This window comes from Pelodictyon clathratiforme (assembly GCF_982375515.1).
Window position 1 is genome coordinate 1,349,416 of sequence record NZ_OZ455102.1, and the last position, 230,686, is coordinate 1,580,101.

Here is a 230,686-nt window from a genome sequence, read left to right on the forward strand (position 1 = left end):
CCGCTTGAAGAGCGGTTCGGCCTCGGTGTATCGTCCCTGAACCTTATACAACTCAGCGATATTGTTCAGGCTGGTTGCCAGATCAGGATGGTTGCTGTCGAGGATTTTTTCACGGATGGCGAGCGCACGCCTGAAAAGTGGTTCAGCTTCGGCATAGAGCCCTTGAGCATAGTACAAGCCGGCAATATTGTTCAGGTTCAGTGCCAGATCGGCAGAATTCACTTCGCTGTTTTTCTCTGCATTCTCCAGATCTTTCTCTGCGATGATTTTGATACGCTTGACCCGGTAAAGTTCATCAACATCCCTGTTGACTGCTGCCCGAAGAGTCTCTCTGCCCTGAATCCCCGCACAGGCGAGAGCAACAAAGAGAAAAAGTATTCTATAAACGGATCTCATCGGACACCTGCTGGCTGCGGACGTAAAAAAAAATATTCACCGAGCTACTCTTCTTGTCTTATATAACCCTGTAATACAAAGTACAGATGTAATACATAAAATGCAAACAGGCAGAGATAATAGCTCTTCAGAGAAAACATTTCGGTTCACTTGCGTATCTTTTATCCGCAGGGGAAAAACAAAAATCTTTATGGTGCATGACCTTTTATCGCTCATCAACAATGCCTTCTGTTCTTGAAAATGTCTCTCTTGGGAAGAGGGGTTATTACGGAATTGGGGGTAAGGCCCGTTTTTTTGCCCAGCCTGGCAGTCCGGCGGAACTTGCAGATCTGCTGCACTGGTGCCTTGATCAACAACTTTCTCTTGCCCTTATGGGGAGTGGGAGCAACATCCTTTTTTCTGATAATGAGTTCCCCGGTATGGTGATCTCTCTGGGCGGGATGCAGCGACTTTTCTGGCTTTCGGATGATGAGTTGTTCTGCGAGGCCGGTGTGGAGAACAGCCGGATTGCTGAAGAGCTGTTACTGTCTGGCAGGGATGGGGGAGAGTGGCTGTATCGGCTTCCCGGCCAGATTGGGGCTACAGTGAGGATGAATGCCCGCTGTTTCGGGGGAGAGGTCTCTGCAATTACGGCCGCTATCCAGACGATCTCTCTTGAGGGTTGTCTGCGCTGGCAGTTGCCTGATGAGGTCTTTTATGGATACAAGCAGACCTCTTTGATGGAGAAGCCGGAAATTGTGGTTGCCGTCCTCTTGCGTTTTCCTCAAATCAGACCAGTGGAGGAGATCAGCCGCTTGATGCAGGGATATGAGGAGGAGCGTTCTGCAAAGCACCATTTCGATTTTCCAAGTTGCGGTTCGACCTTTAAAAACAATTATGCTCTTGGTCGTTCAAGCGGTACTATCTTCGATGAGCTTGGTTTCAAGGGTCAGTCGGAGGGTGGCGCGATGGTGAGCAAGCACCATGCCAATTTTATCTATAACAGGGGAGGGGCAACTGCCGGTGACGTCCTGAGGCTTGCCGGACGCATGAAAGATGCGGCCTTGGAGCAGGTTGGGGCCAAACTCGATCTTGAGGTTGAGTGCATCGGGTTGTTTGATGCGGATCTGCTTGGATCGTGTGGTGTCCGGTTTGTGCCTGATCGTCGTGATTCTTCAAAGGGGTGGGCTGGTCTTTTATGGAATCCGCAGGAAGAGGAGTTGGTTTCCCTTCCGGATCCACTTTTTCCCCGCACGCTTATGCATGGGCCTCTTGTTGGTTATTCCGGTCTCGACAGGGAGTTTCCGGCCTCAGTGTTTGTCTCTGTTGAGCAACTGCTTTCGCTTCAGGATGCCGCCGCCGATCCTGCAGCGCCTTTTCTTCGCTGGACAACTCTTGGCAAGTATGAAGCTCTTTTTGTAGTAAAACCGCCATCTGTCATTCCGGCTGGAAGTTTTACCGACGGACTGTGGCACTACAGTGTTTCCGAACTTTTTATCGCTTCCGGGGATCCTGCTGGAGGCTATCTTGAGTTTGAAATGACTCCTGACGCCCACTGGGTTGCGCTTCGTTTCGAGGCGCCAAGAAAAAGGGAGAGAGGCTGTGAAGTGCTTTCACCGGAGCCATGGGAAAAACAGGTGCGCATGGTGCAGGGTGAGGGGCAGTTTGGGATGGAGTTGTCGTGGGAATTGATTGAGCCTTTTGTTACAGGGGAGCTTCTTCTGCTGCAATGTTGTGCATCTTCAGGAAAAGGGGAGTATGCCCTATTTCCCTGGTGGCAGCATCCCTCATTACCGGCTGATTTTCACCAGCCGGCTCATTTTTTCAGGATTCGTCTTGTTTGAATTCCCTGAACAGAGGAGTTACAAATCGGCTGCTGGCATTCGGGAAACTTCCGCTGCCGTAAAGACCGGTCCCTCCTTGCAGACATAGACCGAGCCTACATTGCATCGTCCGCATTTGCCAACTCCGCATTTCATGCGATTTTCAAGTGTTGTATAGACGTTTGCTTCATCAAAGCCAAGCTTTTTGAGCGAGATCAGGGTGAACTTGATCATGATTGGGGGCCCGCAAATGACGGCTATACAGTTTTCGGGAGAGGGGGCAGCCTCCTCAAGCACGGTAGGCACGAAGCCGACCCGGTGCTTCCAGTCGGGTGATTCTCCACCTGGATCGACGGTAAGGACAAGATCGACATCAGCGCGATTTTCCCACTCTTCCAGTTCATGTTTGTAGACCAGATCGGCGACGGTACGGGCTCCATAGACAATGGTGACATGCCCGAATTTTTCACGTTGGTCGAGGCATGACCAGATGACACTTCGCGTCGGTGGCAGGGCTATACCTCCCGAAATGAAGAGGAGGTTTTTGCCATAGAACTCCTCAATGGGAAAGCGGTTTCCGTAGGGTCCCCGGAAGGTTATGAGGTCACCGATATCAGCATTTGCCAAAACAGATGTTACCCTGCCGGACTGGCGGAAGGTACATTCAATATAGTCGTTGCGGGTTTCAGGGCTTGCGACGCAGAAGGTGCTTTCTCCCTCGCCGTAAATACCGTAGAGTCCGAACATGCCGGTACGGAACGTTTTTTTGAACTGCTCAAGGTCGTCCGGGTTCTGAAATTCAAGCCTCAGGGTTTTCACTCCGGGAGCTTCGTCGTGGCGGGCGACGATTTTCATGATAGCCGGTTTGTAGATGTTCGCTGGTGTGCTTTGGATGGTTTCTGTCACGGCTGTAATTTTGAAATCTCTTGTAAAGTCTCTGTAATTCCCATGTCAACCGGGCACTGGCGTGAACAGCGGCCACATCCGCTGCAACTGTTGACGTTGAATTTGCCGGGAAAATAGTTGAATTTGTGCATGATGCGCTGGCGCCAGCGTGCCGACTGCGTTGAGCGAGGGTTATGGCCAGAGGTGTGCATGGTAAAGAGGGAGAAGGAGCAACTATCCCAGTTTTTTCTTCTGATACCGCTGTAGGTATCCCCCTCGTCCTGAATGTCGAAGCAGTGGCAGGTGGGACAGAGATAGGTACAGGAGGCGCAGCCAATACAGCGCATCGAGATCTCTTTCCAGAATTTGCTGTCGAAGTTTTCAGGGTTTTGCAGCCAGGTAACGCAGGCGTCGAGATTAAATTTTTCGGGCACGACGACGGTCGGAAGCGCTGGTTCTGAGCCCTCCTGGAGATAGTCGGATATTATTGCGAATGCTTCACGACCTCGATCGGTCAGCTCCTCAACCAGCCATCCCCTGTTCCTTTCAAGAGGACGCAGAAGGATGTCGGAGCCTTTTGTGCTGTCTGGCGCCAGTTTGAGCGAGGTGCACATGCAGAAGTCGTCAGCGGTTGTGCATGCAATGGTGACGATAACCGATTCATTGCGTCGCTGAAACCAGTATTCATCCTTGTAGTCCCATCCAAACAGGGGATCGTCAATAGCCAGACCGGAAGCGTCGCAGGCCCTTGCACCGAAGATGATTCTTTTTCCCTGCGGGGGAGTGAAGTCAACCGTGTCGATCTCATTTTTTTTGATGGTGTAACGCACCATTGGTTCCGTCTGCGGAAAAAAAAGTTCCTTGAGTGAGCGGTCGGGCAGCACCATGCCGAAATCGAGCTCTGCGCCGTTTTCAACTGCGGCATATGTTGAAAGAGACTCTCCCCGCACAGGGCCAATGACCTCAAGACCCGCCGAGCGCCATTTTGTGACACAATGGTCAAGTTTATCGCTGAAAAGGATTCTTGTCATACGTGTTGGTTACTTAGAGAATGAATGTCTCGGTGTCGTCCTTTTTGAAACTTGCAAGTACCGGCTCCTGGGTCTGGCTTAACCCTGCAAAATGATCGAATTCCTCCATCACCTCTTTGGCCATTCTTTGGTTGATGAGGCGGAGCGGGATGTTGACGGGGCAGGCGCGGTCGCAGTTGCCGCATTGAACGCATCGTCCGGCAAGGTGAAATGCCCGGACAATATTCCATTCGAAATTGCCGAGGGTATGCGATGAGGTATTGATCCACTGAGGCTGATTGTTGTCAACAATGCATCGGCGGCAGTAGCACATGGGACAAGCCTGGCGGCAGGCATAGCATTTGATGCAGCGTGAAAACTCCTCCTGCCAGAAGTCGAATCGTTCCCGTGTATCCATTTTCCCGATACGCTCAAGAAGAGGCTCTTCAGGTATTTGCCTGGGGTGTTCCTTGCTGTCGCCTATCAGATCGGAGAAGTCGCTGGCATGGCGGCCCTGTAACGGGCTGACCGCTCTGTCGATGGAGTCGAATCCGAGGATAACGACCTGGTCGGCATTGAGTTGTGATTCTGCGGCGAGGATATTGATGGAGCGAATTCCTTCGGGTCGCAGAAAAATGCCGACCTTTTTTTCATCGCTCAGCAGCCCTTCGGCAACAAGATATCCCGAGAGATTTGTGACGCAGAGACTGTCGAGCACAAGCTGATCAGCCTCTTCAGAGGTGCGGATAAAGAGTGGTCGGCGCCGGTCGGAGGTTGAGCCTGGTTTGTAGCCAATAACCATTTTTACCGTTCCGCTGGCAAGAAGCTCTTTGACTGCGGTTCTGTATTTTTCCTGTGTAATCATTACCTGTTGATTTTAAAGTGTCGCCGGTGATTCACTCTCTTTGATCAATTGGTGATATTGATCAAAAGGGCCAAGAGTACGAATATCTTCCGTGACGCTGTTGATGAGATCGGCAAACTTTCCCCCTTCAGCAGCGCTTATCCATGAATATTTTACCCGTTCCGGCGATATGCCTGCGAAGTCAAGGAGGGCGCGAAAAACAATCCAGCGGCGACGTGCGTGGTAGTTGCCGTGAGTAAAATGGCAGTCACCCGGATGGCAGCCGCTGACAAGTACACCGTCCGCCCCCTTCTGCAGTGCTTTCAGAATAAACATAGGGCTGATTCTTCCTGTACAGGGAAGACGGACAATGCGGACATTGGGTGCGTATTTCAGCCGACTGGTTCCCGCCAGATCAGCTCCGGCATAGGTGCAGTAGGTACAGACAAAAGCAACAATCTTCGGTTCAAATGGTTCACTCATCAGCTTACTCCTGTAGCAGGGTTCTTTTCGTTCACGGTAAAAAACGGGCTTTTCAGAGGCCCATCACTTCAGCAAAGATCTGTTTTTCAGTAAATCCTGCCAGATCGATACTGTTCGAGCGGCAAAAGGTTACACAGGTGCCACAGCCTTGACAGAGGCCGGGATTGATATATGCGACCTGTTTAATAAGTCGACCGGAACGGTCGCGAATATCTTTTTTCTCGATGGCATTGTAGGGACAGGCGAGAACGCAGCCCCAGCATCCGGCGCAGGTTGCCTCGTTGTTCATGGCAATAACCGGTTCGCGCTCAAGCGTCTCCTTGCTGAAGAGGGCGAGTACCTTGCTTGCCGTTGCCGATGCCTGGGCAACCGAGTCGGGAATATCTTTTGGCGACTGGCATGCTCCGGCAAGGAATACGCCAGCCGTGGATGATTCAACAGGGCGGAGCTTGAGATGGGCTTCGTTGTAAAAACCGTATTCGTCATAAGCGATACCGATGATTTTTGCAAACTCTTTGGCATCGGACTGTGGTACCATAGCGGTGGCAAGAACAACCATATCAGCAACGACGGTAACGGGCTTGCCGAGAAGGGTATCGACACCCCGTACCATCAGTTTGCCGTTTTCCTGCCATACTTTGCTCACTCTGCCCCGGATATAGGATGCTTCATCATCTTCAATAGCACGCCGGGTAAATTCATCATAGCCTTTTCCTGCCGCACGGATATCCATATAAAAAATATGGGTTTTTCCCTCATGCGCCTTATGGGCGTAGAGCATGGCATGTTTTGCGGTGTACATGCAGCAGATCTTGGAGCAATAGCGTACCCCTTTTGATGGATCGCGTGACCCTGCACATTGGATAAAAACAACATTTTGCGGCTCCGATCCGTCAGAAGGACGAAGAATTTTTCCGGCAGTAGGGCCGCTTGCTGAAGCGAGGCGTTCAAATTGCAGGCCGGTGATGACGTCCGGAAATTTTCCGTAGCCATACTCGCCGTATACAGCCGTGTTCTGGATCTGGAACCCTGTTGCGACAACAATAGCTCCTATTTCGAGATCTATGAATTCATCCTGCATCTCAAAATCAATCGCATTGATTTGACAGGTTTTCTGGCATACCTTGCATTTACCGTTTTTAAAGAAGATGCAACTTGCCTTGTCAATAACCGGTATGTTCGGAACGGATTGGGCGAAGGGGGTATAAATTGCTGTACGTTTGCCAAGAGCGCAGTCAAATTCACTTGAGATTTTTTTGACCGGGCATTTGGTCATGCACTCACCACAGCCTGTACATTTGTGTATGTCAACATAGCGCGATTTCATGCGGATCCTGACCTTGAAATTGCCGATGTAGCCATCAACACTCTCGACTTCCGCATAGGTAAGAAGTCGAATATTTGGATGTTGGGCGGTCTCAACCATCCGGGGGGTCATAATGCACTGCGAGCAGTCGAGTGTCGGGAAGGTTTCCGACAACTGGGCCATGTGACCGCCAAGTGAGGGTTCACGCTCGACAAGCACAACTTCCTGGCCGGCATTGGCAATATCAAGCGCAGCCTGGAGTCCCGCGATACCTCCTCCGATGACCAGAGCCCTGCGGGTTACCGGTACCTCAATAGGCTGGAGTTTGTTGTTGCGCTTTACCTTTTCGACCATTGAACGGGTGATGTCCATGGCTTTTTCAGTTGCCATATTCACGTCGGTATGCACCCATGAACATTGTTCCCGAATGTTGGCGATTTCACAGAGATAGGGGTTCAGACCCGCTTCAGCACATGCCTTGCGGAAGGTGGCTTCATGCATTCTCGGTGAACAGGCAGCAATGACTATCCCGGTAAGGTTATTATCGCGAATCGCTTTTTTGACGCTTTCCTGGCCAGGATCCGAGCAGAAATATTTGTATTCGACAGAGACCGCAACACCAGGGTGTTCCCCCATGGCGGCAGCCAGCCTGGTACAATCAACCTTGGCTGCGACATTTTCGCCGCAGTGACAAATGAATACTCCAATTTTTGCCATTAATTCAATCTTTTAGTATGAAGCCGCCAGGCTGAACGGTGTGTATGGAATTCTACCGAAACCGTCTCCCCCTTGATATTTGTTCAACGTCCTGATCGTAGCCTAACGTTTCGATACAAGGTCGAGTGCAGGAACAAAATGCTCTCCTACAGCAACTTCCGAAGGGTCGGCGCCGCAGGCGATGGCGACAAGCTCTGAAATATAGTAAACCGGCATCTCCTTGACATCTCCGAATCGTTTTCTCATGCTTCCCTGGCGCATATCAAGGTTAGCCTGGCAGAGGGGACAGGCGACGACAAAGGCTTCTGCGCCATTGTCTGCAGCATTTTTTGCAATGGTGTGCGTGAGTTCTTCGATAAGCGGTTGCTGTGCAAGTGTGAGGCCCGCTCCACAGCACTCAATTTTGAATGCCCAGTTGACGGGTGTTGCTCCAAGTGCGGTCATGATTGCCTCCATCTTGAGCGGGTTTTCCGGATCATCAAAACCCATATCCTCCATTGGACGAATCAGCAGGCAGCCATAATAGCAGGCAAGATTAAGACCGGTAAGAGGCTTTTTGACCCTTTTTTTGATCTCTTCCGGATCCATGGCTTCAAGAAGCTGGGTAACACCGATAAATTCAGCTTTGCAGGTGAGCTCTATGCCGGTAATTGTCTGAACATCCTCCCGTAGCTCAGGAGAATCCATAAGAGTTTTCCGGGTGGTAACCTGACGGTTCTGACAGGCGGCACAGGGCGCCAGGACCAGTTCCAGTCCTTGTGCGTCGGCCAGAGCCTGGTTTCTGGCGGGCAGAAGAACAGCAAGCTTGTGGTTGGTGGCGTGTGCCGATGTTGCGCCGCAGCAGTTCCAGTCCTCAATTTCCTGTAGTTTAAGATCAAGCAGGGAACACATTTTTCTGACCGAAATATCAAATTCCCGAGCTGTGCCGCTAAGCGAGCATCCAGGATAATATCCGATGGTCATGCCAGGCTTGATGGAAAATGGCGCTCTCGGGATGAACTCTTTTTTTATCGGACGTCGTTTCGGAACCCTCAGATGCGACTCTTTTACTGAAGCTTCAAAAATTCTGGCGATCTGCTCTTTTCCCTTTACCGACCCTTTTCCTGTCAGGGTGTGTAAAGGTTTTATCTTCCCGTTCATGATCATCTTGACGCCTGACTGGGCATCCTGAAGAAAGCTTCTGGTGCGGAGCTTGTAACTGTTGACGAGTGAGAGTTCCTCCAGACGTCCGTGTTTGCGTACGTTATTGAGGAAGGAGGTGTGAAAGGCGTTGACCAGCTTTTTTGCCCGGTTTTCTGAAACAATATCCTTCTCAAGTGCAAGAGCCCTGAGTGAGTCCATGGTTGCCGCAATATCCATGTTCTGCGGACAGCGGGCCGTACAGGTCATACAGCCGACACAGAACCAGAGCGCATCGCTTTTCATGGCATCTTCTATATAGTTCGCCTGAACCAGACGCATGATTCTTGCCGGAGGATTGTCCATGAAGGCTCCGGCAGGACAGCCAGCAGTACATTTTCCGCACTGATAGCAGCAGTTATAATCATTTCCTGTGGACTCTTCAAGCTGGTGCTTAAGGCTGTCCATTACTGTCATCTTGATTTTTGACACGAGGTATAGGTTGCTTTACGTGGAGCGGGAAGTGAACTGAAACAACGGGGTATGTTAAGGAAAATTACATTAATGTCAAATAATTCAACGAGCCAAATTATTTTCGGCACGACAAACAGTATAATACCTGCAAAAGAGCTCAGGAGAGAGCCGATTACAAGGAACATCACCCAGCATTAAAGCATTCAATGTGCGGTCTGTAATTCACCAATTTCGTGCAGCAGGGAGCGGGAAAAGATCAGGAAGGCTATGGATATGATACTCTTTTTGCTTATGATGCGATGGCTTTTCATTTTTGTATCATGAATCATTTTTTCATTACAAGACCATGTTTGATGAAATAGAGTTTGACAAGATCAAGCGTCTTCCCAAGTATGTTTTTGCTGCAGTCAATGAGCTGAAAATGGCTGAACGCCGCGCAGGAGAGGATGTTATTGATTTCTCAATGGGTAATCCTGATGGCCCGACCCCCCAGCATATTGTCGATAAACTGATTGAAAGCATCAATAAACCCAGAACGCACGGTTATTCTGTTTCAAAGGGGATCTACAAGCTTCGTGGTGCAGTTGGAACCTGGTACCAGCGCAAATATAATGTCGATCTGGATCTGGATCGAGAGGTTGTTGCAACGATGGGTTCAAAAGAGGGCTATGTCCACCTTGTGCAGGCCATCACCAACCCCGGCGATCTTGCAATGGTTCCTGATCCTTGTTATCCCATCCACTCACAGGCATTCATTCTTGCCGGTGGCAATGTTCACCGCCTGAAACTTGAACTGAACGACGACTTTACCCTTGATGAAGAGGGCTTTTTCCACAATATTGAAAAAGCATTACGGGAATCTTCACCAAAACCCAAGTACCTCGTTGTCAATTTCCCTAACAATCCTACCACGGCAACCGTGGAGCTTCCCTTTTATGAGAAGCTGGTTGATATTGCCCGTCAGGAGCGTTTTTACATCATCAGTGATATTGCCTATGCCGAGCTTACCTATGACGGCTATGTGACTCCATCCATCCTGCAGGTTCCCGGCGCAAAGGATGTTGCGGTCGAAAGCTACACCCTCTCAAAAACCTACAACATGGCAGGGTGGCGTGTGGGCTTTATGGTCGGCAACGCCAAATTGATCGGCGCACTTGAAAAAATCAAGAGCTGGCTCGATTATGGCACCTTTACGCCTATTCAGGTTGCCTCCACTATCGCCCTTACCGAGGATCAGAGCTGCGTTGAGGAAATCTGCGAGGTCTATCGCAAACGGCGCGATGTCATGGTTAAAAGTTTTATCAATGCCGGATGGCCGGTTGTATCCCCCAGGGCAAGCATGTTTGTCTGGGCCCGGATTCCAGAACCATTCCGCTCCATGGGAAGCCTTGAGTTCAGCAAAAAGCTGCTGAGCGAAGCCAAGGTTGCCGTAAGCCCCGGCATAGGCTTTGGCGCCTATGGTGACGACTATGTGCGTATTGCCATGATCGAGAACGAAGAGCGCATCCGCCAGGCCGCCCGTAATATCCGCAAATTTTTGCGGGAATAATTGTTGTGGGGTATGTGTTACGCCGTTTCAGGGTGCACGCCGCAGGGGTACATATCGGTAAGGGCACGGCATGCCGTGCCCTTACGACAAATGTGATACCTCGAAAATTTCCTGTATTGCCTGCTGGATGGTGTCAACAACCATGCCGGAGGAGACCAGGCTTGCGACGTCGCTGGCGAGGTCTCCGGCCCTGCCGTGAAACCATGCGGCTGATGCTGCTGCATCTGAAAGGGATGCTCCTTTGGCTGAAAGCGCGGCAATCATGCCGGAGAGGACATCGCCTGAACCGGCAGTTGCAAGCGCTTCGGTACCGCTGGTGTTGAGAAGAACGGGCCCTTCAGCTTCTGCAATAATTGTGGGATTTCCTTTCAGAAGAACGCTCACTCCGTGGAGAGTGGCAAAGTTTCTGGCGCATTCAATCGGGTCGGATGCTATTTCTTCAATTGGTAATGTCGAGAGGCGGCTGAACTCTCCGTAATGCGGTGTGAGCAGCACCTCGCGGCATTTGCCCAACGCCTCTGCTATTCCGATAACCGGGAGGGCGTAGAGGGCATCAGCGTCAAGGATCACTTTTTTTGAGGTGACGATGGAAGACGCGAGCAGTTCTCTGACCAGCTCAATGGCTTCCTGATCGCGTCCGAGGCCGCATCCGATCAGGATTGTATCGGCCCAGTGTGCTTTTTCGGTAATGGTGGCAATATCTCTTCCAATAATAACTGCTTCCGGTATGGCGGTGTGCATTGCACCGGCCAAAGAGATCGGGAGGGAGAGACAAACATACCCTGCACCGCTTTTCAGTGCGGCTTTCGCGGAGAGGATGGCCGCCCCAAGCATCGAGCTTTGTGCGGTTTGTGATCCGGCAATGATCAGTACCTTGCCGTTCGTATGCTTTGCGCTCGACGCTTCTCTCAGGATAAACTGTTTAGCCGCAAACTCCTGGTCGACAAGAAGGTAGGAGGAGGGCTCAACGAGAAAGCGGGGGATGGAGATTTCCGCTATCTGCAGCTCTCCGCAGCACTCCGGCCCTTCGTTCAGATAGAATCCTCTTTTCGGGTATGCCATTGTGACGGTGATATCCGCCATGACTACCGGTGTGGCAGAGAGGCCTGTGGTTGCATCGAGTCCTGATGGAACATCAATGGCAAGGGTAAGGGCTCCTGTTTGGTCGCGGATGGTGTTGATCAGCTCAATGCCTTCAGAGAGGGGAGACGCAAGCGCCATTCCCGGTTTGTTCAGTCGCAGGCCGGTGCCTGTAATGGCATCGATGATGATATTGTAATGCGTTTCGGCAACGAAGGGCAGCGCCTCGTCATGGCTTTCGAAAATGCGCAAGGGGGCATCATGTTCACCGTAGGCTTGCAGTGTGGTGAGCCCTTGACGATTGACCCCTTGCAGCAGCGATTCGGGGTAGAGGAAAAGAAGATCGACCGAGGCTTCCAGATTGAGGAGATGGCGGGCCAGCACAAAGCCGTCACCTCCATTGTTGCCTTTGCCGCAGACCAGAAGAAAAGAGCATCCTGAAAAAGAGTCTCTTTTGAGGCTCTCTTTGATCACGCGAAGGCATTCACGACCGGCAAGCTCCATAAGGCGGGTTTCGCCGATATGGAGCAGTTCAATGGCAGCCTTGTCGGCCTTTTGCATTTCCTGTACAGTTACAACAGGCTGCATGACAGTTCCTTGTTTTTCCCGAGTGGGAGGGGTTAGAGTTCGTCAAGGTGGAGTGAGTTCTCAAGTGCGTGATAGTATGCGTCCGAAAGTTCCACAGTTGTGAAATGCAGGAGTTGCACTCCGTTTACAGCGATGTTGGCATCACGCTCCAAAACTTTTCCAATGACCCTGATCGGTACATGGTGCGCCAGAGCCTCTTCAATCACCTCTTTTGCCTTGTCGGGAGAGATGCTCAGCACGACCCGTCCTTGTGCTTCTGAAAAGAGCTGCTGCTGGATTTCGAAAGGCGTGCTGTTTGTCATTTCCAGATCGACGCTGAATCCCATTGGTACTTCGGTGTTCATGATCGCTTTTTCAGCAAGTGCAACAAAGAGACCTCCATCGGAAATGTCGTGAGCGGAATGGAGAAGCTTTTTTGATGCCAGTGCTACAAGCAGATCCTGGAGGTTTTTTTCATGTACCAGATCGATGGATGGAGCATCCTGGCCGGGTGTGCCGTATTGCATGATGAGGTATTCCGAAGCGTCCAGCGTGAGCTCAGGCTCTCCGAGAAGCAGGATGGCATCGCCGGGATTGGTGAAGGTTGATCCTACGAGATTGTCGATATCGTCGAGCAGACCGATCATGCCAATGGTTGGTGTGGGGTAGATTGCGGTGCGCAGGCCACCAATGAATGTTTCGTTATAGAAACTGACATTTCCGCCGGTTACCGGGGTGTTGAAGGCTCTGCAAGCTTCACCCATTCCCTGAACTGCTGTTTTGAACTGAAAATAGACCTCTGGCTTGTAAGGATTGCCGAAATTGAGGCAGTTGGTTATGGCCAGCGGTTTTGCACCCGAACAGGCGATATTTCTGGCACATTCAGCAACCGCAATTTTACCGCCTGCCAAAGGATTGAGATAGACATAACGGGCATTGCAGTCTGTTTTCATGGCAAGCCCTTTGCGTGATCCCTTGATGCGGATAACGGCGGCATCGGTATGGCCTACCGGAGTTACCGTATTCGTTTGCACCATGGAGTCATACTGGCGATAGACCCATTGTTTGCTTGCGATATTGGGGCGTGAAAGCAGTTCAAGGGCGATTGTCGGAAAATCAAGGTTTTTGTCCTCTTCAAGTTGCGCTATCGGGGTTTCGGGCTTTTTTTCGATGGCCTCGCGGATATAAACGGGTGCACCGCCTCCAAGTACCAGCGATTCAGCCGGAATTTCGGCGACAATTGAGCCGTGCTGCGAGACTCGCAAGAGATTGTCGCTCGTAACACGTCCGATGACGACGGCAAGCACATCCCATTTGCGGTATACCTCAATGATCTTCTCCTCAAATCCTTTTTCGGCAACAATAAGCATTCGTTCCTGTGACTCGGAGAGCATGATTTCATAAGCGCTCATCCCCGCTTCGCGAATAGGGACAAGATCAAGATCGATCTCTATGCCACCGGATCCGGTTTTTTCGATTCCTCTTGCACTCATTTCTGAGGTTGAGCTGGTTATTCCGGCAGCGCCCATATCCTGCAGACCGACAACATAACCGGTTGCGATAGCTTCAAGGGTCGCTTCAAGCAGAAGCTTTTCAGCAAAAGGGTCGCCAACCTGAACGCTTGGGCGTTTATCTTCCGATGCTTCGCTGAGATCTTCCGATGCGAAGGTTGCGCCGTGAATACCGTCTCTTCCGGTTGAGGAACCGACAATCAGGACGGGGTTGTCTTTACCGAGGGCCGTTGCACTGACGGTTTTATGGTGCTCAACAATGCCGACAGACATGGCATTGACCAGAGGATTACCGGTATAGCCCTCTTCAAAATAAATTTCACCCCCTACGGTCGGTACGCCGAATGAGTTGCCGTAATCGCCGATACCGCGAACCACACCATCAACCAGATAGCGGACATGGGGGTCTTTGGGTGATCCGAATCTGAGGGAGTTGAGCGATGCCACCGGACGTGCACCCATGGTGAAAATATCGCGGTGAATCCCGCCAACGCCGGTAGCCGCTCCCTGGTAAGGCTCGACTGCGGAGGGGTGGTTGTGTGATTCAATTTTAAACGCTACAGCAAGGTTGTCGCCGATATCGACCAGACCCGCGTTCTCTTCTCCTGCACCGGTCAGCAGCGCTCCGCCTTCGCGGGGAAGGGTTTTGAGCACCGCTATGGAATTTTTGTAACTACAGTGCTCCGACCACATGACGGAAAAAATGCCAAGCTCGGTAAAAGAGGGGACTCTTCCGAGAATGGCGCATATTTTATCGTACTCTTCACGGTTCAGGCCGTGTTCTGCGGCAAGGGCAAGGGTGACTTCAACTTCAGTATGTTTCACAGGGATACCGGTAAACGTTTCGGGAATTCAGGGTTGCTGTCCGTGACAGTTTTTATATTTTTTTCCGCTTCCGCAAGGGCAGAGGTCATTGCGGCCAGGTTTTTTTTCGGCTATGGCGGGCTGCTGCGGACTCTCTTCCTGGTTTGTTTCAGGTTCATCAGAAGATGCGGTGTAAACACTTTCTGCCGCTTTATGCTGTGCGATGAGTTTTTCCTGTCTGACAGCCGCTTTTCGCTGGCGCTCTTCCATTTCACGCGCCTCATCAGGGTTAACAGGAAAGAGCTTGAAGGCAAGAGAGAGGGTTTCGAGCTCGATGTCGTGCAAGAGATCAATAAAAAGACGGAATGCCTCCTGCTTGTATTCGAGCAGGGGATCTTTCTGGCCATAAGCGCGTAAATTGATTCCCTCACGCAAGGAGTCGATTTCGCGGAGGTGCTCTCGCCAGCGGAGGTCTATGACACTGAGAACGGCATATTTTTCAATTTGCTGCATGATCTCTTCGGGCATTGCAGCCTCTTTTCTGCGATAGAACGCAAGGGCGGTCTGGTAGAGCTTTTCGGCGGTAGCCTCAATCCCTTCGCGCTCAAAGGTATTGCGTTCAGGCTTGAATTCAATGGAGAGTTCGCGCATCAACTGTTCCTCAATAGCATCAACATCAAGCATCTTGTGGTGCTTTTTAATGACCAGCTCGCTGTAATCCCTGAGCAGGTCAAGGATATCACTGGTCAGGCGATCCTTGATAAGGCCGTTGCGGCGGCGTGAATAGATAACCTCACGCTGCTGGTTAAGGACATCATCATATTCAAGCAGACGTTTGCGGATCGAAAAGTTTTGCTCTTCAACCTTTTTCTGTGCACGCTCGATTGATTTGGTGATCATGGAGTGCTCAATGACATCTCCCTCTTCATGACCCAGACGATCCATAACGGAGATAACCCGATCGGAGCCGAACAGGCGCATCAGCTCATCTTCGAGAGAGACAAAGAAAACCGACTCACCCGGATCACCCTGTCGTCCGGCACGTCCACGGAGCTGGCGGTCGATACGACGGGACTCGTGACGTTCGGAACCAAGAATGAAGAGTCCGCCCAATTCGCGGACGCCACTACCGAGTTTGATATCGGTTCCACGTCCAGCCATGTTGGTAGCAATGGTTACTGCATTTTTCTGGCCCGCTTCGGCAACAATTTCCGCTTCACGATCATTTTGCCGTGCGTTGAGTACATTGTGAACGATTTTTCTTGCGCGAAGCATGCGTGAAAGGGTTTCCGAAACCTCAACACTGGTTGTACCGACAAGTACTGGCTGCCCCTTTTTCTGCAGCTCTTCAACCTTCAGAACAACGGCATTATATTTTTCGCGGCGGGTTTTATAGACCAAATCGTCCATGTCCTTGCGAACAATGGAGGCATTGGTCGGAATAACGACGACATCGAGCTTGTAGATTTCATAAAACTCTGAAGCTTCGGTTTCCGCTGTGCCGGTCATACCGGCGAGCTTTTTGTAGAGTCGGAAAAAATTCTGGATGGTGATGGTTGCCATGGTCTGCGTTTCACCCTCGATCTTGACATTCTCTTTTGCCTCGATCGCCTGGTGCAGTCCATCGCTGTATCGACGACCGGGAAGGATTCGTCCGGTAAACTCGTCGACAATCATAACCTGTCCGTTTTGGACTACATATTCATCGTCGCGCTCGAAGAGTGAGTAGGCTTTCAGGAGTTGACTGATGTTATGCAGCCGTTCTGAACGGTCAGCAAAAAGGCGGTATACCTCATCTTTTTTCTGAATTTTATCGGCTACCGGGATCAATGCGTCACTTTCAATGATGGCGACTTCTGAGCCGACATCGGGCAACATAAAAATATCGCTGTCCTGGTGGCTGAGCTTGCTGAGGAAGTCGCGACCCTTGTCGGTCAGATCAATGGTGTTCGCTTTTTCATCAACGGCGAAATAGAGTTCGTCATCGACCTCCTGCATCCGGCTTGAATTGTCTTTAAGGTATTCGTTTTCAGTACCCTGTACCAGTTTTGCCATACCCTGCTGTGAGAGCATTTTAATGTAGCGGGTGTTTTTTGGCTGTCCACGTTTGACGCGAAGGAGTGCAAGACCTGCTTCAGGATCGCCCGGTTTGGTTTTAATGAGTTTTTCAGCTTCACCGAGATATTTGGCGACGAGTTGCTGCTGTGCACGAACCAACTGCTCGATCCATGGTTTGATCTCCTGGAATTTGCTGTTGTCGGCATTGGGGACGGGGCCTGAAATGATCAGTGGCGTTCTGGCTTCATCAATCAGTACACTATCAACCTCATCAACGATGGCGTAGTAGAAGTTCCGCTGCACCATCTCTTCAGGGGTGCTGGCCATATTGTCGCGCAGATAGTCGAAGCCGAATTCATTGTTTGTACCATAGGTTATATCACAAGCGTACTGTTCCCTTCGCTCTTCGGGCCTCATCGTGTTGAGAATAACGCCTACCGAGAGGTTATGAAAGGCAAAGACCGGGCTCATCCACTCCTTGTCCCTCTGTGCAAGGTAATCATTGACCGTGACGACATGTACGCCTCTTCCTGTCAGGGCATTAAGAAAAACAGGGAGTGTTGACACAAGGGTTTTTCCTTCACCAGTTGCCATTTCGGAGATTTTTCCCGAATGGAGCACAATTCCTCCAATGAGCTGAACATCGTAGGGTACCATGTCCCAGATCATCTCTCTTCCCATGACCAGGTAGGTGTGTCCTTTAAGGCGCACACAGCTCTCTTTGACAAGGGCGAAGGTTTCAGGAAGAAGCTCTTCAAGTATGGCTGCGGTAGCCTGTTCGTACTCTTCAGCAAGGGTATCAAGGCGTGTGTTGATTGTTTCAGCCTCTTCAAGGTTGATATCCGGGTTATCGAGCTTCCGGGAGAGCGATGTTTTCTCCTGCTCAAGTGGCTCAAGAGTTTTTCGTACCCTCTGTTTCAGCGTTACCCCTCTCTCTCTCAACTGATCGTTACTCAGCGACGCCATGGTCATCTGCAGTTCGTTGATGCTGCTGACGAGAGGGCGGATTTTTTTGATATCCTTTTCGTGTTTGGAGCCGAAGATCTTTTCAAAAATTTTCAACATGTACAGGCCTTTGTGCTCTCTAAAGTTTCAGATAGTTTGTTGTGCGGAGAGGCCGGAGTATTTCTGATCCGTTTTCTCCGCTATGTCCAATTGATGCTCAAGGTATTGAATTAGACAGTGAGAAAAAAGCGGGATGCTTTGAAAAATAACTGGGAAGGGAGCTACCTGACCTTCCGGCTCCAGCGTCATTGTAGGAAGGAGTTCTGTTCTTATTCATTTTTCGTTGCAAGTTCAGCAAAAAACTCCTGGAGATGGTGGGTACCGAAAGCAGGAGCCACATGGTCAAATTTGAGTGCTTCAACAGCAAAAGAGAGGAGGTCGGCCAGGTTCCGGTTGAAAATCCCGGTCACCATAAGTCCTCCTTCGGCAAGCCACATAGGGAGTGGAGTTATCCATACCGGTTTTCCGCAAACATGGAATGCCATCTCCATCACTTCCCGAAAGGTATAGATATCGGGTCCGCCAACGGCAATTTCCCGGCATATGCCTTCTGCTCCATCAGCACACACCTTTGCAAGGTCGGCTCCATGAACCGGGTTAATTTTTTTTTCACCTTCACCAACCATGAACATATGGCCGCTTTGAGCCATTGAGAAAAATCGTCCCATGTCTGAAAAGTAACCGTTTGGGCGTATGACTGTCCAGGGAATTCCGGAGGCTTTGAGATCGGTAACAAAGAGTTCGTGAGCCTTGATTGAAGGAACATCAGCCATTTTGTCCTGGTTGAAGACCGAAACGTAGATGAATCTCGACACCTTTTCCTGGATAGCCTGCTCAAGGATGCGTCCGTTGCCGAGGTGATCGACATCAAAGCTGGTCAATTTCGGGTCGGGAGCTGTCAGGCCAAGTGAGGAAAAAACAAGATCGATCCCTTCGCAGATACCCTTGATGCTGTCAGGATTCGTTACATCACCAACGACAATTTCATCGGCGATATCGTAGACTGCTGGTTCGCCATGGGGGCCAGCAGTTTTGATTTTATCCGGGTTTCTTACCAGAATGCGGATATAATAACCCCTCTCTTTGAATTCCTTTATGGCGAATCTGCCAAGGTAGCCGGAAGCCCCGGCTATCAACACGTGCTTTTTTGTACTCATGGTATCAGTTCCTTTTTTTTGAGGTGCTTGCTGGCTGGATCAGTAAAATCAAGCATTTTTACGGTTAAAACGTTCGAAGTCCTTTTATTTCCTTACGCCAGCAGTGAAAAAGAAGATGACCAGCGTAGCCTGCAAAATCAGGCTTTAAAATGGTACGGGCCTCGGCATCAAGGGCAAGATAACGGGCCGGAGTCAAGGATTGAAGGGCTGTTGTGCTGTTGAACCATTGTCCGAGGTATTGTTTGACATGGGTATCAATCGGAAATGCGTCGAAACGGCCGAGCCCGAAGAGCGCAATGCAATCGGCTATTTTGTAACCGACACCTTCGTTTTGGCATAGAGTCCTGCGCAGTTCCGAAAGGGGGAGCAGTGGGTCAGAGAGGGCGTCAAGGTCAATTTTTCCGTCGGCAACTCCTTTGGCGATCCTCACGATGTTGCGCGCTCTGGGATGATTATTGTTTGTGCAAGTGCTGAGTGCAATGGGATTGGCGGCTGCAAGTCGTTCGGGAGAGGGGAAGTGGTGCAGGGTGATTTCCTTTCCGGAATATGAAATTGTCCTCTTTTCGCCATAGTTCTGCAGAAGCATGGAAACCTGTTTTCTGATCAGGGGCATGCCGATGCCCTGGGCACACATAAACGAGATCATGGTTTCAAACGGATCCTGCCTCATGATTCTAACCGGAAAATAGTCGGTCAGGAGCTGCCAGAGTGTTGGATACAGGTGAGAGAAATTATCAGGAAAAATCTGTTCGGTATCGATATCAAATGTAAAGTAATGGGAGATAAAATCCACTAACGGGACGCCATTAATCACCTTATCTTCAGCATAAACTTCAAGCTCATTATCAGCTATCTGCTTGATAATCAAAGGCTTGGATTTGATTATTGCAGCATAGAAATCCGGTTCATCTTTATTGATATTCCATAAAAATGATTGTCCGCTAAAGAGAGTTTGGCGGATATCGAACGGCGCCCTTGTTTTTATTATAGTGTAATAATTCAAGTAGTATTAGCTTGATTTTTATTGTGAATAATTATGGCATATTATTCTAAAATATACATTTGTATAAATTAGTCAACTGTTTTTAATGAAATAATTTAAGTTATTTGGAATAAAATTTTTTTAGTATTTTTCCGGGCCTGTTTTTTGTGATTAAATGGAGGTATAGTTTGTTGGTATTCGTTTATTAAAATCAAGAATTATTGATTTTATATGGGTATATATTTTTTTTCAGAGCTCCTGTTATTTTCTGTACAGATGTTGTGTGCAGAGGCGCTATCAGGCTGATATTCTTTTCATATACTGTTGTTTATATTTACTGTATGGTCAATTTTATTTATGAAAGGTGCTGGTATTGCTACTGAAAAAAAGATTTTTCTGGAGATTTTATTTGCCGTCATTGTTTGCTCTATAATTGCTATGGAACGGTGGTTTTATTGATGATATTATTCGTTTAAAATATCTTGTATTTACTTATATTTATTTATTTTATCAGTTTTTTGGGGATGGTATAAGCGAGAAAAATGAGGAGAGGTTAGTGTGTGGAGCTGCATCAGACCGGATAAGTTCAAACGTGAGATTATGAGCTTCCGGGGTAAAAAGAGAGATGACAGCAACTTCGGCGACATCACTTCGGTCAATAACTCCTGTAACGATATTGTCGCCGGTATCAAAGAGCAAGTCATGCATCAGTACGGGGCCGTCAAGCAGTCCGCCTGGCCTGAGGATGGTGTATGCATATCCCGGTTCTGAGTAGAGTTTGCGCACCTCATTTTCGCTCTCCAGCTTCATGGTGAGTACATGGCCATATTTGTTCAGGGGGTGATCAGGTTTGGTTACTCCGAGAGAGCTTATGAGCACAAAGCGCTTGATGCCCTGCTCTTTGGCAAGTGTCGCCAGCCTGATGACTCCGTCACGGTCGATGGCTGATGGAGGCGGGGCTTCTGGATCGGTTACCTTGCCGCCGATGGCGCAGATCACGGCATCAGCATGACGCAATGCAGCCTTGATCTCTTCAGGATGCTCAAGAGAACCGATAGTGAGTTTGTCGATGATTTCAGGACCGAAAAGCTCAAGCGCTTTTTTACCCGATCGGACAAAGAGATGGTAGTCGAGGTTATGACTCTGCAGGCGTTTGACTATCCACTCGCCCGTTCTGCCGGTAGCACCGACAACGAGGATGGTTCCGTTAAATTGTATCATGAGTGTTTTCAGTTTTGAGTTATGGTTTTCTGGCACCTCAAAAATTGCTCTTCTCATGTATTGAGGTGCCAGGGAGGGGTAGGATATGCTGGTTTTGCAGGATGCCGGATTGACAAATGTGTTCAGTTGAACAGTGAAAACTTGACGTTACAGACCATGGTCAAGTCAACCAGTGCGTGCAGAAAGATGACACTTCTGATATCGCGATACCAGAAAAAACTCAGGGCCCAGCTTCCGGCAATGAGCATCTGTACCGGCATGAAAAAAGGTTTATAGATGCTTGTCTGGACGACATGTTCCGGCAGAATATTGATCCAGAAGAGACCGTGGATGAGGCCGCTGTAGATTATGAAAAACAGGAAGCCCGTGATAAAAAGTGCCCAGGGGTTTTGCGTAAAGCGGCCTGCAAGAGCGGTACCGAGACGAAAAACAGCATAAAACATGAAGGTTTCGGCAATGCCGTTGCCGATACTGAATACCAGAACGGTAGGCCAATCGAGTGCACGTCCCCCATCGGTTGTGGAGTGGGAATAGACCCAGGCATTGATTGCAACCACGATGACAGAGGCAACCAGCAGCGAGACTCTTCTTGTGTCAAATTCTCGGTTGAATGTCAGAATATCTTTTTTGAAAAAGATGATGCCAACAAGAAATGCAAAGGCCCAGTAGGCATAAATCATCATTGGTACCGATAGTTCCATGATTCAGGTGAGGGTTAAATGGGTGAACAAACTGTTTCTGTTTTCTTGGTCAATGCTTCCGCATGATAGGAGCTTCGGACGAAAGGGCCGGATTGGACGTGCCGGAAGCCGGCTCCTTCGGCAAAGCTCCGGTACTGCTCAAACTCTTCCGGCGTGATGTAGCGTTCGACCGGCAGATGCAGGGCTGAGGGCTGTAAATACTGGCCGATCGTTACCATGTCGCACCCATGAAGGAGGAGGTCACCAAGCGAGATCGCCACCTCCTCTGCAGTTTCACCCATACCCACCATCATTCCTGATTTTGTGGTAAGACCGTGCATCTCTTTTGCCCGTTGCAACAGACGAAGTGATGTTGCGTAGTTTGCCTGCGGGCGAACCTTCGTATAAAGGGAGGGTACGGTTTCAATATTGTGGTTCAGAATTTCGGGAAGCTCCGCCATGACGAGATCCATAGCGCGTTCATTACCTTCGAAATCAGGAATAAGGCATTCGATGGTCACAAACGGGTTCAGGGTACGGATGGCACGAATCGTTGCCACCCAGTATTCTGCACCTCCGTCAGGCAAATCGTCACGGGTGACACTGGTCAGGACGGTGTGCTTCAGTTGCATGGAGTGAACAGCAAGGGCAATTTTTTCAGGTTCACGGGGATCAGGTGCCGGCGGGTTTGAAGCCTTGCCAACGGCACAGAATCTGCAGTTTCGTGTGCAGACTGTTCCGAGAAGGAGGAAGGTTGCTGTACCGCGTGACCAGCACTCCTGCAAGTTGGGGCACATTGCCGAACGACAGACGGTATGCAGACTGTGACGGTCAAGCAGTCGTTTTGTTGAAGCAAAAGATGCTCCGGAGGATAACCTTATTTTCAACCATTCCGGTTTTTTTCCAGGTACATGTTCCATGAGCACTGTACTGCGTGTAGGTTAATGATTCCAGGGGGCTTAATATAGCTAATCGGGGAGTTCTTTTTGGGACGAATTATCTTTTATGCAAGCAGGAGTACTCTCTTCAGTTGTGCTGGAGGAGGCAAAAAATAAGTCCACCAATTACTGCCAGATGATGGACTTGCAGAGAACCCGGGCAGCAAAAAATTCTGGTATTATGCGCCGATATCCATTTTTAAAGCTTTTCCTGGTTTAAACTTGACAACCTTTTTTGCAGCAATGGTAATTGCCTCGCCGGTCATGGGATTGCGCCCTTCCCGTTCAGCGCGGTCGACAATCGTGAATGTGCCGAATCCGGCAAGGGGAACATCAACACCATTTTTCAAAGAGTCTGAAACAATAGTGACAAAGGCTTTGAGGGCGCGATCGGCGTCAATTTTGCTCAGTTGAGCCTGATCGGCAATTTTTTCTACTAAGGCATTTTTTGACATATGGCGGCTGTTTTGATTGTTGAAGAGAGTGTTCTGATATCCATGGATTTTGCGGCACAACTATTTCTGCAAAAGGCGCAAAGCAGAAAATCCGTCAAGGAAGAGGATGAGCAGGTACGCACAGAAAAGAGCGTTGTTCTCTTGTTTATGGCAATTATCAGTTTACGCTATCCGATCCTGACCGGTCACTTGCTAATAAAACACAATATTTTCATGTTTTCCAAGCTGATACGATAAATATACCCTAAGCCTCTTTTGTGCCCTGCAACGCAAACAGGGGGTCGGGATAACAAAATCCGCTTTTTCAGACGATTTTTTACTACGTTCCAAAGATGATGTAACTCATTCGCAGTTGGCCATGGATGGGCGACCATTATCCCTTGTGATCTGATTAACCAACTGGCAGGATACCGTGAAAAAACAGGAGCTTCGAGGAAAATGGCCGTTGGTGATTCCGTCGAAGTATTTTGCCGGATTGTTTCTCTTTCTGGTGGCGCTTTTTTTTGGTACGACCCTTTTTGAATATCAATATCGGAAATCGGAAATTGAGCATATCATGCGTGAAGAGGCTACCTTGCTTATTCACGCATTGAACGAAGGTGCTGAAAATGCTATTACAGGCTACAATGAGAATAGCTCGCTGCTTACCGGGAGCCTTATGAGCCAGTTGAGGCTTCTTGATCGTATTGATAAAAAAACAGCTCTGACCTCTGCAGATTTGACTGAAATTGCCGGATCGGGAGGAATCTATCGCATCAATATTTTTGATCGTAACGGAAAGAGGATTGCTTTCAATACTCCGCCCGATCATGATCCGCTGGCCCAGCAGTGTGATCCGAAACTGGAGTTACAACCGATTTTTTCACGGCAGACAGACTCTCTTGTTGTCGGCATCAGAGAGAGTTCTTCCAAAAGAGGGGCACGGCTGGTTGTTGCTGTTGCCCGGAGCCGGGGTGGTGCGATTACCGGAAATATTGATGCGTCAAGGTTAATCAATCTTCGTCGTCAACTTGGGGTTGGACGACTTATTCAGCGCATTGGGGCTGATACAACGGGTATTGATTATATCATCTGGCAGGATACGACGGCCATTCTGGCTGCTACACCAAATGTTACCGGAGCAGAGCCTCTTCTCTCGGATACGGTTCTGGCAAAGGCTCTTTTACAGAAAAAGCCAACAACCCGATTTACAATATTTGACGGGCGCAAGGTTTTTGAAGTCGTTAAACCATTTTTTTATCAGGATATCAATGTTGGGTTACTTCGCATTGGTCTCAAAACTGATCATTTTACCATTGCCCTGACAAAGCTGCGCACCCGCTTTATCATGCTTGCCTTTCTCTTCTGTTTCGCTGCTCTCGTTATGCTGAATCTGGTGATGACCCGCAGGAGTGAGCTTCGTATGGCACAAGCTTATCAGCGTGCGCAGACTTTTTCGTCAACCATACTGGAGAGTATGGCAGATGCTGTTGTAGCGGTCAATGCAGATTGTTCTATCACTCTTGTGAATGGGGCTTCGGAAAGGCTTTTTGCTCTCTCCTCCCTCAATGCCCTCAACACACCGGTGGCGCAAATACTGCCAGAATGCGCGGAGTTTTTCTCAATCATCATGGCTGAAAAAAGAGTATCGCTCCACAGGGAACTTGAGTGTATCGTTGGAGGCAAAACCCTCTTTCTTGCTGGTAATTTCACGCTTATTACAGGCGTTGACCGCTCTGTTGAAGGAGCCCTTGGCGTTTTTCGGGATCTGAGCGAACAGCGATCGATGCAGCGAATCATCAATCGTCAGGAAAAGCTCAGTGCAATGGGTGAGCTTGCATCCGGAGTTGCCCATGAAATCCGAAACCCTCTTAATGCCATAGGGATTCTTGCGCAGCGGCTTGCTATAGAGTTTTCACCGACGGCGGATGAAGAGGAATACCGCCAGCTTGTTCGTGCCGTGGTCTCCGAGGTGTATCGCGTCAATGCCATTATCCAGCGATTTTTGAAATTTGCCCGTCCCTCAAAACTCATTATGATCAAGAGTGATCTGGATGAGTTTATGCTCTCCTATCGTCATCTTCTTCAGGGGGAAGCTGATGCAAAAGGGATCAGATTCTCCCTGAACACCGATAGTGGAGCAATGGTAAACATTGATCATGAACAGATGCGGCAGGCGCTGCTCAATCTTGTACAAAATGCGGTTGAAGCCACAGAGGAAGGGGGAGAGATTACGGTTTCTCTTTTCTGCCGTGAAAACCAGGCGCTTATTGAGATTGTCGATACTGGCAGAGGAATTCCGGAAAAAGAGAGAGCCCGGATCTTCAACCTCTATTTCACGACAAAGGATGAAGGGACGGGTATGGGGCTGAGTATTGCAAATCAGATTATTCAGTCACATGGCGGTATTATTGAAATTGAGAGTGAAGAGCATCAGGGGAGCTGCTTCAGGATCAAACTGCCTCTGGCGGAATAGTTCGTCATGATAACAACATAAACCAGGTTGGAGCATGAGTCATACCATTCTTGTTGTCGAAGATGAAAAGGTACAACTGGAGAGCATTGCCGGTTATTTATCCAAACAAGGCTATCATGTGCTTACCTCATCACGGCCGGTTGAGGCATTGGTCATAGCAAGGGAGCATGCTGTCGATATTGTGCTGACTGACTTCAAAATGCCCGCAATGAGCGGTGTGGAACTTCTCGATGCACTCAAAAAACTGAATCCCGGTATTGAAGTGATTATCATGACCGCATATGGCAGTATTGAGTCGGCAACAGAGGCTATGAAGCTCGGAGCGGTGGACTATATTACCAAACCCATTGATCTTTGCCAGCTTCAGCTTATGATCCGTAACACACTGGAACGGAAGTTACTTGTCAGTGAAAACCGTCAGCTTCGCCAGCAACTTTCAGAGCGCTTCAGTTTCGAGGGGATTGTTTCACAATCAACAGCAATGAGCCAGGTACTCAATATTGCCGGGCGGGTAGCTTCCAGCAACGCACCTGTTCTTATTACCGGTGAGACCGGAACAGGCAAGGAGCTTATCGCCAAAGCGGTTCATTTTGCAGGTTCCCACCATGAAAAACCTTTTGTTGCTGTCAACTGTGCAGCGCTGCCTGAAAATTTGCTTGAAAGTGAACTTTTCGGCCATGAGAAGGGTGCGTTTACGGGAGCTGATCGTCAGCGCAAAGGGCGTTTTGAAATGGCTGAAGGAGGAACCCTCTTTATTGATGAAGTTGGCGAAATACCACTGGCCTTGCAGGTCAAACTGCTCAGGGTTTTACAGGAAAAATCATTTGAACGTGTCGGAAGTTCTCATTCTCTTCAGACAAATGCGCGCATTGTTGCAGCAACCAACCGGGATTTGGAGGCGATGGTGCGAGAAGGGAAATTCCGGGAAGATCTTTTCTATCGCCTGAACGTTGTTGCTATCAGAATTCCTCCACTCAGGGAACGCAGGGCTGATATTCCTCCACTTATCGATGCATTTATCTCGCGCTTTGCTTCCGAAAACAAGAAACGGATTACCGGTATTTCAAGGGAGGCAATGGATACGCTTATGAAATATCCCTACCCGGGCAATGTTCGTGAACTTGAAAATATTGTGCAGCAGTCCATTGTGCTTTGTCGCGCGGAGATAATTACCCGTGACGACCTGCCGTTACGGGTTCATGAAGCCTTTTCCGAAAAAGCATCACCCCTCGAAATGGAGGGAACGTTCATCGAAAAGGTGGAAGCTTTTGAGAAATCATTGATTCTTGCAGCACTGAAAGAGGCTGGTAATGTGCAGACACGCGCATCCGAACGGCTGGGAATAGGCGAAAGACATCTGCGATACAAGCTGAAAAAATATGGAATGAAATAATCTTTCGGCGAGCGGTTTTTTTGCCTACAGTGACGACGATATGGTCGATTTTACGACGAACAAGTCGATACTTCGGAGAATACTGAGGCAAAAAACGCAGGGTACATAATTTTAAAATCTATGATTATCAATAGATAAGACTATTGACCCGTTTCTGGCACGCAATTTGATGTTATGGATAGTGATGGCGGAATGAACAGGGAAGAGTGTTCCGCTTTCAGAACGATAACATTATCCATTTAAACAGGAGTTCTCATGAAAAAAATTATTGGTATGCTTGCGGTTGCCGGAATGGTATTTTTCTTTTCACAGAGCAGTCAGGTTTTTGCGAAGGGTCCACAGAATCAGGGAATGAGTATGATCGGTGGGGGTGGTATGAGCAATTTTGTTGATCTTAATGGTGATGGCGTTAACGACAGGGCACTTGATGCCGATGGCGATGGAGTTATCAACCGTCTGGATGCTGATTATGTCCGTCCTCAGGATGGTACAGGCAGTGGTCGTGGAGCCGTTTCAGGGACAGGAACAGGTACACCAATCCTTGATGGCACAGGCCCTCATGGCGCAGGAAGAGCAGTTCGTTGATTGAGTTTGTAACCATTATTTCAGGTAAGGGAGCTTCCCTGTGAAAGCTCCTCCGCCTGGAATACTTTTCAAGAGAAGATTATGTTTGTTGCCAAAACAGTAACTATTGTTGTTGTTGTCCTCTCTTTGGGCTGTTTTGTTCGAGAGGCATTTGCCGAAGAGCAGGCAACAGTCAACATGAAGCAGCAAGGGCTGCAAAAAAATGAATCACCAAAAAAGCTGCAATTTCTTGATGAAGATGGTGATGGCTTAAATGATCTGATTCGGGACAGTGATGGTGATGGTATTCCCGACGGGAGGATGTGTGACGGGAGTGGAAATAGCTTGGGCCGGGGAGGTTTTAACCGGCAGGGTGGTGGCTGGATGATAATGAATGGTGCGGGAAATGGTGGGTTCGGGAGAGGTTCTGGTAACGGAGTCCGTCAGGGACGGGGAAGAAGATAAACTTGAAGAGAGATAAATCGCTAAAATTTAATGATGATAACGTTATGAAACGATTGGTATTGGTTATGGGTATGGCATTATTTATAAACCCGGCTGCTGATGCGGCAACGAAAACGTTGGATGGTCAGGCAATTTTTGACAGGAACTGCAGTGTTTGTCATACGGTAAGCCCTCCACCAAAATCAGCTCCTCCGATAGCTCCTCTTGCTTCTCGATATCGTATAAAATTTAAAACGAAAGAGGAGGGAGTCAATCATATGGTCGCATTTCTGAAATCACCAAATACGCAAAATGCCGTTGAGTCACAAGCCATTAGAAGATTTGGGCTGATGCCGCCATCTCCACTTTCAGAACCGGAATTGAGAGTTGTAGCCGGATGGGTTTGGGATCAGTATAATCCGGCGACAGGAGCTTGTGGAGGTTTAAGAAACAAAGGACGAATGAACCAATATTGAGCACACAATGTTCGTTCAATATAGTTAAAGGTGAGGGTTGACGTTCAGTAACAGGTTATCTTCGGGTATGAAATGAAAAAGAAATTCAGTTGGCGGGTGTTTATCAGTTTTGGTCTTTTTATTGCGTTTTTTTTCCTGCTGATTTCAGGTGTATTCCTCTATATTGCCCCTCCCGGCAGGGTTGCAAACTGGACGGACTGGCGGTTGATGGGTCTCACAAGAACAGACTGGAAAAATCAGCATCTTATTTTTGGATTTGCTTTTGGCGTGCTTTCCCTGTTTCATCTTTTTGTTATTAACTGGAAGGGTTTTTTTTCCTACATCAAGTCAAAAACAACCCAGGGAATTAAAAGTCCGGCAGAACTGGTTTCCATACTTCTCCTTTCGCTCTTTTTCGGAATAGGCACCTTTTACGGGACTCAGCCTTTTACAGCGATCATAGAGTTTGGTAATCGTATATCGGGCTCATGGGAGCGTAAAGAAGGGCAAGCGCCGGTACCTCATGCTGAGCTTATGAGCCTGACACAGCTTTCGCAACAACCAGGCCTTGGTGGTGATCCTGAAGCATTGAAAATAAAGCTCGAAAAATCAGGATTAAAAGTGGTATCGGTTAATGAGTCTCTTGCTGAGATCGCCGAAAAAAATGGTATGGCGGCAGAAAAAGTTTACAGCATTCTTGCTCCAGCAGAAAGAAAAGGATCACAATTTAGTGGAAAGGGTTTTGGACAAAAAACCCTGCAGCAGATAGCCGACGAAGCAGATGTATCAGCGACTTCACTGCAGCTTGCACTCCGCCAGAAAGGGGTTGAAGCGAAAACGGATACATCGCTCAAAACAATTGCCGAAGAGAATGGTATTGAGATGAGAGAGTTGCGGCGATTGCTTGAAACGATGACCAAGAGATAAAAAAAGAGTGAAGCGTAACACCAGTCTCTCTGCAAGGTTATGGTAAGCCGGAATCCTGTTTCGCGTTTCCGCGTTTTTTTCCGGCTTGCCATTTCTCTTACAGCAGGGTTTGAAGTCTCAGGAGGGGTGATGGGCTCATGTTGGTTTAATGGCAGCCATGACCCTGACAGGCTTGTTGTGGGGTTACTTTAGCTAACAGCCCATTGCTGAAACGCGTTAAAGCCTCTTGAAGAGTCTTCGATAGTTCTGCCATGTAGACATCGATACCCATCATCTGCAGTCTTGCGATAGCTCCAGCCCCGATTCCGTTGCACAGTACCACGTCAATGCCATGTTGTGAGAAGAAATCGGCAGGAGTACATTGTCCGTGATCATGATGCATCGAAGCGTTTGGAATAATTTCAATTGAATTTTTTTCCATATCTGCAACGGCAAAAAAAGGCGCACTACCAAAATGTTCACTCAATTTTGAGTTCAGATCAGCCTGTTCAATTAAAGGGATAATTACTTTCATTGTTTTATTTATTGGATTTATTGTACTGCATAGCGGGATTGAGCTGCTTTATAAGCATATGCTTATAATATAGCATATGAAAGTCATCAACCAAGCATAGCGTACCTGTTTTTGTGACAGGGTATCAGCGCTCTTCTGCAGGTTATTGGGTAATTTGTTTCAAAACCAGTCAATAGTAACGCACCAAGAAGTCATGAGATTATCTGAGCTTCCGATCTGACCAGACGGATAGCCGACAGGGTAACGATTCTGATGAATAAATGAGAGATGCTGGCGTTTTAAATTTTTTTTATAGCTTAAAAGATAGTAATTGATTACTTTCTTTTAAGGGAAAAGCAGAAGCAGAAACAGAATATGAAAAGAGCGATAAAAAATCTTTCGGCTGAGAAAAGGCGGTTGGTTACGGTTGAGGCGGTTATTCAACTTGCTGCTGAAAAAAACCCGGAACATATTACGACGTTGCAGATTGCAGAAAGGATGAATTTGACGCAAGGCGCCTTGTTCCGCCATTTTCCAACCAAGAATGCGTTATGGCAGTCGGTGATGGAGTGGCTTGCCAGTCAGTTGCTTGGAAGGATTGACAGGGTTATTGAAAATATTGAATCGGCCATAGAGGCTCTTGAACTTATGTTCATGACCCATCTTGATTTTGTTGTACAGCATCCGGGTGTGCCAAGAATGATCTTTGCTGAACTGCAGCGACCGGATAAATCGTCGGCAAAAAAAATTGTAGAAACCATGCTGGCGAGTTATAGTGGGCGCCTTGAAAAACTCTTTAAAAAAGGAATTGCTCAGGGAAAAATTCACCCTGGCCTTGATGTGTCATCAGCATCCGTACTGTTTATAGGGATAGTTCAGGGCTTGGTGATGCAGTCACTTATAGCGGGAGACACATCAAAGATGCTCAGCAACGCCAAACCTGTGTTTGCTCTTTTCCTGCAGGCAATAAAAAAGAGAGAACAATGAAAATAAAGACAATCAATAAAAAAATGGTGGGATTGCTTGCCGTTCTGGCACCTCTTCTCCTGCTTTTTGTCTATGTGGCATTGCGCTCGGGTCCTCTTGCTCCCGTGCCGGTAACGGTTATCACTGTTGAAACAAAACAGATTCGCCCCGTGTTGTTTGGTATTGGTACTCTTGAGGCAAGATATGCGTATCGGATCGGCTCTGTAGCTGCGGGCAGGATCAAGCTCATTAATGTTGAAGTGGGAGATGTTGTTCGCGCCGGTCAGGTCATAGGGGAGATAGATCCGGTTGATCTCGATGAGCGTTTGAGCGCTCAACTCTCCCTTATCAAACGGGCAGAGGCCCAGATAAAATCTGCCGAGGCACAGCTTCGCGATGCCGATACAAGGAAAGAGTTTGCCAGTGGACAGGAAAAACGTTACGGTTTGCTCCTTTCTGCTCGTGCTGTGAGTGCAGAGTCGGCTGAAGCGAAGCATCAGGAGGCAGAGATTGCCCGAGCATCTGTTTCAGGCGCTGAGGCTGGTGTCCATGCGGCACGTCAAGAGCTCGCTTCACTCAAGGCAGAATATCAGGGATTGGTGAAGCAACGTCATAATTTGCTGCTCATAGCGCCGGTTGATGGTCTGGTAACAGCCCGTGATGCAGAGCCGGGGAATACGGTGTTATCCGGTCAGACCATCATCGAGATGATTAATCCGCGAAGCCTCTGGATTGATGTGCGTTTCGATCAATTGCAGAGCGCAGGCCTGAAAGCGGCTCTTCCTGCACGGATAACACTTCGTTCTCAACCGGGTCATATTTTTTCCGGTTTTGTCGAGAGGGTTGAGCCCCTCGCTGACCGGATAACAGAGGAGCTTCTCGCAAAAGTTCTCTTTACTGTTTTACCCGATCCACTGCCACCGGTTGGCGAACTCTGTGAGGTTACGGTTTTGCTTCCTCCTTTGCCAGAACTTCCCGTTGTCCCCAACGCAAGTGTACATCGAGTTGATGGCCGTCTTGGTGTATGGGTTGTTGAGGGTTCCAGGCTTCATTTTGCCGAGGTTCGCACCGGCATGGCTGACCGTGATGGTAATCTGCAGATTCTTGGAGGATTAAAAGCTGGAGCAAGAGTGGTGGTGTACAGTAAAAGCGTTTTGCATGCTGGAAGCCGCATTTCGATTCTTGATCGAAAGAGAAAGGATGGTACCCTGTGATATCTCTTGCCGGACGCGATATTCTGCATGGATGGGGCCGTTTTCTTTTGACTGGTGTTGGCCTTGGTCTGCTGATTGGAGTGACACTGAGTATGGCTGGTATCTATCGGGGAATGGTTGATGATGCCAACGTCCTGATTGAGAGCAGTGGAGCTGATCTCTGGGTTGTGCAGCAAGGGACGCTTGGGCCTTATGCCGAACCATCAAGTATTTATGAGGATACCTACCGGAGTATTCTCGGAATGCAGGGGGTCGCCAGGGCGTCAAATGTGACCTACCTCACCATGCAGGTGCGCCATGCTGACAGTGATGTCCGGGCAATGGTGGTCGGTATTGTTCCAGGCGGAGCGGGCGAACCAGGCCAGCCCGGCTTTCTCGTCGCCGGTCATCACCTTACCGGAAGCCGCTATGAGGCGGTTGCGGATGTTAAGGCTGGATTTTCCCTTGGTGATACCATTACTATTCGCCGTAACCGCTATCGGGTTGTTGGGCTTACCCGACGTATGGTTTCATCGGGCGGTGACCCGATGGTTTTTATTCCATTAAAAGAGGCGCAGCAGGCACAGTTTCTCAAGGATAATGATGCACTTCTTCAGCAGCGACGACGTACGGAAGCCAATCCTCTCTTTAACCGTCCCGCAGTACCGGGGCTGCTTGAGGCTGTTATTGCCTCTCAGACAACCAATAGTTACGTCAACGCTGTTCTGGTACAGTTGAAACCTGAATATGATCCTGAAATCACGGCTAAAAATATTCAGCGATGGAAACGGTTGCAGGTCTATACCCGGTCACAGATGAGGACTATTCTTGTTGATAAACTTATTGCGACATCAGCCAAACAGATCGGGATGTTTCTGGTCATTCTCTCCATAGTAAGCGCTGCTATTGTAGCATTTATTATCTACACCATGACGATGGCCAAGATCAGGGAGATTGCGGTTCTGAAGTTGATCGGGACAAGAAACAGGGTGATTGCAAGCATGATCCTTCAGCAGGCATTGGGGCTCGGAGCAATTGGCTTTGTCGTTGGCAAAATAGCCGCAACACTCTGGTCTCCTTTTTTTCCAAGATATGTTCTTCTTGAACCAGGTGATGCCATAAGAGGCTTTATCGCTGTCATGGTGATCTCTGTTCTGGCAAGTATACTGGCCATTACAGCAGCTCTCAGGGTTGATCCTGCTGAAGCTATAGGAGGTTGAGATGCATACAAGAGGTATTATCATTGAGGGACTGAAAAAACAGTATGGAAGCGGTGACACCCTGGTGGATGCCTTGAAGGGGGTTGAGATGCAGGTTGCTCTCGGAGAGGTTGTCGGGCTTGTTGGTCCTTCAGGATCGGGGAAAAGTACCTTGCTGAAATGTCTTGGGGCTGTAATCGAGCCTTCGGCTGGACGGATGAAGCTTGGGGAGACGATTATCTATGATGGAAAGTGGAAAATCAAGGATTTGCGTGCGTTGCGGCGGGATAAGATAGGGTTTGTGTTTCAGGCGCCATATCTCATTCCCTTTCTTGACGTGATCGATAATGTGGCACTGCTGCCGATGCTTGCCGGTGAGGGTAACAGCATTGCCCGCAAAAGAGCCGTCGAGCTGCTTGAGGCACTTGATGTCGGACATCGGGCGAAAGCCATGCCGTCACAGCTTTCCGGCGGTGAACAGCAGCGAGTGGCTATTGCCAGAGCGCTTGTCAACCACCCTCCGGTAATTCTTGCTGATGAACCAACGGCTCCTCTCGACAGTCAGAGGGCGCTTGCCGTGATCGGTATTCTCAATGATATGGCTCGTCAGTATGAGACCGCCATTATCATTGTCACCCACGACGAAAAAATCATCCCCACCTTCAAGCGGATCTATCATATTCGTGATGGCCGTACCCATGAAGAGGCAGGGGAGGGAAAATCACCCCGGGAACTGATTAAAACTGATAAGGCATGAGCAGAGCAAAGAGGCTCTCAGATTCATTAAAGAGGAATAGGGGGGGACTTCCTTTTGTCAGGTCGAAACTGAGTGTGAAGGGTTTTGATTGCCGAAGAGGAGGGTACTTTACATGGGAGAGCTGCGCCAACTCTTTGTGACGATGATCAGGCGGTAGATGAGCGCGGAGAAGAGTATTCTTGTTGCTGGATTCTTTTTTTAGGCAGAGTTATATAGATTGACATTATTTTGCAATAAGAGTCAGCCCTTTCAGTGAACAAATTGGAAGATGAGATTCTCAAACAGAGAGGCCCCATGAGCTTTACACATTTGGACAAGAGCGGTGACATTGCTATGGTTGATGTTTCCGGAAAACCGGGTACGCTCAGAGTTGCGAGGGCATCCGGCTTTATCCTGATGCAGCCGGAAACAATTGAGCGTCTCTCTCTTGACGGCTTTCCGAAAGGGAATGTTCTGACCACGGCCAAGCTTGCCGGTATTTTGGCTGCAAAAAATACAGCCCACCTTATTCCTCTTTGCCATCAGCTCAATCTCTCATGGGCTGATATTGTTTTTGATGTCCGGAAAGAGCGTATTGTCATTGTCGCGACGGTGAAAACCAGGGAGGCGACCGGTGTGGAGATGGAGGCTTTGACTGCAGTATCAGTAGCCGCGCTGACGATCTATGACATGTGCAAGGCTGTTGACAAGAGTATGGAGATTGGTTCGATAAAACTTGAAACGAAAACAGGCGGGAAGTCTTCCGTAACTGAGGGTTACCGACCGAAAACATCCATTATTGTTGTGTCGGACTCCGTCTCTTCCGGACGAGCAGTCGACCGTTCGGGTCAACTGTTGCGTGAAGGGTTTGAGGCTACCGGTTGCCCGATTGGCGAGGTGAAGGTTATCGCCGACAATCAGGAGGAAATTATTGCGGTTATTGATGAGTGGACGGCAGGATGTGTTGAGCTTATCGTCACAACAGGAGGAACGGGCCTCGGGCCTCGTGATGTAACCGTTGATGCGCTGCTTCCTAAATTTTCACGGAGATTGCCGGGAATTGAGCAGGCTCTTTTCAACTGGGGACAGGGAAAAACCAGGACGGCAATGCTTTCGAGGCTTGTCGCCGGTATGGTGGGCTCGACGATGGTGATTTGTTTACCCGGAAGCACAGGTGCGGCAGGTGATGCGATCGAGGTGCTTTTGCCCGCACTGTTTCATGCTTTTACCATGATGAAAGGTGAGGGACATTCATGATGATAACCGTTCAGGAGGCTCACAGCCTTATCAGTCAAACAGTTGTGCCATTGGGCATAGAGGAGCTTCCGCTTGGTCAGCTTCTGGGAAGAGTGCTTGCGCTGGAGATGACGGCGCCCTTTTCGCTTCCTCGTTTTACCAACGCAGCAATGGATGGTTTTGCTCTCAAATGGAGTGATATTTCCACTGCTTCGAGGCAGCTTCCTACTCCGCTCCATGTTACACAAAAGATACCGGCTGGTACTTTGTCAACCGAGCCGATTGCTTTCGGTTGCTGTGCGGAGATCATGACGGGTGCACCACTCCCGGAAGGAGCTGACACAGTGGTGGCGTTTGAAGAGAGTAGCGGCTTTGGTACTGAATTTGTTGATATTTACAAGGCGCCGAAAGAGAGGGCTAATGTGCGTTACCGTGGTGAAGAGGTCGCTATGGGTGAAATCGTTCTTCGTAAAGGGACATTTCTGTCGCCCTCTGAAATCGCCGTTCTTGCCTCATTTGGTATTGCATCGGCAGCAGTTTTCAAAAAGCCGAGGATTTCAATCGTTACGGTTGGTGATGAAGTCCGCTTCCCGGGTGAAGAGCTTTGTGGTGCTGAGATCTATAACTGCAACCGCTTTTTACTTGAAGCAGCTTGCCGCTCAGTCGGAATCGAGCCTGCCGTGGCTCACCACGCTCCTGATGAGAGGGTAGTGTTACGGGAGCTGCTCGCTCGTGCTCTCGGCGAATGTGACCTGCTTCTTACTGCTGGCGGTATCTCACAAGGAGAATATGACTTTGTCCAGCAGGAACTTTCGGCACTTGGTGTTATAAAAAAGTTCTGGAATGTTGCTCAAAAACCGGGTAAGCCACTCTATTTTGGTTCTTCATCCGAAGGGAAAGCAGTTTTTTCCCTCCCTGGTAACCCTGTTTCTGCGCTGGTTTGTTTTGTGGAGTATTGCATCCCGGCGATCTGCGCCCTGGCAGGAAAATCGGCACCTGAAAAATTTCGGGCAACTCTTGAGGAACCTTTTCCTTCAGATAAGAAGCGCCACCGTTTTCTTCTCGGACGTGTGCGGGCTGAAGAGGGGAGGCTTTGGTGCAGAATATCTCCGAAAGTTGAATCCCATATGATAACATCGGTTGTGGGCTCGAATTGCCTGATTGAAGCAGAACCCTCTTTTGAGAAGCTTGCCGGTGGCACTGAGGTGCTTTGTGCGATGCTTCCCTGGTCAGATCTTTAGCGCCATGCTGTTTCATCCGTTTGAAATAGCCTTTTGTGGATATTCCGGTTCCGGAAAGACGACGTTGATTGCTGCCATTGTTCGCCAGCTTTCAGCAAGGTTCTCCATTGCCTACTATAAGCATGGTTGCCACAGGTTCGACATCGACCGCGAAGGCAAAGATTCCCATGTGGTCGCTCTGGCCGGGGCATCCACCGTCATGATCTCTGATCCTGAAAAACGGGCATTGATTACCGGGCACAGCCCTGGTACTCCGCTGCTTGAGCGTCATGCTTTTTCAGACCACGATTTACTCATTGTCGAAGGGCTCAAGGAGCTTTCACTGCCGAAACTGGTTCTGGTTGACCGGGAACGCAAGATACTTGATCTTGTCGGAAAGGGAAGCCTCACCCATGTAGTCGCCCTTGTCGTGCCGGATGATCCGGCTACCTATGCTTCATTCAGCATCCCTGTTTTGTCTCGGGACGATATCGGCGCCCTTGCGGCCTTTCTTGAAACACTCTTGTTTGATCGATCCCGGAAAGAAAGTCCGCTGTATGGTCTCGTCCTGGCTGGAGGACGCAGTGTACGCATGGGGAGTGACAAGGCGCTTCTTGCATACCATCCCGATAATCAGCTTGTTCACACTGCCGCGCTTTTGCGACAACAATGCTGTGAGGTTTTCGTCTCCTGCCGCGAGGAACAAGCGGATACATACCGCCATTTTGGTATGCCCCTTATCACCGACTCCTACCTCAGCATTGGACCTATGGGGGGGCTGCTCTCTGCACAACGGTATTCTCCCGACGCTGCATGGGTTGTTGCCGCATGTGATCTGCCTCGCCTTGATGAGGCTACTCTTCAGCAACTCACTTTACAACGCAATCCCCTGCGTTTCGCTACGGCCTTCAGAAACCCGCAGTCAGGTTGCCTTGAGCCGCTCTGTGCCTGCTATGAACCAAAATCCCGCATGAAACTGATTCTTCGGCATCTTGAGGGAGACAACTCCCTCTCAGCCTTTCTTAAAGAGTCCCGTATCGAAGAGCTGGTTCCCCACGATGGCGGGGTACTGTGGAATATCAATGATTCCGAAAGCAGGAAAAGATTATGCCGTTCTTGAAAAATCGTACAAATTTCCGGCTTACGGCACTCTCCAAGCGTTGTTTAGATAGTTTCCGCTTATGGGCGATAGAGCTGTTATTATTTTATTGACTCATCTCGTTTCAACATTTTCGTCCACTCTTCCATCGCAGCGTTTGCCACAGGGTTTGGGGCTTCAAGAAATGTGATAATAAACGTGTTTTCGAGTTCAACAATACCGATTGAGCGAGGCCTTACTGCCATTACTCCCGGATTCTTGATTTCCTTGCCAAAGCAGAAAATAATATTTTTGGCATCTCTGATTTCATCGGCAATAAAACCGTCGGGTAGCGTGGTTGTATATGCATAATGGTCAAAGATTCCAATGAATTTCACAATCGGGTTACTTTCGATTATTGTCTTGAAATGCATCAAAATTTCATCAACACTCTTGCAGTTTGTTTCATTTTTATCAAGTTCAAGGGTGTAGACCGGGTATTTCTCCTGTAACAGTGTCTGCCGCATAATGTTCTCCTCCTTTTTTTAGTTGAAATGTTAGTTGAAATGAAAATTTGGTTTCATGGCAACCTGACCCTGAGCCGTGACTTTCGTCAGCACTCCATTGCAGAAACCCGTTAAAGCTCTTTCAAGATTTTGTGATTCTGCCCTGTAGAGATCAATAGCTGTCATCTGTGGTCTTGCTAAAACTCCTGCACCCGGTACATTACATTATGCCGATACCGGGTTGCAAGAAGAGATTGGCAGGAGTGCATTGTCCGTGATCGTGATGCATTGATATTTTTGGGATAATTCCAAACCCATTTCCCTCCTTATCTGCAACACCAAAAAGGATGCACTCCCGAAATGATCACTGATTTTATTCCCATGGAATGAGTCTTTTCTCATGAGATATTTCTACCTTTCTGGTAACCCTGACCTTCTGGTTAAAAGGTGAAGAGCTTGATACCCTCAGCCCTCATTTTTTGGGCAATAACCGGAGGCTTTGCGATACTGACGCCGTTGATTAATTGAGATTCGCTCATATTGACATTGGGCAGAAACAGCGGACATACTTCAACCGCGACACCGCGTGCAATCAATGCTGCAAGGAGCATCTGTGGCGATTTGTTTATCGGCTTGAACATGGTCTGCTTGCTGTATTTTAAAGCAAGTTTTCCCGCTTGACCGCACAGCAGAATTTGTACCGATTTACCCTGTTCGATTGTCTGCGTCGAAAGGACAAGGGCCATCATCTGGGTCATCGGCTCTTCATCGGTGAGGATGACAAAGAGTCCTTTTGTGTTGTCAACGCTTGATGCAGGCTGAGCTGCAGCCGCTATTGTTGGCTCTGCTGCCATTGTCTGTATCGGGAAGAGCAGGGCAAGCACAAAAGCGAGGGTTGCGGTTTTTTTGCTGAAAAGTGACATTATCAAATCTCCTGTGAATGGTTTAAGATATTGGATGCTGTTTTTTTTATAAAAGAGAGCACTCTCCCTATTATAAGCATATGCTTATAATAAGCCTAACCGATTTTGTAAAATAATTGAATACCAGAAGTCCTCTTTCCGCTTTTTTGCCTGTTGATAGTGTGTCCTGAAAAATCAGTATTTCGTTAACCCCATTTCAAGGAATCAGATTGCTACATCAGAGAGGAATTGTCATAAAACCGGATAAAATTTGAAAAACCACTGGTAACGGTTGTTTTTCGCAAAATGTACCACTCTGTTGCTCATGGTGGCAGCAAAGATGATGTAAAATTATGGCTTTAAAGGATGGCGTCACCAGCAAAAGAAATGGATGAAATCAGTTAACCGATTTTAATAAAATTATTTAAAAAGGTGTAACGCGAAATAATTTTGATGTAGGAACATTATCGATGCATCGTTACATTACAGTTCACGTCTGTTATACAAGAGAAATAATCCAGGAAAATAGCTGCTGTTTGGTTCCTTTTTTATAGAAAATGCGGTAAGAAAATCGCTCTGAAGGGGAATATTTATGCATAAAAATATTACGCGCCGTCAGTTCCTCAAAGTTGCCGGTCTCTTGGGAGGTATCTCTCTTTTGCGACCGTTGTGGAGCCTGGGGCATAGCTCGCTTGATAACAAATCAGCTTCTGCCGGTGGAATGGTTCTTTGGGTTCCAAGTATTTGCAATTTCTGTTCCTCGTTTTGTAACATCAACGTGGAGACGAAGATAGAAAGTGGTGTCAGGCGCGTTGTCAAGATTGAAGGAAACCCGGAGAGTCCCCTTAATCGTGGCAAAATCTGCGCACGGGGACAGGCTGGATTATACCAGACTTATGATCCTGATCGTCTCAAGCAGCCGCTTATCCGGGTCAAGGGCAGCAAACGCGGAGAGTGGAGTTTCAGGGCAGCTACATGGGATGAGGCATATAACTACATCGCAGGGAAACTCATGAAGGTTCATCCATGGGAAATAACCCTGGTGGGAGGATGGACTGCCTGCGTCTCGTATATGCACTTTAGTTTACCCTTTATCAGGACACTCCAGATTCCGAATATCATTGCCTCTCCTCTTCAGCATTGTGTTACCGCTGGTCATTTTGGCACCGATCTTGTGACTGGCAACTTTAACGTTCATGATGAAATTCTTGCTGACTTTGAAAATGCACGCTATATCCTTTTCAGTCTGAACAATGCTTCCGTTGCAGCGATCTCGACAGCAAGAGCCGTCAGGTTTGGACAAGCCAGAAAAAATGGTGCAAAAGTGGTCTGCCTCGACCCTCGGGTGAGTGAATTGGCCTCCAAATCAGATGAATGGATACCGGTAAAGCCAGGTACTGATCATGCCTTTTTCCTTGCAATGCTGCATACGCTGCTTCGTGAAAAACTTTATGACGACTCCTTTGTTTCCCGGCATACCAATGCGCCTTTTCTCGCCTACAAAGATGAAAAAGGGCTTGTCTGCCTGGCCACTGACAAGGGGAGTAACGGTAAACCATCATCATACTGTGTCTTTGACCAGCTCGGGCAGCATATCGTTGCCGTTCCTGCCTATACAAACACCAATGAATGGTCGAAAGGCAAGAGTCCTATTCTGCCCTTGCTGCATGCCCCCACAGGATTGGTCTGGAATGGGCATGAAGTAAAAACGGTTTTCGACTTTTTTATTGAGGAGTCTGAACCATTCACTCCTGAATGGGCTTCCAGCATTACCGATATTGATGCAGCAACCATTCGACGTATCGCCATTGAATTCGGACAGGCCAGGCCGGCATTGGTTGATCCGGGATGGATGGGCGCCCGTTATCACCATCTCATAGGTCAGCGCCGCCTTCAGGCCATTCTTCAAACGCTGGTTGGTGGAATCGATAAGCCGGGTGGATGGCTGATGAGCGGCGAATATCACCATAAAGCTGAAAAATTCCGGCAAAATGTACAGAATGGCAAAGGGAATGAAAATGTGCCACCGGTCGAATTGCCTGGCATGGGGTTTGCCTTTGCGTTGCTTGATATTTTTGGAAATCCGGATGCATGGGAACATGGAAAGCCGGCATTTTCTTTTGCGTGGGCAATGGATCAGCAAAAACAGGGAAAACCTTCGGTGTTCATTCCTGCCATGGCCGATGTGGGTCTGCTTGAAGCGGTCAGAGGCGAGTTTAACTATAAAGGGGAGCCTTACCGTGTCAAGGCATTTCTGATGAATGCGGCAAATCCGATACGTCATTATTTCCCGGCCAAGCGATGGGAGGAGATTCTTTCCCACGAAAATGTTGAACTTGTCGTTGCTATTGATGTTCTTCCGTCTGACACGACGCTCTATGCCGATGTTATTTTGCCCAATCACACCTATCTTGAGCGTAATGAGCCACTACTCTATCCCCTTGGACCAAGTACGGATCTTGGATATACCACCCGTCTGCGAGCCATTGATCCGCTTTACAATACGCGTGATACCTCCGATATGCTTTGTGAAATAGCGGAACGTATGGGTAAGCTTGAACCGTTTCTTGATGGAGTTGCCGAGTATGCCGGACTTGACAGTGAGATGCTGAGAATGGAGATCCATGCCGCAAAAAAAGCTGGAACTCCACTTAATGAAGCGTTTCTCAAGAGCGCATATGTTTCCATGGGGAAGTTTGCTGGTCATGTGAGGGGAAAAGAGATGACGGGCAGTGAGGTCGAGGCCATTATTCGCAAGAAAGGGATGCTGATGCTCAGGGATGCTGCAACTGTCCTGAAGGAATCTAACATGCCCGGAAAAATACCCGTTCCGACAATTTCCGGGAGACTTGAGCTGTACAGTCCGGTTCTTGCCTCGTTTGCTGATACTGCGGGTGTGCAGCCTATCTTTAATCCTGTACTTGGTTATGTGCCCAGAGTTGTCAGCGACAGGTTGGAGAAGCCATCTCTTGATGCCAATGAATTTTATTTTACCTATGGAAAGGTGCCGGTTGTTTCCCATGCTTCCACCAACAGTAATAATCCAATTCTTGCTTCGGTAACACGTCCTAAATCGGGTGCATTCATGGGGTTGTGGATGAACAGCCTCCGGGCAGGGGAGCTTGGGCTGAAAAACGGCCAGACCGTTGAGGTGACCAATCTTCGTTATGGACCCAAGGTAAAAGCCATACTCTTTACGACCGCAATGATTCGTCCAGATACGGTTTTTCTCCCCTCCTCATTCGGCAGTCGCAGTAAAAAGCTCTCGGTTGCTGGCGGAAAAGGAACCCCGCTGAATGAACTTATGCCTTACAGTATTGAGCCGATTGCGGCTTCATTCATGTCACAGGAATTTACGGTAAGCGTTCTGCCGATTTAACAGTTAAATGGAGGAATGAGAGCACATGGCCCGTTATGGAATGGTAATAGATATGCGTACCTGTGTTGGATGCCAGGCTTGTATGGTTGCCTGTGCAACGGAAAACCAGACTCCGTTCTGGAGCGATAAATTTCGTACGCATGTTGAAGATAAAGAAAAAGGGGTGTATCCGGATGTTCAAAGAATCTTGCTTCCGCGCTTGTGCATGCATTGTGAAAACACCCCATGCTTGTCGGCGTGTCCTACCGGTGCAACCTCTATAACAAAGGATGGTATTGTTCTTGTCAATTATGACCGCTGCATTGGTTGCTATGCCTGCTGTATAGCCTGTCCTTATGACGCCCGCTATGCCTATGAGAGTGAAGATGTCGATACAGAAAAGGAGCTTTACGGAGATCTTTCGACTCACGGTGTTCCGCATGTCGATAAATGCACCTTTTGTGAGCACAGAATTGAACAACACCGGGAACCGGCATGTGTCACTACCTGTCCGACACATACCCGAATCTTCGGTGATCTTGACGAGCGGTCGAGTGCTGTGCACAAACTCGCCGCAAGCGGAAAGGCGACAGCGCTGAATCAGGGACTTGGAACATCTCCAAAAGTATTTTATATCCCATCATAGAAAGGAGAATACTTATCATGACATTTGTTCATCAGGAAGTGTGGGGCTGGCAGATTGCGACCTACCTTTTTTTGGGAGGACTGGGGGGGGCTACTTTTGCAATAGGTGCGATTCTTCATCTTTTTGAGGGATGCGACCGGAAAATGCTCTCTATTGCAGTATTGTCCTCAATCGGGTTTTTAGTTCTCGGTACCGTTTTTCTCCTTGCAGATATGCTTCAGCCACTGAAAGCTGCCTATGCTTTGACTAATCCGAAATCCTGGATCTTCTGGGGAGTTGTTTTCATAAACTTTTATTTTCTGGCGGCCATCGTTTATGTCATACCGCTACTTGAAGAGTGGCCAAAACTCCTTCCGATTATCAAAAAAATTCCTGCTGGTTTTCTGGGATTGCTTGAACGGTTTAATCGTCTGGCAGCACTGGGTGGATCTGCGGCAGGTTTTCTTATCACCATCTATACGGGACTGCTGATTTCCGCCGCACCCGCTATCTCTTTCTGGAATACCCCGGCACTTCCTCTTTTGTTCGTTTTTTCCGGATTTTCAACCGGCGCAGCCTATCTGCTGCTGTTGTCAACGATTTCAAAACAAGAGGCATCCTGGAAGGTAACAGAAAAACTGGAGCAGCTTGATGCTATCCTGATTGTGAGTGAATTGATTGTTCTTGGCGCCTATTTCAATTTTGCGCTTTTTTTGCCAACAGGAGCCAGAGAATCAGCAGAATATCTTTTTCATAGCCCTCTCTTCATCGTTGGTTTTTTTATTGCCGGACTTGTTGTTCCTCTTGTTGTAGAGACGTATGGTATTTTTTTTGCCAGCCATTCAAATAAATCAAAATCACTGCTTATGCTTGCAAGTACACTTGTACTTGTTGGCGGTTATCTGTTGCGTCTTTATGTCCTGAACGCAGGGCTTTATCAATATCCTTGGTAAACGCCTCTTTTTTTGTATCAAACTCATCATGGGTATACTGAGTGTATGCCGTTTCTTTATTTTACGTTATCTATGTCTATCCCCATCCAGCACGCATTTGTTTTCAGGTTTCTCAGCCTTGCTTTCGCCTATCCCAACGAGGCATTCCTTTCTGAATTGAAGAGTATTGCAGATAAAATCAATGACAAAACCGGTTCATTCATTCGGTTGATTGCATCTTTTGAAAAAGAAAAGCAGGAAATGTTGCAGGCAGAGTACACTCGTCTCTTTATTAATGGTTATCCTCACACACCATGCCCACCCTATGAGTCTGTCTACCGGGAAAAAAGAATGCTCGGACAGGCAAGTATTGATGTACAGGCGCTCTATCGTGAATGGGAGATGAGTGTCGAAACAGGTTTAATTGATCATATTGCCACAGAATTTGAATTTCTCTCTTTTCTGGCTTCAGCTTCAACAGTGAAAACTATCGCAACAGCCGCAAAGGATTCATCAGATCATTTTATCAAGGAACATCTTTGTCGCTGGGTACCACAGTTTGTTGGTGATCTCAAATCAGCTACATCTCTTGACGCCTATCGGCTACTGGGAATCCTTGTTGAAAGTTCACTCAAGGCTTGCCGATAAAGGATTTCTCCGTCATTAAATTTTTTTATTTGTAAAGATTATTAGGGAATGCCGGTTTATGAGCGATTTTAAAAACAGATCACAGCTTTACCAACTGAAGAAGAGAGTCTTGAAAGGATTGGCTGAATCGCCTCAGAATCATGACAACGAGGCAATGGGTACAGGAAAAGGAGTCGGAGGTCAAGGATGTAGACCAATGAGTTCACTTGCGCATGGTATGCGTTTCTGTTTGGTATCATCGTTTACGATATGAGCTGCCTCGTAGATACGTTTCATCGCCATGTGGACTATGTGAGGATAGCGGTTACCTCCCGGTGTAATCTGAGATGTTCTTACTGCATGCGCGAAGAGCATGAAGGGAGAGCCGACACAGTATCACTTCTTGACAAAAATGAGATCAACACGATTATTGCTGTGCTTGCTGAACTTGGTTTTTCAAAAGTGCGCTTTACGGGTGGAGAGCCTTTACTGCGAGAGGGTATTGCAGGGCTGGTTCGTGAGGCAAAACAACATCCCTCTATCAAAACCGTAGGCCTCACAACGAACGGCGTTCTGCTTGACCGTTTTCTTCCTTCTCTGATAGATGCCGGGCTTGATACCATCAATTTCAGTATCGACACGCTTGATCGAGGACGATATTACGCCATAACTCGGCGAGACGTCTATAGACAGGTGCGGAATAATCTTGATAACCTTCTTAAAACAGCTCTCATAGCGGTGAAGCTCAACGTCGTGATGATGCGGGATATCAACAGTGATGAAATTTGTCGTTTTGTCGATTTCACCAAAGATTATGATGTGACTGTTCGATTTATAGAGTTACAACCGTTTGATGATAATCAAATTTGGCGAACAGGCAGATTTTTCGGGGCCGATAAAATCCGGGAGTTACTGCAACATCACTATCCCGGGCTTCAAGCCATCAGAGGCTCTGCAACACAGTATTTCAGTTATTCCCTGCCAGGGCATAAGGGTTCGATTGCCATTATTCCGGCATTTACAAGAAACTTCTGTAATGAGTGCAACAAGATTCGCATTACCTCGGACGGGAAGATCATCAGTTGCCTTTATGAAAATGAGGGGCTAAACTTGCTCCCACTGCTTCGTAGCAATGCCGGACATCAGGCTCTCGGTGATTTGTTCAGGAAAGCGGTGTCTCAAAAACCGGAAGATGGCAAACATGCAGCCGGAGGTTTACAAAGAACCAGCATGTCGGAGATTGGAGGGTAAAAGATTTTTTGAAATGCGTTATTCAGCCTTTTTCAGTATACCCATATCCGGTTTTATCGCACCGCCCCTCATAACCCGACAGAAAATTCCCTCCTTTGGCATGATGCACTCACCTGTTGCACTTTGTATGGCACACTTCGAATCATGACATTCCTTGCCGATCTGGGTGATTTCAAGTACAACGTCATCACCGACCAGCAGAGAATCGCCAATAATGAGGCATGAAAGGTCAATACCTCGCGTTACAATATTTTCTGCGAACATCCCGTGAGTAAGTTCCGGCATTTTTTTACGCATCCGGTCAATACTCTCACCTGCAAGAATTGAGACCTGACGATGCCAATTACCTGCGTGAGCATCGCCCTCTATACCCCAGTCCGGCCTCAACGAGATCTGACTGACGACTGTTTTTACGGTACCCTTTGCTTTACTGATACAGACTGATTCTATAAAGCCCACACCTTGAGTGTCAAGAGAAACCTTTTTTGTTCCGTTCATTGTAACAAATTATAAATAATTAACTTAAGCACTACCTCGATATCGCCTTTTTCCCGGATTTATTGAAGCGAGCTAAACAAAAAACCAGTGACACCACACTTCAATCACCGTTACCATCGAAAAAAAAAGTAAAAGAAGGGAATGCGTTATACCGGGTAATCTACAACATCACAGACTTATAAAAAGAGTTATTTGTTCTCGCTTTAAGCCAGCATATTGCACCTGACAAGTTTTGACTATTTTATGTTTAAAATCATTACGCAGCTTGCTTAATTATAACCATATGCTTATAATTGAGAACAGACATTTATATTCAATCTTACTATAAGCGTACTTGCTCCCATGAAAAGTGAAATGATCATCACGATAGGGGACGGAAGGAAAGTTGATGCTGAGTTCAATGGATTTACCATTCATACTGACCAGTCGGTACATGCCGGAGGTGAAGGTTCCGCACCTGAGCCATTCACACTTTTTCTTGCCTCAATCGGAACCTGTGCAGGAATCTATGTCTCTTCATTTTGTAAAAGCCGTGGAATTCCTGTAGATGGTATCCGTCTTGTACAATCACATTTTACAGGTGAATCAGGTCGTGGTATAGGAAAGATTGAGATCACCATCGAACTGCCTCCGGACTTTCCTGAGAAGTACAAGGATGCTGTTATCAATGCAGCCAATCTCTGTGCAGTGAAAAAACATATTCTGAATCCACCGGAATTTGTTGTAAAGACAGTTACAAAATAATCAGCCTGAAATTTGCAGGGAGTTACTGGTGAAGAAAGTATTTTTGTGTGTGGAATGATCGGAATTGATAGTCGGAAATAGTGCATGCAAAGCAGGAACATAAGGGAAAGATGAAGGAATACGAGAATCTTGTAACTCTTTTTTGCAGTACAGATACGGGTTACAATGCAGGGTTTGTCTTTAAAAAAAGCATCAGGGAGGTTTTTCTCTCTTTTTCTGTTATTGGTGGTTGGTTCCGGAAAAGCGGTGATAGTGACCGTAAAATTTCCGGGTGGTTCTTATGAAAACCAATCGGGTCGGGCGTCCGACTCATTGCCGAAGCATTCAGGATATGCCCCGGATAACCTGTTTTAAACCGGAAGGGGTTCCTCCTGAAGAACTGCAAAGTATTGTATTGACGCTTGATGAGCTGGAGGCTATACGATTGGCTGATAAAGAGGGGTTATACCAGGCTGATGCGGCAATAAGGATGCAGGTATCTCGTCCAACTTTTGGCCGTATTCTTGAGGCGGCCCATAAAAAAGTTGCAGAGGCAATTGTTGACGGCAAAAAACTCTGTATTCAGGGTGGTACGTTTCGCTCCCTTTGCGACTCGACCCTTACTGACCGTCCAAATATTTGTGAATGTCCCGAATGCGGTCTCAAGCTTCCGCATCAGAAGGGAGAGCCTTGCAGGGAAACAGTTTGTCCTCATTGCCAAGCCCCCCTGAAGCGCATGGGAGGGTGTCTTCCCGAATTTCTCCCTCAGGTATGAGGGTTTTGACTTAAAGTACCCTGTATCTTTAACTATTTTACCGTTTACCATGCCTGATTCCTGGAACAGTCCTGATAAATTTAATCGCGAAGCATCGCAGTGGGATGAGAACCCTCGAAGAAGTGAGCTTGCTTCGGTTGTGGCCAAGGCTATCATTGCAACGACCAAACCGACGAAAACCATGCGAGCCCTTGAATTTGGATGCGGAACAGGTTTAGTCACTCTTGAAATTGCACCGCTTGTAAGTGTGATTTCAGCGATTGATACTTCACAGGAAATGCTTGCTGTGCTTCAGGAAAAAATCCGGAGATTCGGAATCACGAATATAGAAACAAGGCAGATTGATCTTATGGCATCTCTGCAGAACGGTAAACAGGAAGAGTGCTTCGATCTGATCTACAGCAGCATGACCCTTCACCATATCAGTGATACGGCAGAATTTCTCAATCGCATCTCAAGCATACTCGTTCCTGGTGGTATGATTGCTATAGCAGATCTTGACAAGGAGGATGGCCTGTTTCATGACGATCCGCTGGAAAAAGTTCATCATGGGTTTGAGCGCGAGGAACTTGCCGCTATGCTTCATACGGCAGGGTTTCAGAGAACGATGTTTGAAACAGCACATCTCCTTGAAAAGGAGAACAGGGAGAGGAAAAGAGCTGTGTATCCGATTTTTTTGGTTACTGCTCTAAAAGCGAAATCCTGAGATTGGCTTGTGTCTGATATTGATAACAAAAGAGATAATAGGTTCACAATGATTACGAAACAGAGGAACACGATGCAAAAGAAAAGAGTTTTTGTAAGCGCCGGGGTATTGCTTGGGATGCTTTTTTTTGCCAGTTGCACCAGTAAACCACAAAAGAGTACCGATATTGACGGAAACAGCTACACGGTTATGAAGATGGGGTCAATGCACTGGACAGGAGAAAATCTTGATGTCGCACACTATCGTAATGGCGATATCATACCGGAAATAAAGGATCCCGCTGTGTGGACAAAACTGACAACAGGAGCCTGGTGTTATAACGGGAATGATGCAGAAAATGGCAAAATTTATGGAAAGCTCTATAACTGGTATGCGGTCAATGATCCGAGAGGTCTTGCCCCTGCGGGATGGCATGTAGCCACTGATGCCGAGTGGTCAGAGTTGGGAACTCTGCTTGGTGGAACAGAAAAGGCCGGTGGAGCAATGAAGGCAACCTCACACTGGAAAGAGCAGAGTGCCGGGTCGAACAAGAGCAGCGGATTTAACGCTCTTCCGGCCGGAGCACGCAGGGACACCGATGGAGAGTTTATGGCGCCAGGAGGGTACAGTCGCTTCTGGTCATCAACGGAGTTAACAGCAAAAACAGTCAGGGTTAGCGCTATTGGCTATTTTGACGCGGTTTTTCGGCAAGGCAAGGCTGGTAAAAATAATGCATTTTCGGTTCGCTGTGTAAAAGATAAGGATTGAGAGCTTTTCCTGTCAGTGAGTGTTTCTGCCGTGCGTCGTTACAAGTAAATTTTTTTTTCTGTATCGTAGAACCCGATAATATGTTGTGTACATGTTTGAGGGGTTTGCTGTACTTTTTTATAACTTTCCCAATAATAAAAATATTTTTGACATGAATATTGATCGTTTTGTTTTTGCCGTCGCAGGCTTCTTTGTGTTTTCGAGTGTCCTCCTCTCTATCTATCACGATCAGAACTGGCTCTGGTTTACAGGTTTTGTGGGTGTAAACCTTTTTCAGGCGGCTTTTACAGGGTTCTGTCCACTTGCTAAAATCCTGAAGGCTGTTGGCGTTGAACCCGGACATGCTTTTAAATAGTATTACTTTTTTTTTTGTGAATCCGCATATACATAAACGCAGGAAAATCGCCCATAACGTTTTGCATGTATGGATAAAACGAGCATTTATTTCGAACGATTGAAAAAATTGACACTCTATGGCGAAAGTTGTTGTTTTGGGAGCGGGGGTTTCAGGTCATACCGCTGCTTCGTTTCTCAAAAAGAAACTTGGCAAACATCATGAGGTGGTTGTTGTTACCCCGAATGCATATTATCAGTGGATTCCTTCAAACATCTGGGTTGGTGTTGGTCGGATGACGATTGATGATGTTCGTTTTGAGCTGAAAAAAGTGTACAACCGTTGGGGAATTATCCTCAAGCAGGCCAAAGCGATTGAAATCCATCCGGAAGGTGATGGTCAGAGCGCAAGAGGGTATGTGACGATTGAATATACTGACGGCGTGCGAAACGGAGAGAGGGAGATGGTAGACTACGATTATCTGGTCAACGCTACCGGGCCCAAGCTGAATTTTGACGCTACAGAAGGTCTCGGCCCGGACAAGAACAGTTTTTCGGTCTGTACCTATGGCCATGCAGCTCATGCCTGGGAGCACCTGCAGGATAACATCAAAAAGATGCAGGCAGGCCAGAAGCAGCGGATTCTGATCGGAACAGGTCATGCCATGGCGACCTGCCAGGGTGCGGCCTTCGAATACATCCTGAATGTAGCCTATGAAATCTCAAAGCTTGGTTTGAGTGACAAGGCACAGATTACCTGGATTTCAAATGAGTACGAACTGGGCGATTTCGGTATGGCGGGAGCGTTTATCAACCGGGGAGGCTACTACACGCCGACGAAGGTCTTCACTGAATCGCTTATGGCCGAGTATGGTATCAACTGGATCAGGCGAGCCGGGGTTCATCAGGTTGATCCTGGCAAAGTATATTACGAGACGCTCGAAGGAGAAGAGAAGAGCCAGGAATTTGATTTTGCCATGCTTATCCCCTCATTTTCAGGCGTGGGACTAACCTCTTATGACAAGTCAGGAGCAGATATTACCGAGAAGATGTTTGCGCCGAACAAGTTCATGAAGGTCGATGCCGATTATACTGCAAAACCTTTTGAAGATTGGGAGGCTGATGATTGGCCCTCAATTTACCAGAACCCTCTGTTTAAGAATATCTATGCTCCGGGCATTGCTTTTGCACCACCGCATCCCATCTCAAAACCGATGTCGAGTCCGAGCGGTCGTCAGATTTTCCCGACAGCTCCTCGTACTGGAATGCCTGCAGGTGTCATGGGCAAAATTGTGGCGCTGAATATTGCCGAGAAAATCCAGGGAGCCGAGGAGCATCAACACAAGGCATCGATGAGCAGAATGGGTGCAGCATGTGTCGTGTCGGCAGGATTTGGATCACTTGATGGTCTTGGTGCCTCAATGACTCTCTTCCCGGTTGTTCCGGACTGGGAGAAGTATCCTGATTGGGGTCGTGACATGAACTACTCACTCGGTGAGGCTGGTCTGGCAGGGCATTGGCTGAAAGTCATCCTGCACTATCTCTTCTTCCACAAAGCCAAGGGCTATCCCTTCTGGTGGCTGATTCCGGAATAAGCCCCCTCTTTCAGAATAACATTCAACAATCAAAAACCTATGAGCAAGAATAAAGTCAAGGCATACTACGATGAGGCTTATCCACCGGTACCTTCGAAAGGGACGCTCTACTGGCGGAAGAATCTGCTGTGGCAACTTTTTCGATTCGTCGTTTTAAATGTTAAAATCATGCGGATCGTTGTCGGCGGGCACTCCTGATGTTCTAATAGTAAACTGCCGCATAGAAAAGATTTTTTTTGATCTCGCTGATCACAAACTGGTAACTTTGTCTGTTTTTCCACCAGAGCACTCTGTCCCACCATGAAGGGGTTGTCGATACAAGAATAAATGTTTTTGACGAGCCTTTAAATGCCCGGTTCCACGTTTGATGAAGCCGGAGCATGTGTGGGGGATCGCTGACGATAATAGCGCTTTTCCATCCCTTCTTTTCCATAGTGTTCGACGTGTTCTCCGCCTCTTCCCATGTGGTTTTTGATTTGGTATCTATTTTGATTGCCTTTTTGGGGACGCCAAGTGCTATCATCCGGCGTTCACGCCAATTCGGGTGGCTGGGACGATAAAATCGCTCATCAATTCCTGTCAGAATAACATGGCTTGCATATCCTGCGTTGTAGAGTTCTGCGCCTTTGCGTACCCTTAGTCCGTTATCGCCTCCCAGCACAATAATGACATCGCATTTTTCAGGGTCTGCGGCATGTTGTGAAACCAGTATACCGAGGCAGGATAACAAGAGAGCGGCAGCGGTGGTTAGTGAAAGAAAAAAAATCAGGGTGATTTTAACAAAAAGTCTCATAGCAACAATTGAGGGTTTTGATACGACAATACAACCAGTTCGGTTGAGAATTGCCTGGTTACGGGGATTATAACCAATTTTTTAAAGCTTGCCGCAGGTTTGCCAATAAGGAATATCATGCAGTTAACCTGTTCGGCTTGTACCACATTTCGTATTCGTGAGTCAGTTGAGGTTCAATCCTTTCCAGGGATCTCAATATGCGTTTTTGCCGATCAATACCAGATAAGAAAAAAGAAAGAATAGTGTATTTTTATTTTATTATTTAGCTTGTCGTTACACGAATTTGTGTGCCAAGTATCCTGATATATTTGGCGTGTACTCGGGGTAAAAAAAGACGATACGGCTTGATGCTTCTGCCAAAAGCTTAAAAAGAAACTCCAATGACAGTGGACGGTGACAAAAAAAAAACAGACACATGCTCTTTCGAAGAGGAGCGGATTGGAGTTCGTGAACGAGCTTTTACTAAAGCCATGGTTGAGAGTCTCCCTGGATCATTTTCTATTAATGATGCTCATGGACGACTTGTCTGGTGGAACGCCTATCATCGTGATGAAATTGTTGGAAAAGATGAAAGCGAAATGTCTGAGACCAATGCAATGGAGGTCTTTCATCCCGATGACCGGGCCTTTGCATTGGAGAAAATGCTGAATGTGCTGAATTTCGGTATTGAAGAGACCTCTGAAGGAAGAGTCATGTTGCGTGGAGGACCGAAATTTCAATGGAGAATGATCACGGGCAAGAGAATTATCATTGAAGATCATCCGTTCGTTGTGGCTGTTGGTATTGATATTACTGAACGCAAGCGGTTTGAAGCCATTATGGCATTGCGACTGCGTCTTCTTGAAATGGCGGAGCATTCTACTGCCGAGGAGTTGCTGAGAGCGACACTCGATGAAGCTGAACGCCTTACGGAGAGCGTAATCGGTTTTTTCAATGTTATTACTGAGGATCAGAAAACATTTTCAATACGGGTATCATCATTATTCCGTCAAATCAAGACGCAACTACCGGAAGGGGAAGAAAACGCTATCGCCCTGGATGAAGAGGAGATATTGACCGATGCGATACGGGAACGTCGCAGCGTTATTGATAATAATTACACCGGATCGCTCAACTGCTTTTCTGCGCAAGAGCCCCATGCCAGTTTCAAACGAATACTTATTATTCCCCTGATGCGAGGGGCAACGGTTACTGCACTTCTTTGTGTTGGAGGCAAGTCTTACGATTATGATGACGATGATGCAAGAACGGTGGGTGTACTGGCCAATCTTGCATGGGATATTGTCTCTCGTAAACGTGCCGAGTTATCAGAAAAGAAAATACAAGAGGTGCTTTTGCAGGCTCAAAAGATGGAATTGCTTGGTCAGCTTGCCGGAGGTATCGCCCACGATTTCAATAACATGCTGGGGATAATTCTCGGTAATGCAGAAACGGCTATGAAGAGAGAGGTCATTGAAGAGCCTCTTCTGGGTAATATGAAAGCTATTCTTAAAGCTTCCGAACACTCAGCAGATCTTTGCAATCAACTTCTTGCATTCTCCCGGAAGCAGGCCGTGATGCCTATCGTTCTTGATCTGAACAGCATGGTTGAAAGGATGCTTACGGTACTCAGGCGACTGATGGGCGAAAATATCTCCCTGCTCTGGATACCTGAACGTCGCAGTACCCCGGTCAAGATTGATCCTGCACAAATGGAGCTTATTCTTGGCAACCTGTGTGTCAATTCTCGTGACGCTATCCATGATATAGGTGCAATTACGATCAAAACATGCAGGATTCATGTTGATAAATCCGAATCCACTGCCGCTCATCCCTGTTGTAAGGAGTCTGGTGATTATGTGATGCTCAGTGTGATCGATAACGGCTGTGGTATCAATAAAAAGGATCTTCCACATATTTTCGAACCCTTCTTCACGACAAAGGAGAGAAGAAAAGGTGCAGGAATGGGTCTTTCAACAATCTATGGTATTGTCAAACAGAACCATGCCGCTATCGAATGCCAGAGCGAACAGGGCAGGGGAACCACCTTCAACATTTATCTGCCACAGCATATCGGTTATGCAGATCAGGAGGAGAGTGAGCAATCGATTGTATCGGCTGGTGGAAGAAAAGAGATGATACTGCTTGTAGAGGACGAGCCTGATATCCTTAATATCTATAAGCTGATGCTCGAAAATAATGGCTATACCGTACTTGATGCTGCGGCTCCGAGTGATGCTCTGCGGATTGCCAGTGAGTACAAAGGGCAAATTCACCTCTTGATAACCGACGTCGTCCTGCCTGAAATGAACGGTTGTGACCTCTCAAAAAAGTTGGAATCACTTTTCCCGAAGCTGAAAACCCTTTTTATGTCTGGTTACACCACAGACTCCATTAACAAACAAGTGGGGGGAGAGTTGGGAGTGAATTTCATTCAGAAGCCATTTTCTATTGATGCGCTCATCAGCGCAATCAATAAAATTTTTACACTTCCTGGATGAGTGAAACAGATGCTGCAAGGGATAGCATGGTTGCACCATCCTCCAACGGGAGAAGGCGAGGTATGAAAAAGAAGAAGATGGTGGGCTCCCTCGGCGTTGTCATTACGGGGGGGAGTAGAGGGCTGGGATATGCTCTTGCTTTGGAATTTCTTGCAGCAGGTGATCGCGTGGTCATTTGTGGCAGGAACCCCGGGCGCCTCGATGAAGCAATACAGACTCTTCAGCAGGCAGTGCCATCTGGTGAAGTATATGGTATTGTGTGTGATGCAGGAAATCCATCGGGTGGAAGGGAACTTGCGGCTTTTGCTGCCGAACGACTCGGAAGAGTTGACCGATGGATCAACAATGCCGGAACCGCCGGGCTGTTCAAGCGCCCTTTATGGGAACTTCATGCGGAGGATATCCTGGAAACCTGTACGACCAACCTTTCAGGCTCTGTCATGCTGTGTGCTGAAGCCGTTAGAGTGATGGATCGCCAGCCCCTCTCCCCTGAACCGGTGTATCATATTTTTAATATGGGTTTTTCATCGATCGGGGCAAAATTTTCGCGTTCAGCGCTGTCACACAAGGCGTCAAAAAGAGGGGTGGCAGAACTGACGCATTTTCTCTACAGAGAGTTGAAAGCTGCAGGAAAAACGAGTATCGGTGTTCATGAGGTGAGTCCCGGTCTCGTGCTGACGGACTTGCTGTTTCAAGATGCCACGGAAGAGGCAATGAGGTTTTTCTCTGTTATCGCAGAACGAGCTGAAAAGGTTGCTTCCGTTTTGGTGCCGAAAATACGGGAGATAACCAGACGCACAAGTCGTATAAGGTACCAGCCACTTGTTATGATGTTTTTCAGGTTGCTCATTGGAATGAAAGTGGTTATCGGCAAACCAAAAGAGGTTGGTCGAGCCAAAGGGCACTCCTGATTGATCAGAAGAAAGGAAATGCCCAATAGGGGGATCAATACTGCGGCTTGTTAATGTCGCAGAGTTGTTTCATTATCAGGTTACAGCTTTTAATTAAAGCGAGTTTTTCATAAATTGGCAACGTCAAAAAAAGCTGTCGGTATAATCTCTTTCCGAAAAATCGATGAAGCATTCGCTCTCTTTGTTGTTGTTCTTTTTATTCATTCTTTCCGGCTGTTCTGGTCAAAACAAAGAAAAAAAAGTCAGTGAACACTCTTCGGCTGGCAAATTACAGGCAGGTCTGGTTTTTGATGTCGGTGGCAGGGGTGATAAGTCATTCAATGATTCTGCCTATAACGGCCTTGAAATCGCCAAGGCAAAATATGGGATAAACTTCCTTTATATAGAACCACAAGGCGAGGGTGCGGATCGTGAGGCGGCATTACGTCAGATGGCAGTGGATCCGGATATTGGGCTCATTATCGGAGTCGGCATGCTTTTCAGTGAAGATATTACGGCTATTGCATCAGAATTTCCCGATAAAAAATTTGTCTGCATCGACTATATTCATCAGCAGAAAACCAGTATACCTGCAAATCTCGAGGGAATCGTTTTTGAAGAGAAAAAAGGCTCTTTTCTCGCAGGCGCCCTTGCCGGACTGGTTACCAAAACAAACACGGTTGGATTCATCGGCGGGATGGAATCAAGCGTCATCAAAAAATTTGAACAAGGCTTCATTGCCGGTGCCCGCTCCGTCAACCCCGGTATCAGAGTTCTTTCAGGTTATATCGGCATGACCGGAAGCGCCTTTGCCGATCCCGCCAAGGGCAGGGAACTCGCACTTGGACAGTATGGAAGGGGAGTGGATATTATTTATCAGGCAGCCGGAGCCAGTGGACTGGGTGTTATTGAAGCTGCAAGGGAGAGCAAAGCTCTTGTTATCTGCACAGACCGGGATCAGGAAGCTGAAGCTCCGGGATTTGTGTTGAGCAGTATGACCAAAGCCGTCGACAGGGCACTTCTGAAAACGGTGGAGAGCGTATTGAATGGAAGTTTCAAGGGTGGCGGTGTTTCTGTATTCGGTCTGGCAGATCGTTATACCGATTATGTGTACAACGAAAAAAATGCACCATTGATTGGTATTAAAAATCACCAACAACTGGAGGATATCAGAAAAAAAATAGTGTCAGGGGAAATTGTTGTCGATGAGACCGCCGTTGTACAATAATGGTTACAGTACCGTTCAGTAACCACTGGTGGTCTTTTTTTAGTGAGCGGAAAAATGGTGGATTGTTAATTGATTGAAGAACAATACTGGTGAATAAAAAAATCCTTGTAACCGGAGCAACTGGTTTTATTGGTTCGTGTCTTGTTAAAAAGCTGGCTTTAACTGATGATGAAGTTTCAATTCTTGTCCGAAAAAATTCGGATTTAACCTCTCTCTCCGATGTCCTGCACAAGGTCAAGCTGGTTTATGGTGATATTACCAACAGGAGCTCACTTGATGCTGCAATGAAAGGCATTGATCTTGTCTATCACTCTGCGGGTCTTACCTATATGGGGGATAAAAAAAATGCCCTGCTTTATAAAATCAATGTTGAAGGTACCCGCAATATGCTGCAGGCATCAGCCGCAGCCAAAGTGACAAGATTTGTTCATGTCAGTTCTATCACAGCGGTTGGAATTGCTTTCGACAAAAAACCTGTCGATGAATCCGTCATATGGAATTTCCACCAGATCGGTCTGGAATATGCAAGGACGAAACATCTTTCAGAAGTCGAGGTGGCTCAAGCGGTGAAAAATGGGCTTGACTGTGTCATTGTCAATCCGGCATTTGTGTTTGGAGCAGGCGATATTAATTTTAATGCAGGACGGATCATCAAAGATATTTACAATAAGAAACTGCCGTTTTATCCCTTGGGCGGAATCTGTGTAGTCGATGTTGAGATTGTTTCAGATGCGATTATATCCGCCATGCAAAAAGGAAAAACGGGTGAACGGTATATCCTTGGTGGTGAAAATGTCTCTTACAAGCAGCTTGCAGATACCATTTCAAAAATTACCGGAGCTCCGAGAGTCAATTTTCCTCTCCCTTTCTGGATGGCAAAAATACTGAAACAGGCGCTGGACCTCTATAAAAACAAGAATCGGATATCCAAGCTCTTCAACATGTCCATGTTCGGGGTAGCATCTCATTTCCTCTATTTCGATTCAGCAAAGGCTATGCGTGAGCTGAATATGCGGTACGAACCCCATGAACACAGCATTAGAAATGCCTACGAATGGTATCGTGATCGTAATATGCTTGGTTGAGTTGATTCTCTGATTGGTTTTCGACCTGACTACAGATCAGAGTTACGGTTTCCTGCAAAAGAGCATCATTCTTGGCGAATCATTCTCTCTGAAAGGTTCGCCTTGATAGTTGCCTGCGATATTAACCACCGAAAAGCCTGCATCAAGCAGCATCGGAAGAATCTCTTCCCTGTCGTAAAGCCTGACCGATTCAGAAAACGTCACGTTTTTTTCCAGAGGAGCAGTAATCGTGATGGTTTTGGTAACCCTGTTGCTCTCAAGCGTGCGCTCTTCAAGAAGGGTCAGATTGCCTACGGTTCTGCTGGAGCGAGGTACCAGATTTCGGGCGAGCGGTATGGGGTTAAGAAGATCCAGAACATACCATCCCCCGGATTTAAGTGCTTCATAGACCTTGCAGAGGACTAACTGGTCATCCTGCTTCAGGTCGAAATAGCCAAAACTGGTAAAAAGCTGAACCACAAGATCAAAAATGCCTGATGCTGAAATTTCTCTCATATCGCCGCAGGTAAGGTTAAGCTGCAGCCCTTTTCTCAGCGCTTCCTTTCTGGCCTCTTCAAGCAGAAACGGTGAAAGGTCATTCCCCGTGACTGAATAGCCGAGTCGGGCAAGCTCAAGAGCGTGGCGGCCAGCTCCACAGGCTATATCAAGTACCGAAAGTGATGCTGGCTCTTTGAGTTCAAGGCCAGCCAGAGAGAGAATAGTCTGAATGCAGGATGCGGCTTCATCACTGTCCCTGTGGCTGTAAACATCAAGATAGAGCGGATGGTTAAACCACTCTTTGAACCAGGGTGATGAGGAGTTCGTTACTGAACTCTCTGTATATTCAGACATGCCGGAGGGGAAAAAAGGTGAGATTCAGGGCACCCCGTGGGTGCGGTGCCCTGATAAAAAGGTCCGGTACGATTACTTTGAGTAATCAGCGATTGCTTTTGCAAGAATCACCTGGTCATTTTCTCCGTTGGGGATCCTGACATTCTTTTCAATAAATTTCCATGCATTGGTCTTTTCTGATTTGACAGAAAAAATAACTTTGGCACACTTGAAATCACTGGTACCGGTTTTTTTGCCTTTATCAGCAAACGATTGTTTCTTTGCCATGACTCGTAAGGTAGTACTTTTTGGTTAAGAGGCAGTTCTGTTTTTTTCTGCACAAAATCAACATGAAGGTAATAAAATTTTGTCGATAATCAAATTCCCCTGCATGAATTCTTCTCAGAGTTCGTTCCATCCAAGAAGCGCACCCTTGTGGACGATTCCTCGAGATTTTCCCTTGAGGGGGCGATCGATAAAAGGAGTGTTTGAGGATTTGGACTTCAGCGAGCTTGCCGTTAAACTCCAGCGGGCATCGGGATCAATGATTGTAAAATTCGCCTTTTCTCCAGGTGCAAACAGAATTGGTTTAAGCCTCATTATTTTTCTTGGATTAACCGACAGCAGTTCAATTGCACGGGAGAGCGAGATGATATTTTTATCAACCAGTTCTGTTATGGTCAGGCCCAGTGAGCTTTCGAGACCGGTAATGCCGAACGCAACCTGATCGGATGGACACTCTTTTTCGTGTGAAGCATGGGGTGCATGGTCTGTAGCTATGGCATCAATAGTTCCATCGGCAAGGGCTTCGAGCAACGCTTCACGATTCTCCCTTGAAGAGAGGGGAGGCTTCATGATATAATTGCCTTTCAGTTCAGCATGAAACAGATCTTCATCGCAGAGTGTGAAATGGTGTGGAGTTACTTCGCATGTAACCTGCAATCCATCCAGCTTTGCCTTTCTGACAAGATCAAGGGATGCTTTTGTGCTGATATGGGCCACATGGTATCGTGCCCTTCTCAGCGGATCGTGCAGTTTATGCTGTTCAAGATAGTGCATCAGAAGAAGGTCTCGGCTGAGCATAATGGCCTCGGATATATCGGGAATTCCCTTCAGCCCGAGTTGTGTCGAAAAGAGCCCTTCATTCATGACCGCCCCAACCGTAAGGGATCGATCCTCACAGTGCTGAATGATGAGAAGGTCAAAATTTGATGCGTACTCAAATGCAAGCCGCATGATCTGGCTGTTCTGTATGGCCGAACCATCATCCGATACGGCCGTGACTCCATAGGAGCTGAACTTGCCGAACGGTGCAAGATGTTCACCTTTGCTCTCAACAGTCATTGCTCCGATCACCTCGATGTCAATGGGAAGCGTTGCTGCGTGGTGGCGGATATAGGCGACGCCCGTCGGATTGTCAATAACCGGTTTTGTGTTCGGCATAAGGGCTACTCCGGTAAATCCTCCCGTAACCGCAGCTTTTGAGCCGCTCTCAAGAGTCTCTTTATATTCTTGACCTGGCTCCCTGAAATGACAGTGCATATCGAAAAGTCCGGGAGCCAGAATCAAGCCTTGCAAATCAATAACGCGATCCTCCGGTGATGCAGCCAGAGATTCATTACCATACAGAACAGCTTCGATGATTCCATCATCCCCCACTTTGACCGTTCCGGTGAGATCGAGATGTTCAAGAGGATTGATAATGCGGGCTTGCTGAAAAATAATGCTCATGGTTCTGGAATAATTATTAGTGTTCCCGTAAAAATAAGATCACCTCTGCCTGTTCAGTGAAGATAAGACAAATAAATAATATGCAAGCTCTTGCCTGAAAGGAGTGCACAGAGTTATGCTCTCTATTTATGCTGAAACGACTCCTCGACCGGAAGTGCATTGTTTCGAAGAGAAAGAACGCTATTTTATTATTTTAGGTTTCGTAATCTGCAAGATCTGTTCAATATTGCGATTGGACGCAAGGAATCAGGAATATCAACATGTAACATGGATACACAACGTGGGGCGCTATGAATCCGGATAGAGCTCTTGCTGATGAGAAAGCAGCATTGAGGGTGGAGATGATTGCCAGAAGGCGATTGCTTCCGGAAAAATCCCGGAATGCAAAGAGCATGGCAATTACTGATTATGTTGTCTCCATGCAGGAGGTTGTCAACGCCCGTCATATTCATCTCTACCTCTCCATTCCGGTTCTGGCTGAAGTGTGTACGACGGTAATTGTTGACCGGCTTGCTGCAATGGAGAAAGAGCTTTCTGTTCCTGTTGTCCGAAATGGAGAGCTTGTTTCGGCCCTTTTTCGGAAAGGTGATACGCTCTTGCCAACTCAATTTGGAGCTGAACCCCGGGGTGTTTCTCTTGTGGATGAATCAGATCTTGATGTTGTGCTGATGCCCCTTGTTGCTTTTGATAAAAGGGGATATCGTATCGGTTATGGAAAAGGGTTTTATGACCGTTTTTTGCAACGGCTTTTACAACAGAACATTTCTCCTTGCCGTATAGGACTATCCTTCATGCTGCAGCAAGTTGACGTTGTTCCTGCAAACTCCTGGGATGAGCCTCTTGATGGAGTTGTGCATGAAGAAGGAATTATTCGATTCAACTCATAATTTATGACACTATTTATGCAAACTGGAAATAAAGAAAATGTCAAGGTGCAAGCTGCTCCGGATTTTTCGGACACCTCCCTGTATGTCAACAGGGAGTTGAGCTGGATCTATTTTAACCAGCGAGTACTTCATGAGGCGCTTGATCCTGAAGCTCACCCACTTCTTGATCGGGTAAAATTCATCTCGATTTTTAGTTCAAATCTTGACGAATATTTCATGATTCGAGTTGCCGGTATTGAGGATCAGTATGAGGCGGGTATTCAGGATCGAACGATCGATGGCCATACTCCCTTTGAACAGCTCGAAAAAATCCGGATGATGGTTCTGCAGCAGTTGAGTGAGAGAAACAAGTGTTTTTATCACGATCTGGTGCCAGCATTGCAACAGCAGGGTATCCTCTTCCTTAGGGTTTCCGAACTCTCCGTACTCCAGCAGAAAGCTTTGAGTCACTATTTTCGCAAGGAGATCTATCCGGTACTCACTCCGCTGGCTTTTGATACCGGTCATCCCTTTCCATTCATGTCGAACCTCTCCCTGAACCTTGCTGTTGAACTGGAGGACGAAGAAAGCAGCACATTGAAGTTTGCTCGTGTAAAGGTGCCGAGCATTCTTCCCCGACTGTTGCAGCTTAATGCAATCAAGGGTTTTAATGATGACGGGATCATACGTTTTATCTGGCTGGAGGATCTCGTTGAACACAATCTTGCTCAGTTATTTCCAAAAATGAAGATTATTCAATCGCATCTTTTCAGATTGATTCGCGATGCTGATATCGAAATTGAGGAAGATGAGGCGGGTGATTTGCTTGAAACCATCGAACAGGGAATCCGCTCACAACGCTACGGGAAAGTCGTACGACTCGACATTACTCCTGCCATGCCTCTTTCGGTCAGAAAACTTCTCATGAAAAACCTGGAAGTCACCGAGCGAAACGTTTATGAAATAGATGGGGCTCTTGGATTAGGGTGCCTTCTGGATCTTCTGAAGATCGATAGACCAGAGCTGAAAGATGAACCTTTTGTGCCCGGTAACCGTATTGCAGAGCAGTTTAATAACGATATTTTCAGCGCCATAAAAGCAAAAGATCAGTTACTCTATCATCCCTACGACTCCTTTCAGCCTGTTGTGGATTTTATCAGTCAGGCGGCAATTGATCCCGATGTACTCTCAATAAAGCAGACACTTTACAGGGTCGGAAGTAATTCGCCTATTGTCCAGGCGTTGATGAAAGCTGCTGAAGAGGGCAAGCAAGTTGCCGTACTCGTTGAACTCAAGGCAAGATTTGATGAAGAGAACAACATCGTCTGGGCCCGGGCGCTGGAAGATGTCGGGGCGCATGTTGCCTACGGTTTGCCGGGATTGAAAACCCATGCAAAGCTTACCCTGATTGTTCGTCGTGAACAGCAGAAGCTGAAAAGGTACCTGCATCTTGGTACAGGTAATTACAACCCCGCAACCGGAAAGATCTATACTGATTACAGCCTGTTTACGGCGAATGAGCAACTTGCAAACGATGTTGCGGAACTCTTCAACGCTTTGACCGGATATTCAAAACATACCGAATATCGAAAACTGCTCGTCTCGCCGATCAATACCAGAAAACGGATAATCGAGATGATTGACAGGGAGATCGAGTGGAACAGGAAGGAGAGTAAAGGGAGAATCATCATGAAGATGAATGCTCTCGTGGATGCCAAAACCATTCGAGCGCTCTACCGGGCCTCCTGCGAAGGGGTCAAGATTGATCTCATCATCCGTGGAATCTGTTGCCTGAAGCCCGGAATTCCGGGAGTCAGCGAGAATATCAGGGTTATCAGTGTTATCGGACGTTTTCTTGAACATAGCAGAGCCTACTTCTTCCAAAATGGCGGGAAAGGAGAATTATATCTTGGAAGCGCTGATATCATGCCAAGAAACCTTGATGATCGGGTTGAAACGCTTTTTCCGGTATTCGACAAGGCGTTCATTCAGGTTGTCAAATCTGATCTTGACCTGATTCTGAGTGATAATGTGAAAGCGTGGCAGATGAACGCCGAAGGCATTTACTCAAAGATCAGCAACGATGCGCCGGAAGTCGACAGTCAGGCACTGTTTTTATCGAGGGCTACACTGAAAAAAAAGGCACTATAAATTCAAAATAAATGTGTTATGAAAATTGCAGTTGGAAGCGATCATGCCGGATTTACATTCAAAAAAACTGTTACCGATTGGCTTGAACGCCATGATTATGAATTCGACGACATGGGGCCATATAATGAGGAATCAGTCGATTATCCCGATTATGCCCGCAAAGTTGCCGAGGCTGTAGCAGCTCAGCAGTGCGATTCGGGGATACTGTTGTGCGGAACTGGTATTGGTGTTTCAATTTCAGCCAATAAAATCAAGGGCATCCGGGCGGCTCTTGCCTGTAACCCGGAATTCGCGACACTTGCCCGACAGCATAATAATGCCAATATTATCTGTTTTTCCGCGCGTTTTACCGATAAAGCTACGATTGAACAAAGTCTTCACAACTGGTTTACCACCGATTTTGAAGGGGGAAGGCATCAGCGAAGAGTGAATAAAATCGAACCATGCTGTTAACAGAATACATTGAAAGTAATCTTGACAGATCCTTCCCATTCTTTGCGGATGATACCTTGGTCGTGGAGGTTCTCGCCTTCATGCAAAAAAGAGGTCTTGAGTTTGCACCGGTACTGCATGATGGAAAAATCGTGGCAATGGCGAGCATTATGGACCTTTTACCCTCAGAGCAGTCAACAATGACAAACGGAGTGCTTCTGAGGGAGCTCAAGCTTGAAAGAGTTGGGAGTATCGGACTTCATGAGCATGTGTTCGATATCTTTTCACGGATTGGTACCTTTTCATCTCCTCTGATCGCGGTATCAGAAGAGGAGGGAAGGTACATCGGTGTGATTGAAAAAACGCTCCTTCTTGAGCGTATTGCCGCTATTTTTCATTTGGGCGAAGAGGCGGTAACCCTTGAGCTGAATGTTCCATCCTTTGAACTGAAACTCTCCGAGGTTATTGCCGCATTTGAAAAAAATGATGCGACTGTGCTGAGTTTTGGTATGTACTCCGCAACTCCGGAAGGTGAGGGAATGGTTATCGCCTTCAGGCTTCAGACACATGATCTCTTTCGGCTTGTTAAAAATCTGGAAAAATATGGCTATTCCATTCGCTACACATCAACATTTTTCAGGGAAAAAGATGATGAGATGAGAGAAAAAGCTCTTGAATTTATTCATTTTATGGACATGTAGCTTTTTCAGGCAAGCAGGAAGTGCGTGAGCCATACTGTAGAATGGTTTTCGCTGAAGTGTAAAAGAATGGTGGTGGTTGTCTGTTATGGAGTGGTACTCACAAGTTTTATAAATCGCAGGTTATGTATGAAAAATGAACACTCTGCCGGACTTTCCGGACGGATTCAGAAGCGTGCAGCAGAGATTTTTGCGGAAGTTGTTGCCTTACGGAGGGATATTCACCTCCACCCTGAACTCTCTTATGAAGAGGTAAGGACAACAGCCCTCATTGCAGATTATCTGCTTGGCCAGGGTATTACACCGGAGTCGCCCCTCCTTGAAACCGGTGTTGTTGCCATGATTTCTGGAGAGCACAAATCAAACAAAGGTAAAGTTGTTGCCTTAAGGGCTGATATTGATGCACTTCCCCTTAACGAAGAGAACCAGCACGGCTTTTGTTCCCTTGAATCCGGAAAAATGCATGCATGTGGTCATGACATGCATACCGCAATGCTTCTCGGGGCAGCAAAAATTCTATCGGAGATGAAAGATGAGCTTGAAGGAGATGTGCTCCTTGTTTTTCAGCCAGCCGAAGAAAAAGCCCCGGGTGGTGCAAAACCATTGCTTGATGCCGGTCTTTTCAAGCGCTTCCACCCATCGGTCATTATTGGTCAGCACTGCTTTCCCAATGTTGAAACCGGAAAGGTTGCCCTCTGCAAAGGGAGTTTTATGGCTGCTGCTGACGAATTGTATTTTACCGTTACAGGGCAGGGAGGTCATGCTTCTGCGCCACACAAATCTGCCGACCCTGTTCTGGCTGCAGCTCATATCATTACTGCGGTTCAGCATCTTGTCAGCAGGGTTGTTCCTCCCCATGAACCAGCCGTTGTTTCGATAGCATCCATTCATGGTGGCAATGCGCCCAATGTCATTCCGAGACAGGTAACGATGTCAGGCACCATGAGAACCATGAATGAGGATGTACGATCTCTGCTCCAGGATAAGCTTCGCCAGACAGTCGAGCATGTTGCCCGGGGACTCGGTGTTGAGGGTGAAGTGGAAATCAGGAAGGGCTATCCGGTACTTTTTAACGACCTCGCTGTTACGGAAAAAGCGGAAACTATCTGTGGCGAGTATCTGGGTACGGAAAATGTGCTTGCGAGTGAGCCGCTTATGACCGCAGAGGATTTTGCATACTATCTGCAGGAGTGTCCGGGGAGTTTCTGGCAGATAGGGACAGGAACCCTTCAATACGAAAAGGGAAACACCCTGCACTCGCCAACCTTCAATCCTGAAGAACGAGCTCTTGAAATTGGCAGTGGATTGCTTGCCTATGCAGCAGTACGTCTCCTTCAATCAATATAAGGGACCTCTTTTTCCACCGCACAAATTTTGATTTCTCAAAAAAAAAGGCGCCCATGAGCGCCTTTTTTACTGAACTGAAACAAATTACGCTTTGCCGTCAGAGCCGAGAACGTTGATGATCTTGTGAACATAAAGTTTCTTGAGAGCATCACGAGCCGGGCCCAGATATTTTCTCGGATCGAACTCTTCAGGTTTTTCATCAAGCACTTTACGGATGGCGGCCGTCATGGCAAGACGTCCATCAGAGTCAATATTGATTTTGCAGACCGCTGATTTGGCAGCAAGGCGAAGCTGATCTTCACTGATGCCGATAGCATCCTTCAGTTTTCCGCCGTGCTCGTTGATGGTTTTAACCAAGTCCTGTGGCACAGAAGAGGAACCATGAAGGACGATAGGAAATCCGGGAATACGGTGTTCAATTTCGGTCAGGATATCGAGGCGGATTTTCGGATCTTCGCCCGGTTTGAACTTGAAGGCGCCATGTGAAGTTCCAATGGAGATAGCAAGACTGTCAACACCGGTTTTTGAAACGAAATCCTCAACCTCTTCCGGCTGGGTATAGGTGTGATGTGCGGCGGAAACCTCATCTTCAATACCTGCAAGCACGCCAAGTTCACCCTCTACGGTAACGTCGAACTGGTGAGCATAGGCAACAACTTTTTTGGTCAGTTCAATGTTATCCTCATAAGAGAGATGCGAACCATCAATCATCACTGAGGAAAAGCCGGAATCGATGCAGTCTTTGCAGAGTTCAAAGCTGTCGCCGTGATCAAGATGAAGGACAATCGGAATCGGGCTGCCAAGTTCGGCTGCGTAGGCAACAGCTCCCTGGGCAAGATAACGAAGCAGGGTTTCGTTGGCATAGCTTCTTGCACCCTTCGAAACCTGCAGGATGACGGGAGATTTGGTTTCAGCACAGGCGAGGATAATTGCCTGCATCTGCTCAAGATTATTGAAGTTATATGCAGGGATTGCGTAGCCGCCTGTTACTGCTTTACTGAAAAGTTCCCGACTGTTGCAGAGCCCGAGTTCTTTGTAACTGATTTTGTTCTTTTCCATTGAAAGCTTTTCTTTTATTTACTATAATGTGCGGAAATTTTCTTCAGAATATCTGCCTTTGAAGGCATTGCCAAATGCTCCCTAATATATGTATATTCGCTTTCTTATTCAAGTGTAGTTTTGACTGCTGCCCTTAACCCTTTGAAATCATCACGCACAAAATGCTTAGAAAAAAACTGCTTCTCATGATTGTGATATTGGGAAGTAATGTGCCGGTATTTGCAATAAATGCAAAAAATTCCGTTCCTGCTGTGCCGGTTGTAACCCTCAAGCCTACAGCGGCACAGGAGGAAGCTGGCAAATATATCAGTCAATATCTTCTGCAGAACCACTATAGAAAGGTATCAGTCAATGACTCTCTTTCCCGGCAGATACTCAATCGCTATATCGAAAATCTTGACGGAAGCAAAAGTTATTTTGTTGCAAGTGAGGTAGAAAGCCTCCATCATGTTTATGGAAACCGTATTGATGATGAATTTCTTTCCGGCAAGGCAAATGCGGGATTTGGGGTCTATAACTTTTTTCTTAAACGTGCTAAAGAAAAAATGCGGTATATGAGGGCTGTTGCGGATACCGTGCATTTTAATTTTTCAATTCCGGAAACCCTTGACCTTGATCGCAAGGCTGATCCATGGCCTGCCGACCGACGTCAGCTCTCCGAACTATGGAAAAAAGAGCTGAAATATCAATGGTTCAATCTTAAATATTCCGGAGAAAACAACAAAACCATCAGGCAGACACTTTCAAAGAGTTTCACAAACCGATTGAACCTTCTTAACCGTCAAAAGCCGGAAGATGCCTTTCAGGCTTATACCTATGCCTTGACCACATCGTTCGATCCCCATACCAGTTATTTCTCTCCGGATGAGTACGAAAACTTTCAGATCGACATGAGTCGATCCCTTGAGGGAATTGGAGCCAAACTGCAGACAGAGAGCGAGTATACCGTTGTTAATGAGATTATTGCGGGAGGCCCGGCTTTTAAGAGCAATCTCCTGAAAAAAGGGGATAAAATTATTGGTGTCGGGCAAGGGCGGAGTGGGAATATTACTGATGTTTCCGGTTGGAGAATTAATGATGTCGTAAGGCTTATCCGCGGGAAAAAAGGTACCATCGTACGTCTTAAAGTTTTCCCGGCAAATCAGGGTGGACGTGGGCCAGCAAAAATTGTACTCCTCCAGCGAGACAAGGTCGATTTGCTGGAACAGGCGGCAAAGAAAAGTATTATCCAACTCAATGGAGAGAAAATAGGGGTTATTACCATACCCTCATTTTACCTTGATTTTGAAGGTCAGCAACAGAATGCCGGTAATTACAACAGCACAAGTCGTGATGTAACCCGTATTTTGAATGAACTCAAGAATGAAGGTGTCGAGGGTCTTGTGATAGATCTTCGTGACAACGGCGGCGGTTCGCTTGAAGAGTCCGTGAATGTTACGGGACTTTTCATTCCAAATGGCCCTGTTGTGCAGATAAGTAACTCAACCGGCGGCAAAATGGTGCTCAGGGATGAAGACCGCAGAGTTCTTTACAGCGGCCCGCTTGCTGTGTTGGTCAATCGTTACAGCGCATCAGCTTCCGAAATTTTTGCTGCAGCCATACAGGATTATGGGCGTGGAGTTGTTATTGGAGAGAGAACGTTTGGGAAAGGAACGGTTCAAAGCATCATAAAACTGACGAGGCCCTTCTCATTTTTTGGAAAGCAGCCTGATCTTGGTCAAATCAAGCTCACTGTTGCCAAATTTTACAGGATATCCGGGGGCAGCACTCAGCATAAAGGGGTTTTGCCCGATATTATTATGCCCTCCATGATTGACACCGCTCTTGTAGGAGAGGATACCTACAGCAGCAGTTTGCCCTGGAGTACTCTTTCACGATCGTTTTATCGTCCTACAGCAGATGTCAGCCCGGAAGAGATCACTCTGCTTCGTCATAAGCAGCAGGAACGATCATCAAAGAACCGTTTTTATCAGGCCTATCTGCATGACTTGAGTATCCTGAACCAGATTCGCAAAAAAAAGGCGGTCTCACTTCAGGATTCTGCCTTTAAATCGGAAACAGAGCGCATCAAGCTGATTGAAGGATTGTGGAGTGCCGATACTGATTCGACCAACGGCAAGAACAGGGATGTGTTGCTCAACCAGTCGGCAGCAGTTGTTTCCGATATAATAGATCTGAAAGCAGCGCAAAGAGAGACGGTTACGCGGACGTTACCATCACTGAACTGACATTTCCTGAACCTTCAAAACTGCCGGAATTGGCACGGGGAATCGGCAAAGGGATGTGAGAATTTAAAAAAGCACAGGCTGATTTTGAAAATGAATTCAATAAGGTCGTTGATACCGCACCATCAAGGAATGAAGATGATGTTTCGGTTGATAATGAAACATGAAAAATCAAGTAAATTGTATGAGAAAAAAAATTTTGTTTCTTAAAAAATATTTAAATAATCCACAGAGTATTGGCTCCGTCATACCCTCTTCTGAATTTTTGGCAAAAGCCATGTTTAAATCAATCAAAGAGTTGGATGATACGGCTGTTATTGAGATCGGCGCTGGAACCGGAGCAATCACAAAACATATATCAAGCCTGAACCCGTTACTGGTTGAAATCGATCAGGAATTTTGTGCCGTACTACGGAAAAATTTCCCCCATCTGAAGACGGTCAATTCATGTGCGCTGGAGGAGTTAAAAAAAGTTGACGAGCGGTTTGGTCTGGTTCTTTCAATTCCCTTGATCAACAATCCGTTCAAGTCATCATTTATCCCCATTGTTAATACACTCTACAGCAAAGGCCTCCTCAAATGGTGTGTCATGTACACGTATGGCCTCAATAATCCTCTTGATGAAGTTGATTTTCGGAGTAAAGCAAGAAAGCGGTTTGTTTTAAAAAATATTCCACCAGCCTCTGTCTGGGTTTATTCATAAGCTTATCATACCTAACGACAATGCTTGGAAAAAGTCTGTTTTGCTTTGTGGTTGCATTGGGAATTTCCTTGCAGCTTCGGGCTGCAAATCCTCAGGAGCGGGCTTCAGCCCAGACGGTTACTCTTCTCAAACCTACTGCTGAAGAGAAAGAGGCTGTCCGGGTTATCGGTCAATACCTTATGCAGAAACACTATAGAAAGGTACCTGTCAACGATTCCCTTTCTCAGCAGATCTTCAGCCGTTTTATTGACAATCTTGACGGCAGCAAAAGCTACTTTCTGGCAAGTGATATAGAGCGGCTCAGGAAGAGTTATGGCAATACGATTGATGACGAATTTCTTGCTGGCAGTGCACATGCAGGCTTTGACATCTATAACCTGTTTCTTCAGCGTTCAAAAGAGAAAATGCGTTATATGAAGGCATTAGCCGATAAGGTGCATCTCAATTTATCCGTACCGGAAACCCTTGATCTTGACCGCAAGAGTGATCCCTGGCCTCTTGACCGGAGCCAGCTTATCGCTCTGTGGAACAAAGAGCTGAAATACCAGTGGCTCAATTTGAAATATTCAGGAGAGAGCAACAAAAGCATTCGTGGAGAGCTGGCAAAAAACTATACAAGCAGACTGAACATTCTGAACCGCCTGAAGCCGGAAGATGCTTTTCAAGCCTATACCTACGCTCTGACAACGTCATTTGATCCCCATACAAGCTATTTTTCACCAGACGAGTATCAGAATTTTCAGATCGACCTGAGCCGTTCACTTGAGGGAATCGGCGCCAAACTGCAGACAGAAGGGGAGTATACGATTGTTCATGAACTCATTCCGGGGGGGCCGGCATTCAAAAGCAATACCCTGAAAAAAGGGGATAAAATTATCGGCGTCGGTCAGGGGAGAGCCCTTGCAATCGTTGATGTCTTCGGCTGGCGAATCAATGATGTGGTAAAGTTGATTCGGGGGAAAAAGGGCACCATCGTTCGCCTGAAAATTCTTCCGGCCAGCCAGGGTGGGCGTGGGCCGGAAAAAATAGTCGAACTCCTGCGCGACAAAATCAACTTGCAGGAACAGGCAGCAAAGAAAAGCATTATCATACAGAAATCGAAGAAAATCGGAGTCATTACCATCCCCTCCTTTTATCTCGATTTCGAAGGACAGCAACAGAACGCCAGCGATTACAACAGCACCAGTCGCGATGTCAGCCGTATTCTGAACGAACTGAATGCTGAGCATGTGGACGGCATCGTTATTGATCTTCGTGATAATGGCGGTGGCTCGCTTGAAGAGTCTGTGAGTGTTACCGGACTCTTTATTCCAGGCGGACCGGTCGTTCAGATAAGCGACGCTGCAGGTGGAAAAGTGGTACTCAAGGACGAAGACAGTCGGGTACAATATAGTGGGCCACTTGCCGTTCTCGTCAACCGTTACAGCGCCTCTGCATCCGAAATTTTCGCTGCGGCCATTCAGGATTACGGCCGCGGTGTGATCATTGGAGAGAGAACGTTCGGGAAAGGTACCGTTCAAAGCCTGATCAGACTTTCACGGCCAAACTCTTTTATTGGGAAGAAAACTGAACTTGGAGAGATAAAACTTACCATGGCAAAGTTTTACCGGATCTCTGGAGGCAGTACCCAGCACAAGGGTGTCGAGCCTGATATTGCCATGCCCTCCATGATCGATATGGCAAAAATCGGCGAAGATACCTATACCAGCAGTTTGCCATGGAGCACCATCTCGCCATCACTCTACAAACCCACCGCAGAGGTCAGTCCTGAAAAGATCAATCTGCTCCGACAAAATTTTCTGCAGCGCTCATCGAAGAATCCTCTCTATCAGAGTTATCTGCACGATATCGCTACCCTTGACCAGATTCGCAAAAAAAAGGAGATATCGCTTCAGGACTCCGCCATCAAATCAGAAACAGAGACCATTAAACGGATTGAGAAGCAGTGGGTCAAGGAGCAGGATCCTGCAAAAGATCTCGACAAGGATGCCGTGCTCAACCAGTCAGCAGCAGTTGTTGGCGATCTGGCGGCAGAACTTGAGGCAGGGAACCTGAAAGCAGGAACCCTGCCATCACCGCATTAAAGCTCTTTTCTGGCTTTCTCAATCTGGAGCGCTACGGAGTCAAATGAGCAGCTCCCATGTGTTCTTTTGGAGTTTACACTTACATCCGCTTTGAGGGAGTCGTAAATATCCGGATCAATAACCTCACAAAACTCCCGGAACTTCTCTACCGGGATATTTGGCAGGGTCACATTCGAAGCGATGCTCCAGGTAACGATTTTGCCGGTAATACGGTGCGCATCGCGGAAAGGAATCTGACGGCGCACAAGATATTCCGCTATCTCGGTGGCAAGGCTGAGATCCTCTGCCGTCAGTTTTGCCAATCGCTCCTCTTTCAGCTTGGTATGCTCAAGCAGTTTTGTAAAGATGGCGACACTCCCGATCGTCGTCTCTGCGCTGTCAAACAACGGCTGCTTGTCTTCCTGCATGTCGCGGTTATAGGAGAGAGGCAGCCCCTTCATGATGGTCAGCATAGCCATAAGATTACCATACACCCTTCCTGTTTTACCCCTTACCAGCTCGGCAATATCAGCATTCTTCTTCTGCGGCATGATGGATGAGCCGGTCGCAAAGGCATCGCTGATCTCAAGATAGCCAAACTCGTAAGAGCTCCAGAGAATCAGATCCTCGGCAAACCGGGAGAGGTGCATCATGATCATCGAACAGTCGGAGATGAACTCGATGACAATATCACGATCACTGACCGCATCAATACTGTTGGAAAAAAGATCGTCAAAACCAAGCAGAACAGCCGTTCTTTCAGCATTGAGCGGCAGCGTACTGCCAGCAAAGGCTGCTGCGCCAAGAGGAGAGATATTGACCCTTTTCATGAGATCAATAAGGCGCTGACGGTCGCGCAAAAACATGTTGAACCATGCAAGGTAGTAATGGCCGGCGGAAATAGGCTGGGCACGCTGCAGATGGGTATACCCAAAGATGATCGTCTCTCGATGGCTCTCCGCCTTCTCCACAAGAACCTTCAAAAGACCTCCCAGAGCCTCCTGCAGTTCAGTAATCTGACGGCGCATATAGAGACGGGTATCGGTTGCAACCTGGTCATTACGGCTTCTGCCGGAGTGCAGTTTACCGGCAACAGCTCCGACCTTTTCCTTCAGCCTGTTTTCGATCACCGTATGAATATCCTCATCCTCCCAGTGGGGGAGAAGCGTGCCATCGGTAAGTTCCACCTCAATCTCCCTGAGTCCGGCAATAATTTGGGTTGCATCCTCAGCGCTGACAATATGCTCTTCGGCCAGCATGGTCACATGAGCAATAGAGCCCTGAATATCCTCACGATAGAGCTTTTTATCAACATGAACCGACGAAGAGAACAACAGCGCGTCGCGGTCAAAGGGTAGTGAAAATCGGCTTTGCCAGAGTAACTCTTTCTTGCTGCTCATAAGAATATCAGTTGTTGTGGGAATAACGGTGCCCGGGCAAAATAATAAAAATATGAGGGCGTACAACGAAGCAAAGACAGAGCGGAGGAATTTTGGTAGCCTTGACAAGAAGGGTTTGCAAAACTCAACATCGTTTTATGCATATTCAAGAAAACTGACTCGGAACAAGCATGAAACTATCACGAATCCATTCCGGCCCGCGGCTCGACTTTTACACGGCGGATTTTACCACCATCCTTGAACTGCCCCTTGCAGACACAGGAATTTCCGCAGGATTTCCATCTCCTGCCGAAGACTTTGGTGAACTCGTTCTTGACCTCAATAAAGCGCTCATCAAACACCCGGCAGCAACCTTTTATGCAAGAGCGAAGGGAGTATCCATGATGGATGCCGGTATCAGGGACGGTGACCTTTTGATCATCGATAAATCCATTGATCCCAAGGAGGGCTCCATTGCAGTCTGTTTTCTCAATGGTGAGTTTACCGTCAAGCGAATCTCCCTGCAGGATGACGGGCTCTATCTGATGCCAGCCAACAGCGAATTCAAACCTATCCGGATCAGTGAAGAGAACGAGTTCCAGATATGGGGTATCGTTACGTACGTCATTCACAAGCCAGAATGAAAAAGGGGGGAACGGATGTTTGCACTGGTCGATTGCAACAACTTCTACGTCTCATGCGAGAGAGTCTTTAATCCCGCCCTGCGAGGCCGCCCTGTAGTAGTGCTCTCCAACAATGACGGCTGCTTCATTGCCCGCTCCGAAGAGGCGAAAGCCATTGGTCTTGCTATGGGCGCCCCGGCATTCAAAAACAGGGAGCTGCTGAAAAGGCATAAGGTTGTCGTTTACTCTGCAAACTTCCCCTTGTATGGAGACATGTCATCAAGGGTCATGACAACCCTTGCCGATCTTGCTCCTGATCTTGAGATCTATTCGATCGATGAAGCCTTTCTTGACATGAGCGGCTTCCAGCGATACGATCTCGACCACTATGCCCGTTTCATCCGCAAAACCGTCACGCAGCATACCGGTATTCCGGTTTGTATCGGCATTGCTCCCACAAAAACCCTTGCCAAGGTTGCCAATCGTCTTGCCAAAAAGAATCCCTGCTATGCGGGGGTCTGTCTGCTCAACACCGACAAGGAACAGCGCGCAGCGCTCGCCATAACCCAGGTTGAAGATATCTGGGGGATAGGTCGCCAGTGGAGTAAATTTCTCCATACCCAAAACATCCACACCGCTCTTGACCTTGCCGAGGCATCGCTAGGCTTGATTCGCAAACATCTGCATATCACCGGAGCCCGTGTTCAGGCAGAGCTGAACGGAAAATCATGCCTCTCACTCGAAATGGTGAGGCCAGCAAAACAGAGCATATGCACCTCACGTTCATTTGGCCGCAGTGTCACCACTTTTGATGAACTGCATCAGGCAGTCTCAACCTTTACCGGAAAATGCGCCATCAAACTGCGCAAAGAGGGATCAGCAGCATCCCTTCTGACACTCTTTATCTGCACAAGCCCATTCAATGCTCCTGAAAAAAAATACTGGGGCACCAGAACCGTCACCATGCCTCACCACACCCAGGACTCCATCGTCCTGATTCGAACGGCAGGAGCGCTTCTTGAATCACTCTTTCGGGCAGGCTACGAATACAAAAAAGCAGGAGTTATTGTCAGCAGACTGATACCGGCAGCATCTTCCACGGCAACACTTCCACTCTTTCCGCAGGAGTTCCCGGTTCCGGACGACCGCCAAAAAAAGCTCATGACAGTAATGGACAGCATCAACCAGCGCTATGGCAGCGGTTCTATCCAAATCGCTGCCGAAAACTCCGCAGGATGGAAACCCCACCAGAAACTGCTCTCTCCGCGCTACACGACCGCCTGGAAAGAACTTATCGAGGTGAGAACCTTGCAGTAAATGAACTGTTTTCATTATATGCAGCTCAACCCATCCAAAGAAGCGACTGTTGTGATTCAGTTCTTCCAGCCTGTCAATCTCAGCAGAAACAAGGTGCTTGCGGTCGTTCACTTGTTATTCCTGTTCCGCCCGAATAACAGACTTGTTTTTGAGCCAGTTCGAAAAACGGGGTTCATCCATTTCACCTGCCGCCAAAGCCAATACAGCGTTAATGGCTTCGGCTTCTGACAACATCAGTTCCCATCCGTTAATATTCAGAAACACATAGGCAGCCAGAAACCCTGTGCGTTTGTTGCCGTCTATAAAAGGATGGTTACGAATAATGCCATAGGCATAAGCGGCGGCCAAATCAAAGAGAGACGGCTCACCATAATTTGCCTGGTTTTGCGGACGTGCAAGAGCCGAAGACAAAAGACCGACATCACGAATGCCGGGGCTTCCACCGTGCTCTGCAATTTGTTCGTCATGTATGGCAATGACAACCCCATCCAAAAGCCAGCGCCAAGTCATTTGGCAAGTTCGTGGAGAGCATTCCTGTATTCTGTCATGCCGCGACGTGCTGCCTCCATTTGCGCTGCAAATTCGGGGTCGTAGGGCGTTACAGTGTACCCCGTTGGCGTTTCCGTCAAAAACACGAAGTCCCCTTGCTTTACCTTAAGTCGATCAGCCGCTGCCTTTGGCAGGATAACGCCTGTTGAATTACCAATCTTTGTTACCGTAGCACGCATAATATCTCCCATTTTGTTATACCATATGTTATAACAAAATGGGGACATAGTCAAGGGAGTTTTTCGGTCTTTTCTGACCTCAATGAAAATTACGGGTTACGGGATTTTCTTCCGCTCGTCCACTAAAATATCCCAAGAGCCCTTAACATCTAATTATAAAAGGGAATAGGTGAAGGTTGAGAAGGCATTACCGAAATCTATTTCTTCTGCATTTGAAGCGCTTTTTCGGAGATGACCTGTTCGACGTTTGAGGAGATGGAGAGGCTGCGCATCAGGTCGAGCAGATTTTGTTCGACGTTGAGGTTCAGTTCGATGGCTCGTCCCCCCTGAAAGTCGGGGTTGGTTCCCTTGAGCTGGATGGTGATGGTCGATTTGCCATCAGGAGCCATATTGATCGAGGAGATCAACTGTACGTAGAGAAAGTTGGAGAGCGCCTCGTAGGTGGTACGCAGTCCCTGATTTGCGGCGGCACGCTCTTCAGGGGTGGTGGCGTAGATGATTTGTCCAGCCTGTTCGGCGTTCATCCCTCCGTTTGTGATTGCAAAGAGGTCGCCACTCATTTTTATCGGGATACTTCCTTTTACGTTTCCTGTTGCATAGATCTTTTTAGTCCCTTGCAGGTCAAGCAGTTTCTGGAGCGGAATGTTGTTGACCTGCAGCATGGTTTCACCACTCTTTTTTGCCATATCATAATCGAGATGCTCGATAGCGATGGTGCCTCCAAAAAATCCCGCACTGAAATCTGAAAGGGAGGCCATATCGGGGTTCAGTCGATTGTGCTGGAGCATGAGCGTTCCCTTTGGTGAAAGGAGCAGCAGCTCGCCGCTATCAGTTTTCCGCAGCACCTGTTTCAGGGAAAAGCCGACAGTGGTGCTTCCGTTGAACGAACGGTTGAGGAGCAGCTCTGGTTCACTGAAGGTATAGTCGGCATCCGGTTTCTGTGTGCCGAAAATGCGCTCTTTCGCACTCTTCTGTGTTGCAGGAGGAGCGAAGGTAATCCTGCCGCCGCCAAGGGAGTGAAGAGCGGCGTTATGGATGGAAAATCCATTTTTTGCGAGAGTGAGCGGGATGCTTCCGCTGACCGTACCCTTGAGGGAGCCTCTGAAATCACCGTGCAGACGAACGCGCTCAAGCGCATTGATCTTGTTGAGTTTCAGGGTAAGCAGGGTAGTGTTGGCTGAGGGGTCAAAACTGACCGGGGTCGAGGTGATGGTTCCGCCGAAGAGTGTTGCCGACAGGTTGCTCAGCGCAAGTCCTGAAAGCTTTTCGTTCCGGCTGTTGAGTATGATCTTCGCATTGAGATTTTTCAGCATCTCTCCGTTCCCCATATCGAAGGAGAGCAACGGCCTCTTCTCTTTGGTGTAGAAGAGGATGCTTGTCCCCTTTCCGGCAAGAATGACAGCATTACGCACGATCACTGTGGAGTCCTGAAATTCAATGGGAAGAGAACCGCCTACCCGGCCTGTAGCAAGGGGAGTTTTGCTGCCGCCGCCATCGAAACCTGGCAACTCTGCGAGCGGGATTTCCGCCATAGTGAGAGTAAATCGGGAACTCTTCTCTTTCAGGTCGTAGGCGATTCGTTCTGTTGAGGCCCTCCATCGCAAGAGCTCCAACGAGCAATTGGTGAGTGTGAGGGTGCAGGGTTTCAAGGGATCGCGTTTCGAGCCAAAGAGCGCCCTGAAGTTTCCCACAGGGGTCGGGTTTCCATCGCTGAACAGTTTTGCCACATGCAGGGTATCGAGAGGCTGCTGCCACCCCTCTGCAGCGCTGAGCCGTACCCTGAAGTTCACCCCCTCAAGCCGAAGCTTTTCACGGGTAACCGTAGCCTGCTCTATCGGATAGGTCGCCGAGAGCGGTTTGAAGGAGATGTTAAAACCGTTCAGTCGGGAAACCGCAATATGCACGGTTATCTTTGGTTTACGGTCGCCAAAACCAAACTCATTCGTCTCCGGTTTCAGATTGAGCGAGTCAGCTTCAAGGGTGATGGCCGCATTAACCGCTTTCGGCAGGAGAGCCTGCGAACCGGAAGAGTCCCGGTTTTCAAAATGCCAGGAGAGCGAGCCATCAGTGAGTAACAGCGTGTAGGCAGCAGCATCACTGCAACCATCGGGAGGAGTGGCAAAAAGCACCTTCATCGAGCGAAAACCAACCCCCGAAAAACCTGGCAGACCCACACCGGAAACTGCAACCCGAAACGGTTTCCCCGCCAGGGCACGATCTGCGAGCGATTGCGCGTACCAGGGAAAACAGAACCACGCTGCTGCCAGCAGAAGCGCCAGCAGCAACAGCATGGCAAAGAGGATGCGCAACAACCATTTCACAGAAACGCTTTTTTGCGGGCCTACTGTGCTTTCTTTGTCCATTTCCCCTCAACCTGCACCCATGTTCCTGCCGGAAGACGGCTATAGATTTTCTGGAACATCATCCCTCCCACAACATCAAGCGTCAGGTTGTTCTTCGCAGCAACCTTGGCATACTCTGCACGACGGGAATTATTGATGGTTTCAATCAGTGTCCTGGCATCAGAGGCAGCTCCGGGAGGAATGGCAAGCAGGCCGTTGTCAACCTCTCCGGCAAGTCCGCTTGAACGGGCTGTGTCAAGGTCAAGCGCAAAGGCGGTCAGAGCCATACCCATGACAAGCATCATGATAAGCGCTACTTTTGACGTTATGGATTGCATCGTTCTCATTGTTTCGTTCCTCCTGGTTAAAATAAGCCTTTTTTGCTGTCGAGCAGGGAGTCGAGCTCACGATCGACCTTGATTCGGATTTCATGATCAATCTTGATGTTCATATTGATGACAATGGGTTTGTCGGGAGCTTCGATCTTCACGGTCGGGCTGCAACCTGTCACGAATGCACCGGCGGCGAGAGAGAGAAGCGCCAGCATACAAACTACTGGTTTGTTCATTGCGATGTTCCTTCTGTTACAAGGTTTGTTGCTTTTGATTGAACAGTAATATCGGCATTCATGCATCGCCCTGCAAGAGATGAATTGGCAGGGCTGGGTGATTTCATATCTTCATCGACCCAGTCGGGAACAAGAGTGAAGCCTGGAAAGTTCAACCACTCTCATTTCCCGGAGTTCTTTTTATTTTTGAAAACTGTATTATCAGGTTGATATTGCGATATGAATGGGGAATATGGACGATCATGATTAAACAGAACATCATGCCCGACTGGAGCTTCAAAAAAATCCGCGAAAGAATCGCCGACCGAAACCGGGCGCCGAGAAGTTGCTGGTATCCTGTTGCGCATCAGCAATCGCACCACCCGGATGCACTCAAGGAACTCCACGCGAGTTACGCAAAAACGATCAACAAAACCATGTTTGCGCTGCTTGGTGTTGGGCTCTACTGTTTGCTCAAGGTTTTTGGCGAATCCGACAAATCCCTTATCGTCGCAAACACAACCATTCAAACCCCGGTGGTTGGCACCGCCATCTCTTTTCAAAGTTTTCTTGTCGTAGCCCCATTTCTCCTTGTTATCCTGACAGTCTATCTTCATATCGTTTACGGACATTGGTTACAGCTTGAAAGAGAGCGCCAGCATCTTAACGAGACGCGAAAGAATTCTGCTGACCTCACTATCGAGAGTATTCCCGCTCTGTTCAGCTTCAAAGAGCGCCTGCCGCGCCTCTTCACCAATCTCGTTTTTTACTGGTTTGTGCCGTTGACCTTGTGGTTTATGGCCCGCAAGGCTTTTGCCCTCAGGGAGTTCATCGTTCCCTTTTCTATTGGTGCATCCATTGTCACCCTCTCCCTGCTTTTTTTGCAAATCAATCGTTGCCCCGATTCAAAAGCTGAAACAAAATTCACTTCAAAACGGTGGTTCTGGAATCTTCCCCGATGGGTAGCTTTTGGAGCGCTTGCAGCGTTCACGCTCAATCTTCCCTCTCTTTCCGAATCATTCCGCCGGCCACTCGATCTTCAGCGGGAAGATCTTCACGGCGCATGGTTGCAAGGTCTCGATATGACTGTAGCTGATATGAATAACGCTAACCTTCAGGGGGCGAACCTTGGCGGAGCAAATCTTCAGAGCGCAGATCTTCAACATGCCAATCTTCAGGGAGCTAATCTCAAGGGGGCACAGTTACAAAAAGCACACCTTAACGGCTCCAATTTTCAGGGTTCTAATCTTGGTGGAGCAAATTTTGATGGTGCAGACCTGTTTTATGCCAATTTTAGGGAGGCAAAAGAGATGGAACTGTATCGAATCAAAAAGGCGGTAAATTCTAATCGGGCCTTTTACAGTAGTGAGTTACTTTCGATTCTCAAATTCTCTCCAACTCACAATGATGACCTTGCAATCATTGGCAATTACTATGGCGGGGGTAAAATTGCCTATATTTTTCAGCCAGATGACAAGGGTTATGTTAATGGTGAACGGCACGGCCTGATTGCCGCTGAAACCGATTTGCCGGGAGAGGACAAATACACATGGGATGCAGCTAATAAAGCTTGTGACGAGTTGGTCAAAAATGACTATGATGATTGGTATTTGCCGAGCAAGGAAGAGTTGAACCAGCTATATCTTAACAGAAGTGCTGTTGGTGGTTTTACTTCCGGCGTCTACTGGAGTTCTACGGAGGGCAATGCGGTCAACGCATGGCACCAAAGTTTCGACGGTGGGATTCAGAACTACAGCTACTACTATAAGGACGATGAGTGGCGGGTGCGGCCTGTCCGGGCTTTTTAACCATGTGCGACGTGAAGTCGAGTAAACGAATTGTTCTTTGCAGAACCAACTGTTTCGTCAGTTTGCCCCACCGACATATGCAGGGAGAGCAGTTGACCCGAGTGAAGCTTTCCAATCAAGCAGGACACATTCTTCATGGTTAAGAAGAGGAAATACGGTTTGATTTTATTAAGTGATATGCTTATCTTTGGCGTTAGTAACTTAACGCGAGAGCATGATTGTTTCGTTTGGCTCCAAAGAGACAGAAAAAATTTGGCAAGGGGAGCGAGTCAGGTGTTTGCCAGTTGAAATCCAAGTGATAGCAAGAAGGAAGTTGAGAATGATTAACAATTCATTGAATATAATGGATTTAAGGGTTCCTCCAGCAAATCGTCTTGAAAAGCTTTTGGGTAAAAACAAAGATTTTTACAGCATCCGGATTAACGATCAATGGAGAATCGTTTTTAAATGGACTGATGGAAATGCCTCCGAAGCAAAAATTATCGACTATCACTGAAATGAACGAACTGAGAAATATTCATCCGGGAGAGGTCTTGATGGAAGAGTTTTTAATTCCATTGGAGATTTCGGCATACAGACTTTCCAAAGATATCGGGATACCTCAAACCCGGATATCCGAAATAGTGAAAGGAAAGAGGCGTGTTACAGCCGATACAGCATTGCGTCTATCTCAATATTTTGGGAATTCTGCCAAGTTCTGGTTAGGTCTTCAGGATGACTATGACATCGAGGAGGGAATGCAGATCAAAAGAGCAGACATCAACTCAATCTTGCGCTACAAAAGCAACGTAGCATAATAATAAGTCATCAAAGGTAGTACAAGCCCGACGCCCGTGCAGGCCGGGAAACAATGGCTTGCACGGGTGACTGAAAGGGCGGCTCTTATTTGGCGGTGTGTACTTCGCTGTAGGTTTTCAGCCCAAGTCCATAGAGGTGGATAAAGCCTGCTGCAGCCTTGTGGTTGAAGGTGTCGGATTCGGTGTAGGTGGCAAGCTCCTCGTTGTAGAGCGAGTAAGGTGAGTTGCGACCCAGCAGGGAGACTCCACCCTTGTAGAGCTTCAGGCGGACAAGACCGGTCACCGGATTCTGTGTTTCATCCACAAAGGCATCGAGCGCTTTTCTCATCGGCGAGAACCAGAGTCCGTTATAGATGATGTTTGCGTAGTCCTGGCTGATGTTCTTTTTGTACTGGAAGACCGATTTTTCGAGTGTAAGGCGTTCGAGTTCGCGATGTGCGAAGTGCAGGATGGTTGCTGCCGGGGCTTCGTAGATTTCACGTGACTTGATGCCGACAACACGGTTTTCGATCATGTCGAGGCGTCCGACGCCATTGGCTGCGCCGATCTCGTTGAGGCGGATAATGAGGTCAAGGCCGCTCATCTTTTTGCCGTCAAGGGAGACGGGAATACCTTTTTCAAATTCGATTTCAACAACTGCCGGAGTGTTTGGCGCATTTTCCGGTGATGTGGTGATCTGGTAGGCATCTTCGGGAGGGGCAACCATCGGATCTTCAAGCACGCCGCATTCGATGCTGATTCCCCAGATGTTCTCGTCAATGGAGTAGGGGTTTTTCTTGGTAGCAGAGACCTGGATGTTGTGCTCAAGGGCGTAGGCAATTTCCGATTCCCTTGAGGTGAACTCCCATTCACGCAGGGGAGCAAGTACCTTGAGGTGGGGGGCAAGTGAGGCAAAGGTCACTTCAAAGCGTACCTGGTCGTTTCCTTTTCCTGTGCAGCCGTGGGCGAGCATGGTGCATCCTTCGGCGAGGGCGGTATCGACAATCGCTTTTGCAAGCAGGGGGCGTCCAAGTGCGGTAGCAAGCGGGTAGACATCTTCATAGAGGGCTCCGGCCTTGAGCGCACGCCAGATGTACTCTTCAACAAACTCCTTGCGCAGGTCAAGAAACTGGAATTTTGAGGCTCCTGTGGCGATTGCTTTTGATTCAAGGTTTTCGATCTCTTTCTGCTGGCCGAGATTGCCGGTGACGGCAACGATTTCAGCATCATATTTGTCTTTCAGCCATTTGATCATGATGGAGGTATCGAGTCCACCGGAATAGGCTATTGCAATTTTTTCCTTGCTCATGGGATGTTGTGAATTATCAGTTTTTGGAAAGATTTTTATGAATATATGATTTCAATGCCGAAATGTTCAGCACTGAGGAGGGAATAACAAGAACGGTGTCATCTCCGGCAATGGTGCCAAGGATGAGCGGGCTTTTGAGTTGGTCAAGCCAGGAGCCGACGCCATGTGCCCTGCCCGGCAGGGTCATGATAATGATGCTGGTTTCATTGGCGTTGACGGATAGTACTTCGACACCAACAAGACCCTTGATAATCTTGTCTGGATCGTCATCAGGCAGAAGCATTTTGAAGTTTCCGTTCGTTCGTGAACGGATGATGCCGAGTTCGGCGCAGTCTCGTGAAAGGGTGGCCTGGGCAACTCTCATTCCTGAATCATGGAGCAGTTGCAAAAGATCATGCTGATTTCCCACACTGTTTTGATGAAGAATTTCCCTGATCTTCAATTGTCGTGCATATTTGTTCATTGTCGGTTCACTCTTCAGCTCCTGATTTTTTTTGCTGCATTTAAAAGGCGGTGGGTAAGGTGGAATTTTCTGTACTCTTCGTGATTCAGCAATTTGACCAGTAGGGCTTTCTGCACATGCAGGCGATTCTCGGCTTCATCGAGGATGATGGAGCGAGGCCCGTCCATTACCTCCGCGCTTATCTCCTGTCCACGGTGTGCAGGCATGCAGTGCATCACGACTGCTCCCGGTTTTGCTTCTGCAAGCAGGGCGCTGTTGATCTGAAAGGGGGAGAATATTCTGAGGCGCTCTTCTATTTCGGTCTCCCGGCCCATGCTGGTCCAGACATCGGTATAGAGCACATCGGCGTTTGCGGCAGCCTCTTTTGGATCATGCAGTACCTCAATGCGGCTGATACCCTTTTGGCGGGCAGCTTCAAGGAGGCCCTGGTCTGGAGTGTACCCTTCCGGGCAGGCCAGTACAAAGTGAAAGGGGAGGAGTCCGGCCAGCTCTATCCAGGAATTGGCTACATTATTGCCGTCGCCGACAAAAACAACCTTTATTCCCTCATGCCAGAGCGACTTTTCGTAGAGAGTAAAGGCATCGGCAAGTATCTGGCAGGGGTGCGACAGATCGGTCAGTGCATTGATAACCGGGATGGTGGCGTGCTCCGCAACTCCTTCGATGATGGCGTGCTCGTGCAGGCGGGCAACAATGGCATCATTGTAGCGGGAGAGCAGTTGTGCTACATCCTGTACCGATTCACGTGTTCCAAGACCGATTGCCTGGCCATCAAGGTTGATGGCATATCCTCCGAGTTCATGGATACCCAGCTCAAAGGAGACCCTTGTTCTGAGTGAGGGCTTGCTGAAGATCATGGCAACGGTTTTATCGCGCAGCGGAAGAAAACCGGATACAGCAGAGCTTTCCATCCTCTTTTTTTTCATGAAGAGGGAGTAGTCGAACAACTCGATAATTTTACCGCCATCAAGCTGTGAAAAACCGAGAAAATCACGTTTTGCAGGGACTTTCCTTATTTGAACATCTTCCATTTCATTACCTGTTTTGTGATTGATCACTGTCCTGCTCTGCAATAAACTGGGTTCCTACTCCTTCGTGAGTGAATATTTCAAGCAGGAGCGAATGTGTTGCCTTCCCATCAATCAGATGAATTTTTCCGACTCCACTGTCGAGTGTTTTGAATGCTGAAAGAACCTTCGGGATCATGCCTCCGGAAATGATTCCCTGTTCGATAAAGTCAGCCGCCTCCGTCTTGCAGATGGTTTTCAGGATTCTCTCGCCTACATGAATCCCTTCGACATCACTGACGTAGATGAGCTTTTCAGCTTTCAGGGCAATGGCGATACTGCTTGCGGCATCATCAGCATTGATGTTGTAAACATTCCCCTTGTCGTCGAATCCTATGGGAGCGATAACAGGAATCAGTCCTGCCCGACAGAGCAGGTCGATATAGGCGGTGTTGATCTGCTCCACCTCTCCGACCAGGCCAAGGGTTTCGGCGTTCGGGTGGGGAAGAGCTTTGATGGTATCGGCATCAAGGCCGGTAACCCCCACAGCCTTGCCGCCATGTTCGCTGATCAATTGCACAATATCCTGGTTGACCTTACCGGCAAGAGTCATCTGGATAACCGAGATCATCTCCTTGTCCGTAACTCTTCGTCCATGCAGAAATCGTGACGTGATTCCAAGTTTTTCGGCCGTTTTTGTGATGGCGTCACCTCCGCCATGCACCAAAACAATCCTGATGCCGACTTTACGCAGAAGGGTGACATTCTGGGCAAAACTGTTTTTGAGACAGGCGTCCTTCATGGCTGCGCCGCCATACTTGATTACAAAGGTCTTGCCTTCAAATTTGCGGATATAGGGTAGCGCTTCAATAAGTACAGGCCCTATGGCAGCATGGGGGGCCTTTCTTACCTGATTCAGTTCATTGCACGGTAACTTGTCCATTGCGGAAAAATTGCTCCTGATGATGGTTTAAGGGATCTGTCAGCTTCTGTAGCTGCCATTGATATCGACATACTCTTTGCTCAAGTCGCAGCTCCACACGGTTGCTTGTCCAGGGCCGCTGCCAAGACGAAGCGTGATGGTATAGGACTCTTTTGCCATGATTTCCGATGCCGCTGTTTCAGAGTAATTGGCAATAAACCCTGGTTTAAGAAGAGAGAGATTGTCAAAATGAAGTTCAAGCTCTTCCTGATGAAAGAATGCTCCGGAGCGACCCGCAGCAGCAACAATTCTTCCCCAGTTGGGATCTTCACCATGAATAGCCGTTTTAACAAGACTTGACTGAGCTATGGTTCTGGCTGCAAGCTCTGCATCCCGGTCATCAACGGCACCTTCAACCGTAATGGTAACCAGTTTTGTGGCTCCCTCTCCGTCGATGACAATGAGCTTGGCAAGAAAGGTCATCAGCGCTTCGAGCGCTTCGCAAAAAAGAGAGAAATCCTTGCTTTCAGCCATGATTACAGGGCCGGTACCGCTGGCAAGAATGGAGACCATATCGTTCGTGCTGGTATCGCCGTCAACGGTAATGGCGTTGAAACTCTTGCGGTTTGCACCTTTCAGCGCTTTCTGAAGCAGGGCTGGAGCGATAGAGGCATCCGTTGCCAGAATGGCGAGCATGGTTGCCATGTTCGGGCAAATCATGCCGGAGCCCTTGGCTATGCCACTCAAGCGAACGGTGCCGCCTGAAAGCTGAAGCTCCAGGGTGAAAAATTTCGGAAAGGTATCGGTGGTCATGATGGCCTGGGCTGCATCGATACCCGATTCACGCTGCAGTGCGGAGGGAAGGATAGAAATTGCGCCAAGAACCCTCTCCATCGGCAGAAGCTGGCCAATAACACCGGTAGAGGCAACCAGTACCTCTTCAGGCCGGATGAGCAGTTCCCGTGCAACGGCTTGCGCCATGGCCCGCGAGTCATCCATTCCTTTTTCTCCGGTTGCTGCATTGGCGTTGCCACTATTACAGACAATGGCCCGAATTGAGGAAGGGGAGCACTGCAGATGCTTGCGTGAAAGTGTTACCGGAGCTGCACAGCAGAGGTTCGTCGTGAAGAGTGCAGCAGCGCTTGCGGGTGCATCCGCGACCAGCAGCATCAGATCTTTTCGCTCATACCGTATGGCGGCAGAAACTGCGCCCGCTGAAAAACCGGCAGGCCAGAATCCATGTGTCCCGTCCGATTCCGCCGACATGGGGGTAACCGATACCGGCCAGGGAGTTACGGCCGAAAGCTTGCGAATAACGTTAAGCCCTTTAGAGAGTTTCTCCAATGCAGTATGAGGATGTTAAATGTTTGAAAATCAAAAGGATAACCCGGTTTTTTCATTCATGCCAAGCATAAGGTTCATATTCTGGATGGCCTGTCCGGCAGCGCCCTTCAGAAGATTATCAATTGCGGTCACGATGATCAGTGTACCGTTTGCTGTTGCATGAGCAATATGGATATCACAAAAATTTGTATGGGCAACATGTCGGACTTCGGTCATGGTGTCACGAACCCTGACAAAGGGGGCCTCTTTGTAAAACTCTTTATAAAGCGCCTTGATCTGTTCGGCCTCTGCAGGATTTTCAAGGTTAACGGTAAGGATGCTGTAAATACCCCGCACCAGAGAGCCGATCATCGGTGTAAAGGTAAAATCAAACGATGGAGTGGTGACAGAGGTGCCAAGAGTCTGCATGATTTCAGGGATATGCTGATGCAAACCGACCTTGTATGCCCGGATATTTTCACTCATCTCCGAAAACGATAACTCGGTCTTGCTGCTTCGACCAGCTCCGGAAATACCCGATGTTGAGGTGCAATTGATTCCGCGAACGTTGATTGAGCTGTCATTGCCAAGAAGAAGCGGCGCAACACCAAGAATGATACTCGTGGCAAAACAACCGGGATTACTGATCGCCTTTGCCTTGATGATCTCTTCACGGAACAACTCCGACATCCCGTAAGTCATCACGGCCTCGGGAGACTTTTGCTGTTTATAGAACTGCTCGTGCTCAACCGTGCTTTTCAACCTGAAGTCGCCGGAAAGGTCGATCACGGTTTTTCCGGCCTTTACAAGGGGTGGCACCAGTTGCAGGGCCTCACCATGAGGCAGCGCAAGAAAGTAAACATCACTTTCACACTCTCCACCATAGGGCTTGTACACTTTGTCACTGGAGAGAAGAGGATAGAGCTCTGAAACAGCTTTGCCTGCCTGGGAAAAAGCATAAAGCTCCTGAAGCTCAACCCCCGGATGACGGAGCAGAAGCCTCGTCAGTTCAGCTCCAGAATAGCCTGAAGCTCCGATAATTGATACTGAATACATTGTCTGATACTCCGCTACAGGTGTCGCCATCCCGCTGATGTGCTTATAATAAGCGTTTTCAATAAAAAAAGATATGTTCCGGAATCAGTTGACCCGGAAGGCCGAAATATTAACCTTTTTTACGTGATTTTCAAGAATGCTGAATGTTTTTTTTCAGGATAGTAACATGGCGACTGTTTTTTATGGCAACATCTTTTTTCTCATTATCTTAGCCGTTAAGCTCCGAGAGCGTGCAGTCAGCATGATAAACAGAAAACAGGGATTGCCATGAAGAACATAGCCGTACAGAACCCCTTTTTCAGGATCATGGGTGGCCTGCTCTTTCTTGTTGCTGCGTTTTTATTGCTAAACTGTACCCAAAGCCCGGACAACGAAACCGCACGAAGCGGAAAGATGACTGTTGCGGTCGATCGGCAGCTTGAAGAGATTGCCGGAAGCCAGGCAGAGATGTTTAAGCGCTATTATCCCGACGCCAACATAACCCTGCTGCCTGACGCATCCGGAAAAAGTCTGAAGCATCTTCTTGATGGCACGGTGCGGGCAGCATTGATCAGTGGGGAACCTGAAGCTGCGGAAGATTCTCTTTTCAACAAACTGAAACGTCCGATTCGCCGCGAACCGGTCGCCCGTGATGCCATTGTCTGCATTGTCAACAGCCGTAATCCGGCTCTCATCTTCTCGATCAAAGAGCTTGGCACTCTTTTTTCAGAACAGGAGAAGAGAGTGGCGACCCCTCTGGTCAGAGCCGATGATTTTCGGCTTCTCTCTCTTCTGGCGGCAAAAACGGGGAAAAAGAGGTCTGAACTGCACCCCTGGTCGTGCAGCAGTGATGCTGAGCTGATCGAAAGGGTATCGGTCGACAGCCGTGCCGTCGGGCTGCTTTTTGGCTCTTCGCTCGACAAAGCACTCAAAGAGGGAAAGAGTGGCAGGAACATCAGGATACTCCCTCTTGCAAAAGAGAGTTCGGGCACTCCAGCCACTCTGCCAACTCAGCAAAATATCTTTGAAGGAGCCTATCCCCTTGTTACTGTAGTTTACTATGTATATTATTCCGGCGACGCACTTGCTGCCGGGTTTGGCTCATGGCTTGGCAGTGCAGGGCAGAAGGCATTCGAAAGAAGTTCTCTTGCCCCATACAGGCTTGTTGAAAGGACCATTATTTTGAAATAACTGTTATGATTGCCTGGCAGACCATTAAAAAAATTTCTCCGCTACAGGCAATTGTCTTTACCGGAACAATCAGTATTTGTATTGTTATAGCTGGTACTGCAGGTTTTTTTGTCACACAGCACACTCTGCTTGAAAAGGTGGAAAAAAAACAGGCATGTTATCTTGATCTGGTTGATTTCAGGGGTAAACTCATTGAGTTTGGACTTTTGCGCAATCAGGCAGAGCGGCTGAATGGCACAACAGAAGAGCAGGCAACCCAGGAAAGTGAGCATTTTGAAGTACTGCTTTTGATGTATGAAAAACTGCTCTCGGAGATGCATGATGCCGGTTTACAGCCTGTTGCCTCGATGTTGCTCACCAGAGAGAGTTGGCCGAAACTGCTTGCCGCATCAAACCTTGAACTGTTAAGGCTTGACCTTGAAAAAAGTATTGAAAAAGCCAAAATTGAATCACAGGATGCCTCAGTCAAACTTGTTGTCATCAACGAGTTTTTTCTGCTCTTTATTCTTGCTGTATTGCTCACAGTGAGTATCACAGCAGGATGGATGCTCCACAACAATTATCGCCAGACGCTGATCCCCCTTTCCCAGCTTGCAGGGCAATTAAAACTGCTCAATAGAAATATACCGGAGAGTATTCGGGATACCGCTGAAGAGATGAAAAAGGAGCTGACTGATGCGGAGTACTCCAGCGACATCACCCAGGTCACCCGCTCGATCATGAGCTTTTGCGGTGATATTGATGCGAAAAATAAAAAGCTTGATGAACTGCATATTCGGGATGAAAAAACCAATCTTTATAACTATCGCCATTTCAAAGAGCATCTGATTGTAGAGGTCGAACGCTCCAAACGCCAGAATGAAAAGGTCTCCCTTGCCATGATTGATATTGATTACTTCAAGCGATACAATGATGCCAATGGCCATCTTGCTGGTGACAGGGCACTGAAGGCGCTCGCCGATATTATCAGCACACAGTGCAGGGCATATGATGTTCCTTCAAGATTCGGTGGCGAAGAGTTTGCGATCCTGTTTCCCAAAACAGATACCGAGACAGCAAGTGAAATAGCCGAACGTCTTCGCAAGATTATCAGCCGGGAATCATTTCGGCAGCAACAACAGCAGCCTGCCGGAGAGCTGACGGTCAGTATCGGTGTTGCAACGTTTCCGGCTGATGCTGCTGACTGGCATAACCTGATCAACAATGCCGACAGGGCTCTCTACAAGGCAAAGTCAAACGGCAGAAACAAAGTGGTAACCTTTCTTTCCATGAATAGTCAAAAATCAGGAAAGCGGGATGAGGCCTGAGTTCTACATTGCGCGGCGCTTTGCATTCAAACAGCGATCGGCAACGAAACCGACCTTCATTGTCATGGTTGCCGTTATCGGCATCGCTGTGGGGACGGCAGCGCTTATTCTGACACTCTCAATTGTGAATGGATTCGCCAGCAGTGTGCAAAACAAGTTAATCAGTTTCAGTTCTCACCTGCAGATCCGCCATCCCGAAGAGCAACTTTTTCAGGAGCGCCGCACCGATCTTGCAAAAATTACAGGCCATCCAAACATTGCAAGCGCGTCACCCTTTCTGGAAAAAAGTTTTGTGCTCCGGAATCGCACAACAGGAGGCACTGAAAGCTGGCGAAGCAAACCGGTTGTTGTTAAAGGAGTGAGTGAAGAGCAAAAGAGCGTTTTTCTGAAAAAATTTCTTCGGGCGGGAACCCTCGACAGGCGAAATAATGGCGAAGGTATCGGACTCTACGCAGGCCAGACACTGGCTGAAAATCTTGATCTCCGGGTCGGAAAAAAAGTGATGCTTGTCGGACTGGGAAGCAATGCCTCAGGAGCAAAGCTTATTGCAGGCAACAAGAACATTGTGGATATGCTCTCTTCTCTCGACCTTGAAGTCGGCGTGATACGAGGCATCTACGACACTGGGCTTCAGGAGGGGTTTGATGATTTTGTCGTGATTGCCGATCTCAAGGAGCTTCAGGAGCGCTTTAATCCGTTGATGATCAGTGGCTATGATGCCAGTGTGCACAACCTCAATCAACTGCCGGAAACAGTGAAAGAGCTGCTCAATCTCCTTGGGTTTCCCTTCTACGGCTATACGGTGTTTGAGCGCTATGCCAATCTCTTTGAATGGCTGAAACTGCAGAAAAACATTACCCCCTTGCTGATTATCACGATCACCATTGTAGCGGTTTTCAACATCATCTCTACGCTTCTGGTGTTGATTATTGAAAAGACCCGCGAAATCGGTATGCTCAGCGCACTCGGGCTTGAACCCGGAAAAATAAGCGCCGTTTTTATGGCGCAGGCTTTTCTCGTCTCGCTTTCGGGAGTGATCACTGGCAACATTCTGGCCCTCTCGCTCACACTCTTCGAGCTGCGGTTTCATCTCATTACCCTTCCCGAAAAAAGCTACTTCATCAAATATGTTCCACTGCTGATTGAGCCGGTCGACTATGCCGTCGTCTCTGTTGCAGTGATGGCCCTTACCCTGCTTTTTGCCTTTATTCCGGCACGGATTGCTGCCTCACTGAAACCCGGTACCGCACTGGGGACTTAAACAAAATGTTATTTCCGCTGGTATGAAAACAGGTTTATGGATTGCACAACGCTTCAGTTTTGCCCGAAAACGGTTTCGGGTCATCAATATCATCTCAGCAATCAGTCTTGCAGGAATCGTTATTGGCGTAAGCACCCTCCTTGTGGTCATGAGTGTGCTGAACGGATTTCAGAAACTTGCACGCGACCTTTTCATCACCATCGACAGCCCAGCCCAACTGGTTCCCTTTGAGGGCAGAACCATGAAGATCTCCGAAAATCTCCTGCAATCGATACGATCCATTGAAGGCGTCGGATCGGCAGAGCCTTTTGCCGAAGGAGAGGCCATTCTTGCTACCAGAGAGAAAAGCGAACTGGTCGTTGTAAAAGGAATCAGCGATGCGGCTCAGCGCCGGTTGATGCGTCAGACCCACACATTGCGCCCCTTTTTTACCCCTGAAACCATAGCTGTCGGGGAGCTTTTAGCTTTCAGAACAAACCTTTATCCCTTCAGAGAGGTCAAAATTTTCAGTCCGGAACTGATCTCTCTTGGCCTTGAATCGCTCTCGGAGCCCTATCTTATACCGATGCTCGGTATTCCTGAAACCAGCGTCACATCGCTTTTTTCCCTTCAGAAATTGTTTGATGACCGCTATGTTCTCACCTCCGGCCTTTTCGCCCGGAAAATTCTGCTCATGGGCAGCGAAGAGTACTCAGGCATTGACATCAGGGGGAAAGAGGGCGTTTCAGGTGATGCCTTCAGCGAAAACCTCAGGAAGTGGCTGGCACAAAGTCCCCTGAAAACAAGCCTTCGGGTGCGCACCCTCGATGAAAAATACAGTAACATCTTCGCCGTCATGCAACTTGAAAAATGGGTGAGTTTCAGCGTTCTGATGCTCATTATTCTTGTCGCTGCCCTCAGCCTTACTGGAGCCCTCGCCATGACCGCCATCGACAAACAGCGTGAACTCTTCTATCTTCGCTGTCTCGGCATGGAAAAACCGCAGTTCATGGCCATCTTCATCATCCAGGGAGGAATGACCGGAATTGCAGGCACTGCCGCCGGAACCGTCATTGCATGGAGCCTCTGCAAACTCCAGGAGCTTTACGGCTTTGTGCAGCTTCCCTCAAAAAGCGCCTTTATCATCCAGGCCTACCCGGTCAACATGCAAACCGGCGATTTTATTGCCGTCAGCATCATGGCCATCCTGCTCTGTTTTCTGGTAAGCCTCTATCCTGCCCGAAAAGCAGCCCTGATTGCCAGAAGCCGCTCGCTCGATCTCAAGACAAACTGATCGTTACGGCAAGCGTAACCTCATGAAAACGGATTGAAATCGGCTTTTGATGCAAAACAGACCGGACAGCTCCACTGGCAGGAAACCTCTGCAAACGGGGTTCCTTCCTTGATCAGGCTTTCAGGATCACCTTCAGCGGGATCATAGAGATAACCGCACTCACGGCACATCCATGTTTCAGATTCACTCTTTTTCATGGATGTTTCATCGTCAAGTTGCATTCTGAAAACAACCATCTCCGAGCGTGAAAACCCTTTTGAAAGATAGAGTTGCTGTGCGACATCGTTGTCCCGATCCGTGAGGAGCGTTATACGCCCAAAGCCCTCCCTGCGGGCAAAATCCACAGCATGGTCGATCAGTTGCTTCCCGACTCCCTTGCCCCGATACGCAGGCGCCACAACCATATCCTCAAGCAGGGCAACTTTTTGGCCAAGAAAGGTGCTGACCGTAAAAAGGAGCATCACCATCCCCTGAATCTCGCCATCAATTTCAGAAACAAATATCCGTCCAAGCTCCGGATTGCGGGTAATCATGGCGAGCGCTCGCGACTGCGCCTCGGCGTCAGCCGTAAACTCATGTTCCTGGCTGAAAAGAATTCCAAGAAGCTCTGCGCATCTGGCTATATCGCTCTCTGTTGCCGTTCTTATTGAAGGTATCATGGTCAGTTCCTGCGGGTTGATACTACGTCTTAACCCAACTTCAGAATGGCGAAGATGGCTCCTGTCAGGAAGAAAAGGAAATCAGGGGGTGAAGGCAGTAATATGGCTTTAAAACTGTAAAAACAGCAATTTAACATTTCGTTCTGATTTCGCTCTGTCCGGGCGGCCTTTTTTGCCGTTTCCGCTTGCACCTACCACTGTATTCCCCTATACTTGTGGTTTCTTTTTTTACCCCTAACCGTACCTATCCATGGACGCATTCTGGCTTTCTCTTGTCATGATTTTTCTGGCTGAACTTGGCGATAAAACCCAGCTTGTTGCCCTGACGCTGGCAACCTGTTACAATACCAGTGTTGTATTATGGGGTATTTTCTGGGCAACTCTTGCCATTCACGTTTTTTCAGCCGGGATCGGCTGGTTCATCGGCGACAAGTTGCCAACGGAATGGATCAAGTTTGTTGCAGGTATTGCCTTCATTGCTTTCGGGTTCTGGACGCTTCGGGGTGATAGCCTTGATGAGGACGAGAAAAGCTGCAAAACCGGTATTAACCCCTTTTGGCTTGTATTCTCAACCTTCTTCATGGCGGAACTTGGCGACAAGACCATGCTCTCAACCATTACCCTTGCTTCAACCAATCCATTTTTTCCTGTCTGGATTGGTTCAACCATCGGCATGGTGCTTTCCGACGGGCTGGCAATTATTGCAGGAAAAATGCTCGGCGCCCGGCTGCCTGAGAACATCATCAAAATCGGTGCGGCGGTCATCTTTTTCCTCTTTGGGATTTTTAGTATGTACGAAGGCGGTTCGGGATTTGCTCTTGCCATATGGGGAGTTGCAGGAGCGTTTATTGCACTCACGGGCTATATCTTTCTTCGAAAACCTGCAAATACGGCATCATAAGGAGCAACACAATACCGGGCAGCTCAACAAACCAGCCCGGTATTGTCAATCTTGACTCTTGTGCTGCGGCCACTCTCCGTGTCGGGGAGGTGATGATTCTAACTCCTTGCTGACTTCGCTGAAGAGCTGTTGAAGAGAAACACCGCAACGCCGGCAACCATCATGACGAAACAAAGTACCTGCCCCATCGAAAAATTCAGAAATACAAAGCCGAGTTGAGAGTCCGGTTCACGAACGTATTCAATAAAAAAGCGGACAAATCCATAACCGAAAAGATAGGTGGCTGAAAGAAATCCGGGAAAAGGAGATTTTTTGCGCAGCAGCCAGAGGAGAATAAAAAGAACGATTCCTTCAAAAAAAGCTTCATAGAGCTGCGAAGGGTGGCGAAGTTCATAGGTAGGAGCAAGAGGGAAGTACATGCCGAGTGCGGAATCTGTCACCCTTCCGTAGAGTTCTCCGTTGATGAAATTGCCGAGACGGCCGAAGGTATACCCAAGAGGTATGGCTGGAATAAAGAGGTCAAAAGTTTCAAAAAAAGCTTTTTTCCGGGAAAGGGTAAAGGCCAGCAGGGCAAGAATAACTCCTATAACGCCGCCATGATAGGACATGCCGGTGATGCCAGCAAATCGACAACCTCCTCCAGGAACAGAGATCCAGGGAATAAGAGTACCAAGAGGATCGGCAAGAAAAGAACTCATGCCGTAAAAGAGAATATAGCCCAAGCGACCACCGAGTACAACGCCGATCATGGCCCAGGTCAGGGCGTCACCGACATAGGAACGCTCAAAAGGAAGCTTCTCATTCTGGATGCGATAGCGGCTCAACAGATAGACAACACCAAACGCGATGATGTACATCATACCATACCAGCGGATAGCGAACGCTCCGACAGAAAAGAGTACAGGATTCATCTGTGACGGTAACTGCTGCCACCAAAGCAAAAAATCATTCATAACGGTACTTTTTTTTTGAAACTGTTGTATCAATAATAAATTTAGTTAACTTAAAATCTTGCACTATTCTGTGCAGTGTTTCTACCCATTAACATAAAAACCGATAGTATGGCTAAGATACTTGAAGGGCCAGCCATGAAACTATTCAACAAATGGGGCATTCCTGTGCCAAATTATGTTGTGATCATGGATCCCGACCGCCTTGCCCAACTTGGGGAAGCTAATAAATGGTTGAGAGAATCAAAACTCGTTGTTAAAGCTCACGAAGCTATCGGCGGGCGGTTTAAGCTCGGGCTGGTCAAGCTTGGACTGAATCTTGACGAGGCTTATGCTGCAGCAAAAGAGATGATTGGACGTCAGATAGGCACATCAGTCGTTCGTCAGGTTATTGTTGCAGAGATGCTTGATCACGATGAGGAGTATTATTTATCTATTGCCGGTAACCGCGACGGGAGTGAACTTCTTCTTTCCAACAAGGGTGGAGTTGATATCGAAGACAACTGGGATACGGTAAAGAGGCTTGTCATTTCTCTTGATGAAACCCCGACGATTGAACACATTACCGAAGCAGCTCTTGAAGCTGGCTTCACCGGTGAAGTCGCCGAACGTGTTGCTAAAATTGCATCACGCCTTATTCTCTGTTTCGACAATGAAGATGCTCAATCAATTGAGATCAATCCACTTGTCATACGCAAGAGCGACATGCGATTTGCAGCTCTTGATGCCGTTATGAATGTTGATTGGGATGCACGTTTCCGTCATGCTGACTGGGATTTCAAACCAGTTTCCGAAATCGGAAGATCCTATACAGAGGCCGAACAGCAGATCATGGATATCGATGCCCGCATTAAGGGATCAGTCAAGTTGGTTGAAGTACCGGGTGGAAACATTGCTCTCCTTACAGCAGGCGGCGGCGCTTCGGTTTTTTATTCCGATGCCGTGGTAGCAAGAGGCGGCTCAATTGCCAATTATGCAGAGTATTCCGGTGATCCTCCGGATTGGGCAGTAGAGGCTTTGACAGAAACGATCTGCAGGCTTCCTAATATCAAGCATATCATCGTCGGTGGTGCAATAGCCAACTTCACGGATGTCAAGGCAACGTTCAACGGGATTATCAATGGATTCCGTGAGAGCAAATCAAAAGGATACCTTGAAAACGTGCAGATTTGGGTAAGACGCGGTGGACCGAATGAGAATCAGGGACTTGCCGCAATGAAAAAGCTGCAGGAAGAGGGATTTGACATTCACGTTTATGATCGCAGCATGCCTATGACCGATATTGTCGATCTTGCCCTTAACTCATAAGGTCAGGCGATATCGCAGGAACCCCAAAGAGAAACTTCTAACATATAAACCGTAAGAATCGTGAGTATTTTAGCAAATAAGGATACACGAGCGGTCATCATTGGCGGTATTGCTGGATTGAATGCTGCAAGGCGGATGGCTCAGTTCGACTTTCTGATCAATCGACCGCTGACGGTGCAGGCGTTTGTTTACCCGCCAGAGGAAGGGCAACAGAAAGAGATTTACCGTGGCGGCGAACTGAACAACGTTACTGTTTATTCGTCACTCGAAAAAGCCCTCGAGGAAAACCCTCAGATCAATACAGCGCTTATCTATATCGGTGCATCCCGGGCATACCAGTCAGCAAAAGAGGCCCTTGATGCAAAAGGGATCAAGCTTGTGACCATGATCACCGAAGGTGTGCCGGAAAAGGATGCCAAACGACTGCGCAAACATGCAATCGACAGCGGCAAAATCTTCAACGGGCCATCCTCTATCGGTATCATGTCGGCAGGGGAGTGTCGCCTTGGTGTTATTGGCGGAGAGTTCAAAAACCTGAAACTCTGTAATCTCTATCGTCCAGGCTCATTTGGTGTCATTACCAAATCGGGTGGCCTTTCGAACGAAGCCATGTGGTTATGTGCCCAGAATGGCAACGGAATCACCTCAGCCGTAGCTATCGGTGGAGACTCCTATCCTGGAACGGACTTCGTGACCTATCTCAATATGTTTGAAAACGATCCTGATACCAAGGCAGTCGTTATCATCGGAGAAGTGGGTGGGACGCTTGAGGAAGAGGCTGCGGAATGGCTTGGCAAGGAAATACGCCGAATCAAACTGATCGCTTCAATTGGTGGTACCTGTCAGGATGTGCTGCCACAAGGCATGAAATTTGGCCATGCTGGCGCAAAAGAAGGAAAAAAAGGTCTTGGATCGGCACGCTCCAAGATAAATGCCCTTCGTGAAGCAGGCGCAGTTGTTCCTGATACCTTTGGTGGACTCAGCAAGGCTATCAAACAGGTCTATCTGGAACTGAAGGCGAGTGGCGTTATCAAGCCTGAGCCGGAACTCGACGAAAAATTGTTGCCACAACTTCCTCCAAGTGTTCAGGAAGTCATGAAGCAAGGCGATATTATTGTCGAGCCACTCATCCGTACCACCATTTCTGACGATCGTGGTGAAGAGCCCCGTTATGTTGGCTATGCGGCATCGGAACTCTGTGAAAAAGGCTACGGTATTGAGGACGTTATCGGACTTCTGTGGAACAAGAAGCTTCCATCAAAAGAAGAGTCTGAGATCATCAAACGCATTATCATGATTTCAGCCGATCACGGCCCGGCAGTTTCTGGCGCATTCGGCTCCATTATCGCGGCATGTGCAGGCATCGACTTGCCTCAGGCTGTTTCAGCAGGCATGACCATGATTGGGCCAAGATTTGGAGGCGCAGTCACCAATGCCGGAAAATATTTCAAGTATGGCGTCAAGGAGTATCCTAACGACATTCCTGGATTTTTGAACTGGATGAAGCAGAATGTCGGTCCGGTACCAGGTATCGGTCACAGGGTGAAGAGCGTCAAAAATCCGGATAAACGGGTGAAATATCTGGTTGACTATGTTACAAACCAGACGACGCTTCACACTCCTTGTCTTGACTATGCACTTGAAGTCGAAAAGATCACCACAGCCAAAAAGGATAACCTTATCCTGAACGTGGATGGTACGATCGGTTGTATTCTTGTTGATCTTGATTTCCCGGAATACTCACTCAACGGCTTCTTTGTTCTGGCTCGGACAATCGGCATGATTGGTCACTGGATCGATCAGAACAATCAGAATTCGCGCCTTATCAGGCTCTACGATTATCTGATTAATTATGCTGTAAAAGAAGAACGAGAAGTTCCCGAAAAGAAGTAAACAGCTTAACACCCTTTGCCATAAGTGAAAGGTGTCTGTTACAAAAAAAAGGCAGGAACCACAATTCCTGCCTTTTTTTTGTCTTTTCTGCAAGGAGGGGAGGAGCGCCCTTGTCAGTATAAACGATTGTAACAGTTTTATTTAAAAGTTGTTAACGTGATTTCTCGTATAAAAATACAAGAGCCTCATTCGGTGCTTATTTCAACAAATATGCTGTCTATGCATTTTATGTTTGAAAACGATCAGTAATTACGTTAAACTTCGTATAGAATTCAGTCAATGGTTGGCTGATCGCTATTCAAGTAATTTGTGCTTTGGTTACTTGCCGGTATCTCTCCCTATCAATGCACATGTACACAGAGATTAAAAAATGAATATTTACATCGGTAATTTGGCTTATACTGTTTCTGAAGATGATCTTCGTGATGCTTTCTCCGAATTCGGAGAGGTTGCAAATGCGAGCATCATCAATGACAAATTTTCAGGTCGCTCAAAGGGATTTGGATTTGTTGAGATGCCTAAGGACAGTGAAGCACGTGAGGCTATCGAATCAATGAATGGAAAGGATTTGAACGGTCGCACGGTAACGGTAAACGAAGCGAAACCTCGCGAAGAGAGACCTCGTGAAGAAAGATCGCCAAGAAGGGACCGCTACTAAGCTTTTCCGGCTATTTTTACCAAAACCCTGACAGGACGCAAGTTTTGTCAGGGTTTCTTGTTATGCCCAACACAGGGAGGCCCTTACCAAAAAATATTTCCATTCTCGGTTATGTCTTGGGGTAACTATCGCTATATTGTTCGCGTTCTCTGCAACACCTTGTTTTATTGACACCAAAACCAAAAACGAAAATTATGGCCCATAAAATTATTGATACCTGCATTCTTTGCGGAGCCTGCGAGCCTGAATGCCCAGTAAACGCTATTTCTGTTGGAGACGATATGTATATCATCGATGAAGCGCTCTGTGTTGATTGTGTTGGTCATCATGATGCTCCGGCATGTGTTGCTATATGTCCAACTGATAGCATTATCAAAGCCTGAATTAGCCCAAAAACAAGCCTGAGGCCGGTTGATATAACTACGAAGTATTGAGCCGGAACAGAATAGCATGTAAATAGACGGAAACAGTCCAGGTTACTTCGTTGCGTGTTGGATATTTTAGCCTCAGGAATGGATCGGAATCTAAACAACAGCATCTTTGCAGGTGCTGTTGTTATTTGTTAAAGTTTTATATAATATTGTTTTATATCATTTACTTTACATAACTAATATTATACAACAGTAAAAAATAGCGAAAAACAGGGGAGCGCAGAAGGAGAGGGGAGATATCAAGAGCTTCAAAGTTTTCAGGCGGTGTCAAGTACTGCGCGGATGGTTTTGAAAGGTAAAATAACTGCCCACATAATCCCAATCCAAGAACAAACCGATCCACTTCCAAACAACCAGGCCTGAATACTTGCACCTCGTAACGCACCAACCCTTATTTGTCTGAAAAAGAGTGTTTTTATCGTATCAATTGGCAGGGGAGGCAAATTGAGCTAAAATTCTTGATCCTGCAGCCATAACTCAAAAATACATGATACAGCATGATATGATGAATTCCGTTTGAGTTAAGTTTTTCTGACAACCCCAGATCATTGACTCCGGATTACACAACAAGTGCGTCCCGGATTCAATTTGCATCATGATAACAGCGCGTTAACCAAGGCTAAGCCAGAACCAAACATGGCACAAGAGAAACCTGAAGCATGAGATACAAAAAATGAGTCAACAGAGGACCATCTTTTGTTACCCGGATTTGTTGTATAATATTAGTTATGTAAAGTAAATGGTATAAAGTTTTTTTTATGAGCTGAACTTTTGTATTCTGCAGAGGCTTTTCTCACAAGAAAGACTCCCGTACATCAGGCATTGCTCAGGTGTTTCCATCTTGCTTCTGGTAGTTTATTGCGCAATTGGTGAACGCTATCAGATCGTCAAGATGCTGTTCAATCACGGCAATCACAATACCGAGATTCAAGCTTTGGTATTGATGAACCAATGTATTGCGGAATCCAACCATACCTTGAAGGTTTTTAGCAAGCAACCGATCAATAACGCCTCTTTCGGCAAGAATTGCAAAGCTCTCCCGGCTTTCCTTTGGTAACCCGAATTTATGGATTTTGATAAGGTGATTTGCAAGATCAATGGCTTGTTCACATGCACGCTGCAGATTTAAGGCGATGGCATCCTGACGCATGAAGTCCTCCTCAAAAGGCTTTTCGGACGGCAAGGCGTAATACAGCTTGATCTGCCTTATACAGCGCTCAATGCTCTCTTTTTTGTTGAGAATGATGTCGTCAATCATCATGCAATAATCGTTCCGGTTTTTTTAATCTCGGCAAGAATGTCAGCCCGCTCTTCATTGAGTTTCTGGTAATAAGAGATGGTAAGCATTTCAAACTCATCAACAGCAAAGCGGTCGCTCAAGAAAAGTAGGCGGCCTGTCATGACGATTTCTTTTTGAAAGACCGTTGATAATGACCTCAGATTCAGGAGATCCACCTCCCGGCAAAAAAGCATTTCGAGATCAGCCTTGCAGGCACTCAACGCAAGATTAGTATTTGTAACCGTACTCCCGTGAGGAAACATCAGTGCGAGATCAACATCACTATCCACTCTCTCGTCGGTTGTTGCATAGCTTCCGAAAAGATAAATCGCAACAGTTGTTGGAAAATGCTTCAGGATCGTTGGCGCAATAGATTCAATCATCACTTTTTCCGGTCATTTTATCATATCTCTGATACCCCTGCATTATGATTATATTGTAGTTCAAGATACTCAACCAGCTACATTTGCACAATCTTTTACCATACGGATTTTGCACGCCTATCCCCAAAAAAGTACCATGGCAACAACACTCCGTTTCAAACCAGATAAAGGGCACATCATCCTCCCGATTGGAGAGCTGATGGCCCTTATCGATACCGGCTCGCCAGCAAGCATCTCCTCCCGCCCTTTCAGCTTTGGAGGAGAGCGTCACACTACCCCGGATCAATTCATGGGTTTTACAACCAGGCAACTCAGCGATCTGGCAGGTATTGCCATCGACATCCTCATCGGCTGCGACATCCTGTCACTCCATAAACTCAGAATCCGCTGGCAGGAACAATGTATCGACATCGGAGACGACACTCCAGACGGCGAGACCATCGATGAGATGGAAACAATGAGTGGATGCCCGATTTTCCCCCTGCGGATCGCCAACAACCACACAAAAGCCCTCTTCGATACCGGAGCGCACCTCTCCTACATCTCCCCTGCTCTCGTTTCCGGCATGGCGCAAACAGGCCAAAAAGCGGACTTCCACCCCTTTAACGGCCACTTCACCTCCCCGACCTACACAATGGAAACCGCTCTCGGGGGCAAGGCCTTTACCATGGAGTACGGCACACTCTCCGGCGAGCTGGGAGCAGCCGTCGATATGACCCTGAACATGACCAACACCACAGCCGTTATCGGCACCGAACTCCTCCAGCACTTCGACTGCACTCTCGATTGGAAGGAGAGCAGGATATCATGGAGCTTGAACGAACTCCCCTTCCACTTGAATTTGTAACGACAAGAGAACAGGACGTGACGGTATTGAGACCGTTCCGCATACGATAGAACGGTATCCTGGTATTATAAATTGATGCGTAAAATACCTGAATTATTTTGTGTTAATGGTGTTGGTTGATATTATTAGAGTGTATCGTATTGATTATTATGCATCGCTGCGCGTACTCTCTCTGTTCAATGAACGTTAATGGCACAATACACAACCTATGGATACCCCAAACGATCAATATGACAGCCCGTGGAAAAGGGCCGTCGTTTCGACCGATACGACCGGCCAGTTGCCAGTTTGGCCGTGCTGGCGGATACACACAAGCAGTGGAAACCCACCTCTTACAGCTTGACGGTGCTGGGATGTAGTCATACCTTCAATTTTCTGGTGGCAAAGCTGACCGATTACGAAGAGCGACTTGATGAGCTGCTGGAATCAGATAACGTTTTTGGCTGGATTACGGCGGCTCATATCCTGACCCAAAAAACCAAAAAGCAGGATCAGGAACGCTACGCAGCAAAACTACATTTGGTGCGCATACTCTATCAGCGTCACTGGGAGAAACAACGTATCATTGATTTATTATATATTGCAGACTGGCTGATGCAACTGCCTGATTGGCTGAACAGCCTGATCTGGCAAGAACTTGAAACAATTGAGGAGAAAGAAAACATGGAATACGTTACAAGCATAGAACGAATTGGTATGGTCAGGGGGCAATACACCTTACTGAAAAGTCAGCTTGAGTGCCGCTTTGGACTGTTGCCTGAATGGGCTTCAGAGCAGTTAAAAAGTGCCAAAAGAAAGGATCTGGAAGCTTGGGGTAAAGCGGTTCTCACAGCCCCGACTCTGGAAGCTGTTTTCAAAAAATCGGATGTGCCGTAACAAGAACGGAGATTCACGACAGGTTCTGGCGGGAGGCTAAAACCGAGCTCCGAAAACGATTCGAATGAAAATCAGGCAGCTCCCTCCGCACTGAATGATTTGAATTTTTGGATATCACCGAATGTTCACCGCCCAGGCCACACCGCAACCAAAAGCGCCCGCAGCCGACAACACAACAACAAGCACAACAGAACAGCCCCGTATCGTTCGATAATAAACCCGATTGTAAAGTGCTTTCTTTGGATTGGTTATCCAGCCATAACAGCGAGGAGCCTTGAAGCCCAGAGATTGGCGGGCATACCGCTTCCACGAGGTGCGGGCAGCAATGCGCTTTTTAAGCGAAGGTATTCTAACGCCAACTTTCATGGCAACCGGGATATCTTATTATAGGCTTTGATAAAAGCATTTGATTTTCCGAGCCATCAATATTCGGCGAACCCCCAAAAATTCATCGTAATCTTTTAACGTCATCTCATAGATCGTACCGGGAATGCAGTTAGCCTCAAGGTTTGCTTCGAAATCCGGAAGAGTATCAATACCGCCAAAGGCGAGCTTCCCGCTTTGACATTGCTCACGGATTTGACCGATATAATCTGCCGGAGAGCGCTTCCCTACCTTGATGTTAATCTCCTGCTGAACATAGACATAGTTCTCCACCTGATTGTACTGGCTCTGGCTGAAACCATTCTCTTTCAAATACTGCCAGGGAAAAATATGATGGATATCCCCCCCGGTGTTCAATCATCTCCTTCACACTGATGTCTCGCGACAGGAACCCTTTGATTTGCTTCTGGAATGTCAGCTTTGTATCAGCCTGTTATTTGAGTAAATTTCGAAGTGATATTATTTGGATGTAATCAAGACAATACTTCCAGTAACTTCTTTAAAAGTAAACTTTTGGATAATGCCTGAACTCTCACGATTTTTCGGGATTTTGATAAGAATGTATGCTGAACTGGATGTTCCCCATCATACGCCTCATTTTCACGCCTATTATCAGGATTCACAGGCCGTTTTTTCTATTGACCCGGTTACCATGATGGAAGGCGAATTACCCGAAAGGCAGCGACGACTTGTGATGGCCTGGGCTGAAATTCATCAGTTTGAACTTTTGACCGATTGGGATTTGTTACAGGATGGCAAGGCCCCGGTAAAAATAGAACCGCTCCGTTAATTCAAGACGATAACTCACTATGAAACATCAATTTATAAGGGTCTTAGCTGTCGATATTCTTGACGGCTTTTCATTGCGTGTACATTTCGATAACGGTACGGTAAGGAAAATCAATCTGGAACCCATTTTGTATGGTGAACTCTATGAACCGCTGCGCAATCATGATTTTTTCAGGCAAGTCACCGTTGACGAGGAAGTTGGAACTATAGTATGGCCAAATGGAGCAGACTTTGACCCTGACTTGCTCTACGCATGGGACGAACACATCGACGCCTTTGCCGCCCAGATGCACAAAGTCGAACAGTCACAGGATCGGTAACGGTTTCAGGGGCCTACCATTTTCACCGCCCAGGCTACACCGCAACCCAAAGCGCCCGCAACTGACAACAAAACAACAAGCACAACAGAACTGAACTTGCAACAGAAAAATGGACACATTAAGAAGCCATAACTATGGGCAGCATCAATGAGTAAAGCATTTGCAATTGATTTTGCATGGCTTGAGCGCTTCACTCCTGATGAAGCAGAGCGCTTTACCTTTGCTGATATTAAAATAACCGTTGGTGGAGTGCTCATTACGGAACTTGCCCTTTTACGTCTGGTTGGTGATCGGCTCTATTCACCAGATACAGACAAGTTTCTGCCAGTTACCACCGTTAACACTGCCCGGCAGAAGTTTCAGCGAGCTTTCGCCCAAGAGTTTCTCTGTCCATCCAATGCCTTGAAAGATTTCATTGGTGAAGACTTCGGAGAAGAGAAGCTGGATGAAGCGGCACACTACTTCAACGTTTCAACAAGAGTGATAGAGACGACGTTGGTGAACAAAGGCTTTATAGATCGAGGAAGTCTGTTCGATTAAGTCCAGCTTGATGCAAAATAAAAGCTGAAATCAAAGCAAAAACAGGCTGGCTGAGATGGTTTGTTGTCCGAATGCGACGGATGTCCTCCGGGAGAAAAACCTTTTTTTCCGGCAAACAAAGCGATTCTACTGTACGCATCGTTACTTCATCCATTGCTCCGACCTCAACAAGGTCTTTGGCCATGTCATGGAACAGCTTTTTGGTATAGTGCTCGTAAGCTTTCTTCGCAGTAATCATATCGTTATCGTATACGGAAAGCTTTTTATCATCCTTGATTGTAGGGCGGAATGCCTGGGAAGTTATCTGACCTTGCTTGATAAAGCTTGGATGAATCTGGCGAAGCATCAATGTAGCGTCATTCATACCTCAGCCTCCGATAGTGTCTTGAGTTCCTGATTCAGCAACACACAATCATCGGGCTTGTTAAAATCAAGAGACTTTATGATTTCGTCATCATTACTCATGTTCAAGGCATGAAACTCACCCTGACGGATATCGATATTTACAGCAAGAGATATTTCATAACCATTCAGGGCCCATTCAATTTGAACTCCACCTTCGGGTGTCGGATAAATGCATGGTACAGGCAACTCATCCGAGTAATATGTTTCAAAATAGCCGACAAGCCAGTCCAGCCCCTCTTTATCCGGAGCAACACCTTCACCATCAAGCCAGCCATTCTCCAAAGAGCGCAGTTCATCCAACTGAACCAACACATCGTTAGCATCCAGCAAGCTGATGTGCTCGACAGAATCGATGCTTTGAAGCCGATTATTGCGATTAAACCTTCCTATCCCCTGCAGCATCACGATACCGCCATTACCATAACGCATGAAGGCTTCCTTAACGATGTCACAATGTTGCGGTGAAATTGGCGCACTCACTGTAGGTCCACTGATAATGTGCAAATCAAACGTCATTTTCGCCTGATCAGCAGCAGGTATTGATCCTCTCAGGGTAATTTCCTCAGTAAGCTCCAACACATTTGAGGAAGCAAGCAATAATTTTCTGCGAGTAGTTTTGTTCAGTCGAGCCGGTTGAGCTGTATCCGCAGGATTCAACTCAAGTGACTCGCCATCTCTGAGACTCCGGCCTATTCGATCAAAATAACAAAGAAGATTTTCAGGCAAATACTCCTTGATATCCCGATTTCGTTCGGCAGCATTAACTGCGTTAACTATCGAATTTTTAGCCAGGTGAAAGTAATGGGCATTATCAGAAGGAAAAAGATCCAGACTTGTTCCCGCAAGTGTGAAGAACAAGGCTATTTTTGGGATGGCACTTCCCTCTTCAATACCTGTCAGCTTGAGAGAAACACCGTTGGTAAAACCACGAGGAATGCGTTTCCTGTCGGGGTGTTCTTGCATGTACCCCCATTTGGCGGTTTCAACAAGCATTTCTTCCAGAACAGCCAAATCCCTGAGAACATCGAGAGGAATGGCATGTCCCGAAAATCGTTCACCAACGAGCCGGGGGCTAAGGAATTCAATGTTGTTCAACGTGCTGCTCATGGCGCTTAATGGTTTGTCAGTGGTCAATATAAAACAACATGAACAAAATAAAGCCATAAAGGCGCATATCCGCGTCTCTCCATTCGAACCATGGTCAAAGGAATATGTCTTTCTGGACCAAGAGCTGCGAGCCGTAGTTCAGGATGCCGAATTGGGTAAGCGCTTTGTTGACAAGCTCGTCAGGGTCAATGTGTTGAATGGTGACGAGAAGTGGATATACATTCACGTTGAAGTACAGGGTACCAAACAGGCAGAGTTTGCAAAACGCATTTTTGTCTATAACTACAGGATTTTCGACCGATATGACCGGCCAGTTGCCAGTTTTGGCCGTGCTGGCGGATACACACAAGAACTGGAAACCTACCTTTTATGGCTTTACCGTGCTGGGCTGCAAACTCTCTCTTGAGTTCCCGCTTGCCAAGCTGACCGATTACGAAGAGCGACTTGATGAGCTGCTGGAATCAGATAACGTTTTTGGATGGATTACCGCAGCTCATATCCTGACCCAAAAAACCCGAAAGCAGCATCAGGAACGCTATGCGGCAAAAATACGCTTAGTACGAATACTCTATCAGCGTCACTGGGAGAAACAACGTATCATTGATTTATTATATATTTCAGATTGGCTGATGCAACTGCCGGATTGGCTGAACAGCCAAGTCTGGCAAGAACTTGAAACAATCGAGGAGAAAGCGAAAATGGAATACGTTACAAGCATAGAACGACTTGGCATGGTCAAGGGCCAATACACCTTACTGAAAAGGCTACTCGAAAGCCGCTTTGGCCTGTTACCCGAGTGGGCTTCAGAGAAGTTGAAAAACGCCAAATCAAAAGAGCTGGAAGCTTGGAGTGATGCTATTTTCACTGCCCCGACTCTGGAAGCTGTTTTCAATAAATCGGATGTATCATAAAACGAGCTGAGATTCACGCCAGGCTCTGGCGTTCGCTGCTCTCTGCCCTGAATGTTTCAAATGCTGGTTGACTGCAGAACCCGAAACATGTTACTCCTGACAAAACTCTGATGCATAAATAATTACCAAAATCTTTCTATGTTATAGTCATCAAAAATCTTGTCAATAGAGACCAGAGTATAGTTTTCAACGATTGATTGACATGCTATCATTCTGTCAAAAGGGTCTTTGTGAATAAAAGGAAGTTCTTTCAAGCAGACTAAATGTTCTTTTTTTACGTTCAAGATGCTCATGTTCAGTTTTTCCGACTCATCAAACAGTAATTCGAAAGGAATGTCCAAAGCAATTTTTGATAAACTCAGTTTGATCGATATTTCCCAAAAACTGGCGATACTAATAAAAACATCATTGTTTGAATTCACAATGGCTTCTCTGGCTTTTTCGGATAAGTTGATATCATTACTGAAAAACCAAAGTAATGCATGTGTATCCACTATTATCTTCATTCCATATATTCCCTGAAGTCTTCAAGAGGCTCATCAAAATCATCTTTGATATGTATTTTCCCTTTCAAAGTACCAACCTCTCTTGATGACCTTTCTTTTACCGTCGTTTCATTGATGATGATAATTTCAAACGAATCTTCAATACAAGGAATATCCTCTTCAAGAATAATACTTCTCGGTGACAGCAATCGCCCTTTTGTAATGATTGCATGTTGCATTTAATCTCCTCTATGCCTAATTTTTTTGATATATTTCTTATACCGGATCCTCTCATTTCTTGAACTTTATTCGTTCTCTCGCACTCTCGTCACTTTTCCAAAATACACTCTGTCAGGGCTATTCCGCATAACCGACCCATGACCCCAGAAAACAGAAAAACTTAAAACTGCGAGGATATCAGCAGAGCTTTTCTGTATAGGGAATACCAGCACGGCAATACGTCAAAAATAATGTATGAATATTTTTGGGAAAAATGAAAGACTGTAGTGCCCAAGATTGCCTTGAAGCCCCCCAAAGTACAGGGTACAAAGCAAGCTGAGTTTGCCAAACGCATGTTTGTCTATAACTACAGGATTTTCGACCGATATGACCGGCCAGTTGCCAGTTTGGCCGTGCTGGCAGATACACACAAGCAGTGGAAACCCACCTCTTACAGCTTGACAATGCTGGGGTGTAGTCATACCTTCAATTTTCTGATGGCCAAGCTGACCGATTACGAAGAGCGACTTGATGAGCTGCTGGAATCAGATAACGTTTTTGGATGGATTACGGCAGCTCATATCCTGACCCAAAAAACCAAAAAACAGGATCAGGAACGCTATGCGGCAAAAATACGCTTAGTACGAATACTCTATCAGCGTCACTGGGAGAAACAACGTATCATTGATTTATTATATATTTCAGATTGGCTGATGCAACTGCCGGATTGGTTGAACAGCCAGGTCTGGCAAGAACTTGAAACAATTGAGGAGAAAGAGAAGATGGAATACATCACAAGCATAGAACGACTTGGCATGGTCAAAGGCCAATACACCTTACTGAAAAGGCTACTCGAAAGCCGCTTTGGCCTGTTACCCGAGTGGGCTTCAGAGAAGTTGAAAAACGCCAAATCAAAAGAGCTGGAAGCTTGGGCTGATGCGATTCTCACAGCACCGACTCTGGAAGATGTTTTCAAAAAATCGGATGTGTCATAAATAGAGCTGAAATTCACGACAGGCTCTGGCGGTCGCTGCTCTTTGCCCTGCATAGTACCACCGCCGCGAAGATTGTTCGCTTTTGCTGGCTTCAGGGTTCTTCTCCTGATAATGTCGTACAAAATTATAAAAGAGCTGTTATCTTTTCAAAAGCAAGATAGCGGTCAACGAAGAGATCAATCCACCCCGCAGTTGAATATTTTTTGAGACAGGAACAGACATCTTCAAGTGTCCATTCAGAAAATGAGCTGTCATTTGAAAGGCAATTGCGATAATCGGTTACCGCACCTTTCACATGGTGGTTATCTTTTGGATATAACATCACAAAAAGACCGTCCTCATAGTGATCTGTGTCACATATAGCCCCTGCAAGCAAATGATCTCGCCATATTTGTTCAAGCGGCGATAACTTGAGCGCATCTCTGGTGCCTGCAGAAAAGCAATTCATCTCATCCGCAACTTGATCGTAACGAACATTTTCCTGCTTCTGTTCACCATCTTTCCCTGCCGGGCCAATGAGATTCTCATGGTATTTTACCTCAATCCCTATGAATCCACAGGCACCTGTTGATGTTTCACAGTCGATAAAGACATCAAACGCCGATCGATCTCCAAGGTATCGGGAGTCTCTGCGACCTGGTGAAAACTCAAACTCGATAGCGTTCACTTGGCGGAAACGGCCTGACGTTAATTCTTTAACAAGATCGATAGCCAAGGGGATATCTCTTTTCAGCTCAGCAAAAAGATTAAAACAAAGTGGCTGGCTTGAAAGCAGATTGTCGAAAATACGTGGTTTACCAAAGAGTTTTCCTTTACTGACTTTCGGATTGCAGACTTCCTCTCGCACAACCTGTCGAACCCCGTCAGTAATAAAATTTGAAAGTGAGTCCTCAGCCCAAGGCATTGGTAACCGAGAGCCTCGAAGGTGCGCCTTGCCTTTCTTATCAGCGTACTCATGGCATGAAAAACCTTGCTCTTCTCGCCAGATTGACTGAAGAATACGAGCGGTTCGCTGAAAGTCGGATTTATCAACCGACTCTTTGGCATGGAGATCCTCTGCAAGCTTTGTTAAATTCATCACAATCCTTGATAATATTTTTTGATCTTCTGGGCCATCAACGATCTACGAACTCCTAAAAAAACCTCGTAATCCTCTAACGTCATCTCATAGATAGTGGATGAACGAAAAACTGTTATGATATTATAAAATAATAGTTTATATTGTTATTTCATGGTCAAAGATATTTGACGGACCCTGAGCTAAAGCGTAATAATACCCCATTAGAAGCATTTTTGATAGAGAAAAGGTGTTGCAGGGTGCCCTCAAAGAGAAACAGACTCCAAACTTCGTTTTTTGAAATCCACTATGCGTAGCGTCATCAACCACCAAATGATGTTCGGTCGTACCGATATTTCTGCCATTGTTTTCGATCCGAAATCACGAGATGATATCCCAAAAATCTTGAGGGGCCTTCAGGGCATCTACACCGACGAGGAGTTGCGCAAGCGTGTTTTTGCCATCCTCGAAGAGGTTCGTCCTGAACGGAAAAAAGGAGAAGGAAAAGCTGACCCAAACACAGGGCGTCCCGGTATGGAGCAATGGGCAATTTTGGTACTGGGTGTCGTTCGACTGGGAATCAACGCTGATTACGATCGGCTTCATGAATTGGTCAATCACCACGATACGCTTCGCCAGATGCTTGGTCACAACGATTGGACTGATAAAACATCTTATGAACTCCAGACCATCAAAGATAATGTCCGACTGTTTACCCCCGAATTGCTTGATCGAATCAACCAGGAAATTGTCCGTGCAGGTCATACGTTAGTAAAAAAAAAGAGGAAGAAAATTTCCCTTTAATGGCCCGAGGTGATTCGTTTGTGGTGGAAACCAACGTTCACTTTCCTGCTGATACAAGCCAGTTGTTCGATGCCATTCGCAAAGCCATTGAGGTCTGTGCGAAATGGTCTTTTGATGAAGGATTAAGTCAATGGCGCCAATACGATCATAACATCCGGCATATCAAAAGAATGCGTCGTATTGTGCAACAGCTCAAGCACTCGACATCAAAAAAGCCGGAAAAGAAAGCTCTCAAAGATCAACAAATAAAGCAAGCACTCCTCGATTACCTTGCGGCAGTCGATTATCAGTTACAACGGGCAGTGCGTACCGGCGCAGAACTGGGTGGCTTAAATCCGTTGCGGCTCAGCCAGCTTAACGGCTATATTGCTCATGCTGAGGTACAAATGGGGCAAATTCGTCGTCGGATAAATGACGAGGTTATTCCGCATGCGGAGAAAGTCTTTTCAATTTTTCAGCCACACACCGAGTGGATCAGTAAAGGCAAGGCGGGAGTGCCGGTTGAGTTGGGATTACGGGTCTGTATTATCGAAGATCAGTATCGTTTTATCCTGCATCATCAGGTCATGGAAAAAGTTGTCGATAGCGACATCGCAGTGTCCATTATCGAAGAGACCAAGCAACGTTTTCCAAACTTGCGATCGATCAGCTACGACAAAGGCTTTCATAGCCCGGATAACCAACGCGACCTGAAAGCGCTTCTTGAAAAAGTTGTTATGCCGAAAAAAGGCAAGCTCTCAAAAATCGACAAAGCTCATGAATCCGAGCCGGAATTCAGGAGACTGCGACGGCAGCATTCGGCAGTTGAATCAGCAATCAACGCACTTGAGGTTCACGGCTTGGATATATGCCCTGATGATGGCATCAAAGGATTCAATCGCTATGTTGCCCTTGCAGTGCTGGCTCGCAACATTCATCGTTATGGAGCACTCTTGTACAAGCAGGATGCGAAGCGACATCGAGGGCCCTACAAAAAAGCTGCCTGAGTTCTCTCCCCAAAAAAAGAGTTTTTTACCAATTCGCAGGGAGAGATCCGTTCGTTATGACGCTTCCTGGAGCAAAATTCGGTAGTTTACCCATGGCGTGTCACGATCAGCACAAAAACGCCTTTTGTTGATCATTAAAAATGGTTTTTAATCCGGCGGGAGGTTGTCAAATTTTCAAAAAACAGGGGTTTTCTTTCTGGCACTAGATAGTACCGGGGATGCAGTTCGCCTCAAGGTTTGCTTCAAAATCTGTAAGAGTATCAATCCCACCAAAGGCGAGCTTCCCGCTTTGACATTGCTCACGGATTTGACCGATATAGTCTGCCGGAGAGCGCTTCCCTACCTTGATGTTAATCTCCTGCTGAACATAGACATAGTTCGCTACCTGATTATACTGGCTCTGGCTGAAACCATGCTCTTTCAAATACTGCCGTGGAAAAATATGATGGATATCCCCCCGGTGTTCAATCATCTCCTTGACACTTATGTCTCGCGACAGGAACCCTTTATCATTGAATTTTGCCTGAAGCCCGCCCCCCTTTGTCCACTTGAGTCTGGAACGACTATAGAACAGGTGGTGACGGTATCCAGACCGTTCTGCATAACTCCGAACTGCATCCTGACAATAAACATTGGAACGTAAAATATATGAATTATTTTGTATCAAGGGAGATTGTTGATATTATTGCAGTGTTTTATATTAATTATTACGCATCGCTGCGTATACACTCTCTGCGCAATGAATGTTACTGGAACACAACCTATGGATACGCCAAACGACCAGTATGACAGCCCGTGGAAAAGGGCCGTTGAGAACTACCTTCAAGAGTTTATGGAATTCTACTTCCCACTGGTTCATGCTGAAATAGATTGGGCAAAGGAGCATGTTTTTCTGGATCAGGAGCTGCGGGCCATAGTTCAGGATGCCAAGTTGGGGAAGCGTTTTGTTGACAAGCTGGTCAGGGTGAATGTGTTGAATGGTGACGAGAAGTGGATATATATTCACATTGAAGTACAGGGTAAAAAGCAAGCTGAGTTTGCCGAACGGATGTTTGTTTACAATTATCGTATTTTTGACCGATACAGGCGACCTGTTGCCAGCCTGGCAGTACTGGCGGATACACACAAACAGTGGAAACCCACCTCTTACAGCTTGACAGTGCTGGGGTGTAGTCATACCTTCAATTTTCTGATGGCCAAGCTGACCGATTACGAAGAGCGACTTGATGAGCTGCTGGAATCAGATAATGTTTTTGGATGGATTACGGCAGCTCATATCCTGACCAAAAAAACCAAAAAGCAGGATCAGGAACGCTACGCAGCAAAAATCCGTTTATTGCGAATCCTCTATCAGCATCAATGGGATAAACAACGTATCATTGAATAAAGAATCCCCGCCGCAAGCAGCGGGGTATTGAAGATTTCCTCTTTTAGAACAGTGACAACTGATAATCACTGTAGCGTTTCTGATACGTACCGCCCTGCCCTTTGACATACTTGCCTATCATGTCTTCATTTCCATGCTTTCCAACCGTTCCGGCATAATACCCATCCGTCCACATCTCACCACCCCACAACAGTTTTTTTACTTTGGGACATCGCCTGAACACTTCTCGAGCAGAAATACTCTTTATCATCGTCACGATTTTCGTGACACTATACGTTGGCACTGATTGCACCAAAAAATGCACATGATCTTTATCTGTACCAATTTCCAGGAACTTGATCTGATAACGATTTTCTATGTCCAAGCACACGTCTTTTAGGACTTCATCCACCTCATTATCAAAAATCACGCGTCTATACTTTGCTGGTAGCACTATGTGATACATCAGAACGGTGACATTGTGGCTCTTGTGAATATATTCGCTCATGCCAACTAATATACATCATATCACGCCGCAAGCGGCGGGGAATATGACCCGTAGAGATTTATTTTATATTTTAGACTGGTTGATGCAACTGCCCGAATGGTTGAACAGCCGAGTCTGGCAAGAACTTGAAACCATTGAGGAGAATGAAAACATGGAATACATTACAAGTGTAGAACGAATTGGCATGATCAGGGGGCAATACACCTTACTGAAAAGTCAGCTTGAGTGCCGCTTTGGCCTGTTACCCGAATGGGCTTCAGAGCGGTTACAGTGCGCCAAAGCAAAGGAGCTGGAAGCTTGGGGTAAAGCTTTTGTCACAGCTCCGACTCTGGAAGCTGTTTTCAATAAATCGGATGTATCATAAAACGAGCTGAGATTCACGCCAGGCTCTGGCGTTCGCTGCTCTTTGCCCTTCATAGGACAACCGCCGGGAAGATTATTCGCTTTCGCTGGCTTCGAAGTTCTGCTCCTGATAATTTTGTACAAACTGAAGCGTTGAAAATCCAGGCCTGATGATTTCAGCACTATCATGAAGCGCCTTGTCTTTCAGGATTGCTGGATTCAGCACCTCAAAGCGCTCTTCGATAGAATGAAACTCTGTTTTAATGTTGGATAGAGTGAGAAACCATAGCTTTATTTTTCTTTCCTGATCGTTCCCCCTTGACTTTTTGCCTGTAATGAACGATATTAAGGCAGCTCATCTACCATGTGTGGAAGGAGTAACGAGGCCGTCCTTCGGGGCGGCTTCAGCATTTTCAGCTCTTTTTCCGCTGATATTCTTCATATTCCTTCTGTAATTTCCTTTGCTTAAATTCTTTCCTCGCGTCCGCGCTGATTTCGCCAAACCTTTATGGCCGTATCAGTTTCATAATCAGAAAAAAGTACCAACGATGGCAACCAGACTGGAAAGTCACTCATCCCTGTACCTCCGTCGCATGCCAGCGGAAAATATTCATCTTTTCTTCACGCAACAGGGTCGTTCGTGTCAGGTCGTAGCCTGAACGATGTTTCATTCGTTCAATGAGCGCAATTTTCCCCTCATTGCCATGAAGGTTTCTGTTCAGGTAGCCGACGGCACCAATAAGCAGATCGGCCAACTGTAATTGCTCGAGCTCATGAGAGTGTACAAGTTGCAACCGCTCAATTACCTGCCGTGAGAAGTCATATCGGTCGTTACACAACACTTCATGCAGTTGAGCTACTTTTTGTGCACCACGCGTATCCTTGATATCGAGATAGATGCGATAGCGGGCTTCAGGTTTAAAAATGACTTTCAGCATATCAAAGTACATCTTGTAATACCAATCATCATGATCCTGGCCAAGAAAAGCATCATGGCGGATAAGCGACTTGTCAGGGACTATCAAGGCCCGAAAATGCAAGTCGTCATCATCGAAAAAATAATCGACAAGATCCAGATAAAATCGAGTCTTGGCAGGCGATACTTTAGTCCATTTCACTTCAAAAAGCGATGAACAACCATGTTTCTGCTTGATCTCACGCAAGCGCACAGCGATCTCCCGACTCTTATCCAGCGGACACCAGACTGCTCCAAGCACCATTGCCTTCTGTCGATCATTCTCCAGATGACAGGATTCATCACAGTAGATATTGTAAATCTCGCTCATGGTATTGCCCTGTATAAATAAAATCGAATTAATTTTAAGTTCATACTCTATCTTTTCTCTTTTCTCAATTTCAATCGCTGGCTACTCATGCTTTCAATAAGCCCAGCAGCTTTCATCACAGATTCCATGCTGATGGTGGGTATGTCTGCATGATCTTTAACAAACTGTGACAGGTATTCCGGTGATGGTGATTAAATACCCTGACGCTGGCAAAGCATGAATGAAACTGATTCTGCTTCAAACTCTTCTGTTGCATGATTGAGACGCTGTCGATCCGGCCATAGTTTAATATCCGGAGTTCCAAGATGACCGCAATAGAGGTGGGCAAGTTCATGCGCTATCGTGGCATACTGAGCTTCAGGTCTTTGACTGTTCATGTTGGCGAGCATCTCATATTTTACTGTGACAGGCGCAAATAGCGGTTTTCCGTTATTTTGATAGCCAGATAAAACATTCAAACGATCGTTTTATAAGACAGCGAAAATCAATCAATTTGGAATCACACAAACGAAACTGCAAAACATTCTGAAGCGGATCTAAAGCAACAACCGGTGAATGTGAACAGAATTGCGTAGGATTGATCACGATTTCTCTGATATCATGATCAGTGAGTCGGGTAAATGCAAAGCAATCCGTTAAACAAAGCAGTTCTGATGCAACACAATTCAAACATTGATGCGCCGACCAAATATTATCTTTTATTCACTTTGAGATCGCAAGACCAACGCTTTCGAAGCCAATCAATATGTCTACGTCCCGAAACATAGTCAGACCAAACTACGTAGAACCTCCAGCATAGCGATGCTAGCCACCAAGTAGCAAAAATAAATGCGAGTCGTAATACATCATTTGCGATATCCTGAAGTTTGTCTGTGTGCCATGGAATTAGCGAACCAATAAGACAGCATACACTAAGTAGCACAATAACAAATTTTCGCGAACGTTTCTGATTCACAAAACCGAACCCGAGTTGCAAAATAGCCACCCCTATCAGAAAGGAGTACCAATAATTAATATGGTTATTGAAATAATTGTTATACTCACCCCCGGAGTATAGCAATGGGAAAAGAACTGTCGCTATAATCGTAAAGAAAGCTAAAAAAACTTCAACAATGCGAAACGGCCGACGAGATGCAACAAGCGTCGAGCCAACTACAACTTCAAGAAAGATCTGCAGCCCGACAAACATACCTAAACTAAAAGTTCCAACACGGGATAAGGGTGTTCGCCCGAATCCCGCCTCATACCAAAAAATAATTTGCCAACCGGTCGTGATAGAGAATAGCACAGGCAAGAGAAATACCCAAGGGTGCCAAGACAAACTAAGCTCCGAACTTTTCAGATGTGATATCCCATCTGACATGGTTGATTTATCGTCTATAAATGGATCTACTTTGCTGAGCGCCTTAATACGCCCTGTCCACACATCGAAAAGATGAGTATTTTTCCAATAGGCCAAGTGAGCACCTCCCGGCCATGAATTAGTATTGAATGTTATTTCTTGTGGAGCACTGGATAAGAAAAGACCAGGAGCCTTGTCATTAACTAAATCGCGAGCAATGTTAAGTGTAGATGCAATTGGATCGCCATTGTCTACGAAATTAATCCAGTGAATTCGTGGCCTATGTTCGTCTGCCACCACTGGGCGTTGCTCCAGTGTACCTGAGTACTCTTCCCAAACTGATTTCCAAATTGGAAGAAATAAATCAATTGGAGATCCCATAGTGCAAAAACTTCCTAATTTTAGAAGCCAGGGTGGTTTTTCAGATCCAATTTTGTCAGCCTTAACTATGCCAAGCAGAGCAATCACGGAACCAAGACTGTGAGAAGATAGATGAATTTGATCTACATTTACCGAGGCTGCTTTTAAAGAAAGTGATTCCATTGCTGTATTAAAACGATGCATTATTTTTTCTCGTAAGTCAGAAAACTCCGAAAAGACGAGCAATGACCCAATGAAGTACCGAATAAATTCAATTAGCTCGTCCGTCTCAATACGATAACTACCAAGAATTAAACGCATTAATTGAAGACTCAGTATCGTGTCATCGACAATTCCTGTAGTGTAAAGAAGCTGGGTTTTTGATAGGCCCTTTCCATTGTATTTTGTTAAATCAATGTATGATATCTGCATAGGGATGCTTCTCGCCCATTCTGTCAGTGGAGGTACTACTGACGCAGCGTGCGTCTCAGCGATATCTGCCCAATGGATCTCAGAGAAAGCGTAGCCAGGAAGATAATCAAAGCGAGCCCATCCTACACTATCAGGACCAAATTCACTATTAGAAATGCCATGTGGATATAATTGACTTGCGATATCTCCAAGCGGAACCACAATATCATGTCCGTTAACCCTCGCAAACTGAGTAATCACACGCTGGACACTTGCAAGTGGCTGATGTTTTCCTATCCCATGCACCACTACTATTCCTTGAACTGGCGTCTCTGTAGTCATGAATCTATCCTCTATTTCCATCTTATTCATTGTGTGCTGCGAGATGCGTAGAATTTGTGAGAGACAATATTTTAATAAATATGAATAAAAGATAATATAATTAAACTTCGAACTGTTATTCTATGACACTTACATCGATGCTTTTACACATATCTCTAAATTTTTTATTATGACCGATTAATATTGGAAATAAATTATATTTTCCATAGATTACAAAATACCAATCACCATTAACAAAATGATCTATGCATTTCTTAAGGATATTTTGATGAGTTTCCTGCTCACAAGCAATCCAAATACTTAGGGGGTAATTTGCAGCAATATCATTCCAAGTCAAACCTTCATCGAATAGAAAGTGATATTTACCTACGTTGAATGAACAGTCAATATTTTCATCATAAAGAAAGACAATCGTTGGCATATGAGTACGGTAGTAACATCTCTTAAATAGCATATCCTGATAGCTACGCACATAAAAACCTCTACATTTTCTGACTTTTTCGTTTATAAAATCTGGAGTAGCCTGTGGATATCCCATAGGATCAATAAAATCATTAATTGCGATGTCACCCGTTAATTGAAGCCCAGATGCAGTAGTAAGAAAAAGCGATATTTTTCCCGTACTCAAATCGGGAAATACTTCTTTTTCTAATTCTTTTATCAACCTATCGCCGTTTGTATCATAAATTTCAAGAGGCGGGCGATCATAATAAGGGGGTCTACTATATATGTTAGCTATAGGGCCATACATCCCTTCTTGGATATGGTCCGGTGGACCTTCGGGAACTGGATAACACATTACTCCCGAACAGAGCCAAAGATATAGATAGGCGTGTTTGTTGTTCGTTAATATATCGATTGGTTTTGAACCTTGTAAATTGTTACCGCGTCTCTGGAGTATTCTTGCAAGATTTTGCGCTAAACATGTAATAGTACTTCCAGACTCGAAAAATATTCGTGAAAACTTTTCGATACCATATCCCTGAAGATCAACAAAAGCGGTTGCAAGAGCTTTTTTTTTCGAATCTAAAGATAAACGGGTAGAGATGTAGCTAAACTTGTTAAGTACTCTTACCACTTCTCGAGTCGTTAGACTTGCGGAAGAAAATAGCAAAATCGACTCAGCGAGGTCACGCTCTTCTCTTGTTTTATAGATGCCGTACTCATTTGCAATACCCTCTTTGCGGCCAAGGGCCTCATTGATGGTCAATGCTTTCAGGTACATCTCCTCAGCGCGGTCAAGCTCTCCTCTTGTCTGAAAGAGGTTACCGAGGTTACCATAGTCACTTGCCATACCCTCTTTGCGGTCAAGGGCCTCATTGATGGTCAATGCTTTCAAGTACATCTCCTCAGCGCGGTCAAGCTCTCCTCTTGTCTGAAAAAGGATTCCGAGGTTGCCGTAGTCACTTGCCATACCCTCTTTGCTGTCAAGGGCCTTATTGATGGCCAATGCTTTCAGGTATATCTCCTCAGCGCAGTCAAGCTCTCCTTTTGTCTTGTAAAGGTTTCCGAGGTTACCGTAGTCACTTGCCATACCTTCTTTGTGGTCAAGGGACTCATTGATGGTCAATGCTTTCAGGTACATCTCCTCAGCGCGGTCAAGCTCTCCTCTTGTCTGAAAGAGGTTGCCGAGGTTACCATAGTCACTTGCCATACCCTCTTTGCGGTCAAGGGCCTCATTGATGGTCAATGCTTTCAGGTACATCTCCTCAGCGCGGTCAAGCTCTCCTCTTGTCTGAAAAAGGATTCCGAGGTTGCCGTATGCACTTGCTGTTTCGGTGTTTGTTTGTTCAGGACCGCTAATATTTAACCACTTGTTCAAAACCTGAAAGGCCGAAACAAAATCACCCGTACGATAGAAAAATTCATATCCGAGAGATAAAATTCTGATATCTTCTGTTTCTGTTATAAGTTCAGAGAATTTTTGCCGCGCATATTCAATCTTTCCCTCTTTTGATAATTCAGCGGCATCTTTCGCTGTTTGTAACTGAATCAGTTCCAATCTTAGGTGCGTTTTTTCCGCATCTTCATGGGCCAGCTCTGCTTCCAGCGCCTTTTGTTCTGCATAGGTTTTCGCCTTATTCACCTCTTCGACGACTGCCAACGGAAGAAGGACTATATCTCGTTGCTGGTCGGCTTTAGGTAGTTCTCCTTTAGCGTAGGCTCGAAGGTGGCGATCCACTTCGAGGATAAAACCCGCCTCATCGTCGAAATAGTGGTAAAGTATTTTTCTGGTATTCTCTAAACTTTTTCTGAAATCAATTACCTTCTTTAGTTGAACTCCTGGATCACCCTCAACTGCTGCATCAACTCGTTTAAAGAAGACAAAGATTTCAGGGGAACCCTCAGTTTGCCATCGACTCAAAGCTCTGTGATACTCTTCTTCAGTATATGATGTGTATGGCGCTGCGTCGGGCGCATCCTGACCCCATCGTCTGTACATTGCCAGAATAAACACATCACATTTATCAATTTCTTTATTGATCACTCCCTGACTTCGACGACCCGTTGAGGCGAGCGTATCTTCCCAGCATAAGGGCTCAAATTCAACATTTGCGCCTTCACCAAAACCTGTATTGATTTGCTTAATTGCATCTTTAAAAAAACGGCGCTCGTTAGCGAGATCACTTGGTGATGCCATAAAAACTGAAAATTTTCGCTTCATATTCTTGCAGAATTTCTTTTTTTTAATAGAAATGGCGCAGGGGTGAATTGTGTGCTACATTCAGCGTGGTTCTCTTCGCTACGTGTTTTACCCGTTACATGGCTTTATCAGGCTTTGTATTACTCGTTACTTTGTTGTCAAGGCTGATTTTCTATGCAAGCTATGTCTCAATTATCTGGCCTCGTTTGTGATGATAAATTTTCACTCATATCAACGCCTCCGGTTTTGGTGGATGGCAGCAGGATGGGTCTGCTGGTGGTGGATTGAGTTTTGTTTGATATGGAATTCCGGTGCGAATCGCCTCGGCCATGGCGTCGTAGATCTCAAGGATCACCTCTTTTGTCCGGTAGGAGCCGTGTTCGGCTTCATCCTTTCGCTTGACAATGGGGAAGGAGTCCATAACGTGTTCGACTGCTTGGCGTGGAGTCGGAAAGTATCGTTTCAGCTCGATCAGTTCTTTGGATGATTCATCCTGCACGGCTCCTGCTGATTTTTCGGCACGTATCCATTCGCCATGTTTATCAGCCGTAAGGTAAAGATTGAAAAATGCTGCATCAAGTTCACAGCAAAGCAAGAATCGGCGATCTTCATTCCAGCGGAACGGAAGGCCGCTCCAGCCACAATCTTGCGCGAAGTATTCAAGATCCCATGCGGTGCAGGTAAGTTCAAGGAGTCGAGGGAGAAGCCAGTTACCCATTTCAGGCTGTAGTTTATCCCACAGTACAGGGCGAGAATAGGCGTCAGGATCAAGAAGAGGAAGTTGATTCAGATAACCATAGGTCAGATGTGTACCGCCAATTTTTTGCCTTGCTGAAAAATCAAGTGCGAAAGTCGACAGATTCAAAAGCAGCATTCCGATCTCTCTGGTTTGACGGTCAGAGAGCACAATTGGGCAGGTATGGCCAACACCATTTGGTGGCATAACCGAGAATATCGCTGTACGCTCATTCGTAGTGTTGGTAATATCCCTGAATCCCATTAACCATTGCTTATCCCACCTCTCCTCCAGCCGTGACAACACATCCTGTTCCGGAACCCAGTACCTTGGCATGACGAAAAAATCAGATTGCTGTTTTTCTGCAAGAGTGACATCATGGGTATCATCATTATGGTCATAGGTTGCCCAACGATCGTCGAAATGATGAATCATTTTGGCTTCGTAAAGCGGTAGATACACCTCTCCATCCCGGTGAAAAATATTCCCCTTCAAGTGCCATCCATCACCCACCAGTTGCTCCCGCGTTCGGAAAAGGTGCGAGTCGTTCGACATGTCAAACATCCTGCTAAATCGTATTCCCCACGGATTCTGTTCTGGTGAACCTTCCTTGATGAGCACAGGAACCCGGCGATAAATCGCCTTGGTCAGTTCTGCATCGGCACGTGACCGGAAAATCGGGCAGGTTCTGGTATTCGGGTTCAGGAGGAGGATGTCCGCCGGGCTCAGGGTTATCTGACGGTCAGGATTTTTCAGGTCATCAACATCATGGGCAAAAAAGACAAAGACTGCTTCTCTGGCTGTTGGTGTTTCTCCTCCACCTGCTGTGAAGAGGCAGAATTTCATTCTGCTATCAACAGCAGGAAATATTTTTTTCCTGTTTTCAAAATCAAACAGACTGACCAGGGACTGTTTTTCAATCAGATCCTGAAAGAAAAACTTTGTTGTATCGTCTGAAGCAATCCCGCTGGGAAGCACGGCCCCCATTCTTCCCTGTTGATTGAGTTGCGAGCGCATCAGTTCGGCAAAAACAGTATAAAGATTGATATCACCCCTGCCGCAGAGCGGAAATCGGCCACTGTTGCGGAGAAAGTGACTTTCGCCCTCAGCTTTGCGCAATGAGGCAAGAAATTCATCCTGCAGCGCCGGGTTGGTGGCATTCAGCTCCCTGATCAACCTTTTTCTGGCTGATGCATTCGAAGCCATGGCGATTGCTTCGCATCGCTCAGCAAACCACTCTTTTTCCTGGAGTTTGACCCTTTCCCATGGTGGATTACCAAGAATGACGTCAAACCCTCCACGGGCATAGACTTCAGGATAGGCAAGGTGCCAGTGAAAAAACTGATAGCTTTCTGCCAGCTTTTTGACCTCATCAACAATATTCTGATGCTCCCGAGTAAGATTTTGATCGAGAATATGGAGCAGGAGTGACTGCGTGATACCAAAAGCCGTTCGCTCTATTCCAGGTTCACTGAAAGATTTTTCAATAACGAATGCTGCACACCATGCATCTGCAACCATTTTTTTAATGCGGTACTCCTCTTCATTTTCCAGATGAAAACGGGCTATTTTCTTGTCAAGAATGCTCTGAAGATCATCATCAGGCATCTCTTCGATGGCCAAGGCAGTGGCCTGCAGGTGCTGTTGTTGCTGCTCATCTTGCTGGGCAAAGAGCGGCCCAAGACCCTCTCTGGAACCACGATTCCATTTTTTCAGAACGGCACAAGCCTTTTTATTGTCACCCTCTATCGGTTTAAACGCCTCGTTGGGTAAACCCGCTGCTATCAGTTCAGGCGTGGTACCCATCAAACTGTTGCCAACCCTGATATGGTGCTCCAAAAAGGAGAGCGGTTTTCCGGGCTCCATGGCTTCCAGCCAGAGGCCAACCCGGCAAAGCTCTGCCGCCATCGGGTTGATGTCCACTCCAAAAATGCAATGTCCAATCACTTCCCTCAGGGTGTGATGAAGCAGTTCGGGCGATGGCTCTTCGTCCCCCGCCCGCAACCGGGCAAGTCGGCGGGCTATCCGTTGTGCTGCAGCAATCAGAAAGTGACCACTGCCGCAAGCGGGATCGCATACTTTTAAAGCGAGTATCGACTTTTCCGGAGTGGTACTTTTTTCTGCTTCGTCAATATGCGGATCAAGGGCGCTCTGCAGCAAAGACTCCACCAATGCCGCATGAGTGTAGTAACTGCCGGTTGTCTTGCGTTCATTGCCTGCAGCGTGACGAAAATCAAAAAGTGGTGTTGGCAGCAAATCAGTGAAGGGATGCAATTCCAGCAGGCTTTCATAGACCGAGCCAAACTCTTCGGTGGCCAATCCCCCAAAGTTAACTGGCATGCGCTGGCCATTTTCAGGGAGAGTAAAGAAACAGAGTTGTTCCAGAGTGGAATAAAGGGCTTTATTGCTTAGCGTGCAGTGAGGAAGCAACCCGAGGTTCGCCGGGCTGAAGAGTTGGCCGCCAAGAAGAGTGGTGCCCAGAGCTGCAGCACCGTCTCTATCTTCAAAGAGGTGAAAGGTTGAAAGCAGTTGCAGCCAGCCGTCGCTGTAGCACGTGACCTGCAAACTGCGATTCCTGGCCTGGCGTCGCAGGCGCTCTATGCTGTAGTGCTGAACATAGATGGTGCTTTTTTTAGTCGCTGTACCTTTCGGAAATACCATCCCGCGCTCTTCAATCACCATCAAAAACAGCAGACGGTAAATCAGCCTGAGCAATTGGTTAAAATAGACATCTGGACGCAGCTCTCCTGAAGCGACCTGTTGGCGCAATTCATGATTTTCAGGATGCTCAAGAAAGCCCGTACCCAAAGTCTTAAGAGCCTCTTTAACGGCAAGACGCAACCCGTCACGGATGCGTGATCCCTGTTCGATTGTCTCCTGATGATAGCCTTCAAGCAGCGAGGTTGCTGAGGTCTCAATGGTCTGCGGCAAGCGCGTCACATGCAGCAGCCGGTAGAGCACGGCAAAGTCGGCAAAGAGACCGTCGGTAAAGATGCGGTCGAGGTCAAACTCCAGATAGGTGAGCTTGACCAGGCGGGAGCTGTCGCGCAGGAGGCGTAGCACCCGGCCATTGGTGACGATGCCGTAGAGTTGCTCGGTGAGGTTCAGGTACTCCTGCAGCATGGCGTGGGCCGACATTCGCAGGGCAGCTTTTTCGGGCTTTCGGTCGAGACCGGCGGGCTCGTTGCTGCCGGTAATGTGAATGGCGGCTCCGCCCCGGTTGGTGATGCGGTGGGAGATCGGGTAGAGCTTTGCGTTGAGTTCGATGCTCTTGGCCTCAAATTCCAGTTGGTAGCCAAGGAGCCCGAGCAGCGGCACCACCCAGAGGTTTCGGGTTTCGGTGGTGGCTGGCGACTCCTTTTTCAGTGTCTCAAGCTTGCGATTGAAGAGTCGCCAGTAGTCCTGGGCATCGGCCCACGCTCTTGCAATTTCCTCCTTGACTTTGACCGATGGCTCCAGACCAAAATCGACCGGGCGCTGGCCTGCAATATCCTCAAGCTTTTCAAGAATATCGGGTGAGAGTATCGCCCCCTCAATGCGGATGGATGGGTATATCATACGGCACCTCCCGCAGCTTCGCCTTCCGGCAGGAGAATATATACACCGAGCAGATCCATCGGCAGTACCGGGTGCACCACCTGGAAACGCTTGCCGTCCATCAGGGAACTGAACCGTTCATGGGCTTCGACCAGTTTTTTTGATTGTTGTTCAGCCACGCGGTCAAATTCAGGTTCAAACGATTTGAGCAGTTTCAATTCATTCTCCAGAAACCCTGTTCTGGCGGGGAGCGACATATCGGAGCTGGCACGAACTGAGGCGAGAAGCGCTTTTGCCTCTGCCTGATCGAGGAACTCCTTCTCCTGCGGAGTTCCTTTCCATCCCCAGAGAATCATCTCTTCGGCCACAATCTGCTGGCTCCCTCTCCGATCTTCGATAACGTTGCGGCAGCGGAAGAGGAGAATGGTTGTTTTGATGGCCACCTGCCGGGTGCGAATGACGGCGGAACGGGCGGCCCGTTTGCCGGAACGGTTGACGGTGTTGGCCATGAGGAGCTGGCAGAGCTGTTCCACAAAGCGATTGTTGCGCCCAAGGTAGTGATAGCCTTCAGGCGTTGGTGAGAGAAAGCTGATCTGGACGATATCGCCAACGGGCAGGATGCCGCGCAACTGGTCAGGAAGGTTGGCGGTAATGAGGCGATAGCATCCCTTTTTCTGTTGAGCAATAACCTGTACGCCAAAAAGGTTATTGAGGGTGCTGGTCACAAACTGTTCAACGGCAAAGGGGTCACCAATGGCCTCATCCACCTCCCGAAGGTCGGACTCTATTTCGGAGGCCTTGATGGCGTTCTGGGCAAAGATGGTACGGGTCGCTTTTTCGCGCTCGGCGGCCTCCTCTATTTTGCGGGAGATGGTGACCTTGGCTGAGAGTGCCTCATCAAAATCGCTGAAGTCGAAGGTCAACTGCTGCTTTCCTTCACGCCGGGGAGTGATTTTGCGGTCGGGATTGAGCAGGAGCGCCTGAGTGATGGTGTCGATAATGCTTTGGGAATCTTCCGGAAAGGGGACGTTGATTCCGGTTGAGCGTTTGATTTCGCGAACCTTGCGCAGCAAAACATCAAGCACAATGCCGTCAATGGGATTATCGGCGCCGTAGAGCAGGCAGGTTTTGACTTCCGGCGCTGGCTGGCCGAAACGGTCTACCCGCCCTTCGCGCTGTTCGAGACGGTTGGGATTCCAGGGAAGATCGTAGTGCAGCACCGCCGTAAACTGCTGCTGCAGGTTGATGCCTTCGCTGAGGCAGTCGGTTGCAATCAGGAGCCTTTGCTTTGCCTTGCCCATCTCATCAATCTTCTGCTTGCGGAGTTCGTCAGGCAGTTCGCTGGTGATAACCTGAATATCGAGCTTGGGATATTTTTTGTGGAGAGCTGGAGCGAGCAACCTCCCGACGTAGTTGGCCGTCGCGATGTAGCGGCAAAAAACAACGGGGTTGAAGCCCGCCGAGAGCCAATCTTCCAGAATGGCTTCCGCCGTGCCGCATTTCTGGTCGTGCTTCAGGTCAGAGAGAGCTGCCAGTTGATCCGCAAAGCCTCGCAGTTGTTGCCGCTGGTAGCTTGACCAGTCGGTTTGCTCAAGCAGTGAGGTCGGGGTGTTATCGCCCTCATAGCCAAACTCACTATCCTGCACAGGGTTCTCACTGTTTTCGGCCATCCCTTCGTCAAGGGCAACGTGGGCAAGGTTGGAGAGCCGGGTGTTGAGCATTTCAATACCGGCTGCCGGGCTCGACATCACTCCACGCAAAAGGGCAAGCGCCGTCCAGTACTGCACCCGTCGGGGGCCCTTTTTTGAAGCGTCCGGGGCAATCAGTTTTTTTGCGAATTCGAGGATCTGCTCAAAAAACAGTTCATACTGCCGAGAGAGATCATAAGCCCACTCAATGGCTTCACGCTTGGGGAAGGGAGTTTCCTCACCCATCCACTTTTCAACGTCACCCCGTTTGCGCTGCACAAAATGACGGGCAAGCTCCTTGCGCTGGGGCTGTGATGCCGTCGGCAAATCAAGCCCTTCAAAATCCGGTTTGAGTAACCCGAGCAGGGAGTGAAACTCTTCCGGCTTGCCGGAGTGCGGGGTGGCCGTGAGAAGAATGAGCTGCTGCTCTGGCTTGCCTGCCAGACGACTCAGCAGATGGTAACGCTGCTGCTGGCTTTTTGAGGCCCCGGCCGGGCGGGCGCAGGTGTGGGCTTCGTCTACAATAACCAGTTCCGGGCATTGCTGCACAAAAACATCCCGGCGATTGTCAGATTTTATAAAGTCAATACTGATAACCTGATAGGGATAGTAATCATAGACGCTGGTATCGCCCTGAATCTGCCGGTCAAGGCGTGCCTGGGTGTTGGAGCGGATGATAACGGCCTCAATATCGAGTTTGTCGCGAATCTCCTGCTGCCACTGTTCGCAGAGATGAGGGAGGCAGACAACCGCGAAGCGCTGGATTTTGCGGCGCTCCAGCATCTCTTTGGCAATGAGGAGCGCTTCGATGGTTTTACCCACACCAACATCATCAGCAATCAAGAGGCGAATCAGCTCCTGCCGAAGCGCCATTACCAAAGGAACCATTTGGTAGGAGCGTGGACGAAAAGAGAGCTTTGCCAGTGCACGAAAGGGGCCTGCGCCATTTCGAAATGCCAGACGGGCTGAATCGTAGAGCAGTCGGGCGGTACTGATATCGCCGAGGTCACTGCCGGTTGGTTGGCCAAACTCGGTCTCCTGTGGCTCATCACGGGGAATGGCCAGAGGGAGATAAATGCCTGCAATCTCATCATCAGAGCCGCCAAGGGGCTTGACGACCAGAAGATCGGGGTCATCGGAGGGCATGACAATCCAATTGCGCCCTCGAAGGGAGAGCAGTTTCCCTGGTTGATAGGTTATACTCATTTTACTTTCCTGAAAATATCAGGACGTCCGGCCACCTTTTCGGCCAGATTGTCCCTGTAATAATATGTCCAGACCTCATCACCCTTGGCAATGATGGCCTGGCGTAGTGCCTCATCTTTTTCCTGCACCTCAGTATTGTCGTGGGGTGTTCCATCGCAAAAGACCCAGATGCGGGGTTCATAATAGAAATCGGGTTGCGCATAGATTCCCTCTACCCTCTTCTGGGCGGCATCGGGCAGGCGAATGCCGTTTTTATAGAGAAAATCAAGGAACTTCCGCTCGGTACTCGAATTGGGATCGATCCCGCCGAGCAGCGTCTGGTAGTGCTCTTCGTAGTTGTTATAACTTTTGTTGGTCTGAATCTCGATGGTGCAGAGCATCAGCTTTTCAAGCGCCTCCTTGATGAGGTGACGGTCAATGACTTTGTGGTCACGCTGGTTGTAATAACTGAGCAAGTCATTGTATGAGGCTGGTCCTTTGTATTCAGGATCATCATAACGGCAAAGTTCTATGGCCTGCTTGACCACCTGATGGAAAGCGTGAACATTTTCGACAAACTGGGAGAGGATGCCAAGGCTCCCTTCCGCCGCTTCATAGAGCAGGATATTGGGGGCTTCCGGGTCGCCGACTGTTACCACACCGATCTCTCGTGGTTCCACTTGAAAGATAAGTTCGATGGCTCTCTTCAGGGCGTGCTGGAGCGTAATCACCCCGTCGGGAGTTAATCCAAGCGGTTGAATCGGCTCGATATACAAGGCATCGGCAAGGTTTGAGGTCATCAATTTCACTCGCCGGAATTGCTCACTGCTCTGGGCCTCCTGATCAGGAAGAGAGCTGCGCCAGTCGCCAGAGACCATGCCGATGGGAAACCCCTCCGTCTCCTGAGCCTTCCATTTGAAGTTGATATGGACAAGCCGGGCTGCCGGGATGTACCGCACATTCAGCAGGCTACCTTCACTGCTGGAGACGATGGCCTTACGTACCCGCTCAACCTGGCCGCCGTCAACGGTAAAGAAGGTTCGGATATCAAAGCCTTTGGAGAGCCGTTCCTCCTCTTCGCAGGAGATACGATCCACCTCTTCAGCGCGGGATTCCGACATTTCCAGCAAATCATGAATGTGCAGCTTGTTGGCATTGTCGCCAAGATTCAACCCTGAAAAAGGACAGATTTCAAGATCCTTCTGATCTATGGGGAGGAAATATCCTGACCGGGTGCTGATTTTTGCCTCGGTAAGAGAGGATTCGGTATCCTGCATAATCAACTGGCACACCCGGTACTTCCGCCCGCTGTGATAGATGATATTCTGGGGCCCGAACTCCCGGAGGGCCAGAGAGCGGGGGCGGGAGACAAAGAGCCCGGCAGAATCACCGTCGGGTAAAAAGACACGAAGAGGAAGTCGTGTAAAGTTGTAGCCGGGCAGGAACCCTTCGGAAGCAAGATAACGCCAGGGATAGAACTCGGAGAGTTCCGATGCCTTGCCGGAAAGATGATTGCGAAGCAGGTCCAGTTGACGGGTGGCCTGATCCTGATGGCGTTTGTATTTGCGATACTCTTCGCTGCCAAGGCTCAGCGTGCCGCTTTCGATCTTCTGGGTAGCTCTGGTCAGAATTGCCCTTGCCGAACGGTAGATGAGCCGCCAGCGATCGAGTGCTTCATCGAGGGTTTCAATAATCTTCGAAAGGTTCTGCTCAATCCATTGATCGGAATACCATGCGGCTTTTGCTTCCAGTTCCGGTTCAAAATCGCGGATTACCCTTCTGAAATTGGCTTTTATCCGATCAAACTGTACCGGAGAGAGCTGAAGCCCGGCCCGAACGCTCTCGGCAAGAGGCATCTTGTTATTGTCATCGGTCACAAGATGCATGATTGAGGGTCTTGAGCCGTTACCCTCATCAAGGCCGGGAATGCCAACCTCTGAGGCTACCAGAGCGTGCAAATGGGCACGCAGCAGCTCCTCATTATTCAGATCGAGACGCGGCGCCATGACCGTACCTGCAACCAGTTCGCGCTGATTGTTAAAGTAGTGGCGATCATGGGGGGCATAACTTGAGCAGTAGGTAAAGATAAGTGCTCCCTGACCACTCCGGCCTGCTCTGCCTGAACGCTGGGCATAGTTGGAGGGGTTTGGAGGAGCGTTGCGCATGTGGACAACATTGAGTGAACCGATATCAACGCCAAGTTCCATGGTCGGGGAGCAGAAAAGCACGCTGATTGATTCGGCTCTTATCTTTTGCTGGTCAGCCACCCGCTTGCCTTCATCGGTGTACCAATCGGCCCGGAATCGCTCTTCACGATCCAGCCGTGCTTCATTACTCAACTGTCCGGTATGGTCTTCACTTCGCAGCCGTTTCATGGTTGAGAAATCACGACAATAGAGCGTTTTGAAAAAGAGATTGGGCTCGGGTCTCTGCTTTTTATAGGTGCGTCGTTTGATAATGTCTGCCTTGACCGTCAGCCCCTCCCCCGCTTTCCAGATAACCTTTTCGAGTCGTAAACGGTAGATGAGTACCTCTTCATTCTGCTCGCTCCGGGCAGGAAATGATTTCAGATAGTCGGCCTGTTCCAGCATCTCCATCGTCTGCATGATCAGGTTTTTATACCCCTCTTTTTTCAGGTCGATCCCAAGGTTTTGCCGTTTGACATAATCCCTGATGAACTTCCCCAGAGAGCTGGCGGGCCCCATGCTTTTGGTGTAGAGTTTGGCGGTTTTGCTGAGCTTTTGATAGCGGATGTAGTAGGGTTCCTGAAGCTTCTCATTACGATCGAGAGTCCAGGGCTGTTTTAACGACTCGCGGAACTGCCGCTCGGATTCCTGTATGCGTGACTGGGTAAGAAAGTTTTCGCTGTGTATGGCATATTCAAGCCGGAAAAAATCGAGTATGGTGGTCACCAGCTCTTTACGATCAGTATGATTCAACGATCCAAAAAGCGGCGATACGGCCCAGAATGCATCGGTAGCGATAATTTCATCCAGATCCTCGTACTCTATGGTCAACAGGGCGCATTGTTCGAGGTTGGGCAATACTACTCGCCAGCTCCGCCGGAGGTCAGCCATGGAACGATAGAGCAGGAAATCCTGAAGCGCCTGCTCATATTTTCGCCGGATTGGAGCCAACATCGACTCCTCGCTTCTGTTGGCATACTCAAGAAACGGTAGCCCAAGCGCCTTGAAAACGGCCTCGCCAAGGGTGGCAAAGGTGAGCATGCCCACTGGTGCCTGCTGCAATGCCTTATGAATGCCTGCACGAAGGCGAATGACCTGCACAAAGTCATTGAAATGTCCTGCCTGCAGGGCCGCATCCTGACGATTATCGGTAAAGCTGAGCAGCTTCTGCTCTTTTATCGCGTAGCCAGCGTCACTGAGACGATTGAGAATGGAGAAGGCGGTGATGGTAGTGGAGGTACTGCGCCCTTCGCTGCCCAGCTTGGTCAGTTTGGTGCCCTCATTGGTTCTGGTATCAAAAAAACCGCCCGATGTGGGATCAAAAAGTAACGGAGCCTTCATGAACCAGCCCCACCATTTTTTTTCTTCTTTGTCGGAGCAGTTTCCGAATTCGTCAAACCAGAGTTTAACGGGAAAGTATCCCCTTTTTTTGCTGTCGAGCGTAACACCCGACTTTGTTCTGCGAAACCAGGATTCGGGCAGCATTTCAATATCTTCATCGAGATTCCAGATCTCTTCGCCAATAATCAAGTAACCGTCATTGCTCTCCTCATCTTCGGTCATGTCACGAAATTCACGTGGCTCCAATCGGTTACCTGCAAGGGAGACGCAGATGAAGGGATGGCCGCTTCCACGACTGAAGACATTGGGAAATATTGGTTTTTTGTCGGTCTCATCAACTTTATAGACCCCGGGCTCAAGAGAGATATCGCGCTTCTCATCCTGATCAAGGGTTGTATAGACAGAACCCGTTTGCGAAATAAACTGATGGAGCTTGTAGGGCAGAAAGGTGTAGCGCTCTCCCGACTCTTGCTGCCGAACATTGGAGACGCTGATCCAGAGGAGTAGATCCACCAGATAAAGACGGCACCTCTCTTCAGCCATTCCGGAATCGTTTGCCAATTCTGAAGCTATCTCTCTCAGCCGCTTTGGTTTTCCCCGAACAAGATCAGTTCCTCGCTCTTCAAGTGCAATTTTGTTCTCCAGCCAGATGGCAATCGGATTCTTTTTGAGTGCCTCAATATCGGAGTCCTGATTAATGGCTGACTCAATGGCCGATGCAAGGAAATGGCTGGCAGGAATCGTGCCGTTGGGAGAAAGTGAACGGGCAAGCTTTTCGTTGATAACCTGCTCTGTGGTGAATTGGCAGCCAAAGAGTTTGGTGGCAACGTTGGCAACCTCTGCTTTCTGATGCTCAATATCACCAACACTATCAGAAACCATGGTGGCAGAGGTACCTATACTCACAATCTGTTGGACACAATTGGATCGAATCCGTCGAATCAACATGGAAACATCCGCACCCTGCCGACCTCGATAGGTGTGCAGTTCATCGAAGACCAGAAACCGGAGATTCAGGTAGATGCTCTCTCGAATGTTGCGTTCACGTACGCGGGTTAACAACAGCTCCAGCATCATGTAGTTGGTCAAGAGAATATGCGGCGGGTTCTTCCGCATTTTTTCCCTTGCCTCCTCACCCTCCTGACCTGTATACTGGCCAAAGATGATCGGAAACTCTTTGCCGGTGGCATCCTCATAATTCTTTTTGTATCGGGTGAACTCTTCGAACTGCGAGTTAATGAGGGCATTCATGGGATAGACGACAACCGCAGTAACCCCTTTTGTTGCCGGGTTCGAAAGAAGATGGTGAAAAATAGAACCGATATAGGTCAACGACTTGCCCGAGCCGGTGCCGGATGTAACGATAAAATCCTTGCCGCTGGTGCCCAATCGTATTGCCTCAACCTGATGGCGATAGAGTTTGTACCCTTTGAAAATGTCGCCAATGGCCCCATGCAACGTTTTCGATTCAATAAGCTTTTCGAGCCCACCGAACATCTCAAACGAAGGGTTAAACTGCAAAAGTGGCTCTGGCCATAGCTTGCCCGTACTTAATGCACGATCAACAACCTGGCTGATGTCCGGGTCAGCAATGGAGATGAAACTGTGGATGTAGGAAGAATAATCCTCTATGATACTTGCGTGAGTCTTGAAGACATTCATAAAGAGGATTTTTTACCTTACAGAGGATTCGGGAATGGAAACACGATACATCACCGTGTTATTTACTAAAAATCCACCTCAAATAAAAACCAGATAATGGGTTACGAAAATTTGTATGCCGATGCAACCGGAATTTCAGGGTTATGAACGGCTGCGGTAAACTCTCCATTATCCTCAACGCCAAGAAAAATCCGGCCACCCTGTACATTCGCGAAGGGAACAATCTCCTTTGCCAACTGCTCAGGCAGAATATCATCCCTTTTAAATTCCACACTGGAATTCTCGCCATTGGCAACAATTTCAAAAAATTGAGCTTTAAGCCGAAGTCACCTCCCAATCCATACTTTGTTGACACCATATTTTCCACGATAAACATAATGCGGTAATACCTCAAAACAAGAAGCGCCAAAAGAGAGGTGCGCACATTGTCAGGCAATCCGTGCTGTCAAATTTGTTACCCTGCTGTTTGATTTCTGGGTCTTGACGGCTATGCCGAGGGCTTTGGGTTCTCCGATGATGATGACCAGCTTTTTGCCACGGGTAACGGCGGTGTAGATCAAATTCCGCTCCAGCAGGGTGTAGTGCTGCATGGCAAGGGGGATGATGACTGCCGGGTATTCTGATCCCTGGCTTTTGTGGATACTCGTTGCATAGGCAAGTGAAACTTCATCGAGTTCGCCAAACTCATATTCTACCTCCCGGCCATCGTAGTCGACCAGCAGGATGCTCTCTTCGGTGTCAATTTTGAGGATCTGGCCAATGTCGCCGTTGAAGACCTCTTTGTCGTAGTTGTTGACGGTCTGGATCACCTTGTCACCGGGAGCAAAGATTGTGCCGAATCGGGTTATTTTCGGTTCAGCTTTGTCGTTGAGCGCTCGTTGCAGTTCAACATTAAGTGCACGGGCACCGAGCCCTCCCCTGTTCATCGGAGTCAGCACCTGAACCTCCTTCACCGAATGGAGGCCGAACCGTTTCGGTATGCGCTCGGTGATGAGCTGGATGAGTTTGTTGTAGATCTCTTCGGGAGATGAGGCAGGGATAAAGTAGAAGTCGGAGAGGCCGGGGCCCTCAAGGTTGAGCGGTATCTCTCCGCGATTGATCCGGTGGGCATTGATGATGATACGTGAGGATGCGGCTTGGCGGAATATTTCGGTCAGGCTGATTACGGGTATGCTGCCGGAGCGGATAAGGTCGGCAAGTACAGCGCCCGGGCCAACGGATGGAAGCTGGTCGACATCTCCAACCAGCATCAGGGCGGCTTTGTCGGGAATGGCGGCGAGGAGGCGGTTCATGAGTACGATGTCAACCATGGAGGCTTCGTCGATCACGACGAGGTCGGTTTCGAGCGGGTTGTCGCGGTTGCGTTTGAATCCGAATGACTGGGGATCGAACTCCAGCAGGCGGTGAATGGTTTTGGCTTCAAGAGCGGTTGATTCGGAGAGTCGTTTGGCCGCCCTTCCGGTTGGTGCGCAGAGGGTAACGGTAAGCTTTTTTGCCTGAAGTATGAGCAGAATGCTGTTGACGAGGGTTGTTTTTCCTACCCCCGGTCCACCGGTAATGATCACAGCCTTGTTTGAAAGGGCAAGGCTGATGGCTCGCTGTTGTGAGTCGGAGAGGGTAAGTCCGCTCTTCCCTTCTACCCAGGGAATTGCCTTGTCGGTGTCAATCGATCCCCAGGGCAGCTCTCCACGGAGCAGCCTCTGGATATGGGTTGCAGTGCCGATTTCGGCCCGGTAAAGGGGTGTCAGAAAGAGTGCGGGAGTGCCGTTTATCTCTTCACGGACAAGGTTTTCTGCAGCAACTTCTGCATTGATCGCTGTTTCGATGATCGTCGGTGTAATTTCAAGCAGTTTGGCCGCTTCAGCTACAAGCACCTCCCATGGGGCTGCACAATGGCCGTTTCCGGAGATCTCTTGCAGGATATGTCGAACGCCTGCTTGCGCACGAATAAGGGAGTCGGGCGCAATGCCAAGCTGCATGGCAAGAGTGTCGGCAGTCGTGAAACCTATGCCGTGGATGTCGAGGGCAAGGCGATAGGGATTTTCGGTCACCTTGATAATCGACTCGTTGCCGTAGGTCTTGAAGATCCTGACCGCGCGGCCAGTTCCGAGTCCGTGCGACTGAAGAAAGACCATGATCTCTCTGATCACCTTCTGGTCTGCCCAGGCAGCAGCCACCTTTGTCATCCTTTTCTGGCCAATACCGGGAAGCTCAAGCATACGCTCCGGTTCTTCCTCAATAACGGTAAAGACCTCCTCTTTAAAGGCGTAGACCAATGCTTTGGCAAAGTGTGGGCCAATTCCCTTGACCATGCCGGAGCCAAGGTATTTTTCGATTCCTTCCAGGGTGCTTGGCGGCACAACAGTCAACCGGGTTGCCCTGAACTGCAATCCATAGGTACGGTCATTTTGCCAGTTTCCAAGGCATTCGACATATTCACCGGGAGTAATGGAAGCTGCCGAACCAACAACAGTGACCAGGTCACGACGCCCTTTTACCTTTGTCCGCAGGATGCAGAAGCCGGACTCTTCGCTGTGAAAGGTGACCCGCTCAACCGAACCAGAGAGCCGTTCAGTCAAGGGGCCGCCAGAAATAGTGTTGTGAGAAATGCTTTGGTGAGACGACGAACTATTATTCGTCATCAGATTTTAGGCTTTCACTCACGGCAAGCTTGAACTCTTTGGAGATTTTGAATGCCGGGACATTTTTTGGTTCAACGGTCACCTTTTCCCCTGTTCTTGGGTTCCTTGCCTGGCGAAGATTTTTGTGGCGAATATTGAACGAGCCAAATCCCCTGATCTCTATTCGTTTTCCGGCTTTCAGAGAATCAATGATGCTTTCAAACAAAGAGTTAACCACAGATTCCGTTTCGTTTTTTGTCAGACCTGTTCTGTGGGCAATAACATTGACCAGATCAACTTTTGTGGTTGTGGTTCCCATGGTGATGTTGAGCGTTAAAATTATGGGAGAGTATGGATAACCATGCAATTTACTATTATTTGGCTTGATTCGAATGTATAAATTATCGCTCTTCGGTCAGCCATGCTGGTTGCTCTCCCATTGTGCCCGATTCTTTCCGGCTGAGACCGCCGCATGGACGGTGCCGGAATGATGCTGTTTTTCAGGGTATTTGCCGTGGTAACGATATGGTAAATACCGTAGCACCGTCAGGAAACGTAACAGAAATAGTCCCTTTATGTTTCGTTACAATAATATCATAGGCAATGCTTAACCCAAGCCCCGTACATTTTTCGGAGCTTCTGGTGGTAAAAAACGGGTTAAAAATATCGTTTCGAATTGCTTCCGGTATGCCGGGTCCGTTATCAGTAATTGAACAGTAGACATTGTTGCTGTCGAACCAGGTATGCAGAGCGATTGTGCCCTTTGCATTTCGCTGTTGTGACTTGATGGCATGGACAGCGTTGAGAATCAGGTTGAGCAATACCTGCTTGATTTCCTCCGGATTACACTCAACAAGCGGCAACTCCCCAAACTCAGTGGTGATGTCGGCGCATACACTGTGTTCATGACTTGTAATGGTGAGCGTATCAATGACTCCTTTATTGATATCGAAAAGAATCTTTTTGTCAGCCGCGTAACGGTGCGACAAGTTCCTCATGCCATTGATAATCGTGGTAATACGCTCAAAACCACGTTGTGATTCATGAAGAATCTCCGGGATATCATTGACCAGCGTATCAAGAGCAAGTTCTACCTCTTTTTGGCGCAACTGCTGCAGGTCACGGTCAGAAAAGGTGCCATTCTCAAGTTTGCTGGTAAGGTTTTGATACTCTTTGAGAATAGATTGTAAATCGGAAGTGATTTCCTTGATATTTGCAAAATTTATCGTGATAAAATTCAGCGGGTTGTTGATTTCGTGGGCAATGCCTGCAGCAAGCTGACCGACCATCTCCATTTTCTGGGAGTGCCGAAGCTGATAGAGCATCTTTTCGCGTTCTTCTTCGGCGATTTTTTTTGCAATAATGTCCCAGGTCTGATTTGCAAGGATATTTAACCAGTTAACATCGTTCTCGTCATAATCCCCCGGTTTATTTCCAATTCCCATGATTGCAACAACCCTGTCGTCACGAATGACTGGTACAACCAGTTCGCGTGTAACTTCATGATGGCCCTTTGGCATTCCTTTGAGATGCTTGAGCGCTGAATAATCATTATGAATTACCGATCTCCGTTCCCGTAAAGCATCCGCCCATACCCCAGCCTTTTCCAAAGGATACTGCCCACCCATTCCATCCGCCAGCGACATATTCTGAAAGGAGTTGGTTGAACAGGCTCGCAGTGAAAGTGACATCTGGTCTTTCGAGACAAAAAAAACAAACCCGATAGAACTTTGCGTCATCCGTTCGGCCTCATCCAATGTCATTTGTAGCAACACTTCCACCGAAGAGGTTTCTGCCATTTGGAGGGTACGAAGGCGGAACGTAATGAGAAATTCATAACGCATCCGCTCGGTAACGTCATGAATAATGGAATAGAGGAGAATGCTCCCTGCAATTTCAACCTTGTTACTGAACACTTCCACATCACGAAAAGAGCCGTCAGCCCTCAAATGACGAAATAAAAAGTAATTTTTTTTCGATGTTACGCTGTTCTCCATCTCCTCTTTCACCACTTCAGAAGGGAGCGTATTGATTTCCTGTATGCACATCCGTCGGAGCTGCTTGATTGTCCACCCATAAAAATCCGCAGCCGCCTGATTGGCATCAACGATGCGGCCTGTAACCGGATCGATGACGATCATGATAGCAGAATGGCCTTGAAAGAGTTTTCTGAATCGCGTTTCACTCTGAAGCAAAGCCTTTTCTGCCTGCTTGCGTTCAGTGATGTCATGGATAATTGCGTAAAGAAGCTCTTTCCCCTCAATTTCAACCTTGTTGCTGAATACCTCAACATCGCACAAAGAACCATCAGCCTTGAGATGCTGACATAACAAAAGGTTTTGTTTCGATGTACTGATACCTTCCGGATTCGTTATGACCTCTTGATCTGAGCTCGGATTGATTTCCTGTATACGCATACGGCGAAGCTCTTCAATCGACCATCCATAAAACTCGGCAGCAGCAAAGTTGGCATCAATAATAGTGCCAGTAACTGGATCAAGAAGCAATTTGATGGCTGAATGGCTTTCAAAGAGTTTTCGGAAACGGACTTCATTTCGCAGTATCGTCGCTTCGGCCTCTTTTCGCTCTGTTATGTTATCGATTATCGATACGAAGTATCCTTTTTCGGGACTATAGACGGAGATATCAAGCCATAACGCCAACGTTTCCATATACAGTTCAAACCGATCCGTGATCCCGCTCTCGGCAACACCAGCCTGTCTTTCAATAAATTCGGGATGTGATTTTTCAATACCGGGAAAAACCTCTGTAGCTCGTCGCCCGGTAACCTGCGTCAAGCCCGTCAGTGTTTCATAACTGGCATTAACCTCTATATGGATAAAATCTACCGGGTGACCCTCCTCATAAATTACCTTGCAATAGGCATAACCATTGTGCATGTAATCAATAAGATCCCTATGGCACGATTCACGATCAATGAACGACTCAGGAGTCTGCTTGCGTTCTGAATGGCCATTCTCTTCTTTCTTGCTGTGATCGGTCATGGATACAGGTTTTCTCTATATGACTCCAAACCATTATAGTATCCAATATATATAAGAAACGTATAAATAACCATTGCATCTCTGCTTCGTCACTCTGTCACATACTTCTTACGTTTTCATGATTTTTGCTCCTGTGCTGCACGAAGTAACGCCCTGCCTTTGTCGGTTAAACGGTATTTTTGTAATCGACTGTTTGGTTTTTCCGGAATGGTGTACTGAATCAGTCCGGCCTCTCTCATATCAGGCAGAGCTTTACGCAGATTCCCGCTCAACTGCTTGTGCCCCAGAGCCGCAGCGATCTCTGCCGAGGAAAGAGTCTGTACTGAACAGGCAGCAAGAATTCGGATACGCACTTGTGCCTCAATTGGAGAGTTATCTTGTGCTTCACAAAAAAGCATACCTTGTGCCCGAATCAAGTTGTGCCCTTGCGTTTTTTCACTAATGTCAACTTGTTCTTCTACTTGTACTTTTGTTGAATTGTCAGGAATGGAGCTTGCTGCATGAACGGCTTCCCCTTTTGCTGTTAGCCGGTATTTTTGCATACGACTGTTATGGCTTCCAGGAATAGTATACTCCAGTAGCCCTGCTTCCCTTAATCGAGGCAGAGCTTTGCGCAGATTTCCGCTCAACTGCTTGTGCCCAAGAGCCGCAGCAATCTCTGCTGATGACAATGGCGCTTCCGAACACAGCGCAATAATATCATGATCGACATGCCCTCTGACTTGTGCCCTTATTACCCTGTCACCCCCCCACTCATCTTGTGCTTTTCTTGTGAGTTCACCTTGTGCCTCCACAAGAAGTTGTGCTTGTGCTTTTGGTAATGTGTGACTCTGCTCGTCTTGTGCTTTGGTTGTTGTGCTCTGACCTGGTGATGCGAAGTAGATAACCATTCGTACTCGCATACCGATCTCCATAATCTGTGGTTCAGGCAATCCATAATCTGTCGCTTCGTTGAAAATGGCTCTTATGCCGCTGCCCCAGCGTTCAGTAAGATTCAGCTCGCGGAAAATTCGGGCAATAACATGATTGCGGATTCTCGATGAGCCTTGCCTCATGGTATCAAGGGTCATACCTGGGAGAAGTGTTCCGGGATTTTCAATTTCGATACGGTCATCAAAAAAGGCGATCCTGATTGGTGCGCCACGTTGGGAGTAGTCGGCGTGCATCAGTGCATTAATGACAGCTTCACGCAAAATGGTGAGTGGTATTGGTCTCTCTTTTTTTATATGCCGATATAAAAACTGCATGATGCTCTCAACCGCTCCGGGCAGGTGATCGTATATATCTGTATGGTCAAAAATAACAGCTTTGTCGGTTCCTGTGAATCGTCCACATTGCACCCATGCATCGGAAAAATGGAGTATGCGCTCTTTACCGAAGAGCAGAATGGCTCCTTTGGTGGGTACAAGTCGTCGTTGGTACGATGTGAGCAGTTTGATCGTAACCAATGCCTGCTCATCTAATTTCCAGTCACCGGCAAAAAATTTTTGTATCGCAACTAAATCAAGATCATCTTTACTCAGTTCTGGTATGGGCATTTCGTCAAATGAGATTCCTTCTGCCGACCGGCCAAGTTCAGCGACCAAAGCGGTATCAGCCTGATAATTGGATCTGCCAATCCGGACATAAACGCCCTGTTCATGACCTTCTGCTTTGAGCCAGTGTGGACGTAATGCGCTTACAAACACTTCAACAACCAAAAGCGTTGTGTCGTGTATGGTGATGAGCTCTATATTGGGTATCAGATGAGGTGCAATACCGTCGGTTATCAGACTGCGAAGCCTCTCTTCTTCATCAAGTGGAGCTTTCATGCCAACAATTTGCCTGTCCTCTCCCACACCGATAACTAAACGCCCTCCTGCTGTGTTGGCAAAGGCCACAAGCGTTTTCATCAGAAGCGTCGGTGATGCGCAATCCCGCCTGAATTCCAACGTTTTTCCTTCAGGTTTTGTGATAATAGTGTTCAGAAAATCACTCATTGAAGCTCCTTAAACCAGGGAGCAAGCAGCTTGTTAAACATAGTGTTTTAAGAATCATACTGTTGCTTGCGATAAAAGAGTTGGCTGAATTGATCAAATAACCTTAAATATACAAATCTCTTGTGCTCTTTTCTGCGGTTTTGCTATTTCTATAACGAAGAGGAACAAGTCCGCTTTTACTGTGTTAAGACTCTTCCTGAAAAAAATAGTACGCAACGGTTGAACGAAATTACTTCTGACTGCATTGTAGCAAATTGTTCAATTGAGATTCGTTTTTCGTGCGTCAAAAAAGAGTACTCCTACATCAGGAGTTCAATGTTGCCGGATATTGAGCAAAAAGCTGAAAGTTTTTTAAATTCACAGTGATAATAAAATGTTGCCATCGTTTCAATGAAATGTTAAACGTGATAAGGAGAATGACAATGAAAAAACAGATCTGGCTGGCTGCCGGAATTGCGGGGTTGCTTTGTGTTCATGCACCGGCTGATGTTCAGGCGGATATCGGTATACGTCTTGGAGATGTTCGTATAGGCATTGGAGATGACCGGCCAACTTTTGTTATCGATACACGTCCTGACTTTATATTTGCAGGATCGGGGTTTTTCAGTTTCCATCGGCGGTCCTTATGATATCATTTATTACGGTGACAGGTATTACATGTACCGTAATGGTGGCTGGTATCTTTCTTCAGATTATCGTGGTCCGTGGATCATAATCCGGGATCGCAACCTCCCTTATGCGATTAGAAGGCATAGTTTTAATGATATTTGGAGATATCGCGATCTGGAATACCGTCGGCACGACCGCAGATACTGGGATGATCTGAACAGACGGTATGATCGCCATTACAGGATTGAACGGGATCGACGCGATGACCGTCGTGATGATCGACGCGATGATCGACGTGACGACCGACGCGATGATCGACGTGACGACCGACGCGATGATAGACGCGATGGTGGCCCTGGTCTGCAGGGTGACGGAAACCGTGACGGTGGACGCGGACCTCAGGGCGATGGAAACCGTGATGGCGGACGCGGGCCTCAGGGTGACGGAAACCGTGACGGTGGACGCGGGCCTCAGGGAGATGGAAATCGTGATGGTGGACGCGGGCCTCAGGGTGATGGAGACCGTGATGGCGGACGCGGGCCTCAGGGCGATGGAAGCCGTGATGGCGGCAGAGGACGATAACGAAAAGAACCCGCCCCTTATGGTACATATCAGATACGGGGAGATTAATTTTTAAAAGGAGAACTGATTATGCATAAAAAAATCTGGCTCATTGCAGGAATTGCCGGAATGCTTTTTGGAATGCCACAGTCAACCATTCAGGCTGAATACAGAGGTGATCGTTTTGAGGAGAGAGGGCCTCGGAGGGGTTATGATGATCGCCGATATGATCGGAGGTATGACAGGGCACGGATTGAGAGACGGTTGGAACGAGAGGAAAGAAGACGCTGGGAACGTGCAGAACGAAGACGGATATTGCGTGCAGAGGAGAGACGTCGGCTTCGTCGCCTTGACCGTCTTCGTGACGAACGTCGTTATGAACGTCGTTATGAACGGGACAGAAGATACTGAGAACTAATTGTCCAAGTCAGGAAAAAACTTCCGGAAAAGGTATAAACAAGAAGGGAACTGAAATAAAAAGTTCAGTTCCCTTTTTCTGTTTAATCAACTGCAAAGCAATCAGTTTCTTCTTCCGCCGTCATTCGGGTATTGGTTGTGGTCACGCTCCCTGTTGTGGTCGTAATGGTTGCGTCTGCTTTCGTGCCGACGATACTCAACATCACGGTATCTTCTGATATCCTCCCAACGATGGCGTCTTATCTGTCTTGGAAGTCTGCCCTCTCTGACAATGACCCATGGGCCGCCAAAATTGGAAGAGATGTACCAGCGATTATTATGGTTAACGTAATAGCGACCATTGTAGCGGATGATATCCTGAGGCCCTCCTGCTGAAACGTGGAAACCAAGATTCGGAACATTGATAAAATTTGGACGGGTATCAAGAACAAAAGAGGGTGGCCTGTCTCCTCCTATACGTACATTGACTTCAGCTTGAGCAGCGGGGCTTCCGAGAAGCATTCCTGCAATTCCTGCAGCCAGCCAGATCTGTTTTTTCATAGCGATTCTCCTTGGTTAAGATTTTGTTCTGTAACGAGCGTACTTTGTTGTTTAAAAACGTTCTGAACAGGATTGCCTTACCGTATGTCACTCTGACTATTCCTGCTCACTACAACATCTGACGATCAATTCAGTTCTTTCCAGCGCATCTATTCTCAGAAATGTAAACCAGAGCTCCTTTTTGTTTGTTTTTTTACCGCAGCACAGAAAACCTCTTCATTCGCCCAGATTTCAACGCTCTCTTTTGCCCTTGTAATACCAGTGTATATAAGTTCTCTTGTGAGGATTTCACTGTCAATCGGTGGCAGAAGCATCAGCAGGCGATCAAACTCCGAGCCCTGACTTTTGTGAATGGTTATGGCAAATGCGGTTTCATGCTGAGGCAGCCGCTCCGGTGCGATGCTGCGGATTTCGCCATCTGGAGCGAAAAAAAAGGCTCTTAGGGAACCTCCATTTTCAGGATCGGGGAAAAGTATGCCTGTGTCGCCATTAAAGAGACGCATTGCATAGTTGTTGACCGTAATCATCAATGGACGGCCGCGATAGAAGGTGCTGGCCGGACTGATAAGAGCCTTACGGGCGAGGATGTTTTCGACTGTTCGATTAAGTCCACTTACCCCATAGGGGCCGTCGCGAAGGGCACAGAGTATTCTGAAACGGTCAAACCGCTCCAGCGCCTCAGCGGGCGATGCAGCATCAAGGTAGCTGTGAAAGCCTTCGACTGCTTTGTTTGCCAGAGCATGTTGCAGCTCTTCAGGTGCAGGCAACTCCTGCCAGGTGACACCGCTTGACCTACTCCTTTTCAGAAGGCTTACAGCTTCCCTTTCCAGCCCTTCATTGACGGCCCGACTGATTTCAGCAATACCACTGCCAGGATGAAAACGATAGTTTTTTTCAAGCAAAACCATCGAATTGCTTAGTGGTGAGGCATTGTTATCTGATCCTGCACTGCAAATATCTCCAAACACCGAACCAGCTTCAACCGATGCGAGCTGATTGTGATCACCAAGAAGAATAAGACGTGCGTCAGCTTTGAGTGCTGTTACCAGCAGACTCATCAGTGGCAGAGCAACCATTGAGGCTTCGTCAATGATAACGGTATCAAAAGGAAGAGGATTGCTTGCCGAATGGCGAAAGCGGGAGGAACCCGAAATGGTTCCGAGAAGGCGATGAATCGTGACAACATCGTCAGGAATTGCTGATTTCACCTCATCTGAACAGTCAAGAGTGCGTTTGATATCACTGATGGATGTTTTCAGCCTTGCCGCTGCCTTCCCTGTTGGAGCCGCCATGGCGATCCGCTGCTTCATCCCCCACTTCTGCTCACGCAGCAGAGCAAGAATGCGAACAACCGTCGAAGTTTTACCTGTTCCCGGTGCGCCGGAAAGAACACAGAACTGCCTGCGCAGGGCAAAAACAGTCGCATCCTTCTGACGGTCACTTTCCCGCCTGCCACTTGACGGAAAAAGTCGTTCAAGAGCGTCAAGCAGTATGGTTTCATCAATATTGTCAAAAGCGGCTCCTGCTTTTCGAAGAATCGTTCTTTGGAGCTCCTGTTCATAATGCCAGTAACGGTAGAGATAGAGGCGACCGGTAGCATCAAGCACCAAAGGACGAAAGTGGCCGCCGGGAAAACTGACGACAGTAGCGCTCTTCAAAAGCTCCATCAGAGCATCAAGTCGGGGAAGACGAAACTCCTTGTTCTCAATTACAATGCTCTCTTCCGCAATATCCTGAAGGTTCAGGCAACTGCTCCCCTGCCCGACAGCGCTACTGGCAAGGGATACAACAAGACGGAACAGCTCACTTACCCTGCCAGTCGCCTGGTGGCAGATAAATGCTGCAAAATGGCGATCGATAGCCCGTTCCTGATACACTCTACTCATACGTTATTTATCCTCATCTATCAGCAGATTTGTCAGCGCTTCAATCAACTCTTCAGGGGGAAGGTCGCGGAAAAAGCCGAAGTTTTCCCCGTGCTCCCTGTTCACTCCCCGAAGAAAGACATAAATTACTCCCCCGAAATGGGTGCTGTAACGGTAGTTTTTGACCCTTAACGACAGGTAGCGGTTGAGAGCCACGGTATACAACAGGTATTGCAGCGGGTAGAGGTGTTTTTGCATAGCCACACTCATGGCATCCTGAGCGTAATCCTCTTCGCTGTTACCAAGATGATTGGATTTCCAGTCAAGCAGATAGTAGCGGCCATTCTGCTCAAAAACCATATCCATGAAGCCCATAAGCATCCCCCTGACCGGGCTGAACTGCAGCATGGGTGCAAGCGAGGCAAGGTCAACTCCACTCCGCAGAAGGCCATGACGGAGCAGAAGGCCAGCAAGATGAGATGAATTGATAAACCGGAGCGGAAAGAAAAATTCCAGCTCAGTGATCCAGCTTTTCTGGCAGAGAGCGCCAAGAGTAAACAGGCTGTCGCGCGAAGCAAGAGGCGTCTCAAGAACGTTATGAATCATGGCTGTGATATGCGGCTGCCACTCCTCTTTATAGTTATAGCGTTCAAGCCCTTTTGCAACAAGCTCATGGATAGCCGTTTCGGAGGGAGAGGCAAAATCAAGCTTCTCAAAAATCCCGTGCATAAAAATTCCGGCCTGAGCCCCCCTTGGAAAGGTAAAGATGCTTTTTTCATGACCGGCGGGAGCAACGATTGCGGAGGGGACTCCCCCATCAGCCTGTGGTTCATCGCGATCAGGTAGCTCGGTGCTTATCGGTTCATGGCGGCTGAACGAGGTGAAGCTTGAAACCCGCCAGGTGGTGTCAATGGTTCCGCTGAAGTGGCGCAGTACAAGGGCATCATGCTGTGACTCCCTATCCGTCCGGGAGAGTCTGGCCATCCCGTCAACCGCTTCGCGCGTCAACAACGTGAAGCCGATTGACTCTTCTGAACTTTCGGCGAGCGACTCCAACTGCTCGGCCATCATCCCGGTGGTCAGGGTTTTTGATTCAACAGCAAGCGCCGAAGCCTGATTTTCCGAAACTCTTGTTGCACTCGATGCATGGAGCAGATAGTTGATCGGCGAGTTCTCCGAACGGGTTTTACCGCTGAAAAGATAGCAGCGATACTTGGCCCTCGTCAGTGCCACATAGAGCAGTCTGAGGCTTTCGGCAAGCGACTCCTTGTCGGCAAGCCGCCGGTTACTCTCATAGCCGGAAGAGCCGAAATCCTTCACCAGATGCCCCGCATCATCATGGAACATCAGCACCTCCCCTTTGCGGTTTCCGCCTCCCCAGAGAAAGGGGCAGAAAACAACCGGATATTCCAGTCCCTTGCTGACGTGAATGGTAACGATTTTTACGGCAGCATCATCGGTTTCAAGACGGATTTGATACTCGTCCGTCTCATCCGCAGCCCCTGTCCGTTCACTGAACCAAGCTACAAGTCCCTCCATACCGGTTCCCCGCTCATGCTCCTCACGGTGCAGCAATTCAAAACAGTGCAGCAGATTGGTCAGCCTTCGCTCACCCGAAGAGTCAGGGTAACTGAGCAGACGTCCACGCACCTCCTCCTTTGCCATCAGTTCCCGGCTCATCACCATACATCCCCGCTCATGCCAGAGCTCGTGATAGAGTCGGAACTGCCTGAGACAGGCTATCCATGACGCTTCATCATCATGAAACCTCTCAATATCGTTGCCCGACCTGCCAAGCAGATCGGTCACCAGCGCCGCACGTACCTTTGGCTCGTTGCCCGGATCAGCGAGGGCTGAGAGCAGGATGCGCACCTCTTCAGCCTCTCTCGACAAAAAGATACTCTGATTGCTCCGCATGACCCCGGCAACGCCCCGGTTATGCAAGGCGTTGAGCATAAGAGCCGCCTGCCGGTGCGTGCGCACAATAACGGCAATATCTCCGGCACTGCATGGCCTGCCGCTGAAAAGGGTTTGACCATCCTGCAGGATTCGGACAATCTCACCGGCAACGGCCGTTGAAGCCCAGGCGCCAGCATCATCCACAGTCAACATGCCGCTCTTCTCATCACTCGAATCCATCAGCCAGAGCTGCATCGGCTCAAGATCTTCCCCCGCTCCATCCGCCCTCTCCGGCTCGCTTTTCCCTGAAGCGAGCGGGTGATAGAGAATTTCATCATGGAGAAACGGCCTCATCGTATTGTTGAACAAGGTATTGAACGCCTGAAGCAGCAGCGGAGAAGAGCGCCAGTTCTCCGTCAGGGTAAAGCGCCGCTCCTCACCTACCTCACGCGCTGCTCTTATGTAGGCGAAGATATCCGCACCACGGAAACTGTAAATGGCCTGTTTTGGATCGCCGATTAGAAAAAGCGGCAACCCGGATGTCGCATAGATGCTCCTGAAGATCTCATACTGCTGGCGGTCGGTATCCTGAAACTCATCAATAAGTGCTGCGCAATACTTTTTTCTGATAATCTCGGCAAGTGCATCCCCGCCCTGCTCTGGCAAAAGCGCATGGTAGAGATCCTCAAGGAGATCATCAAAAAAACGGATATTTCCGATTCGTTTGCGCAATGGCAGGTTCTTCTGATAAAAGCGAAGCAGTTCAGCCTTGAGGGCAAGAAGACGCCTCTCCACTGCATCCTGGAGCCGTTGGCAGGAAAGGAAAAAGGGATGGGAGGGCGCCACACCTTTGCTTTTGGTGCCTTCAAGAATACCCTCAAGGGTCAATTTCGGGAATGACTCAAACAGGTCATACGCATTGCCTCCTTCAACAAAAGCATCCATCCCGGAAAAAAGCGGTTCAAGCAGGTCAGCGCGGTAATATTTGGCTGAACGGCTCAAACCCTTCTCAGTGGTCAGAAGTTCAGTTATCGAGCCTTTATGCCCCATCCAAATTGAACTGGCATCACTGTAAGCAGCCGAGCACTCCCTCTCAATCGCCGTTATCTGCTCATCACTGAAATCAGGGATAACCTCAACCCCGGTTCCGGCATGAAGGTTCTTCAACAGCGACAGGAAGGTTTCAGGAGTGAGGCGGTTACGCAGGGCATAGCCGAGCAGTGGCGCAGACTCACCGAAAAAATGTACTCTCCAGAAATCATCCACAATACCACGAAGCAGCTCTGTCTGATCAGTCACCAATTCAGTATCATAGAGTGAGCCGCTCTCGAAGGCGTTATCCTGCAGCACCCGAAGGCAGAAGCCGTGAATGGTGAAAATCGAAGCGGTATCAAAAGCGCCGAGCGCCCGTTCAAGGAGGTCGCGCACCTTTTTCATCCCACTCAGAGAGGCCGTTTCATATAGCTCACCAAGGAATATGTCGCTGGTATCGCAACCCTCCATCACCTCGAGCGCCTCACGGATACGACTGCGGATTCTGCCGCGAAGCTCCTGCGTAGCCGCTTCGGTATACGTTACCACAAGAATCTGTTCCGGCAGAAGCTCTTTTTCCAGAAGCAGGCGAAGGTAGAGCGAGGCAATAGCATAGGTCTTCCCCGTCCCGGCACTGGCCTCGATCAGGTTGATGCCGGAGAGTTCTACGGCTGCATGGTTCAGTGGTTTCATGGTGCCTCCTCCCCTGCAGCCTGAATCATCGGCCTGAGCAACTCGACGGCAAGGGAGCAGAACTCATCGTCAAAGGGATCTGCGGCGCCAAAGCAGCGCTCGATTGCCGGATCGGAGCCCTCGCCCGGGCGGTTGTTGAAGGTGTCGTCACGCCACTCCCTGCGGGCGGCATCGAGATCCTCTTTTGCGGCAAAGGCCAGTGAAGAACGCGGGAAAAAGCGCAGCGGCATGGAGAGCCCCTGCCAGTAATACTTCAGAAGATCCTCCAGATACAGGGCAGCATCAGCCACCGGAGCAAACTGTTTTTCATTATCAACCATGACAAGAGAGGTTTTTCTTGGATAACCCGGCTGATCTGCCATATTGAGCACGAGATGCTCAATCCAGCCTCGCATCTGATCCTTCATCTTCAGTTTCGCGCAGCGGTAGTGCAACAGGCTCTCTGGCCACACCCGTACAAGCTGACCGGTCAGGCGGAATCCGCCAAGCTGCAGATCGACCTCAAGCGGTGCCAGAGCGCCAGCGCCAGCGGTTTTTTCCTGCACGGTTGCGGCAAACTGCTGCACCTCATCAAGAATTTTACGGAAAAGCAGCTCACCATGGAGGGCGGGCGGGAGCACTCCCCGGCTCCGATAGAGTGGGAGCAGTTCGAGTGTATTCCCTCCTCCAAGCACAATTTCAAGCAGCTCCTGCTTCAGACTGTACAATGCGAGCCCCTCAACTGCGAAGGGTTCACGATCCTCAAGCGGCTCCACCATCCCTTCAAGCCTGATACCAAGACGCTGCTCCAGAAAAAAGCCCGCCGGGTTATCGTAAAAACGCAGAAGCTGTTTAAGCGAAACGGTTTTCCACTCCTCAGGCGGTTCATCAAGAGGAACACTCATAAAGGGGCGTGACGGAGCTGCAGGACGCTCTTTTTCAACCAGCGCATGAAAGTTCTCAGCCGAATAGCTGAAAAGCGGAGAGCCTGCAGAGTAATAGGCCCGGTTAAAAGCCTGCAAAGGGTGCCGTACCACCAGTTGCTTCTCGACGGAATCTCCATCGGGCAGGGAAAAGCCCCGGCGAACGGCATCGAGCAGTTCACTGACCAGCACCGAGGGCGGCAGCTCGCTGTTATCCCTGATGCTCTGGCCGATATAGCTTATATAGAGCAGGTCACGGGCCGAAAGGATCGACTCAAGAAAGAGGTAACGGTCTTCATTACGCAATGAGCGGTCGCCCTTCTGCGGCTCACGCGCAATGAGGTCAAATCCCGGAGCGCGGCTCTGGCGGGGAAAGGCGCTGTCGTTCATGCCGATCAAAACGACAACACGGAAGGGAATGCTCCGCATGGGCAGCATGGCGCAAAAGGTGATGCCACCCGTCATGAAGCCCAGCCCCTGCTCCTGCAGCTCAAGGTGAGCCCTCAGCCAGGAGAGCATCACCGCAGGCGTCACTTCCTGGGTGAACTCCGCCGCAGCGGCAACCTCACCAAGCTTTTCGCCAAGAGCGGCAATGGTTGCAAACTCCCGCTCGGAGACGCTGGAAGGGAGAATAAAGTCGGCCAGCAGCGCCTGAAACCGGCTGCGCCACTCCTCAAGGGTGCAGGGCCGTTCCATCCTGTTGACAAACGCTTCAACCGACGTGATGAACCCGGCAAACTTGCCGAGGGTTTCGGCTGCAGAACCAGCCAGATCATCGTAGGGCAGAATGCCGTTGAAAAGCTGATTCTCGTCCGGCATGGCATAGCCGAGCAGGAGCCGGTCAAGCCCTGCCTTCCATGAGTTCTCGCGATAGGAAGGAAGAGCCTTCGCCGTACGGTCGCCCTCATCCATCCCCCACCGAATCCCGGTTTTTTCAATCCACTCACGGATAACGTCAAGTTCGTCACTCTCCACCAAAAAACGGCGGCTTACGGGCGGAGAGGCAAGCAGGTCAAAGAGTTCGGATGCGGCAAGGCGGCTTGCAGGCAGAGCAAGCAGTTTCAGCACCGCCGAAGCAATCTCCCCCTCATGCATCATCCTCCGGTCGGCAATGGAGTAGTGCAATCCGGCGCCATTCCCTCCTGCTCCGAACACGGTGGAGATGTAGGGCGAATAGCTCTCAATATCCGGCGTCATCACCACAATATCGCGCAAAGTCAGGCCGGGAGACTCCTCAAGCATGGCAAGAATATTGTCGTAGAGCACCTCGATTTCACGAAGCGGACTGTGGCAGGAGTGAATCCGGAGCGACCGGTCAAGCGGGTCAAGCGGGCGCTGCTCCCCCTCCTCACCGGTACCCGAAAGGTTCAGAATATCGGACTGCAGGCCGTGAAGCAGGCACTCCTCACCCGGATCATCATAGCGCTCCTCCTGATGAAAAGCGCTGTCGCTCATGTCGATAATCATATCCGAAAAATCCCGTCCGATCCTGCCAAGCGAAGCGAGAAGCGGATTCCCCTCCATGCGCAGGGCCCGCTCCTCCTCCGGCAGCCTGACAATCGCCTTCCTGGCGAGAATATCGCCCCAGTACTCACGAGTCGGGCTCAGAAGAATGAGGTTCACCTCAGTCACCCTCGCAACCGCCGAGAGCATATCGAGATGGAACTTTGGCAGGTAGGAGATGCCGAAAAGGGTGATCCTCTCGGGAATCTCCTTCACCTCTGGCGACAGAGGGCTCAACTGCCTGCAGAAAAGCTCCTTCATCCTTCCCCGATGCATTCCCTCCCCGTCAGCAAGCTTCCGCCAGAGAACCGGCTGCCACTCTTCGCCGGCAGGTTGTGACTCCCCCGCCTCCCAATGGGAGAGCATCTCCGGACGGAAGAGCGTGTACTGGTCGAAGGTATCAGCAATTTTTTCCGACAACTGAAAGAGCTTGAGCCCGTCAGGATCATCAGCAAGATAGCGACGCAAGGTGCCGAAGGGCTCTGTGTCGAGCAGCTCAGGCAAAAGCCGCATGATCCTCCAGCTCATCACCTCCGGAGCAAATGATGAAGTGTCAGGCTTTTCAGAAAAGAGCGCCCCGAACAGCTCCTTCACCATCGCATTCGGAAAGGGATAGTGCCCGTTAGCCCAGACGCCGAACCGCGACGCCAGCTCCATGGAGAGCCACCGCTGCATCCCCCGGCTCTGTACCACAATCACCTCCTGCTTGAACGGTGAAGCCAGCGGCTCGCGAAGAGCAGCGGCAAGGGTATCAACCAGAACTTCCATCCGGTTGCTGGTGTAAAGGTTAAGTGGCATGGGGTACGTTTTCAAAAAATCCAGACTCTTTTATGCAATATCGGACGGGTTTATTCTTTTTTTCCAAGAGGCCTTCATCAACCAGACGCTGCAACCAAACCCTTGTTTGAAGAGGTGACAACTCTAATATCTCTGCAATCTCTGTATCTGTCATCGGTTTTTTTAACAATTGCCGTATCGCCTCTCGTACCGTAGCGAACAATCTCTGCGCCGGACTGAGTTCCGCCTCTTCAGACATGTGAAGAGGTAAAGATATATCCTCCATAATTTGTACTTGAGGCTTTTTTTGCGCCGTCTCTGTCACTGAATCTTGAACCATGCCGTTCGAGAAGAGCCCGATGGAAGCCTCTCTCTCAACTGGAATCAGAGATGGCGATGTGTCAAGTACAGCTTCAAACGCCTCGACGTCATGAGGCTCCGGCCAAGGCAGAGCTCCCCTGTCACGCAAGGCATCGATACCAGTTGAAGCGCTTCCCGTTGATCGAACATAGACTGGAACCAGCCGTAGTTTCTCAAGCTGTTCAATCGCACCCGCCCAAGTTCCGCCTTTATTACTATCAGAATTTACCACCAGCGAAGCATCGGACAAGGCATAGATTAACTTGTTGCGTTGCATGGCATTGCCGACATTGAAACCCGCACTTGGATCGTAGGGTGAAACCAGAACCAGGCGACCCTCTACAATCAGATTGCGATTTTCACGTTGCATTGCCGTTCTTTCCAGACGATCAGCAAGAACCCCGCAGACCTTCCCGCCAGCTTCAAGAGCGCCCCGCATGGCGGCCTGATCGATACCCTTCGCACCTCCGGAAATAATCGTCCTGCCTGCACGAGCAGAGAGTTGGCCGATCGACATTGTATAGTTAATCAGCTCCTCATCCACTTGCCGTGATCCCACCACGGCAAGGCCACCAGTTTCCAACAGATGGATATCGCCGCAACCATAAAGCACTGCAGGTGCACCTTCCCGCAATCGTGCCTTCATGCGTCGGGGATACGCAGCATCAGCGCGGCTGACCACCCAGAGAGCACGTGCCTGCCACTGCTCAACAACCTGGCTGAGCAAAAAGCCACGCTCAAGAAGGGTTTGCATACGTTTTTCCTCAACAATATGCTGGCATGAACGATGCAGATTTTCTGCTCCCGGAAGCAACAGATCGGCAGGTTCGTGATGTATGTCGTGCACATAACGAGCCAGACGATTGTACTCACCCGGCGACAGAAGGTCAGGCGATGAGCTGCCGTGACCAGCAATCAAGGGAGCCGTCAGCAGAAGAATGGCTTTTGTATTCGAAGAGAGTTGTTGCATTGTTAATCGTATCCTGTTTGAGCAAGTGCCAAAGGCCAAACCTCACCACTTCCATATGTTCTCAAGAGCCAGGCAGATACCGTCAATGTCCAGCGAGAATCTACCATGTCGTCAACCAGAAGAACCGGACCATCCGGCACTCTTTGTTCCTTGACCGCGAGTGAACCATCAATATTTCGAGCCTGTTGGGTACTGTTTGCCATTGTTTTCTGTTCTGGCCGGTTATTTGTTTTTACAAGAAGCAGTTGAAACGGCAGTCCCAGAGCATCAGCAAGGCGCTTCGCAAAATCCGGAACGAGATTGGGGTGACGCAACGACGGAACGCACGTTACCCATGTCGGTGCTGGTTCCGGATTCCATTGCTGAATCATTTCAACACAAGCAGTAACCAAAATATCAGAAAAACAGTTGTCATGATATTTTCCTTGTCTGACGAGTCCACCCCACCCTGCATCACCCCAAACACAGAGTGTTTTTCCGGGCCCTGCCTGCAGGTTTACAGGAATTTTTCCTTTCACCCGATATTGTGGCATACCACCGGCAGGCCACTGAAGTCTTGGCTCAATAGGCAAACTGGTGCGGCGCAAAAAAGCGACAGCCTCCTGAACAAGAGCCTCTTCAACAGTTATCGGTAACGGTAACAATAAAGGAAAACTGACCTCATTCGGATCACCATCAAGCGCCTGAACAAGAAACCCCATATGTTCACCAAATGGAAGTTTAAGATATTCCTGCATTTGTCGTTGTTCATCACGACGTAACGCGGTAAGTCGATCCGCACGAGCCCAAAATCCTTCACCAAGTTTGGCGGCTGTCAATTGCCACTTGCTCCCTTGCTTTGCGACAGGGGCGGGTGATTCCAGCGAGAGCAATGCAATGGTCTTTTCAATACGTCCATAGCTGATATTCACTTTTCCCTGAAGTTCAGGCACAGAGAGCCCCGAAGGTTCATTTTCAAGAGCGTTAATGACATCATCAACTTCCTGCCTGGTCGGAAAAGCGCTCTTGATAAACCAATCAGTAATATCCGTCTCTTCCCTGCCACTCAGCAAGATACCATATGCTGATTCAAGAGCACGTCCAGCACGCCCTACCTGCTGATAATAGGCAACAACCGATCCCGGCATCTGATAATGAATCACAAATGCCAGATCCGGCTTATCGTAACCCATTCCCAGTGCGGAAGTAGCAACAAGAGCTTTAACCCGGTTATTAAGCAGAGCCTGCTCAAACTCCGGCCGGCGATCACCAGTTTCGCCCGTGTAGGCTTCAACATTGAACCCACGACTTTTCAGCCAACCTGCAACCATGTTCGCGTCACGAACGGTGAGGGTATAGATGATTCCGTGGCCTTGAAGCGTATCGAGCTGTTCAGCCAGCCATGCAAGGCGCTGGGCTTGATCAGGTAGAGATATGGTTTGCAAGGTCAACGAAGGACGATTCAAATCACCACGGAACACCTCCAATTGCGGCCCAAGCACTTCGACTAAATCATCCATGACACGATTGTTTGCGGTAGCAGTAGTTGCCAGAAGTCGCAGGTTTGGTGGCAAGGTTTTGACAATCCGTTCGAGCAGTCGGTAGTGGGGTCGAAAGTCGTGCCCCCAGTCAGAAATACAGTGCGCTTCATCAATAACCAACATCGCAATCTGCGAAGCAATAGGAGCCAGAACATTGGTGCGGAAGCGTTCATTCGCAAGTCGTTCAGGTGAAATGATCAGAATATCTATCGCATTACGAGCGATGCTCATTTCAACTTCAGCCCAGTCATCCGGATTATCTGAGTTGATCGTCACTGCATGTACACCCATTCGCTCTGCAGCCTCAATCTGATTTCGCATCAATGCAAGCAATGGTGAAATCAAGAGCGCTGGACCATTACCCCCTTCACGAAGCAATTTGGTAGCGATAAAATAGACAAAGCTTTTACCCCAGCCAGTCTTCTGGACAACCAACAATCGTCCCTGACCTTCAACGATATAACGAATTGCCTCCTCCTGACTCTCACGGAACACCGCACAGGGATAACCGGAACCAATCCTGAGAAGCTCCAATGCCCTTGCCGACGTATACATCATGCACTCTCCTGATGAAACTTCATTGAAAGCAGCATACAATAGATGAACCAGATACTCAATGCGTTTTTTCGAGAACAATCAAGTTTTTCATTATAGCAAACAATTACAGGCGATCAAACACGTTGCGCCCCCCTACCTTTTTGCTGCTGACGCTCTACAATGGCTGACGAGTAATGGAATTTCCATGTTTTATAGTCAAAAGATCTCCTCCGCCTGCAATTGCTGCTATCGAACAATCTCTCGGAGCTATGCGCTTATCTTCGGTGAGGTAAAGGGAAAAATCACTCCAAACAATGCATGAGATGCGGGAATGCGTTAATGATAAATGTGGGGTTGAAGCAGCGGAGTTCATCGGCTGAATGGTTGCCGTAGGTGACGGCACAGGTATCGGTGAATGCGCGTTGACCCATTTCGATATCGTAAACAGTGTCGCCAACAACAAGGCACTCTTGAGCCGGAATATTCATGGACTCCAGTGCAAGCAGCACCATATCGGGTGCCGGCTTTGGCTCTTGCACATCCTGAGCCCCGGAAATAAAGGAGAATATCTCATAAATCCCGAGATGCCGCATCATCAACAACAGCCCTTGGGTGCTCTTGCTTGAAGCGACAGCCAGCAGGTAATCGTGCCGCAATCGGTCAAGGGTCTCGTTCACTCCCGGAAACAGATGCGTCAAGTCTAAAGCAACCTCGTTGTAACGCTTTCTGTAAAGGTCAACTGCCTCAGGAGCTTCTTCAGGAGCGAGACCAAGCCCCATTTCAATTGTACGCCGCAACGGCAAACCGATACTTCGCCGGGCTCCGTCCCTGTCAAAAGCCGGAATTCCCAGATCTTGGGCGACAAGCTGCAGAGACTCCATAATGCTCGCCTCGCTATCAGCCAGGGTCCCGTCAAAATCAAAAACAAGAAGTTTGTATTTCACTCTTTCATCTTACTTCGTACAATGCTCGCCACCCTAAGTTTTATTCAGCCCCTTGCTGACTTACCCTGAATATACCAGTCATACCTTAAAGAAAACAGCAGCAGGGGTTACAACCCAAGACTCTCCGTCATAGGTTCACTACCAATAACGCCCCCTTTAAATGGCCTCAGGATTTTTTCAGGGTTTTGCAGCCATCTTCGAATGCTGTTATCAAGAGAGCCTGACAATGCAACAGGGCATACCCGGGTATTGATGTTCTTCATTGCTGCGTTCTCCTCTTAAGGCTGAGATTCAAGCTCCGAGACCGTAGCGTGGCTTTAACGCTTTGCGTCCCTGTCATGCTTATTGGACTATTCAGGATGATTTCATACTTCGGCTTTCGCTTTACGACGTTCTATTTCTTCCACCACTGCACTGTGCACACATATCTTGTTGACCGGGTTCAGATAGGTCCCGAGAGACTTGGCAATAACAAGTGCAACAGGAATATTGATAATTGTCACGAACTGCGCGGCTACTTGACAAACCGCGATTAGCGCAAGAATGAGGCCGAGGGGAAGGTAGATAATCATCACAATGGTTGAGTATGCCATCCATACCGGATTTTGTTTAACGTTGAGATCAGATTTGCTGATCATCGCATGCCCGAATGGGGCGAACAGAAATTTCCCGTACTCCATTAACCCCAGGCCAATTGGTGCTGCAACGATCGTCACTGTAAAAATAAGCCCTAACAGATAGACAAGAATAGCACTGACGAAACCGAAAAACGGGAAGTGCCACAGAATATTGCCAAGCGTTTTCATAGAATCTCATTGAAAAATTGAGTCATTTCACATTCTCCTGTCATAATAACACTCTTTCTGTTACCCTGCTAAAATGCATGATCATATATTGTAGATGACAGGCATCTGCCCCCTCCACCTCTTCCAGGTTTTATCGCTGGTGATCAGATCAGCTATAAAGTGTGCGACATTAATACGACTGGTTGAGCCTGCATTGAAGACAGGGCTTCTGGTCGGTGAAGTATATACATCATAACCTGTAACCTTGTCGTCATTGATCAATGTATCCGGACGCACAACAAACCACTCAATGAACCTGTCGATCTGACCGATGGTAACCCGAAAATACTCTGCAGCATGTTTGTTATCCACTTGCGGAGGCAGCAACAGGCGAACAAGAGCAAAAACTCCTCGTTCGACGATGGTGATTGGCTCATGAAGATCCCGGTTCCTGTTAGCTGTAGTGTTCATGAGAACAAACTTGACCGGTTTCTCCGGTTTGTTTGCGTGAATGCCCTTACATAATAGATGAGTGGCAGCAGCCACAAGTCTTCGGGGAGTGCCTAATGGAATATGCATTATGGTAACCGGTTACATGATTTGCTCTGGCCTTGAAGAAACAACCGCTGGGCCAGTGTAATGGGATTCCCATGCGCTAACTGCCGAAGGTTCAGAACCGTTTTTTGCCTTGTCATTTGGGAATCAGTGTCAAATATTTACCTTGAAAGAAAGAGAGTTTAGCCAAATCAGCTACTGAGGTAATATCATTTATCGTTTCTGAAGAGCCTTCATGAATTTATAAGTAAAGGAGAAAGCTTCCAATGAGAAATTACACGGCAATTGTTGAACGATGTAAGGAGACTGGTCTTTTTGTAGGATTCATCCCAGGATTCCAGGGAGCACACACACAAGGGGAAACCCTGGATGAACTGCATCAAAATCTTCAGGAAGTCATTGAAATGCTGCTTGAGGATGGAGAACCAGTGCTGGAAGCAGAATTTATTGGCACTCAAAATATAGTTGTGGCCTGAACATGGGACATTTACCTGTTCTCAAACCTCGCGAGATTGTTGGATTCCTTGAAGCACTTGGATTTAACGAAATTCGACAACGGGGTACTCATAAGCAGTTTCGCCACGCGGATGGCAGGTATCAAGCCGTCAGCAAGCATTTCACGGATTCGTTCATTCAGTTTTCCCGATACCGACTTTTGGCCAAGCGCAGTAGCTAATTCGGATTTTGATCGAGAGCCGATGAGCAACTCCCTGATGACTCTTTTAAAAATCGACTCTGGCCCTGAAGAAAATGTCGCTGGCTCACGTCCAAGGGTGTTTAAAGGTTTCTTTCCAAACTCCGGCACACTGATAATCATGCGAAAAACGTCACCTTCGATGAGCTGAGGGTCCGCTCCGCCGTACTTTTTTCCGTACATCATCATCTTGCGCAAACCAGAACCCAGTTCGTCTGCACGGTCTATCTCCCTGAAAAATGCACCGATCACCGGGTTTTTAGGATACGGCGCGAAGGTATCGGGATTCAGCACACCAAACCCGTGAGGACGATTGGCGTTCCAGGTGATCACCTGACTGTATTCAATGATAAGCCGGGACGGAACATCGCTGGATCAGAAGCTCCACCTCTCCAGTGTCACCGGAATCTCCAATCGAATCGCGAAAAAATCATCGATCATCATAATGCCCGTAAACAGAAAGCAGGTGAACGGTTACTGTTTTGTCATCTACTGTATATACAAGGCGGTGTTTCCTGGAAATCCTTCGTGACCAGCAACCAGAAAAATTGTATCTGAGTTGTTCCGGTTTACCTGATCCTGTAAAAGGATGGTCAATAAGTTCTTCAAGCATTCTGGCAAGTTTGCGGATCGCAACCATGTCACCAGACTTTTTAAGCTTCTCAATATCTTCATGAGCAACGTCAGTATAGACAAGCGCATAGCCCATTACTCAAGTCCCAGGAAGTTTTTGATATCTGATTTTTTGAGAACCGTTGTTTTACCCTCCTCTACTTGCTGAAGAGAGTGCTGTAAATGTTCAACAACATTGGGATCAGAAAAATATCGGTCAGTATCACTCATTTTCCGGGCAGGAATAATTTCATAGGTTTCGCTCTTTCCGCACTGGATAATGACCCGTTCCTTATTTGCGGTATTGAGGTATTTCCGAAGGTTCCGCCTCAACTCGGTTGTGCTTATTGCTATCATAGTTGTTCCTCTTTAAGTATCACTATAGTGTACAAATCAATCGCAATATAGCTCAATTCCAGATAATCCCAATCATGCCATACCGCATCCGAAACCAGTCATCACTGACAAGAAGGGCACCTTTCCATAGTTGTCGTTGAAGTGATCCAGATCAGCCTCATTCAAGACCATCTTCAGCCTTCACCCTGACCTTCATCCTGAATCAATAATCACGCGGATTGACGCTTTCGCTCAACACGGCGATGACATCAACAATCGAGAAGTACCAGGTTTCAGTAGCCTCATCGAAGTGACGACGAATTGGCGTATTTTCAAAAGCAATGAGCGATTGTTCTTCTGTCATGATCCGCCTCTTTCTTGTACAGTTTAGAATTACATGTCCATCCATAGCCATCTGCTTCATCATGAGCCTGTCCATTCCTGATAAACGATATTCGCCTGCATGGCGTTTTATCAGGATGCTTTCGTCTCCCAGACCGACCTGCCGGTTGCCCTGAAATACAGTGACTCAGGGTCTACATCAAAACCGCATTCCCATGCAAGAGTAGGCCAGGAATCAAGATAAAAATGTGAAAAAGCTTCAGGGTTCCGCAATGGTTCCGCTATTGGACATTTATAGACAAGATCACGCAGATCAACCTCGCCGGTTTCACCAGTATTGAATTTCAGAAATATCTGATAATCCTTGACATACCTTGCTTCTATAATTGAAACACATTTCTTAATGTTTTACACAAGCTCACGCCCCGCCTTCTCGTGCACCAGTAATCTTTTTTGCCGGTTTTGATGGCGCAAAAAAGTTTTCTCCGCTGACAACGCTCTTGCCGGTTTTCTGTTCCAATTCAAGTCGTGCACCTTTGGCAATCTTGCCGCCTTTTTTCCCTGCATCGGCATTCTCTTTCATTCCTGTAGCATCAACACTTTCGGCAATTTGCCGGGTAGAGAGTTCGGCCAGCGCAGTAAAAATCAGCTCAGCTTCACTCATGTGGTCGCGCAGGTTCTGGGTTTTCAGCCCTTTCATATCCTTATGCTTCTTGATGGAAACGCCCGTCCACTCCTGATGGATGATGTTGGTCAAAATGGCATACTCATCCTCTTTGGAAATTTCATGCTCCTTCCAGTAATCAGTGAGTTTATTGCGGGTCTCCTGGCCCATCATCCACTGCTGTATCCATTTTTCACTTCTCCCATGTTGTTGCCAGTACTCACGGGCGCGATCAACGGATAGCGCTGGATCAGCCATATCCTGAATGCGTTCATAGCCAACTTTAGCCAGCCATTGTTTGAACGGCTCAGCCTTGGGTGAGGGAATGGACTGAATAATTCTCAGCAATCCCTCTACATTCGCGCAATCGGTAGCATATTTTTTCCCATCTGAAGATTTCAATTTCAGTTGTCGACAAATTGTCGACAACTCAAGGCCATCTTCAGCCTTTACCCTGACCTTCATCCTGAACCAATAATCACACGGATTGACGCTTTCGCTCAAAACGGCGATGACATCAACAATCGAGAAGTACCAGGTTTCAGTAGCCTCATCGAAGTGGCGACGAATTGGCGTATTTTCAAAAGCAATGAGCGTTTGTTCTTCTGTCACGATCCACCTCCTTCTTATACAGTTTAGAATTCTTGAGCGCTGTTTCGTCACTCGCCTGTTATTGAGGTATCACCAGATGATATTACATCTATTGAAATTGCGTCCGCACTGCGGACGTAATCGGAAATTCACTATAAAACTGCCGAACCGAGTCGTTTCTTCCGTGATCGGGTGCATATACCTGTAAATCAAACGTCCATCTATCCACTTGACCGGCGACTTGTTCGAGCACGTTCCCGTTTCATCTTTTTTCTAGACATTTACGACCTTTCTCAGTCAGACAATATTTTTGCAATCGGCTTGTTGGCTTGTCAGGAATGGTCTGCGCAATCAAGCCATCAGCAAGCATTTCACGGATCCGTTCATTCAGTTTTCCCGATACCGACCTTTGGCCAAGCGCAGCAGCCAATTCGGATTTTGATCGGGCACCGATGAGCAACTCCTTGATGATTCTTTTAAAAATCGACTCTGGCCCCGACTCTGGCCCCGACTCTGGCCCCGACTCTGGCCCCGAGGAAACTGCTGCTGGCTCACGTCCAAGAGTGTTTGAAGGGTTTTCTCCGAATTCCGGCACACTGATGATCATGCGAAAAAGGTCACCTTCGATGAGCTGAGGGTCCGCTCCGCCGTACTTTTTGCCATACATCATCATCTTGCGCATACCGGAACCAAGTTCGTCAGCGCGGTCTATCTCCCTGAAAAATGCACCGATCACCGGGTTTTTAGGATAGGGCGCGAAGTTGTCGGGGTTCAGCACGCCAAACCCGTGAGGACGATTGGCGTTCCAGGTGGTCACCTGACCGTATTCAATAATAAGCCGAGCCGGAACACCGCTGGAATATTCGCGGTGAATAAGGATATTGGATGCAACCTCACGGAAGATGGCATCCCGCAGGCTTCTGCGTTCAATGCCTTCAAGATAAAAAGGGTCTGGCAAATGCTTCTGGACAAAGGCCAGAATGCGGTCATAGCTTTCAATAAGGTTGGTGCGTACCAGATCGCGGTCGTCGTAGCGGTCAACATTGACCTTGCGCAGGATCAGGTCGGTTCGATGCGCAGGACATACTTTCAGGATAAGCAGGTCAGGTGCAAACAGCATAACTCCAGCCAGAGTAACTCCGTTTTCCCTGGTAACTGGATTTTCCTGATAGAGCTGGGCACTCTTGAGTAGTTGCAGATCATCCATATCCGCCCAAGGGTGATTATCCCTGTTTATACGAACATATCGACGGCACTTTTCAATCAATTCCGGGCGAAGATCTTCGACCTGAATCCAGGGGTATACCTTGTTTTCGCTGAAGGTCGCCTGTTTACGCTGGTAGAGATGCGCCACCAGTGTGGTGTGATCGGTAATATCCAGATCGCCATCTTCATTGCGGTCATAAATACGACCATTACAGCGATGCACCTGCGAGCTTTCCGGCACATAGATACGCAGCAGGGATTTCCCGTCCAACTCGACAACATCCACAGAGAGATACGTTGGCGGAGTAAGCTTCAGCGGGTTGTTGATGGCAGTGACAAAGTCCTTTTTGATCTGCGTTACAGCATCCTGCTCAATCCCCTGAACGGTTCCATCATCCTGAATACCGAGTAAAATCGTCCCGCCATGCCGATTGAGAAAGGCGCAAACTGTCTCATAGACATCGCGATTGATCTTATTCCTGCAGGTTTTGAACTCCGTAGATATCCCTTCCCCCTGACGGATCAGTTCATGTATTTGCTGTATGCTGACGTCCATACGTTACCTTTTATCATTCAGTAAGAAAGAGGTTTGATTCCTCAGGCCTTCATCATGTAATGACGTTTTTTTAGGACGCTTTGGTATCCCACGGCGACTTGTCGGTTGCCCTGAAATATAGTGACTTGGGGTCAACATCGAAACCGAAATCCCATGCCAGAGTTGGCCAGGAATCAAGATAAAGATGTGAAAAAGCTTCAGGGTTCCGCAATGGTTCAGCTATTGGATATTTACAAACAAGATTGCGGAGATCAACCTCCCCCGTTTCGCCGGTATTGAATTTCAGGAAAATCTGATAATCCTTGATAGAACTGCACTCGACAATTGAAATACTGTCAATAATTTATCCGCTCATTTTTAAATCTAACGTTCAAATTCAGATGCTCTGATCGGTAACGTTTGTTTAGCCATCACGCCAAGCTCGCAGAATCAAAACGATCAAATTATTCAATATATTCAGTCAGCAAACGCACAGCACGTTCAGCATCGTTCATGACTTGTTGAATGTTAAGTTTATACTTACCATCCAGCAATAATTCTTTCAGTTTTGAAATTACTTCGTCCGATGATGCATTGGCCCCACCCGCAACCAATAGGCATTTCTTAATCGAACTAAAGAGATCGATCAACCAATCAAGTGTCTCATCTGGAGTGGCTCGGTGAAAAGGAATAAGCCAGCACTTCTTAACCTTCCGCTTCTCAACGATAAACAACAAAAACGAAGGATATGCAAGTCTTGTCTTCTCCCTTCCAAAGTAGTCGTGCAAAAGCTTAGAATAGTAATAACCCCGATCTCGTGCGCAACTAAGCGATATGCTAGTCATCATTTCTTGTTGAAAAGGAGGCGCATCACTGCCATATTGCTCGGTATCTCGAATTGCAAATACTTCAAGATTTTGACCTGACGCTTTGTCAAGAGCATCCCACGAATCTTGATCTCTAAGCAAGCGACGTAAACCAATATTTGTTTCGTCATAAACAAGCGCACCGAACAAGGTCACTTGCGGTCTTGCGCACAATTCGACAAGGTACTCAGCCAACTGATCGCCGGATATTGAAGCACTTGGAATCCGCGGAATATTAATTCCAGGAGGAATTATTAGACTCGCAGTCGAACCTCGAATCTTCTTGAGTAGCAATTTGCATACTCCAAGGACACCCTCTTTTCGTAAATCAAGATAGGCTGTAGACCTCGGAAGACCATCAATCCATGAATCATCATCGACCTTGACAGGTAATAGGTACTCTGCTCTCTCGTTGATCATGCGATCAAAAGCAGCGAAGAGTTCGACCTTAGTAAATCCCTTATCTCGGTAGGATTTCGACAGTAATACAAGCACAAATTGGCCACGCTCTCGATAGGTCTGATCAAGATACTCCACGAGGTTCCTGCCCCATATCTCATGCTGAAATTCTTCATCAAGAAAAACTCGCAATCCATTTGCTGAGGCAATATCATGAATAGCGCGAGCAAAATGCCGTTCCTTTCCGGCAAATGAAAGAAGGACATCAAAATCAAATAATGTAGTCATGTAGGTACCTCTATGCGGTAGAGTGAATAAAGATAGTTGACATTGTATAGACCGATCTGCCTAATTCGGAGAAAAAAGACCATTTTGGCTCGTGTATCTGCCAATTTTCCAAATACGTCAGCGCCTTTTAAAGCAATAAAATCAAAAAAAAGCCACATTAGCTCACGTTTCCCTCAACAGGCGAAACCTGCAAAAAATCCAGCTCACCCTTGAATGCTTTTTGGCTGAGAATACCATAGAGTGATTCGAGATTAATAAAAGAGTGAGTGTAGGTGATCTTGATTTTTTCAACTTTTTTGACGATTGTTGAAAAACGGTTTTGAAGTTCAAGAGAAGGTAATGGAATAAGCGTTTCTTTAAGTTTTTCGCCGGTTAAATGAGAAATAGTCGCCTTACAGGTAACATTCTTAAAACCATTGTATAACGAAAAGAACAGCATCACATATTGAAGATATTCAGGTATAGCTTGCGATTTGTGTAATCTTACTCGATGTATGGCTTTCTGAAAATAACATTCTGACAAGTTACTTCTCCATATTGCACATCGCCCTATATCACCACCTTCACAAATCAACAGATCTCCATCCATCAAAGCAAATAGTACGCGCTCTCTTTCATCAAAATCCATTTCCTCCAAATCATCCAGTTTGAAACGAAACCACTGGACATTTGAATTTCCGATATATTTTCTCAGATGATTTCCTGTAATGAACTTTTTGTCACGCATTTTCCCTAACCGGGAATCAGAAATTTCATCCATACGTTTCATCTCCCACCCCATCTCATTCCTGACCGGATCGCCAAACATCTCCAGAAAAACACTTTTGAGCAGTTCGTCAAGCTGTTTTAGTTGCTCGCGGCGGCGGAAGATCAGGTTTTCTACTTTGGAAAGGAGGGTTGCACTACGGATTTGGTCGTCAAGCGGCGGAAGGGGCACGTCAAGCCTTTTCAACGTTGTCTGAGTTATTGCTTGAAATGTCGAACCTGTTCCTAAACTGGCAACATTTTTCTCGTTGCACTTGAGATAATAGTATAGAAAATAATTATTTAGATTTGCGTCTGGTCGGATTGCCGACAACCCCCTCCCTATAATGCATTTCTGGTTACAAATATTTACCGATCCAACGGGGGCACGAACAGACATCAGAATATCGCCAGGATCGGCCTCTTTACGCTTAGCGCTGTTGCACCAAATACGAACTTTTGGGAATTTATCCTGAAAATCTGCTTTCCCTTGAAAAAACGGTAATCCGTCGGCAATTGAATTATATGTTGACGATTCAGGGGATTGGCCTGCAATTATGGTTGTAACCTGTTGAAGTTCAACTGTTTTCATCTTCCCCTCCCCTCAATAACCTTCACGCTGATTGTCGGTTTCTTTTCGGGCAGTTTTCCATATCGCTCATAATCGAATTGCGAACGCAGTGCGTTCGTAATTTTAACATCCTTATAAAAAAGTAAGTTACGCCTAAATCGACCAACTGAAAAACTTATCCCCCAACCTATTGCAAATGCTTGTTTCATCCAATCATCCCCTTGAGCTCAAGTAGCTCGCGTACAATGCCGCTCTGAATGTTGGTAAGTTCAGCCTCATCGATCTCCCCCACTTCTGCCGCAATCAGTTTGTCGAGAATCACCGATGGACTTTCGTACACGACCTCTTCAAAAACATCGGTTTTATAGCGGGAAAGGGATAGGTCATATCCTCCTTCGCCTTCAATTTCAATGCGCGGCACAAAAAAGAACTTTTGGGTTCTGTCGGTGTCGTGCTCAACGCTTCGCCGTTTATAATTCTCCACAATATCAAGCAGATCACCAAAACCCTCCTGCTTGCTTCGTTTGTCGTCGAGGGAGTAGCCGTCCGACTGCATGTCGTAGAACCAGACATGCTCTGTCGCCGGTTTGGTGACCTTGTCGAGCGGCCCCCATACTTTTGTAAAGAGCAGAATGGATGTTGAGACTCCGGCATAGGGTTTGAAGACACCACTCGGCATGGTGATAACGGCTTTCAGGTCGCAGCGGTCAACCAGCAGCTTGCGCAGTGCCTTGAAGGCGCCGCCGGAGCCAAAGAGCACACCCTGAGGCACAATAACGCAGGCGGTTCCTCCTTTTTTCAGCAGCCGGTAGATGTTTTCAACAAACAGCAGCTCTGTTTTGGTGGTGGAGAGGGTAAAGCTTTCGTTGATGTCGCCTTTGTCGATGCTGCCGGTAAAGGGTGGATTGGCCATGATGATATCGTAGCAGGACTCTTCGGTAAAGCTCTTGCTCAGGGTATCCTTGTAGTCAATTTCCGGTTCATCAATACCGTGCATCATCAGGTTCATGAGCGCAAGGCGAACCATGGTGCTGTCGATATCGTAGCCGAAGAGCGTCTTGCCAAGAATTGATTTTGCCTGTTCGGTAAGGCCCACAGAAACAGAGGTGCGGAGAAATCCGTCTTCGTCCGCCACGAGATCCTTGTTTCCGGCGCGAATCGCCAGTTGCGTTACGATGTATTGATAGGCTCCGAGCAGAAATCCGCCTGTGCCACATGCTGGATCGGCAATGGTGTGGCCAAGCTTTGGCTCGACCAGATCGGCCATCATTTTGATAATATGGCGAGGGGTGCGGAACTGTCCGTTTTTTCCGGCGGAGGCAATTTCGGAGAGCAGAAATTCATAGACGTCACCCTGAATATCCTGAAATGCCTGCCCCTTTTCATTCGAGTCTTTCTCCATCACCTCAAAGATTTCGTCAACCGTTTTCACGGCTTCAACGAGAAGCGATGGCTTGGGGATGATGAATACCGCATTTTTCATGTGGTGGCTGAATTGCGATTCGGCACCGTTCATGTCTTTCAGGTAGGGAAAAACTTTGGTCTGCACATGGGTGAGCATCTCTTCGGCCTGCATGTGCTTGAATTCACTCCAGCGGAGGGTGCTTTTGTCTATCGCATAATTGAATGAATTTGATTTGCCACGGTATTCCTGCGGAATCCACACTCCCTTGAATTTTGAGGTGTAGGGTTCGCCCGCCCATTCGGCGCTTGCCTGCTTTTCCTGATCCTGATCGTCCATTCGCTTCATGAAGAGCAAATAGGTGATCTGTTCGATGGCGGTGAGTGGATTGGATATGCCGCCGCTCCAGAACTTGTTCCAGAGTTGGTCTATTTTTGATTTCAGTTCAGGGTTGTGCTGCAGCATCGGTTATTGATCTTTTTGAATATTCTTTACATAGCTTGACCCTATTTCGGTAATCCGGTACTTTTGCAGGCGGCTGCCGGGCTTTTCAGGGAGAGTATAGGCAATAAGCTCCTGTTCGAGCAACTCCTTTATGGCTCGCTTGAATGCCCCTGTTTTGGTCTCAAGACCAAGTATTTCGATAAGCTCCATGGCAGAGCGGGTTGCATCGGTCAATGCCAGCAGAACAGCTACCGACTGGGCCCTTGACTGGGCCCTTGACTGGGCCCCCGAGGTTTTTGCTTCGGCTTTCAGTACCTCTTCTTCCAGCGCAAGAGCTTCCCTGGAAACGGGAAAGGTCGTCCGTATGAAATGAGTGGAGAATGTGTAGGCTTCACGCGGGTAAGCTTTCAGAATCCGGGGCATTCCAGAGCCGAGATATTCCACCATAGCAAGATCCTTGAAGACCCGCATCAGGGTTTTGTTGCGAGGCATGGAGTAACCGGCAAAAAAATCATCCTGCTCCGATCCGGGATGAACGGTACCTGCCGAGGTAATTTCCAGTCGATCAGCAAAAATTTCAAACTTTGGCACCAGTTCGGTACTGTAGTCGTTGTGAATGATGGCGTTGATAACGGCTTCACGAAGGGCAACCTTTCCCCACAGGCTTCGGCTGATACGCTCACGGGGAGTTATTTTATTGATAACTCGGTTCTCGACTCCCTCCAGACGATCGAGTATCTGCTTGCAGGTTTTAACCAGGCAACAGAAGCCGTAATCCTTGCTTTCAAGCAGATCAACCCTGTCAGTGCCTGCGTATTTTGCCACCTGCACCGAATTGCCGTTCTGGTCTGCCAACAGGTAACCGGCATAATTGTAAACTCCATCCTCGGTGAGCAGTTCGAGATTCGCGGCGAATTTGTCGCCAAGTGTAAGTCCTGCCTCCTGATAGTAGATTTTAAGCTGTTCAAAGGTGAGATCCTGCCGCAAAGAACGGATACGGGCGATCGAATTACGCGTACGCCGGGCAAACAACTCTTCAATCATGTGCTGCGTCATGGGCTCACTGGCGCTGCCAATGCGAATGAAACATCCTTTTTCCGACATGCCGAACCTGCGCAGGTAATAGGGCTTTTCGGTACCACTGGCAACGATGAGTTTAATAATATCTTTGCCTTCACGGGTTTCGTGAATGACATCGAACAAACCAAGGCATGAGGGCTGAATATTATTTTTGAGGCGATCCTTGATGACAAGCTGCAGAGCGTCGCACTCCGAAACGCCGTAGATCGCTCCATGCTTGTCAATACCGATATAGATAATGCCACCATCATGATAGTTCAGAAATGCGATGACCTCTTTCTCCAGTCCGTCAGTCAGCTCGCGCTTGTATTCGATGCGATTATTTTCTGTCATGTTATGCTGCAAGTTGCCGGGCCAATGCCAGAATTTCATTGATTTCAGCCGGACTGAAGACTCCGCGAATGCCTTTCGGGTGGATGACCGTGAAGGGGGCGTTGATCAGGTCTCTTTTTTCAACTTTTTCACGTTCCGCAAGAACGTTTTTGAGGAGGTTTAAAAAGTCGAGTTGGCGAGTGGAAAAGTTGGAATGCTGTTTGATAAACTGATTGAACGCATCGGCAACCGTTTCAGGGAAGCTCTTGAGAATTTCGAGGCCGAGAATATGGCGGATAAACTGGATGAAATGGGCCTTGCGGTTTTGATAGACGGCACGCAACAGCTCCTCGGTAATGTGCGGATGCTCTTCGTGGAGCAGCTCCGCAAGTTCAGTGGCCTCTTCAGGGGAAATCTCTTTACCCTCCTTGATTTTGGAAAGAATCGGATTCTGTTTTGTCAGTTCGGTAATGAGCGATTCAACCATTTCGCGGTAGCGGGTAATGCTGACGGCCTCATTTCGGGGGCCGAATTCAACCATCTCTTTATGGTGCAGAAGATCCTGCAAGTTCAGGTGAACTTGACCGATTGCGCCGCTATCAGGCTCGCGAAACTTCATCAACTGGGAGAGCTTTTCAATCAGCTCGTCGAAGCTCTCTTCCGTAGCCTGGTTCCAGAAGTGTTTCGTTTGAGCGGCCCGTATCAATTCCTCTTCTTGTTTCACAAAGCCGACGCTCAGGGGAAGCTGGCTGATCTGCTCGGCAATACCGTCGTTGAGCGTGCCGTAGCGCTCTTTCTGGTCGCGAAGTTTTGCCAGTGAACTCTCCAGAACGTCCCGCTCAAAACGCATGGCTTTAAAATCGGCATCCGAGACGGTTCTGAAGAGTGGTTTGATCTCGCTTCTCAGATTTTCCAGCTTTTGGGGTGTGAGAGATATCCAGAAGTTCTCCTCTTCCAGAGGGTGAAGAAGCGATGCGGCCTCTTTGATCACCACTGAGGTATGCGGAAGCCCGGCAATCTGTTTACGCAGTTTTACCACTTCCCGTTCTGCAATGGCCGTGTTACCAATTGAGAGGGCATATTCAATTTTGTCGAGCCGCAGCCCGAACAGTTTCACCGGAAGCGGGAGTTGCTGTGTCAGCTCTTTGCCTTTGGGCTGAAGCTTGAAATATTCGAAGTTGTCCCAGCAGTCAAGAATCAGGAAAAGCTCTTTTTTGGTGCACCATGGCTTGATTTTTGCGGGTTCAAGGAGCCGCGTGCCTCGGCCAATCATCTGCCAGAATTTTGTGTAGGAGTAGACCGGCTTGACAAAGACGAGATTGACGAGTTCCCGGATGTCTATACCGGTATCGAGCATGTCAACACTGATGGCGATGCGGGGCATATCGCTGTTCGTAAACTGATCGAGCAAACCTCCCTTGCCGTAGACGCGGGGGTCATCGGAAACCAGAACCTTGGCAAGTTCGCCTTTGTATTCCGGGTAGAGCCTGTCGAATATCTCTTCAATTCTGCGTGCATGGGCTATGGTGGCGCAGAAGAATATGGTTTTTCCGGGAAGAACGCCGTTCTGGTCTTTGATGCACTCTTCCATGAACTCTTTGACAATCAGGCTGTTCGTCCCCCGATTGATCACCTGCTTTTCAAGCTGCGTCCCTTCAAAATTGATCTCTTCGATATCCTTGCCTTCGAGAATCAGTTTTTTCTGATCTTCAAGGGAGATTGTCCGCTTGCTGATGCCCTCCATCTGGAATTTCGTCTGGATTTTCATCACCTGGAAATTGCACAGATATGGCGGAATATTGTTCACTGCCTCTTCATAGGTATAGGCAAAGGTTGGAAGGCCATTCTCGCAGTGAAAGAGGTTGAAGGTGTTGTGGTCAAGAATATCTGTGGGGGTTGCCGTCAGCCCCAGGGTGATTGTTTTGAAGTAATCGAGGATCTCCCCCCAGGTGTTGTAGATGGAGCGATGGCTCTCGTCTACGACAATGAAGTCAAAGAAAGAGGGTGAAAGGTATGATGATTCATCCCTGATGAGGTTGAGCATCGTTGGGTAGGTCGCAATGTAGATACGGCGATCTTTTGCAAAAACCTTTTCACCGCTGTTGGGCCAGCGAGGTTCGTGGGGCAAATGCTCCTTGAAGGCGGAGAGCGCCTGCTCACGCAAGGCAATGCGATCGACCAGAAAAAGAATTTTTTCAGCATGTCCGCCACGCATTAGGGCATCAACCATGGCGATTGCGGTGCGGGTTTTCCCTGTGCCGGTGGCCATAACGAGCAGGAAGTCCCGCTTTTTCTGTTCAATGGCTTCGAGGACGGATCGAATGGCGCGAATCTGATAATCCCGTCCGGCAATGGCTGTATTGATCAGTTCTTCGGTGAGAGGCTTGCGGCTTCTGCGGATATAGCTGAACCGCTCAAGGTCATCACGGGTTGGAAAGCCGATTACCTTTCGTGGAGGGTAGTTGTCGATATCCCAGAAAAAGGTCTCAAGGCCATTGGTATAAAAACAGAATGGAAGCTCGACGCCCAACTGTTTCCAGATATTGCAGCAATACTGTTTTGCCTGTTCACGGCCAATGGCTGCATCCCTACTTGTTTTTTTTGCTTCAACGACGGCAAGAGGTTTGCCATCCTTACCCAGCAAAACATAGTCGCTGAACTGATGGCCTTCATAAGGAGTGCGGGGTTCCTGCACCCCTTCGGGCAAACCGACAAGAATATCGAACTCTGCTACAACCTGGAGAGGATCGTTCACGTTCCAGCTCGCCTGCAGTAACATCCTGTCAATCAATTCGATGCGGGTTTGCTGCTCGTTTTTCATGGCATGTTGACAGGTTGCATCACATTAACAATCCGGAGAGACGTTCAATATACACCATGCTTTCGGAAGTACACAGGAATAGTGATTCCTTTTATAACGATTTACCGGTTGCAAAGAGATTTCGTTAACGACGGAAATAGATGCCATAACAGCTTGGATGTCAAATCGCTGGAGTGGTTGGTCATTATTCTTGTTTTCCGAGGGTTCTGCAGCCATCTGCGGATTCGGTTGTCGAGAGAGCCTGACAATGCAACCGGACATACAAGCGTATTGATTTTAATCATTTCAGCGTTCTCCTTGAGAGGACTAACAATGAAAATATCCTGCCAGCAGAGATCCTCTCCTTTGTTTTCAGAAAAGGATCTCTGCTGGCAGGTTTATTGAGTGATCAGCGACCATATTTGGCTGTAAAGCTCGCTTTTGCAAGGGTATTGGCATGAATCATGAAGCCGATCAATGCTGCGGAGGCTTCGGCAGGAGCATCAATTTTTTCAATTTTCAAGGCATAGACGGTAAAAATGTAACGATGGGGCTTATCGCCTTTTGGTGGACATGCACCGCCGAATGTATGGGTACCAAAATCTGTACGACCTTGAAGAGTTCCTGGAGGCAGAAGCGTCCCTGTTGCATCCCCGGCACCATAAGCCAATTCGGTCACACTTGCCGGGATATTGTAGACAACCCAATGCCACCAGCCTGAGCCTGTAGGAGCATCAGGATCATACACGGTAACGGCATAGCTTTTTGTTCCATTCGGCCCTGCTGTCCATTTCAGCGCTGGTGATTGATTTTTCCCCGTACAGCCAAAGCCATCAAATACTTGTTCCTCGGTGAGGGTGGCTCCGGATTGAATCGTTGGGCTTGTGAGCCTAAAGTTACCGGCAAGTGCTACCGTCGAGGTACAACAAAGAGCGACAACGACTAAAAACAATTTTCTGAACATGGCAATTCTCCTTTTTTACACGATGTTGACTGGTTGTATCATATGAACGATACGAAAAGGATAAAGATACATCATGTTTCCGGAAGAACACAACAGCGGTTACGCCTGTTACACGCCGCACGTTTACTCACTGAAAGGCTCTCTATTCATAACTCCTCCCCAAGCTGATGGATAAATATCTTTCCTGCAAACCTGGGCTCTCCTGCTGCTTCCACGATCTTCCTGTGATGCGTAAAAAGAATCACCTGGCTTTTTTCGCCCAGTTCGCTGAGTGCTTTGAGGGTTGCCTGTGAACGTCGGTCGTCGAAGTTTATGAGGATATCGTCAACAATAAAGGGCATGGGTTCGCTTGACTCTGTCCGCCATTCAAGGGTGGCAAGACGCAGGGCAAGGTAGAGCTGGTCGCGGGTGCCGGAACTCATTGCTTCAACCTGCAGCCAGCTTTCATTTGGCCGCACACCGGCCAGAACCAGTTTGCCATGGTCGTCACTGTCGGTACGCAGGCCGGTAAAGGAGCCCAAGGTCAGCTCAGTGAAATAGCGGGAGGCAATTTTCAGCACGGGTGCCTCGTTATCCTGGCGATAGCGCTCGGTCTCGTCACGCAGCATTTTTGTGGCCAGCTTGATGCGGATGTAGCGTTCGGTCAGACGACGGATTTTTGTCAGGGAGTGTTGCAGGGCTTCGGCAAGCTCAGCCGCTTTACTGCCGCCATTCATTCGCTCAAGCTCATTTTTTTTGCGGCCAACGCTCTCCGCCAACTGATTGATTTCAGGATCGAGCAGGCTGACGATCTCTTTGTTCAGCAAGTCGATACGACCGGGAAGTTCATCAGGATTGAGTGATTCGGCATGAAGCTCAAGATCGGCAAGGGTTGTGCCCCCGGCAATGCGGGAGAGATTCCGTTCCAGCTCCTGTTGCCGGTTTGAAAGTATTATCCAGGTCGCGGAGCGTTGTTCAGCCACAATCAACTCCTCACGTGTTTCGCAACGAGCAGCGTGACGCATTGCTGCAAGCTCCTCTTCGCAACTCCGCAGATCAGTTTGCGTTGTGACAAGGGCTTTTTCGAGTAACTCCAGCTCTTCACTTTCTCGATTCAGCACGGCCTGCTCCTGACTGGCACGATCAAGACGAAGTTTAAGTTCCGTGACGGCAGGGTTGGATTCGATGCCTGCAAGATCAGGAGCAATCTTCTGCACCAGCAGTTCAACATCCCTTTCGAATTCAGTTGTGTCCCGGTCAATACCCTCTATCCGTTTGCGGAAATCATCAGCCTCCTTGAGTCGTTCAAAACAGCTCTGCAGCGTTTCAATAAAATCAAGCACTTCGGATGGGAGCGCCCTGCCATCAAGCCCGAGAGGGGTAAGGGCATCACTCCACTCCCTTTGCCAATCCTTCAGCTCCTCTTCAGCCCGATTCCTCTTCTCTACAGCATTTTCCAGCGCTTTTTGGCCATCACGAAGTTTGCCGTCCAGCAACTCCCGCTTTTTCTGAACCGTTTCAATAGTGTTCAGAAGAGATCGGGTATAGTCGAGTGGCTCCTGCAACTCTTCTCCAGGGAATCTTTTAACATCATCTGAAGCAGCAAGTTCCTTCAGGAGGGCTCCCCGCAACTCTCCTCTCCGTTCCACCTTTTCATCCAACTCTCTCTGGCTCTTCTGATGCTCCCGCACCTGGATGCGCAGATGTTCAAAGGAGCCAAGCCAGGCGCTCATCTCGCGTGGAGAGAGGGGTGTCATTCCGCATGATGCCCATTGTTCCTGCCAGCGGCGCTGAAATGCGGCAAGAGCATTATCAGCACCTGCCTCTTTTTCATGAAGCGCTACCAGCTTCCTGGTACTCTTTTCCGCCTCAGCTTTCAGTGTTGCATGTTTTTGAACAAGCTCCGCTTCGCGATAGAGGCGGTCGGCACTCTGGTCAGCCAGGCCAACCATCCTCTCGTAGGCCTCCGGAAGCGGGTGTTGGGAGTCATAACTGCGGCTCTCTTCAGCAACATCCTCCTGATTGATCCATTGACGACGCAGAAGTTGCCATCCCTGCTCCCGTCGGCTTCTCTTCTTTGCCAGCTCCTCTTCACCGGGAACGTCAGAGGCAAACTCAAGATCACGGAGCGCCTCTTCAGCCACTATCTGCTGCTTTTCCAGCTCTTCCCTTTCTGCAAGAAGCTGCCGTTTATGATCGCTCAAGGCACGGAACTCCTCATCAAAAAGGTTTACCGTTTCCACCAAAGGAAGTGGCAGGTGAAGCACCTGTTCCAGTGCTCCATTCCAGAGAGCGAGACGGTGCAATGCCGCATGGCACTCACGCTCGCCTCTCTGCTGCTCCTGCTCCAGAGCAATGATCTGAGCATCGATATCCCCGACCCTTTCAGCAGCAAGAAGTGCCCGCAAAAGTTGAGTTGTTTCAGTAAAAGGTGGAAGCAGCCCTCTTTCACCATCCACCCTCTCCAATGCCTTTTCAATCTCCTGCAGTTGAAGCCGGGTATTGCGGTTTCCCTGGAGAAGCGCTTCATGGCGGGAAGCAAGCTCCTGCACTCTTCTGCGCTTCGAGAGACCGGGACGGAGACTTTCAACCTCATTGATGGTTAATTCCGGTTTGATCTGCCGGAGAAGAGATGCCGCCGCTGTTCGGGCGCTGATGCGCTGCCCTTCGCGCTGCGGACGGTCACTTTTGGCTTTCCGGTACTCGCCAAGCCGCTGATAGAGTTCATCAATCACAACAGCTTCATCGAGCAGAGTCCGGTTCAGTGATAGTCCGCCCATTTTTTCACGAAGCGCCTGAACTCTTGCAATGACCTGCTCATGGTGAATGCGGGCCTCTCTCTCCCTCTGTTCAAGGGTTGTACGTCGTTCGCTGAAGTCCAGAGGAAGAGGGATTACCTCGCCCAGTTCAGCCAGTTGCTGCATCAGGTTTTTACGATCTGAAAGATCAGGCAGCGCCTGTTGCAAACGCTCAAGTCTTCTTTTTTCGGTCTCCAGTTCCTGCTTTCTCTTTTGCCGCTCCGTCAGCCTCTTCACTGCATCATCAAGAGCCTGACGATGCTCCTCCCACTCACGCCCCGAAAGGGTGACCTCTTTCGATTGCCTCTGCAGCTCCTTGTGAAAAGCCAGCGCCTCATTGATCAACCTGCTTGAACCCTGTGGTCTGAAAAGGCTCTCCCCTTCCCGATCAAGCTCGTCAATGACCGGTTTCAGTGAGGCAAGCCCTGCCCCGGCAGCGAAGAGCGCCTTGCCCACCTCTCCCTGCTGGTCAAGAATGCCTTGCCCTCCCATAACCAGCGTCTCATGGTTAATACCGTAAAGCGCAAGAAAAAGCTCTTTTTCAATACCATGCAGCCAGGGCGTCAGGGCTGATGGCTCAATCGGATTGTCGTGCTGGTCGAAGAGATCTTTCACGCTTCGTTTCCGGCGAAAAAATGCAAGTTCCGTGCCATCTCTTCCCTCCAGGCATCCACCCACCAGAAGTTGCTGGTTCTGGTGAAGAAAATTATCGGAGGTGCGCAAGGGAAAGCCAAAAAAGAGGGCTTGAAGCGCTCTCATGGCGCTGCTTTTCCCGGCTTCATTGGGGCCATACACAATGTGCAGGCCGGGAAGCGGAGAAGAGAAATCAAGAAGCTGACCGGAAAACGGGCCAAACGCTTTCAGCTCCAGCCGTTTAATTTTCATGACGTCCTCCATGCCCTATCTTTGCCATCAGCAGCTCCTTCACCTCTTCACGAAGGGCAGTCAGCTCCTCCTCACCCGGTTTAAATGGGTCGCCATCGCTGAGCAGCTCAGGAGGGAGTTTGGTGCGAAGCTTTTCAAATTCCGGAACAAGGCCGACAAAGGTTGACTCTTCAAACTGAAGCTCTTCAACCGATTGCAGCAAAGCCTCTACCGGAGAGTCATCTGCCCCCTGCACCCTCGGCCCTGCACCCTTCAGGCTTTTTATAATGATCTTTTCAATCCACACATCACCAAAGCTTGCAGCAACAGCCCGAAACTCCTCACTCCATTGAAGCGCATCCTCGTGAAGTTCGCCATGAAGCGCTGTTATCCCCTCTACGATTAATCGAACGGCAAGCGGACGGCCATACGCCTTTACCCTCTCCTCTTCAAATGCCTCACGGACAAGGTCGCAGAGAGAGTCAGCGGTATCGCATCGGGCAGAATCAACCCGGCAGAGCGCCCAGCGAAGAACATCAAGCTCACGCTCTTCAACTGAGACAACACGCCCTTCATCGACCGAGACCAGCGTACACCCCTTGGGGCCTGTTTCGCGAATATGACGCCCCTGAATATTGCCGGAAAAGACAACCCAAGGGTCGCGGCAGATCTCTTCACGCTGATGAATATGGCCAAGCGCCCAATAGTGGTAACCCTTTGAGCGGAGCGCATCCAGCGTGCAGGGCGCATACGGCTCATGGCCCGGACGACCATTCAGGCTGGTATGGAGAAGCCCGATAGTGAAGAGCGCCGGATCACCCTGGGGAAAGTTGCGAACCAGATCATCCATCACCGATCGGGAAGAGAAGCTCTGGCCATGAATGGCAACACCATAGTGATCAAGGAGCAGGGTTCCAACGCTCCGGTGCGGGAAGAGGGTCACATTGTCAGGCAGTTTCAGTGATCTGGTGATTTGCCTTGCCGCATCATGGTTTCCGGAGACCATGATAACCGGGATACCCGCATCGCGCAGCCGCCCCATCCGGTTCACAAAATAGAGGCCGGTGTTATAGTCCTTCCAGTCACCATCATAGAGATCGCCTGCCAGCAAAACAAACGCAACCTTTTCATCGAGAGCCAACTCCACGAGATTGTCAAAAGCCCGTCGGGCCGCCAGCCGTATCTGCTCCAGCGGAGCATCCTGATACGCTTCAAGCCCCTTCAACGGACTATCAAGATGAATATCTGCCGCATGAAGAAAGGTGAACATAACGGAATCGCTCAAGGGTTAGGGAAAGTGGCTGACAAACCATCATATCATTTTTCACCATCAACAAGAACCATTAACGGTTCATCAGCTTATGGATGTCAAGCAGATTGTTATCGATGCTGTGATTTAATTTGACCGCTTTATTGAAAGGGACATGAACAATTTTTTCATTGGTGATGCCTATCATCATGCTTTTCTGATCATCAAGCAGGGCTTCAATGGCGGCAACTCCCATTCTTGTAGCATTTACCCGGTCTTTAGCTGTTGGGCTGCCTCCTCGCTGAATATGACCAAGAATTGATACGCGCACATCCAGATCAGGGTGTTCGTTACGTACTTTTTCGGCGATTTTCATGGCGCCGCCAGCTTCATCACCTTCAGCAACCATGATAATCCCGCTGGTCTCCTTTTTCTTGTACCCTTTATGCAGAAATTTTTCAAGCTCAATATGCTGCTCATTTGATTCGGGAATCAAAATGACCTCTGCTCCACAGGCAATGCCGCTGGTCAAAGCGAGTAAACCTGCTTCGCGACCCATGACTTCAACAAAGAAAATTCGTCCGTGCGATCTGGCCGTATCCCTGATTTTATCAACAGCTTCAACAACCGAATTTAATGCGGTTTCATATCCGATGGTATAATCAGTCCCATACATGTCATTATCGATTGTGGCAGGAATTCCGATAAAAGGGATATTGTATTCCTGCGACATCACCAGCGCACCCGTAAAAGAGCCATCGCCACCAATAACAACAACAGCATCAATTTCGGCCTTTTTCAGTTGCTGATAAGCTTGTTCACGACCTGCCGCAGTTCTGAACTCGTCACTCCGTGCTGTCTGCAGCATGGTTCCTCCAAGCTGAAGAATTCCACTGACATCAGAAGATCTCAGTGCAACAAAATCGCCTTCAATCATCCCCTGGTAACCACGACGAATACCCGTGACTTTAAGCTTGTTGACGATTGCTGCACGGGTTACTGCCCGAATTGCAGCATTCATTCCCGGCGCATCACCACCGGAAGTAAAAACAGCGATTTTTCGTATCATATTTTTCTGAAAATTTTTTCTTTACTGTTCTCCTGAACGGTTATGAGTCATCCAAAGTAATAATCGCAAGCGGAAGATTACTTATCAGAGACTATTTTATCTATCAAACCCTCTTCCATTCCGGCACGCAGTGCTGTCGGAAAAATCTGTCTCTCTCTCGGAACAAAAGCAAATCTAACATCAGCAGACTTGAGGACGTTGCCAAGTGTATCAGAAGCTGATAAATGCTGGTTTAAAGCATAAACAACATGCAATTACAACAAAGCGACTGATATTTACAGGAAATTATAAGCATATGCCAATAATAAAGCTAATTGATTAGCTTTATTATATTTTTTCGCATCCGACGATCGGCAAGCCCGAACAGCAATCAACTTACTTTCGAGACTCAGCGGGCACATCATACAAACACATTACTGCCAAGTTAACACAATCTTTTTTTTGTATTATACGGTAAGGCGTCCTCTTCGTTGTTGAAAATCACAGAGTTGGTGGCAGGGGACACTCCCGGATATCTGTAGTTGCTTTTAACATCTAAATGCCGCTCTTCATGCAGCAAAACAAGAACGCATTATTGGTTATCGTTACTGGTGATGTTACAATGGACTGGAACATTGCACGCCACGCACATCCATCGCAGGAAGCAACCGAATGGACTGGTGAGGCGAGGAGCAACTTGAACTGGCAGTATGGCAGCGCTGCTCTGCTTGCTGAACTCATCACAACTATGACGAAACAATTGGAGAGTGATCTTCCGTATACTGTTAAGGTGATAAGCCCCGATACACCTGCGCAAGCCTCTTTTACCCTTTTCAACACTTGCTATGTCCATAGCTATGCAGTCTGGGCTCAATACCGCGATAAAGTGCCCGAGAAAACTGAACGGAGTGAACCTCACTGGCGGGTTGAGCGCTTTCTCGGTCTTGACCTGCCCTCCGAGGGAGTTGCAGAACATCGGGGCAATCCTGTACCGAAGCGATCTGCAAACGCTGATATTATTGTCATCGACGACAGCAACCTTGGCTTCAGGAATAACAAGGCGAATTGGCCTGAAGCAATCAGTGAGCCTGCTCATAATGTAAATGCTCCATGGATTATTGTAAAGATGTCCTCGCCTGTAGCAAAAGGAGATTTATGGAGCCATCTTGTTGCCAAAGTGTCTGATCGCCTTGTCGCTGTCTTGACTATTGATGATTTACGGCAATCCAAAATTCAGGTAAGTGCCCGGATTTCATGGGAAAAAACTGCACAGGAACTCAACTGGGAGCTGACCCATAACCCGGAGGTGAACGGCCTGACCAATGCAGCGTACTGTATCGTCTCATTTGGCACAACCGGGGCGTTACTCATACCGGGGCGCCACAACTCCGGGAAGAAACCAACACTTCTCTTTGATCCGCTTTTCATGGAGGGTGAATGGGCGCCCGGAAAAGGGATGATGATCGGCAAAACATCGACTCTGGTAGCAAGCATCGTTTTCCAGATCCTGCTCAATCGTGATGCTCCTGACTTTAAACAAGGAGTCCAGTGCGGCGTAACCGCGATGCGACACTTGCAAACGGTCGGATATGATGGTGGAACAGAACCGGTAACCCGCCTGCAATTCCCTACTGAAGGTGTCATTTCAACTCTAAAAAACGCTGAAATACCACTGGCTGAGGCTGAACTGCAAGCAAGCACGGTGAAGAATTCATCTCAACGACTACACTGGACCATCCTTGCCGCAAGCTCTCACGACAGCCTTGAGTCGTTAAGTGAAACGATTGTTCTTCAAGGAACAAAAAATACCTTAAAAAATGTGCCGATTGGAAAATTCGGAAAACTTGTAACGGTAGATCGTCAGGAGATAGAGTCACTGAGAAGCATTCAGAGTCTGATCGGTGAATATTGCACACAGAAAAAAGAACGACCTCTTTCAATTGCCGTTTTTGGCCCTCCCGGTTCTGGCAAATCATTTGCCGTTGAGCAAATCGCCTTAGTTGCGAATCCGGAAAAAATCGCAGAAAAAACCCTGACCTTTAATCTCTCCCAATTCAATGACCCGGACGAGCTGATCAACGCTTTTCACCAGATTCGTGATATCGGATTATCCGGAAAAATACCGCTGGTATTCTGGGATGAGTTCGATTCGACGCTTGAAAATAAAAAACTCGGCTGGCTACGCTTCTTTTTAGCACCGATGCAGGATGGAAAATTTCAGGAAGGCCAAATCACCCACCCTATTGGCAAAGCTATTTTTGTTTTTGCAGGCGGTACTTTTCCCAACGTTGATTCCTTTATGAACCTGCTATCTGAAGAAGATCTTACACAAGATCTTGCAAATAAGTTGGCAAATAAAAAAGCTTCTCCATTAGATAAAAAAACTATTGAAGAAGCAAAAAAAATAGCAAAAAAGCTTATAAAAAAGATTTCAGATGCAAAAGTCCCGGACTTTATCAGCCGACTGAAAGGGTTCCTCAATGTGCTCGGTCCGAACCCGCAAGAAGATAATAAACAAAACGACCCATTTTATATTGTTCGCCGTGCTCTTTTGCTACGCTCAATATTCGAGAGGGAAACACCACAATTACTTGATAAAGACCATCAACTGCGAATTGATACCGGAATCCTCCGTGGTTTTCTCCAGATAAACAAATACCTCCATGGAGCCCGATCCATGGAATCGATTGTTGCAATGAGCCGTCTGGGGAATAGATCCCATTTCAGCCGGTCAAACCTTCCTCCTGAAAAACAGCTCAGATTACATGTCGATCCGGTAAAATTTATTGAACTGTTACACAAACTGAAACTCGAAGGTGATCTTCTTGAAACATTGGCCAAACTGAATCACCTGTTATTTTGCAAAAATCTGAGAAAGGAAAAATATGTTTTAGGTAAAATTACCGACGAGAAAACAGAACCAAAGACCCACAGCTCACTGAAGCCTTATGCTTGCCTGCCAGCACACGAAAAAGAACAGAATCGCAGAGCTGTGCGCGACATTCCAAACAAACTTGAACGTTTTGGTTATGCCATGGCTCCTGGACGCAACAACGAAGCTGATATTGTGTTTCCAACTGATATTCTGGAAAAGATGGCCGAGCTGGAACATGAACGGTGGGTTAAAGCAAATATGGATGAAAATTGGGAACATGCCTTCATAACCGACAAGGATAACAAGCTCCATACATTGCTTGTTAAATGGGATGAATTAAGTAAGGACGAAAAAGACAAAGACAGACGGCTCATTTCAGAAAGCATTCCCTACATGCTGAGAAAAGCTGGGTATACTATTGTAAAACTTTCAGTGTAAATAATAAGCGATCAACAAAAAGTCATTCTATAATTTGAAATTATTGTTACATAACTTATTCGTGTCTGACCTTGTTTTATTAAAGAATCAATTATTGTGGTGTGCTTATAAAGCTTTTCAATATTTTAAGTATCACTGTTTTTATGCAAATATAATTATGATCTCAGCATTCACAATTTAATAAATTGTCTATATAAAAAAGGGATGAGAATAGTCCATATTTAGTAAATCAAAACCGAAAACAAAAGATGAAATGTTTTATTACAAACCGTGAGTGCAGATATGATGGGCCAAATTATGAAACGAATGAAATCTTTATGATATCCCCATTTGGTTTTCCATATGATGATTTGTACTCATATGCGATTGCACCAAATGTTAAAAATAAAATGAAAGGGTATAAGATTTCACGAGCAGATCAATCTTTGCAACTTGGATATGTAATGTGCGAAAGAATTTGCAGAAGAATTCTTCGTTCATCATTTATTTTGGTGGATTTAACTTTGCCAAATGGTAATGTTTATTATGAATTAGGGCTATCTTATGGCCTTTGCAAGTCAATAGGAATTCTTCAAAAAAAATCAGCTGACAATCCTTATATTAAGGCGTTTTTATCTTCGCCTGGTAGCGCAATAATCCATGAATACAATAAGCTTGAGAACCTTCTTAACTCTGATATTTTATTAGAAAGCAAGAAGGAGCCCTATATTCTATCATCTGAAACACGTAATTCTTTGCAGATAGAGCTACAAAAATTAATTAATGATGATCCACCTGTTATCCTCAATATTGTAAATAATGACGGCCCGGTTTTAGATTTGCATGAGATCGCAATTAAAAACGCTCTTAATGTGAAAAAAAATAAAAATAATGAGGTTGAAGGGGTAGTCGATGTCCTTGAAACACTTGAGAGATGGACTGTTGATACTATCATAGTTGATCAGGATTTGGATATTCAAAATGCTTTCAAAAAAATTATTGCCGCCAAAATATGTGTATTTGATATGACTCACTATCGTGACCCTGTAAATGCTTACATGTTTTTCCTACTTGGTCTTGCTCACGCACTTGAGAGAGAGGCTATTCCTGTCATCAATCGGCCTATGAATTTGAGTGTTCCTTTTGACATCAGGGGCCTATGGCAGGTGAATTTTGACAAGATTGAGGATCTCACAAAAGAACTGAGTCAAATAGTTGCCATTATTGACGCTGACGTCAAAAAAGAACAGAAAAATCGTCTTTACAAAGACATATGGGATCCATTTTTGAAAGAGAAAAAATTGAGCGTTTACACTTGTGCACGGGAAGTTTCCCATGATGAAAATCGCGGAAAGCGAACTAACATCGACAAATGGGACTTTATCACCGTGTCAGATCTATCTTTTTTTATCGCGCAAATGTATGAGACTGCGGAGGTTAATGTAGAAAAACCGAAAAACAAAAAAAAGGCTTCCGAACTCACTGATCAGAATGAATTAACTGATTTTCACAAACAGATCCGCGAAGAAATCCATGACAGAAACTGTGTTATCGTTGGTTCCCCGGATGTGAGTGATTATGCAGAAGTTATTCTATCTGATCTTCATGGTATCATGCCTCACTCCCAAGGCCAAAAAAGAGATAATTTACCTTTTATATTTTATAAAAGAACACAAGGAACTGATCACCCAAGGAAAAATAGTTCTTTCTATTTAGAACCTGAAAGTACTCAGAAAGATAGGGTCGAATTTGGCCCAAACGGACGGACAAGAGTGGAATGCGATGAATATGCAAATGATCAAGATGGAGTAAAATGCAATCATGGACAAACTTGTATCGTCATAACCATTGCAAAGAACCCTCATCAATCAGCAAATGGCGAACAAAGACAAGTTATGATACTCTCAGGATTTACAGGTGTTGGAACCTATGGGGCAATTAAGTTTCTCACCGATCCGACTAACCAGTATAATAGAGAACTAATAAAGTTCTTCAAACACGAAAACAAAAATAAATTACCTTTTCCAAATAATAATATCCTTGGCGTACATTTACTTCTTGCTGTTGAATACGATTGCCTTGATGATGGGTCAAGTGGTGATACTCGAGAACCAACATCTATTACATTGAAAGGGGTTGAAAAGATTTTTCAAAAATGCGACCAATCTTGTGGATAAACCTTCCTGCCACAAGCTTCTGAAAATCTAACCTTTAAAGATTAAATGAGATAAGGCTTTTCAATAATCCTCTTAGAAACAATCGTTATGCCTAACAAGCCAGAACAAGTCTTCTATGATCTTCGTATCGGTGTTACCGGCCACAGAAATCTGTCACAGAAAAAAGCGGTTACCGAAGCAGTCAAGAGGATTGTTACCTATCTTGACCAGTTAATTTGTGATCATGACAATATCTTTACTGAATGGAGCGTCATTTCACCTTTAGCAAAGGGTGCTGACACTATTGTAGCACGTTCTTTTCTTGAAAAACCAGATACGAGGCTTGAGGTGTTTTTGCCATTTCCTCTTGAAATACATCGAAAAAAGTTAACCGATCCCACAGAACTGGCTGAATTCAATCAACTATTCGAGAGAGCCTCAGTTTATTATGAGCCCCCGCAAGATTCCAAAGGTTATTTGACGGTAGGCAAAGAGATTGTCAACACCTGTGAAATCCTGATTGTAATATGGGACGGCAAGGAAACAAAGGGTAAAGGCGGAACGGCTGATATCGTCAAGTATGCCCTTGAAAGCGGGCGTACCATTATCCGAATTGATGCAGAAAATCCTAATAATCCGCCAAAGCTACTGTTGACAAGGAAAAACAAAGAGGAGGAAAATTGCATACCGGAATATTATGAATTCCCTTTACCTAAAACGGCAGCCAAGCTACTTGTAAATTACTATCAGTTTGTAGAGTTTTGCAGAGACAAATCTCTTACGACAACAGAGCATGCTCTCCTGACAGCACAATGTCGTCATGAAGTCAAGACTCTGGCAAAAGCAGTCGATTTGCCAGAGAAGCAAATAGAGCCGGTTCTTGAATACCTTATCCCAACTTATGTCCGTGCAGACGAACTCGCAAAGCGCTATCAAAAACTTTTTGTTCTAGCAAGTAAAGCTATTCCAATTTATTCCGCAATAGCAGTTTCAGTTCTTGTGTTTCAGGTAATCTTCTTTCCTGATGAATTTTGGATAATCTGGCTGGAAATCTGCTCAATGCTTGGCGCGAAAGCTATGCCCAATATCAGCAAAAAACTTCGTTGGTATGAAAAATGGATCGATTACCGTATTCTTGCTGAACAGTTGCGCACTACCATATATACCTCCATTGTATTAAATAAAAATTCTTTAACAGTATCGACGCCTGCGCCGAAAACATTCCCACGTTACAATACTCAACACAACTGGATTGATTTATTGATAGAGAATCAGTTAAAGATGACCATTAATCGTCTTGGCATACCTGAAAACTTCAGCGCAACCAAAAAGTTTGTAATCACAGGGTTGCTTGACGATCAAAAAAAATGGCACATAAAACACTCATTTCGAATGATAAATACCGAACATCTACTGCGGAACTATCTACGTATACTTTTCTTCATTACGCTAACTCTTGCTGTTTTACATCTGAGCAACATAGAGTTTCTGAAACATCTTTATTTTGAAAAATGGGGAATATTCTTGGCGATAACGTTACCCTTCTGGGAAACGGCAATACACTCCATTGGCAAACAACAGAAGTATGAGATCGTTGCAAAACGGTCAAATAAAATGGCCAATGAACTGAACCAAATAGTGGAATTAGCCGAAAAAAGCACAAGTATGGCGGAATTAAGAAAAATCATTACGCATGCTATGCAAGCAGTCAAACTTGAAACCTTTGAGTGGAGGGCATTCGTTAACTTCGACTCCTGTGAGTAGGGAGGGTAATACCTGTTAAGGAGAGATATATTCAAATGTTGTGTATTGCCAACGACGTAAAAATCTGAGCGGCAAGTGCTACCTTTCCTAACACAAAAGAAGCATGAACCTATGAGAACGCAGTACAAGGAAGAGCTTGGTGGTATCGGAACGTTACTGAACCTTCAAGACCTTATCAGGGTTGGAGCACGACAAATGTTAGCTGTGGCGTTTGAAGCGGAGATCGCCGCATATATGGAGCAGAATCAGCAAATCAAAACAGCAGATGGAAAGGCTGCTATGGTACGCAAAATGGCTACCATCAGGTGCGCATGATCACTACCAGTGCTGGCCCTATTGCTGTAAAGGTACCGAGGAGCCGATCATCACATGATTCACTCAAACCGTTTGTTAGCACTTTGATTCCGAAATACATGAGAAAATCCATTGCCATAGAAGAAGCTGTTCCACTGTTCTGCCTGGGCGGATTATCCAATAACAACTTTATTCCCTGCTTCGAGAAGTTGTTCGGAGAGCTTCCTGCCGGTTTTTCATCGGCATCTATCACTCGCATGAAACAGTGCTGGCAGGAAGAACACAAAGCATAGTGTCATGTCACTCTTCAATTGTCGGATAAAGGCGTAACAGCTTGATTCTCGCCTTTTCGTTTGTAAAACGCCAATTTATCTTGGAATTATTATTGTTGCGTTTCATCTCCCATGCGGCTACTTCCGACCTGACTTTTGTAATCGTATCAATGCGACGATCCAAACACTGAGTCGTCAAGACTCTCAATTCTATCTCTGCCATATTCAACCAACTTCCGTGTTTCGGGGTATACACAAATTCAAACCTGTCCAATAATGCCTTTGCTTTTTCCGGGTTAAATGCATGATAGAATGAACCGGGCTCATGTGTATTCAGATTGTCCATCACCAGCATGATCCGTTCTGCATTCTTGTACTGATTGGCTATTTCTTCAAGGAATCTTGCCCAGTCAACTCTTTTTCTGTTTGTCGTTATTCGAACCATCCGCTTGCCAACCAACGGTTCATTGGCCATGAAAATGATGCAAGTACCTTTCAGGCTGTATTCATAATCATATCTGGCCAACTGCCCAGGAGTTGCCGGTATCGGTATTCTTGTTTCAGCAATCAACTGTTTTGGTGATTCATCCATGCAGACAACCGGGTACAGTGGATCATAGGGTTGCTTATAAACGTCCAGTACCATCTCCATGTGTGCTACAAAATTCCCATCACCGAGTGGCGGAATTATCCACCCATCCTTCTTCCAGGGTTTAATGACGTTTTTTTTAAAACCCTTCGGACTGTCTCATATGAGATACTGTCCACATAGTCCAGCTCAACAGCTTTATCTGCCAATAATCTCAGAGTCCAGCGTTGATGTCCTTCAGGTGCGGCTGAGCAGCTCAGCGCCACTAAATGAGCTTCCAAATCACCATCCGCTTTCCGTCTGTACACTCTTGTTGAGGGTTTGCCGGTAAGTGCCATATCAAAACCCTCTTCTACAAATCGTTTTTTTACCCGGTCTATCGTTTTCATGCTGACATTCAGAACACGAGAAATGGTTTCATTGATTGATCGCTCAGTCTGGTATTCGCCCTCATCACATGCCATTAAAATCAAGGAATTCAGCATGGTATGAGCTGCGTGCTTTCCTTTGCTGCTGAGTGCATCCAGTTCCTTTCGTTCCTCTTGTGTCAGGGTCACTTTGTACTTCTTCATAGTCAAATTTTGGTTGGATGATTATGAAGAACAAGTTAACGCTTTATCTACGACTTTCTATGCGTGACATGACACTACAGGGGCACCAGCTTATTACAAAGGTTTTTGATGGCTTAATATTTACCAACGGTATTGAGGAAACAGTTGCTGCTTAGAGGGTCAATACACAACATTTTGAAATTGCTCGCAGTCGTAACACCAGGAAAAAAGCATAAATGTCAGCCTAAATCCTGAACTTTTCGCTACGAAATAAACTCCCAGTATTGTTTCCCATATCTCTTCTTTGCGACAAGTCCAGCTCTGTCTTGAGGATGAGAGCCGTGCTTAATGAGTTCAAAAATATCAGTCAAAACCGACCGATTGTCTCCGAAATAAGAATGTCCATCCATACTCGTATTTATAGCAGTGACATCGACGGTGTCAACTGAAGGAACTATCACTAAACCCAAGCCAGAATCGCCCGCTCGAGGGTACTTATGAAACATTTTTGAAGCCATGATAGCTTTGTCATTCGATGAAGCATACAAAGTAAACTGGTCAGCTTTCTTGCTAAAGTGACCAGCAAGGTTTTTAAATATTGAGGCATCAATATCGGGAGCAGCAAAAACGACTTGACCGATACTTGCTTGCTGTGTATCCAAGGAAGAGGTCATAAAAGCAAGAGTGTCGACAATCAACTGGGCTCCCATACTATGAGCAATAATATGAATCTTCTCTGCGCCCAAGTTCTCTCTAACGACGCGCAAGAAATCTACAAACTGAGGGCATGACCATTTAACATTGGTTTCATCTACCACATATTTGGTACGAGCTCCCTCAGAAGGCCAACTATACAATCCTATAAAACCTTCAAATTTAAGATCATAAGCGATTTGTGCTGCACGAGTGAGCGCATCAACAAATCCTGTATAGTAACCATGCACGAAAATCATAACCTCTTTCTTTGAACTCTGCTTCAGCGCATTTTGTACATTTATCTCAAACGTCTCTATCGGTAATGTTTCAACTCCCAACAATACGATATGCTTCTCAGGATCTTCGCGAAATTGCAGTCTCCACAAGTTCATTTTTTCTATCTTCCCCATCCTATGATCATCAGGAATGCTTACTTTGGCAATGCCAAAAGAAAGATCGTCACGTTCAGAACCATAAATAACGGCTCCGTCAACCTTGTCAACAAAGGCTCGATCCGTGCCATAAAAAACGGGTACAGAAACATAGCGGTGCTTTTTAACACCATCACAAAACTGAGCTGGGCCTTTCGCTTGATATGGTGCAATTGCCTGATTGAGCAGGGTATAAGCTGCATCGAATCGTTTAAACAAAGCAAAAATTAAACCCTGCACTAACTCCTCTTCTCTACCTTTAGAGCCCTCAAGAAGGCGCAACAGTGTCAAAAGTTCAGACTCGAAAAGCTCATAATCACTACCAGAATTAATTACTATCTTATCCCAAATATCAGCAATTGCTTGTGTCAGAACGTCTGATTTGATCATAAATGACCGCTAAAATAAAATTATGAAAAAGTAAGTCCTTTCTGGAGAATATCAATCGCAGACAGCAAACGTTGCACATCTGGATCCTTCAGTCTTTCAAGATCCGATGCCATACCCTTTAGAACATCAAGAGTTCTTTCCGGTGACTTGATTTCTGCTTTTGCAATAAAAGTTTTATACGCTAATTCAGCCTTTTCTGTATTTCCAAGCAAAGCCATACAGTCACCGAAATCAGCCCAAGCCCAACCGCTATCACTCAAACTTTTATCCCTACGCAGACGTGTCTCTATATATTTAGCAAGTTTCTCGATTTTGGGTTTAAGCTTCCCAAGACGTTGGTTTCCCAGAATCAAATCGGATTTTATTGCATTCAGCCGATTATAGGTACTCGATAGCTCGAAGTCCTGCTCCAGTTCCGCACCTTCCGAATAAATAGCTAATGCCTCATTTTGTAATCCAAGCCGTTGAAATAGACCTCCCTGAGCACCTAAAGTTTCAACAAGCTCTCGTAACAGTAAGTCTTGATCATTGGACAAAGAATTACTCATCGAATATAGTTCCCCCGTGTATGGTCGAAGCAGCTCCAAGGCTTTATTCAACACAGCCAGACCGGAACGAAATGAATCAAGCGCAACATCTTCCTTACCGACTTTACGCATCGCATCGCCTTTCTTCCGATACGACTTCGCTTCATCCTGTTTATCTCTAACTATCTTCAAAAAATCGGGCATAACATTCATTCCAGTTTATTGAGTTGGTCTTCAATATATAAGGCAAGTTGAACTGAATTATTATCACCAAGATCATAAAGAGCATCTTTCACCGAACGACCCAAGTCATGATAGATATCTACATCATTCTGAGTCGTTTGTGCTTTTACTCGATATTCCAAATAGAGCCATGCTGCTATGCGAAGTTCCAGAGCAGCCCGTTCACTATCCGTTTTGTTAACACGACTACCCGAAAACAATATCTGGGGTGTCGCAACTTTCCCCTGCTGCGTGTTATGGAGAGCATCTGCCCTCCTCTTGAGATCTTCAGCAAGCGGCAGACTTGCTTCCTTTACTTTGCCTATAACGTCAAGTAGCACACGGTGAATACGATTGTAGCCAACATCACCGTCAAGATGGGGATCGCGCTCTACCAGTGCTTCTACTACCTCTTCAAAGGGGGCTGAGGAGTTGTCATGACATTCATAAGTAATAGGATTGAATAGTCGATGAATATCATCAGTTTGAACGAGTTTATGTTCAGGTGTTTTCTCCCCTCCTGTGAGACATTGACGATCAATGATGTGTACTGCACCCCATTCACTGACAGCAAGCCTTACTCCAAGTTCCAGAAACACTGATGCATTGTATTCAGACCAGTCTACTACACATCCTGTAGTCCGACGAATTTGTTCAAAAAGACTTTGCCAGATAAGCTGGGAGGTGCCATAGTCAATAATTCTCTCAATTTCAGGTTTATATCTCTTTTTATTCCAAAGGACGGTTTTAACTTTTCTTTTAACATATTGCCAATTACTGCAGTGATTAAAAGAGTATGAACAAAGAACAAGAATACGCTTTTTTACATCAATAATTGAGCTTGCGTCATAGTCCGAACCCAGATCTCTCAATGCATCAAATGCAGGAAGATCAAGATAGCGAGGATGTCGCGACAATTGATGGAATCCGGTCTCAACTCGACGGACAAATCGTGCTACGACAGAATTCTCATCTACCAATGTTTCTTCAGGAGCATGTGAATTAATGTTGAGTTCCTGTAGGTTGAAAGGAATTTCAAGCGGTTGTCCCTCATGCCACCCCCCGCCATAGCTGCAAATACTGAGTGACCTGCGACAAGCGGATCGAATTCCGATGAGCAGCATAACTCCTGGTTCGAAACCGGTTACATCGAAAATCACGAGATCAGCTTCAACTACAGCACGTATTGCCTGATCTAACCGTTCATGATTTGTGTAAGCATTGGTCACAGAAAAAACACCAAAAGAAACTACAGATGACTCAAATGTATTCGGTAATATACGTTCTTGACCAGAAACAAGCTTTTGATGATTGAAAGCAAGAATGAAGGCGTCCCAGATTCTTTCGCCTGTAGATCCCACAAGTGCTTCATCAACAAGTTCTTTCAAGCCCCAGTCAGGTGAAAATTGAGGGTCTGTCTCGGAAATCACAACGAGACAATGTAGCTTATTGGGATCAAACAACGGCCATACCGAAAAACACCTTACATTACCATCTGTCCCGAATATGGGTCTTTTTAGTACATCTTGTTTTTCTGCCGAAAGTTCACCATAACTTAATCGCGGTTTTTGATTTTGAAGATAGGAGTGTTCACTAAGGACTTTTAAGCAAAACTTCTCAACACAATACATGAACTGAATCAATGAGAAGCAATTACCATTATCGAGACAATCCACAAGTACTTTCGTAAACAGACTGGAAGCCTGCTCTTCTGAAATGGTCAAAAGTACTTGGCATATCTCATTGGAGGCACAACCAAAATAACGAATAAAACGAGCCTCTTCAGGCCTCATTAACCGCGATTGATCCCCCCATTCTGCACCGCCCTTTGTAACCGGAATATCTGCTTTGTCACGACATGCATCAATTATAAAAAGAACAAGTCCAATACTTGAGTCTGCAACCGTTTGACTTAGATCGGTAGAAACTCGTTGATTACGACTGGTTAAAGCATCTTTCCGTGATGTCCCAGCAGGGATAATACAGTCTACGTTATCCAATAACAACCCATGGCCTGTAAAGTAAAGAATACGAATATCTTCAGATCCACCGTCTGAACAGAAAGAGCGAATTACGCTGTCAAGCACGCTGGCATTAGTCAAAACTTCTGGAGGGCAAATCTCCACCTCATATCCGCATGCCTCCAACGAAGAACTCATAAGCTGGATATCCTGGCGCACAGCAGGCAAAGAAACAAATCCCTCACCATACTCTTCTGCTCCAATGAGAAATGCTTTGCGACTGCTCACGTTGTGATCCTTGGCTTAATTTTTCTAAAATGTTAAACTGTATATCTTTATTCAGGATCTTTTTAATAATTCGCCCATAATGTAAGTATCTCTCCGCACTGTAAAAATTGGCTCTTCGCGGAATTTAATGGAAATAGAGTAATAAAGATTTGGCTTGACGTAATCTCAACTCATAGAATGAGTCAGAACATAAACCTATGATAAAGGTGATGACCATGCCGATAACCCATAGAGACAACATCTTCAACTATGCAAGCACCAAACAGCCAAGACAGTAGGAATAAGCCTATACGGCTAAATCTACCTTCGAAATGTCTCGGCGATCTGCTAAGAAAGCTTCGAAAACGACCAAACCAAAATATTCTTTTACCTAAGAAAACGGAACCATCTTATCGTCTGATGACGTATTAATGCTTCACTTCAACCCATTAAATTCCACGAATACCCTAAAAATTCATTATCATTCCGTTATTATCCTTGAGATGCCACTGGCTCTACAGAACACCATTCAGAAAAACGATCAAGACCTTTCAGTTTCTTTTTATCACAAAGTGCATCTGAAAGAGCATTTAGAAAAACAAAAGCACTCTCCGACAATCGTTTTTCGAGATGATTAAGCACCGGCTTGAGTTTCCATTCATGAAATTCACGTTCTGTTTTTAGAACAGATTTCAAAATACCCATGTGCTCTTCAAGTATATTTCCATCAAGAAAATCAAACAGGATTTGTAAAAAGAGAATTCTTGGAATAACATAAGGCTCTGCCTTTTCTTTGTTTTCCAAAGCCTTCGACAACATTTTGCGCGCATTATCATCTCTGTCTGTCACGATAAAAAGACGTACCAACTGGCAACATATACCTGGTATTTGAAAGTTTTGATCCAGAACAATTAACAACAGTTCCTCAGCACGTTTATATTCGCCTTTAAGGTAAAACTGCAAAGCAAGCTCCCTAAGTGAGACAAGGCTTGCGGTATCACTTTTTCGCACCTTTACCTCAATGTATCGATCCCTGATTTTTAAAGATTCTTCGATTTTATTCGACTTTTCCAGTAACTCCGCCAGCTTTAAAAGACTGGCCAGCGTGTTCGGGTGTTCTTTCCCCAACTCACATTCATTAATTTCGATGACTTTGTCAAATAAAGCCTCGGCATGCTCATATTCACCTTTTTTTGCAAGCAGATCCGCAAGATTGCTCATCAGGATGAGTGTGTCGGGGTGTTTTGGCCCCTGAATTCTTTGCTTGCCTTCCAATGCAAGGTTAAAATACTGTTCAGCCATTTCATAGTTTTCGATACGAGTGAAAAATATCGCTAACTGGTTCATGCTGTTATAGGTCATAAGATGCTCCTTACCATAGAGGCGCACATTTGTTTCAACTATGCTTTTGAATAATTTTTCGGCCTCCTCATAATCGCCTTTTTCACGCAAAAGCTCTGCATAGTTACCAAGAACAACCAGCGTATCCCGATGATCCGTACCTCGTTTTTTTGTAAGTCCATCCAAAGCATCCCTGTACATTTTTTCAGCGCTTGCTTCATCACCTGTTTCATCATAAAATATTGCCAATCGATTTATACTGTTAAGAGTCATTTGATGCTCATCTCCTCGAACACGCTTGTTTGTCTCCATGACTTCCCTGTAAATCTTCTCGGCCTGCATACGCTCTCCTGAGTGCTGAAGTAAATTTGCAAGATCGGACATAATTTGCAATGTTTCAGGACGGTCGGATCCCCGGTCAAGACGCATGCCATCAATGGCCTTCCAATACAAAGGTTTAGCAACAGCTGCATTACCAAGGAATGCATAAAAATTTGCCAGCATATAAATCGAGCGAAGAGTACGATAATGCTGTGACCCTTGATTATTTTCGTTCAAATCCAAAGCTTGCTTTAACAATTTCTCCGCTTGAGCACAGTTATCAATCCGGCAATAAAATGATGCCAGATCATTCATTGTATCAATCGTAGAAGGCTCACCAGAGCCAAGCACCCTTTTTCTGGTTTCAAATACCTGCAGCAGCAGTTTTTCGGCTTCATCGAAATCAGCACGTCTTACCAGCACCCACGCAAGCGATTCCATGTTTTTTAAGGTATCAGGGTGTTCTTCACCCAAATGCTTTTTTTTGTTTACAAGTGAAGAACAAATCAAATCCTCGGCTTTGGCCACTTCTCCCTTATCCAAAAAGATATCCGCAAGACTCGTCTCTGCCATCAGTGTCCGCCAATGGAATGGACCGTTGACTTTCGCATGGGTACTCAATGCCCGAAGCATCAACGGTTCAGCTTCAGCCAGGCGACCATAACTGCTCAAAAAACAACCATAGTTATGACGTGTCTCACCCGCCGCCTCACTTTCTTCACCAAGCACCAGACAGCGTCCATCCAATGCCTCTTTGTAAAGAGTTTCTTTTTCTTCTTCAGCAGAAAAATCAAGCATCAGCGCAAGATCATTCATGGCGAGGAAGATCTCCGGATCATCAGGGTCGAGATATTTCTGTACCCATCTTAAAACTTTGCGCTGGATTGGAACTCCATCCTTATTTCGTTCTTGCCCCATATAGTACAGTGCAAGCATTTTCATCAGCTCAATATTCCAATACTCCTCTTCTAATTTGCTCAAGATGCTATAAATTGCTTCAGCATGAGAAATAAGCAACCGCCATTTCATCCAATTCTCCGGCCTGTATGATTCTTTCGGAGCAAATAGTTCAAGCATTTTAGCCGCAGCTACTACTGATGGAGCTTTTACTTCCAAAGGCATTTGATCCCGGGTAATTTGCAGTACTACCCGATGCAAACCAACGCAAGGGGTTCCCTGTTCATCGACTTTTTTGGTCATTGAATAGGCAATCAACTCACCAAGAGCAAGTTCCGGATCAATATCACTTTTTTCCAGTCCGGACTTTTCAACAGCAGCACTGATGATCTCAATGACATTGCGATCCGAGACCATTCTGCGAGGAATTGGATCAGGTGCAAACCATGACAGAATACGAAACAGAGTCAATGCTGCCGGGCTTAATGCTCGTGCTGTCGTTTCCCACGTGATTGATACACTTCGATCGTAAAGCTTCACATTCCTGTTACACCATGTGCAGGTATTTCCTCCTTCTCTCCATCGGGCTAGATAATCTGCAAGTGAAAGCCCTCCATCCCGATTTTGAATGTATGCCCCAGCTTGTTCAAGTACCAGAGCCAGACCACCAAGTTCCCTGGCCAATTCTTCAGCAACAGCTTCATCATGAGGCGTTTTGAGTCTTAAGTCGTTTGTCCTCTCGAGCAGAAACTTTTTTGATTCCTCTATAGACAGAACATCGATCTCTTGCTGTGTTGCAGAGTACCTCCAGTCATGATTTCGTGATGTGATGATCACATGCCCTTGACGAAGTGCTGGCAATAACTTTTTCACACTCTTCACACTGGATTGCTTATCGGCATTGTCGATGATCAAAAGCCATCCCGGATGCTCAGAAAGCCAACTGATCACAGCAACCATCCGGATATCATCCAGATTGCATTCCCACTCCTGAAGGTTAAGAATGCCCGGCGCAGCCAGATCAGCAACACTGCGGCGCAATTGAGCCGGGGTAGCTGCCACAACAAACAGTTCAGCGTTATAACGTTCTTGATATTTCCATGCATATTCAATTGCCAATCGGGTCTTTCCAATACCCCCAAGTCCGGAAATGACCTGACGACAAGAAACATTATTGTTCATGTCCTGATTATCTTCAAATCTATTTCGAAGCTTTAGAACCTCATCTGTTCGACCTTTGAAAATTGTGCTGATTGAGTCCGGTATGTTACATGGTTTGTGTTTTTGAACTGTCGATGAGCCTCCACTAGGTATTTGCTTATTGGAATTCGTGAAAACCAGACCGGTTCTATTCACAATCGCCATAAAAAGTCGTTCCAGATCCCTCGTGAGATCAAATTCCATACTGTGTGTATGAGTCAACCCTTTTAGTCTGTCGGGAAATGCTTTCTCCAACAATGGTTTAAGGTCATGTAGATAGAGAGGAATGATTTTGATACCTTTCGCAAGTGCAAAAGCGAGTTCATATGCAAGTACATCGTCATCACGATCAATACGCCGCACAAAGTTCTCATCATGAGCCGATAGCCATTCTGGACCAATCAAAGCTAAAACAACCAACGTCTTTGAGAGGGCGGTTTCAATTTTTTCTCGCCAATGATCTCCGGGTTCGATCGTATTTCGGTCAAGAAAAACATGATCTTCCCCGAAACATTCAGTTAATTTTCCTGCAAGCGATAATGCTAGGTCTTCGGAATCTGCTTTACGATAACTGATGAATATCATATGCTTATACTCATGATTGTTAGTGAAACAGTCGCTAATAATTCCTCAGTCCAGATCGCTCAATCAGCAATATCAATTTATTCGTGTCAAACAGGCTGGCTTTGCGTTAAAAAAGATTGGCATCATCAATATCAAAAAACAGCTAAAGTTACACATTAATACACTTCTTTGTAAAAGTAAAAGCAAAAAGAAGAAAATCAGATGATGATGCCTGATGTTTGTCAGAGCGACTGATACACAAGCTACGCGTCTGCCTGTTCGATCTCATCCATCGAACGGATACTGTCATAATTGAAAGATTGGTGACGCCACAAGGGCAATTTAGGAAATCCCAAGATAGATAAAGACAGTGATGACGATAGATATTAATGGCAACAGCTCTGATACCAAGCCATTTCGGCAGCACTGTAAGAAATAGCCAAGCACATTGAAGATCGAGTCGAAAGCGACAAGCCCAGCAGCATACACTGTTATGCCTTGGCAAGTTCATTCCATCCAAAAACCGGGAATGGCGGGATAGAGCCAGCCGGAGAGCACCCCGACACCCATCGCAAGGAAAATCCAGAGCTTCAGATTGCGGTCGAGAAACGACAACTGTTTTGCAGCGATACCCATTGTTATTTTCCTTTCAGATTTTCGTTATAGAATTGTCTGAAACGCTGGTTTATTTCGTCTCGGACACGACGGAAAGTGGCAAGCACCTCCTCTTTTGTCCCTTCTGCCTCTGCCGGATCGTCAAAGCCAATGTGTAACCGATGTTCCACCTTGCCGATAAACACCGGACAGGAGTCGTTGGCTCCGTCGCACACGGTGATCACATAATCAAAAGCTTTTTCAAGAAAGGTATCGACACTTTTCGGGAGGTTTGTACTGATGTCAACCCACTCTTCACGCATCACTTTGACCGCAAGGGGATGAACCATTGCTGCAGGTTTCGTACCTGCAGAATAAACTTCAAGTGAGGAATCGAATGAACGAAGAAACCCTTCAGCCATCTGGCTGCGGCAGGAGTTTCCGGTACAGAGGATCAGGATTGATTTTTTCATTGCTGTTTTATTGTTTTAAAGCTCCATTACTTGACTGCATGTGCTCTTTTAAAGCTGCGGAAGGACTACATATCGGCAGCTCAGGGTTTACATTCCTTGATATGACGAGTTCTAATGCATTCACAAAACAAGATTAAAGACAAAACCGACGATCATGATCCCTACAGCCACAACGCCAGCAAACACGGCGATAAGCTGAGGCTTGAGCACTTTGCGGAGAATGATCATCTCCGGGGCAGAAAGGGCTATGACGCTCATCATGAAGGCCATTACCGTGCCAAGTGCCGCCCCTTTGCCGAGCAGCGCCTGAACAACGGGAAGAATACCTGCTGCGTTGGAATACATGGGAACGCCAATCAGTACCGCAACGGGAACCGACCACCAGACACTTTTTCCCATCAGTGAAGCCATAAAGTTTTCCGGTACATAGCCATGGATTCCAGCGCCAAGCCCAACACCGAGTACGATATAAAGCCAGACTTTGCCAACAATCTCTCGAACATGGCTGACTCCTTCCTTCAGGCGCAATGGCCAGCTTATCACCTCTCCCTCCGCTTCGGCAGAAACCTGACTCTGCTGCAGTTTCTGCACCCACTCTTCCAGATAGCGCTCCATCTTGAGCTTGCCGATCACCAGTCCGGCAACAATTGCAATCATGAGTCCCATCCCCATATAGAGGAGGGCAACTTTCCAGCCGAACATGCCGAAAAGTAATGCAAGGGCAACCTCATTGATCATTGGCGCTGAAATAAGGAAGGAAAAGGTAACACCAAGTGGTACCCCTGCCTGCAAAAAGCCAATGAAAAGCGGTACCGCCGAGCAGGAGCAGAAGGGTGTCACAATGCCGAGACTTGCCGCCATAATGTTGCCGACACCGATACGACGACCTGAAAGAAGGGCCCGCGTCCGCTCGGCAGAGATAAAAGTATGCACAACCCCCATCAGAAACACCACAGCGGTGAGCAGCAGAAGGACTTTCGGCACCTCATAGATGAAAAAGAAGAGCGCCTCACCAAAACTGCTTGTCCGGGTAATTCCGACAAACTGAAGAGAGAGGGCGGCAAACCATTCAAGATTGTTGTAAACCAGGAACCATAGCCCTCCTGCAACAAAAACAGCGGAAATCCATTTCACGCTTTCCATACGAAGCGCTTTGCGTGATTGTTGTCCCATGCTTTCCATCGTTTTTGATACTATTGAGTTATCGTCTGTTCTCTTTTCATCCTGCCGGGCAGATAGCTGTTAACAGCAGCTTGATTTGCCATTTTCCTTGCTGCCATGAGAACCGCAGCAACAGCCCTGTGGTTTGGCTGACAGCATCTCTTTCAGCTCATCATAAGAAGGGGTGCGGCCTTTACAAACTACACGTTCATCAACGACAAGGGCCGGAGTTGAGAGGATATTGTAAGCCATGATCTGCTGCATATCCTCCACTTTTTCTACGGATGCATCAATACCTTCCGCAGCAATTACCGCTTTCACCGCATCAGCGAGTTGATTGCACTTTGCACAGCCGCTGCCAAGAATTTTTATCTTTTTCATTTTTTTCTGTTAAGGGTTTATTACAAATGATTGATTATGAAAAAAATTGTGTTCAGCAATGATTACAGCCGAATACCCGATCGGGCCTGAAATAACGCTCAAAAACCGAGTAGGCTTTCCGCCAGTTTTCGCGATGAATGCAGTAACGAACTTTCGGCGGGTTTATCTCTCCCTGTATCAGGCCTGCCTCAAGCAGAGCTTTCAGATGCTGTGAAATTGTTGACTGCGCCATAGGAATCAGTTCTGTTAACTCACCGGTAAAACAGCATGTTTGACTGGCAAGAAGCGTCAGTATCTTTACTCTCACCGGATGACTCAGCGCCTTGGCAAAGAGGGCAAGAGACTCCTCCTCTCCACTGTACTCAACGGTCAACAATGATCTTTGCATAATCCTCTTTTTTAGTTCATCGTAAATGTACGATAAGATAACGAAACAATCAAAAAAAAATCTGCATCAATACCGCCTGAAACCCTCTCTGACGGTATTGATGCGATCGTACAGAGTGATAAAAAAAACGTTTATATCCAGCAACCGAAGGCTGCCGATTGTTCACCAGAGCAGCAGCAATTCAGTGGATAGCTCACTACGGATTCATTCGTCTCCGCCCTGCTCCCTGCCCTCCGAATCCCCGGCCTCTGCCCATAGCAGGGTTGTACTGATCCCAGACCCATTCGGCAACAGCCTTCAATTCGACAGCCGACAGTGGACTTGCCGGCATGAGACCAAATCTTGCAATGGCTCGTGAATCAATAGCGTTTCGCTTGTCTGGTGATTGTAAATACCCAACAAGATGATTGACGCCCTCTGCTTTTGTCTGAAAACGCAAATGATAGTGGGAGGCAAGAGGAACAATAGGCGGCGCTGATTTTGGTGGTGGGTTAACAGAATGGCAGACACTGCAGTTTCTGATGAAAATCGCTTGACCATCCAGAACATTCGTCGTGGCATTTGATTCCGTGTTAAACAGTAACCCAACACAAAAAAAAAGAAATAACCGTTTCATGACTCATCAACAATGTTTCCATTAAAGAGGTGTTCTCATCATATGGCACAATTACTCCTGAATGATAGCGAAAATTATATCAAATCAAGACACAGACCTCTCCAGTCACCACTCTTCTACCTTGCAGTACCATTGAAATTTTGCTCACCAGCGTTATCATACGATACGGTTGCGAAAAATAGTTGTAAGAGAAAGATTGCTTCTCATGAAAAGAGATTGTAACTTCGAGCGATATGTTGTCTTTTTCTGGCCAGCGAGGCTGGTTCATCTTTTACAAGTGAGAATTTATGGAACAGAATATTGGACAAATCGATAAAAAAATCCGTGTCGGCGTCGGAGTTGCAATCATACTTGCAGGCTTCGCAACACAGTCGTGGTGGGGAGCTGTTGGAATTGTTCCTCTTCTGACGTCATTTGCAGGTTTTTGTCCCCTTTATACCCTGCTGGGAATTTCGACATGCACAAAAAGTTGCCGCGCTGATAAACCCGGCAAGGGTGGTTCATCGAAATCCTGAAAATAAAGAGATAACAAGCTGTAAACCATGCGGTTAACGCAACGGGTGCAGCTTGTTATCTTAGTAATAATCAGGAGTGTCCGCCGACAACGATCCGCATGATGTTGACAGGTTAAACGACGAATTGAGAGCGTTCCCACAGCAGGTTTTTCCGTCACGTCAAAACTACGCACCCCATACTTATTTGAAATCAAGAGGATATGTGCCTTGTTACGCAGACCAGGTTTTGAGATTTCACAAGCTATCTTCAGGATATATTCGATCAGCCGCTCTCTGGCAGGTCGCCATGGCATGAGCCATCAAGGGAACAACCTTGACTGCAAGCGCTATCCCTGAACTCTTATTTCAACAATTACGAAGAAAAAAAGGTAAGGCAAAGAATTAAAAAAATCCCTTGTAAGGAGAGAGAAGAATAAAAGAGGTGAAATCGATAAAAAAATGGTAACGTGTTTGCGCGCGGTTCACATATTGCAAATGATGGTTACCATGAGGAAATTGGACAATGGTTGTTAAAAAATTTTTGCCGCTTCATCCTGGAACTGTTCTGCTTGAAGAGTTCCTTACACCCATGAATCTCAGCGAAAACAGAATTGCCGAAGATATTCATATCCCTGTTTGGCGAATCAACGATATTATTGCCGGGAAACGGTGTATAACCGCCGAAACCGCTCTGCGTCTTGCCCGCTATTTCAGTACCCCGCCCCAGTTCTGGTTTGGACTGCAGATGGATTATGATCTTAAAGTCGCCCTGAACAATGAGGGTGCAAAGATCGAGCGTGAAATCAAGGCCTATGATGACTCAAGATCATAAGCCTCGTTTACTCGCTTTCGACCGCACCATCTTCCGCATCCGCAACAAGGTCTGGCGGTATCTGGCGCGTTACCTTGGCACCGAGCCGGCGAATCTCTTCAACCCTGCCAACAAGATTTCCACGTCCCTCTTTCAGCCGTTTCAGAGCCAGATCAAAGGAGTCTGAAACTCCTGAAAGTTTTTTACGTGCTTCTGTCATAGCCTCGACTACAAGAAAAACCTGGTCATAAATCCGTCCTGCCTTTTCAGCAATAAGTTCGGCATTGCGGTTTTCATTCTCCCGTCGCCATATCTGTACAATCAGTTTAAGGGTGATCATCAGCGTTGTGGGACCGCACAAAACCACATCTTTGCCTGCGAGATCGTAAATCAACTCCGGATCATTTTGCATAACGGTCTGCCAGGCTGGTTCGAGAGGAATGCACATGATAACAAAATCGAGCGTCCGGTTGCCAGCGATACTGCTGTACTCTTTTGCCTGCAGATCGCCAATATGACGCCGCACGGAGTGCACATGCTCTTTGAGAGCTGTCTGGCGTTGCGGTTCCTGATCGAGAGAACAGAATCGTTCATAAGCTGTCAGCGAGACCTTGGAATCAACTATCACCGCCTTGTTTCCAGGCAACAGTACCATAAAATCCGGACGTCTGAGTATCCCGTCCTCCGCCCGAAAACTCTCCTGTACCAGGTATTCACGACCTTTTTCAAGACCTGAAGCCTCAAAAATCCTTTCAATGATCATCTCACCCCAATCACCCTGCTTTTTCGAGTCACCTTTTATGGCTCGTGCCAGCATGTTGGCCTCATCACTCACCCTCCCGCTCAACTCCTGCAGTTGACGCACCTGTTCAATGAGGCGTGTGGACTGCTCTGTATCACGGCTATGCACCTCCTCAACCCGTTTGCGAAAAGAGTCAAGCTGTTCACGCAAGGGTTGCAGAAGAGCATCCATTCGTTCCCGGTTTTCGAGACCAAGCGCCCTGCCCCGCTCCTCAAAAATCCTGTTTGAAAGATTTTCAAATTCGATTTTCAATCGCGTTTCCGACTCCTGCATAAGAGCTATTTTTTCCGATGAGCTGCGTTGCTCGTTTGCCATATCAGCTTCAAGACGGGTAAACTGAATCCGCAGGTTTTCGAGTTCCAGGGATTTCGATTCAAGCCGCAAAGTGGATGAACGTGCCTCATCTTCGATACCCTGAAGACGCTGAAGTTCAATTTTCAGTGGAGCATCCCGCACGATACGATAAGCAACAAAGGCAAGAAGGAGAAAGAGTGGGAGAAAGAGTAAAACAGAGATAGCTGTGGTCATGAGCATTGCCCGATTTAGGGAATGAAAAGCGGAGACCCTTTTGCCAGAAAATAATGTTTATCCCCAGAGGAGACAAATAAGGGTGTACGGATTTGTAAAGAATAACTTTTTTCTTACCTTAACACTCTCGTAACGGCGAAGTGGCCGAGTGGTTAGGCAGAGGTCTGCAAAACCTTCTACAGCGGTTCGAGTCCGCTCTTCGCCTCCCTGATATAAACAGAAAAAGCCTGCACTGCGCAGGCTTTTTTTGTTATCAGTTTACCAGACTACCCTATCTTTTCCGCACCGGAAACTATAGCGTTGATCACTCTCTCAATCGTTTCCCCGTCCATCAGCACGGGAATGTTCAGACAAATACTGCTGCGCAGCATAATGCCGGTTTTTGGCCAGAGTGCTTCAAGATCGAGACCACGATACCGGTCATACTCTCCAAGAAGGTGTCCCCACACTCCTGCATAGTGCCAGTCGAGGGCTTCCGGCAGAATTTTGGTACCGAAACCATGCTCGGTCAGATGCGCTTCAAACTGCAAGGCGGCTTCGCGATCCCTGACCCTGAAAATCAGGGTATCTCCCTGTGAGCCAGCTTCATCACTGAATGGCCTGAGAATAATGTTATCAAGATGACGGATAGCCTCCTTGATTTTCTTCTTGTTCTCTCTTGACATCGACAGAATCGTATCAATTTTGGCGAGCTGGGCCAGACCGATGGCTGCAGTCACTTCGCTGAGACGCAAATTAAGCCCTTTTGAACGCCTCGGATCTTTGCCTCGTGGTAACCCTGGCAAGTGCATATGGCCATGATCAGAGAATTCGGCAGCACGGTCATAGATCTCCTTGTCATTGGTCACAATGATTCCACCCTCACCGGTATGAAGCGTTTTGCCTGCATCAAACGAGAACGAGGCAACACTGCCAATGGTACCAAGCTTCTGCCCTTTATATGAAGCTCCAAGTGCCTGCGCTGCATCCTCAATCAAAATTAGACCGCGTTCCCGGCAGAGAGCCGAAAGTTCATCCATTTTTGGCGAAGCCCACATGGGAATGGCCACCACCGCTTTTGTCGCAGGAGTAATAGCCTTTTCAACTTCCAGCGGGTCGAGATGGTAGGTTTCATCAAGCTCAACCGGCACAGGAACCGCTCCAAGCGCACTGATGGCCTCCACAGGGGCAATAAAGGTCCATGCCGTTGTGATGACCTCATCACCGGGAGCAATACCTGCACCGGCAAGAGCACAATGGATAGCAGCCGTGCCCGAAGAAACTGCATGGGCATACTTCACCCCAATCCATGCGGCAAATTTCTCTTCGAACTCCCTTGTTTTGTAATTCCCCCCGCCGTAACGGTATAAATTGACCTTTTCCCTGCTGAATAGCTCCTGTATTTCAGCCAGTTCTTCACGACCGATTAATTCTGCGCCAGCCATAATATGGTATCCTGCTCTTTTTGTTAGGTTAATTGAGAAATAACGGCCACTGCCGATTCTTCGGTAAATTCAACCGGATTACCTGAAAAAGATCCTTTCAGTGCTTCCGATGCGTTGTGCGCAAATTCGGTTACGCTTCCCTTGCCGTATCCATAAGGAACAAGGGTAGGTATCTGCAGTTGACGATAGAGTTCATCCATCTCTTCAAGCAGCTCAATGGTCACCTCTTTTGGTGAAGGGGTCGAACGCATGGGATTAAGAAGGGCATACTTTTCATAACCCTGGAGATGGTTGTAGCGCATGACCTCCTTGAGAAAGATTGCTCCGGCAAGACCATGAGGGACACGATGTTTCACTCCAAGATAGTAGGCAAAACCATTGGTCGGACCATCTCCGGAGTTCATGAGCGCCACCGTACCGCAAACACTGCCAAGAGCAAGATCAAGACGAGACTCCGCCCGATCAAGCTGGTTCTGCTGCAAAGCATAAAATGTGCGCTGAAATCCCTCTATAGAAAAAATCCGGCTCAAAGCGGTATGCTTGACCGACCCGAAACTGTCAACGCAGTGAACAAGACTGTCCATTGCCGAAGCAATCACATTTTCAAGAGGCGCTGTCATAGAGAGTTGCGGATCGATAACCGCTTTTTTCGGGAAATTCTTCCTGCTGTTGATACCCAGTTTGCGTCCCTCAGCTTCGTCAATAAAAACCGCGTTAAAGCTGACTTCAGCGCCACTGCCCAAAAGTGAGGGAACCGTTACAAGTGGCAGAGGATCATTAACCCCGGAAGGAAATCCCTTGAGGGAAAGTGCCGGAACGTTGTTCGTCATAAGCAGGGCTACACCTTTGCCAAGATCGAGAGAGCTTCCGCCACCTATGGCAACAAGAGCGTCAGGCGGATTGCTGCGGAAAAATTCAGCTACTGTTTCCAGGTGGGCATAGGTGGGCTCTCCGGCAAATTCGTTGCAGTAGATCACTGCGTTTGTATAGACGGAGGTAAGATTTTTTAATACGGACTGAAAATAAAGGCTGCCAGCCACATTGGCATCGTAGATGATTCCCGGTTTCTTCACAGATAATTGTGAGAGATGCTCATTCAACTTCAGGGCTTCGTTAACCCCGATAACAAGGTCGGTGGATAAAAAGAAATTCATAAAAACGGTAAGTCTAATAGTTCTGTGGAGCTACATCCCGGCCTGCCAGGTTTTTTTTATACAGGTAATATTCAATTAAATCTATTTCCTTGATAGTATCAATCTCCCATGTTTGCCAAAACTCCATTTCATAGACAGAGAGCTTTTTACCGATTCTGTTGCCAAAGGCGGCAAGAATCTCCGGCTTGAAAAGATAGATTGAACCATTTTCAATAAACTGTGTTGGACGATCCTGTCGCATACCTCGATTGCGGTAATCGAAATTGACACTTTCCCATTTTCCCGCCCTTGATTCCCACAGGGTAAGATCATCAGCTCTGGTGACCGAAATCAGCGAATCGGCCCCTTCCTGACAAAAAAGTGCTACTGCCCGATCAATATCATCAGGTTTGCGCAAGGGTGAGGTTGCCTGTAAAAATACAATCATCTCGAGCGGCATGTTGTACTCCCGTTCAATAACAGAGAGCGCATGCATAATGGCCGATTCAGAACTTGCCTTGTCGCCCGCAAGTTCCGACGGACGCACAATCACCTCTGCTCCGTATGCGTGTGCTACATCAGCAATAGCCTTGTCATCAGTTGTAACAAAAACCTTTTCAACACTTGTCGAGGCTGATGCCTGCAAAATGGTCCATGCAAGCAGTGGTTTTCCTGCCACAGGATAAATATTCTTCTCTTTAAGCCCTTTCGACCCGCCTCTTGCAGGAATAATTGCTACCGTATGCATGGAAAATAGTTGTGTTTTCGTTCAGCCATCAATAACCTGCCGACAGACATCAGCAATTCTCCTTGCTGCAGATTTATTCTGCAAAGGGGTAAGCGATTTTAGCTCGTCAGGATGCAGACCACAATGCACGATCTTGTTTAGAGCAGACCCTACAAAAATCGTGGATGAAAACTGCGCAATCAGCATTCGGGAGTTGGCAATCATCTCTTCAGTTCTGCCTTCGCTGAAAACAAGGCTTTCGGGAGCATAACGTTCAATCTCCCGTGTTGCCCGTGCAATATTTTCATTGGGATGCAGCTTGAAAAGAAGCTGGCTGCCATCGGCCATCGCAAGATATTTCCTGATATTTTTAAGCCGATTTTCATAAATAAACGTCTCACGGTTATCCGATGTGCAGACGAGCACATAATCACGATGAGCAAAATCATTCTGAAGATATTGCTCGCAATTATCGAAATTTGGTATGCTGGTCACCTCCAGTTTTGCCGGAGAAACCCCCTTGCGTATAAAGAGTTCACGATACCCTTCACTGGCAACACAGAACTTTTCGTAGGCATCAGAGAGTCCTGTTGTTGCCGTACCGGCAATCCAGCGAGGCATCCACTGAAAATTTTTTGCAAGATGGAAAAACACCGTTTCCGGTTCAGTCATACCCTCCTGAACCAAAACAATCCTCTTGCGCCGGATATGCTTCGGTACGATGAGATCAGTGCAGGTCACGACAAGATCATAAGCATGTGCAAGACCTCCGATATCAATCGTCAGGTGATTGGAATGGAGATATGCAAGCGTACGGTTCGATCGCTTGCGCCCCATAATGGTAAATTCAAGCAGCCCCCTGTCGCTGGCAGATCCGAGAATGCCGTCGCTGAAAAAGGGTGAAAAATACTGCTCATAATCCGTCAGCCACCCGGCAATCTGATGCATCTGGGTCGTCTGGTTCATCGAACCACAAATAAACAATACTTTCTTTTTCATGAATCTCCCCGACTAACTCCCTCTGCATCTCGTAGATGAACCCCTGATAAAAACATGATTGCGTACCCAAAGGTGTACCAAAGGAGCTCCTTAAAACGTCTTAAAAGCACAAAAGCGCCATAATCCTGAACATTATACAATCCAAGTGCCTGGAAAAAAACACGATAACCTAATTCCTGTATACCGAGTCCTGATGGAATGAAAAAAAAGAAAGCCCGAAGCATGGTAATGGCAGTATCCATGGAGAGCACCTGTAAAAATGAGATATCAACACCAAGCAAGCGAAGGATAATATAACTCTCGATCGCAAGCATGAACCAGGCGATAATATAGATGAGCAATACAAGAATCAGCCGTCCTGCAAAAGGGGTATCGAAACTCTTCAACTCAGCATCGGTATCAAGAAATCCACTCTCCCTGTCAAGCAGCCATTTTTTTACCCGCTTGAATGGTACAAACATCAGAAGTCTGTGTACACTTTGCGCTGCGTTTCCATTGAGCAGCAGGAGCAAAAAAACAAAAAAGAGGGAAAAAACTGCCACACCGGCTCCGACCATAATGTAACCAAGAACTCCTGCCGGAATCATCGGAATGGAAATGGTCTGTAACAGGGAAAAGCCAGCTATGGCGCCAATAATAGTGTAGATCCCCTGGGCCACACCAAGCATGAGTTTGCGCACAGCGACACTTGCCACGCCTGCCGGAAGTGGAATTCCAATAAAGCGACTGCAAAGATAAGGGCGAAGAGGTTCACCGATAGCCATACCCGCAGGAAGCGTCATGGATATGGTTTCGGTTATCAACTGTATTTTAAGAAGTTTGAAAAAAGGTATTGCCGTTATACCTGGAGGAAAAACCTTTATCCATGCAAACGTTTCCAGAAGGTGAAGCGCCAGAAAAGGAAGAAGAATAGAGACAGAGGAAAAGCCAATTGACGAGATCCGTCCAACCACTCCCGCAAAATCAATTTGGCGGAACTGAAACACAATAAGAACAAGTCCAAGAGCAAGTCCGATATAACCAGCCAGGTTATTGCCGGTTTTTTTCGTCATTCGCATAAAAAATCAGGAAACAAAGCTAAAAAAACACTCAAAACCCATTTGCACAATTTGCAAAGATAAGAATGTATCGTTAAATATTTATTAATCATTCGGAACGCCATAAATCGCCCTTCCGGATGGAGGATACAACATAACTGCCCACCCGGTGAAATGCCGGACTTTTCTCCCCACAGGGGATATTTACCACAAGAAAACATCTTTGACTGATGGGACTTATCAATCCTGGCTTCCAGACACTGCCCGAGCTTTTCACTTCGGTTTTTAACCATTACCGGGGACAAAGTTCAAAATTCCCGTTCGCAAGGAAAATCAATGGTGTATATGAACCCATCTCATATAGTGCTTTTGAAAAAGATGTCAACTCATTTGCTGCGTTTCTGAAACAGAACGGCATCAAGGCAAAAGAGCGGGTCGCCATTCTTTCAGAAAACAGGCCTGGATGGTACCTGTCTGATATGGCTATCCTGAACATCGGGGCAATCAATGTGCCGCTCTACCCCTCCCTGCCAGCCAATCAGATTGAATACATCCTTAGTAACTGCAGCGCGAAGGGCATTATTGTCTCAAACATGCTTCAGCTCGGCAAAATCCTTTCGATTTGGCAAAATCTTCCGGAATTGACTCTTGTGGTGGTTATGAACCGCCTCGAAGAGACCATCGAAGATGTTCTCGATCTGAATCAGGCCAAAGCAAGGGGTGAAAAAATTCTTGCAGAAAAACCCTGGTGCCTTGAGGGCGTACCTGTCGAACCTGACGATGTTGCAACGATCATCTATACATCAGGTACAACAGGGCTTCCGAAAGGAGTCATGCTTACGCATCGTAACATTTGTGAAAACGTCAAGTCCTGCTCCTCCATCATGCGTCTTGATGAATCCGACTGCAGCCTCTCTTTCCTGCCACTCTCCCATGCCTATGAACGAACCGGGGGTTATTACCTGATTTTTTCCTGCGGAGCAGCTATTTACCTGGCTGAGAGTATTGAAACGATTTCACTGAACATGAGTGAAGCCCGTCCGACCATCATCTTTACCGTTCCGAGACTGTTCGACCGCATCAAGATGGGCATACTCAAACAGATTTCCTCTCAAAGTGCCATAAAGCAGAAAATATTCTATTGGGCGCTGAAAACGGGGGAAAAGTACCACCAGGAAATCAATGAAAAAGGAGTTGCCGGAAAACTGCTTTCCGCGAAGCACGCCTTAGCAGAAAAACTGGTCTATAAAAAAATCAAAAATAAGTTTGGCGGAAGGTTGCGTTATTTTGTCTCCGGGGGAGCTGCCCTCCCTCAAAAGATCGGTGAATTTTTTCAGGCACTTGATATCAGTATTCTGGAAGGATTTGGCCTTACGGAGACCTCTCCGGTAACCCATGTCAATCGCCCGGAAAAAATCAAGTATGGCACGGTAGGCCCGGCAGTTGAAAACGTTCAGGTTATGATTGCCGAGGATGGCGAAATTCTGCTCAAAGGCCCAAATATCATGAAAGGATACTGGAATGATGAGGCTGCCACCCGGGAGGTTATCAGAGATGGCTGGTTCCATACAGGCGACATCGGAGTGATCGACCGTGACGGTTATCTGAAAATAACCGATCGTAAAAAGCATATCATCGTCACCTCTGGCGGCAAAAATATTGCCCCCATGCCTATCGAAAATCTTATTTCCGATAGCTCTTACGTTGATCAGGTTATTGTGATTGGCGAAAAAAGGCCATTTCTCATAGCCCTTATTGTTCCCGAATTCAATAAACTGAAGGAGTTTGCTGCCGCAGAGGGAATTCAGGCTGCGAGTAACAAAGAGTTGATTGAAAACAAGAGTGTTCAGCAAATTTTTGAAAAATTGCTCCGCACGGTTTCACGACAGCTTGCCACTCATGAAAAGGTACGCAAGTTCCTGCTTGTGGAAACCGCATTCACCATTGAGAGCGGTCATATGACTCCGACGATGAAACTCAAGCGCAAGGAGATCAGTGCAAGGTACGCCTCTGAAATAGACAAGGTTTACAATGCGCTCAATATGGTCTACAACTCAGAATAGGCCAGCAGAGGGGCACCACGATTACATACCTCATTTGCTGAACTGCCGAAAACAGGGGATATCAGTCGAGTTTGACGGGAAAAAATATGAGTCTGCTTCTTTGCATCAAAAGGAGTGAGCTACTTTTACTCTTCCCTGATTCTCAGAACTCTCCCCTGCCCATTCAAACCCTCATCCTCATCAACAAGCCCTTCACGAACGAGTCCGTCGATAATTCCCTGCAAACCCCAGGGACAGTCGCCATATTTTTCTTCAAGTTCTTCAACAAAGAGAGATTCGGAAGCGACAAGCTCTTTCAGCAGTCTGCCGCGATACCAGCGTTTTGAACCCTGGAATTTCGACTGTTTCGTCAATGAACGAATTCCTGTTCTGCGGCTGGTAAGATTGATCGATCCATAATCCATGAGGGCATTATGCCACTCACGGCTTCGACCTTTCGCCAGGAGCAGCTCTGCGACGGATTGGATTTCCCGTTTCGGGGTATCTTCCGACAGGGAAAATTCGTGAATGATGATCCGGCGAATGTTGGTATCGACAGCAGCAACATCAAGATTGTCAGCAAAAACCGGAATAGAGCGGCAGGTATACTCCCCTATGCCCGGAAGGGTTATAAGCTGCTCCGGGCGGGCGGGCACAACCCCATCAAACCGCTCCATGATCACCTTTGCACAGTTCTGAAGCCTCTGGCCGCGTGAGTTGTAACCAAGGCCGCTCCAGAGTATCAGCACCTCCCTGAGGGTTGCAGAAGCAAGAGTCTCTGTATCAGGAAAAGTGTCCATCCAGGCCAGAAATTTTCCCACAACCCGGTCGGCTTGCGTCTGCTGCAACATGATTTCGCTGACCATGACTGCATAACGATCGGTAGTCTCCCTCCAGGGAAAACTTCTTCTGTTCAACTGGTAAAAGTCAAAAATTTGTTGACGGAAGCGTTCGATATTCCGGCTGTTCAAGCTCAACGTCATTCAGAGAAAGAAGTAAAGGGGGAAAAGAGGCGCAGGCAAAGGTATTGTCTGACAACAAAAGCAGATATCCCCTTGAAAGGATTTTGCCATGAAGAATAATTCCACATCAAGCGGGATGCAGCGGGAAAAAAAACTGAAAAGGAAAATCCGGCAAAGCCGCAGCCTGCCGGATTACCAAAAAACAAGCTCAGACCCTCTCTGCCATCTTGCGTTCCTTGACTTTCAGTGCAGCTTTGCCAGTACGTTTGCGGAGGTAGAAGAGTTTTGCTCTTCTTGCCTTGCCATGCTTGACCACCGTAACACTCTCAATGTTGGGTGAATTGACCGGAATAATCCTTTCAACACCAACACCATGAGAAATTTTGCGGACAGTGATGGTCTTGTTGCCTCCAGCACCCCTGTCGCTGATGACAACGCCTTCAAAAGCCTGAAGTCGCTCTTTTTCTCCCTCAATAACCTTCAACTGAATCTTGACGGTATCACCCGGATTGATTTCCGGAAAATCTGTAACAGCCTGGGTGGCTTCAACCAACTTGATTAACTGATCCATGACGACAACTATTTACGTTATTTTGTTCTTTAATTCTAAACACTCTTTATCGAGAAGATCGGGCCGACGCTTGCGTGTTCGCTCAAGAGCATTTTCACTGCGCCACTGCTCGATATTGCTGTGATGACCCGTCAACAGCACTTCAGGCACCTTCATCCCTCTGAATTCTGCCGGACGAGTATAGTAGGTACAATCAAGGAGTTCCGTCTGAAAAGAGTCGGTCAGTGCCGACTCACTGTCACCAAGAACACCTGGAATAACCCTCACGAGCGCATCCATCAAAAAGAGTGCCGGTATCTCCCCGCCTGAAACCACAACATCACCAATGGAAATTTCCATGGTAATCAATTTCTGGCGAATTCTTTCATCAACGGCCTTGTAATGACCACAGAGAATAATAAGGTTGTGCATCCTTGAAAATCTGTTTGCCATAGACTGCTCAAACAGTTCCCCGTCCGGGGAAAGAAAAATCACTTCATCATATTCTCTTTCGGCCTTGAGTGCCTCTATACAGGCAAACACTGGCTCCGGACGAATCACCATGCCAGCACCACCTCCAAAAGGTGAATCATCCACCTGCCTGTACCTGCCCAATCCATAGTCATGCAGGTTATGCACATATATGTCCGCGAGCTCTTTTCTGCGCGCAATGCTCAACAATCCATTATCAAGCGGTGAATCAAAAAAGCCGGGAATGACAGAAATAACATCAATCCTTATGGCATTCCTGAGCTGAGAAGGGGTTTCAGGCACAACCATTTACAGAAATTCCTCAAATCTTGGGATGACCATATACTGCTCACGAAGATTAAACTCTTCAACAAACTCATCTATAGCAGGCAGCAGAATCTTTTTTTCACCAACCAGGACTTCATAAACATCATGTGCCGGCATGGCAAGAACATTGGTAACCGTACCAACCTCACTGCGTGAGCCATCAAGAACCTTCATTCCGATAATCTCATGCAGATATGCCCGGTCAGGGGGCTGCGGCAAAAGCTGCTCTTCGTTGATAAACAATTTCCAGCCAACAAGTGCTTCAGCTTTTTCCATACTGTCAATTCCCTCAAAGAACAACCATGCAAACCCGCCGCCAAGTACGGCTTTCTCGACCACCAACTGCTGAACCGAATCAACACTCTTTCCCGCAAAATACTTTTTGCGGGAAAGAAAACTTTCAGGGAAGTCGGTAATCAACTCCACCTTTACCTCACCCTTCAACCCTTTTGGTTTGAGGATGATACCTGTCAGATAGAGTTCCACACTGACCTCACTGTACATGAGTGATCAGGCCTCTCCACCGGTGGCAGCTTTTGCTTCAGCCTCTTTCTTGGCGCTGCGACGATGTGATTTCAATGCAAGCCTCTTCTGACGTCTTACAGCCTGGTGCTCCTGCCATTTTTCCATCTCTGCTGAAATTTCAGCCTCGCTGCGACCCATGCTTTTAAGCCTGAGTTCATACAGCAGTCCGGTGGTGCGGATAAGGCTGTTCACTGTTGCTGTCGGCTGTGCGCCAGTCTGCATCCAGTAAACGATACGATCTTTTTTAATAGTGACAGCATGAGGTTTTGCTGTTGGCTGATAAGTGCCAACAACTTCAAGGAATTTGCCGTCCCTTGGAGAGCGCGCATCGGCCACGACAATTTGGTATACCGGCAATTTTTTTCTTCCTGCTCTTTTCAGTCTAATCTTTACCAAGGCTCAAATATTTTAGTTAATGTTTACTGGTAACCGTGAATGTGCAATCTATCGTTTTAAAAACTTGTCAAGCGCAAGATTCTGCGAAGTAATTTTTCTGCCGGACTGAGAGAGCTTTGATACCGAACGCATCATCTTCTTCATCTCCCCGAATTGCTTCAACAGAAGGTTGACCTCCTGAACCTTTGTTCCGCTGCCTCGTGCAATACGTTGCCGACGACTGCCGTTAATGATATCGGGAGTCATCTTTTCCTGCTTTGTCATGGAATTGATCATGGCCTCAATTGGTTTGAAGTCAAGATTTTCAAGATCCTGTTTGGGAACCATCTTGTTCAGACCTGGCACCATTTCAATCAATCCCTGAATTGATCCCATTTTCTTGAGCTGCTGCAATTGGTCGAAAAAGTCGTTGAGATCAAACTCGTTCTTCATCAACTTTTTCTGCATCTCAAGACTCTTCTCAAGATCGAGGTTTTCCTGTGCTTTTTCAACAAAACTGACGATATCACCCATTCCCAAAATTCTCTGGGCCATACGATCGGGGTAGAAGAGGTCAAGGTCGTCAACCTTTTCTCCGATGCTGATAAATTTAATCGGCTTTTCAACAACCTGCCGGATGGATAGCGCCGCACCACCCCTTGAGTCGCCATCAAGCTTGGTCAGTACTACGCCGTCAAAATCAAGGCGATCATTAAATGCCTTGGCCGTATTGACCGCTTCCTGGCCCATCATGGAGTCAACAACGAAGAGAAGCTCGTCAGGTTTGAGTGCATGCTTCAAGGACTCAGCCTCTGCCATCATGACTTGATCAATCTGCAAACGACCAGCAGTATCGACAATAACAACATCTTTCGCAGCAGAGCGGGCGGCCTCCAATCCTTGAAGCGCTGCTTTCATGGCATCCTGCTCTTCAATGGCAAAAACAGGGACATCCACCTGCTGACCGAGTGCTTTAAGCTGATCAATTGCCGCAGGACGATAAACATCAGCCGCAACGAGCATCGGCTGTTTGCCGCTCTTTTTTAAACGTAATGCCAGTTTGGCGCAGAAAGTGGTCTTCCCGGAACCCTGCAAACCGGCAACCATGATAACCGCAGGCAGTTTTTTTGGAGAAAGGTTCAAGGGCTTCTGCTCTCCACCCATCAGCTCCGTCAGCTCGTCATAAACGATTTTGACGATCATCTGCGCAGGGGAAACGCTTTTGATGACCTGTTCGCCAAGAGATTTCTCTCTTATATCATCAATTAATTTCTTTGCAACCTTGTAATTGACGTCAGCACCAAGAAGAGCTCGCTTGATATCGCGCATGGCGAGACCAATGTTAATCTCGTTAATGGTGGCCTGACCCGCAAGTTTTTTAAAGGTGGCCTCTAATTTATCACTTAAACTATCGAACATTGGTTCCTGCTTTTTTCAGATAAAGCTTAAAAATGCTTAGCTTTAATTATAACAAAAAATAGCAAAAAATAAAATGATACAATAATAACTTCATTGCCGGGAATGGTTTTTGTTCCTTTATTTTACTGAACACCGACAGAAAACATCACAAAACAAGACGTTATGACAACCAGCCAAATAAAAAGCATCTTACACTCTTTTCGCAGTAAACGAATTGCTGTAATAGGCGACATAATGCTCGACAAGTATATTTTCGGCCATGTTTCACGTATTTCACCGGAATATCCGGTACCGGTTGTCGATGTTACCCACGAAGACTCAAGACTGGGGGGGGCTGCAAATGTTGCGCTCAACACGCTCTCTCTCGGAGCGGAAACCATATTGATCGGTATTACCGGGGCAGACAGTAACAGGGAAATACTCCTTGATCTCTTTCGTAATCATGGGCTTGCAACCGAGGGCTTGATTTGCGATCCTTCCAGACCAACAACAAGCAAAACAAGAATCCTTTCGCAAAACCATCATATCACGAGAGTGGATTTCGAAAGCAGAAAAGAGATTGATGCGGAAATTGAGCGAGCGGTTTTCGGCTCGGTTGAGGCTGTGATCGATTCGGTCGACGCAATCGTTCTGGAAGACTACAACAAGGGGCTCCTCGGAGCACAACTCATTCAAAAGATTATTACTTCCGCGAAGAGCCACAACGTCCCGGTTCTTGTTGATCCAAAACATCAAAACTTCTTCGCATACAAAGGGTGTACGATTTTCAAACCAAACCTTTCGGAAATGGCTGCATCTCTGGGCATCATCCTGCACAATAACGATCGTGAGGTTGAGGATGCCTGCCTCCTGCTTCAGAAAAAACTGGAGGCTGAAGCCATCATCGTGACCAGAAGTGATAAAGGGATGACTGTCTACAATGGGACGTTTACCCATATTGACGCAACATCGCTGGAGGTCGCCGACGTCTCAGGAGCAGGAGACACCGTTATCGGCATACTTGCTCTTGGTACAGCCGCACATATCGACATTGTGACGAATGCTATCATCGCTAATCTTGCTGCCGGAACGGTTTGTCAGGAGGTGGGTGCCGTACCCGTAAACCCGGAAAAACTGCTCAAGGTTTATCAGGAGTATCTTCAACAATAGAGAGATGCTGCTCTATCTCCTTCGGGTAGGGCGGATTATACGAAACATCCATTACAAGGGTTCTCATGTTGTTGAGTGAATAGAACGGTACCTCGAACATTCCGGTATTACTGACCGGAACAGGCACATCATTTCCGGGATCAACATGCATCACGAAAGTAGTGTGTACTGTTCCATGGTCGGTCGGAGTAAAAACCCACATCCCGGTCGAATGGCGTACGCGGTGATATTTGGGATTATCTGGCAGATAATCCGGTTCTCCCTTCATGGTAACCCCGATAGCATTTTCTCCTGCGGATACAAGGCCGGTACGCAGAATCATCTCCCGCTTCTGTAACGGCCAGGGAGTATTGATGATTTGACGGATAACATATTCGACACCATCGGTTTGTTCAAGAACATCCATACTCGAAAGCTGATGAACCCAACGACTGTAGTTCCCCATATCGTGAAAAAGGCTGATCAGCTTTTTCAATGAAGTTGGCATATCAGCCTCTCCCTTAAAACCGTGGATATCGGAACCACTTACCCTGGAAGAAAATATTTTGATCCCTTTATGTTCAACACGGAACGCCCACTTTCCATGAAGAATTGACTCAACATCCATACACTCACAATTAAATAATGATTGGCAGACTGCAAGAAATCCTCAACAGATCATACGGTTATAAACTTTTCATAGTTCTGGATAACATCTTTTGATGATTTTTTAAACGGAGCATCAACCGGAACCTTGTATTTCTCTCTCTTGACCATTTCCCGCAAATTGATCATCGTGTGGTAGGGTGTGTCGATAACCGCGATATTGGCAAGCCATGATGGAATCTCGCCACCGGGTTCGATATGAAGACGAAAAACAACCCTGCACTGGTTCTCTGAAAGAGGCACAATGTTCCATGCGCCCTCAAGTTCAGGAACACGGACATATTTATCGTTTCTGGGAAGATAGTCTGCCATACACTCCAGTTTGATAAATACTTCAGAGGTCTCAGGATCCATATACCCCATTGAGCGGGTTATGATTTCACGGTCAGAAACAGGCCATGGAGCGCTGACAAGCTGATAGACAACTCGGCCCTCATCTTCCGACAACTCCTGCAACAACCGCATTTCCCTTGTTTTCCAGACCCATTCAGGAGCAACCTCAATATCATACAAAAGACTCAGGACGGAATGCTGGGGAGCATCAATGACCGCAATAGCAACAAAAGAGAGAAAGTCAGAGGTAGGAACAGGACAAGTAAATATTTTCAACCAGTCATTTTTCAGCCGTAACGTACAGGCAGCGTTATTGATTTTTTCAAGTATCGACATAATGGAAAATGTGTTAACGGTTAAAAAAACAGAATCAAACCAACTTCTACCTGACCACCTGTGACGGCTGGGCGGCTGGCACAGTCACGGCTATCTTGACAACAGGATCAGCACTCTGCACCAGAAACCTGATCTGGCCTTCAGCTCCAAAAAGCTGATGAGCTATCCTCGACTTCACTGCACGCTCAATCTCTTTTCTTTCCCTGATAAAACCAGACCGGTCAAATGCGATTTTTTTTGCCTTGCAGCTCGTAATAACAAGAGACTCAAAACGGTTCTCCCCGGCATATTCTGCGATAAAGCGATCAAGCGAGGAACGATACCCCTGAGCAGCGCTCTGCGGATCGTCGAGAAGCCTTCGTGCAATATCATCAAAAGAGCCAGACTGGAACAGTCGCTGATAAAAATCGGAATAGGAGCTGGCTGTCACCCAATAATCAGGAATAACACCACCCGCATCCCTCAACGCTGCCAACCTGCCATTCCCCTTTTCCTTGCCGCCTGAAAGAGATGCCACCAATGAGGGCAGGGAAGAGGTTTTGTAGACAACAACATCGCCATTTTTTAGATACAACAAACTGTCGGGGTGTGCAAAGAGTTTCTGGGGAAGAATGTTTGTCATTGCATCCTCATAATAACGTTCACGTCCTGCCGAGCCCTTGTGATAAACCCTCTGAATCTGACGACCTGAAGGAGTATAATACCTTGAGACTGTCAAACGAAGAGCTGAGCCGTCAGAAAATGGAATCTGGCGCTGCACCAACCCTTTTCCGAAAGAGAGTTCACCGACGACGACGGCTCTTTTATTGTCCTGTAATGCTCCGGCAAGAATTTCAGAGGCCGAGGCGCTTCCTTTGTCGACCAGCACAATCAGATCCCCTTTTTCATAACCACCGCCAGACTTGGCAAGATAACGCTCCTCCTCCGCACCTCCGGCACGACTTTTTGTAAAAACAATCAACTTACCCTGTGACAGAAATTCATCAGCAACCTCAACCGCCTGTTCAAGAAATCCGCCAGGATTTCCGCGTAAATCAATCACAAGCCGCACCATCCCCTGCTGTTTCAAAGAGAGCAGTGCACTTCGAAATTCATCGGCTGTCGTTGCAATGAAACGGCTCACTCTAATATATCCAACCCGATTGCCAATCATAAACGCAGCATCGATACTTGATGTCGATATTTTACCCCTGGCCACAAGAAAATCCAATAACTTCCCGCTGAGAGGCCTGAGCACTTTTAAATGCACCTTCGTACCCCTGGTTCCTCTCAATTTTTTTAACACCTGCTGCGGAGTAATGCCGATTGCCGAAACAGAGTCAATGGCAATAATACGGTCTCCCGAAGAAATGCCCACCGAAGCACTCGGCCCCCCTGAAAGTGGAGTGACGACAAGCAGCGTATCATTGATCACGTCAAACTCTATACCGATACCGTCGAAATTACCATCGAATTCTGCCTGCGAATAGGAAACCTTTTCCGGCTCAAGGTAAACGGTATGAGGATCCAGATACTCAGCCATCCCCTGAATACCCGCACCCGCAAGACTGTCACCATTGACATCATCAACATAAAACTGTTTCATCAAGCCGTAAGCCTCAAGAATTTTTTTCTGCTTTTCAAATCGGTTCTCTCCACCTCCATTAAGCCTGACACCAAGATAAAAACCGAAAGCAAGCACAAAAAGCATCATAACGATGATCAATATTCGGGACATAGGGGATTGGTTTATTGCCAGAAAAAACATTCGCGATCATCTCCTGCATCGCAGTTTACCGATCATGAATCAAAATCACAAAAAAACATTGAGCAAGCAACAAACAGCTTCTCTCAAGAAGAACAAAACAGCAGAATAACAAAGACCTAAATCAGAATAACAAACATAAACTATTATCAATAAAGAAGATAAATAACAGAAAAAAAAGATAAAACGAAAAAATATAATCAAGACAAATACAGATTACTAACAAGAAAATTAACCCGATTTATCGATAAAATTTAATTCAAAAGACGAACGAATAGAACGAATATTACAAACAGAAAAACCTGATAAAACGAAATAGATCATATTATTAATAATCGTATAGGAAAAATAATAACAAAACCATAATTCTGATAAAATAAAAAATCTCTGCAGAATGAAAAAATTGATATAATATAGTAAAGTATGCTATATGCAAAAGTATTTAAAGTATTTCAATAAAAGAACTTATATTGATTATAGTAAAAATATTATTAATATATTTAGAAAAAATTAACAAGTTTCAATAAAAAAATTTATGTACCTTCTAAAGAAAATGCATATACAGTTATTTTAATATTTTATATTAATAAACCACAGTGATAATGAGTAATAAATCTATTTTCACTGTGGTTTTTTTTCTGGATATAAACTTAAGAAATTTGAGGTATACAGGCTGATAAAGCAGATTTATTAAGTTGTAATCAATAGATATAACTCTCTATATTATTGCATTTTATGGTGAGATATTATAATAATGATGCCGTATTATATTCAACAATAAGTTCAAGTTCAAGACTTGAATTCAGGGGCAATTCTGCAACACCTACCGCGCTTCTTGTATGACCACCCTTCTCTCCAAAAATCTCATGAAGTAATGAAGAAGCTCCGTTGGCAATGAGATGCTGGCTGGAAAAATTGTTTTTGCTGGCCACGTAAAGCGTGAGTTTTATAATCTGCTCAATACGGTCAAGCGTTCCGGTCACGGACTTAACCGCCGCGAGTGCATTGATCAGAGCAACCCTGGCGGCATAAACAGCTTCCTCTTTTCTCTCCTCATCAATCTTGCCCTTTCCCCCCGGCTCAATGAGTTTGCCATCAAAAAGAGGAAGTTGACCCGAAGTATAGACAAGATTGCCACTGCGCATCGCGGGCGAATAGAGACCAGCGACTGAGGCGGACTGAGGCAGCAAAAAGCCGGCCTTGATGATTTTTTCTTCGATGATACCCATAACAATAACGGTTTGAGAGGTTTTAATGACTGTTGTTACACACTTTTCGATCAGCAATTGCGTCAGGAAAACAGAGAGTAATAAAAGATATCAGGAAAATGAGCAAAAAGCTGAACAGGAGTTGTTGCGATTATGGTCAGAATTATTTATTGTCCATCACAACTCAAAGTATTTTAATAAGATGAAACACAATCGAAAAAAAGAGACTCCCCTTCCCCGCCTTCACCTCATCAGCAGTGGCAAGGAGAGTTCTGATACCAGCACACCTCTCCTGAATCAGCTCAGTCTCCTGCCCGGCTCTTTTCCCTGTATGGTTCAAATCCGCGAAAAACAGCTCAATGCAAAAGAGCTTTTGAATCTGGCACTGAAAGCCCGGGCAATCAAAGCTCCCGAAGGCACTCTTTTACTGATAAATGAACGTGCCGATATTGCCCTTGCTGCAGGACTTGATGGAGTGCATCTGCCGGAAAGTGGCTGTTCAGCCAGCAAACTTCGTCCTTTTACACCCGGCATGATCTATGGCTATAGTGTGCATTCTGCATCAGCTCTGCGCATGGCTGAAGAGTCCGGAGCTGATTACCTGCTTTTCGGTCCCGTATTCGACACACCCTCAAAAAGGAGATATGGGGCTCCTCAGGGTCTCGAAAAACTTGGCGCACTTTGCCGGAGCACCTCACTTCCGGTCTTTGCTCTTGGTGGCATATCACCCATGAATGCCAGGTTCTGCATGGACAAAGGCGCTTACGGAATAGCGGGCATCTCGCTCTTTCAAGAGCGTTCCCGACTTGCTGAAATCATCGAACAATTATATCTCCACTTGCATCCATGATTCCCTCTCCACCATTTCTCTGTGTTATAACCGATGAGGCGTTATGCCCCGTAACTCTTGCAGAACAAGCCCTCAAAGGGGGGGCTGCCATGATACAGTTGAGACATAAAACGGCATCAGGCAGCCAACTTTTCTCATGGGCTGTTGAAATAAGCAAACGCTGCCATCAATACCATGCACTCTGCATTATCAATGACCGTGTGGACATTGCCCTTGCAAGCAGCGCTGACGGTGTTCACCTCGGACAGCAGGACATGCCAGCCAGTACAGCCCGTAAACTGCTTGGAAAAATGGCCATTATCGGGGTTTCTGCATCTTCACCGGACGAGGCACGCCTGGCTGAACAAGAGGGGGCGGACTATATCGGATTTGGTCACATCTATCCAACCGCTTCAAAAGTGAAGGAATTTTCTCCAGTGGGAGTTGAAGCTCTTCGTAAAACAGCAGCCATTGTTTCCCTGCCCATTATTGCGATAGGAGGCATCACGATTGAAAACTCGGCTTCGCTCATCTCCTGCGGAGCATCCGGGGTTGCGGTCATTTCGGCAGTCAGCAAGGCTAACGATCCCTCCAAAGCAGCACATGAACTCCTTTGCGCAATACAGGGGAGAGAAGCATGAGAACATCCTATAAGACCATACTCACTCTTGCAGGCTCTGACGGTAGCGGTGGCGCTGGCATCCAGGCAGATATCAAGACGTTTGCTGCCCTTGAGTGCTATGGTTTATCGGTCATAACCGCTCTGACAGCCCAAAACACAATGGGGGTACATGCGATATACCCCGTCTCGGAAGCATGCGTTGCCACACAGTTCAGAGCTATTGCCTCAGATATTGCGATTGATGCCGTAAAAATAGGAATGCTGGGAAGTGCTGAGATGATAACGGTCGTTGCCTCATTGCTCAAAGAGCTGAAAGGAAAACCACCCATCATTCTTGACACCGTTCTTGGCTCTTCCGGAGGCGCCCCCCTTCTTCCTCCGGATGCGCTCCCCATTCTGAAGGCAAAGCTCTTCCCTCTCTCATCACTGATTACACCAAACCTGCCAGAAACTGCCCTGCTGACGGATATGAAGCTTCCTCTCTCAACTCCGGAATCTATTGAGGCGGCGGCAATGAAGCTGCAGCAAGCAGGAGCGGCTTCGGTTCTCATCAAGGGGGGGCATGGAGAGGAGGAGCATTGCAGCGACTGCCTTCTCCATAACAATCGTTTTTTCTGGTTCAGCTCAAAAAAAATCCTGACCAACAACACCCATGGCACCGGATGTACCCTCTCATCAGCCATTGCCGCATTCATGGCCAGAGGAGAAACAACAGAGAATGCCGTGGGAAAAGCAAAAGCCTATCTCAATAATGCCCTGCAGGCAGGGGCCGACTACCATTTTGGCAGTGGAAGCGGCCCCCTGCACCATCTTTACAGACTCTGGAGATAAATCAGGAAACTCCCCTCGGTGGCCGACCTATGGAGTAATAGGTAAAGCCTGACTGCTCCATAAATTCAGGACTGTAGATATTTCTTCCGTCAAAAACAACCGGATGCGCAAGATCTCGTTTGATCATCTCAAAATCGGGACTGCGGAACACAAGCCACTCCGTGAGTACAACAAGAGCATCTGAACCTTTTATGGCTTCTTCCGGGTTTGAGGCATAAAAAATATCGTCATGTTCGCCATATATCCTTCTAACCTCATCCATGGCAACCGGATCATAAACCCTTACCCTGGCGCCATCACTCAGAAGCTCTTCAATAACCCTGCGGCTGGGAGCTTCACGCATATCATCGGTATTCGGCTTAAAAGCGAGTCCCCAGATAGCGAAAACAGAGCCCTTGATACCATCAGTGAAATGGCCCCTTATCTTTCTGACAATACTGCTTTTCTGGTCATGATTAACCGCCTCGACAGCCTGAAGAATCCGTGAATGATACCCATGCTTGTGTGCTGTTCTTTCAAGCGCCTGCACATCCTTGGGAAAACAGGAACCGCCATAACCAATCCCTGGGTAAATAAATGAGAACCCGATCCTCGAATCAGAACCGATACCTTTCCTTACTGCTTCCACGTCAGCACCGACCCGCTCGGCGATGTTGGCAATCTCATTCATGAAACTGATTTTTGTTGCAAGCATGGCGTTGGCCGCGTATTTGGTCAATTCGGCAGAACGGACATCCATAGCAATAAAACGCTCATGACTGCGATTGAACGGAGAGTAGAGAAAACGAAGAAGCTCCCGGGTGCGAGGATTATCGACACCAACAACAATCCGTTCAGGTTTCATGAAATCATTGACGGCATCACCCTCTTTGAGAAACTCGGGATTTGAGACTACATCGTAATCAATATCCACATTTCTTTCCACAAGAACCGAACCTATTTTTTCCCGCACAAGGTCGGCTGTACCAACCGGCACTGTCGATTTATTGATGACAATCCTGTACTCTTGCATGTAGGTGCCAATGCTTTCAGCAACACTGAGAACATGTCGCAAATCAGCCGAACCATCCTCATCAGGAGGAGTACCTACCGCAATGAACTGGTAAAGTCCAAACTCAACACCTTCACGAAGATCCGTCGTAAAACGCAAACGACCTTCCTTGATGTTTTCAGCAACGATTTCATCAAGACCGGGCTCATGGATAGGAATCTTGCCCGAATTGAGAGCATCAATCTTCCGCTGGTCAATATCGACACAGAGAACATCATTACCGACTTCCGCAAAACAGGCTCCGGTAACAAGCCCGACATAACCTGATCCAAATATGGTTATTTTCATAAAAATGCAAACATGATTAAAAGGTACAGTAGTATCTCGTCACTCCTCAATGACAATCACAAGACAGCGTGATTTTTGCCAGAAAGCGCTCTCATCACGAACAAGAAGCAGTGATGAAGTCTTCCCCCCGACAAGTTCATAAGAACCGACGGTATGAGGTGTTATAATTTTCAGTTTTTTGAGCGGCTTGTCAAAAAAGAGATCTCTTGTTTCTGTGATATCAACCTTTTTGAACAGCCTGATATTAAAGTCGGAAGCAAGCCGATACTCACTGCCGAACAACTTCTCAAGTGGATTGATACGAACCAGGACCCCTTTGGTCACAAGTTCATCAAAGGTACCGGAAATATAATAGGCTGTGTAGAGCTGAACCTCCTGATCCTGAATAAACTCGTCAAGGACATCGACGGTTGTCAGCAATGATGAAATCTGCTTGTCCAACTTCTGCACATGGCCCTTGAGCGCATTGACCTCCCTGTCCTTGGCGTTTATTGCAAGTTTCAACTCGGAAACAAGCCGATCAAGAGAATCGACACGATAGGATGACGAACGGTTCTCCTCTTCGAGTTTCCGGATAAGCTTTTTACTTGCAACCAGCGAAGAATCGATAAACCGGATACTGGCCGCGATATCCTTGCCAATTTCCTCCACAGTTGCAGTGTCCCGACCCTCAATTCCGGAAGAAAGGCGTTCAACAACAGCCTCTTTCTGCTGAATCCGGCCAAGATTCTTCTGAACCTGGGCAAGAATAGCCATCATTGATTCGACATGCTCCTGCCGCGGATCCTGCTTTTGCTTTTCCTGATTGCATGACGACAGAATCAAGATGAAGACAAAAAAAACAATCCCGGCAACCCTGATCCGGCTATCCCTTACAGCCATTGAATCCATTGTTCAACCCCTTCTTTTGTTCCATACCATCTGGTATGCGGTGTTGGAAGATGTTCTGCATCTGCAATAGTAACATTTTCAGCACCTTCAAGAAAACAGCTTTTTGCAGGAACAATGCCGTCCCCCTTTACATTGCCATCTTCCTGAACGCTTTGATAAAACTTATAGCACATTTTTTCGACAAAACTTCCCTGATGGTTTCCATGATACTTATCACTGACGACAGATACAACACGACAACGCTCAAAAAAATCCTTTTGCAGATGCCGGAAAATAAAATCGGTCTTTATCTTGGCATAATACTCATGCGTATGGAACGGCGTTCCAAGGGTAACCAGCTTTCCGACTTGATTTCCGGTACGATAAACATCACCCTGAAAAGATTTTTCAAGCAGGTAGATCATCGCAACCGTACCCCCGCCGCTATGAGCCACAAGTGTCACCGGCTCATCGGGAAATTTCCTTTTCATAGCCCTGACAGCCCGGTCAACGGCCTTCATCACCCCATTCGTTGATTTTTCGGGTGATGGAGGAAATCCTATCCAGTCAAGAAGATTTACCGGAGCAACAACAACTCTCTCTTTGGAAATATACCCAGCAAGCACCTCTTTCATGGTGTCATAGAGGCTATCCCAGAAAAGCACACCGGGAATGATCACTACAGGGTTTTGCGATACGTCCTTCATGATAGTTCAGATGGTTGATGTACTGCCGACATGTTCATTATGCAACACTCTCTTTCAAGCCCATTTTTTCAATACCTCAACAAGCAGGCTGACGCCAAAACCTGTTCCGCCGTTCACCTTGCCTGCACTCTTCGATGCAAACGATGGCCCGGCTATATCAATATGTGCCCAATTTTTATGCCCATCAATGAATTTCTCAAGAAATTTGGCTGCAGTAATCGTCCCGGCACCTCGTCCTCCAGTATTGTTAACATCGGCAACATCCGACTTTATCTGCTCAGCATAAAGATCCCAGAGCGGCAAACGCCAAACCTTTTCACCCGACTGCTGACCTGCCTGATAAATTGCATCCGCCAGCTTGTCGTCGTTGCTGAAAAAACCGGCCACAGCATAACCAAGAGCTACAATACAGGCGCCAGTCAGCGTTGCAACATCAATAATCACATCCGGTTTATACTTCTCTTTCCCGTAGGAGAGTGCGTCAGCAAGGATCAGCCGGCCTTCAGCATCAGTATTGCCAACCTCCACCGTAATACCTGAATAGGTGGTGATGACATCTCCTGGCTGTTGTGCCGTACCACTCGGCATATTGTCGGTAGCCGGAATCAACCCGATAAGGTGCAGGGGAAGGCGGAGACGGGCTGCAGCCTCAACCGCTCCCAACACACTGGCCGCACCTGCCATATCAGACTTCATCTCACCCATGTTTTCGGATGGTTTGATCGAAATGCCGCCGGAATCAAAGGTAACCCCCTTCCCGACAAGGGCAACAACGGCCTTGACCTCTCCTTTGGGCTTGTAGTCAAGAATCGTAAACGTCGGAGGATGATGACTGCCCTTATTTACGGCAAGCAGGCCACCCATACCAAGAGCCTCTATCTCCTTTTTTTCAAAGACAGTTACATCATAGCCATATTTTTTGCCAGACTCCGCTGCCGCTTCCGCAATATCCGTTGCATGCAGATAGTTCCCTGGCAGATTCACCATATCCCTGACCATTTTCTGGCACGAACCAAGAATCTCTCCCTCGGCAACACCCTTCTCACTCTCCTCAAAGGCGCTATCCTCAACACTCAGAAGAAGCTCGTCAATCCCTTTCGACTTCTCGCCAGCCTCCTTTTTATCGAGTTTACCACTTTTCAGACGATCAAACCGATATGAGCCCGCAAAACAGCCCTCAACAAAAGCGGCAGCAAGCGTTGATACACTCTGCCCCGTCACAACTGCGAGCGCTGCAATACCCGAACAATCAACAGCAATTTTTCCAATCTTCATATCCACAGCTCTGGAGGACAAAGAAACTGCGGCCTTACGCCAGTCATCAAGGGTTACCTTCTCTCCAAGCCCGAGCAGTGCAATCCTGACGGCTGAACACTTTTCAGCTTCTCCATAGACAACAACAAGCTCGCCTGCATCTCCCTTGAAATCTTTCAAAACCTGCTGATCAATCCCCAACGCAGAAAGCCTCTCTCCGGCCTCTTTTTTCAGCTCACCACTGCTGAACGGCAATGCAAGAAACTCGCACTCCAAACTGGCAAGATCACTTTTTGTTACTGATAATTTCATAGCTCAACCAATCGATATTAACAATATGACATTTAATCTATCTGATTTTTAAGGAACAGTCGCAGATCTTCAAGCAATACCATCTGAGCCTTGTCAGAAGAGAACTGAAAAAGACATCCTGCGGCATTCATATGGCCACCGCCCCCATATTTTTTTGCAAACTGATTGACATAGATCCTGCCCCGCGACCTGAAACTCGCCTTGGTTCTGCCATCCTGCATCTCAACAATCAGCACCGCAACACGAACCGAAGGAACACTGAGAAGATAACGAATGATCAGATCGGTATCGAACAATTTGCTTCCGGTAGCCTTGATCATATCCTGCGAAATAAATAACCACGAAATATCACCATCATCAAGAATGGTGATCGCACTCAGGGCAGCGCCAAGCAGTTTAAGCGCCGAGGTCGTCAACGAATTGTAGATTCGGTCATAAATTTCCGAAGCATCAGCCCCCTTGCTCACAAGATCTCCGGCAAGCTGATAAACATAGGGAGTCGTTTTGGGAAACCTGAAAGAGCCCGTATCCGTCATGACAGCAACATAGAGCGCTTCGGCAACTTCCGGGGTAAACAGCTCACGACCCAATCGCTCCTGGAGCGCATAAATCAAACCATAAACGAGTTCACCAGTCGATGATGCATAACTTTCACACACCATGACATCGGTAAAATCATCCGGTTCGAGATGATGATCAACACAGACGATTTTCAGTGCGCCAAGCTCTTTGGCAAAACTGACATGAGGCCAGAGCGAGCCCATCCTGTCATGCAGATTGGCATCAAGCAGCACAACAACATCACAGAGCGAAAGCTCCTGAATAGCCTCTTCGCTCTTCTTGTCAAAAAGGGTTATGGGATAGAGCTTCTTTAAAAACTGGTAATTCGGAGGGACTTCCGTTGGATTGACGATAGCAACCTCTTTGCCCATCGCCTTCAGCACCCTTGCAAGTGCAACCTCACTGCCAAGACCGTCACCATCAGAGTTTTCATGAGTTGTAAGAACAAAATGCTGACCTTCAAGCAGCGCATCGATGACCGGAGACCATTCCTCGGCACTAAGCGTCCGACCATACTGTGGTACTATCATTAGTTGGTTGTAATTTTAAAAAAAATCAGCGCTCACTCCGAGCTTTTCTCCCCGTTGACTGTCCGTTCCGTGTACGCGGGGAACGTTCACAAAGATAAAAGATAAAAAGAGAAAACAGGGAGAATATTTTTTTTGTTCCCGCCCCTCTCCAATATGCATGTTATACGTCTCCCAGGCATTCGGTACAAAACGGCCTACTGCAACCGTGTTCTCAAGAAAAAAATGCCCTGTACAAAAAACACCAGCGGGCTCAGTTTATCAGCGCTGATCTGCGTTTGCTCGATATCCGGAATTTTATCTTCATTGGAGGAGGGATGAACGGCGCCAGAGGTATGCTTTATAAAACTCCTTTCCGGTAAATTGCGCGAAGAAGCTTATTTTGTATGCATAATTCTCAGGATGAACTACCTTCCCCTGTAAAGGAAAGGCAAAGACACCTGCTGTCCGCACTTTTTTTACCTGAGCCACCGCTGGTGGTTCCGGAACATCCTGATCAATCACCTTTTTTTATCTATAAATAATATCTCTTTCGATGAGCGAGCAACAGCAAAATATAACGGATCTGACCCTCACAGAACTCCAGCAGGCATTGAGTTTGCTTGGGGAACCAGCATTCAGGGCTACCCAGATACATCAATGGCTTTTCAGCCACCATGCAGCAAGTTTTGAGGAGATGACCATCCTGAGTCTCGCTTTGCGCAAAAAGCTTTCTGAAAGTTTTTCAATTCACCCGTTAAAGCGCGTTGAGCATCAGGAGTGCTTTGAAGAGGATTGCGAAAGTCCGACAGAAAAAATTCTGCTGGAACTGCAGGACAAAAGCAGGGTGGAAAGCGTCCTGATTGCAACGGAGAACCGAAGAACTGCCTGTGTTTCGTCACAGATTGGTTGCCCGCTGCAATGCCCCTTCTGTGCAACAGGACAAATGGGGTTCCGGCGTAATCTCACTGCTGGTGAAATTACTGGTCAAATCTACGCGCTTAACGAACTGGTCGGCGCAAAAGAGCCCGGCAAAAGCCTCACCAACATTGTCTTTATGGGAATGGGTGAACCGCTGTTGAACACTGGTAACGTTATAGAGGCTATCGAAACCCTCAGCACGAGAAATTACCGTTTTTGCCTGTCACAGAAACGAATAACCATTTCAACAGTTGGAGTAATCCCGGAAATCCAGCGACTTGGAAAATCGGGAATGAAAACAAAACTTGCAGTCTCGCTTCATGCTGCCGATCAACAGAAACGGGAATCACTCATGCCCATTGCTTCCCGGCAATACCCGCTCAAAGAACTGGGAACGGCACTGTCTGAATACACTCAGTCAACAGGAATGCCCGTCACCATTGTCTATCTGCTCCTCAAAGGGATCAACGACTCTCTGGATGATGCAAAAATGCTCGCACGATTTTCAAAAACCTTTTTATGCAAAATAAATTTGATTGATTACAATTCAATCATTAATATTAAATTCAAGCCTGTTTACAGTGCAACCCGAGACATGTTCCAGCAATACCTTATTAATTCAGGACTGCATGTCACGATCAGAAAAAGTTACGGCACAACCATTAATGCGGCATGCGGCCAACTGGCAACAGCCAGCATGCAGAACCCGCAATAATCTCTAACCGTCTTAAGAATCATGGAGTTGATCGATTTTATTCCTTTCAGAAGTGAATTTACCAAAGCATATCATGGCCTTACCACCAATGCAACGCACACCTCGGAAAAGCCTGTTTTCAGTGAATTAAGAGTACGTCGGTACGACAAACCTATCGACGAAATCTCGGAGTTTATTCTCAATAAAATTGAGCGCTGGATCGGCTGGAACCTGATTAGCGAAAAAACAACCGTCGGCGGCATGACTGCCATTCGTGCTGATGTGAGCTCGTTTATCCTCTTCGGCATGAAAATCAACGTTACCTTCGGACTGCTTGAGGAGAAGGATATCAATGGTCACCCCATCACTACAGTAAATGCCAAGGCTGAAACCAATATCGAGTCGAGGGGAGACCTTGGCGAAAGTCGCAGGGCTATCAGGATGATACTTGGTGCAATGGATTTCGAATACAGAACAGAGTTGATTACCGAAGAGGACTACCAATATCGCTCTCTGGATACGAAAGGATCTGCAGCAGCTTCGCAGCAGATTTTTAATGATGCGCAATTGCAACAGCACAAACCCTCTCCTGGCAATGCCAAAGCCACAACAATTGAATTCAAAAAAAAACCTGCTATACAGACAATCCAGCTCAAGCCTGCCGCTAAACATGATGAAACCACTCTTACCGCCTCACCGCTTTCACTTTCAGGCGATGAAATGCTGAATGAATCAGCAGCAAGCGCCCCCCCAGAGAGTGTGACCGCTGAGGAAACAAGGCCGCAAAAGCCAAAAATCATGATTGTTACAACAAAAAAAACCCTATAAGCACAAGTTTGATGAGAATTATTCTACTGGGAGCACCAGGGGTCGGCAAAGGAACGCAGTCAAACTATATTTCAAAAACCTTCGGCATACCTCAGATATCGACTGGCGACATGTTGCGTTCAGCGGTAAAAGCTGGAACGCCTCTTGGTGTCGCTGCAAAAAAAGTAATGGACAGTGGTCAACTCGTCTCAGATGAAATTATTATTGCTCTCGTCAAAGAGCGCCTGACAAAGAGTGACTGTTCCAATGGATGCCTTTTCGATGGGTTTCCGCGCACACTTACCCAGGCTGAAGCGTTGAGAAAAGATGGTATCCACATCGACTATATTGTTGAAATCGATGTTGAGGATAAAGAGATTATCGAGCGAATGAGTGGTCGTCGTGTACACCTTGCTTCCGGAAGAACCTACCATGTGAGCTTCAATCCACCAAAAACAGTGGATATTGACGATGAAACCGGAGAACCCCTGACCCAAAGAGAGGACGATCGGGAAGAGACCGTAAAAAAACGGCTTGAAATCTATCACGCTCAAACCGAACCGCTGATCGCTTACTACCTTGATTTGTCACACAACGGTGATCTTGACGCTCCCACCTACTTCAAAATTGAAGGGAAAGGAAAGGTAGAGGATATCCGCGACAGGATTCTTGAGGCGCTTATGGTCTGAAAAATCAACCAATCAAAGAGTCCGAAATTAAAAAAGTCAGTATCGAAGTTACTGGCTTTTTTTAATTCACCATCATGCAAGTACTGACAGGCGCAGACAAATTATTCCAGGGAGAACCTTTTGTTGCTACCGTTTCCGATTCTCTGAAACAGGACATCCTGCCCGGATGTATGGTTCTGCTTTCAGCAAAAAAGGGAAACGGACGAGTTGCGATCGGCTACATTCTGGCTCTCATGCCCTTCGAAAGTGAAGAGGTGCCCACCATTGAGATCCTGGACGTACTCCATGGCGGACGTCCAGTCCTGAACCCGGCTCTGATGCAACTTACCGAATGGATGGCCGATTATTATCTCACAAGAAGAATCGACACCCTGATGGCCGCCCTGCCCGCAGCAGTCCGTACAACGGTTCATGATGTCGTTGAAATCAAACATTTTACGCTTAATGCCGAAGCGCCAAAAGTCATCAATACGGCACTTCGGCGTGCCATCATGCAATTGATGATTCGGGAAAAACGACTTACTGTTCATCAACTGCAGCAGCGCATCGGCAGGAAACAACTTTATCGCACCCTTTCAGAACTTGAGCGGGGCGGGCACCTGCAGCTCACAAAAAGGTTTTCATCCACAAAAGCCAAACAAAAGAGCTGTTATCGGCTGAGTCTATCCTTACCGGAAAACGCAGAAGAGAGCCTGAAAAACTCCCCGAAACAGCTTGAAGCCATCAAAATTCTGGCCTCTTTCGGCAACACCTTTGCTTTTGCAGAAACCATTGGCAGCTCAAGGGAGACGCTCAATGCCCTTGTAAAAAAAGGGTTTGTTGAAAAATCACAAATGGCTGTCACAAGCCACTTCACGACAGGCTTTTCGGAAACTCCACAATCCACAAAAACACCAACGGCTTCACAGCAAAAAGCTCTTGAGCAACTGACTCATGCTGTTACCCAGGAGGAATACAAGACCTTCCTGCTTCACGGAGTGACCGGAAGCGGAAAAACCCTGATCTATATCGAACTGCTGAAAAAAGTTCTTGCAGCAGGAAAAACGGCTATTGTGCTGGTACCTGAAATAGCCCTGACCCCCCAGACTGCAGGCCGATTTCGTGAACATTTTCATGATGACATCACCATTCTGCACAGCGCCATGAGCAACCAGGAAAAATATGATGCCTGGCATAGTCTTCGCCTCGGAAAAACAAAAATTGCCCTTGGCGCCCGCT

At 47.2% G+C, this 230,686-nt stretch carries 210 protein-coding genes and 1 tRNA gene (2 of these 211 running past the window's edge); 88 read left to right on the forward strand and 123 right to left on the reverse strand.

Going from position 1 to position 230,686, the window contains the following annotated elements; all coding sequences use genetic code 11:
• Window positions 1–396 carry the start of a tetratricopeptide repeat protein gene (locus AC56AD_RS06575; RefSeq protein ID WP_012508056.1) on the reverse strand. It extends 1,920 nt beyond the left edge of the window, so 396 of the gene's 2,316 nt are visible here — the first part of the coding sequence; the start codon lies at window positions 394–396; the stop codon falls past the left edge of the window.
• A 197-nt stretch (window positions 397–593) separates the two neighbouring features.
• Here AC56AD_RS06575 and murB point away from each other — a divergent pair, with 197 nt between their 5' ends.
• Window positions 594–2,219 (forward strand): UDP-N-acetylmuramate dehydrogenase, encoded by a 1,626-nt coding sequence (gene murB / locus AC56AD_RS06580; RefSeq protein WP_223294000.1) that lies wholly within the window; start codon window positions 594–596, stop codon window positions 2,217–2,219.
• 18 nt (window positions 2,220–2,237) lie between these two features.
• Here the strand turns inward: murB and AC56AD_RS06585 are convergent, their stop codons facing one another.
• From AC56AD_RS06585 to AC56AD_RS06610, 6 genes are all read right to left on the reverse strand, one after another.
• Window positions 2,238–3,053, reverse strand: a complete 816-nt coding sequence (locus tag AC56AD_RS06585; RefSeq protein ID WP_012508058.1) for an FAD/NAD(P)-binding protein — start codon at window positions 3,051–3,053, stop codon at window positions 2,238–2,240.
• A gap of 47 nt (window positions 3,054–3,100) precedes the next feature.
• On the reverse strand, window positions 3,101–4,114 hold the full coding sequence (locus AC56AD_RS06590) for a 4Fe-4S dicluster domain-containing protein (RefSeq protein WP_012508059.1): 1,014 nt from the start codon (window positions 4,112–4,114) through the stop codon (window positions 3,101–3,103).
• 13 nt (window positions 4,115–4,127) lie between these two features.
• Entirely contained in the window at window positions 4,128–4,958 is an 831-nt protein-coding gene (locus AC56AD_RS06595; RefSeq protein ID WP_012508060.1) for a 4Fe-4S dicluster domain-containing protein, read from the reverse strand.
• Between the two features lie 12 nt (window positions 4,959–4,970).
• Window positions 4,971–5,420, reverse strand: coding sequence for a hydrogenase iron-sulfur subunit (locus tag AC56AD_RS06600; RefSeq protein WP_012508061.1), 450 nt, complete (start codon window positions 5,418–5,420; stop codon window positions 4,971–4,973).
• A 52-nt stretch (window positions 5,421–5,472) separates the two neighbouring features.
• The gene (locus AC56AD_RS06605) at window positions 5,473–7,443 is read right to left on the reverse strand and encodes a CoB--CoM heterodisulfide reductase iron-sulfur subunit A family protein (protein WP_012508062.1); all 1,971 of its coding nucleotides are present in this window, start codon (window positions 7,441–7,443) and stop codon (window positions 5,473–5,475) included.
• Window positions 7,444–7,545: 102 nt separating this feature from the next.
• Complete coding sequence (locus AC56AD_RS06610) at window positions 7,546–9,039, reverse strand: heterodisulfide reductase-related iron-sulfur binding cluster (RefSeq protein ID WP_012508063.1); 1,494 nt, start codon at window positions 9,037–9,039, stop codon at window positions 7,546–7,548.
• A 343-nt stretch (window positions 9,040–9,382) separates the two neighbouring features.
• Here AC56AD_RS06610 and AC56AD_RS06615 point away from each other — a divergent pair, with 343 nt between their 5' ends.
• On the forward strand, window positions 9,383–10,585 hold the full coding sequence (locus AC56AD_RS06615; protein WP_012508064.1) for an LL-diaminopimelate aminotransferase: 1,203 nt from the start codon (window positions 9,383–9,385) through the stop codon (window positions 10,583–10,585).
• 81 nt (window positions 10,586–10,666) lie between these two features.
• Here the strand turns inward: AC56AD_RS06615 and AC56AD_RS06620 are convergent, their stop codons facing one another.
• The 9 genes from AC56AD_RS06620 to AC56AD_RS06660 all read right to left on the reverse strand — a co-directional run bounded on the left by AC56AD_RS06620 (window position 10,667) and on the right by AC56AD_RS06660 (window position 23,043).
• Complete coding sequence (locus tag AC56AD_RS06620; protein WP_012508065.1) at window positions 10,667–12,253, reverse strand: bifunctional ADP-dependent NAD(P)H-hydrate dehydratase/NAD(P)H-hydrate epimerase; 1,587 nt, start codon at window positions 12,251–12,253, stop codon at window positions 10,667–10,669.
• A 32-nt stretch (window positions 12,254–12,285) separates the two neighbouring features.
• Window positions 12,286–14,568, reverse strand: coding sequence for a phosphoribosylformylglycinamidine synthase subunit PurL (purL, locus tag AC56AD_RS06625; RefSeq protein ID WP_012508066.1), 2,283 nt, complete (start codon window positions 14,566–14,568; stop codon window positions 12,286–12,288).
• Between the two features lie 27 nt (window positions 14,569–14,595).
• The gene (gene secA, locus AC56AD_RS06630; RefSeq protein ID WP_012508067.1) at window positions 14,596–17,670 is read right to left on the reverse strand and encodes a preprotein translocase subunit SecA; all 3,075 of its coding nucleotides are present in this window, start codon (window positions 17,668–17,670) and stop codon (window positions 14,596–14,598) included.
• Between the two features lie 209 nt (window positions 17,671–17,879).
• Window positions 17,880–18,767 carry an SDR family oxidoreductase gene (locus AC56AD_RS06635; protein ID WP_012508068.1) on the reverse strand — a complete coding sequence of 296 codons (888 nt, stop codon included), beginning with the start codon at window positions 18,765–18,767 and terminating at the stop codon, window positions 17,880–17,882.
• 64 nt (window positions 18,768–18,831) lie between these two features.
• Window positions 18,832–19,770: a DNA-3-methyladenine glycosylase family protein gene (locus AC56AD_RS06640; RefSeq protein ID WP_012508069.1), complete on the reverse strand. Its 939-nt coding sequence runs from the start codon at window positions 19,768–19,770 to the stop codon at window positions 18,832–18,834.
• A gap of 489 nt (window positions 19,771–20,259) precedes the next feature.
• Window positions 20,260–20,970, reverse strand: a complete 711-nt coding sequence (locus AC56AD_RS06645) for an SDR family oxidoreductase (RefSeq protein WP_012508070.1) — start codon at window positions 20,968–20,970, stop codon at window positions 20,260–20,262.
• A gap of 122 nt (window positions 20,971–21,092) precedes the next feature.
• Window positions 21,093–21,671, reverse strand: a complete 579-nt coding sequence (locus AC56AD_RS06650) for a hypothetical protein (RefSeq protein ID WP_041526465.1) — start codon at window positions 21,669–21,671, stop codon at window positions 21,093–21,095.
• 14 nt (window positions 21,672–21,685) lie between these two features.
• On the reverse strand, window positions 21,686–22,570 hold the full coding sequence (gene lipA / locus AC56AD_RS06655; RefSeq protein WP_012508072.1) for a lipoyl synthase: 885 nt from the start codon (window positions 22,568–22,570) through the stop codon (window positions 21,686–21,688).
• 197 nt (window positions 22,571–22,767) lie between these two features.
• Window positions 22,768–23,043, reverse strand: coding sequence for an HU family DNA-binding protein (locus AC56AD_RS06660; RefSeq protein WP_012508073.1), 276 nt, complete (start codon window positions 23,041–23,043; stop codon window positions 22,768–22,770).
• On the opposite strand from AC56AD_RS06660, the gene AC56AD_RS06665 reads away from it, so the two are divergent.
• From AC56AD_RS06665 to AC56AD_RS06695, 7 genes are all read left to right on the forward strand, one after another.
• Complete coding sequence (locus AC56AD_RS06665; RefSeq protein WP_041526466.1) at window positions 23,044–23,280, forward strand: hypothetical protein; 237 nt, start codon at window positions 23,044–23,046, stop codon at window positions 23,278–23,280.
• A gap of 175 nt (window positions 23,281–23,455) precedes the next feature.
• Entirely contained in the window at window positions 23,456–25,498 is a 2,043-nt protein-coding gene (locus AC56AD_RS06670) for an ATP-binding protein (protein ID WP_012508074.1), read from the forward strand.
• A 34-nt stretch (window positions 25,499–25,532) separates the two neighbouring features.
• Window positions 25,533–26,891, forward strand: a complete 1,359-nt coding sequence (locus AC56AD_RS06675) for a sigma-54-dependent transcriptional regulator (RefSeq protein WP_012508075.1) — start codon at window positions 25,533–25,535, stop codon at window positions 26,889–26,891.
• A gap of 255 nt (window positions 26,892–27,146) precedes the next feature.
• The gene (locus AC56AD_RS06680; protein ID WP_012508076.1) at window positions 27,147–27,476 is read left to right on the forward strand and encodes a hypothetical protein; all 330 of its coding nucleotides are present in this window, start codon (window positions 27,147–27,149) and stop codon (window positions 27,474–27,476) included.
• Window positions 27,477–27,557: 81 nt separating this feature from the next.
• Window positions 27,558–27,920 (forward strand): hypothetical protein, encoded by a 363-nt coding sequence (locus AC56AD_RS06685; RefSeq protein ID WP_012508077.1) that lies wholly within the window; start codon window positions 27,558–27,560, stop codon window positions 27,918–27,920.
• A 44-nt stretch (window positions 27,921–27,964) separates the two neighbouring features.
• Complete coding sequence (locus tag AC56AD_RS06690) at window positions 27,965–28,375, forward strand: c-type cytochrome (protein ID WP_012508078.1); 411 nt, start codon at window positions 27,965–27,967, stop codon at window positions 28,373–28,375.
• A gap of 72 nt (window positions 28,376–28,447) precedes the next feature.
• On the forward strand, window positions 28,448–29,281 hold the full coding sequence (locus AC56AD_RS06695; RefSeq protein ID WP_012508079.1) for a DUF4405 domain-containing protein: 834 nt from the start codon (window positions 28,448–28,450) through the stop codon (window positions 29,279–29,281).
• Between the two features lie 145 nt (window positions 29,282–29,426).
• Here the strand turns inward: AC56AD_RS06695 and AC56AD_RS06700 are convergent, their stop codons facing one another.
• A complete protein-coding gene (locus AC56AD_RS06700) occupies window positions 29,427–29,795 on the reverse strand; it encodes a NifB/NifX family molybdenum-iron cluster-binding protein (RefSeq protein ID WP_012508080.1) in 369 nt (122 codons plus the stop codon).
• Window positions 29,796–30,149: 354 nt separating this feature from the next.
• Between AC56AD_RS06700 and AC56AD_RS06705 the strand changes: the two genes are divergently transcribed.
• From AC56AD_RS06705 to mobAB, 7 genes are all read left to right on the forward strand, one after another.
• Window positions 30,150–30,761 carry a TetR/AcrR family transcriptional regulator gene (locus AC56AD_RS06705; RefSeq protein WP_012508081.1) on the forward strand — a complete coding sequence of 204 codons (612 nt, stop codon included), beginning with the start codon at window positions 30,150–30,152 and terminating at the stop codon, window positions 30,759–30,761.
• Window positions 30,758–31,954, forward strand: coding sequence for an efflux RND transporter periplasmic adaptor subunit (locus AC56AD_RS06710; protein ID WP_012508082.1), 1,197 nt, complete (start codon window positions 30,758–30,760; stop codon window positions 31,952–31,954). Before AC56AD_RS06705 ends, AC56AD_RS06710 begins: the two co-directional genes overlap by 4 nt.
• Entirely contained in the window at window positions 31,951–33,153 is a 1,203-nt protein-coding gene (locus AC56AD_RS06715) for an ABC transporter permease (protein ID WP_012508083.1), read from the forward strand. The genes AC56AD_RS06710 and AC56AD_RS06715 overlap by 4 nt, the downstream gene beginning before the upstream one ends.
• Before the next feature lies 1 nt (window position 33,154).
• Window positions 33,155–33,889, forward strand: coding sequence for an ABC transporter ATP-binding protein (locus AC56AD_RS06720; RefSeq protein WP_012508084.1), 735 nt, complete (start codon window positions 33,155–33,157; stop codon window positions 33,887–33,889).
• Window positions 33,890–34,183: 294 nt separating this feature from the next.
• Window positions 34,184–35,125 (forward strand): bifunctional molybdenum cofactor biosynthesis protein MoaC/MoaB, encoded by a 942-nt coding sequence (gene moaCB, locus AC56AD_RS06725; RefSeq protein WP_012508085.1) that lies wholly within the window; start codon window positions 34,184–34,186, stop codon window positions 35,123–35,125.
• Window positions 35,122–36,345: a molybdopterin molybdotransferase MoeA gene (locus AC56AD_RS06730; RefSeq protein WP_012508086.1), complete on the forward strand. Its 1,224-nt coding sequence runs from the start codon at window positions 35,122–35,124 to the stop codon at window positions 36,343–36,345. Before moaCB ends, AC56AD_RS06730 begins: the two co-directional genes overlap by 4 nt.
• Before the next feature lie 4 nt (window positions 36,346–36,349).
• Window positions 36,350–37,444: a bifunctional molybdenum cofactor guanylyltransferase MobA/molybdopterin-guanine dinucleotide biosynthesis adaptor protein MobB gene (gene mobAB, locus AC56AD_RS06735; protein WP_012508087.1), complete on the forward strand. Its 1,095-nt coding sequence runs from the start codon at window positions 36,350–36,352 to the stop codon at window positions 37,442–37,444.
• Window positions 37,445–37,524: 80 nt separating this feature from the next.
• Here the strand turns inward: mobAB and AC56AD_RS06740 are convergent, their stop codons facing one another.
• From AC56AD_RS06740 to AC56AD_RS06750, 3 genes are all read right to left on the reverse strand, one after another.
• Complete coding sequence (locus AC56AD_RS06740) at window positions 37,525–37,929, reverse strand: DUF6858 family protein (RefSeq protein ID WP_012508088.1); 405 nt, start codon at window positions 37,927–37,929, stop codon at window positions 37,525–37,527.
• Window positions 37,930–37,959: 30 nt separating this feature from the next.
• Window positions 37,960–38,094: a hypothetical protein gene (locus AC56AD_RS06745; protein ID WP_263053231.1), complete on the reverse strand. Its 135-nt coding sequence runs from the start codon at window positions 38,092–38,094 to the stop codon at window positions 37,960–37,962.
• A 254-nt stretch (window positions 38,095–38,348) separates the two neighbouring features.
• Entirely contained in the window at window positions 38,349–38,831 is a 483-nt protein-coding gene (locus AC56AD_RS06750; protein ID WP_012508089.1) for a DsrE family protein, read from the reverse strand.
• Window positions 38,832–39,402: 571 nt separating this feature from the next.
• Between AC56AD_RS06750 and AC56AD_RS06755 the strand changes: the two genes are divergently transcribed.
• From AC56AD_RS06755 to moaA, 5 genes are all read left to right on the forward strand, one after another.
• Complete coding sequence (locus AC56AD_RS06755) at window positions 39,403–42,189, forward strand: molybdopterin-dependent oxidoreductase (protein WP_012508090.1); 2,787 nt, start codon at window positions 39,403–39,405, stop codon at window positions 42,187–42,189.
• A gap of 25 nt (window positions 42,190–42,214) precedes the next feature.
• Complete coding sequence (locus tag AC56AD_RS06760) at window positions 42,215–42,814, forward strand: 4Fe-4S dicluster domain-containing protein (protein ID WP_012508091.1); 600 nt, start codon at window positions 42,215–42,217, stop codon at window positions 42,812–42,814.
• A 17-nt stretch (window positions 42,815–42,831) separates the two neighbouring features.
• Window positions 42,832–43,746: an NrfD/PsrC family molybdoenzyme membrane anchor subunit gene (gene nrfD / locus AC56AD_RS06765; RefSeq protein ID WP_012508092.1), complete on the forward strand. Its 915-nt coding sequence runs from the start codon at window positions 42,832–42,834 to the stop codon at window positions 43,744–43,746.
• A gap of 72 nt (window positions 43,747–43,818) precedes the next feature.
• Window positions 43,819–44,373, forward strand: a complete 555-nt coding sequence (locus AC56AD_RS06770) for a TorD/DmsD family molecular chaperone (RefSeq protein ID WP_041526745.1) — start codon at window positions 43,819–43,821, stop codon at window positions 44,371–44,373.
• Between the two features lie 249 nt (window positions 44,374–44,622).
• Window positions 44,623–45,603 carry a GTP 3',8-cyclase MoaA gene (gene moaA, locus AC56AD_RS06775; RefSeq protein WP_012508094.1) on the forward strand — a complete coding sequence of 327 codons (981 nt, stop codon included), beginning with the start codon at window positions 44,623–44,625 and terminating at the stop codon, window positions 45,601–45,603.
• A gap of 18 nt (window positions 45,604–45,621) precedes the next feature.
• Here moaA and AC56AD_RS06780 read toward each other — a convergent pair whose 3' ends face one another.
• Window positions 45,622–46,062: an MOSC domain-containing protein gene (locus tag AC56AD_RS06780; RefSeq protein ID WP_012508095.1), complete on the reverse strand. Its 441-nt coding sequence runs from the start codon at window positions 46,060–46,062 to the stop codon at window positions 45,622–45,624.
• Between the two features lie 381 nt (window positions 46,063–46,443).
• Here AC56AD_RS06780 and AC56AD_RS06785 point away from each other — a divergent pair, with 381 nt between their 5' ends.
• The 7 genes from AC56AD_RS06785 to AC56AD_RS06815 all read left to right on the forward strand — a co-directional run bounded on the left by AC56AD_RS06785 (window position 46,444) and on the right by AC56AD_RS06815 (window position 51,178).
• Window positions 46,444–46,845 carry an OsmC family protein gene (locus tag AC56AD_RS06785; protein ID WP_012508096.1) on the forward strand — a complete coding sequence of 134 codons (402 nt, stop codon included), beginning with the start codon at window positions 46,444–46,446 and terminating at the stop codon, window positions 46,843–46,845.
• Between the two features lie 280 nt (window positions 46,846–47,125).
• Window positions 47,126–47,599 carry a DUF134 domain-containing protein gene (locus AC56AD_RS06790; RefSeq protein ID WP_012508098.1) on the forward strand — a complete coding sequence of 158 codons (474 nt, stop codon included), beginning with the start codon at window positions 47,126–47,128 and terminating at the stop codon, window positions 47,597–47,599.
• Window positions 47,600–47,648: 49 nt separating this feature from the next.
• Entirely contained in the window at window positions 47,649–48,305 is a 657-nt protein-coding gene (locus AC56AD_RS06795; RefSeq protein ID WP_012508099.1) for a class I SAM-dependent methyltransferase, read from the forward strand.
• 72 nt (window positions 48,306–48,377) lie between these two features.
• The gene (locus tag AC56AD_RS06800; protein ID WP_012508100.1) at window positions 48,378–49,052 is read left to right on the forward strand and encodes a fibrobacter succinogenes major paralogous domain-containing protein; all 675 of its coding nucleotides are present in this window, start codon (window positions 48,378–48,380) and stop codon (window positions 49,050–49,052) included.
• A gap of 151 nt (window positions 49,053–49,203) precedes the next feature.
• A complete protein-coding gene (locus tag AC56AD_RS06805) occupies window positions 49,204–49,407 on the forward strand; it encodes a YgaP family membrane protein (RefSeq protein WP_041526746.1) in 204 nt (67 codons plus the stop codon).
• A 118-nt stretch (window positions 49,408–49,525) separates the two neighbouring features.
• The gene (locus tag AC56AD_RS06810) at window positions 49,526–50,980 is read left to right on the forward strand and encodes an NAD(P)/FAD-dependent oxidoreductase (RefSeq protein ID WP_012508102.1); all 1,455 of its coding nucleotides are present in this window, start codon (window positions 49,526–49,528) and stop codon (window positions 50,978–50,980) included.
• A gap of 39 nt (window positions 50,981–51,019) precedes the next feature.
• The gene (locus tag AC56AD_RS06815) at window positions 51,020–51,178 is read left to right on the forward strand and encodes a hypothetical protein (RefSeq protein ID WP_012508103.1); all 159 of its coding nucleotides are present in this window, start codon (window positions 51,020–51,022) and stop codon (window positions 51,176–51,178) included.
• Between the two features lie 4 nt (window positions 51,179–51,182).
• Here the strand turns inward: AC56AD_RS06815 and AC56AD_RS06820 are convergent, their stop codons facing one another.
• Window positions 51,183–51,773 (reverse strand): YdcF family protein, encoded by a 591-nt coding sequence (locus tag AC56AD_RS06820; protein ID WP_012508104.1) that lies wholly within the window; start codon window positions 51,771–51,773, stop codon window positions 51,183–51,185.
• Between the two features lie 380 nt (window positions 51,774–52,153).
• Between AC56AD_RS06820 and AC56AD_RS06825 the strand changes: the two genes are divergently transcribed.
• The 4 genes from AC56AD_RS06825 to AC56AD_RS06840 all read left to right on the forward strand — a co-directional run bounded on the left by AC56AD_RS06825 (window position 52,154) and on the right by AC56AD_RS06840 (window position 57,456).
• A complete protein-coding gene (locus AC56AD_RS06825) occupies window positions 52,154–54,253 on the forward strand; it encodes a GAF domain-containing protein (protein WP_012508105.1) in 2,100 nt (699 codons plus the stop codon).
• 62 nt (window positions 54,254–54,315) lie between these two features.
• Window positions 54,316–55,164 carry an SDR family oxidoreductase gene (locus AC56AD_RS06830; protein WP_012508106.1) on the forward strand — a complete coding sequence of 283 codons (849 nt, stop codon included), beginning with the start codon at window positions 54,316–54,318 and terminating at the stop codon, window positions 55,162–55,164.
• Window positions 55,165–55,327: 163 nt separating this feature from the next.
• Complete coding sequence (locus tag AC56AD_RS06835; protein WP_273278486.1) at window positions 55,328–56,371, forward strand: BMP family lipoprotein; 1,044 nt, start codon at window positions 55,328–55,330, stop codon at window positions 56,369–56,371.
• Between the two features lie 89 nt (window positions 56,372–56,460).
• Window positions 56,461–57,456, forward strand: coding sequence for an SDR family oxidoreductase (locus tag AC56AD_RS06840; protein WP_012508108.1), 996 nt, complete (start codon window positions 56,461–56,463; stop codon window positions 57,454–57,456).
• Window positions 57,457–57,498: 42 nt separating this feature from the next.
• Here AC56AD_RS06840 and AC56AD_RS06845 read toward each other — a convergent pair whose 3' ends face one another.
• The 3 genes from AC56AD_RS06845 to AC56AD_RS06855 form a co-directional block, all read right to left on the reverse strand.
• Window positions 57,499–58,287: a class I SAM-dependent methyltransferase gene (locus AC56AD_RS06845; RefSeq protein ID WP_012508109.1), complete on the reverse strand. Its 789-nt coding sequence runs from the start codon at window positions 58,285–58,287 to the stop codon at window positions 57,499–57,501.
• A 72-nt stretch (window positions 58,288–58,359) separates the two neighbouring features.
• A complete protein-coding gene (locus tag AC56AD_RS06850) occupies window positions 58,360–58,554 on the reverse strand; it encodes a hypothetical protein (RefSeq protein WP_012508110.1) in 195 nt (64 codons plus the stop codon).
• A 114-nt stretch (window positions 58,555–58,668) separates the two neighbouring features.
• Window positions 58,669–59,997: a dihydroorotase gene (locus AC56AD_RS06855; protein WP_012508111.1), complete on the reverse strand. Its 1,329-nt coding sequence runs from the start codon at window positions 59,995–59,997 to the stop codon at window positions 58,669–58,671.
• A gap of 290 nt (window positions 59,998–60,287) precedes the next feature.
• On the opposite strand from AC56AD_RS06855, the gene AC56AD_RS06860 reads away from it, so the two are divergent.
• From AC56AD_RS06860 to AC56AD_RS06880, 5 genes are all read left to right on the forward strand, one after another.
• Entirely contained in the window at window positions 60,288–60,884 is a 597-nt protein-coding gene (locus AC56AD_RS06860; protein WP_012508112.1) for a 5-formyltetrahydrofolate cyclo-ligase, read from the forward strand.
• A 15-nt stretch (window positions 60,885–60,899) separates the two neighbouring features.
• Window positions 60,900–63,014, forward strand: a complete 2,115-nt coding sequence (gene ppk1 / locus AC56AD_RS06865; protein WP_041526467.1) for a polyphosphate kinase 1 — start codon at window positions 60,900–60,902, stop codon at window positions 63,012–63,014.
• Window positions 63,015–63,032: 18 nt separating this feature from the next.
• On the forward strand, window positions 63,033–63,467 hold the full coding sequence (gene rpiB / locus AC56AD_RS06870) for a ribose 5-phosphate isomerase B (RefSeq protein WP_012508114.1): 435 nt from the start codon (window positions 63,033–63,035) through the stop codon (window positions 63,465–63,467).
• Entirely contained in the window at window positions 63,458–64,147 is a 690-nt protein-coding gene (locus AC56AD_RS06875) for a CBS domain-containing protein (RefSeq protein WP_012508115.1), read from the forward strand. Before rpiB ends, AC56AD_RS06875 begins: the two co-directional genes overlap by 10 nt.
• Before the next feature lie 126 nt (window positions 64,148–64,273).
• Complete coding sequence (locus tag AC56AD_RS06880) at window positions 64,274–65,491, forward strand: M20 metallopeptidase family protein (RefSeq protein WP_012508116.1); 1,218 nt, start codon at window positions 64,274–64,276, stop codon at window positions 65,489–65,491.
• Window positions 65,492–65,575: 84 nt separating this feature from the next.
• On the opposite strand, the gene AC56AD_RS06885 is transcribed toward AC56AD_RS06880, so the two are convergent.
• Window positions 65,576–66,550 (reverse strand): class II fructose-bisphosphate aldolase, encoded by a 975-nt coding sequence (locus AC56AD_RS06885; protein ID WP_012508117.1) that lies wholly within the window; start codon window positions 66,548–66,550, stop codon window positions 65,576–65,578.
• A 161-nt stretch (window positions 66,551–66,711) separates the two neighbouring features.
• Here AC56AD_RS06885 and AC56AD_RS06890 point away from each other — a divergent pair, with 161 nt between their 5' ends.
• The 3 genes from AC56AD_RS06890 to AC56AD_RS06900 all read left to right on the forward strand — a co-directional run bounded on the left by AC56AD_RS06890 (window position 66,712) and on the right by AC56AD_RS06900 (window position 71,562).
• The gene (locus AC56AD_RS06890) at window positions 66,712–68,778 is read left to right on the forward strand and encodes a carboxy terminal-processing peptidase (RefSeq protein WP_012508118.1); all 2,067 of its coding nucleotides are present in this window, start codon (window positions 66,712–66,714) and stop codon (window positions 68,776–68,778) included.
• Window positions 68,779–68,959: 181 nt separating this feature from the next.
• The gene (locus tag AC56AD_RS06895) at window positions 68,960–69,478 is read left to right on the forward strand and encodes a class I SAM-dependent methyltransferase (RefSeq protein WP_041526468.1); all 519 of its coding nucleotides are present in this window, start codon (window positions 68,960–68,962) and stop codon (window positions 69,476–69,478) included.
• 20 nt (window positions 69,479–69,498) lie between these two features.
• The gene (locus AC56AD_RS06900; RefSeq protein WP_012508120.1) at window positions 69,499–71,562 is read left to right on the forward strand and encodes a carboxy terminal-processing peptidase; all 2,064 of its coding nucleotides are present in this window, start codon (window positions 69,499–69,501) and stop codon (window positions 71,560–71,562) included.
• Here the strand turns inward: AC56AD_RS06900 and argH are convergent.
• Window positions 71,559–72,941 (reverse strand): argininosuccinate lyase, encoded by a 1,383-nt coding sequence (argH, locus tag AC56AD_RS06905; protein WP_012508121.1) that lies wholly within the window; start codon window positions 72,939–72,941, stop codon window positions 71,559–71,561. The genes AC56AD_RS06900 and argH overlap by 4 nt on opposite strands.
• Before the next feature lie 170 nt (window positions 72,942–73,111).
• Here argH and AC56AD_RS06910 point away from each other — a divergent pair, with 170 nt between their 5' ends.
• Both AC56AD_RS06910 and AC56AD_RS06915 read left to right on the forward strand, forming a co-directional pair.
• Window positions 73,112–73,564: a LexA family protein gene (locus AC56AD_RS06910; RefSeq protein WP_012508122.1), complete on the forward strand. Its 453-nt coding sequence runs from the start codon at window positions 73,112–73,114 to the stop codon at window positions 73,562–73,564.
• A gap of 15 nt (window positions 73,565–73,579) precedes the next feature.
• Window positions 73,580–74,860, forward strand: a complete 1,281-nt coding sequence (locus tag AC56AD_RS06915) for a Y-family DNA polymerase (RefSeq protein ID WP_012508123.1) — start codon at window positions 73,580–73,582, stop codon at window positions 74,858–74,860.
• Window positions 74,861–74,974: 114 nt separating this feature from the next.
• On the opposite strand, the gene AC56AD_RS06920 is transcribed toward AC56AD_RS06915, so the two are convergent.
• From AC56AD_RS06920 to AC56AD_RS06940, 5 genes are all read right to left on the reverse strand, one after another.
• On the reverse strand, window positions 74,975–75,370 hold the full coding sequence (locus AC56AD_RS06920; RefSeq protein WP_012508124.1) for a type II toxin-antitoxin system death-on-curing family toxin: 396 nt from the start codon (window positions 75,368–75,370) through the stop codon (window positions 74,975–74,977).
• Window positions 75,367–75,588: an AbrB/MazE/SpoVT family DNA-binding domain-containing protein gene (locus AC56AD_RS06925; RefSeq protein ID WP_012508125.1), complete on the reverse strand. Its 222-nt coding sequence runs from the start codon at window positions 75,586–75,588 to the stop codon at window positions 75,367–75,369. Before AC56AD_RS06925 ends, AC56AD_RS06920 begins: the two co-directional genes overlap by 4 nt.
• Window positions 75,589–75,785: 197 nt before the next feature.
• Window positions 75,786–77,951 carry an intermembrane phospholipid transport YdbH family protein gene (locus AC56AD_RS06930; RefSeq protein WP_223294003.1) on the reverse strand — a complete coding sequence of 722 codons (2,166 nt, stop codon included), beginning with the start codon at window positions 77,949–77,951 and terminating at the stop codon, window positions 75,786–75,788.
• Entirely contained in the window at window positions 77,930–78,277 is a 348-nt protein-coding gene (locus tag AC56AD_RS06935) for a YdbL family probable chaperone protein (RefSeq protein WP_012508127.1), read from the reverse strand. Before AC56AD_RS06935 ends, AC56AD_RS06930 begins: the two co-directional genes overlap by 22 nt.
• Before the next feature lie 17 nt (window positions 78,278–78,294).
• Window positions 78,295–78,477 (reverse strand): YnbE family lipoprotein, encoded by a 183-nt coding sequence (locus AC56AD_RS06940; protein ID WP_397234031.1) that lies wholly within the window; start codon window positions 78,475–78,477, stop codon window positions 78,295–78,297.
• Between the two features lie 263 nt (window positions 78,478–78,740).
• Between AC56AD_RS06940 and AC56AD_RS06945 the strand changes: the two genes are divergently transcribed.
• The 3 genes from AC56AD_RS06945 (at window position 78,741) to AC56AD_RS06955 (ending at window position 81,082) form a co-directional block, all read left to right on the forward strand.
• Window positions 78,741–80,285 (forward strand): pentapeptide repeat-containing protein, encoded by a 1,545-nt coding sequence (locus tag AC56AD_RS06945; RefSeq protein WP_012508129.1) that lies wholly within the window; start codon window positions 78,741–78,743, stop codon window positions 80,283–80,285.
• Between the two features lie 214 nt (window positions 80,286–80,499).
• Entirely contained in the window at window positions 80,500–80,781 is a 282-nt protein-coding gene (locus AC56AD_RS06950; RefSeq protein ID WP_012508130.1) for a type II toxin-antitoxin system RelE/ParE family toxin, read from the forward strand.
• Between the two features lies 1 nt (window position 80,782).
• Entirely contained in the window at window positions 80,783–81,082 is a 300-nt protein-coding gene (locus AC56AD_RS06955) for a HigA family addiction module antitoxin (RefSeq protein ID WP_012508131.1), read from the forward strand.
• Window positions 81,083–81,167: 85 nt separating this feature from the next.
• Here the strand turns inward: AC56AD_RS06955 and AC56AD_RS06960 are convergent, their stop codons facing one another.
• Genes AC56AD_RS06960 through argC form a run of 6 tightly spaced genes read right to left on the reverse strand, consistent with a single transcriptional unit; the run spans window position 81,168 to window position 87,141 of the window.
• Window positions 81,168–82,370, reverse strand: a complete 1,203-nt coding sequence (locus AC56AD_RS06960; protein WP_012508132.1) for an argininosuccinate synthase — start codon at window positions 82,368–82,370, stop codon at window positions 81,168–81,170.
• 16 nt (window positions 82,371–82,386) lie between these two features.
• Window positions 82,387–82,833, reverse strand: coding sequence for an arginine repressor (locus AC56AD_RS06965; protein WP_012508133.1), 447 nt, complete (start codon window positions 82,831–82,833; stop codon window positions 82,387–82,389).
• A 14-nt stretch (window positions 82,834–82,847) separates the two neighbouring features.
• Entirely contained in the window at window positions 82,848–83,864 is a 1,017-nt protein-coding gene (gene argF / locus AC56AD_RS06970; RefSeq protein WP_012508134.1) for an ornithine carbamoyltransferase, read from the reverse strand.
• 4 nt (window positions 83,865–83,868) lie between these two features.
• Window positions 83,869–84,783, reverse strand: coding sequence for an acetylglutamate kinase (gene argB / locus AC56AD_RS06975; RefSeq protein ID WP_012508135.1), 915 nt, complete (start codon window positions 84,781–84,783; stop codon window positions 83,869–83,871).
• Window positions 84,784–84,822: 39 nt separating this feature from the next.
• The gene (gene argJ / locus AC56AD_RS06980; RefSeq protein WP_012508136.1) at window positions 84,823–86,106 is read right to left on the reverse strand and encodes a bifunctional glutamate N-acetyltransferase/amino-acid acetyltransferase ArgJ; all 1,284 of its coding nucleotides are present in this window, start codon (window positions 86,104–86,106) and stop codon (window positions 84,823–84,825) included.
• A gap of 30 nt (window positions 86,107–86,136) precedes the next feature.
• Complete coding sequence (gene argC / locus AC56AD_RS06985; RefSeq protein WP_012508137.1) at window positions 86,137–87,141, reverse strand: N-acetyl-gamma-glutamyl-phosphate reductase; 1,005 nt, start codon at window positions 87,139–87,141, stop codon at window positions 86,137–86,139.
• A gap of 267 nt (window positions 87,142–87,408) precedes the next feature.
• Between argC and AC56AD_RS06990 the strand changes: the two genes are divergently transcribed.
• From AC56AD_RS06990 to AC56AD_RS07005, 4 genes are read left to right on the forward strand one after another with little or no spacing between them, the layout of a single operon-like run.
• On the forward strand, window positions 87,409–88,311 hold the full coding sequence (locus AC56AD_RS06990) for a substrate-binding domain-containing protein (protein ID WP_012508139.1): 903 nt from the start codon (window positions 87,409–87,411) through the stop codon (window positions 88,309–88,311).
• A gap of 5 nt (window positions 88,312–88,316) precedes the next feature.
• Entirely contained in the window at window positions 88,317–89,618 is a 1,302-nt protein-coding gene (locus tag AC56AD_RS06995) for a GGDEF domain-containing protein (protein ID WP_012508140.1), read from the forward strand.
• Entirely contained in the window at window positions 89,608–90,879 is a 1,272-nt protein-coding gene (locus tag AC56AD_RS07000) for an ABC transporter permease (RefSeq protein ID WP_012508141.1), read from the forward strand. The genes AC56AD_RS06995 and AC56AD_RS07000 overlap by 11 nt, the downstream gene beginning before the upstream one ends.
• Window positions 90,880–90,901: 22 nt before the next feature.
• Window positions 90,902–92,152: an ABC transporter permease gene (locus AC56AD_RS07005; RefSeq protein WP_012508142.1), complete on the forward strand. Its 1,251-nt coding sequence runs from the start codon at window positions 90,902–90,904 to the stop codon at window positions 92,150–92,152.
• A 20-nt stretch (window positions 92,153–92,172) separates the two neighbouring features.
• Here the strand turns inward: AC56AD_RS07005 and AC56AD_RS07010 are convergent, their stop codons facing one another.
• The gene (locus AC56AD_RS07010; protein ID WP_012508143.1) at window positions 92,173–92,811 is read right to left on the reverse strand and encodes a GNAT family N-acetyltransferase; all 639 of its coding nucleotides are present in this window, start codon (window positions 92,809–92,811) and stop codon (window positions 92,173–92,175) included.
• Between the two features lie 250 nt (window positions 92,812–93,061).
• Between AC56AD_RS07010 and AC56AD_RS07015 the strand changes: the two genes are divergently transcribed.
• Entirely contained in the window at window positions 93,062–93,712 is a 651-nt protein-coding gene (locus AC56AD_RS07015; protein WP_012508144.1) for a TMEM165/GDT1 family protein, read from the forward strand.
• 98 nt (window positions 93,713–93,810) lie between these two features.
• On the opposite strand, the gene lgt is transcribed toward AC56AD_RS07015, so the two are convergent.
• A complete protein-coding gene (lgt, locus tag AC56AD_RS07020; RefSeq protein WP_012508145.1) occupies window positions 93,811–94,665 on the reverse strand; it encodes a prolipoprotein diacylglyceryl transferase in 855 nt (284 codons plus the stop codon).
• Window positions 94,666–94,773: 108 nt separating this feature from the next.
• On the opposite strand from lgt, the gene AC56AD_RS07025 reads away from it, so the two are divergent.
• The 4 genes from AC56AD_RS07025 (at window position 94,774) to fdxA (ending at window position 98,904) form a co-directional block, all read left to right on the forward strand.
• Entirely contained in the window at window positions 94,774–95,970 is a 1,197-nt protein-coding gene (locus AC56AD_RS07025) for an ATP citrate lyase citrate-binding domain-containing protein (RefSeq protein ID WP_012508146.1), read from the forward strand.
• Window positions 95,971–96,030: 60 nt separating this feature from the next.
• Entirely contained in the window at window positions 96,031–97,863 is a 1,833-nt protein-coding gene (locus AC56AD_RS07030; RefSeq protein ID WP_012508147.1) for a citrate/2-methylcitrate synthase, read from the forward strand.
• 370 nt (window positions 97,864–98,233) lie between these two features.
• Complete coding sequence (rbp, locus tag AC56AD_RS07035; protein ID WP_012508148.1) at window positions 98,234–98,521, forward strand: RNA-binding regulator; 288 nt, start codon at window positions 98,234–98,236, stop codon at window positions 98,519–98,521.
• A 194-nt stretch (window positions 98,522–98,715) separates the two neighbouring features.
• Window positions 98,716–98,904: a 4Fe-4S ferredoxin gene (fdxA, locus tag AC56AD_RS07040; RefSeq protein WP_012508149.1), complete on the forward strand. Its 189-nt coding sequence runs from the start codon at window positions 98,716–98,718 to the stop codon at window positions 98,902–98,904.
• An 874-nt stretch (window positions 98,905–99,778) separates the two neighbouring features.
• Here fdxA and hepT read toward each other — a convergent pair.
• Window positions 99,779–100,213, reverse strand: a complete 435-nt coding sequence (gene hepT / locus AC56AD_RS07045; RefSeq protein ID WP_012508150.1) for a type VII toxin-antitoxin system HepT family RNase toxin — start codon at window positions 100,211–100,213, stop codon at window positions 99,779–99,781.
• Complete coding sequence (mntA, locus tag AC56AD_RS07050; protein ID WP_012508151.1) at window positions 100,210–100,614, reverse strand: type VII toxin-antitoxin system MntA family adenylyltransferase antitoxin; 405 nt, start codon at window positions 100,612–100,614, stop codon at window positions 100,210–100,212. The genes hepT and mntA overlap by 4 nt, the downstream gene beginning before the upstream one ends.
• A gap of 136 nt (window positions 100,615–100,750) precedes the next feature.
• On the opposite strand from mntA, the gene AC56AD_RS07055 reads away from it, so the two are divergent.
• Window positions 100,751–101,461, forward strand: a complete 711-nt coding sequence (locus AC56AD_RS07055; protein ID WP_012508152.1) for a hypothetical protein — start codon at window positions 100,751–100,753, stop codon at window positions 101,459–101,461.
• A 240-nt stretch (window positions 101,462–101,701) separates the two neighbouring features.
• Window positions 101,702–102,337, forward strand: coding sequence for a hypothetical protein (locus AC56AD_RS07060; RefSeq protein ID WP_012508153.1), 636 nt, complete (start codon window positions 101,702–101,704; stop codon window positions 102,335–102,337).
• A 114-nt stretch (window positions 102,338–102,451) separates the two neighbouring features.
• On the opposite strand, the gene AC56AD_RS07065 is transcribed toward AC56AD_RS07060, so the two are convergent.
• Together AC56AD_RS07065 and AC56AD_RS07070 are read right to left on the reverse strand one after the other, a co-directional pair.
• The gene (locus AC56AD_RS07065; protein ID WP_012508154.1) at window positions 102,452–102,703 is read right to left on the reverse strand and encodes a hypothetical protein; all 252 of its coding nucleotides are present in this window, start codon (window positions 102,701–102,703) and stop codon (window positions 102,452–102,454) included.
• A gap of 18 nt (window positions 102,704–102,721) precedes the next feature.
• Window positions 102,722–103,078 carry a hypothetical protein gene (locus AC56AD_RS07070; protein ID WP_012508155.1) on the reverse strand — a complete coding sequence of 119 codons (357 nt, stop codon included), beginning with the start codon at window positions 103,076–103,078 and terminating at the stop codon, window positions 102,722–102,724.
• Between the two features lie 163 nt (window positions 103,079–103,241).
• Here AC56AD_RS07070 and AC56AD_RS07075 point away from each other — a divergent pair, with 163 nt between their 5' ends.
• The 3 genes from AC56AD_RS07075 to AC56AD_RS07085 all read left to right on the forward strand — a co-directional run bounded on the left by AC56AD_RS07075 (window position 103,242) and on the right by AC56AD_RS07085 (window position 104,370).
• Window positions 103,242–103,511 carry a DUF4160 domain-containing protein gene (locus AC56AD_RS07075; protein WP_223294004.1) on the forward strand — a complete coding sequence of 90 codons (270 nt, stop codon included), beginning with the start codon at window positions 103,242–103,244 and terminating at the stop codon, window positions 103,509–103,511.
• Between the two features lie 19 nt (window positions 103,512–103,530).
• Window positions 103,531–103,830, forward strand: a complete 300-nt coding sequence (locus AC56AD_RS07080) for a DUF2442 domain-containing protein (protein WP_012508156.1) — start codon at window positions 103,531–103,533, stop codon at window positions 103,828–103,830.
• 147 nt (window positions 103,831–103,977) lie between these two features.
• Complete coding sequence (locus tag AC56AD_RS07085) at window positions 103,978–104,370, forward strand: ImmA/IrrE family metallo-endopeptidase (RefSeq protein WP_012508157.1); 393 nt, start codon at window positions 103,978–103,980, stop codon at window positions 104,368–104,370.
• Here the strand turns inward: AC56AD_RS07085 and AC56AD_RS07090 are convergent.
• The gene (locus AC56AD_RS07090; RefSeq protein ID WP_012508158.1) at window positions 104,342–104,734 is read right to left on the reverse strand and encodes a helix-turn-helix domain-containing protein; all 393 of its coding nucleotides are present in this window, start codon (window positions 104,732–104,734) and stop codon (window positions 104,342–104,344) included. The two genes, AC56AD_RS07085 and AC56AD_RS07090, sit on opposite strands and share 29 nt — an antisense overlap.
• A complete protein-coding gene (locus AC56AD_RS07095; RefSeq protein WP_012508159.1) occupies window positions 104,731–105,882 on the reverse strand; it encodes a hypothetical protein in 1,152 nt (383 codons plus the stop codon). Before AC56AD_RS07095 ends, AC56AD_RS07090 begins: the two co-directional genes overlap by 4 nt.
• On the opposite strand from AC56AD_RS07095, the gene AC56AD_RS07100 reads away from it, so the two are divergent.
• Window positions 105,860–106,288, forward strand: a complete 429-nt coding sequence (locus tag AC56AD_RS07100; RefSeq protein ID WP_499052209.1) for an RpnC/YadD family protein — start codon at window positions 105,860–105,862, stop codon at window positions 106,286–106,288. The genes AC56AD_RS07095 and AC56AD_RS07100 overlap by 23 nt on opposite strands.
• Window positions 106,263–106,793: a hypothetical protein gene (locus tag AC56AD_RS07105; RefSeq protein WP_498984415.1), complete on the forward strand. Its 531-nt coding sequence runs from the start codon at window positions 106,263–106,265 to the stop codon at window positions 106,791–106,793. The genes AC56AD_RS07100 and AC56AD_RS07105 overlap by 26 nt, the downstream gene beginning before the upstream one ends.
• Before the next feature lie 122 nt (window positions 106,794–106,915).
• Here the strand turns inward: AC56AD_RS07105 and AC56AD_RS07110 are convergent, their stop codons facing one another.
• Together AC56AD_RS07110 and AC56AD_RS07115 are read right to left on the reverse strand one after the other, a co-directional pair.
• Complete coding sequence (locus AC56AD_RS07110; RefSeq protein WP_190274036.1) at window positions 106,916–107,287, reverse strand: type II toxin-antitoxin system VapC family toxin; 372 nt, start codon at window positions 107,285–107,287, stop codon at window positions 106,916–106,918.
• A gap of 8 nt (window positions 107,288–107,295) precedes the next feature.
• Window positions 107,296–107,517, reverse strand: a complete 222-nt coding sequence (locus tag AC56AD_RS07115) for a DUF2281 domain-containing protein (protein ID WP_012508161.1) — start codon at window positions 107,515–107,517, stop codon at window positions 107,296–107,298.
• A gap of 267 nt (window positions 107,518–107,784) precedes the next feature.
• On the opposite strand from AC56AD_RS07115, the gene AC56AD_RS07120 reads away from it, so the two are divergent.
• The gene (locus tag AC56AD_RS07120; RefSeq protein WP_012508162.1) at window positions 107,785–108,492 is read left to right on the forward strand and encodes an RpnC/YadD family protein; all 708 of its coding nucleotides are present in this window, start codon (window positions 107,785–107,787) and stop codon (window positions 108,490–108,492) included.
• A gap of 124 nt (window positions 108,493–108,616) precedes the next feature.
• Here AC56AD_RS07120 and AC56AD_RS07125 read toward each other — a convergent pair whose 3' ends face one another.
• Entirely contained in the window at window positions 108,617–109,570 is a 954-nt protein-coding gene (locus tag AC56AD_RS07125; protein WP_012508163.1) for a PGN_0703 family putative restriction endonuclease, read from the reverse strand.
• 288 nt (window positions 109,571–109,858) lie between these two features.
• On the opposite strand from AC56AD_RS07125, the gene AC56AD_RS07130 reads away from it, so the two are divergent.
• Window positions 109,859–111,339, forward strand: a protein-coding gene (locus AC56AD_RS07130; protein WP_150085532.1) for an ISNCY-like element ISPph5 family transposase whose coding sequence is annotated in 2 segments (ribosomal slippage) — window positions 109,859–110,321 and window positions 110,321–111,339 — 1,482 coding nt in all. Because the reading frame shifts where the segments join, the coding sequence is not laid out codon by codon here.
• Window positions 111,340–111,541: 202 nt separating this feature from the next.
• Here the strand turns inward: AC56AD_RS07130 and AC56AD_RS07135 are convergent.
• Complete coding sequence (locus AC56AD_RS07135) at window positions 111,542–111,811, reverse strand: hypothetical protein (protein ID WP_012508164.1); 270 nt, start codon at window positions 111,809–111,811, stop codon at window positions 111,542–111,544.
• Between the two features lie 291 nt (window positions 111,812–112,102).
• Here AC56AD_RS07135 and AC56AD_RS07140 point away from each other — a divergent pair, with 291 nt between their 5' ends.
• Complete coding sequence (locus AC56AD_RS07140; protein WP_083765312.1) at window positions 112,103–112,726, forward strand: RpnC/YadD family protein; 624 nt, start codon at window positions 112,103–112,105, stop codon at window positions 112,724–112,726.
• A gap of 43 nt (window positions 112,727–112,769) precedes the next feature.
• On the opposite strand, the gene tnpA is transcribed toward AC56AD_RS07140, so the two are convergent.
• The gene (gene tnpA, locus AC56AD_RS07145; RefSeq protein ID WP_012508047.1) at window positions 112,770–113,213 is read right to left on the reverse strand and encodes an IS200/IS605 family transposase; all 444 of its coding nucleotides are present in this window, start codon (window positions 113,211–113,213) and stop codon (window positions 112,770–112,772) included.
• 82 nt (window positions 113,214–113,295) lie between these two features.
• Between tnpA and AC56AD_RS07150 the strand changes: the two genes are divergently transcribed.
• Window positions 113,296–113,577, forward strand: a complete 282-nt coding sequence (locus AC56AD_RS07150) for a hypothetical protein (RefSeq protein ID WP_498984418.1) — start codon at window positions 113,296–113,298, stop codon at window positions 113,575–113,577.
• Between the two features lie 72 nt (window positions 113,578–113,649).
• On the opposite strand, the gene AC56AD_RS07155 is transcribed toward AC56AD_RS07150, so the two are convergent.
• From AC56AD_RS07155 to AC56AD_RS07215, 13 genes are all read right to left on the reverse strand, one after another.
• Window positions 113,650–113,781 carry a hypothetical protein gene (locus tag AC56AD_RS07155; protein WP_263053232.1) on the reverse strand — a complete coding sequence of 44 codons (132 nt, stop codon included), beginning with the start codon at window positions 113,779–113,781 and terminating at the stop codon, window positions 113,650–113,652.
• Window positions 113,782–114,127: 346 nt separating this feature from the next.
• A complete protein-coding gene (locus tag AC56AD_RS07160; RefSeq protein ID WP_012508165.1) occupies window positions 114,128–114,841 on the reverse strand; it encodes a DUF3800 domain-containing protein in 714 nt (237 codons plus the stop codon).
• 191 nt (window positions 114,842–115,032) lie between these two features.
• Window positions 115,033–115,218: an ImmA/IrrE family metallo-endopeptidase gene (locus AC56AD_RS07165; protein WP_190274037.1), complete on the reverse strand. Its 186-nt coding sequence runs from the start codon at window positions 115,216–115,218 to the stop codon at window positions 115,033–115,035.
• Window positions 115,219–115,532: 314 nt separating this feature from the next.
• On the reverse strand, window positions 115,533–117,296 hold the full coding sequence (locus AC56AD_RS07170; protein ID WP_273278220.1) for a hypothetical protein: 1,764 nt from the start codon (window positions 117,294–117,296) through the stop codon (window positions 115,533–115,535).
• Window positions 117,297–117,411: 115 nt separating this feature from the next.
• A complete protein-coding gene (locus AC56AD_RS07175) occupies window positions 117,412–119,961 on the reverse strand; it encodes a tetratricopeptide repeat protein (protein ID WP_481859531.1) in 2,550 nt (849 codons plus the stop codon).
• A 205-nt stretch (window positions 119,962–120,166) separates the two neighbouring features.
• Window positions 120,167–124,234: an Eco57I restriction-modification methylase domain-containing protein gene (locus tag AC56AD_RS07180; RefSeq protein ID WP_012508168.1), complete on the reverse strand. Its 4,068-nt coding sequence runs from the start codon at window positions 124,232–124,234 to the stop codon at window positions 120,167–120,169.
• On the reverse strand, window positions 124,231–127,107 hold the full coding sequence (locus AC56AD_RS07185) for a DUF8741 domain-containing protein (RefSeq protein ID WP_012508169.1): 2,877 nt from the start codon (window positions 127,105–127,107) through the stop codon (window positions 124,231–124,233). Before AC56AD_RS07185 ends, AC56AD_RS07180 begins: the two co-directional genes overlap by 4 nt.
• Window positions 127,104–132,275, reverse strand: a complete 5,172-nt coding sequence (locus tag AC56AD_RS07190; RefSeq protein ID WP_012508170.1) for a DEAD/DEAH box helicase — start codon at window positions 132,273–132,275, stop codon at window positions 127,104–127,106. The genes AC56AD_RS07185 and AC56AD_RS07190 overlap by 4 nt, the downstream gene beginning before the upstream one ends.
• Before the next feature lie 101 nt (window positions 132,276–132,376).
• Window positions 132,377–132,547 carry an AlbA family DNA-binding domain-containing protein gene (locus AC56AD_RS07195; RefSeq protein WP_223294006.1) on the reverse strand — a complete coding sequence of 57 codons (171 nt, stop codon included), beginning with the start codon at window positions 132,545–132,547 and terminating at the stop codon, window positions 132,377–132,379.
• Between the two features lie 156 nt (window positions 132,548–132,703).
• Window positions 132,704–134,917: an SF1B family DNA helicase RecD2 gene (recD2, locus tag AC56AD_RS07200; RefSeq protein WP_012508171.1), complete on the reverse strand. Its 2,214-nt coding sequence runs from the start codon at window positions 134,915–134,917 to the stop codon at window positions 132,704–132,706.
• Window positions 134,907–135,215: an HU family DNA-binding protein gene (locus AC56AD_RS07205; protein WP_012508172.1), complete on the reverse strand. Its 309-nt coding sequence runs from the start codon at window positions 135,213–135,215 to the stop codon at window positions 134,907–134,909. The genes recD2 and AC56AD_RS07205 overlap by 11 nt, the downstream gene beginning before the upstream one ends.
• 181 nt (window positions 135,216–135,396) lie before the next feature.
• Complete coding sequence (locus AC56AD_RS07210; protein ID WP_012508173.1) at window positions 135,397–137,901, reverse strand: PAS domain S-box protein; 2,505 nt, start codon at window positions 137,899–137,901, stop codon at window positions 135,397–135,399.
• A 116-nt stretch (window positions 137,902–138,017) separates the two neighbouring features.
• Entirely contained in the window at window positions 138,018–139,880 is a 1,863-nt protein-coding gene (locus AC56AD_RS07215; protein ID WP_012508174.1) for an ATP-binding protein, read from the reverse strand.
• A 422-nt stretch (window positions 139,881–140,302) separates the two neighbouring features.
• On the opposite strand from AC56AD_RS07215, the gene AC56AD_RS07220 reads away from it, so the two are divergent.
• The 3 genes from AC56AD_RS07220 to AC56AD_RS07230 all read left to right on the forward strand — a co-directional run bounded on the left by AC56AD_RS07220 (window position 140,303) and on the right by AC56AD_RS07230 (window position 141,461).
• Complete coding sequence (locus tag AC56AD_RS07220; protein WP_190274038.1) at window positions 140,303–140,509, forward strand: hypothetical protein; 207 nt, start codon at window positions 140,303–140,305, stop codon at window positions 140,507–140,509.
• Window positions 140,510–140,715: 206 nt separating this feature from the next.
• Window positions 140,716–141,126 (forward strand): hypothetical protein, encoded by a 411-nt coding sequence (locus AC56AD_RS07225; RefSeq protein WP_190274039.1) that lies wholly within the window; start codon window positions 140,716–140,718, stop codon window positions 141,124–141,126.
• Window positions 141,127–141,140: 14 nt separating this feature from the next.
• Entirely contained in the window at window positions 141,141–141,461 is a 321-nt protein-coding gene (locus AC56AD_RS07230; protein WP_012508175.1) for a hypothetical protein, read from the forward strand.
• Window positions 141,462–141,569: 108 nt separating this feature from the next.
• On the opposite strand, the gene AC56AD_RS07235 is transcribed toward AC56AD_RS07230, so the two are convergent.
• From AC56AD_RS07235 to AC56AD_RS07280, 10 genes are all read right to left on the reverse strand, one after another.
• Complete coding sequence (locus tag AC56AD_RS07235; RefSeq protein ID WP_012508176.1) at window positions 141,570–142,007, reverse strand: YXWGXW repeat-containing protein; 438 nt, start codon at window positions 142,005–142,007, stop codon at window positions 141,570–141,572.
• Window positions 142,008–142,162: 155 nt separating this feature from the next.
• Window positions 142,163–143,893, reverse strand: coding sequence for an exodeoxyribonuclease V subunit alpha (recD, locus tag AC56AD_RS07240; RefSeq protein WP_012508177.1), 1,731 nt, complete (start codon window positions 143,891–143,893; stop codon window positions 142,163–142,165).
• A 3-nt stretch (window positions 143,894–143,896) separates the two neighbouring features.
• Complete coding sequence (recB, locus tag AC56AD_RS07245) at window positions 143,897–147,496, reverse strand: exodeoxyribonuclease V subunit beta (protein ID WP_012508178.1); 3,600 nt, start codon at window positions 147,494–147,496, stop codon at window positions 143,897–143,899.
• Window positions 147,493–150,699: an exodeoxyribonuclease V subunit gamma gene (gene recC / locus AC56AD_RS07250; RefSeq protein WP_012508179.1), complete on the reverse strand. Its 3,207-nt coding sequence runs from the start codon at window positions 150,697–150,699 to the stop codon at window positions 147,493–147,495. Before recC ends, recB begins: the two co-directional genes overlap by 4 nt.
• A complete protein-coding gene (locus AC56AD_RS07255) occupies window positions 150,689–152,008 on the reverse strand; it encodes a DNA-processing protein DprA (RefSeq protein ID WP_012508180.1) in 1,320 nt (439 codons plus the stop codon). The genes recC and AC56AD_RS07255 overlap by 11 nt, the downstream gene beginning before the upstream one ends.
• 2 nt (window positions 152,009–152,010) lie before the next feature.
• Window positions 152,011–154,086: a RecQ family ATP-dependent DNA helicase gene (locus AC56AD_RS07260; protein WP_012508181.1), complete on the reverse strand. Its 2,076-nt coding sequence runs from the start codon at window positions 154,084–154,086 to the stop codon at window positions 152,011–152,013.
• A 281-nt stretch (window positions 154,087–154,367) separates the two neighbouring features.
• The gene (locus tag AC56AD_RS07265; protein ID WP_012508182.1) at window positions 154,368–155,009 is read right to left on the reverse strand and encodes an HAD family hydrolase; all 642 of its coding nucleotides are present in this window, start codon (window positions 155,007–155,009) and stop codon (window positions 154,368–154,370) included.
• Window positions 155,010–155,116: 107 nt separating this feature from the next.
• On the reverse strand, window positions 155,117–155,272 hold the full coding sequence (locus AC56AD_RS07270) for a hypothetical protein (protein WP_498984428.1): 156 nt from the start codon (window positions 155,270–155,272) through the stop codon (window positions 155,117–155,119).
• Window positions 155,273–155,374: 102 nt separating this feature from the next.
• Entirely contained in the window at window positions 155,375–155,815 is a 441-nt protein-coding gene (locus tag AC56AD_RS07275; RefSeq protein WP_012508183.1) for a YccF domain-containing protein, read from the reverse strand.
• 81 nt (window positions 155,816–155,896) lie between these two features.
• Window positions 155,897–156,265 carry an NAD(P)-dependent oxidoreductase gene (locus tag AC56AD_RS07280; protein WP_223293875.1) on the reverse strand — a complete coding sequence of 123 codons (369 nt, stop codon included), beginning with the start codon at window positions 156,263–156,265 and terminating at the stop codon, window positions 155,897–155,899.
• Between the two features lie 350 nt (window positions 156,266–156,615).
• Here AC56AD_RS07280 and AC56AD_RS07285 point away from each other — a divergent pair, with 350 nt between their 5' ends.
• Together AC56AD_RS07285 and AC56AD_RS07290 are read left to right on the forward strand one after the other, a co-directional pair.
• Window positions 156,616–156,825, forward strand: a complete 210-nt coding sequence (locus tag AC56AD_RS07285) for a type II toxin-antitoxin system HicB family antitoxin (protein WP_012508185.1) — start codon at window positions 156,616–156,618, stop codon at window positions 156,823–156,825.
• Window positions 156,826–156,827: 2 nt separating this feature from the next.
• On the forward strand, window positions 156,828–157,025 hold the full coding sequence (locus tag AC56AD_RS07290; protein ID WP_150085805.1) for a type II toxin-antitoxin system HicA family toxin: 198 nt from the start codon (window positions 156,828–156,830) through the stop codon (window positions 157,023–157,025).
• A gap of 448 nt (window positions 157,026–157,473) precedes the next feature.
• Here AC56AD_RS07290 and AC56AD_RS07295 read toward each other — a convergent pair whose 3' ends face one another.
• From AC56AD_RS07295 to pfkA, 17 genes are all read right to left on the reverse strand, one after another.
• The gene (locus tag AC56AD_RS07295; protein WP_012508187.1) at window positions 157,474–157,752 is read right to left on the reverse strand and encodes a Txe/YoeB family addiction module toxin; all 279 of its coding nucleotides are present in this window, start codon (window positions 157,750–157,752) and stop codon (window positions 157,474–157,476) included.
• The gene (locus tag AC56AD_RS07300) at window positions 157,752–158,012 is read right to left on the reverse strand and encodes a type II toxin-antitoxin system Phd/YefM family antitoxin (RefSeq protein ID WP_012508188.1); all 261 of its coding nucleotides are present in this window, start codon (window positions 158,010–158,012) and stop codon (window positions 157,752–157,754) included. Before AC56AD_RS07300 ends, AC56AD_RS07295 begins: the two co-directional genes overlap by 1 nt.
• Before the next feature lie 202 nt (window positions 158,013–158,214).
• Window positions 158,215–158,400: a hypothetical protein gene (locus AC56AD_RS07305; protein ID WP_150085623.1), complete on the reverse strand. Its 186-nt coding sequence runs from the start codon at window positions 158,398–158,400 to the stop codon at window positions 158,215–158,217.
• A 65-nt stretch (window positions 158,401–158,465) separates the two neighbouring features.
• A complete protein-coding gene (locus AC56AD_RS07310; RefSeq protein ID WP_083765314.1) occupies window positions 158,466–158,738 on the reverse strand; it encodes a DUF2442 domain-containing protein in 273 nt (90 codons plus the stop codon).
• A gap of 13 nt (window positions 158,739–158,751) precedes the next feature.
• Window positions 158,752–159,609, reverse strand: coding sequence for a BRO-N domain-containing protein (locus AC56AD_RS07315; protein WP_012508189.1), 858 nt, complete (start codon window positions 159,607–159,609; stop codon window positions 158,752–158,754).
• Between the two features lie 241 nt (window positions 159,610–159,850).
• Window positions 159,851–161,350: an RNA-binding domain-containing protein gene (locus AC56AD_RS07320; protein WP_012508190.1), complete on the reverse strand. Its 1,500-nt coding sequence runs from the start codon at window positions 161,348–161,350 to the stop codon at window positions 159,851–159,853.
• A gap of 70 nt (window positions 161,351–161,420) precedes the next feature.
• The gene (locus tag AC56AD_RS07325; protein ID WP_012508191.1) at window positions 161,421–161,693 is read right to left on the reverse strand and encodes a DUF2442 domain-containing protein; all 273 of its coding nucleotides are present in this window, start codon (window positions 161,691–161,693) and stop codon (window positions 161,421–161,423) included.
• Between the two features lie 100 nt (window positions 161,694–161,793).
• Window positions 161,794–162,882 carry a toll/interleukin-1 receptor domain-containing protein gene (locus AC56AD_RS07330; protein WP_012508192.1) on the reverse strand — a complete coding sequence of 363 codons (1,089 nt, stop codon included), beginning with the start codon at window positions 162,880–162,882 and terminating at the stop codon, window positions 161,794–161,796.
• 157 nt (window positions 162,883–163,039) lie between these two features.
• On the reverse strand, window positions 163,040–164,218 hold the full coding sequence (locus AC56AD_RS07335) for a restriction endonuclease subunit S (protein ID WP_012508194.1): 1,179 nt from the start codon (window positions 164,216–164,218) through the stop codon (window positions 163,040–163,042).
• The gene (locus AC56AD_RS07340) at window positions 164,215–164,406 is read right to left on the reverse strand and encodes a hypothetical protein (protein WP_012508195.1); all 192 of its coding nucleotides are present in this window, start codon (window positions 164,404–164,406) and stop codon (window positions 164,215–164,217) included. Before AC56AD_RS07340 ends, AC56AD_RS07335 begins: the two co-directional genes overlap by 4 nt.
• The gene (locus AC56AD_RS07345; RefSeq protein ID WP_012508196.1) at window positions 164,403–166,064 is read right to left on the reverse strand and encodes a type I restriction-modification system subunit M; all 1,662 of its coding nucleotides are present in this window, start codon (window positions 166,062–166,064) and stop codon (window positions 164,403–164,405) included. The genes AC56AD_RS07340 and AC56AD_RS07345 overlap by 4 nt, the downstream gene beginning before the upstream one ends.
• Window positions 166,065–166,067: 3 nt before the next feature.
• Window positions 166,068–167,495, reverse strand: a complete 1,428-nt coding sequence (locus tag AC56AD_RS07350; protein ID WP_498984438.1) for an RNA/DNA-binding domain-containing protein — start codon at window positions 167,493–167,495, stop codon at window positions 166,068–166,070.
• The gene (locus AC56AD_RS07355; RefSeq protein WP_012508198.1) at window positions 167,458–170,256 is read right to left on the reverse strand and encodes a type I restriction endonuclease subunit R; all 2,799 of its coding nucleotides are present in this window, start codon (window positions 170,254–170,256) and stop codon (window positions 167,458–167,460) included. Before AC56AD_RS07355 ends, AC56AD_RS07350 begins: the two co-directional genes overlap by 38 nt.
• 388 nt (window positions 170,257–170,644) lie before the next feature.
• Window positions 170,645–171,199: a YbhB/YbcL family Raf kinase inhibitor-like protein gene (locus AC56AD_RS07360; protein ID WP_012508199.1), complete on the reverse strand. Its 555-nt coding sequence runs from the start codon at window positions 171,197–171,199 to the stop codon at window positions 170,645–170,647.
• Between the two features lie 146 nt (window positions 171,200–171,345).
• The gene (locus tag AC56AD_RS07365; protein ID WP_012508200.1) at window positions 171,346–174,861 is read right to left on the reverse strand and encodes a YhaN family protein; all 3,516 of its coding nucleotides are present in this window, start codon (window positions 174,859–174,861) and stop codon (window positions 171,346–171,348) included.
• Window positions 174,851–176,125 carry a metallophosphoesterase family protein gene (locus tag AC56AD_RS07370; protein WP_482812013.1) on the reverse strand — a complete coding sequence of 425 codons (1,275 nt, stop codon included), beginning with the start codon at window positions 176,123–176,125 and terminating at the stop codon, window positions 174,851–174,853. The genes AC56AD_RS07365 and AC56AD_RS07370 overlap by 11 nt, the downstream gene beginning before the upstream one ends.
• 58 nt (window positions 176,126–176,183) lie before the next feature.
• Window positions 176,184–177,158, reverse strand: a complete 975-nt coding sequence (gene pfkA, locus AC56AD_RS07375; RefSeq protein ID WP_012508202.1) for a 6-phosphofructokinase — start codon at window positions 177,156–177,158, stop codon at window positions 176,184–176,186.
• Between the two features lie 550 nt (window positions 177,159–177,708).
• On the opposite strand from pfkA, the gene AC56AD_RS07380 reads away from it, so the two are divergent.
• The 5 genes from AC56AD_RS07380 (at window position 177,709) to AC56AD_RS07400 (ending at window position 184,936) form a co-directional block, all read left to right on the forward strand.
• Window positions 177,709–180,450 carry a RyR domain-containing protein gene (locus tag AC56AD_RS07380; RefSeq protein ID WP_150085625.1) on the forward strand — a complete coding sequence of 914 codons (2,742 nt, stop codon included), beginning with the start codon at window positions 177,709–177,711 and terminating at the stop codon, window positions 180,448–180,450.
• A 248-nt stretch (window positions 180,451–180,698) separates the two neighbouring features.
• Window positions 180,699–182,606 (forward strand): hypothetical protein, encoded by a 1,908-nt coding sequence (locus tag AC56AD_RS07385; RefSeq protein ID WP_012508204.1) that lies wholly within the window; start codon window positions 180,699–180,701, stop codon window positions 182,604–182,606.
• A gap of 87 nt (window positions 182,607–182,693) precedes the next feature.
• The gene (locus AC56AD_RS07390; protein WP_012508205.1) at window positions 182,694–184,349 is read left to right on the forward strand and encodes a hypothetical protein; all 1,656 of its coding nucleotides are present in this window, start codon (window positions 182,694–182,696) and stop codon (window positions 184,347–184,349) included.
• Between the two features lie 111 nt (window positions 184,350–184,460).
• Window positions 184,461–184,664, forward strand: coding sequence for a hypothetical protein (locus AC56AD_RS07395; protein ID WP_150085627.1), 204 nt, complete (start codon window positions 184,461–184,463; stop codon window positions 184,662–184,664).
• Window positions 184,661–184,936 carry a transposase gene (locus tag AC56AD_RS07400; protein WP_041526473.1) on the forward strand — a complete coding sequence of 92 codons (276 nt, stop codon included), beginning with the start codon at window positions 184,661–184,663 and terminating at the stop codon, window positions 184,934–184,936. Before AC56AD_RS07395 ends, AC56AD_RS07400 begins: the two co-directional genes overlap by 4 nt.
• A 7-nt stretch (window positions 184,937–184,943) precedes the next feature.
• On the opposite strand, the gene AC56AD_RS07405 is transcribed toward AC56AD_RS07400, so the two are convergent.
• The 11 genes from AC56AD_RS07405 to AC56AD_RS07455 form a co-directional block, all read right to left on the reverse strand.
• A protein-coding gene (locus AC56AD_RS07405) for an IS630 family transposase (RefSeq protein WP_190273979.1) occupies window positions 184,944–186,076 on the reverse strand; the annotation gives its coding sequence in 2 pieces (ribosomal slippage) (window positions 184,944–185,650 and window positions 185,650–186,076; 1,134 coding nt in all).
• A gap of 242 nt (window positions 186,077–186,318) precedes the next feature.
• Window positions 186,319–187,572: an alpha/beta hydrolase gene (locus AC56AD_RS07410; RefSeq protein WP_012508208.1), complete on the reverse strand. Its 1,254-nt coding sequence runs from the start codon at window positions 187,570–187,572 to the stop codon at window positions 186,319–186,321.
• Window positions 187,573–187,592: 20 nt separating this feature from the next.
• Window positions 187,593–188,303, reverse strand: coding sequence for a hypothetical protein (locus AC56AD_RS07415; protein WP_012508209.1), 711 nt, complete (start codon window positions 188,301–188,303; stop codon window positions 187,593–187,595).
• A 5-nt stretch (window positions 188,304–188,308) separates the two neighbouring features.
• The gene (locus AC56AD_RS07420) at window positions 188,309–190,570 is read right to left on the reverse strand and encodes a caspase family protein (protein ID WP_012508210.1); all 2,262 of its coding nucleotides are present in this window, start codon (window positions 190,568–190,570) and stop codon (window positions 188,309–188,311) included.
• Window positions 190,571–191,041: 471 nt separating this feature from the next.
• On the reverse strand, window positions 191,042–194,893 hold the full coding sequence (fxsT, locus tag AC56AD_RS07425) for an FxSxx-COOH system tetratricopeptide repeat protein (RefSeq protein ID WP_012508211.1): 3,852 nt from the start codon (window positions 194,891–194,893) through the stop codon (window positions 191,042–191,044).
• A 486-nt stretch (window positions 194,894–195,379) separates the two neighbouring features.
• Window positions 195,380–195,508 (reverse strand): hypothetical protein, encoded by a 129-nt coding sequence (locus tag AC56AD_RS07430; RefSeq protein ID WP_263053203.1) that lies wholly within the window; start codon window positions 195,506–195,508, stop codon window positions 195,380–195,382.
• 2 nt (window positions 195,509–195,510) lie between these two features.
• On the reverse strand, window positions 195,511–195,939 hold the full coding sequence (locus AC56AD_RS07435; RefSeq protein ID WP_012508212.1) for an arsenate reductase ArsC: 429 nt from the start codon (window positions 195,937–195,939) through the stop codon (window positions 195,511–195,513).
• A 120-nt stretch (window positions 195,940–196,059) separates the two neighbouring features.
• Entirely contained in the window at window positions 196,060–197,121 is a 1,062-nt protein-coding gene (locus tag AC56AD_RS07440) for a permease (RefSeq protein WP_012508213.1), read from the reverse strand.
• A gap of 60 nt (window positions 197,122–197,181) precedes the next feature.
• Window positions 197,182–197,481 (reverse strand): thioredoxin family protein, encoded by a 300-nt coding sequence (locus AC56AD_RS07445; protein WP_012508214.1) that lies wholly within the window; start codon window positions 197,479–197,481, stop codon window positions 197,182–197,184.
• Window positions 197,482–197,533: 52 nt separating this feature from the next.
• Window positions 197,534–197,869: an ArsR/SmtB family transcription factor gene (locus AC56AD_RS07450; protein ID WP_012508215.1), complete on the reverse strand. Its 336-nt coding sequence runs from the start codon at window positions 197,867–197,869 to the stop codon at window positions 197,534–197,536.
• Window positions 197,870–198,065: 196 nt separating this feature from the next.
• Entirely contained in the window at window positions 198,066–198,485 is a 420-nt protein-coding gene (locus tag AC56AD_RS07455) for a c-type cytochrome (RefSeq protein ID WP_012508216.1), read from the reverse strand.
• A 287-nt stretch (window positions 198,486–198,772) separates the two neighbouring features.
• Between AC56AD_RS07455 and AC56AD_RS07460 the strand changes: the two genes are divergently transcribed.
• The 3 genes from AC56AD_RS07460 to AC56AD_RS07470 all read left to right on the forward strand — a co-directional run bounded on the left by AC56AD_RS07460 (window position 198,773) and on the right by AC56AD_RS07470 (window position 199,811).
• Complete coding sequence (locus AC56AD_RS07460; protein ID WP_012508217.1) at window positions 198,773–199,000, forward strand: YgaP family membrane protein; 228 nt, start codon at window positions 198,773–198,775, stop codon at window positions 198,998–199,000.
• 207 nt (window positions 199,001–199,207) lie between these two features.
• Window positions 199,208–199,336 carry a hypothetical protein gene (locus AC56AD_RS07465; protein ID WP_481859529.1) on the forward strand — a complete coding sequence of 43 codons (129 nt, stop codon included), beginning with the start codon at window positions 199,208–199,210 and terminating at the stop codon, window positions 199,334–199,336.
• Between the two features lie 166 nt (window positions 199,337–199,502).
• A complete protein-coding gene (locus tag AC56AD_RS07470; RefSeq protein WP_012508218.1) occupies window positions 199,503–199,811 on the forward strand; it encodes a HigA family addiction module antitoxin in 309 nt (102 codons plus the stop codon).
• Window positions 199,812–199,818: 7 nt separating this feature from the next.
• Here AC56AD_RS07470 and AC56AD_RS07475 read toward each other — a convergent pair whose 3' ends face one another.
• Entirely contained in the window at window positions 199,819–201,126 is a 1,308-nt protein-coding gene (locus AC56AD_RS07475) for a DNA recombination protein RmuC (RefSeq protein WP_012508219.1), read from the reverse strand.
• Between the two features lie 128 nt (window positions 201,127–201,254).
• Between AC56AD_RS07475 and AC56AD_RS07480 the strand changes: the two genes are divergently transcribed.
• Window positions 201,255–201,325: transfer RNA gene (locus AC56AD_RS07480), tRNA-Cys, on the forward strand.
• 61 nt (window positions 201,326–201,386) lie between these two features.
• Here the strand turns inward: AC56AD_RS07480 and AC56AD_RS07485 are convergent.
• From AC56AD_RS07485 to AC56AD_RS07505, 5 genes are read right to left on the reverse strand one after another with little or no spacing between them, the layout of a single operon-like run.
• Window positions 201,387–202,544: a DegT/DnrJ/EryC1/StrS family aminotransferase gene (locus AC56AD_RS07485; protein ID WP_012508220.1), complete on the reverse strand. Its 1,158-nt coding sequence runs from the start codon at window positions 202,542–202,544 to the stop codon at window positions 201,387–201,389.
• A 23-nt stretch (window positions 202,545–202,567) separates the two neighbouring features.
• Complete coding sequence (locus AC56AD_RS07490) at window positions 202,568–203,698, reverse strand: iron-containing alcohol dehydrogenase (protein ID WP_012508221.1); 1,131 nt, start codon at window positions 203,696–203,698, stop codon at window positions 202,568–202,570.
• 13 nt (window positions 203,699–203,711) lie between these two features.
• Entirely contained in the window at window positions 203,712–204,425 is a 714-nt protein-coding gene (locus AC56AD_RS07495) for an acylneuraminate cytidylyltransferase family protein (protein ID WP_012508222.1), read from the reverse strand.
• A gap of 21 nt (window positions 204,426–204,446) precedes the next feature.
• Window positions 204,447–205,403 (reverse strand): hypothetical protein, encoded by a 957-nt coding sequence (locus AC56AD_RS07500; protein ID WP_012508223.1) that lies wholly within the window; start codon window positions 205,401–205,403, stop codon window positions 204,447–204,449.
• A complete protein-coding gene (locus AC56AD_RS07505) occupies window positions 205,400–206,455 on the reverse strand; it encodes a lysylphosphatidylglycerol synthase transmembrane domain-containing protein (protein WP_012508224.1) in 1,056 nt (351 codons plus the stop codon). Before AC56AD_RS07505 ends, AC56AD_RS07500 begins: the two co-directional genes overlap by 4 nt.
• 215 nt (window positions 206,456–206,670) lie before the next feature.
• On the opposite strand from AC56AD_RS07505, the gene AC56AD_RS07510 reads away from it, so the two are divergent.
• Window positions 206,671–208,503 (forward strand): AMP-dependent synthetase/ligase, encoded by a 1,833-nt coding sequence (locus AC56AD_RS07510; protein ID WP_012508225.1) that lies wholly within the window; start codon window positions 206,671–206,673, stop codon window positions 208,501–208,503.
• A gap of 125 nt (window positions 208,504–208,628) precedes the next feature.
• On the opposite strand, the gene AC56AD_RS07515 is transcribed toward AC56AD_RS07510, so the two are convergent.
• The 6 genes from AC56AD_RS07515 to ffh all read right to left on the reverse strand — a co-directional run bounded on the left by AC56AD_RS07515 (window position 208,629) and on the right by ffh (window position 213,111).
• Window positions 208,629–209,465 carry an HhH-GPD family protein gene (locus tag AC56AD_RS07515; protein WP_012508226.1) on the reverse strand — a complete coding sequence of 279 codons (837 nt, stop codon included), beginning with the start codon at window positions 209,463–209,465 and terminating at the stop codon, window positions 208,629–208,631.
• Between the two features lie 187 nt (window positions 209,466–209,652).
• Window positions 209,653–210,015, reverse strand: coding sequence for a 50S ribosomal protein L19 (gene rplS / locus AC56AD_RS07520; RefSeq protein WP_012508227.1), 363 nt, complete (start codon window positions 210,013–210,015; stop codon window positions 209,653–209,655).
• A 12-nt stretch (window positions 210,016–210,027) separates the two neighbouring features.
• A complete protein-coding gene (gene trmD / locus AC56AD_RS07525) occupies window positions 210,028–210,774 on the reverse strand; it encodes a tRNA (guanosine(37)-N1)-methyltransferase TrmD (protein WP_012508228.1) in 747 nt (248 codons plus the stop codon).
• Window positions 210,775–211,296 (reverse strand): ribosome maturation factor RimM, encoded by a 522-nt coding sequence (gene rimM, locus AC56AD_RS07530; RefSeq protein ID WP_012508229.1) that lies wholly within the window; start codon window positions 211,294–211,296, stop codon window positions 210,775–210,777. It abuts the gene before it with no gap.
• Window positions 211,297–211,302: 6 nt separating this feature from the next.
• Window positions 211,303–211,713 (reverse strand): 30S ribosomal protein S16, encoded by a 411-nt coding sequence (gene rpsP / locus AC56AD_RS07535; protein ID WP_012508230.1) that lies wholly within the window; start codon window positions 211,711–211,713, stop codon window positions 211,303–211,305.
• A 48-nt stretch (window positions 211,714–211,761) separates the two neighbouring features.
• On the reverse strand, window positions 211,762–213,111 hold the full coding sequence (gene ffh / locus AC56AD_RS07540; protein WP_012508231.1) for a signal recognition particle protein: 1,350 nt from the start codon (window positions 213,109–213,111) through the stop codon (window positions 211,762–211,764).
• Between the two features lie 162 nt (window positions 213,112–213,273).
• On the opposite strand from ffh, the gene rfaE1 reads away from it, so the two are divergent.
• Complete coding sequence (gene rfaE1, locus AC56AD_RS07545) at window positions 213,274–214,260, forward strand: D-glycero-beta-D-manno-heptose-7-phosphate kinase (RefSeq protein WP_012508232.1); 987 nt, start codon at window positions 213,274–213,276, stop codon at window positions 214,258–214,260.
• On the opposite strand, the gene AC56AD_RS07550 is transcribed toward rfaE1, so the two are convergent.
• From AC56AD_RS07550 to AC56AD_RS07565, 4 genes are all read right to left on the reverse strand, one after another.
• Window positions 214,229–214,867 carry an START domain-containing protein gene (locus tag AC56AD_RS07550; RefSeq protein WP_012508233.1) on the reverse strand — a complete coding sequence of 213 codons (639 nt, stop codon included), beginning with the start codon at window positions 214,865–214,867 and terminating at the stop codon, window positions 214,229–214,231. The two genes, rfaE1 and AC56AD_RS07550, sit on opposite strands and share 32 nt — an antisense overlap.
• A 50-nt stretch (window positions 214,868–214,917) precedes the next feature.
• Complete coding sequence (locus AC56AD_RS07555) at window positions 214,918–215,574, reverse strand: START domain-containing protein (protein WP_012508234.1); 657 nt, start codon at window positions 215,572–215,574, stop codon at window positions 214,918–214,920.
• Window positions 215,575–215,620: 46 nt separating this feature from the next.
• A complete protein-coding gene (locus AC56AD_RS07560; protein ID WP_012508235.1) occupies window positions 215,621–217,291 on the reverse strand; it encodes a S41 family peptidase in 1,671 nt (556 codons plus the stop codon).
• A gap of 773 nt (window positions 217,292–218,064) precedes the next feature.
• Window positions 218,065–218,547: a RidA family protein gene (locus tag AC56AD_RS07565; protein WP_012508236.1), complete on the reverse strand. Its 483-nt coding sequence runs from the start codon at window positions 218,545–218,547 to the stop codon at window positions 218,065–218,067.
• 181 nt (window positions 218,548–218,728) lie between these two features.
• Here AC56AD_RS07565 and AC56AD_RS07570 point away from each other — a divergent pair, with 181 nt between their 5' ends.
• From AC56AD_RS07570 to thiD, 3 genes are read left to right on the forward strand one after another with little or no spacing between them, the layout of a single operon-like run.
• Window positions 218,729–219,376: a thiamine phosphate synthase gene (locus AC56AD_RS07570; RefSeq protein ID WP_012508237.1), complete on the forward strand. Its 648-nt coding sequence runs from the start codon at window positions 218,729–218,731 to the stop codon at window positions 219,374–219,376.
• The gene (gene thiE, locus AC56AD_RS07575; protein ID WP_012508238.1) at window positions 219,373–219,996 is read left to right on the forward strand and encodes a thiamine phosphate synthase; all 624 of its coding nucleotides are present in this window, start codon (window positions 219,373–219,375) and stop codon (window positions 219,994–219,996) included. Before AC56AD_RS07570 ends, thiE begins: the two co-directional genes overlap by 4 nt.
• Complete coding sequence (gene thiD / locus AC56AD_RS07580; protein WP_012508239.1) at window positions 219,993–220,808, forward strand: bifunctional hydroxymethylpyrimidine kinase/phosphomethylpyrimidine kinase; 816 nt, start codon at window positions 219,993–219,995, stop codon at window positions 220,806–220,808. The genes thiE and thiD overlap by 4 nt, the downstream gene beginning before the upstream one ends.
• A gap of 1 nt (window position 220,809) precedes the next feature.
• On the opposite strand, the gene AC56AD_RS07585 is transcribed toward thiD, so the two are convergent.
• The 5 genes from AC56AD_RS07585 to AC56AD_RS07605 are packed head-to-tail and all read right to left on the reverse strand — an operon-like array spanning window position 220,810 to window position 226,381.
• Window positions 220,810–222,147, reverse strand: coding sequence for a UDP-glucose dehydrogenase family protein (locus tag AC56AD_RS07585; RefSeq protein ID WP_012508240.1), 1,338 nt, complete (start codon window positions 222,145–222,147; stop codon window positions 220,810–220,812).
• Window positions 222,148–222,186: 39 nt separating this feature from the next.
• Window positions 222,187–223,038: a biogenesis of lysosome-related organelles complex 1 subunit 2 gene (locus tag AC56AD_RS07590; protein ID WP_012508241.1), complete on the reverse strand. Its 852-nt coding sequence runs from the start codon at window positions 223,036–223,038 to the stop codon at window positions 222,187–222,189.
• Window positions 223,020–223,724, reverse strand: a complete 705-nt coding sequence (locus AC56AD_RS07595) for an esterase/lipase family protein (protein ID WP_012508242.1) — start codon at window positions 223,722–223,724, stop codon at window positions 223,020–223,022. The genes AC56AD_RS07590 and AC56AD_RS07595 overlap by 19 nt, the downstream gene beginning before the upstream one ends.
• A gap of 54 nt (window positions 223,725–223,778) precedes the next feature.
• A complete protein-coding gene (locus AC56AD_RS07600; RefSeq protein WP_012508243.1) occupies window positions 223,779–225,290 on the reverse strand; it encodes a leucyl aminopeptidase in 1,512 nt (503 codons plus the stop codon).
• A gap of 32 nt (window positions 225,291–225,322) precedes the next feature.
• On the reverse strand, window positions 225,323–226,381 hold the full coding sequence (locus tag AC56AD_RS07605; RefSeq protein WP_012508244.1) for a DHH family phosphoesterase: 1,059 nt from the start codon (window positions 226,379–226,381) through the stop codon (window positions 225,323–225,325).
• A 532-nt stretch (window positions 226,382–226,913) separates the two neighbouring features.
• On the opposite strand from AC56AD_RS07605, the gene rlmN reads away from it, so the two are divergent.
• From rlmN to priA, 4 genes are all read left to right on the forward strand, one after another.
• Window positions 226,914–227,993, forward strand: coding sequence for a dual-specificity RNA methyltransferase RlmN (rlmN, locus tag AC56AD_RS07610; protein ID WP_012508246.1), 1,080 nt, complete (start codon window positions 226,914–226,916; stop codon window positions 227,991–227,993).
• A 21-nt stretch (window positions 227,994–228,014) separates the two neighbouring features.
• On the forward strand, window positions 228,015–228,800 hold the full coding sequence (locus AC56AD_RS07615; protein WP_012508247.1) for a hypothetical protein: 786 nt from the start codon (window positions 228,015–228,017) through the stop codon (window positions 228,798–228,800).
• A gap of 11 nt (window positions 228,801–228,811) precedes the next feature.
• Window positions 228,812–229,468, forward strand: a complete 657-nt coding sequence (adk, locus tag AC56AD_RS07620) for an adenylate kinase (RefSeq protein ID WP_012508248.1) — start codon at window positions 228,812–228,814, stop codon at window positions 229,466–229,468.
• Between the two features lie 74 nt (window positions 229,469–229,542).
• Window positions 229,543–230,686, forward strand: the 5' end (the start) of a protein-coding gene (gene priA, locus AC56AD_RS07625; RefSeq protein WP_012508249.1) for a replication restart helicase PriA. The gene runs 1,295 nt beyond the window's last position; 1,144 of the gene's 2,439 nt are visible here — the first part of the coding sequence; the start codon lies at window positions 229,543–229,545; its stop codon lies beyond the right edge, outside the window.

Excerpts from the sequence above, each read along its gene's own strand:
- murB (WP_223294000.1), top strand. The coding sequence starts at position 594 with ATGACCTTTTATCGCTCATCAACAATGCCTTCTGTTCTTGAAAATGTC.
- AC56AD_RS06585 (WP_012508058.1), bottom strand. The coding sequence starts at position 3,053 with ATGAAAATCGTCGCCCGCCACGACGAAGCTCCCGGAGTGAAAACCCTG.
- AC56AD_RS06590 (WP_012508059.1), bottom strand. The coding sequence starts at position 4,114 with ATGACAAGAATCCTTTTCAGCGATAAACTTGACCATTGTGTCACAAAA.
- AC56AD_RS06595 (WP_012508060.1), bottom strand. The coding sequence starts at position 4,958 with ATGATTACACAGGAAAAATACAGAACCGCAGTCAAAGAGCTTCTTGCC.
- AC56AD_RS06600 (WP_012508061.1), bottom strand. The coding sequence starts at position 5,420 with ATGAGTGAACCATTTGAACCGAAGATTGTTGCTTTTGTCTGTACCTAC.
- AC56AD_RS06605 (WP_012508062.1), bottom strand. The coding sequence starts at position 7,443 with ATGGCAAAAATTGGAGTATTCATTTGTCACTGCGGCGAAAATGTCGCA.
- AC56AD_RS06610 (WP_012508063.1), bottom strand. The coding sequence starts at position 9,039 with ATGACAGTAATGGACAGCCTTAAGCACCAGCTTGAAGAGTCCACAGGA.
- AC56AD_RS06615 (WP_012508064.1), top strand. The coding sequence starts at position 9,383 with ATGTTTGATGAAATAGAGTTTGACAAGATCAAGCGTCTTCCCAAGTAT.
- AC56AD_RS06620 (WP_012508065.1), bottom strand. The coding sequence starts at position 12,253 with ATGCAGCCTGTTGTAACTGTACAGGAAATGCAAAAGGCCGACAAGGCT.
- secA (WP_012508067.1), bottom strand. The coding sequence starts at position 17,670 with ATGTTGAAAATTTTTGAAAAGATCTTCGGCTCCAAACACGAAAAGGAT.
- AC56AD_RS06635 (WP_012508068.1), bottom strand. The coding sequence starts at position 18,767 with ATGAGTACAAAAAAGCACGTGTTGATAGCCGGGGCTTCCGGCTACCTT.
- AC56AD_RS06645 (WP_012508070.1), bottom strand. The coding sequence starts at position 20,970 with ATGATACAATTTAACGGAACCATCCTCGTTGTCGGTGCTACCGGCAGA.
- AC56AD_RS06650 (WP_041526465.1), bottom strand. The coding sequence starts at position 21,671 with ATGGAACTATCGGTACCAATGATGATTTATGCCTACTGGGCCTTTGCA.
- lipA (WP_012508072.1), bottom strand. The coding sequence starts at position 22,570 with ATGGAACATGTACCTGGAAAAAAACCGGAATGGTTGAAAATAAGGTTA.
- AC56AD_RS06660 (WP_012508073.1), bottom strand. The coding sequence starts at position 23,043 with ATGTCAAAAAATGCCTTAGTAGAAAAAATTGCCGATCAGGCTCAACTG.
- AC56AD_RS06665 (WP_041526466.1), top strand. The coding sequence starts at position 23,044 with ATGGCGGCTGTTTTGATTGTTGAAGAGAGTGTTCTGATATCCATGGAT.
- AC56AD_RS06675 (WP_012508075.1), top strand. The coding sequence starts at position 25,533 with ATGAGTCATACCATTCTTGTTGTCGAAGATGAAAAGGTACAACTGGAG.
- AC56AD_RS06680 (WP_012508076.1), top strand. The coding sequence starts at position 27,147 with ATGAAAAAAATTATTGGTATGCTTGCGGTTGCCGGAATGGTATTTTTC.
- AC56AD_RS06685 (WP_012508077.1), top strand. The coding sequence starts at position 27,558 with ATGTTTGTTGCCAAAACAGTAACTATTGTTGTTGTTGTCCTCTCTTTG.
- AC56AD_RS06690 (WP_012508078.1), top strand. The coding sequence starts at position 27,965 with ATGAAACGATTGGTATTGGTTATGGGTATGGCATTATTTATAAACCCG.
- AC56AD_RS06695 (WP_012508079.1), top strand. The coding sequence starts at position 28,448 with ATGAAAAAGAAATTCAGTTGGCGGGTGTTTATCAGTTTTGGTCTTTTT.
- AC56AD_RS06700 (WP_012508080.1), bottom strand. The coding sequence starts at position 29,795 with ATGAAAGTAATTATCCCTTTAATTGAACAGGCTGATCTGAACTCAAAA.
- AC56AD_RS06705 (WP_012508081.1), top strand. The coding sequence starts at position 30,150 with ATGAAAAGAGCGATAAAAAATCTTTCGGCTGAGAAAAGGCGGTTGGTT.
- AC56AD_RS06710 (WP_012508082.1), top strand. The coding sequence starts at position 30,758 with ATGAAAATAAAGACAATCAATAAAAAAATGGTGGGATTGCTTGCCGTT.
- AC56AD_RS06720 (WP_012508084.1), top strand. The coding sequence starts at position 33,155 with ATGCATACAAGAGGTATTATCATTGAGGGACTGAAAAAACAGTATGGA.
- moaCB (WP_012508085.1), top strand. The coding sequence starts at position 34,184 with ATGAGCTTTACACATTTGGACAAGAGCGGTGACATTGCTATGGTTGAT.
- AC56AD_RS06730 (WP_012508086.1), top strand. The coding sequence starts at position 35,122 with ATGATGATAACCGTTCAGGAGGCTCACAGCCTTATCAGTCAAACAGTT.
- mobAB (WP_012508087.1), top strand. The coding sequence starts at position 36,350 with ATGCTGTTTCATCCGTTTGAAATAGCCTTTTGTGGATATTCCGGTTCC.
- AC56AD_RS06740 (WP_012508088.1), bottom strand. The coding sequence starts at position 37,929 with ATGCGGCAGACACTGTTACAGGAGAAATACCCGGTCTACACCCTTGAA.
- AC56AD_RS06745 (WP_263053231.1), bottom strand. The coding sequence starts at position 38,094 with ATGACAGCTATTGATCTCTACAGGGCAGAATCACAAAATCTTGAAAGA.
- AC56AD_RS06750 (WP_012508089.1), bottom strand. The coding sequence starts at position 38,831 with ATGTCACTTTTCAGCAAAAAAACCGCAACCCTCGCTTTTGTGCTTGCC.
- AC56AD_RS06755 (WP_012508090.1), top strand. The coding sequence starts at position 39,403 with ATGCATAAAAATATTACGCGCCGTCAGTTCCTCAAAGTTGCCGGTCTC.
- AC56AD_RS06760 (WP_012508091.1), top strand. The coding sequence starts at position 42,215 with ATGGCCCGTTATGGAATGGTAATAGATATGCGTACCTGTGTTGGATGC.
- nrfD (WP_012508092.1), top strand. The coding sequence starts at position 42,832 with ATGACATTTGTTCATCAGGAAGTGTGGGGCTGGCAGATTGCGACCTAC.
- AC56AD_RS06770 (WP_041526745.1), top strand. The coding sequence starts at position 43,819 with ATGTCTATCCCCATCCAGCACGCATTTGTTTTCAGGTTTCTCAGCCTT.
- moaA (WP_012508094.1), top strand. The coding sequence starts at position 44,623 with ATGAGCTGCCTCGTAGATACGTTTCATCGCCATGTGGACTATGTGAGG.
- AC56AD_RS06785 (WP_012508096.1), top strand. The coding sequence starts at position 46,444 with ATGAAAAGTGAAATGATCATCACGATAGGGGACGGAAGGAAAGTTGAT.
- AC56AD_RS06790 (WP_012508098.1), top strand. The coding sequence starts at position 47,126 with ATGAAAACCAATCGGGTCGGGCGTCCGACTCATTGCCGAAGCATTCAG.
- AC56AD_RS06795 (WP_012508099.1), top strand. The coding sequence starts at position 47,649 with ATGCCTGATTCCTGGAACAGTCCTGATAAATTTAATCGCGAAGCATCG.
- AC56AD_RS06800 (WP_012508100.1), top strand. The coding sequence starts at position 48,378 with ATGCAAAAGAAAAGAGTTTTTGTAAGCGCCGGGGTATTGCTTGGGATG.
- AC56AD_RS06805 (WP_041526746.1), top strand. The coding sequence starts at position 49,204 with ATGAATATTGATCGTTTTGTTTTTGCCGTCGCAGGCTTCTTTGTGTTT.
- AC56AD_RS06810 (WP_012508102.1), top strand. The coding sequence starts at position 49,526 with ATGGCGAAAGTTGTTGTTTTGGGAGCGGGGGTTTCAGGTCATACCGCT.
- AC56AD_RS06815 (WP_012508103.1), top strand. The coding sequence starts at position 51,020 with ATGAGCAAGAATAAAGTCAAGGCATACTACGATGAGGCTTATCCACCG.
- AC56AD_RS06820 (WP_012508104.1), bottom strand. The coding sequence starts at position 51,773 with ATGAGACTTTTTGTTAAAATCACCCTGATTTTTTTTCTTTCACTAACC.
- AC56AD_RS06825 (WP_012508105.1), top strand. The coding sequence starts at position 52,154 with ATGACAGTGGACGGTGACAAAAAAAAAACAGACACATGCTCTTTCGAA.
- AC56AD_RS06830 (WP_012508106.1), top strand. The coding sequence starts at position 54,316 with ATGAAAAAGAAGAAGATGGTGGGCTCCCTCGGCGTTGTCATTACGGGG.
- AC56AD_RS06835 (WP_273278486.1), top strand. The coding sequence starts at position 55,328 with ATGAAGCATTCGCTCTCTTTGTTGTTGTTCTTTTTATTCATTCTTTCC.
- AC56AD_RS06845 (WP_012508109.1), bottom strand. The coding sequence starts at position 58,287 with ATGTCTGAATATACAGAGAGTTCAGTAACGAACTCCTCATCACCCTGG.
- AC56AD_RS06850 (WP_012508110.1), bottom strand. The coding sequence starts at position 58,554 with ATGGCAAAGAAACAATCGTTTGCTGATAAAGGCAAAAAAACCGGTACC.
- AC56AD_RS06855 (WP_012508111.1), bottom strand. The coding sequence starts at position 59,997 with ATGAGCATTATTTTTCAGCAAGCCCGCATTATCAATCCTCTTGAACAT.
- AC56AD_RS06860 (WP_012508112.1), top strand. The coding sequence starts at position 60,288 with ATGAATCCGGATAGAGCTCTTGCTGATGAGAAAGCAGCATTGAGGGTG.
- ppk1 (WP_041526467.1), top strand. The coding sequence starts at position 60,900 with ATGCAAACTGGAAATAAAGAAAATGTCAAGGTGCAAGCTGCTCCGGAT.
- rpiB (WP_012508114.1), top strand. The coding sequence starts at position 63,033 with ATGAAAATTGCAGTTGGAAGCGATCATGCCGGATTTACATTCAAAAAA.
- AC56AD_RS06875 (WP_012508115.1), top strand. The coding sequence starts at position 63,458 with ATGCTGTTAACAGAATACATTGAAAGTAATCTTGACAGATCCTTCCCA.
- AC56AD_RS06880 (WP_012508116.1), top strand. The coding sequence starts at position 64,274 with ATGAAAAATGAACACTCTGCCGGACTTTCCGGACGGATTCAGAAGCGT.
- AC56AD_RS06885 (WP_012508117.1), bottom strand. The coding sequence starts at position 66,550 with ATGGAAAAGAACAAAATCAGTTACAAAGAACTCGGGCTCTGCAACAGT.
- AC56AD_RS06890 (WP_012508118.1), top strand. The coding sequence starts at position 66,712 with ATGCTTAGAAAAAAACTGCTTCTCATGATTGTGATATTGGGAAGTAAT.
- AC56AD_RS06895 (WP_041526468.1), top strand. The coding sequence starts at position 68,960 with ATGAGAAAAAAAATTTTGTTTCTTAAAAAATATTTAAATAATCCACAG.
- AC56AD_RS06900 (WP_012508120.1), top strand. The coding sequence starts at position 69,499 with ATGCTTGGAAAAAGTCTGTTTTGCTTTGTGGTTGCATTGGGAATTTCC.
- argH (WP_012508121.1), bottom strand. The coding sequence starts at position 72,941 with ATGAGCAGCAAGAAAGAGTTACTCTGGCAAAGCCGATTTTCACTACCC.
- AC56AD_RS06910 (WP_012508122.1), top strand. The coding sequence starts at position 73,112 with ATGAAACTATCACGAATCCATTCCGGCCCGCGGCTCGACTTTTACACG.
- AC56AD_RS06915 (WP_012508123.1), top strand. The coding sequence starts at position 73,580 with ATGTTTGCACTGGTCGATTGCAACAACTTCTACGTCTCATGCGAGAGA.
- AC56AD_RS06920 (WP_012508124.1), bottom strand. The coding sequence starts at position 75,370 with ATGACTTGGCGCTGGCTTTTGGATGGGGTTGTCATTGCCATACATGAC.
- AC56AD_RS06925 (WP_012508125.1), bottom strand. The coding sequence starts at position 75,588 with ATGCGTGCTACGGTAACAAAGATTGGTAATTCAACAGGCGTTATCCTG.
- AC56AD_RS06930 (WP_223294003.1), bottom strand. The coding sequence starts at position 77,951 with ATGGACAAAGAAAGCACAGTAGGCCCGCAAAAAAGCGTTTCTGTGAAA.
- AC56AD_RS06935 (WP_012508127.1), bottom strand. The coding sequence starts at position 78,277 with ATGAGAACGATGCAATCCATAACGTCAAAAGTAGCGCTTATCATGATG.
- AC56AD_RS06940 (WP_397234031.1), bottom strand. The coding sequence starts at position 78,477 with ATGCTGGCGCTTCTCTCTCTCGCCGCCGGTGCATTCGTGACAGGTTGC.
- AC56AD_RS06945 (WP_012508129.1), top strand. The coding sequence starts at position 78,741 with ATGATTAAACAGAACATCATGCCCGACTGGAGCTTCAAAAAAATCCGC.
- AC56AD_RS06950 (WP_012508130.1), top strand. The coding sequence starts at position 80,500 with ATGATTGTTTCGTTTGGCTCCAAAGAGACAGAAAAAATTTGGCAAGGG.
- AC56AD_RS06955 (WP_012508131.1), top strand. The coding sequence starts at position 80,783 with ATGAACGAACTGAGAAATATTCATCCGGGAGAGGTCTTGATGGAAGAG.
- AC56AD_RS06960 (WP_012508132.1), bottom strand. The coding sequence starts at position 82,370 with ATGAGCAAGGAAAAAATTGCAATAGCCTATTCCGGTGGACTCGATACC.
- AC56AD_RS06965 (WP_012508133.1), bottom strand. The coding sequence starts at position 82,833 with ATGAACAAATATGCACGACAATTGAAGATCAGGGAAATTCTTCATCAA.
- argF (WP_012508134.1), bottom strand. The coding sequence starts at position 83,864 with ATGGAAGATGTTCAAATAAGGAAAGTCCCTGCAAAACGTGATTTTCTC.
- argB (WP_012508135.1), bottom strand. The coding sequence starts at position 84,783 with ATGGACAAGTTACCGTGCAATGAACTGAATCAGGTAAGAAAGGCCCCC.
- argC (WP_012508137.1), bottom strand. The coding sequence starts at position 87,141 with ATGTATTCAGTATCAATTATCGGAGCTTCAGGCTATTCTGGAGCTGAA.
- AC56AD_RS06990 (WP_012508139.1), top strand. The coding sequence starts at position 87,409 with ATGAAGAACATAGCCGTACAGAACCCCTTTTTCAGGATCATGGGTGGC.
- AC56AD_RS06995 (WP_012508140.1), top strand. The coding sequence starts at position 88,317 with ATGATTGCCTGGCAGACCATTAAAAAAATTTCTCCGCTACAGGCAATT.
- AC56AD_RS07000 (WP_012508141.1), top strand. The coding sequence starts at position 89,608 with ATGAGGCCTGAGTTCTACATTGCGCGGCGCTTTGCATTCAAACAGCGA.
- AC56AD_RS07005 (WP_012508142.1), top strand. The coding sequence starts at position 90,902 with ATGAAAACAGGTTTATGGATTGCACAACGCTTCAGTTTTGCCCGAAAA.
- AC56AD_RS07010 (WP_012508143.1), bottom strand. The coding sequence starts at position 92,811 with ATGATACCTTCAATAAGAACGGCAACAGAGAGCGATATAGCCAGATGC.
- AC56AD_RS07015 (WP_012508144.1), top strand. The coding sequence starts at position 93,062 with ATGGACGCATTCTGGCTTTCTCTTGTCATGATTTTTCTGGCTGAACTT.
- lgt (WP_012508145.1), bottom strand. The coding sequence starts at position 94,665 with ATGAATGATTTTTTGCTTTGGTGGCAGCAGTTACCGTCACAGATGAAT.
- AC56AD_RS07025 (WP_012508146.1), top strand. The coding sequence starts at position 94,774 with ATGGCTAAGATACTTGAAGGGCCAGCCATGAAACTATTCAACAAATGG.
- rbp (WP_012508148.1), top strand. The coding sequence starts at position 98,234 with ATGAATATTTACATCGGTAATTTGGCTTATACTGTTTCTGAAGATGAT.
- fdxA (WP_012508149.1), top strand. The coding sequence starts at position 98,716 with ATGGCCCATAAAATTATTGATACCTGCATTCTTTGCGGAGCCTGCGAG.
- hepT (WP_012508150.1), bottom strand. The coding sequence starts at position 100,213 with ATGATGATTGACGACATCATTCTCAACAAAAAAGAGAGCATTGAGCGC.
- mntA (WP_012508151.1), bottom strand. The coding sequence starts at position 100,614 with ATGATTGAATCTATTGCGCCAACGATCCTGAAGCATTTTCCAACAACT.
- AC56AD_RS07055 (WP_012508152.1), top strand. The coding sequence starts at position 100,751 with ATGGCAACAACACTCCGTTTCAAACCAGATAAAGGGCACATCATCCTC.
- AC56AD_RS07065 (WP_012508154.1), bottom strand. The coding sequence starts at position 102,703 with ATGAAAGTTGGCGTTAGAATACCTTCGCTTAAAAAGCGCATTGCTGCC.
- AC56AD_RS07075 (WP_223294004.1), top strand. The coding sequence starts at position 103,242 with ATGCCTGAACTCTCACGATTTTTCGGGATTTTGATAAGAATGTATGCT.
- AC56AD_RS07080 (WP_012508156.1), top strand. The coding sequence starts at position 103,531 with ATGAAACATCAATTTATAAGGGTCTTAGCTGTCGATATTCTTGACGGC.
- AC56AD_RS07085 (WP_012508157.1), top strand. The coding sequence starts at position 103,978 with ATGAGTAAAGCATTTGCAATTGATTTTGCATGGCTTGAGCGCTTCACT.
- AC56AD_RS07090 (WP_012508158.1), bottom strand. The coding sequence starts at position 104,734 with ATGAATGACGCTACATTGATGCTTCGCCAGATTCATCCAAGCTTTATC.
- AC56AD_RS07100 (WP_499052209.1), top strand. The coding sequence starts at position 105,860 with ATGTTGTTCAACGTGCTGCTCATGGCGCTTAATGGTTTGTCAGTGGTC.
- AC56AD_RS07095 (WP_012508159.1), bottom strand. The coding sequence starts at position 105,882 with ATGAGCAGCACGTTGAACAACATTGAATTCCTTAGCCCCCGGCTCGTT.
- AC56AD_RS07115 (WP_012508161.1), bottom strand. The coding sequence starts at position 107,517 with ATGCAACATGCAATCATTACAAAAGGGCGATTGCTGTCACCGAGAAGT.
- AC56AD_RS07125 (WP_012508163.1), bottom strand. The coding sequence starts at position 109,570 with ATGAATTTAACAAAGCTTGCAGAGGATCTCCATGCCAAAGAGTCGGTT.
- AC56AD_RS07135 (WP_012508164.1), bottom strand. The coding sequence starts at position 111,811 with ATGATTGAACACCGGGGGGATATCCATCATATTTTTCCACGGCAGTAT.
- AC56AD_RS07140 (WP_083765312.1), top strand. The coding sequence starts at position 112,103 with ATGGATACGCCAAACGACCAGTATGACAGCCCGTGGAAAAGGGCCGTT.
- tnpA (WP_012508047.1), bottom strand. The coding sequence starts at position 113,213 with ATGAGCGAATATATTCACAAGAGCCACAATGTCACCGTTCTGATGTAT.
- AC56AD_RS07150 (WP_498984418.1), top strand. The coding sequence starts at position 113,296 with ATGCAACTGCCCGAATGGTTGAACAGCCGAGTCTGGCAAGAACTTGAA.
- AC56AD_RS07160 (WP_012508165.1), bottom strand. The coding sequence starts at position 114,841 with ATGAGCGAGATTTACAATATCTACTGTGATGAATCCTGTCATCTGGAG.
- AC56AD_RS07165 (WP_190274037.1), bottom strand. The coding sequence starts at position 115,218 with ATGAACAGTCAAAGACCTGAAGCTCAGTATGCCACGATAGCGCATGAA.
- AC56AD_RS07170 (WP_273278220.1), bottom strand. The coding sequence starts at position 117,296 with ATGACTACAGAGACGCCAGTTCAAGGAATAGTAGTGGTGCATGGGATA.
- AC56AD_RS07175 (WP_481859531.1), bottom strand. The coding sequence starts at position 119,961 with ATGAAGCGAAAATTTTCAGTTTTTATGGCATCACCAAGTGATCTCGCT.
- AC56AD_RS07180 (WP_012508168.1), bottom strand. The coding sequence starts at position 124,234 with ATGATATACCCATCCATCCGCATTGAGGGGGCGATACTCTCACCCGAT.
- AC56AD_RS07185 (WP_012508169.1), bottom strand. The coding sequence starts at position 127,107 with ATGAGTATAACCTATCAACCAGGGAAACTGCTCTCCCTTCGAGGGCGC.
- AC56AD_RS07190 (WP_012508170.1), bottom strand. The coding sequence starts at position 132,275 with ATGAATGTCTTCAAGACTCACGCAAGTATCATAGAGGATTATTCTTCC.
- recD2 (WP_012508171.1), bottom strand. The coding sequence starts at position 134,917 with ATGACGAATAATAGTTCGTCGTCTCACCAAAGCATTTCTCACAACACT.
- AC56AD_RS07205 (WP_012508172.1), bottom strand. The coding sequence starts at position 135,215 with ATGGGAACCACAACCACAAAAGTTGATCTGGTCAATGTTATTGCCCAC.
- AC56AD_RS07210 (WP_012508173.1), bottom strand. The coding sequence starts at position 137,901 with ATGACCGATCACAGCAAGAAAGAAGAGAATGGCCATTCAGAACGCAAG.
- AC56AD_RS07215 (WP_012508174.1), bottom strand. The coding sequence starts at position 139,880 with ATGAGTGATTTTCTGAACACTATTATCACAAAACCTGAAGGAAAAACG.
- AC56AD_RS07220 (WP_190274038.1), top strand. The coding sequence starts at position 140,303 with ATGAAAAAACAGATCTGGCTGGCTGCCGGAATTGCGGGGTTGCTTTGT.
- AC56AD_RS07225 (WP_190274039.1), top strand. The coding sequence starts at position 140,716 with ATGATCGCCATTACAGGATTGAACGGGATCGACGCGATGACCGTCGTG.
- AC56AD_RS07230 (WP_012508175.1), top strand. The coding sequence starts at position 141,141 with ATGCATAAAAAAATCTGGCTCATTGCAGGAATTGCCGGAATGCTTTTT.
- AC56AD_RS07235 (WP_012508176.1), bottom strand. The coding sequence starts at position 142,007 with ATGAAAAAACAGATCTGGCTGGCTGCAGGAATTGCAGGAATGCTTCTC.
- recD (WP_012508177.1), bottom strand. The coding sequence starts at position 143,893 with ATGAGTAGAGTGTATCAGGAACGGGCTATCGATCGCCATTTTGCAGCA.
- recB (WP_012508178.1), bottom strand. The coding sequence starts at position 147,496 with ATGAAACCACTGAACCATGCAGCCGTAGAACTCTCCGGCATCAACCTG.
- recC (WP_012508179.1), bottom strand. The coding sequence starts at position 150,699 with ATGCCACTTAACCTTTACACCAGCAACCGGATGGAAGTTCTGGTTGAT.
- AC56AD_RS07255 (WP_012508180.1), bottom strand. The coding sequence starts at position 152,008 with ATGCAACAACTCTCTTCGAATACAAAAGCCATTCTTCTGCTGACGGCT.
- AC56AD_RS07260 (WP_012508181.1), bottom strand. The coding sequence starts at position 154,086 with ATGATGTATACGTCGGCAAGGGCATTGGAGCTTCTCAGGATTGGTTCC.
- AC56AD_RS07270 (WP_498984428.1), bottom strand. The coding sequence starts at position 155,272 with ATGAAGAACATCAATACCCGGGTATGCCCTGTTGCATTGTCAGGCTCT.
- AC56AD_RS07275 (WP_012508183.1), bottom strand. The coding sequence starts at position 155,815 with ATGAAAACGCTTGGCAATATTCTGTGGCACTTCCCGTTTTTCGGTTTC.
- AC56AD_RS07280 (WP_223293875.1), bottom strand. The coding sequence starts at position 156,265 with ATGAACACTACAGCTAACAGGAACCGGGATCTTCATGAGCCAATCACC.
- AC56AD_RS07285 (WP_012508185.1), top strand. The coding sequence starts at position 156,616 with ATGAGAAATTACACGGCAATTGTTGAACGATGTAAGGAGACTGGTCTT.
- AC56AD_RS07290 (WP_150085805.1), top strand. The coding sequence starts at position 156,828 with ATGGGACATTTACCTGTTCTCAAACCTCGCGAGATTGTTGGATTCCTT.
- AC56AD_RS07295 (WP_012508187.1), bottom strand. The coding sequence starts at position 157,752 with ATGGGCTATGCGCTTGTCTATACTGACGTTGCTCATGAAGATATTGAG.
- AC56AD_RS07300 (WP_012508188.1), bottom strand. The coding sequence starts at position 158,012 with ATGATAGCAATAAGCACAACCGAGTTGAGGCGGAACCTTCGGAAATAC.
- AC56AD_RS07305 (WP_150085623.1), bottom strand. The coding sequence starts at position 158,400 with ATGGATGGACATGTAATTCTAAACTGTACAAGAAAGAGGCGGATCATG.
- AC56AD_RS07320 (WP_012508190.1), bottom strand. The coding sequence starts at position 161,350 with ATGGACGTCAGCATACAGCAAATACATGAACTGATCCGTCAGGGGGAA.
- AC56AD_RS07330 (WP_012508192.1), bottom strand. The coding sequence starts at position 162,882 with ATGACTACATTATTTGATTTTGATGTCCTTCTTTCATTTGCCGGAAAG.
- AC56AD_RS07335 (WP_012508194.1), bottom strand. The coding sequence starts at position 164,218 with ATGAAAACAGTTGAACTTCAACAGGTTACAACCATAATTGCAGGCCAA.
- AC56AD_RS07340 (WP_012508195.1), bottom strand. The coding sequence starts at position 164,406 with ATGAAACAAGCATTTGCAATAGGTTGGGGGATAAGTTTTTCAGTTGGT.
- AC56AD_RS07345 (WP_012508196.1), bottom strand. The coding sequence starts at position 166,064 with ATGCTGCAGCACAACCCTGAACTGAAATCAAAAATAGACCAACTCTGG.
- AC56AD_RS07350 (WP_498984438.1), bottom strand. The coding sequence starts at position 167,495 with ATGAAATTCTGGCATTGGCCCGGCAACTTGCAGCATAACATGACAGAA.
- AC56AD_RS07355 (WP_012508198.1), bottom strand. The coding sequence starts at position 170,256 with ATGAAAAACGAGCAGCAAACCCGCATCGAATTGATTGACAGGATGTTA.
- AC56AD_RS07360 (WP_012508199.1), bottom strand. The coding sequence starts at position 171,199 with ATGTTCAGAAAATTGTTTTTAGTCGTTGTCGCTCTTTGTTGTACCTCG.
- AC56AD_RS07365 (WP_012508200.1), bottom strand. The coding sequence starts at position 174,861 with ATGAAAATTAAACGGCTGGAGCTGAAAGCGTTTGGCCCGTTTTCCGGT.
- pfkA (WP_012508202.1), bottom strand. The coding sequence starts at position 177,158 with ATGATACGAAAAATCGCTGTTTTTACTTCCGGTGGTGATGCGCCGGGA.
- AC56AD_RS07380 (WP_150085625.1), top strand. The coding sequence starts at position 177,709 with ATGCAGCAAAACAAGAACGCATTATTGGTTATCGTTACTGGTGATGTT.
- AC56AD_RS07385 (WP_012508204.1), top strand. The coding sequence starts at position 180,699 with ATGAAATGTTTTATTACAAACCGTGAGTGCAGATATGATGGGCCAAAT.
- AC56AD_RS07390 (WP_012508205.1), top strand. The coding sequence starts at position 182,694 with ATGCCTAACAAGCCAGAACAAGTCTTCTATGATCTTCGTATCGGTGTT.
- AC56AD_RS07395 (WP_150085627.1), top strand. The coding sequence starts at position 184,461 with ATGAGAACGCAGTACAAGGAAGAGCTTGGTGGTATCGGAACGTTACTG.
- AC56AD_RS07400 (WP_041526473.1), top strand. The coding sequence starts at position 184,661 with ATGATCACTACCAGTGCTGGCCCTATTGCTGTAAAGGTACCGAGGAGC.
- AC56AD_RS07410 (WP_012508208.1), bottom strand. The coding sequence starts at position 187,572 with ATGATCAAATCAGACGTTCTGACACAAGCAATTGCTGATATTTGGGAT.
- AC56AD_RS07415 (WP_012508209.1), bottom strand. The coding sequence starts at position 188,303 with ATGCCCGATTTTTTGAAGATAGTTAGAGATAAACAGGATGAAGCGAAG.
- fxsT (WP_012508211.1), bottom strand. The coding sequence starts at position 194,893 with ATGATATTCATCAGTTATCGTAAAGCAGATTCCGAAGACCTAGCATTA.
- AC56AD_RS07430 (WP_263053203.1), bottom strand. The coding sequence starts at position 195,508 with ATGGGTATCGCTGCAAAACAGTTGTCGTTTCTCGACCGCAATCTGAAG.
- AC56AD_RS07435 (WP_012508212.1), bottom strand. The coding sequence starts at position 195,939 with ATGAAAAAATCAATCCTGATCCTCTGTACCGGAAACTCCTGCCGCAGC.
- AC56AD_RS07440 (WP_012508213.1), bottom strand. The coding sequence starts at position 197,121 with ATGGAAAGCATGGGACAACAATCACGCAAAGCGCTTCGTATGGAAAGC.
- AC56AD_RS07445 (WP_012508214.1), bottom strand. The coding sequence starts at position 197,481 with ATGAAAAAGATAAAAATTCTTGGCAGCGGCTGTGCAAAGTGCAATCAA.
- AC56AD_RS07450 (WP_012508215.1), bottom strand. The coding sequence starts at position 197,869 with ATGCAAAGATCATTGTTGACCGTTGAGTACAGTGGAGAGGAGGAGTCT.
- AC56AD_RS07455 (WP_012508216.1), bottom strand. The coding sequence starts at position 198,485 with ATGAAACGGTTATTTCTTTTTTTTTGTGTTGGGTTACTGTTTAACACG.
- AC56AD_RS07460 (WP_012508217.1), top strand. The coding sequence starts at position 198,773 with ATGGAACAGAATATTGGACAAATCGATAAAAAAATCCGTGTCGGCGTC.
- AC56AD_RS07470 (WP_012508218.1), top strand. The coding sequence starts at position 199,503 with ATGGTTGTTAAAAAATTTTTGCCGCTTCATCCTGGAACTGTTCTGCTT.
- AC56AD_RS07475 (WP_012508219.1), bottom strand. The coding sequence starts at position 201,126 with ATGCTCATGACCACAGCTATCTCTGTTTTACTCTTTCTCCCACTCTTT.
- AC56AD_RS07485 (WP_012508220.1), bottom strand. The coding sequence starts at position 202,544 with ATGGCTGGCGCAGAATTAATCGGTCGTGAAGAACTGGCTGAAATACAG.
- AC56AD_RS07490 (WP_012508221.1), bottom strand. The coding sequence starts at position 203,698 with ATGAATTTCTTTTTATCCACCGACCTTGTTATCGGGGTTAACGAAGCC.
- AC56AD_RS07495 (WP_012508222.1), bottom strand. The coding sequence starts at position 204,425 with ATGCATACGGTAGCAATTATTCCTGCAAGAGGCGGGTCGAAAGGGCTT.
- AC56AD_RS07500 (WP_012508223.1), bottom strand. The coding sequence starts at position 205,403 with ATGAAAAAGAAAGTATTGTTTATTTGTGGTTCGATGAACCAGACGACC.
- AC56AD_RS07505 (WP_012508224.1), bottom strand. The coding sequence starts at position 206,455 with ATGACGAAAAAAACCGGCAATAACCTGGCTGGTTATATCGGACTTGCT.
- AC56AD_RS07510 (WP_012508225.1), top strand. The coding sequence starts at position 206,671 with ATGGGACTTATCAATCCTGGCTTCCAGACACTGCCCGAGCTTTTCACT.
- AC56AD_RS07515 (WP_012508226.1), bottom strand. The coding sequence starts at position 209,465 with ATGACGTTGAGCTTGAACAGCCGGAATATCGAACGCTTCCGTCAACAA.
- rplS (WP_012508227.1), bottom strand. The coding sequence starts at position 210,015 with ATGGATCAGTTAATCAAGTTGGTTGAAGCCACCCAGGCTGTTACAGAT.
- trmD (WP_012508228.1), bottom strand. The coding sequence starts at position 210,774 with ATGGTTGTGCCTGAAACCCCTTCTCAGCTCAGGAATGCCATAAGGATT.
- rimM (WP_012508229.1), bottom strand. The coding sequence starts at position 211,296 with ATGTACAGTGAGGTCAGTGTGGAACTCTATCTGACAGGTATCATCCTC.
- ffh (WP_012508231.1), bottom strand. The coding sequence starts at position 213,111 with ATGTTCGATAGTTTAAGTGATAAATTAGAGGCCACCTTTAAAAAACTT.
- rfaE1 (WP_012508232.1), top strand. The coding sequence starts at position 213,274 with ATGACAACCAGCCAAATAAAAAGCATCTTACACTCTTTTCGCAGTAAA.
- AC56AD_RS07550 (WP_012508233.1), bottom strand. The coding sequence starts at position 214,867 with ATGGATGTTGAGTCAATTCTTCATGGAAAGTGGGCGTTCCGTGTTGAA.
- AC56AD_RS07555 (WP_012508234.1), bottom strand. The coding sequence starts at position 215,574 with ATGTCGATACTTGAAAAAATCAATAACGCTGCCTGTACGTTACGGCTG.
- AC56AD_RS07560 (WP_012508235.1), bottom strand. The coding sequence starts at position 217,291 with ATGTCCCGAATATTGATCATCGTTATGATGCTTTTTGTGCTTGCTTTC.
- AC56AD_RS07565 (WP_012508236.1), bottom strand. The coding sequence starts at position 218,547 with ATGGGTATCATCGAAGAAAAAATCATCAAGGCCGGCTTTTTGCTGCCT.
- AC56AD_RS07570 (WP_012508237.1), top strand. The coding sequence starts at position 218,729 with ATGAAACACAATCGAAAAAAAGAGACTCCCCTTCCCCGCCTTCACCTC.
- thiE (WP_012508238.1), top strand. The coding sequence starts at position 219,373 with ATGATTCCCTCTCCACCATTTCTCTGTGTTATAACCGATGAGGCGTTA.
- thiD (WP_012508239.1), top strand. The coding sequence starts at position 219,993 with ATGAGAACATCCTATAAGACCATACTCACTCTTGCAGGCTCTGACGGT.
- AC56AD_RS07585 (WP_012508240.1), bottom strand. The coding sequence starts at position 222,147 with ATGAAAATAACCATATTTGGATCAGGTTATGTCGGGCTTGTTACCGGA.
- AC56AD_RS07590 (WP_012508241.1), bottom strand. The coding sequence starts at position 223,038 with ATGGATTCAATGGCTGTAAGGGATAGCCGGATCAGGGTTGCCGGGATT.
- AC56AD_RS07595 (WP_012508242.1), bottom strand. The coding sequence starts at position 223,724 with ATGAAGGACGTATCGCAAAACCCTGTAGTGATCATTCCCGGTGTGCTT.
- AC56AD_RS07600 (WP_012508243.1), bottom strand. The coding sequence starts at position 225,290 with ATGAAATTATCAGTAACAAAAAGTGATCTTGCCAGTTTGGAGTGCGAG.
- AC56AD_RS07605 (WP_012508244.1), bottom strand. The coding sequence starts at position 226,381 with ATGATAGTACCACAGTATGGTCGGACGCTTAGTGCCGAGGAATGGTCT.
- rlmN (WP_012508246.1), top strand. The coding sequence starts at position 226,914 with ATGAGCGAGCAACAGCAAAATATAACGGATCTGACCCTCACAGAACTC.
- AC56AD_RS07615 (WP_012508247.1), top strand. The coding sequence starts at position 228,015 with ATGGAGTTGATCGATTTTATTCCTTTCAGAAGTGAATTTACCAAAGCA.
- adk (WP_012508248.1), top strand. The coding sequence starts at position 228,812 with ATGAGAATTATTCTACTGGGAGCACCAGGGGTCGGCAAAGGAACGCAG.